Genomic DNA, 167,593 nt, shown 5'->3' with positions numbered 1-167,593 from the left:
GACTACAACGAGAAATGGTTCGGCAGAGCGATTCGTGGTTTTGCAGATCCGAGAACAAAGGCTGCCTTTGAAGAAATGTTTATGGCAAGGTACGGTCCACTGCGGACGAAAGAAGAAACGTAAGACGCTAGCCGGTGGTTTGCTGGGGGCGGAGCCCCCCAGCAAACCACCACCAACTAAAAACAAATCCATCGTCCCGATGGAAAAACCTACTACACAACATTCTTGACGCTACCCCCATCAGCACCATTAGACGTTTCTGGCACGCTTATTTACTTTCAGACCGCACCCATTAGCACCTTTAGACGTTTCTGGCACGCTTATTTACTTCAGGCCGCACCCATCAGCACCTTTAGACGTTTCTGGCACGCTTATTTACTTCAGACCGTACCTATCAGCACATTTAGACGTTTCTAGCACGCTTATTTACTTCAGACTGCACCCATCAGCACCTTTTTTCGTCTCTCGCACACTACGATAAAAACTGTAAAGCACCAACCTCAACTACATACACATGGTTTCGTTCCAAGCCTGAACGATAGGGTTTCACCAGTTTCTTTTCGATCAATGACTTTATTACCTTTTGACAGAAGGTTGTTTTCTTATCAAGAAGCTGGCACACGTTCGATGTGTTAAAGGGTTGTTGTGAAGCGCCAAATGCACGAATAACTTCCCTCTCATACACGGAGAGTGTGCTGCTTAGTAGCAACCTGCTCGACCGTTTCGCTATAAGCTCTTTTAGATCTGTAATATTCGTACGGCTGCTGTCATCGAGATAGTCCCAGGTAAATGGAACATAATAGATGTCCTGACGCAGCATGAGGCGAACGCGATGCTTCTCGAAATTGAAGCGGCGTCGCGGGATCGTCTCCGCGTGCGAGGTGAAGCCTTCGCATTCGAAGGCCAGTCTCAGCGGTGCGTAGAAAGCATCAATGAAAATGCTGACACCGTTAGCTCCTTTGAGCTCATGCTCTAATTCGAAGCCCTCGAAGTTGCGAAAAACGGGCCAAAGCAATTCCAGCATCATTTTTTTCGTACCCGTCAGATCCTTCTCCAGCATCTCCGCTCTCCTCGCGTTCGCCATAATCTTCTGCTGCTCCAGAAATCGGCTAAATTCTCTTTCAAATTCAGCGTGGACAACCATTCCCCATCCCCTCCTAGACATACGATGCATAACAAGGCACCAGTCGCAAAAGCAAAAAAAAGCGCTGCCCGTCTCGAAGAGACAAACAGCGCATGCTTTGCGCGGAACCCGTATTGCTTTCATGTTAACACAAAACTAACGATATCGAAAACAAGCTTCACGAAAAATACAATTACAACAACAGGCCCTTTCGGATTGAGCTATATTGCCATATTCGTCTTAGAGATCGTCGATAACAACCGTCAAAATAGCAAAGGCCCCCCGACGGGGAGCCTTCGATTCATGGGTCGTACGCTTTGATCCGATAAACCTATAGTTTATGGACGTTGGCCGCTTGAGCGCCGCGATTGCCTTCGGTAATGTCGAACTCAACCGCCTGGCCTTCTTCCAGTGACTTAAAGCCGTCGCCTTGAATCGCAGAGTAGTGGACAAAAACGTCTTCTCCGTCCTCCACTTGAATAAAACCATAGCCTTTCTCTGCGTTAAACCATTTCACTGTTCCCTTCAACGTGCATGACCTCCTAGATAGTTCCGTTGTCTCAGGACAACGTGAGATCATTATACCGATCCGAATTCCAAAAAGCAATTCCAGTGAAATTAAACAGAAATTAGGAGTTCATTCTAATTTCCAGCATCTGATTCGACCCCGGAATGAAAGGCAGTCGGGAATCGCGAAGGGCGGGTGTTCCTCCCTCGGCTCGCACCAGCTCCATCAGCTCCTCCAGTCCTTCATAAGGCTCCCATTTCAAGCTGATTAGCGGGTAGATCCGGACGATGCCGCCCGGCTTGCAAACGCGCATCAATTCCCGAACCGATTCCTTATGGAAAGCTTGCCCGAACTGCTCCGCATATAGAAACAAGAAGTGGCTGCACAACACGATCGCAAACGAGTCATCCGCAAAAGGAAGCTCCGGCAGCGCTCCGCCGCTGTAGATCGAAGGACCGCTCTCCGAATGCACGTGACCCGCAAACTGGTCGAGCGAAACGATTCTGCCTTCCCGGTGACGATCGATTGAGCCATAGTAGCTCCAGTCGAATTTCTCCTTGAGGGCGTCCAGCTTCGCTGTCGAGACTTCAATTTCTTCACGCGCTTCTTCAATCCAGCGACTGACATCTCCCTCGTATCTCGGGTCAACCGCATAAGTCTCGAAGCCTCTCGCCCGCGCCTCGGCCGTGAACGAAGAACCGCCGGCCGCCACATCGAGAATCGGCCCTCTCCTTAGCTCTTCTTCCCTTAGACCAAACATCGCCTCATACTCCGCGAAGCCTCTGCACGTCATGGCAACGCCGACCTGCTCGTAATAACTCTGCTTCATTCTGTTCCCTCTCCTCTACTCGTCTCATCTCAGCTCAGCTCAGCTCGGCTGGAACGGCACATTCGGCCTGGTCCGTATTGATTACCAAAGCCAGAATGGCTATGATGATAACTATACCATAATACGCTATAAAAAAGGTGGAATTTACCATGTTCAAAAAACATCAAATTTATAAAACGGACAAATATAACATGCTGACCGTCGAGGTGCAGGGCAAAACGTTAATCGTCCGCGAAATCAGCGATCAATGGGGCGAGGAATGCCATACCTTCGTCAGCCGCCCGCAATTGATGCACTGGGCGGAGAACCGCTACCGCGCCGAAGATTTCGTCGGCCGGGAAGAAGAACGGGAAGCGATTTTGAACGCGCTGAAGGAAGTATAACGCTGGCAGCAGTCTTTTTCCCGAAAAAAAGGAAAACGACGCCGCGTTAGCGAACATAACGATACGGCGGATCGCATAGTTAACGATAAGGGGCTGATGAGACAGCATGGATGCGATGACTTCTTCCATCATTTTTATAATCGCGGCGTTCTGCCTGGGCGCCGTCGTCATCATGAAGCGCGAAGCCATACCGCCAAAGATGCGCAGATGGCTGGCTTTATTTTCGATCGCGATGATCGCGTTTGCGTTTTTCCTCATTGTATACGCGTTGTTTACGATGGGAACGGGGACCGTTTAGGCCAATCCTTGGATAATAGTCGCCGGCTCGGGACATAGTACAGACAAACTATGCTTCGAGAGGTGATGCTCCGATGAAATGGCTGCCCCTGCTTCTGGCGGTTACGTTGACGCAAGGAGTCGCTTCCGATCAACGTCTGGTCCACAGCGGCGATTACGCAGACAAACCCAAGCAATCCATCCCATCCAATCCAAGGAGGAATTCGACGATGAGCAACCTACCGAAACGTTCCGAAACGGCGGCGGAGCACCGCTGGAAGCTGGAAGATTTGTTCCCGGATCAAGCAGCTTGGGACAAGGAATACGCCGAAGCCAAACAACTGATGAAGAAAGCGGCGGAATTCCAAGGCAAATTGAGCGACCCCGCGCAGCTGAAGGCTTGCTTCGAGCTTGAGGACGAATTGTCGCTTCATGTAGAGCGTCTGTACGTCTATGCGAATATGCGCCATCATGAGGATACGGCGGAGCCTGGCTTCCAGGCGTTGTCCGACAAATCCAAGAAGCTGAGCGTCGAAACAGGCGAAGCGTTGTCGTTTGTCACGCCGGAGGTGCTAAGCCTGTCGGATGCCGATCTGGACGCGATGATCAAAAACGAGTCGCTGGCGAAGTATCGCCACACGCTGGAGGAAATGAGACGGCAGAAGGCGCACGTACTGTCCAAAAACGAAGAAGCGCTGCTTGCCCAAGTCGGCAACGTCAGCTCCGCACCGAGCACGATTTTTGGCATGCTGAACAACGCCGACCTCAAGTTTCCGAAGGTGAAAAACGAAAAGGGCGAGGAAGTCGAGCTTTCGCACGGCCGCTACATCCAGTTCCTGGAGAGCAAAAACCGTCAGGTTCGGCAGGACGCATTCAAGGCGATGTACGATACATACGGCAAGCTAAAAAACACGTTGGCGTCGACGTTAAACGCGAACGTGAGCAAAAATATTTTTTACGCGAAGGCCCGCAAATACGATTCCGTCCTCGGCATGTCGCTGTATGGCGACAACATTCCGAAGGAAGTGTATACGAACCTGATCGATACGATCCACAAGCATCTCCCTCTGATGCACCGCTATATGGAGCTACGCAAACGGCTGCTTGGCGTGGATGAGCTGCATATGTACGATCTGTTCGCGCCGCTTGTAGAGGAATTCGATATGGAAATCAGCTACGAGGACGCGAAGAAAACGATTAAGGAAAGCCTCAAGCCGCTTGGCGAGGACTACCTTAACGTACTGCAGGAAGGCTACGATCAGGGCTGGATTGACGTGTACGAGAACGAAGGCAAGCGCAGCGGAGCATACAGCTGGGGCGCGTACGGCACGCATCCTTACGTGCTGCTGAACCACAAGGATAACCTGAACAGCATGTTCACCCTTACGCACGAGATGGGCCACGCGCTGCATTCGTATTACTCCGATAACACGCAAAATTATCGGGACGCGCAGTATACGATTTTCCTGGCGGAAGTGGCGTCGACGCTGAACGAGGCGCTTCTGATGGACTATTTGCTGGGCAAATCGACGGACGACAAGGAAAAAATGTACCTGCTCACCTACTATGCGGATCAATTCCGCACGACGGTGTTCCGCCAGACGATGTTCGCCGAGTTCGAGAAAATCGTGCACGAGCGCGCCGAAGCGGGCGAATCGCTCACTCCGCAGGAGCTCAGCAAAATTTATTACGATCTCAACAAGCTCTACTACGGAGACGGCATGGTCGTCGACCAGGACATCGAGATGGAGTGGGCTCGGATTCCGCATTTCTACAACAGCTTCTATGTGTATAAATACGCGACGGGCTTCTCCGCGGCAACCAGCTTCTCGAAGCAAATTCTCGAAGAAGGCGAACCGGCCGTCGAGCGTTACCTCGGCTTCCTGAAGAGCGGCGGCAGCGACTTCTCGATCAACATCCTGAAGAAGGCCGGCGTCGACATGTCTTCGCCGGAGCCGATCGAGCAAGCGATGAGCGTGTTCGAGGATTTGATCGGACAGATGGAAGAGCTGACAAGCGGAAAAGTGAAATAAAACACAAAAACCGCCTCGGGCCTAATGGCCTTGAGGCGGTTTTTATTTGTGTGCTGCGGCTTGGTACTGGCTCCGCAATCTATTGCGAGGCTGCGAATCCAAAGCGAGGCTGCGAGCAAGCCAAAGGCATGCTCTCTCGCCGCAAGGCTAGAGTAGCAGCTGGCCGATGGCCCACGCCAGCAGGCCGGCCACGAGCGACGACAGGAGGTTCACCCTGTCGTTGTCGAGCGCGGCGAAGCCGCGCAAATGCCGCGCCGCGCGACCGCAATGCTCGGCGCGCTCGGTTTCGCTGCCGCATACCTGGCAGCGAAACATGGCCTGGCCGGTGGCGCCGAGCAGCGAGTCGGCGAAGGCCCCGGCCAGGCCGGCGGCGGCCGCAGCGGCGATGATCCCTGCCGCCGCTGCGGCTCCGCCGCCAAGCGCGCCCGCAGCGGCGTCAGCCTGCTGCGGCAGCGCCAGCAGCAGCGCGGCGACGGCGCCGATGAACGCGGCGCCCGCGAGCGCGGCTGCGCTGCCGAGCGGCGTGACGCCGCCGCTCGTGCCGGGACTGACCGGCTTGCCGCTCACGATCGATCGCGGCGCCGTACGGCTGAGGGCCCCGATCTCGGTGGCCCAGGTGTCTGCGTTGACGGCGGCCATGACGCCGATATAGGCGTACAGCCACCCCTCATCGGGCCATACCGCATAGGCGGCGCACAGCAGCAGGCCGACTCCGCCGTTCGCCCATACTTGTCCGGCGTCGCGGCGGCCGGTCTTCTGATATTTCGCCTCGGCCTCCGACTTCGTCCGCGCATGCCGCTTCCACTTCGACCAGAACGTCGAAGACAAGAAGAAAGCGATCAGCACGCCGAACCACACCGGCTCGCCTAGCGTAACGAATCCCGTTCCCATGATGACGGCTGACAACGCGCCCGAGCCCGACAGCGAGCGAGATCGGTATGCCGCTGCGGCGGCGAGGCCGCTGAAGAGAAGCCCGATCAGCAGCCGCAACCACCATTCATCGATAATCCCTGCCATAGTGCACTACTTCCTTTCCCCGTCCTAAAGCCTGAACCACCTGGAAGCGCCCAGCCTCGAATTGGTTGAAGATCCGAGCAGCCCGACTCCCGCCGTCATGACCTCGCGCCAACGATCCGGATAGTTCGTGCATATCATAAGCTCGGAATCCAGCTCCGCGACCTTGCGGATGGCGCGTTTCTCGTTCACGGTCCAGGCCATCGTCTGAATGCCGGCTTCTCTGAGGAGCTGAACTCTCTCCCTGTTCAGCTTCGAGTAGGAGATAGAGAGAAAATCCGATTGCAGCTCGCGAAGCTCATGAAGAAGCGTGCTTCTCCATCCATCCAGAATTAGCCCGATCCGAACCGTCTTCGACAGCTTTCGCAAGCGGTGCAGCGTGCCGAGATGGAACGAAGTAAAGACGACATCGTCCTGAAGCCCGTGCTCCAGCACCCTCTCGAGCGCCTTCTCCTCGATATAGGGATAACGGACGCCGTCCGTCTTCAGCTCGATGTTGAATTTGGTCCGTCCCGCGCCTTCCCTCAGAACCTCGTCCAGCGTCGGAATCGATTCGCCTTTGAACGCTGGCGAGAACCAGCTGCCCGCATCCAGGGATGCCAGCTCCGCCGCCGTCCAATCGCGAACCTCTCCTCTGCCGTTCGTCGTTCTGCGCAAATTGTAGTCGTGGATCACAACGGGCACGGCGTCTCTGCTTAACTGTACGTCCAATTCAATCCACGAGACGTCGTGGGCATCCCATGCCATCCGGAATGCGGCCATCGTGTTTTCCGGCGCGCGGCCTGAACAGCCACGATGCGCGACGCACGGATTTCTCATGCTCTAACCTTCCTTTCGCCTGTTGCGAGCTCCTGCTGTCTGATTGTAAAGTTACTGCTGGACGATAGAGCCGTCGCTTCTCACTTCGGCTCCGATGGAGATCGAAGATAATCGGCTCAGCAACGCTACGGCCAAATCCCCTTCCAGAGGGGTAGGCTGTGATTGGATGACTTGCATCGGATTAAACTTCAGCTCGCAATCCCCTTCTGGGCCGCATACCGCGTCGAGCACTCCGGTTTCCCCGTGTGCACCTGATGGATTCGAAGCATAAACGAAGTTCCCTAAACTGTATGCGATCCATTTGCCTTTATACCTTTCGAATCCTTGAAGAACATGTGGATGGCTGCCAATAACAAGATCGGCGCCGGCGTCGATGTACGCTCTTGCCATGTTCTTCTGGTAGTTCTCCGGAGTATCCTTGCCGTCTTCGCCCCAATGCACCATTACGACGACGATGTCCGCTTCGTCGGTCGCGCTCTTAATGGAAGCAACCGCTCTTGTCGTTTCGTAAGTCTCCGCGATGCCGGGCACGTTGCTGTCCGCTTTCATCCCCGCGAACGGGATGACCTCGCTGACGCCGATGAACGCGACCTTCACGCCTTTCGTTTCCCGGATGAGCGGGGCAAAAGCCTCTTTGTCGTTCTCCCCGACGCCCATGAATCCGATACCGGCATCCGTCAAATGCTTCATCGTATCCCGCATGCCTTCGAGCCCTTGATCCAGCGCATGGTTGTTCGCCAAGCTCATGACATCGAAGCCTGCGTCACGCATGGCGGGAAGGGTTTCCGGCGATCCCTTGTATACATACGGAGTACCCTCGACCGGGGTTCCGCGAGTCGTAATTGGCAATTCCAGGTTGCCGACCATAAGATCGGGCTCGCTTAAATAGAGAAGCGCTTTCTGGTAGGGAAAATCATAGCCATTCTGCGCCATAATATCGGCAATGTACTCGCCAGGCAGCATGTCGCCGACAAACGATAAGCTGACTCGTTCTTCGGCTTCGCCGTCAACCGGTTCCTCCTCCGGCATCGAGCTAGGAGGGCTCGCGTCCCCATTGTCCGTTGGCTCCGGGGCCGGCGTTGCCTCACCGGCGTCCGGCGTTTCCGTCACGGCGATACTGCCGGCTCCCCCCGCGTCGGCATCGTTACGATTCGATCCGTCCGCCGTTTGCCCGCTGCCGCTCTTCGCGCCGCCTCCGAACCAATCGGTCAATCCCGTTTGATTCACTGTGATTCCAACGCCTGTTAATAGAATAATAGAACCCGCGGCAATCAAAGAAAGACTAAAAGCGCGGCGGCGACGATTATCCCGCTGCGCTTTTTCCTTCTGCCGCGATTCCGATCTGGATAATGACATAGGAAGACTCCTTTGGCTGATAGATGACTTGTCCATCTGCTAGACTTCCTCATTATAACGTTTCCATGCCCCATTGCGATAGACCAACTTCATGAGAATCCATCAACGGGACGTGTATGAAACGGTTATATTTTTAGAGTTCGCGAAGCAGCTCGGCAGCCGCTTCCTTCCCTTGTCTGACGCAATCCGGCAAGCCGACGCCGTCGAACGCGGCCCCCGTTACCCAGATTCCGGGCAGCTCTCTCCCCAGCCTGTCCCGAAGCGCGTTCATGCTGTCGATATGCCCGACCGGGTATTGCGGCATCGAATCATGGAGCCGCGTAATTTCCGTAAACATCGGCTCCGCCGTAATGCCCATCGTATCCCGGATATCCCTGCGAACGGCGGCGATGAGCTGATCGTCCGGCAGCTTCACGCTTTCCTGATCCTCGGAATGGCCGACATAACAGCGCAGCAGCACTTTGTCCCGCGGGCTCGTATGCAGCCATTTGCTCGACGTCCACGTGCACGCGGTAATATGAAGTCCTTCCGAACGCGGCACGACGAAGCCGGAGCCGTCGAAATCGAGCCCGAAGGTCTCTTTGTCGAACGCCATGACGACGTTGGCGACGGACACATATCGAATATTCCGCAGCTCCTTGCAGTCCGCAAGCGGTTCGAGGAGGTCGGCCGCCGCGAAAGCCTGCGTCGTGACAACGATGCGGTCGGCCGCCAGCTCCTCCCCGTTCTCCAGAACAACTGTATACCCGCTGTCTTCCTTCCTGATTGCAGACGCCTTCACGCCAAGTCGGCGTTCCGTCCCGTTAAGCGCTTCGTTAAGCGCGCGTACGACCGTCGACAAGCCGCCTTTGAACGTTAGGAACGTATTCCCCTTCGCTTTGGCCGAAGCGGCCGCCGCCGTCGCTTTGCGGTTCGCCATCATGCCGCGGATCAGACTGCCATGCTTGCGCTCGGAATCGCCGAACTGCGGGAACGTCGCCTTCAAGCTCAGCTTCTTCAGATCGCCGGCGTAGATGCCGGCGAGAAGCGGCTCCGCGATTCTTCTCATAATCTGCGTTCCCACGCGCCGCTCTATGAAGCCGCCCAGCGATTCGTCGCCCGCAGCCGGCCGAGCCGGCATTACCAGATCGAGCAGCGCCCTCATCTTCCCACCCCAGGAGAGCAGGCTTGTCTTCACGAAAGGCGCGATTTCCGTCGGAATGCCAAGCACGAGACCCGGTGGCATCGGATGGAGCTTTCGGTTATGCAGGATGTACGTTTTTTTGGCCGCCGGATTCGTTGCGGTCAGCTCGCCCTCCAACCCGAGATCCTTGGCAAGGTCGATCATCGCCTGCTTGCGGGCCAGGAACGAATCCGGCCCCTTCTCGATGACGAACCCGTCCCGCTGCAGCGTATTGATTTTTCCGCCGAAGGAAGGAGCCGCATCGACGATCGTCAGATGAACCGGCTTGCCTTGGCGCTCCGCTTCCCGCTGCAAATAAAAAGCGGAGCTCAGTCCGCTGATCCCCCCGCCAATAATGACAATTCGATCAATCGCTTCTGTTCTCCGCATATCGTTCAACCCTTTCCAATCTGAGCCGTCTTGGCGATGACCGATTCGGCTAATGTTTCCATATACAGCGGATCCCGGTTCAGCATCGCGATTCTCTCTAGATGAATGCCGAGCTTCGCCGCTTCCGCTTTCGCTTCGATATCAAGGTCATAGAGCACTTCGAGATGATCCGACACGAATCCGACCGGCGCAACCAGTACAGCCTTAACGCCCTTCTCCGAAAGCTCGGCCAGGGTATCCAGAATATCCGGTCCCAGCCAAGGCTCTCTCGTCCGGCCCGCGCTTTGCCAGGTGAACTGCCAGTCTTCAGCGCCGGCCGCATTGGCTACCGCTTCGGATGTCTCAAGCAGCTGCTTCTCGTACGGATCGCCCATCTCCCGGATCTTCTCCGGCAGGCTGTGGGCGCTGAACAATACTTTGACTCCGGTATCTGCGTGGGCCGCCTTGGCGATCGACGCCAAACCGTCTTGGACTCTTTCCTTAAGCGCCACGATCAGCTTCGGATGAAGATGGTATTGCTCGACGAAAGCCATTTCGATGCCAAGCTCTGCCGCCTTCTCCTTCGCGCGCTTCATATAGCTGCCAACGCTCATGACCGAATAATGAGGCGCGAGCACGATGCCTACCGCACGGCGGATGCCGGCCTTCGCCATCTCTTCAACACCGTCTTCGATATAAGGCCGAGCATGCTTAAGGCCTTGGAAGCAGGCATACTGTCCGGGAGCAAGCGTCTCCAGCTTATCCTGCAGTCCCGCCACCTGGCCGTTCGTGTTTTCTCTCAGCGGGAACACCCCGCCTACGATCGCCTCATACCGTTCCGTCAGCTCCGCGAGCTGCTCTGCCGTCGGGGGATGACCGCGCCTAATATGCGTATAATACGCCTCGACATCGTCCATTGATTCCGGCGTGCCGTAAGACATGACGAGAACTCCGATTTTGTTCTCCTGATTAGACATGCTTCGCTTCCTCCTTACGCTGCGACTGGATCGCTTTCTCCGAATAAGCGTGAATGAACTTCGTCAGCTCAGCCAGCTTCTCGAGGGAAGCCTCCGGGAACAGACCATGGCCCAGGTTGAAAATAAAGCCCGGCTCCTGCAAGCCTTGGTCGATGATTTCCGCCGCGTATTTCTCGATGACGGACATCGGCGCCGTCAGCACCGTCGGATCGAGGTTGCCTTGCACCGCGTACTGATGGTTCAGCCGGCGTCTGCCCTCCTCGATCGATACGCGCCAATCCAGCCCGATGACATTCGCTTTCACCTTGCCCAGCTCCGGCAGCAGCTCGCCCGAGCTGACGCCAGGGAAATAAATTTTCGGCTGCGGCAGATCCGACAGCTCTTCGAAGATCCGTTCGATCGTCGGCAGCACGAACGTGCGGAAATCCGCCGGCGTCAACGCCCCGACCCAGCTGTCGAACAGCTGGAACGCCTTGCCGCCGTTCGCCATATGGGCGCGCAAATAAGCAATGACCATGTCGCCCAGCTTGCGCATCAGCTCATGCCAAACCTTCGGTTCGCCGTACATGAGCGCTTTCGTGCGCAGATAATTTTTCGAAGGGCGTCCCTCGATCAAATAACTCGCGATCGTGAACGGCGCCCCCGCGAATGTGATCAACGGCACTTCGAGCTCGCGGTCCAGAATGCGGATCGTCTCCAGCACATGGCCGAGATCGCCCTCCACATCGATCGGCTTCAGCCGCTCCACGTCGGCTGCCGACTGAATCGGATTATGAATAACCGGACCCACATTCGCCACGATATCAAAATCTATGCCGATAGAAGCGACAGGGTTCATAATATCGGAATACAAGATAGCGGCATCCACGCCGAGCTTCCGCACCGGCATAAGCGTCACTTCCGCAGCCAGCTCGGGCTGCTTGCATATTTCAAGCAATGAATATTTTTCTTTGATTTTGCGATATTCGGGATCGTATCTCCCTGCCTGGCGCATATACCACACCGGCACGCGATCCACTTGTTCCTTCCGGCTTGCCCGAATGAAACGGTCGTTATAAGACATGCCCGTTCCTCTTTTCTATGTAATCTCGTCTGCTTACCATTATGCCCTTTTTCCCTTACCCTAACAACCGCCCCAGCTCTTGTTCCTATGACAATAGTATGACAATCGAACTGGTTTTGCATGAAGATCAAATAAAGACAGGAGACGCCTCCTGTCTTTATATATTCTTATATATTCTTTCAATTTCACTTTCTTTTTACTGCGCAGTTGTATTTTTCGCGTAAGTTTCGACAGTCAGATGCAAAGAAAGAATTTCTTTGTTTTTATCGGTGAAAGCATGACCGTAAATGTCCGGATAGTCCCGCTCGATGACGTCTTTCGTCAACTCGTTGAAGCTCCAGCTTTTTACCGTGAACAACCGCTCGAACTGCTGCATATTATCCACGTACGAGACGAGATTGTCCAGATGTCCGACCAGCACTAAATCATAGGCTAACGATGTACTCGAGGCTTGCTGAGCTTCCGTACCGGCCGTTTGATCTTCCGCCGATGATGTTGACGATTGCGCAAAGTGAGCCGTCAACACCTTAGACTTCAGACCTACGGTCAGAACCTGCTCTAAAGCCGCGGAATCCTCGAATGTATCCGGAATTTGTCCGGCCAGCTCCTCCAGCATTTCCTCCGATATCGAATCCGTTACATATTCGTTCCGCAGCTGGTTCAATTGCCCCTCCGCTTGCGCGATTTCGTCTTTGAGAGAGTCATGCTCCTTATAGGCAGGTGCTACGAAAAAAAACCATGTGGCGGCATTTATGCCGAGGTAGGCAACCATCAGAGCGAGGAGGAGGGTGTTGCGTCTAGTCAATAAAAAACGGTTATTTTGCTCCATTCGCCTCTGCTCCTTTTTGCTCCGTTAGCTCCATGTTGATAATCACTTTGAAAATCTCTTTATTCACTTGCTTGACCGTCGATTGTCCGTCGCTGCCCGTTTGCGATTCGGTTTCTTCATCGATTTGTTTCGAATAAGATTTCAACCGGATGTTTTTCAGCACCGGATCCGATTCGAGCGCCTTCACGTACGCGAGCGAAGTCTCGAAGGTTGGGAAGTCCATTTCGAGAGATATCGATGATTCATTGCTTAAGGCAATCGATTTGACTCGCACATCCTTGCCAATCGGCGATACGACGGCTTCCAAGTAAGGCATCCAATCCTTTCGAGTGGACTGCAGTTGATTTAACAAATTCAACGCTTGCTGATAAGCATCATACTCTGAACGGGGAATTCCTTCGTCGCGAACTCGCTCCGCTTCGATAATGATTTGCTGTAGCTTGATTTTCATCAATTCCGTCTGGCTATTCCACCTCAAATAGCCGTACAATTGAGCTCCCATCGTAACGATAAAGGCGGCAATTAGCACGATGATTAGAGCACGTCCAGCACGTTTGACGGTTGTCGGGGGCAATAAGTTGATGGATTTCATGATTCATTCCCCCTGAGAGCTAGTCCGAGCGGAATGGCAAGCTCGTGCACTTTCCATTCGGTATGGCTGCCTGTGACATGGAGATCGGACCATTCGATAAGCCGAACGGGCTGATTCATGTTCTGGGCCATAATATTCCGAACCTTTATCATTTCTGGCAGATCTCCGGCCAATAGAATGTTGTTTAATATTTTCTGCCCGTTATTTAGCGTATAGTTGTAAAAGTTCATAAGTCTTTCAATTTCGGCGATTAAATCGAGCACTCCGTTATGAAACGTTTGTTCCGGGCTGGAGTAGCTGTTTAACCACTCGTTCTCGTTTTGGCCTTCCGCGGGTTCCTGGATAATCGATTTAAAAATAATTTCCACATGCCGCGTTATTTGCATATGTCCATCGGATATAATTGTAATTTCGCATTGTCTTTCATTGACGTTCACTAAGATTTGCACATTATTCTCTAGCAGACCGCTGTTCTCCATTAATCGCAGCAACGAGAAAGGCCCGATTTCGAAACTGGAAGGAACTAGTCCCAATGATTCGAATAGCTGGCGGTATTGCCTGAGCACTTGTACGGGAGCGGCAACGACCATAACCTCGCACATAGGTTGATTATTATTTTCGCCGCCTGCTTCTTCCCGCATATCGGAACGAGGCAGTTTTACGAAATCGTAAAAAGGATCCTCGAAAGCAAGTCTAAAGTTATTGTTCATTTCGAATTGAATAAGCTTCCTTAATTCCAAGTGGGCAATATCGGGCAGCCTTAGGCTGCGAACCATAACCAGTTGGCTGGGTATGGCGAAGTGAACGGTTTTAGAGCTGAAACGGGAGGTTCCAAGCGCTTCTTTTATTTTGTGCTCTAGCTGCACCCAATCATTAACTTTGCCGTCTTCAATGAGTCCAGCCGGAAGTTCCAGGCTCACAAATGTTAAGAGCTCCGCTTTTTCGTTAGAAGCTTTGGATGCTTCGGCAATTTTCACATGGGTTTCCGTCACTTCGATGCCAATACTCTGCGAGCTCTTAGACAGCCTTCGCAATATTGAACCTTTCACTTGCATCCTCCTCAAGGGCTTCTAGTTAGCATTTATTATCACTTAATACAGATTCTCTCGTGCGTGCCCCCATTGTCCAAACCGTCGGTATACCAGCTCTGCGCGTATTGCGGATTAAAGGTTGTCGTGCCTCCGACATAAAAGCCGGCCATGGAATTCGTTTGCCAATCCTTCGCAAGATCGTGCAAATAAGCATCCTTATAAACAAGCAAATATCCGCCGAGTTTAAGTCCGCCTATGAACGACCAATCGCCAAATTTCAGGTTGGATTTGGTGATTATGTTTTTACCGATTGTAATATCTTTTTTTACTGAATTCATGAAAGTAATATCTCCGCCTGTGGCCAGCGTTCCGCCTACGTTGACGGTTCCTTCAAGAGTGTTGTGGAATTTGAGGTAGCTGTTGACGAGAAAATCTCCTGCCACTGCTAATTTGTAAATCGTGTTTTTCAAATCCAACGAACCAAAAACCTTTAAAGACCCCCCGACGGAGAACGCACCTTCTATGCCATTGGAAGTTTCCGATACCGTATTATGAAAGGTCATGCTGCCTTTCACGGCGACATCGCCACCGACCTGGAAACGATGAATAGTGTTGGTGGTGTTGAAATTGCCCTTGACCATCAATGTTCGATCAACCTGCCATACCTGCACGGTATTGCCCATCGTCACGTCTCCGGCAACGATTAAATCGCCTTTTACGATTAATTTGTTTAGGGAATTGGAAGTTAACAGCTTCCCGCCGATCACAAGATTGCCTTCGACGACTATGGTATCTATCGTTCCTCCCGTGCCAAGCGTCATGTCGCCTCTGACGTAAACATCATTTTTGAACGTTAACGTTTTGCCGGGTTTAATTTCCCTTACCGATAAATTCCCGCCAACTTCTACAACTCCGTTTATAAGGACATTAGCTTTGATAATGTCGGCGAATGTTAAATTACCAGTCGTTCGGATCCCGTATCCTTCGGCGTCTTTTTGAATGACGTAATCGGAAGTAATTTCTTGAGAGGTGTTCCCGCCAATTTTTACGGGACCGGCATGTTTGATGGCCGCTTGACTTTGCTTAGCCGAAAGCTCCGATGCCGTTACCGTATTGTTCAATGCCGCAGCCGTATTATATCGATTATCTTGGAACGTGTTTGCGCCCGTTCCTGTTAGGCTAACCTGGGAAAGATAATAGTCGGTGGAAGCATTGAACCATGACTGGAACTGCGCGTCCGTAAAGCTGTTGTTAATATGCGATGTCGGGAGTCTTTGACCATTTACCGGCTGCACATAACATGCAGCGAAGAGCTTATTATTCTGCGGCGTTGTCGAATTTTTGAGCAGCACCTTCATTCCCGTCCCCGGCGTAGGAATCGGCGTCGAGGTAGGCGCCGGAGTCGGCGTTGGTGTCGGTGTAGGAACACTAGTCGGAGCAATCGACGGCGCTAACTCGTTCTGCTCGTACATCCCTTTGATCTTGTATACGACTTGACTGTCCCGTGCTTGATTGCCTGTTCCCGCTTCGCCTTCGAATCGTACGGCAATTAATTTATTATCTTTGTCCCGAACAGGCGAGGCTTGAGCATCAAGCGCATTGATGTTATTAACCTGCTGAATAAGAGCTACTATATTGGCTTCGGTTTTTGCTGTTGGGGCCATGTCCTCATATAGACGGGCGAATACTTCCTTAGAAGACAAAGCTTCCGCGTACGCCTGCTCGGTGTGCCCGTTCGTTTTCGCCTGGAGCAGCCCGATATTCGTGCTTAGCGCCAGCGGCGTGACGACAATTGCCAACGTGACGATGAATCCGAAAACGATCATCAGCGTCCCGCCCTTCTGGGCTGGAATATAATTAAACATTGCCTTTACCTCCGCTATCATATTATTCTTGGAGTAAACCAATGCGATTACTTTCAATTGTGAGGAGGATCTTACATGCTGCGCAATCAGAGAGGACTTACGCTTATCGAGGTGCTGGGATCCATCGTCCTGCTCGGAATCGCGATACTTGGCATTACGTTTATTCTTCAACAAGCTTCCATTCATACGAAGGATAATGAAAAAACCGATCAATCGGTTATTATTACACGCAATACGTTAGAGCAAATCAAGCACGAGCTTCCGAAATCAACCACGTCCGTCACTATATATGGACAAAGCTTGAATCTGTCGGGTTTACGTTCGTTGCAGCCCGTGACGGTCTATTACCCGAACAGCTCCTCGCCCGCTTATAAGGTCGATATTATTTCATCTCAAGCCGGACTCGGTTCTGCCCAAGCAGCGGACAAATCCGTTAATCTGGACAACCTATTCCGTAAAATAACGGTCCGTTCAACTGATTTGGCTTCTAACAAAACGTTTGAAGTGACCGCTTTCGTCGAATTCTATCATTAGGAAGGAGCCATCAGCATGTTCAAGCAGCTGCGTAACGAAAAAGGATTGACATTAGTCGAAGTGCTTGGCGTACTTGTGCTGACGGTGCTTATATTGGGCTCTCTGATCTACATGCTTCAATATTCCAGCTTGGGTACAAAGCAAGTATCCGAAAGAGAACAAACCCTTCAGCAATCTCGAGATATTATGAATCATATTGTCGGCACTGTCAGAATAGGCTTGATCCCGCCTTCATTGGAGAGTCGAACCGGCAGCAACTTGCGGCTGGAGGATGTCGTTGAAGGTCAATTCGCTGATTACAAATTTGATGCCGCGACAAATACCCTAACCGTTGAATACCAGTTAAAAAACGACGCAGGCGAACTAGCTTCAGAACCTGCGACGCATACCTTCTCAAATAAAGTGAAAAACATCGTTTTTCACACTTTTGATAGCAAAGTCGAAGTAACTCTTGAAATGTACCTGCCTAACAATCAGGTTCATACGACAAGCACAACGGTTTATTCGCCGAATAGTTAGCCTGCAAACCCTGCGAATCGCAAGTAGCTTTGAACGAGCGGTTCGCCCCACCAATAAGCGGCGACCGAACCGACCGCAATATAGGGTCCGAACGGAATCGTCATGCCTTTCGCGTATCTCCCCGCAAGCAGCAGCGCCACTCCACCAATTAAACCCGCTATGCTCGCAAGAAATAAACTCAATAGCGTCAGCTTGACGCCTAACACAAGTCCGATAAACACATACAGCTTGATGTCGCCTCCGCCCACGCTCTCCTTCTTGAACATCCACCCGGACAGCAATCCGATTAGCAGAAGCGCTCCGCTTCCTGCGATTGCCCCCCAAAGATAGGTGCCAATTGACATGGGATGAATGAAAAGACGAAATACGAGCATCAGCGCCACAGCTGGAAACACAACTTTATTCGGAATAATCATCGCCGTTAGATCGGTCTGCACGATGATGACAAGCACCGAGATAAAAACGAGCGAAACGATTAGCTCTGGAGTAAAGCCAAAATAATAAGCCGAATAAACAAACAGCAGACCCGTAATTGGCTCTGCTATAGCATATCTCCACCAAGTGCCATTACCACAAGTTGAGCATTGGCGCCTTGTTTGAGACAAGATGGCAGGGATCGTCATTATAGACCAACGGCTGGCAAGATGTGTGCCGCTTGTGCAATAAGTGGGGGGATAAGCAGGCGAAAGCCTGTTATCCCACTGGATAGCGATTGTGTTGAGGATTGGTGTAATAAAGATCCCAAATACTAGAAAAACAACAAGCTGCAGCTCATTCATTAAGCAAAACGTCCCTATGGTTGTTTAGTTAAAGAAACTGTCCACGCATTTGATGCACTTAATGTAGCTGTAAAATGTGTTTTTTCATTTGCAGTATTTTGCCAAGTAGGTTCAGCATTTAGGTACCCTTTTGTTACCAATACAGTAATATCAGTTGCTGAAGTAGTTGTTGTAATACTTTCATCTACAAGATAGCGCATGACAGATTCTTTTATCATAGCATCAGTCGCAGCATCAGCTTTTGTTTTAGAATTACTAATTGTGTTACCAATCGCCGGAATAGCAATCGCCGCGATAATCCCCACAATGACGAGTACCGCCAAAAGCTCAATAAGAGTCAAACCTTTTTCATTTTTTTTCAGTGCAGCCAACATGTTGCATTCTCCTCTCGATTTGTAAAAATGATGTATGTGGTGTTTCAGTGAAACCGTTATAAGTAACTTTCCATCATCTTGAAGGTAGGCATCATAACCGCCATGACGATGACCCCTACGATACCGGTAAGCAACACAATCATAATCGGCTCGAGCAGCGCTTTGAGCCGTTCGGCCATCTGGTCGACGTCGGCTTCATAGAAGTCTGCGACCTTGTCCAGCATGTCCTCGACGGAGCCTGATCGCTCGCCAATCGCCATCATCTGGACAACCATTGGTGGGAACAGCTTGGATTGCTTCAGCGGCTCAGACATCGAATCCCCGCCCATCACCTTCTCCTTCATGCCGGTGATAACACTGCTTATCGCGGCGTTACCTACAACATTGGACACGATGGTGAGACCCTGCATCAGGGGAATGGCCGCTCCTAGCAGCGAGCTGAACGTCCGTGAGAAACGGGCGATCGCCTGCTTATGCCACAGCGTGCCGAACACCGGAATTTTCAATACCAGATAATCTAACTGCCGCCTACCGCTCTCCGTTCTGCGGATATACCTCCAAATCACGCCTGGAAGGAACAACATCGCGATTACAACGTACCAATAGCCTTGAATAAATTCGCTTACCGCCATGACGATTCGAGTCGGCAACGGAAGCTCGATTCCCATCCCTTCAAAGCTTATCGCATATTGAGGGATAACGAAGATCATCATAAAAAATACAACGATAATCATAAGGACAAGCATGATGGCGGGATAGATCATCGCCGACTTTACTTTTTCCTTTGTGTTCCGTTCCTTCTCGAAGAAGACGGCTAGACGCTCCAGCATGACGTCCAGGTTACCCGCCACTTCCCCGGCTTGGACCATGTAGATGAAGACAGGGCTAAACACGCTGGGATAGGCCGCCGCTGCTTCGGACAGCTGCTTGCCGCCTCTCATCTCCTCGGCAATACTGTCAAGCAGCTTTGACAACGTTTTGCTTGCTGTCTGATCCCGTAGAATTTGAACGGCTTCAACAAGACTGACGCCAGCACGGTACATTGTAGCCAGCTGTCTGCAGAAGATCGTGAAATGGTCCGTCTTCACCGTCGGCCCGCCGAACGAAATTTCCTTGTACAAAGTCGTTTCGTTGGTATCCACGATCTCCGTTAGCCATAAGCCCTTCTCGGTGATCGATTCCCTAGCCCGTTGAAGCGAGTTCGCCTCTACAATACCCGTCGATTTTTTCCCGTCTGCGCTAATTGCTTTGTATCGGTATTTGGGCATAGGCACACCTCCTGACTATCTCCTATAGGTCACCGAAACCGAAATGAGCTTCCTGCGCGGACTCCAACGCAACGACGCCTTGATTCACGAGCTCACGCAGAGCATTCTCCATCGTCTGCATACCGTAAGCTTTGCCTGTCTGCATGACCGAACGTATCTGGTAGACCTTCTCCGTTCGGATCAAGTTGGCGATGGCCGGCGTATTGACAAGCAGCTCGTAGGCTGCCGTTCTTCCCCCGCCGACTCTCCGCGGCAATAGTCGTTGAGAGATGACGCCAAGCAGAACAGAAGCAAGCTGAACTCTAATCTGCGCTTGCATGTCGGCCGGGAATACGTCGATGATCCGGTCAATCGTCTGCGGAGCGTCAGCGGTATGAAGAGTGCCCAGCACCAGATGCCCCGTCTCTGCTGCCGTAATGGCCGTACTGATCGTATCCAAATCCCGAAGCTCGCCTACCAGCAGCACGTCAGGATCCTGTCTTAACGCGGCCCTAAGGCCGGACGCGAAGGAGCTCGTATCAAGCCCAACCTCCCTCTGGTTGACCATTGACTTCTTGTGATTGTAGATAAACTCGATCGGGTCCTCCAAGGTGATGATGTGCAGATTATCGGTCCGATTGAGATGCTCGATCATGGATGCCAGCGTCGTCGATTTGCCGCTTCCGGTAGGCCCAGTCACCAGCAATAAGCCTTGCGGTTTCTGTATAAAAGATTGGGCGATAAGCGGCAGCCCGAGCTCCTCCATGGAAGGAATTCGGTTAGGCACGATACGAATGGCTAGTCCGACGCTCCCCCTCTGCAAATAAGCGTTCACCCTGAAGCGGGCTAGCTGAGGAATACCGTAGGAAAAATCCGCTTCTCCCACTTCCCGAAGCCTCTTAAACTGCTCTTCGGTCATAATTTGCTTCGCTAGCTCTTCGGTATCACGAGGCTTCATCACCAAATCGTTTACCGGGCGGAGCTCTCCGAATAGCCGGAATATAACGGGAGAATTAACCGTAACATGGATATCCGATACACCCCTGGAATGCGCCAATTGCAGTAATTCAATGGCGTTCATAGTCCAGCCCTCCCGTCTTCACAGCTTTTCATCTCCTTGCCCTAACACGCGATAAATTTCCGTAACGGTCGTCAAGCCTTGCGCCGCTTTCTCGAGCCCGTCCACCATCAGCGGAATCATGCCTTGATTAAGCGCATGGTTGTAGTATTCGTGATCCGAGCTCTTGTCCATAATCATCGTACGAAGATGATTGTCCACGACAAGGAGTTCATGAATCGCTAACCTTCCCTTAAAGCCTGTCCGGCCGCATTCGCTGCAACCGGCTCCTTTACGGAGGGTCGTAGCCTTGATTCCATGCGCTTGCAACAATTCGAGCTCTTTGTCCGACGGCGCGTATGAACCCGAGCAATTCGGGCAAACACGTCTTACTAACCGCTGCGCCATAATGCAATTGACGGAAGATGATATAAGGAACGGCTCCACGCCCATATCGATAAGCCTGCTTATCGAACCGACGGCGCTATTGGTATGCAAGGTGCTCAGCACCAAGTGCCCCGTCATCGCCGCGCGAACCGATATTTCCGCCGTCTCAGAGTCCCGAATCTCGCCCAACATAATTATGTTCGGATCTTGCCGTAGAATCGCCCGAAGTCCTCTCGCGAACGACAACCCCGTCGTTGTATTCACTTGGACTTGATTAATACCTTCCATCTGATATTCGACCGGGTCCTCGACGGTTATAATATTGACGTCGTCCTTGTTGAGGTGAGCGAGCGCCGAATATAGCGTCGTCGACTTCCCGCTTCCGGTTGGGCCGGTAATTAACACGACGCCGTGAGCCATCTCGATGCTTCTTCGGAATGCTTCCTCATTGCGCGGAGAGAGAGCGAGCTTGCTAATATCCGCTAAGGAGTGTCCGAGATCGAGGACGCGAATAACAACCTTCTCGCCATGGATTGTTGGCAGAGTCGAAATCCGGACGTCAACCTTCCGGAAATCGATCTCCAGTTCAACCCTGCCGTCTTGAGGAATTCTTCTCTCTGCGACGTTCAGGTTCGCCATAATTTTGATGCGGGCCGCAATAATGCCATGCATGCCGGGCGGTAAGGTGCGCTCCGTTCGCATAACTCCATCAACGCGGTAACGAATACGGTAGCTGCCGTCCTGCGGGTCCAGATGAATATCACTTGCCCCAAGCTGAACGGCCTGCGTAATAATCTGATTAACCGTCTTGACGACAGGGGAATCCTCATCCTTAATCGCGGTGTCTTCATCCAAGTCGCGAAGCTGCAAATTTTGAGTAATTTGCTCGATTGTGTCCTGCAATCCATAATATCGGCTGATCGTCGCCAAAAGTTCACTCTTGGAAGCAATTACCGGTTCTACGCGCAGTCCGGTTGCGATTCGGATTTCATCTATGGCAAAATAATCTAATGGATCGGCCATCGCGAGTATTAGCTTATTGCTTTCCAAGCGAATGGGCATGACGCAATGCTGATCGGCCAGCTTCTGGGAAATGAGCTGAACGATTTTCGGTTCGATCTTGTACCGGTACAGCTGAACATGCGGTATACCCAATTGAAATTCCAATGCTTCAATAAATTGCTGCTGGGTGATGTATCCTAAGGAGATCAGCATATCTCCCAATCTCATCTTCGTTTCCCGCTGCTTCTCGAGCGCGGTGCGAAGCTGGTCCTCGCTTATGACGCCAGACTCCAGCAGGAGATCTCCTATTCTTTTGCGGATAGTCGCCATATCGATCACCAACCGTTAGGTATTTAGAACTACTCAATGAAACTATGAAAAAGCTCTATATACTATTAATTAAACCAGTGGTCGTGTTCCTTGTCAACGATGTTAACGACAAGTTTCGACCTGTTTTCTTGGTACATTTATCCTATTTTACAATGACGGTAAACTATAAGCCTTTTTACCTATCCCTTCCACTACTATCACAACAAAACGAGAGATTACGGAGTAAAAATCAATGGAACAATGGAAAAAAAATCTGATCGTCCTTTGGTTCGGACAGTTTCTCGTCATGGCGGGCATGACCATGATCATCCCGTTTCTTACGCTGTACCTGCAGTTCGAGCTCGGGTTGTCCGATCCGCATGAGATCGGCGTGTGGGCCGGCGTCATATTCGCGGGGAACTTCGTCACCGCCTTCATCTTCCAGCCAATCTGGGGCAAGCTGTCGGACCGGTACGGCCGCAAAATGATGCTGCTTCGCTCCGGCTTCGGCATGGCGATCGTCATGGTGCTGATGGGCTTCGCGACGAATCCTTGGCATCTGCTGCTGCTCCGCATGCTGAACGGCACGATATCCGGGTTCAATCCCGCCTCCATCGCCCTCGTCTCGGCGACGACGCCGAAGGAGCGGATGGGCTTCGCGATGGGCTCGCTCCAATCCGGCGCTATCGGGGGCACGATACTCGGTCCGCTCATCGGCGGGCTGCTTGCCGACGCGGTCGGCTACCGCCCGATCTTCTACATCACGGGCGCGCTCCTGTTCATCGCGTCGCTGCTGGCCCTGTTCGTCGTGAAGGAGTCGTTCGACCTGGCCAAAGCCGCGAGCCGCGTGCAAGCCTCCGTCATGGAAGGCTTCAAGCGGATCAGCCGAATCCCGCAGCTCATGGCGCTGTTCGGCGTGACGCTATTCATTCAATTCGCGAACATGAGCCCGATGACGCTCATCCCGCTGTACGTGCAGGAGCTTCACGGCAGCACCGAGAATCTCGCGTTTCTAGCCGGCTTCGTCGGCTCGGTGACGGGCTTGTCCAACATGATAGCCTCGCCGCTGCTCGGGAGGCTGAGCGACCGGATCGGCGCGGAACGCGTGCTCGCCGTCTCGCTGGTCGGCGCGGCGCTCGCGTTTATCCCGCAAGCCATGGCGGATACGGTATGGCAGCTGCTGCTCGCTAGATTCGGGCTTGGCCTGTTCCTCGGCGGACTTATACCGGCGGTCAACTCCCTCATCCGCAAATATACGCCGGACGGCATGGAGAGCCGCGCGTACAGCTTCAACAGCAGCACACTAAGCCTCGGCAATATGATCGGGCCGATAGCCGGCGGAGCTCTCTCTGGTTATATCGGCATTCACGGCCTCTTTTATGTGTCCGGGGCTCTTATGCTGTTAAACGGCGCGTGGGCATGGCATTCGCTGCTTCGCAAGCTGCCGAGGCGGCAAAAGCAACCTCCGGCGTAGCGATACTCTCTGCACGTCGACGCAACAAAAAGGGGACAGAGCCGCCACGGCGGCTTCTGTCCCCTTTTCCTTTCCGAATGCCTACTCCTTCACCCGCGCGATCGCAAGCCCGTCGTAGCCGGGCAGTATCGTGCTCTCGAGCCGCTCGTCCGTCGCGATTCGTTCGTTGAAGGAGCGAACGGCCAGCACCGATGGCCCTTGCTTCGCTTCGTCCGTCGTCCGGCCCCGCAGCAGGATGTTGTCGCCGACGATGATCGCTCCAGGCTCGGCCAGCTCGAGCGCGTAATCGAGATAGACCGGATACCCTTCCTTATCCGCGTCGATGAAGAAGAAATCGAACCTGCGGCCTTCTTCCTTCAGCGTGGCCAAGCTTTCTTTGGCATCCCCCACCATGTAGCTGACTTTGTCTCCGAGGCCTGCTTCCTTCAAATGAACCTTCGCCACCTCGGCATACGCCGGCAGAAGCTCGAGCGATAACAGCTGCCCGCCTTCTCCAAGTCCTCTCGCAAGGCAAATCCCGCTGTATCCGCCCAGAGCTCCGATCTCCAGCAGCTTGCTCGCTCCCGACATGCGCACCAGCAAGGTCAACAGCCTGCCGTAACCGTCCGCGACGGAGATGGAAGGCATGCCTTTGCTGGCGATTCCTTCCTTCACCTTTTCCAGCTCGCTATCCTTCGGATACAGCCCGTCCACATATTGCTCATCGATCGTCGACATTTCGTTCTCTCCCTGTATGATTCATTTGTAAAAGAGTGCCCAATTCACCTATACTTAATTGTATGTTTTTGCGGGGCGCGTTACAACGTCCGCACGCAAGCATCAAATTGATTATAAATATTGAGTTTGTTCAAAAAGTTTGTTTTTCAGCACCGAGAAGGTTGAAAGAAGCTAGGAATTGAGGAACTGAGCGTAGCTGGAGGCTACGTGAGTACCTGCAATGTTTCCGGAGGAAACATACTTCGTAAGCATATGCTAATTCCGGCTGAATTCAAGATTCGATGTCGAATGGGCCTCGTGAGTAATCCTCGTGATCAAAAACGATCTTTTTGAACCTCCTCTAAGAAATGAGTGTGCAAACAAGTGGAACAACTGCATTTAATCGCAACCTCCCCGATGGGCCTGGAGGCTGTCGTCGCGAGGGAGCTGAAGGAGCTCGGGTATACCGATCTCCAAGTGGAGAACGGACGAGTGAACTTCCGCGGCGGTCCGGAGGACATCTGCCGCACGAATTTATGGCTCCGAACGGCCGGGCGCATCCTGATCCAGATGGGCAAATTCAAGGCGACGACGTTCGACGAGCTGTTCGAGGGAACCAAGGCGCTGGACTGGCCCGACTGGATTCCGGAGAATGGAGAGTTTCCCGTGGAAGGCCGTTCGCATAAATCGCTTCTGTCGAGCGTGCCGGCCTGCCAGAAGATCGTGAAGAAAGCCGTCGTGGAGAAAATGAAGGACCGCTACGGCACGGAATGGTTCGACGAGAACGGTGGCAGGTACGTTATTGAAGTTTCGCTGCTGAACGACGAAGCGCTGCTTACGCTGGATACCTCCGGTGCGGGCCTGCACAAACGCGGCTATCGCCTGGTTTCCAACGAAGCGCCCATCCGCGAATCGATGGCCGCCGCTCTTATCCTCTTAAGCCGCTGGCGGGCGGAGCGCCCGTTCTACGACCCGTTCTGCGGCTCCGGCACGTTCCTCGTCGAAGCGGCGATGATCGGCTGGAACATCGCGCCGGGGCTGCGCCGCCAGTTCAACAGCGAGCGCTGGGATCGAATCCCCGCGAAGCTGTGGGACGCTGCCCGCGAGGAAGCCTACGATTCCGTGAAGGACGATGTGCCGCTCCAAATTACAGGCACCGACATCGATCCCCGGGCGATCGAAATTTCGGAGACGTCCATCAAGCGGGCTGGCTTTGCCAAGGACATTAAGGTTAGCGTGCTGCCTGTCGCCAAGGCGAAGCCGCAAGGCGATTACGGCGTCATCATCACGAACCCTCCTTACGGCGAGAGGCTCGGCGATGAGCGGGAAGCCGAAGCCGCGCTTCGCCAGTTTGGACTCATGACGCTGCATTACCCGACATGGTCCGTGTTCGCGATCAGTCCATCGGACCAGGTGGAGCATTATATGGGCCGTCCGGCGGACAAGAAGCGCAAGCTGTTCAACGGGCGTATCCAGACGGATTTTTATCAATTTTTTGGTCCGCTGCCGCCGCGGGAGAAACGGCATGAGTAGCAAGGAAACGCTCGCGCTGCCGAACCGGCTCCCCCCATTACGGCAAGCCCTTCGCTTCAGCCTGATTTGGCTGGAACGTCTGGTAGCCGTGGACATGCTGTTGTTCGTCATCGCGATGAGATTGAAGCTGTACTGGTTCAACCGTCTTCTCTCCGTCCCCTACATGGACATGACGTCGACGGACGCCACGATCGAGACCGGAGCCGTGCTCATGCTTGCCTTCTGGGCGCTGCTTCTGCCCGCGCGCGGCAGGCTTCTGGCTCTGATTGGACTTAATCTCGTTTTATCCTTTTTGCTGTTTGCGGACGTGATCTACTATCGATACTTTCAGGATCTGATTACGGTACCTGTTCTGATGCAGCTGGGCCAAGTGGAATCGCTTGGCGGCAGCATTACCGAGCTGCTCAAGCCTTGGGATTTTTGGCTGTTCGTCGACGCCGTCCTGCTCATTCCTTTTGCGGTCTATCTCGTTTGGAAAGGACGCGCCGACCTCAGGAGCGCCGCCTCCCGTTCTCCTCTCTGGCGCAAGCTGGCCATTCGGGTTGGCGGAAGCGCCGCAGCCTTCATGCTGGGCTTCGCGTTGTTCGTGCCGAATGTGAACCACGCGACGGACACATGGGCCAAGGGTCTATTCGAGAAAAACTGGTGGAACCTATCCATCTATAATGTCGCCGGCGGCCTTGGCTTTCATGGCTATGACGTTTACCGATATGCCCAGCTGAACTGGTTCGGCGCCGAGACCGTCACCGCCGAACAGCTGGACGAGACCGAGGCTTGGATGAAGGACCGCGCGAACGCAAGACAGTCGCTCGAGCAGGATCCGCTGTTCGGCTCGTATAAGGGAAGCAACGTTCTAATGGTGCAAATGGAATCGCTCCAAACCTTCATGATCGGCAAGTCGATCGGCGGCAAGGAGATTACGCCGGTCCTGAACGATCTGATCGAAGAGAGCGCGTACTTCTCCCGGTTCTACCACCAAACGTCTCAGGGACGCACGTCAGATGCCGATTTTGCCGTCAACTGCTCGCTTCAGCCGATGAAGAGCGGCTCGGTGTTCATTCAATACGCGTCCCACGACTTCGCGTGTCTGCCGGAGACGCTCAAGGACAACGGCTATTCCGCAACGGTCTTCCATCCTTATCAGGGAGGCTTCTGGAACCGCAACGTCATGTACGACCGGATGGAATACGACGAGTTCTACAGCCTTAAGCATTTCGAGCTGGACGAGCGGCTCGGCTGGGCGCTGGGGGACAAATCCTTCTACCGGCAGTCTATGGATATCGTAGCCGAGCTTCCGCAGCCGTTCCACGCGTTTATGATCTCGCTCACCAGCCACCACCCGTACAAGCTTCCCGCCGCACAGAAGCTGCTGAACGTCGAAGAGCTGGACGGGACGATCATGGGGGACTATCTGCAGGTCGTCCACTACGCGGACGCCGCTCTGGGCGAGCTCGTCGAGAGGCTGAAGGCGGAAGGGCTGTGGGAGAACACGATTCTGGCCGTCTACGGCGACCATGACAACTCCATTCAGCAATGGGAGCTGTATGAACGCTTTATGGAGGACACGTCGAACCCGGTGCAAAGGGAGCAGCTGGTCAAAAGCGTGCCGTTCCTCCTTCACCTCCCGGACGGCGCCCATGCCGGCCGCTACAACGATGTCGGGGGCCAATTGGACGTAACGCCGACGCTGCTGCACCTGCTCGGCATCTCCGGAGGCAAGCCCTATTGGCTCGGTTCGCCTCTTCTGACGGAATCGGAGAGCGGGAAGCGGACGGTTACGCAGCGCAACGGGGCATGGACGGATGGCGAGCTCTACTTCGTGCCGTCGCCGGACGGCATTCCCGCGAACGGGACCTGCTACTCGGCAATCTCGGGAGAACAGCTCGACACGAACGTTTGCCTGCCGTTTTCCGGCGAAGCCGACACGGAGCTTATGATGTCCGACCGGATCGTCATCGGCGATCTGCTCCGCTCGTTCGAGGAAGACGAAGCCGTCGAAGCGATGGGCGGAGAACGTTAATCATCGCAAATGAGATTGCAGCACATATATAGGCATGCGAAAGGCGGTGCAGCAGCACCGCCTTTTCTAGTTGGAATGAACTGCCTCATGAGCGAATCCGTAGCTGCGCTTACCTCAGCCTACCTTACATCCCGGCCGCCGAAGCATCGTGACGGCGTTCCTGTGACGCCCAGCTTCGCCGCGAACACGCCCCCCGCATGCGGGTAAGCCTCAAGCTGGCTAGGCGTGAGTCCGGTCCTGGCGGTCGTGATGTACAGCTCGTCCAGCGATTCTCCTCCGAACACGCAGGACGTGACGTTCGGCGCGGCTACCCGAATTTCGCCGAGAAGCTCGCCGTTGGCCGGGTTCCAGCGCGACACCCTGCCTCCGCCGAAATGCGCGATCCACAGCATTCCCTCCGCGTCGATCGTCATACCGTCAGGCGACCCGGCATCTTCCGGCCAATCCAGCAGCTTCCGCCGCCCGCTGATCTCGCCCGTCTCCGTCTCGTAATGGAAACCGTATACCTCGCGTTTCATCGTGTCGATGTAATACATGCTTGATTTGCTCTCATCCCACGAGAGCCCGTTGGAGCAGCCTACATCGCCCAGCATCCTTCGCACGCCGCCGTCCGGCTCCATCCGGTACAAGCTCCCCGTAAACGCCCGAAAGCTCATGTCCATCGTCCCCGCCCATAGCCGCCCCATCGGATCGCACTTGGCGTCGTTGAAGCGATTGCCCGGCAGATCCTCTTCCACCATAGCCAGCACTTCCAGCGCCCCGTCGCCAGGGCTGTAGCTATAAATGCCGTCCTGCATCGTCAGCACCCAACGCCCGTCAGCCATCGGGATGACCGAGCTCGGCATCAGCCCGAATCGATGAACGTCATGCTTCCCCCCGCGCGGATCGTAAGCATGCGCCATTTGGCCGATAATATCGACAAAATACAACGTGCCCGAAACGCTATCCCAATGCGGCCCTTCTCCAAGCTCCGACTTGCTATCAAGAATGAGCGACGCTTGTTCCGTTCGAATCATTCCGCATTCCCTCCTTCTCTAGTCTCCATCCCACGTCCGCCATGCTCGCTAAGCCACGCCAGCACCTCGTCGATATGACCCACGGCTACGACGTTTAGCTCCGGCGCAGCCTCCGCGGCCGCCTCCGCGCCTTCCTCCGGCACAAAAAACACGTCCGCTCCCGTTCGGCTGACGGCATAAGCCTTCTGCGGAATTCCGCCGACCATGCCGATCGATCCGTCCATCTCGATCGTCCCCGTACCGGCTACCTGAAGCCCTCCCGTAACGCCGCCGGCCATCAGCTGATCCAGAATCGCAAGCGTCAGCATCGCGCCGTGCGACGGCCCTCCGACATGGGCCCGATATTCGTGGAAGGCGACCGCTCGAGGCGTATCCAGCTTCGCCTCCGTCTGCACGGACACCCCGAATACCGCCTTGGACTCGTCCCCCTCCGATGCATGGGTCGGCACCTGCACGGTCAGTGCCTCGCCGCCGCGCCTTACCTGGACGACGACCGTTTCTCCGGGCTTCACCGACGACATGTACCCGATCATGTCTTCCACGGTCTGTACTTTCTTGCCGTTCAGTTCGTCCACGATATCGCCCGCCTCGAGTCTGCCGTCCGCAGGACTGCCCTTCACGATCGCGACGATACGGACGCCGTCCGGCACAACGCCTTGGCCGAGACCGGCCTTCTGCATGGCGATCGCCGCCGCTACGCGGTTGGCATCGGTTTTCATCGCGACGACCTGCGCATACGTGACCGACAGCGGCGGCTCATCCTCCGATATGGGATAGAACCGATACTGGGGGAGCAGCGCGCCGAACAATCGGTCCGCGAGCACGGCCGGCCGGTCGAACACGAGGACGCCGTTTATTTCGCCGACGGCTTGTCCGCCTTCCACTTGCGCGTACCGGTTCAGATTGAGCGTCATGCCCGGATAGGTAACGCTGTACCCTGTCGGCACGAGAAGCGCGCAAAGCGCGAGCCCGATTCCGGCCAGCGACGAGGCGCTGCGCCAAGGGAAGCCGCCCCGCTCCCGTCTCTCGCTCAGCATCAGATCCGCGATCAGGAGCAACACGACCGAAGTAGCGCAGGCGATAGCCAGCCCGAGCATGTGAACGGCATCCATAACAATGCCGGCCGCTAGCAGCAAGCTAAGCGCCAGAATGATGGCACGGATTACGCGAACGCCGGCTGCGCTCTCGGACTTGCGCAACAGCCATGCCGCGCCCGCCGCCCAGCATAACGGAATCAAAGCAAGCCCGTAATACAGCCAGTCGATCCACTCGATCCATTGCGTTCCCCCGGCCGTACGCGCCGGCGCCGGCAGCCAGATCAGCTCCGCGACGACGAGGCTGACGACCGCCGCGGCAAATCCGATGTAATAGAATCGTTTACCCGCCTTCGCTTGATTAATCACGATTAACAGCCTCCATTTCCTAAGAAGACAACAAAAAAGACAAGTAAGCCCCGTGAACCTTCATCGTTTCACGACCCCTTGTCTTCGTGGGACTTAAAGTATCATACTGCCGCAAGAGCAACCGCTACTTGGTCTGCAAATAATGCCGCTGCTCCTCGCCGATGCCGCGGTCTCTCGCCTCGCCCTGCTCGATCTCGATAATGCGCTGTATCCACTGGGAAGGCGTCAGTCCGGCGCGCTTGGCACGGTCCAGCAGCTCCGCGTAATGCCCGCATTGCTCGTATCCGCCTAATCGTCGCACGACCATGATGTACTCCACGACAAGCTCCCGCGCGGCTTTCGGCGTGTAGCCGTAACCGCCGGCCAGCGCTTCCGCTATGCCCCTCTCATAGGAGCTTAATCTCACTCGCGTCACTCGTGCTCCTGGCGTCGCCATACATCCACCTTCCTCCCGCAAAAATATGGTAGCCTACCAGCGTAAGGTGAGGCTCCCAACGCTCCGACGAGAATACGACCTGGTTGCCCAGCTTCAGCGCATCCAGCTTCCGGCCTTTCTCGGAACGCGTAATTTGTTCATAGAACCAATTGTCGTCTTTGTTTAATTGTACCCCTTTATGCACGATTTTGCCAGTGTCATTGTCCGCCATGGGTCCGATTATTATATCCGGATGCCTCTTGCAAGGATCCTGTCCCTTAACGCCCGCTTTGCGGTGACTATAGACGAAGGATCCCCAGGCTGGCGAATCCGACAGGAACAGCAGGGGCTCCACCCGTTCGGGCAAACTGGTCAGCTCCACGACGAGCACGCACGGCTTGCCGCCGTCCCAGCTCTCCTTGGCCGTCTTATGGGCCCATCTTCTCGCTTGCGCGATCGATATCGTCGTATAGAAGCCTTCGCCGAAATCCTTGCCCGGCTTCCAATATCGCGATTGTAATAGTGTATGCCGAAAGCTCTCTACCGTGCTGCTTGTCGTGCCGTGGTAGAGCAGCTGCGGTGTCGTGATATCCATCCGTCTCCCGATGCCCCTCTCTGCCCCATTAAACGAAAAAAACCCAACAGCTTCTCGTTGTCGGGTTTCGTCAGGTGCGTTCGCTTAGCCTATTGTATGCCGTGCCATAAGTCCATTATTTCTTCAAATAAGTCATCGCTTTCTCGATCGCTTCGTCTTCGGTCGCGCCCTTCACGTACCGGCCGTTAATGAAAACGAAAGCGTAGCGGGCGCACGGCCCGCAATACGACTTGCAGTTAACCGTGGTGATATCCGCTTCCGGGGCCAGCTTCTTGAGCTTGGCCACCGATGTCTTCATGCGCATATGCTTGCATTGCTCGCATACTTTAATATCGTTGGTTGCCATTAATGATCTCCGTGATTACCCTTCGACGGATTGGTCACCGCGAAGCCTTCCTCCGGTACATAGAAATAGTCGATGCGAACGCCGTCGAGGAACTCGTTGTCCTTCTCGAGAATGACGTCGATATCCTTGTCCGTAGATACGACGACGTCCTTGTCGGTCGGCGTGTCGATCCCCATGCCGTAATGGGCATGATCGCCGTGAGCGTGCGTCACGTAGACGCGCAGCAGCTTGCCTTCGTTCTCCGGCTTGTCCAGTTCAAGCTTTATCATTTTCGCCGCGTTGCGGGAAATTTTGCATTTCATGTCTCTCTACAGCTCCTTCTATTTGCCCCTTAGCAAAAGTCTTACCTTATATTATACTTCCTTGCCATCCTCCGGGCAAACCATTCCGCAATGATCATCGTTGCGGCGATATCGTCAACCGGAATGAACGGCATGACGTCCGGCATGATCCAGTAGGCCAGAACGGGAATTATGAACAGCAGCTTGTCTACCAGCCTTACGTGCTTCGCCGTCAAGATTCGATAAATAAGCGAGAATGTATTCCGCCAATGTCTGAGCGACAGCAGCTTGCGCATGCCCATCCCTCCTTTGCCTTGTATATACCCTAGTATACCATAGCAAAAACGCGTTCACCCACTGGCCGGAGGTCGGGCCGGCGCCAACAGGGCGCCGGCTGCAGCCGCCTTGGCTTGGCCATGGCGGCTTGACTGACCTTGCAACCGCTTTGGCTTGTTGGCCAAAGCAACTCGAATGGTTGAGCTCGCTTTGGCTCATTAGCCAAAGCAACTCGAATGGTTGAGCCGCTTTGGCTCATTAGCCAAAGCAACTCGAATGGTTGAGCCGCTTTGGCTTATAGCCTAAGCGATTCGATGAGCAGCGGCCGGAGCTCCGCGTAGATCGATTCGAACGCCCGGACCGGCAGCGGATTTTCCCCGTAGCCCGCCTCGACCGTAAAGCCCGGCAGACGGTAGTTTTGAATAAACCAATCCTTGTAGCCGGCGTCGCTGCCGCTCAGCTTGATCGGCTCGTAGCCGCTTACCGCGCCCAGCTTCCGGGCAAGCTCCTCCGACTGAGGCGGCTCGTAATCCCGGTAGTTCCAATAAATTTCGCGTCCTTGCGTATGAAGCGCGACGACGGCGCGGAATCGGAGCCGCTCCGTAAATGCCGCCATAGCGGCCGCCTCCGGCTCGCTGAGAGGGTACGGACCCGGATAATCGCGCGGACCCGGGCCCTCTATGCCGCGCCGCTTGCGCTCCTCCTCCCAATACGCGGGGAATTGGTCGTTCAGGTCCACGCCCCGTATATTTGCTTTCCAGCCGTTGAAATCCGTCAGTCCGCCGTTCAGCCGAAGCAGCGTATCCCGGTAATGAGGCGGAACGGTGTCAAGTCCGCCTTGCACGAGCTCCGCTCCGTCCGGATTGACCATCGGCACGGCCCACAGCGTCGTCTCGCAGCACAGCCCCGATACGTCTTGTCCGCCGAGCCGTCTCCCCGTCCGGTAGCATTCCGACAGCTCGGATACAAATCTCATCAGCAGCGCGGACGTAATCCATTCGTTGGCATGGAACGAAGCGTTGATATGAATCGGCTTGGGGCCGACTCCGCATCGGAGCGCCGCGATGGGTCTGCCGAGCACGCTCCATCCTATCGGGTGCGCCTCCACAAAGGAATAAGCGGACGTCAAACGCCCGATTTCCTCCATCATGCCGCCATACCGGTATTCATCCTTCATCGATTGCTCGCCTCCGTCCGAAAGAATAACCCTTTCTTGATTCATCCTATGCGGGGAGGCTTTGTCCTTTTTCCTATTTGCAGCCCAAAAGGGCGGTCGTCCGTACGAATAAACCGCCTCCCGTGGGAGGCGGCTTTCGCTAGCTAATATTCGGAACCTGCCAGACGACAGGCGTCAGTTCGATTTGCTCGCCGAGCCATTGCTGCGCGATATGCTTGAACATCTGAGGATCTCCGCTGCAGAAAAACTGATGGATCGGCTCCTGCTCGTTCCGCGCTAGCTTCCTCTTCTCGTGCAGAATCGTGCTGATCTCTCTCGCCGTCTCGTCCGCCGAGCTGATGAGATTCACCGAGCTGCCCATGACCTCGGAGATCGTCTCCGTCAGGAACGGATAATGCGTACAACCCAGGATCAAACAATCAATCGGGTAGGTTCGCATATGCTCGATGGAATCCCGGACGATATTGTATGTCTCCATGGACCGGAAGTTGCCTTGCTCGACTAACGTGACAAATTTCGGGCATGCCTCGCTGACCACTTGAACATGCGGCGACAGCTCGCGGAGAGCCTGCTCGTAAGCGCCGCTCTTGATGGTGCCCTCCGTGCCGATGACGCCGACGCATCCGGTCACCGTCTTGCCGATTGCCGCCCTTGCGCCGGGATTAATGACGCCGACGACGGGAACCGCCACTCTCGAGCGAATATCGGTAAGCGCGACGGCCGTCGCCGTGTTGCAGGCGATGACGATCATTTTGGGATGGAACTGTATCAGATAATCGACGATTTCTCTTGTGAAACGCACCACTTCTTCGGGCGTTCTCGGACCATACGGGGTACGCGCCGTATCTCCGAAATAAATAATTTTCTCGCGCGGCAGTTGGCGCATGACTTCCTTCACTACGGTAAGGCCGCCTACGCCGGAATCTAGTATCGCAATCGGTTGCTGCACAAACACACCGCTTTCTTAAACATGATGATTGAATTCGATTCCGAGACAAAATAGCATATGAATACAGCTTCGAAAACGTACCTACATCTTAACGCAAATAGGGACAAGGTTCAAGGAAGATGATGCCCGCCCGTCCCTCCTGAATCAGACAAATAGAGCCAAACGCGGAATCGCGCTGGCTCTCTGATCGCTTATGGAAGTTTTCTCGAGGTGATGGACCCCGGCGGCGGCTTTTCTTATGTTCGCCTGTCATTACGACAGCTGCTTCGTCTCTTCCGCCTCGATCGCCGCTTCCAGCGCTTCTTCCGCCAATTCCGCCGTCTCCGCCGTTGCCGTGCCGGAAATCGTCACGACAGCGTCCTCCTCCGAGTCTCTGCGCAAGCCCTTGACGCTGTCCACGATGCTGCCGGCGATGCTTGTCGTGCGGCCCCCGATCTCCCTTGCGATGCGGCCCGTCGTTTCTCCGACTTTATTCGCCGCGTAAAGCGTCGTGTCGCCTACCTTCTGCGCTCCGGCGGAAATATCCTGGCGCAGCTCCTTGCCGGATTTCGGCGCGAACAGCAGCGCGGTCACCGATCCGATAATACCTCCGGCTAGTGCTCCGAGCAGAAAACCTTTTGAATCCTTGCGTGTTGACATCATGTATTCGCTCCTTTCAGCTTTAGAGTACCCTTCGTCTTGGCTCGTTGATTCAGCGGTTGTGGCGGGAATCGCTTCTTACTCCGATTCGCCTTGCTTGCCGCTCCGGCTCGATTGCCAAAGCTGCCAAGCCGTCAAGCCGAGCTCCGCCCATTGCGCCGCTTCCCCCAGCTGCTTGCCTCTCGCGATACGCTCGGCATGCTTCACCGCGGACGAGGAAAAAGCGTCTGTGACGCGTTCGACGGCGGACGTCGTCTTCTCGACCGTGCCGCCTACCTGCCGGACGGCTTGCACCAGCCCCTCTGCAGCCTCAAGCCCCCGGTGCACGCTGCGAACCGATTCCTCCAGCGGCTGCAAGACCGAGCTGATCTCCGCCGCGAGCCTATGCAGATCCGCCTGCGCTTCCCGAACGGCGGCCCCGGTCTGCTCCACTCGCTTAAGCAGCAATCGGAGTCCGATCAGCAGCCCCGCCGTCAATACGACGAAAGCTCCGGCTGCGACTGCCGCGCTCCATTCCGCCATCACCATGCGCCTCCTCTTCGAGCTCAGCCGGCCGATCGTTCCCCCGCGCCGACTAGACGAATGCCTACTTCGTAATGACAGTTAATGCAGCATGGGCTTGTTTTGACACAGCTTCGGCAAGCAAAAAAAAGAAAGCCCGCACCATCGGCGGACTTTCCCATTTATGACGTTGTGCGTCTACGCTTCGAGACTTGGCCTCCTGCGATCACGTAGGTGCACCGCGAACCGCCTTTGGCCAGACATTCCGTGCGTTCGACGGGCGCCTCCAACAGTTCCTGGAACAAGGCCAGCTCGCAGCTGCAGGCCTGTTCGTACTTTCCGGCGACGCCTGTAATCGGGCAATTGTATTCATGGAGCAGATAGCCTTCATCAGAGTCTTGCTCCACTTCGGCCATGTAGCCGCCGGCGTTCTGAATGTGCGCAAGCTCGTATACCCGTTCCTCCAAGCTCTTGCCATCCATGCGCGGAGCGTACCGTTCCTGAAGCTTGCGCTTCCTGCCTTCGAACATCCGGCCGATGAGCGGCTTCGTCTCCGGATCCTCCTCCAGCTCCGAGAGCAAATCGAGGGCCAGCGTATGGTAATTTTTCGGGAAAAGATCGTCAGAGTCCGCCGTCAGCTCGAAGGCATGCAGCGGTCTTCCCATCTTCTGCCGAACGGACGTAATCCGGATGACTCCCTCCCGCTCCAGCTCGTACATATGGCGCCTGATCGCCATCTCGGTCAGCTCCAGCTCGGCGGACAGCTCGCCGGCTCCCATCCGGCCCCTGGTCTTCAGCAGCACCAGAATGCGCTCGCGGGTCGTGGCGCCTGCCTTCGGCGCTTCGTCTGTCCTATCGTTATCGCTTCGTCTCATGCCGCCACCCCGCTCTCCAGCTGCCTGCGTTAACTAAGATGCCTTCTCGTTCTACGGGTCCCGTCCCTAGAGCTCCCTCTCGAGATATCCTTCGACAGCCGACTTGAACGCGGGCAAAGCCTCGATTAGAGTCTTAGTCAAAGGATGCAGCTCCGCGCGGGGCCATGCGTAATAGTCCTGCACGATGGCTCTCCGCAGCTTCACCAGCTCGACTAACGTATCCTGAAGCTCCCCCGGGAAGACGCCCTCCCCGGCCGTTATTTCCACAATGTCTTCATAGCTGCTCGCGTCTCTCATGATGAAACCGTCGATCAGGTAGCTGCCGACGTCCGTGACGGTCTCGATGGCGAGATGAAGCGCGCGCTCTTGCGCCAAGCCTTGCAGCAAATCGCCCTTCCAATTCGCCGCCAGAACGCTTAGCGCTTCCGTAATCTCCGGTATCGTCGCCAGCCTCACGGCGATTTGTTCCTGGTTCACATAATACATAGTCCTACCCGCTTTCCGTTACTTCTTGCGTTTGGCTTTCCGTTTCAGCCAAGCCACCATGACGATGCTGCTCAGAATAATAACGAGCAGGTATGTCATCATTTCGTATACGTCTCTCATTTCTGCCATGATGCTTCAACTTCTCCTTAGCTTTCGAAATCGACGCTGACTATCGCTTCGCGCACCTGCATGATGTGCTCGATCACTTTTTTGTGCACGGGATGCACTTGGTACGCTTCCAGCGCGGCCCTCGAGTCGAATTTCGTAATAAGAGCGATGTCGTAGGAACGCTCCGAATGAAGCACGTCGATGCCTACCTCGATGTACCTAAGCTCGTCGATCTTGCCTTCCATGTCACGAAGCACCGCAGCCGTTCGGGCTACGCTCTCCTCGCTGTTGTCCTTAAGCTTGAAGCATACGATATGTGTAATCATGCCGTCATTTCCTCCTCGAATATGTATGGCGCTGAGCGCGGCGCGCCCGGCACATGAGTTTCGTCCTTTTGTCACATAATAACCTATGGCATCGCATTACGGCAATCTTTAGTTAAAGGAGATCACCCGCACATGCGCTATACGTTCACTACGATTGCTACGCTTATCGGACTTGCGATCTGCGCCTTCAACTATACGGGCTACGATCCGCATAACATGGTTTTTTTCATGCTGAGCGTGCCCGCTTGGGTAACCGACTTCTTCGTCGATATTCACGAGGTAAGCGTTCTGCTGCTGTACGCGCTGACCGTCCTCACATGGGCGCTGGTCGGTTACGTCGCGGACAGAATGATTGCCCGCGACCGCAGGGGCAGAAGGAGCCGCGCTTAAACCCGCCGCATATGGGAAAAGGAGCCTTTCGGCTCCTTTTTGCTTCCGTGGTTCGGTTTACGCCGCCTCGATGACAAGCTTCGCTTTCATCGTTTGGTGACCTTGGCCGCACGGGATCGAACAATAGATTTCGTATTCGCCCGGCTCCGTGAACTCGATTTGCTCCGTCTCCGGCGCCTCGGCAGTCAGCGATACGTTCAGCGCATCGATATTCACGCCGTGAATGCCGCCTTTGTTCTGCATCTTAATAATGACCTTATCGCCGACCTTGGCGGTGAATACTTCCTCGTTAAACGTAAAATCGCTTCTTGCTTGAATGGTCATCAGCGATACGCCCTCAGGCAGATGGGCCGCCGGGTCCACTTCCTTCTCCGGCAGTTGGAATGTGAGCAAATACAAGCCCAGCAAAGACGCCGCTGTGAAAAATACGAACATAATCCATTTATGCATTGCTACGTGCTCCCCTTTGCGTTCATAATGTCTACCTCATATATTACATAAGATCGTCCGAAGTTCTCAACCTTAAACTGAGTAAAGAGGAAAAGTTTTTTCGCTTTTTGTGACAGAACTTTGAACAACGGCATATCATCTGCTCAGATACTGCTTAAGCACTCTTTCGGATTCGGCTTTGACGAACCCCCACAGCATAAAAAACTGATGGTGGTAGCCGCGGCATACATATTGCGCACGCAAGCCGTCCGGCTCCTGCTTCTCCTCGTAAATCTTGATGCCTTTGCCCCGGAATTGCCTGCGCAGATCCGCCAGATCGAGCAGGACGCGGTCCTGTATACCCCGCAGCAGCGATTCATAGAAACGCGGCAGCTTCATCCCTGACGCCGCGATTACCCGTATATCATGATCCAATATGCGCATGACGATACCTAGCAGGACGAAATGCTTCACGAGCTCCAGCTCATCCTCTGTCTGTATGGGCGGAGGCGAAGCCGTTCTCGCTGCGCCATGCCCTTCCACTCTGTTAGCGGCCATTGCCACCCCTCCATACGTTTCAACCTTCATAATAAGAACACCCGTTCTTATTATATGCAGGTTCCGCCATATGATGCAAGCGGAAATAACCCCCTCCAGGCTCAGCCCGAGGAGGCTTGTTCCATCGAAGCGCAGGGCTAGTCCCCTCTAGCTACCTTTGCTCTTGAGCACTTCGATCAGCTTGCGAATCCGGTCCGGCAGGGGAAACCCTAATCTGCCGTAGTTCTCCACGACGGAGATCAGCTCGTTGGCGATATAGAAGTAGACCGCCGCGCCCATCGTCATGTTGTTGGTTTCGAGCAAAATATCAATCCGGTGCGCGAGCAGAATGACGAGCAGCGAAAACCCCTTGCGGGCCAGCCCCCATGCGCCTAAGGAGCTGCTAAGCCCTTTCCCTTCCTTAATGGAAGCCGCGACCCCGGTCACATAGTCAATGCCCATCGCCACCAGCAATACGCTAAGCGACTCCATCCACCCTCCGAAGGCGAACGTTACGATCGAGCCCAATACTCCGCAGGCGGAACATAGCCATAATAACGGCATATCTTCACCTCCAAAAATAGTGTACAAGATACTATATGCGAGAGTTGGCCCGACTGTCCGTTAACTTGTCCCCGTACAAGCCTTTTCGCGAAAAAAAGGCATTTCGACCGCAACGTTCGCCTGCACGCGGCGATCCAAAAAAAAAGAGCCCCCGCCAATATCGGCGTCAGCTCTTATATGTCCCTTACGCTCCGCCGTCCAGATCACGGTAGCTCTCTTCGTCGGCAATGCTCTGAATATCGTCCGAGGAGATCGAGATGATCCGGTAATCGCCCCGCTGCTCCTTCTTGCGCGCCATTTCCTTCATATACTTCGGGCTTCCTTCTCCCGCGTCCTCGTCGTAGACCAGAATGATGCCGTCCGTCTTGCGCAGCAGCAGCTCGTCCCTCGCTTTGAATTGCCACGGCCCGTCATAGGCGCCCTTCGAGACGGACGCGTAGTAGTCGACGCCGGGGAGGAGACCCTGGAAGTAGTCCTTCTTGTCGTCCTTCCAGCCTTCCTCCGGATTCGCGAAAGCGGTTAGAATGGACAGCTTGAGCCCCGGATACTGCCTTTTCATCGCGATGACGGTCTCGCAGGCCCACAGGTCGACGCCATATTGGCCCGGCGTGATGACCCACTCCAGTCCTTCTTCGACCAGCGGCCTCAGCTTGTTCGCGATCGCTTGCTGGATATAGCCGATCCCTTTGTGCTTCTGGCTGAATATGTTCAGCTCGTGCGCCCGGTATCCGGTAATGAGCACGTTCTTCATCTAGCGGTTGTCGACCTTCTCAGGGTACAGATCATGGTTCATCAAGCGGTGCTCCGCCATCGCTTCGTATTTGGTGCCCGGGCGGCCCCAGTTGCAATACGGATCGATAGAGATGCCGCCGCGCGGCGTGAACTTGCCCCATACCTCGATATAACGAGGGTCCATCAGCTTGATGAGGTCGTTCATGATAATGTTCATGCAATCCTCGTGGAAGTCGCCGTGATTGCGGAAGCTGAACAGATACAGCTTCAGCGACTTGCTTTCGACCATCTTCACGTCGGGAATATAGGAGATATAGATCGTCGCGAAATCCGGCTGCCCCGTAATCGGACACAGGCTCGTGAACTCCGGACAATTAAATTTCACGAAATAGTCGCGGCCCTGATGCTTGTTGTCGAACGACTCGAGCACCTCCGGCGCGTAGTTGAACGGGTACTTCGTCCCCTGGTTGCCGAGCAGCGTAATGCCGTCCAGCTCTTCTTTGTTTCTTCCTTCCATGTCGTCTCACTTCCTATATCGTAAGGTTGCGCGGGCTCTTCCTCCCGCCATAATCATTGATCGTTCATTTCCTCATACAAATAAAAGTTCAAAAAGCCGCTTTTCAGCACAATAGCGGATGCTTCCGATGCTGCGTTTTTTTCAAAAACGCTGTAGAAGGTTGAATGAAGCTAGGGAATGAGGAGCGGTCCACGTTTTCGAAGAAAACGGCATCGTAAGCATACGCTTAGTGGGAGCTACGTGAGCACCTCAAATGTTTCCGAAGGAAACATACTTCGTAAGCATAAGCTGTCCCGGCTGAATTCAAGATTCGATGTCGAATATGCTTCGTGGCATACCTCGTGATCAAAAGTGGACTTTTTGAACGACCTCTCACACGCCTTTCTTGTTGCCCCATACCCATGTATGAAGCTGCGGCAGCACGTGGATGCCGCGCAGCGTCTCGTCCGCCATCGTTCGGCCGATCAGCCATTCGTAACGCTCCACAAGGTACGGCAGCATAATCGCCGGATCCGTCTCGGTCAGATTATCGTTGCCGGCCTGCGCGTAAAACGGAATACCCGGGTAGCGTTCATGCACGAGCTTCGCGTAAGCAAGATCTTCGTCGTCGAATACGACGACCTTCATGCAGAAGCGCCGTCCGGCTTCCGAGAGGCGCCGGACGATATCGTCCAGCACCTCCCAATTAGTGGACATGCCCGAGCTTGGCGGCTTGGGCGACAGCGTCAGGTCGTCGATGTCGGCGAACCAAGGCTGCCAGCGGCTGCCCTGCGTCTCGAGGGCGACCTGAATGCCGCGTGCGTGCAGGCCGTCGATCAGACCGCCGAGCTGCGGAAGCAGCGCGGGATTGCCGCCGGAGATGGTGACGTGATCGAAGGCCGCGCCGCCGATGGTCTCCAGCTCCGCGATGACGTCCGACGCGGCCAGCAGCCGGATGTCGTCCTTGCCGCTGCCGTCCCACGTGAAGGCGGAGTCGCACCACGAGCAGGAGTAATCGCAGCCGGCCGTGCGGACGAACATCGTCTTGCGTCCGATGACCATGCCCTCGCCCTGAACCGTCGGCCCGAACACCTCGAGGACGGGAATCGGTCTTTCCTTAATCATGGGAAGCCGCCCTCCCGTTCCGCTTCGGACGGTACACGCAATAGCTGGTCGGCGTCTCTCGCAGATAGACTTGCAGACACCTCGGCTTGTTGGCCGTGCCGTCCAGGTAGCGCTGCACGATATCGCAGATCGTGCGCGCAACGACCTCCGTCGTCGGGAAGCGGTTCGGATCCGCCGCGTCGAAGCTTTCCGCGTCATCGTTCAGGAGCGTATGGTCGAACCGGTCGTGGATCAGCTTTTTAATAATGGAGAAATTGACTAGAAATCCCGTCGCGTCCAGCTCGTCGCCGGCCACCGTCACGTTGGCGTAATACGTATGCCCGTGCATCATGCGGCATTTGCCCGCTTCCTCGGACGGCACGTAGTGCGCCGCGGCGAATTGAAAATCCTTGTTCAGCTCATAACAGTAGTCATGCTGCGGGGACGGGTAGATTTGCTGAAGCATTAGCGCTCCGCCCCCTTCGCGCCGCGCGACGCGACGTAGTCGTCCAGCCCCTTGCGGCGAAGCTTGCATGCCGGGCATTCGCCGCAGCCGTCCGCCTTCACGCCGTTGTAGCAGGTGAGCGTGCGCTCCCGCACGAAGTCGAACGCGCCGAGCTCGTCCGCCAGCGCCCACGTCTCCGCTTTGTTCAGCCACATGAGCGGCGTATCGATGACGAAATTGTAATCCATGGACAGGTTAAGCGTCACGTTCAGCGATTTGATGAATACGTCGCGGCAGTCGGGATAACCGCTGAAATCCGTCTCGCAGACGCCCGTTACGATATGTCTGGCGCCGATGCCCTTCGCGAGCACGGCGGCGAATGACAGGAACAGCAGATTGCGGCCGTCGACGAACGTCGTCGGCAGCTCGCCCTCCTTCTCCTCGATGGCGATGTCGCCCCGCGTAAGCGCGTTAGGCGCCAGCTGGTTCAGGAGCGACATGTCGAGCACATGGTGCTTGACGCCAAGCTCGGCCGCGATCTCCGCCGCGCAGTCCAGCTCCAGCTTGTGGCGCTGGCCGTAATTGAACGTAATCGCCTCCACTTCCGCGAACCGTTCCAATGCCCAGAACAGGCAGGTCGTGCTATCTTGGCCGCCGCTGAATACGACGACGGCTTTCTCTTGCTTCAACATGATGTTTCCTCCTCCCGTTGCTTGAGAAGACGGAAGTCCGCAGTAGACGCCGGCAGCGCATGGCAGCGCGGTTCCGGCGCGTTCGATCAAATAAGAAACGGCGCCCCGCCTGCTCCCGTCGGAAGCGGCGAAACGCCGAACACAAAAACGACGATGCCTGATTGACGTTGTCCAAAAAGCTTGGACAACGCGCATATGGACAGGCCACCGCTACGTTTTAGTTTTTTATAGAGGGAGTTCGCGAACCTCTCCCGGCCGCCGTTCCCATTCCCTGCCGGGAAGGACGTTCAAGCCGGATTTGCGTCTTCAATTGTTCTCTCGTACTATAGCACAGACCCATGGCGAATGGAATAGGTAGTTTCCGCCCAAGCAAGTGTTACGGCAGGCCCTGCTCCTCCGCGGCCATCAGTCCGCACAGCGCTTCCAGCGTACGTACGGCATGCTTCGCCAGCTCAGGGATGTCGTCCATCTGCTCTTCGCCGATGCGCCGGCCGAACCTCAGCTCGACGACGTTGCGGCAACGGCCGGACTCGTCGCCGTACGAGCGGCTCAGCGTCTGCGCCGGCTTCTCCTCGGGCAGCCAGATGTCCATGAGACATCGTTCGATCTCCTGGCATAACGCCTCTGCGCCTTCGAGAGGCGTCTCGAGATGGAACCGGAACTTAAGTCCGCATGCCGCCTTCTCTTCGGGCCGCTCCAGCAGCTCCGCCGCCAAGTCCCGCAGCGAGGTGTCCAGAACAAGCTCGGCCTCCGCCCGTCTGTCCTTCGCCAGTCGGAAGAACAGCGAGAACTCGCGGGACATGACCGCCATATCGAGCAGGTCCCTGCGATTGGTGATGTCGATGATCCGGTCCAGGTTGTCCAAATCGTAAAACTCGTTCTCTACGGCGACTTTCAAGTTGTCGAATACGGTCGGGTCAAACATTTTCGCGAGAGCGCCCCTTTTCGTTCAGCTTCAACATATTGTAACATTTGGAGCCGAGGCGCCGCATCCTTCTGTTTGCGTTAGCCGCGGTGTTCCCCGTATACTAATAGATAGCAGATTGCTAGATCTTCTTATTAAATAGAGGTGACTATCGTGGAAGACCTGAAGCAAGCCTACAAGACCATGGGATTGGAAGAGAACGCGCCCAAGGACGAAGTCGAGAAGCGTTACACGACGCTCATGAAGAGAGAACGGTCGCGCGCCAAATCCGGAGGCCCGGATGACGCCGCCGAAGAAAGCGATTTCGCGAAGGTAACCGAAGCCTACCGTTTCATTCTGGCGCAAGAGGACAAGAAATTTACGGAAGCGTTCAACGAGCAGGAATACGGCAAATACAAAAACATGGCCGGCCAAGCCCAGAAGCTGGACCACTTCTGGCGGTATTACAAAGTTCATACGTTCGGGGCCATAGCGGTAATTGCACTCATTATATACGGCATTGTCAGCTATATCGACCACAAGGAGCATGAACGCTACTTGGCGAGCCTTCCTCCAGTCGATCTGGAGGTTACCTACATGGGTCTCTTCATGGAGCAGGAAGGCAGCGACATCAAAGCGGTCAACGAGAAGATGCTTCAGACGTTCACCGATTGGAAGCGCGTGGAATCCAGCATTATATTCGTGCCTCAAGAGGATGGCAACCAATACGCCTACCTGCAGAAGGCCGTCGTCACCGTCATGTCCGAGAAGCCCGATATTTACGTCATGGACAAATTCATGTTCGAGTGGATGGGCGGGCAAGGCGCGCTGAAGAAGCTCGAGGACATTCCGGAGCTCGCGGAAGCGGCAGCCGGCGATAAAGCGATGAAGCATCAGACGGAAGACGACCCGGCTCCGGTCGTCTACGGCATCGACCTGACGGACACGAAGCTGTTCGACGACTTGCCGCTCATGAAGAAAGAGATGGTCGTGGGCATTCGCGTAGACGCGCCGCATCCGGAGAACGCGGTGAAGTTCATTCAGGAGTATTTGGCATCCACGCCTGAGTAGTGGCGCGCGCCCGAGAGCACACCGAAAAAGGCAAGTCCGACAAGCAGCTGAAGCTGCTGTGGACTTGCCTTTTGTCTATGGAGAACGCCAAGTAAGTACACCGTTGATCGTTATTGTCAGCCTGCGCGTATCTAAGTACCCCGTTATCGCCAGCCCGCGGCCCCTGCGGAAGCATTCGTGTAGATGAAGCCCGAACGAATGATCTAGCCGACCAGCAGCGCGTATACGATGCCGGGGCCGTGAACGCCGATTGTCAGATCGTTTTCGATATCGGACGAGCGGCTCGGCCCCGAGATGAAATGGATGCCTGCAGGCAAGCCTTCGCGGCCCGTCTCGTCGAACGTCGTCAGCACCTCGCCGAGGCGCGTCTTGATTCGCTCCACGGGGATAACGATGAACAGCACCGTCGGCAGCAGACTGACGGAGCGGCCCTTGCCGCTGGCCGACAGCACCGTCACGGAGCCGGTGTAGGCGACGGCATGATCGGCTTGCACGACGCCGAAATCCGCTCCGGCGGCGACCGTTTTCCACTGCGACTCGTCGTCGCTGTTCCAGACGGAGACGGACGCGCCCGCAGGCAGCGTCTCCTCCAGCCGCAGCTCCGCGAGCGCGGGATCGTCTTGGCGGAGGACGGTGCGGGCGCTCATCTCCTCGGCTTTGCCCGCGATGAACGCGGCCGCGTCTGCCAGGCTCTCAAGCCGAGCCACATGACCGCCGACGGACAGGAAGTTGTCCGTGAAGCCTTGGATTCGCTCCTCCGGCGTCCATTCATACGCCTTCCAGAAGTCAGGGGCGCCGCGGTAAGGATGGGCGGGGGCGGACGTCATTCGCGGATGGCCGAGCCGCTTCGCGATACCGTTCATGAATTTCTCCTGCTTCGCCTTCGACTCCTCGGCCAGCCTCGCCAGCCACTCCGCATGCGATTCCTGTTGCTGATTAGCCATGATGTCCCCCTCCTCCGCCTTGTTTTTGCCGCTCAGCCACTTGTTTCATGCGTTCCAGCATATCCGGCTTCATCTCGCGAAGCTCGTTCCTCAGCTCGCTCTCTAGCGTCGGCCACTGGTCGCGGAACGCCTCCTTCGGCAGACTCGGCGTGACGCGGTAGGTGTTCCAGCCCTTCAGCGGGCCGAGCTTGAGCCGGATTTCGCCGTCCTTCGCGACCAGCTTCTGCCCCAGCTTGCCGAGCTTCACGATGCCGCTCATCCGCTTCGCGCTGCCCATGACGGAGGCGAAGCCCTGCATGCCGATCGACTCCAGCTTGTTGCCGTGGCCGCTCTCTACCTTGCGGCGGCGCAGGTAGACAAGCATGTCGTGCAGCGGAATTTTGACGGGGCACGCTTCATAGCAGGCGCCGCACAAGCTGGAGGCGTTCGCGATATCGTCCCATTCCGCGATGTTCTTGTTCAGGGACGGCGTGAGCACCGCGCCGATCGGGCCGCTGTACGTGCTGCCGTACGCGTGGCCGCCGATATGCCGGTACACCGGGCAGGCGTTCAGACAGGCGCCGCAGCGAATGCAGTTAAGCAGCTCCTGGAACTCGGGGTCGCCGAGCTGCAGGGAGCGTCCGTTGTCGACGATGATGATGTGCATTTCCTCCGGCCCGTCCGCGTCGCCGCTACGGCGAGGGCCCGTAATGCCGGACATGTACATCGTCAGCTTCTGTCCCGTCGCGGAGCGCGGCAGAAGCGTCGCCATCACTTCGAGGTCCGACCAGGACGGAATGATGCGTTCCATGCCCATCAGCGTGACCTGCGTCTTCGGCACGGTGCTGACCATGCGCGCGTTGCCTTCGTTCTCGAACAGCACCATGGAGCCCGTCTCCGCGATGGCGAAGTTGCAGCCGGTCATGCCGATGTCCGCCTCGAGGAACTTCTCCCGGAGCTTCTTGCGGACGAAGCCGGCCAGCGCCGTCGTATCCGGCGGCAGCTCGTAGCCCGCTTCCTTCGAAAGCAGCTCCGCGATCTGGTATCTGTTCTTGTGAATCGCCGGAATAACGATATGCGACGGCATCTCGCCAGCCAGCTGGATAATGTATTCGCCAAGATCCGTTTCGATCGCTTCCACGCCGATGGAATCGAGCGCGTGATTCAGATGCAGCTCCTCCGTCACCATCGACTTCGATTTCACGACGGACCTGGCTCCCGAATGCTTCGCGATATCGAGCGTCAGCTTAACCGCTTCTTCGGCCGTCTCGGCAAAATGGACATGCACGCCGTTCGCCCGGGCGTTATTCACGAACAAGTTCAAATAATAATCCAGATGGGCGATCGTATGAAGCCGGATCTGCCGGCCGCGCTCCCGCCATTCTTCCCAGTTGCCGTGCTCCTCGGACGCCTTTTTCTTGCCGTTCCGCAGACGCTCCGTCGTGAAACGGACCGCTTTGCGCAGAAACTCGTCGTTCAGCGCCAGCTCCGCTCGCGCTTTGACCGTCGCGCCGCCTTTTACCGGACCGCTCATGCTCCCTTCACCCCTTCGTACAGCAATTCCGCCAGATGCATGACTCGCACTTTCTCGCCGCGGAACCGAAGGTTGCCCGCGATGTTCATGAGGCAGGCCATGTCGAGTCCGACGAGCACCTCCGCCTCCGTCTCCAGGACGTGGGCCGCCTTCTCGGTCACCATCGCGCCGGAAATATCCGCCATCTTAACGGCGAACGTGCCGCCGAAGCCGCAGCAGTCCTCGGCGAACGGCAGCGGCACCAGCTCGAGCCCGCGCACGTCTTTCATCAGCCGCATCGGCTCTTCCTTCACGCCGAGAATCCGGCTGCCGTGGCAGGAGGGATGATACGTCACCTTACGGGGGAATACGGCTCCCAGGTCCGTTACGCCGAGCACGTTCACGAGAAATTGCGTAAACTCGTAGCTTTTGCTCTGCAGCCGGGCCGTCCTCTCCAGCTGCTCGGGCTCGTTCTCGAACAGCTTCGAGTAATGGTGGATCATGCCGGTACAGGAGCCGGACGGCGAAATGACGAAGTCGCTGTCTTCGAACGCGTCAAGCAGCGTCAATGCCGATTCCCTGGCTTGCTTCCAATAACCGCTGTTGTAGGCCGGCTGCCCGCAGCAGGTTTGCCCGGGCGGGAAGCTCACCTCGACGCCCAGACGCGCTAGCAGGCGCGCCATCGCTTCGGTTACCTTGGGGTAGATGTTGTCGCTTAAGCATGTCACGAACAAGGAAACTTTCAAACGCCTCACCTCAGTCTGTTAGATCAGGTATGAAAAAGCGCCGCGCTTCCCCTAAACCGAAGCCGGCGCCAAAAAAACTTGCGTCACACGGTCATCAGGGCGATGCCGCGGTCACGAAGACCGTCCGCATGCTCCCGAGATAATCCGTCATCCGTGATGATGACATGAATTTGGTTCAAATCGGCCACATGCGTGAACGCTTGAACGCCGAATTTGCTGGAATCGGCGAGCAGAATGACCTGATCGGCCATGCCCGTCATGCGCTGCTTGATGCGCGCCTGCAGCTCGTTCGATTCGCTGGCCCCCCGCTCCAGATGGACTCCCTTGCAGGAGAGGAACGCTTTGTCGACATGATAAGCATCCAGCGAACGTTCGGCGAGCGGTCCGACGTAAGATAGGCTGCGGGCTGCCAGAATGCCCCCGGTCGAGATGACTTCGATGCGCTCCTTGGAGGAGAGCTCGACCGCCACCTTGATCGAGTTGGTCAGCACGGTAAGCGGAATATCCGGCATATTCGCCGCCATATACCACGCCGTCGAGCTTGCGTCCAGCAAGATCCGCTGCTTCGGCTCGATCAGCTTGACCGCTTCCTCGGCAATTCTTCGTTTCTCGTCGGCATGCGCCACTTCGCGTTCGAAATAAGGCGTCTCCGGCTGGCCGTCCCTGACGCTGACGGCGCCTCCGTGCGAGCGCCGCAGGCGGCCCGCTTGCTCGAGCCGATCCAGATCCCGCCGGATCGTCTCTTCCGTTACGCCGCACAGCTCGCTCAGCTCCGTTACGCGGATGCTGCCTCTTTCATTCACCAATCCTACAATTTTGTCGTACCGCTCCGCTACCAGCATAACCAACCTCGACTCCTGCCTCATGAATTCTATATCGAATCGATTAGTCCCGTTTTCGCTTTGAACGTATCGTACGCGGAATTCCACGATTCCCGTTCGCCTGGTTCGTAGACCGTCACAGGGAACGATTCCGATACGGCGCGGCGAGCTTCCCAAATATCCTTCAAATCGCCGTTTGTAATCCATTGTACCAGCATATTGCCGATCGCGCTCCCCTCCGTGGGGCCCGCCCATACCGTCTTGCCGATCGCGTTCGCCGTCCATTGGCAGAGCAGCGTGTTCTGAATGCCGCCCCCGACCATATGCAGTCCGCCGAATTGGACTCCGGCCAGCTCCTCGGTTTGCTCGAGCGCATGGCGGTATTTGAACGCGAGGCCTTCCAGAATCGCCCGGACGTAAGCGCCGGGTCCTTCCGGCGCCTTCTGGCCCGTCCGGGCGCAGTAAGCGCGAATCTGGGCGGCCATGTCGCCCGGCTGCAGGAACAGCTCGTCGTCGACGTCGATGAAAGCCGCGAACGGCTCCGCCGCGGAAGCCAGCTGCACGAGCTCCGGGAACGAATAGCTATGGCCTTCGCGCTCCCAAGCCCTTCTGCATTCTTGCAAAATCCAAAGCCCCATGATGTTCTTCAGCAGCCGGTAAGTTCCATATACGCCGCCTTCGTTCGTGAAATTAAGCTCCCGCGCCCTCTCGGTCAGCACCGGCTCGGCAACCTCCGTGCCGATCAGCGACCAGGTGCCGCAGCTGAGGTAAGCAAAAGCTTGCTCCTTCGCCGGCACGGCCGCGACGGCGGAGCCCGTGTCATGCTCGGCTACCGCGATAACCGGCGCCGACTCAATGCCCAATTCCTCGCATAACGCGCTGCTAAGCCGGCCGACTCGGGTACCCGGCTGAACGACGGGGGCGAACAGCGCGGGGTCGACGCCGATCGCCTCCAGCAGCCTGCCGTCCCAATCGCCCGAAAGCGGATTGAACATTTGCGTCGTCGTCGCGAGCGAGAACTCGTTGTGCTTCTCTCCCGTTAAGTAATACCGGAGGAGCGCCGGAATCATTAGAAATTCCCGGCCCTCCCTGACCAGCACCGAGCCGGCGTCACTCAAGGACGCGAGCTGATAGAGCGTGTTGATCGACATGAACTGAATGCCGGTGCGGGCGAATACTTCCTCCGCGGGCACCTTCTCGAACACGCTCTCCATCTTCCCGTTCGTATGCGGATCCCGGTAATGGATCGGATTGCCCAGGAGTTCGCCGCTTCGGTCGAGCATGCCGAAGTCGACGCCCCAGGTGTCGATGCCGATGCTGTCGATCACGACGCCGCGATGCTTCGCCTTCAGAAGGCTCTGCTTCAGCTCATGGAGGAGCCGCAGAATATCCCAGTGCAGGCGGCCCCCCGCCTGAACGGGATCGTTGGAAAACCGGTGAAGCTCTTCGATTTCGATCTTGCCGTCTACAAGCCGGCCGAGCATCGCCCTGCCGCTGCTTGCGCCGAGGTCGAAGGCGAGTACGTGCGTCACCAGCTTGCACCTCCCTTGCCGCGGGCGAGAATGCCATTGCCATAGCCGCTGGACAGGTACGCTTTCATCGGATCAAGAGGCAAGCCTTGTTCTTCGCGCAGGACGTGCAGCAGAGGCGTCACGTCGAATTCGAACGCGCTGCGCACGGCATGCTCGGCCGCGAGCACGTCATGGCGGTTGGCCGCTTCTTCAACCTCTTCATGGTTGACCAGCAAAGCCTTGGCGTATTGCGTCTGCACGTTCAGCACGGAACGCAGCATGGCCGGAATTTTCTGCTCGATGTTATGCGATTGGTCGATCATATAGGCGATATTGCTGACGCAGCTGCGAATGCCGGCGTCGCCGTCGCTTGCCGCGCTTAAGATCTGATAGAAGATAAGGAAAAGCTCGTAAGGGTTGACCGAACCCACGATCAAGTCGTCGTCCGCGTACTTCCGGCTGTTGAAGTGGAAGCCGCCGAGCCTCTTCTCGTCGATCAGGTACGCCACGATATGCTCGATGTTCGCGCCCGGCAGATGATGGCCGGTATCGACGAGCACCTCCGCTTGAGGGCCGAGCTTAAGCGCCATATTGTACGCCATGCCCCAGTCCGCGAGATCCGTATGATAGAACGCAGGCTCGAAGCATTTGTATTCGATCAGCATCCGCATCTCCGGAGTAAGCGCTTTATACATCTCCGTCAAAGAGTCCTGCATCCAGCCCTTCCGCTTCCGGATGCTGCCTTGTCCCGGGTAGTTGGTGCCGTCCGCGAACCAAAGGCTGAGATCGCGGGAGCCGGTTTCCTTGGCAATGTCCACGCACTCCAGAAGGTGATCCGTCGCTTTGCGGCGGATGGCCGCGTCCGAGTTCGTTACGCTGCCGAGCATGTAATCGTCTTCCTGGAACAGGTTCGGGTTGACCGCTCCGATCGAGAGTCCCAAATTCTCCGCATGCGCTCTCAGCTTGCCGTAGTCGTCCACCTTATCCCACGGAATATGGATCGCGACCGAGGGCGCAAGGCCCGTCAGCTTATGAACCTGAGCGGCGTCCTCGAATTTCTCGAACGGGTCGCGCGGCACGCCTTCCTTCTGAAACACCTTGAACCGGGTGCCGGAATCGCCGTAGCCCCAGGAAGGCGTCTCGATGCGCAGCTCCTTCAGCCGCGCCTTCACTTCCTCCAGATTAATGCCCCTTGCTGCCTGCTGCTCCTCGAACAACGCGTATGCGCGATCTGTCATGCCTGCACACCCTCTCGTTATATGAATAGTAGTTATTTGATCGGAAAAGCCATCGTCGACATGAGCGCGTTCTCCGCTTGAGTGGAATCTAGACGGCTGTATTGCACGACGACGGGAATGTCGCTGCGCACCTCGATCGCGTAAGGCACTCCGACCGGAATGCCCGTTCCGCCCTTATGCAGGGCGGACGTGCGGATGTGCTTGGTTCTCCTCGCCGGAACGACGAACATCATATTCTCTAGCGGCTCGCGGTCTTCGAAGAAAACGGTGAACAATAACATCGCTTCCTCCGAAGACGTATTAAGCACGCAGACGGACTCGTGACTTGTCAAATTGCCGCTGCTGTCCGGAGGGATGAACCCGTCCGGAATGATCCAATGCTTCTCTCCCAAAGCCTGGTACATGGCAGCCTCCTCTTAGCGCGTGAACGCGGCAGGCACGCCGCCGTCGATGGTCAGCATGCAGCCCGTCGTTTTGTCGGCTTTCGACGAAGCGAAGAACGCGATGCCTTCCGCGATGTCGCGAGGATAGATGTTAACAAGCAGCGTCGTGCGCTTGCGGTAGTACTCTTCCAATTGGTCCGGCTCGATGCCGTAAGCGGCTGCGCGCTCGTTGCGCCAGCTTCCGTTCCAGATCGCGGAGCCTTGCAGAATCGCGTCCGGCAGAATCGTGTTGACGCGGATGCCGAACTCGCCGCCTTCCGCCGCGACGCAGCGCGCCAGATGAGCTTCGAGCGCTTTCGCCGAGCTGTAAGCCGTCGCGTTTTTGCCGGCGTAGACGGAGTTTTTGGAGCCGATGAATACCATGTTGCCGCCGATGCCTTGCGTCTTCATCAGCTTAAATGCTTCGCGGGCAACAAGGAAATATCCTGTCCCGAGCACGTTCATGTTCAAATTCCATTCCTTCAGCGACGTTTGGTCGAACGGGCTGGAGGTCGCAAGTCCCGCGTTGTTGACGATAATGTCGACGCCGCCGTAAGCAATCGCCGTTTCCGCGTATGCCGCCGCCACTTGCTCTTCGTTTGTTACATCCATTTTAACTGCGATCGCGCGATTTTCGCCGTACTTCTCGTTAATTTCGGCGGCTACCTTCTGCGCGCCTTCCAGATTGAGGTCCGCGAGCACGACGTGCGCGCCTTCCGATACGAGGCGGCGTGCCGTTTCGCTGCCGATGCCGCCGGCGCCGCCCGTAATGAACGCCACCTTGCGGGAGAATTCCGCTTCCGCAGGAGCCAGGGACAGCTTGTAAAGCTCGAGCGGCCAATATTCTACATTATAGGATTCGTTTTCGCTCAGGGAAACGAAGCTGCCCAGCGCCGTCGCGCCGCGCATAACCGCGATCGCGCGGTGGTACAGGGCACCGCTCACTTGGGACATCGCCCAGCTCTTGCCCGTGTTGATCATGCCTACGCCAGGAATCAGGATAACGCGCGGAGCAGCCTCGAACATGACGTCGCCTTCATGCTTGTTGCGCTCGAAGTACGCGGCGTATTGCTCCTTGTAAGAAGCGATGCCGGATTTCAGCGCCGCCTTCAGCCCTTCCACGTCGTCCGCGTTCGGCGTCCAGTCGATGAAGAGAGGAACGACCTTCGTGTGCACCAGGTGATCCGGGCAAGCCGCGCCGACTTGGGACAGCGCCGGGGAGTCCTGACCGTTTACGAACGACAGCACGTCGTCGGCATCGTCGAAGGACAGGATCATTTTCTTAGCGTCGCTGACCGCGCCGCGTACCGTCGGCATCACTTCGGCCGCGATCGCTCTGCGCGTCCCTTCCGGCAGCGATTCAAAACGCGCGCCGCCGAACAGCTTCGCTTCGTTCACGCGCGCTTCGATGAACGCTTCCGCTTCGTTGATGATTTTGATCGTCTGGGCGTAACAAGCTTCCGACGTGTCACCCCAAGTGACGAGGCCATGCTTCTCCATGACCACGAGCTCGGCGTTCGGGTTGTTCAGTACGCCTTCCGCGATCATTTTGGACAAAGTGAAGCCAGGACGAACGTAAGGAACCCATACGAAACGATTGCCGAAAATCTCCTCCGCCAAGTGGCGGCCGTTATCCGCGCAAGCCAGGCTGATAATCGCGTCCGGATGCGTATGGTCCACGTGCTTGAATGGAAGGAACGCGTGAAGCAGCGTCTCGATGGAAGCGCGGGGATGCTTGGCGTCGATCATGCAGTTCGCCAGGTAAGCGACCATATCCTCGTCCGACATTTCGCCGCGCTCGAACAGCGGACGGATATCGTCCATGCGCAGACCTGTGAAATTGCCCGCTTTCATTGTTGCCAGGTCGGAGCCGCTTCCTTTGACATACATGACCTCGACGTCGCGTCCGCGGAAATCCTGCACGATCGTCTTGGCGGATGTATTGCCGCCGCCGTAGTTGCACACTCTGCGATCCGTTCCGATTAGGTTGGAGCGATAAACGAGCTCGTTCAGACCTCCCTGCTGCTGATCCGCAGCTTCTTTGTTCCACAATGATTGCACCATGACCATACCTCCGATAATGTTTGTTTATAATGGCTTTGTTTTTGTTTGATCTGAGTATATCATCTTTGTTTTTATTTGAATACATAAATTTTCAAAGATAAACAAAGATCTATTTGTCCGATCACAGTATCATCGCTAGCACTGCTTATCCGAATCGTCCGTTCGTGGCCTATTTCTGTTTTGCAACGATTAGCAGAAGATAGCTTTCCAGGATTTGGATTTGTTTGATGAAAAGATACTTCTCATTTTCATTTGGCTCACTATCCCGTCGACTCAGGGAGTTATCCGAATTAAGCAATATACAGGCACCTCAGGCAATGAGGGTATTGAGGCATTTATGGTTTTGGTGGCTTTGGTGGTTTTGGTGGTTTTGGTGGTTTTGGTGGTTTTGGTGGCTTTGGTGGCTTTGGTGGCTTTGGTGGCTTCGGTGGCTTCGGTGGCTTTGGTGGGTTTGGTGTGTTTGGTGGGTTTGGTGGGTTTGGCGGCTTTGGCTAGATTGCGGGCTGGAGGCAACCGAACTCTGAGCTGATGGGATAGTGTCCTAAGAAGCTGGAAACTCCCCCTACGGTTTCCTGAGATGAGGGGATAGCGTCCAAAGTAGCTAGAAACACACAACCTATAGTTCCTGAGATAAAGGGATAACAACCAAAAGAAATCAAAAGAAGCAGTGGAAAACAGTAAGTTACTGAAGCGAACTGATTTGAGGGGATAGCCTGCCGAAGGGCTGCAGCAATACTGATCTGAGAGGTTAGTTTCCAAAGAACTCGCAGCTATACGGAGCCGAGGGGATAGTCTGCCAATGAACTGGCAGCTATTCGAAGCCGAGGGGATACCCCGCTGAAGGACTGCAGCAACACTGATCTGAGGGGATAGCCTGCTTAAGAACCTAAAGCTATGCGGAGCAGATGGTATAGTCCGGACGCCGAAGAGACGAACAAGCCCGATCCCCATCGGGATCGGGCTTGCTTCAACATGCGAGGACGCGGTTCCTTAAATGCTACACGCACCTGAGCGTCACCTCGATATCCTGGTCGTAATTGCCGAAGCCTTTGCCGAAGAGGGTGACGCCTCCCTGGTTTTTGGCCGACGCGCTGCTCGCGATGCGGAACAATATTTCCTTGTCGTACGACAAGGAAAGGCCCTCGATGGTAACATCGGACACTTTAACCCCGTCGATGAAGGAGCCTTGAGGTGTTACGCGGATCGTCTTCATCAGTCCGTGCCGGATATTTTTGTGCCACCAGGAAGGGGTGTAGATGCCTCGCGCTCCTCCGAAGCCCCCGGGGTAGGTCCACGTCCCCACTTCCGTGCCGTTGACCGAGAACACGATATCCGAAGGGAGATGATCGACCGTGCATGGCGTCTCCGAACAGATCTCGAGGGATATGTCCAGGGAATCCGGACGCTCGTTGCTTACCATATAATTCGGAATGCGGTATTCGACGTAGCCGGAACCGAACCAGATGACGCGCGCGTGGACATGCTCGGGATCGGCAAAATATCGAGGATCGTCGCACATCCCGATCATTCGATCCGCGGAAGCCAGGCCGCAGGTCGGCCTGATCTCGAAGCCCGAGTAAGTGCCGACGGGCAGAGACACGAAATATCGGCTGCCCTCTTCTTTGGGCGGAGCGCCTTTGAACAGAAGGGTAGCGTGCGTCAGCTGAAGGTAACAAAGCTTCTGCATCCCCCGCTTGCCCGCCACCGATTCGGAGCGAACGATACCCGCTTCCTCCAGCATATGTATATGTCTCGTTACGATCGGAGACTTTATGTCTAGCGCTTCGGACAAGCCTTTAATATTCATGGGCCGCTCGCCCAGCAGCTCGATTATTTTCACGCGCGTAGGAGAAGAGAAGCATTCCAGAAAAAACATGTTCCGGCCGCTGACTTCGATTTCCATCCTGTTGCCTCTTTTCTTTGAGAAAATTGCAAATGTCCCAACCATTATATAACTAAAAAGTTAACGTTTCAATGCAAATCGATACCCATTGGCAAACTTGACACTGCGGAGCATATTCAATAAAATAAATTCCGCATACATAACCTTCAAGAAGTTTAGTTACCTTTTGAGTTAATGAAAATAAAGGAGGAGTAAAATGAATAACTTTCAATTTCATAATCCTACCCGCATCGTCTTTGGCGAAGGATCGGCCGACCGAATCGGCGAGCTGGCATCTTCGTACGGCAAAACGGTTCTGCTCGTCTATGGAGGCGGAAGCATCAAGAGCACCGGGCTTTACGAGCGTACGATCAAGCAGCTGAAGGAATCAGGCATTACCTTCTACGAGCTTCCGGGCATTGAACCGAACCCGCGGCTGTCGACCGTTAACAAAGGCATCGACATCTGCCGGGAGCATGGGGTCGACTTTATTCTGGCCGTCGGAGGCGGCAGCGTAATCGACGCGTCCAAAGCTATCGCGGCCGGCGCATTGTACGACGGCGACGTCTGGGATTTCTTCGTCGGCAAAGCTTCCATCCAGCAGGCGCTGCCGATCGGCACGGTGCTGACGCTGGCTGCCACAGGCTCGGAAATGAACGGCAGCACGGTTATTTCCCATTGGGAGGAGAAGCTCAAGAGAGGAGCAGGAAGCGCTCACCTCTACCCGCGCTTCTCGATTCTGGATCCTTCGCTGACCTATTCCGTTCCGCGCAATCACACGGTCTATGGATCGGTCGATATTATGTCGCACGTATTCGAGCAATATTTCAGCCTCACGACAAACACGCCGCTGCAAGAAAGATTCTGCGAATCGATTCTGCAGACGGTCATCGAGAACGTGGAGCCCGCGCTTGCGAATCCGAATGACGCGGCGGCGCGCGCCAACCTGATGTGGTGCGGCACAATGGCGCTGAACGGCGGCCAGATCAGCCTCGGCATGCAGAACGACTGGGCTTCCCACGGCATCGAGCATGAAGTGAGCGCCATTTACGATATCCCGCATGGGGCAGGCCTCGCCATCATCTTCCCGAACTGGATGCGTTACGTCTACAAGCAGCGCCCCGACCGGTTCGCCCAATACGCAACGCGGGTATGGGGAATCGATCCCGCCGGCAAATCGGAAGACGAGCTTGCGCTGGCCGGCATTCAAGCTACGCGCGACTTCTTCACCCGGATCGGAGCGGAATCCAAGCTGGCCGACTTCGGCATCGGCGACGATCAGCTGGACCGCATGGCGGAGGAAGCCGTAAGATACGGCGCGATCGGCTCCTTCAAACGGCTTGAGAAGGACGACGTCCGCGAAATTTTGAGAATGTCCCTCTAGCTCAACCATTCCATATCCGAGAGGAGAAATGAAGATGACAACAGCACTAACGGAAAGCGCGGTTCTGCATAACGGCTTGAAGATGCCTTTGTTCGGACTTGGCGTGTGGAAGGTAAAAGACGAAGAAGCCGAATCCACGGTGAAAGCGGCAATCGAAGCCGGATACCGCCATATTGATACGGCGGCCGCCTATCAGAACGAAGCCGGTGTCGGTGCTGGCGTTCGCGCAAGCGGCGTGGCCCGCGACCAGATTTTCGTTACAACCAAAGTTTGGAATGCCGATCAAGGCTACGAATCGACTCTCGCCGCTTTCCAAGCAAGCTTGGATAAGCTCGGGATGGACTACGTCGACCTGATCCTCATTCACTGGCCGGTCAAAGGCAAGTACACGGACACCTGGAAGGCGCTCGAGAAAATTTACAACGACGGCAAAGCGCGCGCGATCGGCGTGAGCAACTTCCAAATCCATCATTTGAAGGACATCATGGAATCCGGAACGATTGTCCCGATGGTTAATCAAGTGGAGTATCATCCGCTTCTGACGCAGCAAGAGCTTCTTGCTTTCTGCCGGGAGAACCGCATCCAATTGACGGCGTGGAGCCCTCTCATGCAGGGCAACCTCGATCTGCCCGTCCTTGCGGAGATTGGAGCGAAATACGGCAAGTCCCCGGCCCAAGTCGTCTTGCGCTGGGATATTCAGAACGGCGTCATTACGATTCCGAAGACGACAACGCTGTCCCGCTTGACGGAAAACGCCGATATTTTCGACTTCCAGCTGACCGAAGACGAGATGAACCGGATTTCCGCGCTTAACCGCAATCACCGGTTCGGACCGGATCCGGACAACTTCAACTTCTAGATGATGAACTGAACCGCCGGAGCAATCGCTGCTACGGCGGTTTTTTGGTGTTTGGGCCGGATGAGCGAATGTATTCTTGTGCACGGTTGACAGAATGCTTGGACCGGACATATGATAATTTCCAAACAATAAAAATGAGTGATTACTCACTATTATAATAAAGAGGGAGGCAACTTCATGACTCACGAGAGCTCCAGCTGTGTTGAAATACGGGACGTCATCCGGAATTTCGGCGAAAAAATCGTGATCGAGCGCATAAGCTTGCGAGTCGAACGCGGCGAAATATTCGGCTTGCTTGGCCCTTCCGGCTCCGGCAAGACGACGCTCGTGAAGATGTTAGCCGGCATCGACGAAGCAACTTCCGGCGAGATCAGCCTGCTCGGAGTGAAGCTGCCGAAGCTGGCGATGATGAACCGGATCGGGTACATGGCGCAATCCGACGCGTTATACGCCGAGCTATCGGCCCAAGAGAACCTGTCCTTCTTCGGCTCGCTGTTCGAGCTCGGAGGCGCGCGGCTCAAGGAGCGGATCCATTATGCCATGAAGCTCGTCGGTTTGGAGGAGCATTTGAACCGTATTGTATCCGAGTACTCCGGAGGCATGAAGCGGCGGCTCTCGCTCGCTATCGCTTTGCTTCACGAGCCTGAGGTTCTGATCCTGGACGAACCGACCGTCGGAATCGATCCGATCCTGCGCAAGTCCATCTGGAACGAGCTCGAAGCGTTGAGCGCTGCCGGCACGACGATTATCGTGACGACCCATGTCATGGACGAGGCCGACAAATGCCACCGTCTCGGCATGATCCGCGACGGGAAGCTCATCGCGATCGGATCGCCGACGGACTTAAAAACGCGGACGGGCAGCTCTACGATCGAAGAAGCATTCCTTCATTACGGAGGTGAGCGGCCATGAGAGTCCGCGCGTTAGTCATCCGCATCGTCCGCCAGTTCGTCCGGGACAAAAGAACGATGGCTCTGCTGATCGCCGCCCCCCTTCTCGTGCTGACGATGATGTATCTTGTGTTCAGCGGAGACAAGTACGAGCCCAAGGTTGGCGTCGTCGCGATTCCTGCGCCGTTCCAAGCGAAGCTCGAAACTAGCGGCATGGAGATCGTCGCGTTCGGCTCGATCGAGGAAGCCGAGAACGCACTGGCCGAACGGAAGATCGATGCTTACGCGGCCATTCGGGACGGTAAGCCCCTCATCAAGCTGGAGGGCAGCGACCCCGGCAAGAACAAGTCGATCCTGTTGCTGTTCGGGCAAACGATGCAAGACGAGACGCAAGCGGGCAGCGCAGGGATCCTCCCCGAGCCGTCCGTTGGTTATTTGCACGGCGGCTCGGAGATGACGGCTTTCGACAGCTTGGGCCCCGTATTTATCGGGGTGTTCGCGTTTTTCTTCGTGTTCCTGATCGCCGGCGTCTCCTTCTTAAAGGAACGAACGAGCGGAACGCTCGAGCGGCTGCTCGCCACCCCGCTTCGTAGATGGGAAATCGTGGTCGGCTATATCCTCGGCTTCGGCTTGTTCACGGGCATCCAAGCGGTGCTCATCGCCGCTTATTCCATACACGGGCTTGGTCTCATGATGGAGGGCTCGATATGGCTCGTTCTTCTGGTTACATTGCTATTGTCCGTCACGGCGCTTAGCTTCGGCACGTTCCTGTCGGCATTCGCCAAATCCGAGTTCCAGATGATTCAGTTCATTCCGCTTGTTATCGTGCCGCAAGTATTTTTCTCCGGCCTGTTCGATCTGGAAAGCATGTCGCCCGCCCTGCGCTGGATCTCCCACCTTATGCCGCTGAAGTACGGGGCCGACGCGCTTCGAAGCGTCATGATCCGCGGGGAAGGCTGGAGCGTGATCGACGACGACGTGTTCCTGCTGCTTGCGTTATCGCTCGCGTTTATGGCGGCGAACGTGCTTGCGTTGCGGAAACATCGGAAAATATAGTACGCTGGGGACACCACGAAACTCGTAGAGGGAGATTTCACCGAATGAGGGATCAGAAAGAGCAATGGCTTGCAGAACTATTGCGGCTGGCGGACGGCGACGAAGGCAAAAAAACCGCGAAGCAAGCCCGCATATTGGAAGCGGCCATCGATATGTTCGCGACCAAAGGCTTTGCGGCCACCTCGACCAGCGAAATCGCTCAGAAAGCGGGGGTCGCGGAGGGAACGATTTTCCGCCATTACAAAACGAAAAAGGACCTTCTGCTGTCCATTGCCGGGCCGATTGCCGTCAAGCTGGTCGCACCGTTCCTCATGCGCGACTTCGCCAAAATGCTGGAGCTCCCGTACGAACGCGTCGACGATTTCTTCCGGGCCGTCGCGAAGGACCGGCTGCGATTCGCCAGAGGGAATATGAAGCTCATCCGGATTCTCGTCCACGAAATCCCGTTTCATCCGGAGCTGCTGGAGCAGGCCAAAACGTTGTTCCGGGACATCGTGGCGGCAAGGATCCAGAAGGTGATCGCGCATTTTCAGTCCCTCGGTCAAATTAAAGAAGAGCAGCCCTGGATCATTATGCGGACCGCGGCCAGCTTGTTCATCGGACTGGCGGTCAGCCATCTCGTCCTAATGCCTGACGTACCGTTCGACGAAGAGAAAGAGATTGATAGAATCGTGGATTTGCTCATGCACGGCATTTCTCCGAGAGCTCCCGAATAGAATCTATGAAAGACACCCCTGCGGCGACATCATGAGCTAGGGGTGTTTGGTTTTTTCTTCCAAACCATGAAAGGATTCTCGCTTACGGTTGTCGAATTTAATGCCAAAGGCCACATGCGAAGGAGGTGCGCTGCTTGGATATCAAATCGAAAGCCCGGCTTGCAGGTTGGTTCGAGCCCGCCGAATGGACGAAAGAGATGGAAGTCTACCGTTCCCTTCTCGAACAGGAAACCCATTATCCCCTGCCAAGCGAGATGCTGCTGCATTATGCGGGAGCTTTGACGGATAAAGAAAAGCTGGCAATCGCCTTAACGCTGGAATTTCCCTTCGCCAAGCGGGAGCTTCGCAAATGGCCGGAGATGCTGTTCGCCAAGATGCTTCGCACCGCGGTTCAGCAAGCGCAGCGCAGCATCGCCGTCAAGCGTCGAATCCTCCTCTCCATCTTGCAGCTTCTGCCGTTCGAAATACACGAAACAATCCCGTTCGACGCCCTCCTGCGGGAGAAGGATGAGCGGATAACCGCTAACGGCTTTTGGCCTTATTATTGGATGCTTTATTTCCATGAGATAAAATTGACGGACCCCGAGCTATGGCTCCACGAGCTCAAGAAGCTGGAGGAGCGTCTGCATTCTTATACCGCGCCGCGGAACGATGACCGGAATGGGCAGACGGCAGGGCCGGCCTCCCCTTCGGAAAGCGACGACGGCAAACACGATAAGAAGCTGAAGCTTCTCGAAAGCATGTACAAAAAAGAGCTATCCGCCCGGCAGCGCGCGGAGCATGAGCTTGCCCAGAAGGACAAGCTGCTGCGCATGAAATCCAAAGAGCTGTCCCAGCTCGAAGATGAGCTCGAGCGGTTGAGAGACGCTGCCGAACATGCGGACTCGCTTTCGGAGCAGCAAACGAAGCTTCAGCAGGACCGGGAGCGCAAATGGAAGCAGGAGCAGACGGGCTGGCTGGAAGAACGCCAGTCGTTCCTGCAGCATTTACGATCGCTGAACGCGCAGCAGGGACAGCTGCAGCGGACGATCGACGCGCAGAGAAAAGAGCTGCAGGAGCAGCAAGCCGAAACGGCGCTGCTTCAGGAAGAACTTAGCGATGCGCGGAAGCAGCTGCTCGCTTCCGGCGAATGGACGGACCGGTTGTGCCGAAGTCTCGAGGATGAACTCGCCGGGCTCGGACAGGCGATTGCTTCGCAAGACCGGTCGGCAATCGCAAGATCGCGAATGCGCAAAGTCCTGGACCTGCTCGACGCCCTGGAAGCCTACCGCGACATGGACGGTTTGGAGGAAAGAGACGATCCCGCCTGCGCGGCGGAACGGCGTATCGAAGTATCTAGCGGTTCAGCGGCCGGAGCGCATACTCCTGCCGCCAGTCATAGCGGGCAAGAAGCTTTCGAAGCCGTAAGCCGTACGGTCAACCTTCCCCCCCAATACGGCACCTTCTATCGCCGGGATCACGGCGGATGCGTGACGCTTGAGAACGGAGATTCGTTTAACATAACCGAATCATTGGTTCAGCAGCATGGTCTGCAGCATGAAGCCGAGCTTCTGTGCACGCCGGTCCAGCAGCCCGGCAAGCCGCTCTACTATGAGCTGCAGCTGCTATTCCAAGGCGACGACGCCTTCTCCCCCATTCAACAGTTCGACGGCTACATCGAGAAAGGGGACGGACCGTTATGGTTCTGCGTCGATATGAACGATCCGGCGTGTCGATACCAGCTTCATCATCGGGACGTGGACATACAGAAGCCTTCCCCAGGCGATCCTTGCACGTTCAACGTTGCCGACGGCGGCCATATCGCAAGGCTGACGAAGGTTTACCGGCAATCCGCCCCTCATTCGGCGGGAGAGGAACAGAAGCCGAAGCAATCGGCGCAAGCGCAGGCGGAGCTCGCCGCAGCCGGCAGGCGCGGCAAAGAGAAACGGGAGCCGGCAAAAGCGAAGCAGCCCCCTTTCCTGCACAACTGCGTCATTACGATCGTCGGAGGCGTTCGCAAATGGTTCGAGGCGGTCGTCCGGGAATGCGGGGCCGAGCTCGCGCACGACAGCGGCGACCATCCCGAGCGGGTCATGTCCGATCTCCGGCGATCGCAGGCCTTGTTTCTCCTGATCACGTCGACATCGCATCGCGCGACATGGGAAGGCGTCGATATCGCCAAAACGAACGGGATCCCGCATTTCGTCATCCAAGGCTCCAAATCGAATTTGCGTTCCTTGTTATGGGAAAACCGGGAGCTGATCTTGGCGTCGAATCGCTGAACGCCGGCGATTCGCGGCGCGGTGCATGAGGCATGAAGGGGCAGCGGCAAGGACAGCTGGGAGCGCATACTTTACGCCAAATAAGGGCTGTCGGGAGTGATCTCCCGGCAGCCCTTATTTTCATGCGGTTCACTATTTCGACTCGGCTACGACGCCTTTCTTCAAGATAAGGTTGGCGTACAAGGCGCTTTCGCCCGTCGCGATGATGGCGTACGCGGATTTGGCCCGCTCGTAGAAGGCGAACCTCTCCACTTCCTCGAACGCCTCGCCCAGACCAGACCGCTCCGTCACGATCTCGCGATACCGCTCCCAGATCGGCGTCTCCGTCTTGTCGCCGGGCATGACGGCCATCAGCGCCGCCGGCTTCTCCACGTACTGATCGAGCGGGAACAGGCACAGGATCGCGTCCAGCAGCTCCGGGATGCCGTGACCGTCGCAGCGGACCAGCCTCTGCGCATGGCTCGCCGCCGGGAAGTTGCCGTCCGCCAGCACGATCTCGTCGCTGTGCCCCATCTCCATCAGCACCTTCAGCAGCTCGGGCGACAGAATGCTTGGAATTCCTTTCAGCATGGTGCGTTTAAGTCCCCTTCCCGTCTATTATTTCATCTTCTGCAGCAGTTGAATCCGGTACGCCTCGCTCTCCAGGGAGGCGATCTCTTCGAATTCTTCCTTCGTGAGCACCTTAGGCTCGCGGATCGCTTTGGCGATCAAGAAGATTTTTGCGCTTTCTTCCACGACTTCCGTTCTGTAATACGCTTCCCGCAGGTTTCGGCCCGACGTCACGAGACCGTGGTTCCCGAGCAGGACGGAGCTCGCCTGGTTCACCACCTCGACGTAAGCGTCGGCCAGCTTATCGGTTGTCGGCAGCACGTAAGGCACGTAGACCGTCTTGCCGACAAGCGCCGCTTGGTCCGGGAACATGATCGGCAGCTCCGTCTCCACCAGGGTGAAGGCGATGCAGTACGGCGGATGCGTATGCACGATGGCGCCGATGTTCGGATTGGCCCGGTACGCGTACAGATGCATCAGCACCTCGGAAGATGGTCGCAGTCCGATGTCGGTAATTTCGCCCGTCGCGATATCGACCTCGACCCATTGCTCCGGCTCCACTTCGTCCAAGGCGAAGCCGCTCGGGGACAGATACATCTTCCCTTCGTGCTTCGCGCTAATGTTGCCGCCCGGTCCGACGACGAGCTTGTTCGCTACCGTCTTCCTGGCGTACTTGCACAATTCCTCGCGAATCGCGATGCTGCTCATGGATTATACCTCCGATAAATGATGGCTTATTTGTAAAGAGGGCCGAAGTTCTGGCAAGCGCGGTAGTCGGCGCCTTCCGAGTTCGCCGTGCCGAACAATCCCCATGCGCGAGGACGGAATACCCGCTCCTGCGGCACGTTGTGCATGTTGACCGGGATGCGGAGCATCGACGCCAGCGTAATCAGGTCGCCGCCGATGTGGCCGTAGCTGATGGAGCCGTGGTTCGCGCCCCATTGGTCCATGACGTCGTATACGGAACGGAACGCGCCTTCGCCGGTCAGGATCGGCGCGAACCAAGTCGTCGGCCATGTCGGATCCGTGCGTTTGTCGAGCGCGTCGTGCACGTGCTCCGGCAGGTCGACGGAGTAGCCTTCCGCGATTTGGAGAACCGGTCCGATGCCCTTGACCAGATTGAGGCGGGACATCGTCATCGGCATGCCGCCGCGCGTCAGATAGTCCGAGGAATAGCCGCCGCCGCGGAAATATTCGACGGAAGCAGGGCGCCACGAAGTCGCGTCGAGACACTTCTGCGCTTCCTCCTCCGTAATTTCCCAGAACGGCTTCATCGCCGGCTTGCCGTCCTTCTTCTGCTCGCCTGTGCCGTCGAGCGTCGCCGGGCCGGAGTTGATCAGATGGAGCAAGCCGTTCTCCGCCGCTCCGGACAGCTTATGGCCGGTCACCCGTTCCACGGAGTCCGGGCTCCAGTACGTGCGAACGTCGGCGAAAATTTGGGCCGTGTTCGTCAGCAGATGGCCGAACAGCATGACCGCGCCGTTCAGGCTGTCGTTCTCCGTCGCCACGATATACGGCGCGCGGATGCCGTTCCAATCGAACGAGGAGTTCAGAATCGCTTCCATGAAGTCGCCGTTCGGGAAGTGGTCCGTCCATTGGCGCTGGCCTTGGAAGCCGGATACGATCGCGTTGTGCCCCATCGCTTCTTCGCCGAAGCCGAGTTCGGCCAGGCGCGGATTGCCGACCATCAGATCGCGCGCGATTTGCGTCATCTTGACGACCGTCTCCCAGTCCTGATCCTTGCGTTCTCTCGACGTCTGGATGTCGGCCGGGTTATTGTCCGGTCCCTCGAGGCAGTTCTCCTTCACCCAAGCGAGCGCTTTCTCGAATTCCTCGCCGTCGTAGATGCCTTCGTTCATCCGGCGCACGAACTCCGACATGTCGATGTATTCCGTGCGCATGCCCAGATACTCTTGGAAAAACGCGTCGTTGACGATGGAGCCCGCGATCCCCATGGAGACGGAGCCCATGGACAGATAGGACTTGCCTTTCATCATGGCGACGGCCAGTCCCGCTCTCGCGAAGCCGATCAGCTTCTCGCGCACGTCCTCCGGCACGCTTGTATCTCCCGCGTCCTGAACATGCTCGCCGTAGATGCCGAATGCCGGCAAGCCCTTCTGCGCGTAACCCGACAGCACCGCGGCCAGATAGACGGCGCCCGGACGCTCCGTTCCGTTGAAGCCCCATACAGCCTTCGGAACGCTTGGATCCATATCCATCGTCTCGGTGCCGTAGCACCAGCAAGGCGTGACCGTTATCGATACCCCTACGCCGGCCCTGGCGAACTTCTCCGCGCAAGCGGCCGCTTCCGCCACGCCGCCGATCGTCGTATCCGCGATAACGCACTCCACCGGTTCGCCGTTCGGATAGCGAAGAGTCTCCGAGAGGAGCGCCGCCGTCGCTTTCGCCATGTTCATCGTCTGCTCCTCGAGCGATTCGCGAACCCCTTTCCTTCTGCCGTCTATCGTCGGTCTAATCCCGATCTTCGGGAAGCCGCCATGAAACCGATTGTCCGCATTTGCCATTGCCGAACCCTCCATATCGCTAATATAATGTTACCGATAACCTTAAAATAACAGCAAAAAATATTGCTGTCAACGCTTTCTATTAGGTATGATAAATGGCATGGAAATACCGACAAGGAGAACATAATATGGTGACAATCTATGACATAGCGGCCAAAGCCGGCGTATCGGCCATGACGGTATCGAGGGTTATCAATAACACGGGGAAAATCAGCGAGAAGACGCGAGCGAAGGTGAAGCGCGTCATGGAAGAAATGAATTACGTCCCGAATCAGACGGCGCGCAGTCTCGTCCTGCAGCAAACGAAGCTGCTGTTCCTGCTCATAACGGATATTACGAATCCGTTCTATACGACACTGGCTAGAGGAGCGGAGGATGCGGCCAAGAAGCACGGCTACCGGCTGCTGTTCGGCAACAGCGACGAGAGCCTCGAGAAGGAAGCGGATTACGTGACGACGATTCTGACGACGAGAGTGGACGGCGTGCTGCTGGCCCCCGCCGGCGATCCTTCCCTCCCCCACTTGGAGTCTCTTCGCAAGCATAACGTTCCGTTCGTCCTGCTGGACCGCGAAGTGCCGGGCATGGACTGCGATATCGTGCTTGGCGACAGCAAGGAAGGCGCGAAGCGGCTCGTGGAGCATCTGGCCGAGAAGGGACATCGCCAAATCGCGCTGGTGAACGGCTCGTCGTCCATCTCCAGCGCCCGGCTAAGGCTGCAAGGCTACAAGGAAGGGCTGAAGCTGAACGAGCTGCCCTTCCGCGAGGAATTCGTATTCGAAACGAGCTTCGGACAGCTTGGCGATCTCTCGGACATGACGGCATGGCTGGAGCGTCTCGATCCGATGCCCACGGCGATTCTGACGGGCAATAACGTGCTGGCCGTCGAGGCGATGCGCCTCCTGCGCGCCAAGGGACTGCGCGTGCCGGAGGATATCTCGATCGTCTGCTTCGACGATCTGGGCCCTTACTCCGACGTCGACCCTTTTCTTACGGTAGCGGCCCAGCAAGCTTACCAATTCGGCTATATGGGCATGGGCATGCTAATCGACCGCATCGGCGAACGCGACGGCTCCTCCCCTTGGAAGAAGGTCGTGCTGCCGGCCGAGCTGCTCGTCCGCCGTTCCGTGAAGGACATCTCCTCCGAAGAAGGATAAGAATTACCTTATACCGCGCAACAAATATCCATCCCGGATCCGGTGGCCGGCAAGCCGGTTATCCTTCCCGCTCCGTCAGCCTTCTCCGGTACTCCGTCGGGGATTGTCCGCTCCACTTGCGGAACTGCTTCGTGAAGAACAGCGGATCGTTATAGCCGATCGAAGCCGCGACCTGAGCGACGGTCAAATCGCCAGCGAGCAGCGTTTCGGCTTTCTTCATGCGCACCTTGTTCAAATACTGCATGGGCGACATGCCGGTCGCCTCCTTGAACAGCTTCGTCAGATGGGACCGGTGATAGCCCAGCGTGCGGGCAATGCTATCGACGGACGTATGCTGTCCGAACTGCAGCGTCAGCAGACGGATCGCCTGATCCACGCTGCGGAAAGCGCGGTGTCCCGCCGGCAGCCCTTCGGTGTCTGCCGGGCCATGCTCACCCGTTCCGCCGCCTTCCGCGCGTCCGCGACGCAGCGCGCAGCCGATTTCGTGCAGCACCTGTCTCAGCCGCGCCGATGCTTCGAGGTTCGACAAGGCGGCCGAATCGGCCTTGCTCAGACCCGTGCGCAGACAATACATCTCCCTACGCAGCCGGCTCTGCCGACACCCCCTCACGACCGCCCCGGCCGGCGTCAGGCCGATTCCTCTCAGCAGCTGTTCCGTTCCTTCTCCTTCGAAAGCAATCCACATATAGGTCCAGGGCTTTGTCCCGCTCGCCTCGTACCTGACCAGAATATCCGGGAAGATGAGGAACGCGTCGCCCGCCGCCAGGCGGTACGTCTCGCCCAGCGTCTCGAACGTCCCTTCGCCGTCCAGAACGACATGCAGCAAATAAAAATCGTGCACGGCCGGCCCGATGAAGTGTCCCTCCACCGGCTTCCCTTGCCCGCTGAACAAAACCGACATCTCTCCTTTAAGCGGAGCCTCGTTCACCGCCAGCTGCCATTCGTAATGCTTATCCAAACCGCTTTCACTCCCAACGCCTTTTTCTAATAAGCATACTCCATAATCAGACATTCCTCCATACAATGCCGATATCCTTCCATATGCTTCCGCTCTATTCGGCCCTATACTAAAGGAGTGAAAAGTAGCTGTGCGCGCAGCCTGACAACAAAAATACGGGAGGACTGCACATGTCCAAGGTTACGTTTATCGGAGCAGGAAGCACTGTTTTTGCCAAAAACATTTTAGGCGACATCATGATGACACCGGCTTTGCAAGGCATGGAAATCGCGTTGTTCGATATCGACGAGGTCCGGCTGCGCGACTCGGAGCAAATGCTGCTCAACCTGAAGCAGACGACCGGGAGCACATGCTCCGTCACCTCTTACCGGGACCGCAAGGAAGCGCTTAGAGGAGCCAAATATATCGTGAACGCCATTCAAGTAGGCGGCTACGACCCGTGCACGATTACCGACTTCGAGGTGCCCAAAAAATACGGCCTGCGCCAGACGATCGCGGACACGGTCGGTATCGGCGGCATCTTCCGCAACCTGCGCACGATTCCGGTTATGCTGGATTTCGCGCGGGATATCCAGGAGGTCTGCCCGGACGCGTTGTTCCTCAATTACACGAATCCGATGGCAGCGCTTACGAATGCGATGAACACCTACGGCGGCGTCAGAACCGTCGGCCTGTGCCACAGCGTACAGGCTTGCGTGCCCGATTTGCTTCGCCATCTCGGCATGGAGCACGAAGGCGTGAAGTGGCATATCGCGGGCATCAATCATATGGCCTGGCTGCTTGAGATCAGCAAGGACGGAGTCGACTTGTATCCGGAGATCAAACGGAGAGCGATGGAGAAGCAGCAGTCGGAGAAGCATTACGACATGGTTCGTTTCGAGCTTATGTTCAAATTCGGCCATTACGTCACGGAATCGTCCGAGCATAATGCCGAATACCATCCTTACTTCATCAAGAGCGCTTATCCCGAGCTCATCGACAAATACAATATCCCGCTCGATGAATACCCTCGCCGCTGCGTGAACCAGATCCAGAACTGGGCGACTATGCGCGAAGAGCTGGTTAACGACAAAGCGCTTCAACACGCAAGAAGCCATGAATACGCGTCTTATATCTTGGAAGCAGTCGAGACGGATAAGCCGTTCCGCATTCACGGCAACGTCATGAATACCGGCTTGATCACGAACCTGCCTTCCGAGGCTTGCGTCGAGGTCGCTTGCCTCGTCGACCGCAATGGCGTGACGCCGACTCATGTCGGCAGCCTGCCGCCGCAGCTTGCCGCGCTCAACCGCACGAACATCAACACGCAGCTGTTGACGGTGGAAGCCGCGATCACGCGCAAGCGCGAGCATATTTACCACGCCGCGATGCTGGACCCGCATACGTCGGCCGAGCTCCCGCTCGATGCTATCATCGCGCTGTGCGATGATCTGATCGAAGCCCACGGCAGCTGGCTTCCCGAATACCGGTAGTTTTCCGCAAAGAAAGCCTCTCCATCCAAGATCCCTGGATAGAGAGGCTTTCTCTTCTATCTTTAATGGTTAGAGCGGCAGCCACTTCAGAAACCGCTGGACCTGATCGTCCCAGTAAGTCCAATCATGATTACCCGGACCGTCCTCATAGGTTAGCTGATAGCCGGTGTTGCGGCATGCTTCGCGGAACGCCTGATTGCCTTCGTACAGGAAATCCTCCGTGCCGCAGCTCTGATACAGCAGAGGCAGACGATCGGTATGACCACCGGTCTTCGAGCGTTCGAGCAGCTCCAGCAAATCGGCGTCCGATCCCTTCACCTCTTTGTCGCCGAACACAAGCTGGAACGTGCGAGAGAAATACGAATCGTTCACTTCAAGCTCTTTCACATGCTTCGCGATGTCCAGAGCGCCCGAGAAGCTTCCGGCCGCAGCGAAGCGCTCGGGATGCGTCAGCGCCCACTTGAACGCGCCATAGCCTCCCATCGACAACCCTGCCACGAAGTTATCCTCCCTTGCCTCGGACAACGGGAAAAACGCTCTTGCCGCGGCCGGAAGCTCTTCCGTCAGGAACTTCCAATAGGGCGCCCCGTGCTCCATATCCGTGTAGAAGCTGCGGTGCACGTTCGGCATAACGACAGCCAGCCCGTATTCGCCCGCGTACCGCTCAATGGACGTCCGTCTCGTCCAGATCGAATCGTCATCGGATAATCCATGCAGCAGATACAAGGTTTTATGTTTGCCTTTCCCACCCGTTCTGCTGTTCACCCCGATCTGCGACTTCGGTCCTTCCGGAAGAATGACGGTCATCGTCGTATTTATCCCCAGTGTATCGGCAAAAAAACGACAGGTTACCAATGCCATGCGAATCTACCTCCTGCAATCGGTTTGTCCATGCTGCTATGTACTTTATCATATCATTAAAAATTTTTCATGCGATTCTCATGTCGTTTTGCGCGTGCTATATTGGGATATTGAACACTCCGCCACCTTAGAGGTGGGGATTCTTGGGTAGTTACTCCTTTCGGAGCAAAGTTGTAGCGATATTATCTTTCGAAACATCGTACACCAAGCGATCCCTGTGGTTCCCACAGTTCCTACTTTCTTCGTTACAAGGCCATGGCCTTTATGTTTTGTGCCGCATTCCTGTCTCGGTCATGTACCGTTTGGCAGGATGCACACTTCCATACCCGAATGCTCAAATCTTTCACCTCTGCTTGCTTGTTCCCACAGACGTGACAGGTTTGACTCGTTGGCGCAAAAACCGGTGTCTCCTTGATCGTTCGGCCGTACCACCTGGCTTTGTAATGCAGTTGTCGACTCATTTCCCCCCAGGAAGCATCTGCTATATGTTTGGCGAGGTGGCGGTTCTTCATCATACTAGCAATGCGTAAGTCCTCGAAGCAGATCGTTTGGTTTTCACAGATCCATTTCGTGGTCTGCTTATGCATCATGTCTAATCGGCTATTTCGAATCCTTTCATGGACGGTTGCTACTTTTCGTTTGGCTTTGGACCAGTTGCTCCCGCCTCGCTTTCTTCTTGCCAGGATGCGCTGCCACTTCGTGAGCAACCGTTCATATCGCAACGTATGTCTTGGATTATCTATGGCAGGACCTTCCGAAGGTACAGCAAGCTGCTTGATGCCTACGTCAATGCCAAGCATGCCGTCCGTTAAGGGAAGGGGCTGGATGTCCACCTCACATACCAACGATACAAACCATATGCCGCTTGGGGCAAGTCGTACAGTAGCCGATAGGATCCGGCCTTCGATCTCCCTTGACTTGGCATAGGGCACCCATCCCAGCTTGGGGAGCTGCAAACGATCTCCCTTCACGGCAATGTTTCCGTTCGTATACCGCGTCGTATAGCTTTGTACGGGATGCTTGCGGCTTTTGAAGCGAGGGGGAACATTTTGTTTCTTGAAGAAACGCTGATATCCGTCAGCCAAGTTACGCACAGCCGACTGCAGTGCAATGCTATCCACTTCTTTCAGCCAAGGCCACTCGCGCTTCATCGCAGGAAGCTGCGATGCACAGGTGTTATAGGACAAACCCTTGCCTGTAGCCTGATAGGTCTGATTCCATTTCGCTAGGAGATGATTGAACACAAAGCGGCTGCAACCCAAAGTTTTACGCATCTGCATGATTTGCTCATGAGTCGGATAGATTCGAAATTTGAATGCTTTATGCTGGAGCATCGCCTGACTCATCACCTCGCTACAAAAGGGATAGATGTTAAACCCACAACAATTATAGCACATATGTTCCTATTTATTCATCAACAAAATTCCCAATTCATCCCTTGCCTTAACTCTCACTTCGTAGCTAGCAGGTAGCTTAGAGGCAGGTGTATTCTCGGTGTTGATAATAAAACATTCGGAGAAGGGAAACCCTGTCATCATGAAAAAAAACAATATTTTGTCCAAAACCGTTAAATCTGCCGTTTGCGTAACGATTGCTCTGTCTGTATTTGCTTTCGGCGCCGCCGAAAACAAAACCTATGCGGCAACGCCGAAATCCAAAAACTTGATCGCTTCCAGCAAAAACTACATAGGTACGCCGTACCAATACGGCGCCAAAACGGGCGACACCGATTCCTTCGACTGCTCGTCGTTCACGCAGTTCATGTTCCAATCGTTCGGCGTATGGCTGCCACGCACTTCCGCCGCCCAGGCGAGCATGGGCAAGAAGGTGGATCGCGGCTCCCTCAGCATGGGCGACCTCGTCTTCTTCAATACCAACGGAAGATCGATCAGCCATGTCGCGATTTACGCGGGCAACAATCAGATCATTCATAGCTCGAGCAGCAAAGGCGTCACGATCTCCGATATGAATTCCAGCTACTGGAAAGGCAAATACGTAACGGCCCGACGCGTTTTGTAAGGACGGGTCATACAAGCAAAGGAGGTTTCCTCCCGGCATTATCCGGGCAGGAAACCTCCTTCTTATTTCACTGCTTACTTCACCGCTATCTTCAGCCAATCTTCGCTGCGGCCTTCCTTGTAGAAGCTCGCTTTGTTTTTGCCGGCGATGCCTTCGAGACCGAAGGTTTCGGCCGCCTTGTACAAGCCGGTTCCGTTGCGTTCGACGTAATTCATTTTTTTCATATAGGCATTGTCCTCGAGCACGGCCTTTAGTAAGCGCTTCCGGGTTAACAGGGGCTTGCTGCGCACGTCGACTCCGTTATAATGCAAAATATCGAATACGAAATAGACGACCGGCATCGAAGACTTCGCATCTCGTATGTCCGGAATTTTTTTCATGCGGAACCGTTCCTGCAGCTTTCCGAAGTCCGCTTTGCCCGTGACGGGGTCCAGAAAGGCCACTTCGCCGTCCAGCACCACATCCGCCGGCCTTCGCAGCGGCACATTATGTAACTCAGGGTACTGTCTCGTAATGTCGTAGCCGTGTCTCGTCAAGAGGCGCACTTTACCCGCGTCCATTATAAGCAGAAGCCGGTGTCCGTCTACGAGCGGCTCGAACAGGAAGTCGTTGTCGTCGAACGGATCGGGTCTTTCCATAAATAGCATAGGCTGCGTCCACATGGCTTCGTCCCTCCCCCGTGTTCCCATCTTATCACGAATCCATTCCGAAAATCGTCGGTAAATACAGGAGAAGTTAGCGAATAATCCATCATAGGACGATGCATAATAGGCTCAAGCGTTCAACACGCTTAAGTTTCCTTAAAGGAGAGAGTAAATCATGGCAAACAATAGCAGCAGCTCGAACCAACTGGTGGTCCCTCAGGCGCGCGCCGCGCTGGAGCAAATGAAATTCGAGGTCGCGCAAGAGCTTGGCATTCAGATTCCGCAAGACGGCTATTACGGCAATATGACGACGCGTGATACCGGTTCCATCGGGGGCTACATAACTCGCCGGCTTGTTCAATTGGCTGAGCAGCAGCTTGCAGGCCGCTTCTAAACAGAATGAGTCTTTACGGAGGGCGCGGTTGCGCTCTCTTTTTGCTTTTATCCTTCCATTCAGATGAAAAAATCGGTAAAATGGGGAAGAGTTGTCCTTTGTTACATAGATCCTTGCGACTTTATTAAGAGAAAGGAACATCCCCATATGATCATTCAACCGAAAACCCGCGGCTTTATTTGCACAACCGCGCATCCGGAAGGCTGCGCCAGCCAAGTGAAGCGCCAAATCAATTATGTGAAAGCCCAGCCCAAGCTCGAGGGTCCGCGCAACGTTCTTGTCATCGGCGCTTCCACCGGCTACGGTCTAGCTTCCCGCATCGTGTCCGCCTTCGCGTCAGGCGCCAATACGATCGGCGTTTACTTCGACAAAGCGGCGGAGGGCGCCCGCACCGCGTCCGCGGGCTGGTACAATTCCGCGGCGTTCGAAGCCGAAGCCGCGGAAGCCGGCTTGAAATCCTACAGCATCGTGGGCGACGCGTTCTCCGACGAGATCAAGGCCAAAACGATCGATCTTATCCGCACGGAGCTGGGGCAGATCGATCTGGTCGTCTACAGCGTCGCATCTCCGCGCCGCACGCATCCGAAAACCGGCGAAGTGTTCACTTCCGTCATTAAGCCGCTCGGCGGGACGTATTCGAACAAGACGGTTAACTTCCATACGGGAGAAGTGACGCAAGCGACGATTGAACCGGCTACGGAAGATGAGCTGCGCCAGACGATCGCCGTCATGGGCGGCGAGGATTGGAACATGTGGATCGACGAGCTGCAAAGCGCCGGCGTTCTCGCCGATGGCGCTACAACCGTTGCATACTCTTATATCGGACCTGAAATTACGCATGCCGTTTACCGCGAAGGCACGATCGGCGCCGCCAAGAACGATCTCGAGGCTACCGCTCACCGTCTTCACGAGCAGCTCGCGGCGAAGGGCGGACGAGCTTACGTATCCGTCAACAAAGCGCTCGTGACCCAATCCAGCTCGGCGATTCCGGTCGTTCCGCTGTATATCTCGGCCTTGTACAAGGTCATGAAAGAGAAAGGCCTGCATGAAGGCTGCATCGAGCAAATGTACCGCCTCTTCTCGACAAGACTGTACGGCGCCGCCGAAACGCCAGTCGACGAGAAAGGTCTTATCCGCATCGACGACTGGGAGATGCGTCCCGAGATTCAAGAGGAAGTCGCCCAGCGTTGGGCCGAGCTTACGACCGAGAACGTCTACGAGCTGTCCGATCTCGAAGGCTATCGCCGCGAGTTTTTCCAGCTGTTCGGCTTCGAGACGGACGGCATCGACTATAATGCCGACACGAATCCGGAAGTCGCGATTCCGAACCAACGCTAATATTTGAACACACGGTAAACAGAAACAAAGCGCTGGCGAAGGAGTAAAGCTGACACCTTCGTCGGCGCTTTGGCATGACAAGACATATGGAGGAACCTATGCGCAAGATTAAAGTATTCTCTGGCTCATCGAATCCGGAGCTGGCCGCCAAAGTATGCGGACAGCTGGAAATTCCGCTGGGCAAATCCACGATATCCCGCCAGCAGAGCGGCGAAATCCATGTGACGTACGAAGAATCGATTCGCAACTTCCATGTATTCATCGTCCAATCGTTATCGCATCCGGTCAACGAGCATCTGGTCGAGCTGCTGGTGATGATCGACGCGGCCAAACGAGCTTCGGCCAAATCCATCAATATCGTCATGCCTTATTACGGCTATGCCCGGCAAGAACGGAAGTCCGCTCCCCGGGAGCCGATCTCGGCCAAGATGGTGGCGGACGTCTTGACGACGGTCGGCGCCGACCGCATTATTTCCGTCGATCTCCACGCGGACCCGATTCAAGGCTTCTTCAAGATAACGGTCGACCATCTGACGGCGCTCGATCTGATCATCGACTATTTGCGTTCGAAGCATATCGCGAATCCCGTTGTCGTCTCGCCGGACGCGGGCCGAGCGACGACGGCCGAGAAGCTTGCCGGACTCCTCGATTGCCCGTTCGCCATCATGATCAAGAACAGACCGGCGCATAACCAATCCGAAATTACGCATATTATCGGCGAGGTCGAAGGCATGACTCCGATTATTATCGAGGATTTGATCGATACCGGCAGCACGATCGTGAACGTCGTGGAAGCGCTCAAGAAGCGCGGCGCGGAGGACGCTTTTATATGCGCCACCCACGGGTTATTCTCCGAGAACGCGGTCGACAAGCTGAATCATCCGAACATCCAGGAGGTCGTCATTACCGACACGATCGCCCTGGGCAGGGAACGTCCGGACAAGTTCATCGTTCTGGAGATGGCTCCGCTGCTCGGAACCGCGATCCGCATTATTACGGAAGGCGGCTCCATCGCAACGTTGTTCAAGTCGGAGTAGACGAGCCTTACCGGTTCGTTAAATCGAGCCAATCCATCTCTTCCCTCGTCAGCCTGATGCGCGAGCCCTCGTCGCAGGACAGCAGCTCCGCTTGGGATTGGGCGCCGATAAGCGCGCAAGTTGGGAAAGGTTGACCGAGCACATAGGCAAGGGCGATTTGAATGGCGGTCACGCCCTTCTCTTCCGCCAGTTGCTTCGCTCTCGCCAGCCGTTCCCAATTATCGTCGCTGTAGAATACGCGCACCAGATCCGCGTTGTCTCGCACCTCCGGCGTGAACCGGCCGGTGAAAAAGCCTCTCGCTTGGGAAGACCACGATAGCAGCGGCATCCCCGTCTTCTCATGCCACTCGCACGTTTCCGCGTCCGCGGAGACGCAGCCCCTCCAGAAAGGCTCGTTCGCTTTCGCAAGGCTTAAGTTCGGACTGCTGAACGTGAAGCCCTTCAATCCGTTAGCGGCCGCGTAGTCATTCGCCTCTTGGATTCTTTGCCACGTCCAATTCGATACGCCGATCGCTCTAACTTTCCCCGCTTCAATATGCTCGTTGAGCGCGTCCACGATGATCCCGACCGGAATGCTCGGGTCGTCGCGGTGAAGGCCGTACAGATCGATATAGTCCGTTTCCAGCCTGCGCAGGCTCGTCTCCAGATCGTGATCGATCGCTTCCTTCGTGACGCGCGGGCCATTCTGGTCGTGATGGGCTCCCTTCGTCAGAATGACGATCTGTTCGCGATTGTTTCTCTCCCGCATATAACGTCCCAGCACTTCTTCGCTTTGTCCGCCGCAATAAATATGCGCCGAATCCACGGAGTTGCCGCCGATCGCGAGATACGCGTCCATATTGGCCGCCGCTTTCTCGTAGTTGTCGTGGTAAAAGTAATCCGTGCCCTTCATGAGGCGGGATACCGGCTTCGGGCATCCTTCGATTTGAATATATTCCATATCAGCTTCTCCCCTTCATTTCGTTAATTATTATTCATTAAAGACGAATTCTAACCTTGTCGCGCGCCGATTGCAGGCAGGCATCGATCACCTTCATGTTGTTGATCGCATCGTTAGGGCCATAGGGCAATGCCTCTTCGCCTCTGACCGCGCGATACATTTGGTCCGCTTGTAACGTGTAGGCGTTAACATCCGGCACCTCCACCTCGCGGCGCCCTTCCTTGGTCTGCACGAAGAAGTTGCCGCTGCCCGGAGCAGGCGTAATGAATGCCGAAGGCACCTCGATGATGCCGTCCGTGCCGAGCACTTCGAGAGGATTGCGGAACGCGGCCCACATGCCGCAATCGAACGTAAGGGATACGCCGGCCTCGAACTCCAGCAATCCGGAGGCCATCATATCGACGTCGTCATGGTCCGGGGAGAATATGGCCTGCACCGTTACGGCTTCCGGCTCCTGTCCCATGAGCAGCCTGGCCGCGTTAATCGGGTAACAGCCTACATCGTATATGGAGCCCCCGCCCCAATCCTTGCGGAAACGAACGTTTTGGGCGGCGCCCGCGTTGTTGAAGGTGAAGGCGCTCCGAATGCCGCGGAGCTGCCCGATTTCGCCGGAACGGATCACCTCGCGGATCATGTCGTACCGGGGATGGCACCGATACATGAACGCCTCCAGCAGCACAACGCCTGCTTTCGCGCACGCTTCCTCCATCTCCGCCGCCTCCGCGGCGTTAAGGGCAATCGGCTTCTCGCATAGGACATGCTTGCCCGCCTCCGCCGCGCGGATCGTCCATTCCTTGTGCAGATGGTTCGGCAGCGGTATGTAGACGGCCTCGATCGATTCGTCCGCGAGCAGCTCCTCGTAGCTGCCGTACGCTGTGGCGATGCCATGCGCCTCGGCCGCCGCCTTTGCTTTATCCAAATCTCTGCTGGCGATTGCGGCGATCTCGTTCCGATCCGAGCCTTGGATCCCCGGAATAACCGCCCGCTTCGCGATAGCCGCGTAACCGAGAATGCCCCATTTCAGCTTGCTATTCGACATGTCTGCATCTCCTCCATCATTGAACTATGACTATATTGCGATTATATGATGGCGGTAACAATTTGAAAATGATATTATATTGATGCTTGTTATAACAATATTGTTATTCGGGAGAGAGATCCATGCAGCGACAGACCCTTCTGCTGACCTTGCCTCATCATCCTTATTTCTGCTTGCCCGAATCCGTCGGTCATTATTATGAATGGCCGGAGCATGGCGTCACGCGCGGCGCCGGAGCGCTGAACAATTTCAGCATTCATTATGTCGTTTCGGGCAAAGGCTATGTCGAATCGGACGGCATCGTCCATAAGCTGGAGGCCGGGCAAGCCTTCTTGTATTTCCCGCTGCAGCGCCAGCGTTATTACAGCGATAAGGAAGAGCCTTGGGATATTCGCTGGATTCATTTCTACGGCAACGTTCTTCAGGATTACATGCTCCGGCTAGAGCTTCAGCAAAGCCAGCTATGGACGCTTCGGCAAAGCGATCGGTGGATGGACGCTCATGAAGCGCTTCTGAGCGAAGCGGAGAGCTTCCGGATGCTGCGGCCGCATCGGCTAAGCGCTTTAACCTACGAGCTGCTCACGATATTCGTCGAACAAGCCGCTCCGGTGCGGGACGCCAAATCCGGCTCCTCCTCCCATCGCATCCTCGAGCTGCTGCCCAAGATGCAGAGAGAAGCTTGCGAGCCGTTCCTGCTCGAGACCTGGGCGCGGGAAGCCGGCGTCACGCCTTACTATTTCTGCAAGCTGTTCCGCAGCGTGATGGAGATGACGCCGATGGATTTCATTACGCGATGCCGGCTGCAGACCGCGAAGCAATGGCTGCTGGAACGCCAAGAAGCCTCCATTGGCCAAATCGCCAAGGAGGCTGGTTATCCAAGCGCCAGCTACTTCAATAAGCGGTTCATGGCGCACGAAGGCATGACGCCTACCGCTTACAGGCAGCTATATACCGCGGCCAGATAAACCGGCCGGCCGTCACAACAGGCTTCGAACGTAGGCGATTTCTTGAAGCAAGCCTTCCTCCAGGCTTACCTTCGGCGAATAGCCGAGCAGCCGCTCCGCCTTGGATATATCCGCCCACGTATGCATCGGCTCGCCCTTTAGTCCGCCGATCCGGTCGACCTTTGCGTTTTTGCCGGTCAGCTTCTCGAGCAGCGCGATAACGTCCCGGATGGAGGCTCTTTCCTTGCCTCCGATGTTGATCGTCTCGCCTACGACGTGATCCGCCTCGGCAACGGCTGCCGTCGCTTCGGCGCAGTCTAAGACGAAGGTGAAGTCGCGGGATTGATTGCCGTCGCCATACAGCGTGATCGGGCGGTCCGTCAATATTTGTTTGATGAACCGATGGAAGGCCATATCCGAACGCTGCCGAGGTCCATACACGGTGAAATATCTTAATATAACGACCGGCAGGCCTTCGTTAGTCGCGTAAACGCGGCACAAATGCTCGCCCGTCAGCTTCGACACCCCGTAAGGCGACAGCGGCGAAGGAAGCGCGTCCTCCGACACCTTGCCTGGCTTCTCTCCATAGACGGAGGACGTGGACACGAACACGAACTTCTTCAGCGGCATTCCTTTGCAAGCTTCGAGCAGACGCTGCGTTACGTTAATATTGTTCGAGACATAGTGACCGAAGTCCGCCCCCCAGCTGCTGCGTACTCCGGGTATGCCCGCCAGATGATAGATCATATCGACCCCGGGAAGGACGTTCTCCCAAGGCAGGGTCTGCAGGTTATCCGTCCTGAACGAGAAGCTCGGGTGGTCGATAATCGAATCCAGATTTCGGGCTCCGATCGTTTTCAGCTCCTCGCGGACCATCGCGTCTATGCCGATAACCTCATGGCCGTTATGAAGAAGCTTCTCGCATAGATGCGATCCGACGAAGCCGGCGGCTCCCGTAACGATAATTTTCATGGACGTCCCACTCCCACATGACGAAGGCCGGCGCCCGCCAGCTTCGTTTGATCAAGCACGTTTCTACCGTCCAATACGACGTTACCCTTTAAAGCCTGCTTCACCGCATGCCAATCCGCTTCAACGAATTCGCCCCATCCCGTTGCGACGATGAGAGCGTCGGCCCCCATGGCCGCCCCGATCGCGTCATCCTTCCATTCCACGCCTTCGATCGCGGGCGAGACAAGCGGATCGTACGCCGTTATTTTGCAGGACATGGCGGCCAGCCGTTCCATCAGCGCAATGGCTTGCGAATGTCTAATGTCGTCCGTATTCTCCTTGAAGGTGGCACCCCACACCGCGACGTGCTTCGACGAATCTATATCCCCGATTACGCTGGCCAGCTTGCTCGCATAAACGTCGAGCTGCGTACGGTTGACTCGTTCAACGGCTCTGAGCAGCGTCAATTCTTGATCCCTCGATGCGGACGCCGCAATCAAGGCGCTGACATCCTTGGGCAGACAAGAACCGCCGTATCCGATTCCGGCTTGAAGAAACTTCCCGCCGATCCGTGAATCCATGCCAATGCCGGGGGCCACCTTCGTAATATCGGCGCCGAACGCGTCGCACACGCGGGCCAGCTCGTTAATGAAGGAAAGCTTGGTGGCCAGGAAGGCGTTGGAGCCGTACTTAATCAACTCGGCCTCCGCGATCCCCGTCAGCAGAACCTCCGCTTCGATTCCCCCATAGAGCGATCGCACCGTTTCGGCCGCCGCGCGGCTGGGCGAACCGATGACGATGCGGTCGGGATGGAACGTATCGTAGATAGCGGTCCCCTCTCTCAGAAACTCGGGATTCGATACGATATCGAACCATTCGGACGGAACGCCTCGCTCCAGCAGGAAGCGTTTGGCCCATGCGCCCGTGCCAGGCGGTACCGTGCTCTTCATAATGACAATCTTATAACGGTCCATCGCGTTCGCGAGCGTTAACAGTACGCTGCGAACATAGACCAAATCTGCCGCTCCGTCCTCCCCGGACGGCGTGCCTACCGCGATCATGACGATATCGTTTTTCTTCATGGATGCCGAAACGTCGGCAGAGAAAAACAATCGGCCGTCCCGCCGGTTTCTCTGCGTTAAGGCATCCAATCCAGGCTCATAGATAGGGATGATTCCGACGTTCAGTCGATCGATTCTGCCTTCGTCCCGATCGACGCATTCGACCGTATGGCCGAGCTCGGCCAGGACGGCGGCCGTCGTCAGCCCCACATACCCTGCGCCAACAATACAAATATTCATGGAGCCGCATCCTCTCTTTGCAACTTGGCTGTATATCATCATGTGCACAGGAGAGCGAGAGAGAAACGGCGTTTTAACAGGGTCATCTTCACTATTTTTCTTCCGCGAGAGAGAAACGGGCTGTACGCCAGCCCGTTTTTAGGAGCGTACAGGCTTCAAATACCTAGCGATCAGATATACTATCATGAACAAGAATCCCATGAGAGGTGAATTCCTATTGATTCATAAAGCTATCATCCCTGCTGCCGGTTATGGGATTCGAAATTTGCCGATTACCAAAGCCATCCCGAAAGAAATGTTTCCGATCGCCGGCAGGCCAACCATTGATTATATCGTGGAGGAAGCGATCCTGGCCGGCATTTCCGAAATATTGATCGTTTGCTCCCGTCATAAAACAGCCATAATGGATTATTTTGACCGTTCGATCGAAATCGAGTGGTTCCTGGCCTCCAGGGGCAAAGAGCATCTCATTCCTTCCATTAAACCTCCCAAAGTTCGCATCCACTATATACGCCAGCACGAAGCGCTGGGCCTGGGTCACGCCGTCCTTCAAGCCAAGTCGTTCGCCGAAGGAGATCCCGCGGCCGTCCTGCTTCCCGATCAAGTCAGCCTTTCCCGCAAATCCATGCTGTTGCCGCTCATCCGCAGCTATCGGACGCACGCCACGCATATTATCGGCTTGCAGAGAGTTCCCGCGCATATGCTTCAGCAATATGGAGTCGTCTCCGTCGAACCGCTCCAGCAGCGCGAATACGCCATTCATTCCATCATCGAAAAACCAAAAACGAACCCGCCGTCCAATCTCGCCATTATGGGACGTTATCTGCTGCTCCCGGAAATATTCGATAGCTTAAAAGAAACGAAGCCGGGGCTCGGCGGGGAAATCCAACTGACCGACGCGCTCACTCAGCTCTGCTCCAATCCCGCATCCGATGGCGCATTGGGTTATGCCTCTCCTGCATCCGACTTCGTACCGGCATCCGCGTCGGACGACCCGACTCCCGCTGAATCCTTATACGGCCCGGCTATCGAACAATCTGCAGCTTCCGAATCGGAACCCGCAATCGCCTATGAAGATAGTGCTTCTCAGCCGCAATACTCCCCCGTGCTGAACATTCGGCATTCGCCTGCTTCAAGCAACGGCAAACCAAGCCGCCTCATCGGCTACGAGTATTCCGGACGCTGGTACGATACAAGCGTGGAATCGGACTATTTGAAAATTCAGCAGAAGGCTTTTCAAATGAAAAAGAACCGTTCCTAACACGTGAAGTCCTCGTCTAACTAACCAAGGGTGCCGACAGCTTGCTCGGCACCCTTGGTTTGAATTTGGTCTGTTCTACGCGTACAATGGAAAAAATGCGAGAAACGAGGTTGTACATATATGCGAAAAAGCCGTATCCGCCGTTTTCAGCGTTTCACATTATGTCACATCGCGATTTGCGCGCTGCTACTCTTATCTAGCTGCGGTCTGTTCCGCGGCGACGCGCTCCCTTCGGATAACGGGAACGATAACAAGGGAACGGCAGACGTATCTGCCTCTCCGGCTTCCGCCACCCCTTCATCGACCGTCACTCCGCCGCCCCCGTCTCCGTCGCCGCCCGATGATGATGTTATTCGGCAACAAATCGGAGATATGGACTTGAGAGCAAAAATCGGGCAGTTGGTCATCGTCGGCCTGGAAGGCCAACGACTGAATGAGGCCAGCCGCAGAATGATCGAAGAATATAAGGTCGGCGGGTTTATTCTATTCAAAGACAATATAGAATCGGCCGGTCAGACCGCAGCTTTGCTAAACGAGCTGAAAGCAGCCAACAAGGGCAACGCGGTCCCGTTATGGCTGAGCGTCGATCAAGAAGGCGGGCGAGTAAGCCGAATGCCAGCCGAGCTCCATTCAACGCCGTCAGCCAAAGACATCGCCTCAAGAAACGACTTGGCCTACACCCGCGGCATAGCCGAAGCCATCGGCGCCGAGCTGAAGGCGTTAGGCTTCAATATGGACTTCGCGCCGGTGCTCGATATTAACAGCAATCCTAAAAATCCGGTCATCGGGGACCGGGCGTACGGATCGACTCCGGAAGCCGTAATCGCGCACGGGTTGGAAAGCGTAGCCGGCATTAACGAAAGCGGTGTTGCCTCCGTCGTGAAGCATTTCCCCGGACACGGGGACACCGCCGTAGACTCGCATTACGATTTGCCTGTCGTTGAGAAGACGGTTGAGCAATTGAGCCAATTCGAGCTTCTTCCATTCGCGGAAGCCATCGATCAAGACGTGGATGCAATCATGGTCGCTCACTTGCTGATGCGGCAAATAGACGCGGAGCATCCGGCCTCGATATCCAAAGCCGTGATCACCGGTCTGCTTCGAGATGAGCTCGGCTACGACGGCGTTGTCATCACGGACGATATGACGATGGGCGCATTGCTGAAAGGAAATAATATCGGCGAAGCGGCTGTCCAATCCTTCTTGGCCGGAACCGACATCCTCCTTGTGTGCCACGAGGAAGAGCTTCAGCTTGAGGTTCTTCAGGCGCTCGAACAAGCCGTCGACAACGGGACCATCACGGAGCAGCGAATCGACGAAAGCCTGCGCCGCGTGCTCCTCTTGAAGCATAAATACAACCTCTCTGATGCGGCTGCTCCGCCGATCGACCTGGAGGCCGTCAACGGCATCATAAGCAGCGCCCTGGAAGCCCGCCCTTAACACGCGGGCTTCTTGCGTTTTTGCAGGGGCTATTCGAAGGCTACGTTTTGTCCGCGATCAATCGATCATGCAAATAATCGACGATGTGCATCGCCTCCATGCGCGTCTCAGGCGGGTGCTTCTCGATGCCCAGCTTCATCTGCAGCAGGCAGCCCGGGTTGCTGGTCAACATATAACGGGCTTTCGTCGTCGCGGCATGCTCCATCTTGTGCTCCAGAATCTGGCCTGCCATCTCCGGCTGCGTCACGTTATAGATCCCTGCCGAGCCGCAGCAGCGGTCGGCCTCTTTCATTTCCGTGAACGTCGCCCCGCCCACGCTGCGGAGAAGCTGTCTCGGCGCCGCGGAGCTCTTCATCACATTGCGGAGATGACAGGAATCCTGATACGTGACCACGACTTCCCCCGCTTCGTTAGCAGACTCCGCGAAGCTCGGGATGCGTCCTTGTTCCATGATAAGCCGGCTGACGTCGATGACGCGGGCCGAGAACCAGCGCGCGTCCTCCTTCAGCCTCTCATCCGCCTCTTCATGCAGCAAATGATCATACTCTACAAGCAAAGCTCCGCAGCCGCCGGCATTCGATACGATATAATCGACTCCCGCTTGTTTGAAGGCCGCGATATTCACCTTGGCCAGAGTCCGGGCTTCCGCCATCTCCCCGCTATGCGCATGCAAGGCGCCGCAGCAGGCTTGAGAATCGGGAATGACGACTTCGAATCCCGCTTCGGAGAGCAGCTTCACGGTGTTGACGTTCGTCCCCGCGAACATGACGTCCATGATGCAGCCTCGGAACAGCGCGACTCTTGCGATCGGAGTTCCTTTGGCCGGGTACAGCGTCCCCAGCTGCTCGACGACGCCCTTCGAAGTTGCCTCCGGCAATATCGCTTCCATCTCGCGAAGATGCTCCGGGAACAGCTTCATGACGCCGATCCCTCTCGCCAGCTTGCGCAAACCCGACTTTTGATAGAAGGCGAGCGATCCGCCAAGCAGCTTCAAACTTCCCCTCTTCGGGAATACCCCGCGGAACATCAGGCTGCGCAGCCCTTTGACGGGAGCGCTGTGCTCCGCGTGATCCTCGATGGCGTCCCTTGCCTGCTCGATCAACTGACCGTATTTGACGTCGGCGGGACAGGCCGGCTCGCAGGCCCGGCAGCCCAGGCAATGGTTCATCTGATCCTGGAACGCTTGATCGGGATCCAAGAGTCCGTCGGCGACCGCCTTCATAAGCGCGATTCTGCCGCGCGGGGATTCCGGTTCGATGCCGGTCTCGCGGAACGTGGGGCAAGCCGGCAGGCAAAAACCGCAGCGCATGCAATTCGTCAACTGGTCGTAATCCAGCTTGTTCAGCAGCGTTTGCGCAAGCGGATTGGCGTGCCGGATGTCGGGTTTCTTCATTGCGCTCGTCTCAGCCATGCTGCAGCACCACCCTTTTTTTCGAAGACTTGGCGAACATTTTGCCCGGATTAAGCAGGTTATGCGGATCGAATGCGGCTTTGATGCCGCGCATCACTTCGATGCCGGGCTCTCCCACCTTCCATTCCAGGTACGGCGCTTTCACTAGACCGACGCCGTGTTCTCCCGTAATCGTTCCTCCAAGCTCGATGGAAGCTTCGAATATTTCCGCGAAAGCCTCCTCCACGCGATGGATTTCTTCCGCGTCCCTCGCGTCCGTCGTCGCCGTCGGATGCAGATTGCCATCGCCGGCATGCCCGAACGTCGCGATCGTTACGTTATATTTTTGGGCGATTTCATTGATTCGCAGCACCATATCCGCAATGCGCGACCGCGGCACCGTCGCGTCCTCCAATATCGTCGTCGGCCGCAAGCGGGCAAGCGCCGTGAACGCGCTGCGGCGGGCGGTCAGCAGACGCTCCGCTTCCTCCCTGCTCTCCGCGACTTCGACGCGATCCGCCTGCTCGAGCCTGCAAATATCTTGAATTCGCGCAATATCGCGCTCCACCGATTCCGGATCGCCGTCCTGCTCGATCAGCAGGATCGCTTCCATATCTCTAGGCAGCCCCAGCCTCGCGTAATCATCGACGACGCGAATGGTCGGATTGTCCATAAATTCAAGCGTAGCCGGTATGATCTTCGATTCGATGATCCGGGAGACGGTCCGCGCCGCTCCATACAGATCCCGGTACATGGCGAGCATTGTCTTCTTCGTCTTCGGCGGAGGAATGAGCTTGAGCGTCGCTTCCGTAATGATCGCCAGCGTGCCTTCCGAGCCTACGAGCAGCTTCGTCAAATCGTAGCCCGCCACGTCCTTCATCAGCTTCCCGCCCGTCCGAATGACGCTTCCGTTAGCCAGTACGGCTTCCAGCCCAATGACGTAGTCTTTGGTCGTTCCGTACTTAAGACCGCGCAATCCTCCGGAGCATTCGGCGATATTGCCGCCGATCGTGCTGATCTTCATGCTGCTCGGATCAGGCGGATAGAACAATCCCAGATTCTCGATATGCTGAATAAAATCGGCCGTAATGATGCCTGGCTGCACCGTCGCCGTCAAGTTTTCTTCGTCTACCTCGACGATCCGGTTCATCCGGTGCATGACCATGACGACTCCGCCCTGCACGGGCACCGTGCCGCCGCATAAATTCGAGCCCGATCCCCTGCTGACCACGGGCACGCGAAATTCTTGCAACACTTTCATGACGGCGGACACTTCCTCCGTCGACGAAGGGTATATAACGCCGTCGGGCAGCGACTGCAGCATAGGCGTGCCATCATACGAATGGGCGACTAACGCTTCGCGGTCTTCCCGGAAATACCGATCTCCGACGATGGCGCGAAGCTTGCTCGACACTTCAGGCTTCAACATAAGTAATGAGTACCCCCTACATGAATCCATAATTGATCAGGTCATCAGATGACTTTTCAATCAGTATAGCTTATGCTTATATAGAAATACAGAATTTTTTTGTGAAGGATCGGGAGTGAAGCGCATGAAGATCGAAACGGAGAAAGGCCATGAAATCGTCGGCCGAATGATCGTGGACAAAATATCCGCCGGGGATTGGGAGCCGGGAGAGAAGCTTCCTTCTGTCGTCGACCTCTCGGCTCAGTTCGGCGTAGGCCGCTCGACCGTGCGGGAAGCCTTAAGCGCGCTCAAAGCAACGGGCTGGCTGGATATCCGGCATGGCGGAGGGACCTTCGTGAAAAAAGTGCTTCCCACGGATGCGCGTCAGCATGACGGCGTTCCCCTCTTTCAACAAGCGAAGTCCATACTCGAGCTCCTGGAAGTCCGTCAAATTCTGGAGGCCGGCACTTCCGCATTAGCGGCCGAGCGGCGCACGGAAGAGGATGTGCGGAAGCTGGAGGCCATTCTCGAAAGCATGGAAGAAGCGCTCAGGACGAACGACACCGCGGCAGGCGAGCGTGCAGATGTGGCGTTCCACGCGGCCATCGCCGCCGCATCCCGCAACACCCTGCTGGTGCAGCTGATGGATTCGCTCTCGCAGCGCTTCGGCGAAACGATCGGCCAAACGCGCGAGCTCTGGTTCTATCAAGAACAGTCGACGGCCGAACGGCTGCTCGAGGAGCATCGTTCTATCTTCCAGGCGATTGCCGAGGGCAACACCGCCGTTGCCGCGAAGCTTATCCGCGAACATTTAACGAAAGTTGAGTCCACGCTTAGACAGCACCCGCTCGAATAATAAAACGGCCGGATCGGTCTATATAGACCGCCCGGCCGTTCATCCATTTGTCCGCTCTTATCCTTCCAGCGCGCTCATATCCATATACGCGACTTCCCAAACGTGTCCGTCCAGATCCTGGAAGCTCCATTGGTACATAAAACCGTGATCGATCGGATCGCTTGCGGGGCTTGCGCCTGCCGCAACGGCTCTGTTCACGATGCCGTCCACTTCCTCTCTGCTGTCCGCGGAGATGGCGATCAGCACTTCGGTCGTTTTTGTCGCGTCCGCGATTTCTTTTTTGGTGAAGGTTTTGAAGTACTCCTCTTGCAGAAGCATCGCGAATATATTTTCGCCTACGACCAGACAGGCCGCTTTCTCATCGGAAAATTGCGCGTTGAACTCGAATCCGATTGCCGAAAACAAAGCTCTGCTAGCTTCCAAATTTTTAACGGGCAGATTCACGTAAATTTGTTTGGATAGTACCGCCATTGTTATCACCTCAGGATTTATTTGTCATTCTTGACTACCATTACTATAACAGAAAACAGAGGCCAACATTTCTTTTCGATTGCGGTTTCATACCCATTTTGTTCACTATCCCCTCCGTTCAGGAACATCGTTCATGGAGGCGCAAGCTGGCAGCTAATTGACGCTCCCAATCCCATTCTCGCTCTCCCTGCCTATCTTCAACCGGGTGCTTCGCAGCACGCGCGAACCGGCGAACAGCAGGACGAACAGCAGCATGATCGCGGCTGAGAACCGATACATGACGGCATAGTCCGATAAGGTAGCGACGGCTCCGAGCAGCAGCGCTCCGACCGCGACGCCGAAATCCGTGGAGTTGTAGAACATGCTGTTCGCGGCGCTGTATTGCGCCTTCGTCGATGAACGAAGCATCCAGGCCTGAATCGTAGGCTGAATGGCGCCGAACCCGAGTCCGTACAGCAGCGCGGAGATGACGAGCATCGGCAGCGTATGCGAATACGAAAGAATCAGCATGCTGGCCGACACGAGCAGGCCCGCGGGAATTAATACGGGGACCGGACCTTTCCGGTCGAACAGCTTGCCCGACAACGGACGGACCAGAACGATGGTCGCGGCGTTAAACAAGAAGAACAGTCCGACCTGCGCAAGTCCCGCAAACTCGCCGTACAGGACGATGAAGCTAAGCAAGCCGCTGTAAGTGATCGACAGCAACGCGTTAAGGAAAGCCGGGAACCATAAGGAATGGTTGAAGCCGCCCGCTCCTTGCCGCTCGGCTGGCCGGCTGCTTCGACGGTCAGCCGGTTCAGCCGCATGATGGGATTCGCCCGCGAGCTTGGACGCCAAGAATACCGGCACCATTACGGCAATCGCCACGGCGCCTGCCGCCGTAAGCGCCCCGAAGCCATGCCGCTCCATCAGGTTAATCCCGATCATCGGTCCGACCGACATCGCCAAGCTGGTGGACAGTCCGAAGTAGCCGATGCCCTCCCCCATTCTCCGCGAGGGTATGATCTGCGAGGCGATCGTCGGCAATATGGTGCTCGCCATGCCGAATCCGATGCCATATCCGACCCGAAGCGCAAGCAGCGCCGGGATCGACTGGGCAAATGAATATACCGCCGTCGTCAGCAGCGCGAGCAGCAAACCCGAGAGCAGCAGCTTATCGCGCGAAACCTTCCGCATGAGCGCGGCAGTCATGAACCGCGAGGCGATCGCGGTGAAAGCAAACACGCTGGTGACGAGGCTGACGGCTACGTCCCCTCCATGGAGCTCGTCCTTCACGAAAGCGGGAAAAGAGGAAAGCAGCATTTGCAAATTCAAAAATAACAAAAAGGAACAACCCGTAATTGTAAAGAACGACCGGGTCCATAACGGTTCTTGCTGTAATTCCTGGTGCGATTCTGGTTGCATTGTTCATACTCCGTTCTTCCAAAATTAATATAGGGAGCCTCAGATTACACTCTGCATCTAGCCTTCCAGCTTCGTCTCGGCATGGGAATGTATGCGCTGCAGCAGCTCCACGAATACGTCGTATTCCTCGGCCGTCATAATCGATCGGACTTCCTCCGAAACGCTTCGTTCTACGGATGCCGTCTCGCGAATGACATGTCGGCCTTTCTCCGTGGCGTGCACGACAAAAGCTCTGCGGTCATTCTCGCCGACGGATTTGACGATGAAGCCCTTGTCCTCCAGCTGGTCCAATATGCGTGTCGTCGTCGGTTTATCCTTGTGCGTCCGTTCCGCGATATCCTTCTGGATCAAGCCTTCCGAGACTTGAATCGTATACAGCACCGACCATTGCTCGGGCGTCAGACCGTAGGCTTTCAGCCGCTGCTGCAGCAACGCGGACAGCTTGCGGTACGCGATGCCCATCCAGAACCCGATCGACGTTTGCAGCTGCCCTTCTTCGTTCGACATCGTCAAACCTCCTTGTCTTTCGGATAATAGTTGTCATGACAATTATATTCCTAACAACTAAATGATTGCAACCAAAATAAAAAAAGCTCTGCGGCAATGACCCGCAAAGCGAATTCTGCGTATGGCGTTAGAAGAACGAGATTGCTATAATAATAGGAATAACGTCACGAAACGGAACCCTTGATTTGGGAGGATATCACTATGCATCGTTATGGCAAACGGATTGCCGAGCTCCGTAAAAAGAGGGGCATGAACCAGGAAACGCTTGCCGGCTTGCTTGGCATTACCCGAGCATCGCTTTCGCATTACGAGACGAACCGAAGAGAGCCGGACTACGCGCTATTGAGCCGTATCGCGGATTTTTTCCACGTATCGCTGGATTACTTGATAGGCCGCGACGCAAGCCCGATATCCGCGCTAAGTCCTCACGTGTCGGATTTTCTGAACCGTGTCGAGCTTGCCGACGAATCGGTTACGGAACGATTCGAGCTTACGATCGATGGCAGGACGCTCACCTTGGAGGAAACGAAAAGGTTCATCGATTTGATACGGGCGGAACGCGCTCTAGGATAGTCTTCTCGTCCAGCTCGGCCGGGCGTTCGATCAGAAAACGTACCGCGTCCCGGTCAATGCCGAGCTGATCCAGTACCTCATACACATCAAGAACGATAGGTTGTTTCTCGCGCAACAAGACCATTCCTTTCCGTGCGGGAATGCCGAACGTGTTCATTATACTAATGGACGATTCCCCTGTAAACGAGCCTTTTTTGTCATAATATGAGAGGTTTAGTCGATCTTCGCTGCCGCTTACGCTATTCGGGCCCCGAACGCAAAAAAACCGGGGTCTCCCCCGGTTTGTCCACCCATTTATTGCCTCTGCCCGCATTCCTTAAAGTAAGGAATTCGGCACATGACTTCCTCCAGCGTAAACTGGCTCAAATATTGTATCGTATTCAGCTCGGCCTCGTGAAGGATGCGTTCCAGCTCTCGGTCGAGCAGAACGCCCGCTTCGCCGCATTCGCTGCGCGGCGGCTTGCAGGGATCCTCCCCGCAGCATTCCCGCCTTCCCGGATGCACCGCTTCGTAGATCTCGCCTAGCGTCAAGCTGCTCGCGGGCTTCTTGAGGCTGTACCCGCCTTCCCGGCCTCCCCGGGATTCTACAATGCCCGCGTTCGCCAAGGACTGAAGCACTCTTCGCAGGAATGTCGCGTGCGATTCGACTTGACCCGCTATAACGGCGCTTGACAGCACGCAATTTTTTTGGGCAAGCCTTGCTAAGGCATGCATGGCGATTTTGAAATGAGGCGGTCCAAAATCAATCCCCTTATCCGCGACACTCATCCTGCTCTCCTCCTCGTTATGCGTTTACCCGCTGCTTATCGTCTTCCCTCATTATATGGCGATTCCGATGGATTGGCAATCTGCAGGGATCCAGGGAATCCGATTAGAATGCTTGTCCTGCCTCGTACGCTTTGCGCAGACCCTCTCCGATAATGGATTCCTTACGGTCGGGGAACTGATTATGGCCTTCGATGATGACCGTTTCCGTCTCCCGGATCCCGATAAACCCGAGAATGGCTTTGACATAACGCATGGACATCTCGATTTCCTGTGCCGGGCCTTCCGAATAAACGCCGCCTCTTGCGTTAAGCAGCGCCACTTTTTTGTCGCCGGCAAGTCCGACTGGACCCTGCTCCGTATATTTGAACGTTTTGCCCGCTTGCGAGATGTAGAAGAAATACGTAAGAAGCTGTGCAGGTATCGTGAAGTTCCACAGAGGGAACGCGAAAACAACCTTATCCGCCGCCAGGAACTGATCCAGGTAGCAATTCGCCGTAGCCGCGAGCTCCTGCTCCTCGGCAGTCGCCTCCATTCCTTTCGCTTCCTTGAATAGTCCCGTCATCATAGCGTTATCATAATAAGGGAGCTTCTCCGCGAACAGATCCAGCTCCGTCACTTTCGCTTCGGGATTCGCTTCCTTGAAGCCTTTCAAGAAAGAATCATACATTTGCGCGCTGACCGCCATATCCATCGGACGGTCGTTGGCTTTAATAAATAGAACGTTGCTCATCGTTTCTCTCCCTCTCTATATGCGCCTCGCTGAAGCGCTTTTTCCGGCTGCCAATTCAACATCTTCCCACTTCGAAGTTAACTGCAACCGATATAGGCACATTATAACCCCATCTTTCATATTGTTCAACACTTACTTTTCGAAAGTTAAAAAATAATTTTATTGACAATCATTATCAATTGGAATTACAATGTGCAAAGCGAAGTTGATAATCGTTATCAATTAATATGTAAAGACGGAGAGGTCACAGCATGACCAAAAAAATGGCGTATCCGATTACTTTTTTTGCCGGCCTTATATTCCTCGCCGGCATCTTTGCTTTGTCTATCCTAATCGGCGCGAAGGATATTAGCCCCATTGATGTTTGGAGAGCGATCACGTTCTCTTCGACGAGCGAGGACATCCTCGTCCTCCAGGAGATCCGTATTCCGCGCGAGGTCGGCGCCATGCTGGTCGGAGCGGCGTTCGGCGTCTCCGGCGCCGTTATGCAGGGCGTAACCCGCAATCCGCTGGCCGATCCCGGCCTGCTCGGCCTTACTTCCGGCGCTACGGCGGCACTCGCGATCACGCTGGCGTTTTCGCCGGGGCTTGGCTACATCGGCACCATGATCGCCTGCTTCGTCGGAGCCGCCGTTGGTTCCGTGCTTGTTATCGGTCTAAGCGCCGCCAAGAAAGGCAAGCTGTCCCCGCTGCGCATCGTGCTCGCGGGAGCCGCGATTTCCGCGTTCCTGATTGCCCTGACCGAAGGCGTGTCCATTTATTTCGAGGAATCGAAGAACGTCTCGATGTGGACCGCGGGCGGCTTGATCGGCACGACCTGGAAGCAGCTCGCCCTCGTTTATCCGTTTATCGGAATCGGCATCCTGATCGCGGTCATCTTCTCCAAGCAGCTGACCATTCTCAGCCTAAGCGAAGAAGTGGCGGTCGGTCTTGGCCAGAAGCTGACGCAGGTCCGGGCGGTGTTGTTCCTGGCGGTCATCCTGCTGACCGGCGCGTCCGTTGCGCTCATAGGCAATCTGGCCTTCGTGGGACTGATGATCCCTCATCTTGTGCGCTGGATAACGGGTACCGACTACCGGTTCATCGTGCCGATGTCGGCCGTTATCGGAGCCGCCTATATGGTCGTGGCCGATACGGCCGGGCGAATGATCAACGCGCCTTACGAGACGCCGATCGTCGCGGTTGTCGCCATTCTCGGACTGCCCTTCTTCTTATTCATCGTGCATAGAGGGGGGAAAGGAATCTCATGACGCAAGCCCGGAAACAAAAAATGATCGTGCTCGCTCTGATCGCGCTTATAACCGCTATTTCGTTTATCGCGCTGGGCATCAGCAATGCGACCGTTCCCTTCGGCCGGATCCTCCCGGTATTGTTCGGGGACCATTCGCCCAAAGAAAAATTAGTCATCTGGGACTTTCGTCTTCCCAGAATCGTCATAACCGTTCTCGCGGGCATGGCGCTGGCGCTGGCGGGCTCGATTCTGCAATCCATCACGCGCAACGATCTCGCGGATCCCGGCATTATCGGCATCAACTCCGGGGCAGGCGTAGCCGTTGCCGTCTTCTTCCTGTATTTCCCGATCGATCCGGACAATTTCGCCTATTTGCTCCCGATCGTCGCGTTTGCCGGCGCATTGCTCACTTCGGCGCTCATCTACTTGTTCGCCTTCCGCAAGTCGGAGGGGCTGAACCCGATACGGCTCGTGCTGGTCGGCGTCGGCTTCTCGCTGGCGCTGTCGGGACTTATGATCGTCATCATTTCTTCCACGGAGCCCGAGAAGGTCGAATTTATCGCGAGATGGATCGCCGGCAATATTTGGGGAACGGACTGGCCTTTTATCTGGGCCCTGCTTCCATGGCTGCTCATTCTCATCCCGTTCTCGCTGTACAAGGCGAGCCGTCTTAACCTGCTGGCCTTAAGCGAGCCGGTATCGATCGGCGTCGGACTGCCGGTCGAACGCGAGCGGATCATCATGCTGCTGACGTCCGTCGCGCTCGCCGCATCCGCCGTTTCCGTAGCCGGAAGCATCGCCTTCGTCGGGCTCATGGCGCCGCACATCGCCAAGTCGATGGTGGGACCGCGCAATCAAATGTTCATTCCGATCGCCGTATTAATGGGCGGCTTGCTGCTCCTCATCGCGGATACGATCGGCAGCCATCTCGCCTCCGAGATCATTCCGGCAGGCATCATCGTGTCGCTGATCGGCGTCCCTTATTTTGCCTATTTGTTACTCAAGAAATAATCATTCAGACCAGATAAAAATAAACTCCTGCGAATCGGTAGAGATACCGTCACGCAGGAGTTTTTTTGGGGGGCGCTGGCGGCCCGGCTTACAGCTCGATCTCGACGCTCCCTCCAGCCGCAATCGTAAGGACGCGCCAATCCGGCGAGCCGCAGACGCCAAGCGGACGACTCCTCAAGCTGCTATCCTCGGCCAGAAGCTTGACCTTCGCCGCATAAGGATGCGGGTTTCTTACGGTCAATGCGACGCGGCCGTCAACGCCTTCGGCGAGGCTGCACTTTACTTGATCGATAACGATAAACGTATGCTTCGCCGTATCCACGTAGATGCCGGGAACCTCCGCATAGGCCAGCATAAGAGACGCCTCGCACCAGCAGGAATAGGGGATCACCTCTCCGATGCGGTCCTTTCCTTCCCAATCGCTCATATTGACGCGCTCGCTCATATAACCCGCGGGCATATTCTGTCCGTCCCATCCCATAACGGGACGCTCCTCCCGCGACAAATATTGGGGCAGATTACCCGCGATTTCTCGTAGAAGCCGGATGTAGCGTTCGTTGCCTGTCGCTCTATACAGCTTCAGGAGGGAATCCCCCGACAACGTACAGATTCCGGGTGCGCTATGCTTGTTCTGTACGTTCGCGATAACCGATCCGGTCGTGCGAATGGCCAGTCTCTCGAAGGTCGACCCCTCCGGAAAATCGAAATCGTAGGAGACGCACCAGGTCATCGCCTGCAGCGCGGCTTCTTCGGCCTTCGCCAGCCACTCGCCTTCTCCCGTCTCCTCATGCAGAACGATGTACGATTCAAGCAGCGCGAATGCCGACTCGCTGTCCGGACACTGCAGAATTTCGCCGGGGCCGCCCGTCGTCACCCCTCTCGAAGTAAATTCGCGATAGTAGCGGAGAGCGGCCGCCTGCGCAACCTCCAAATAGGCCGGATTGCCGAAGTACCGCGCGCAGAGCGCAAGCCCCGCCGGAGCGATGGCCCCTCCTGCCGAGCCGCCGATTAGCAGCTCGCCCGTGCTCGTATGCACCCACTGCCCGAACTGCCCGTATCGGCTCCATAACGAGACGAACGCGTCCGCGAGCCGGCGCGTGCCCTCCAGCCATTCCTCAGGCACCACGAATTCGGGACGCAGACGCCCCAGCGCGAGCCAATGCTTCATCAGGAAATAGAGAGCGTCCGCGCTTTTGCGCAAAATATGCCATCGCTCGGGATGCTTCCGCCCCGGCGAATCGTTGAATTCATCTCCATACCATTGTCCCTTATAACACACGCCATGGAAAAATCCAGCCTCCGTCTGGCTCGAGAACATAAATCGCAATGTTTCGAGCGCGCGTTCCGCGGAAAGCTCGTCTCCTTCCAGCAGCAAAGCGTAGCTCGACATTCCTCCGCCAACCCAGCCGATCTGCCAATCCTGATGCTTCATGTCGATCGTCCCTACGGCATAATAGCCAAGCTCGGCATTCCAATTCCTTTCATTGTACTTCCGCTCCTGAACGGCCCACGCCGCCGACAACGGTAGGCTCGGCGCCGGCTCGAACGGCGCGCTTCCCTCTTCCCGAATAACCGCCAGCCTCTCGTAAAGCTCCCGGATGCTCTCGCACGGAAACCGGTAGACGCGGCAGCGGAGCCGTATCTCTTGTCCCGCCGCAAAGTCATGCGCCCGGTCCGTGCTCGGCGCCGTTGTCGTCGCCATCGTGTACTGAAAGGTCGGCCTGACGCCCGGAGCCTGAATCGTGAAACGGGCGGAGCGCTTGTCTGCGCTTTCTTCCAAGTGTAGGGACGTGTCGCCGAGCTCCGTGCCTTGATCGGTAACGAACACCCAGCCGGTCCCGCCCCTTCCGTCCATAATCGCCGCGAGGGGCGTCGCCGTATCCCCTGTCAGCAGATGGAAGGCGGATGGACCTCCGTCCAGCGACAGCCGCGGAACATCCGTGATCAGCGTCGGCACGTCCGGGCCGTAATCGTCCAGCTTGGTCCAGCACGGCGCATACGGCAAGGACCGCGCCTCGAACCGATTGCCGGCGTACACCGCTCCCGGCACGAGCACGTAATGATCCTTGCTCCATGCCGGCCACTCCCATGACAACGCAACGGTCGAAGACGGCGATTCGCCCAGCGCTTGGAAGAAGCACGTCAGCTCCATTCCCGCTCCGTCGCCGGGATCGCCTCTCGTATCCATGACGGCCGACCACAACCCGTCATCCGTTCTCCAATAACGCCCCTCGACATCCGGCATGAGGGCTCGCTTCAAGGCAGGTTCCGTTCCTTCGTATCCGTTCACGCTGCATGACAGTCGCAAGCCGCCGGTCTCCCGTTCATAACGCTCCAAGCTCCCGTTCGCTTCCATACCGAATCGCCTCCATCCTCCCTATCGCACAGCCCCCGCGAATTCATCGCCGGAGGCTGAAGTAAAATTATCACAGCTCTCCTAACCGGTCTACTGTAAAAAAAACGATTCAGTGTACCTTATTTGAAAGCCCTTGCAGCCTGAAATGCGCGGATTTATAACTAATAATATACAGATTGACAGAGGCAGGGGGAATCGGAATGACGAAAGAAATATACGTATCGCCAGAAGGGCGCGACGACCAGCCAGGCACGAAGGACGCGCCGTTCCGCACGGTCGGGAGAGCGCAGGGAGAAGTTCGCGCCGCCATCCGTGGCGGTCTCCGCTCGGAGACGACGGTTTATATCCGGGGAGGCCTCTACGAGCTGGAATCGCCGCTCCGGTTCGACGGCAGGGACAGCGGGGGCGACGGCTCCCCCGTCCGCTATTGCGCCTACCCCGGCGAGACCCCCGTTCTGGTCGGGGGCAAGCAACTAACGGGCTGGGAGCCTTATCGCGACGGCATCTGGCGAGCCCGGACGGAACCGGGCCTGCGGTTCCACACGTTGTATGCCGACGGACGGCGCGTCAGCCAAGCCAGACTGCCGGCGGCGGGCTATTTCGAGACGGACGCGGCCGAAGAAGCTTTGCTGAACGAAGAAACGAACCGCCACGGCATCCGGTACCGCGAAGGCGACCTTCCGGTCGATGGCGACATGACGGACGCGACCGTGTTCGTGTGGCCCGGCGAAGGCGAATGGAACTGGTTCTCGGAGACGAAGACCGTCTCCTCCGTCGACCGGGCTAACCGCAGGCTGACGTTCGCCACCCCCGCCACATGGTCGATCGGGGAAGGCTCCCGCTACTATGTCCAGGGCTCGCTGCAGTTTCTGCAAGCCCCCGGCCAATATTATCAGGATGCGGCGAACGGCTGGCTCTACTACCGCCCCTTGAGCGACGACGCCGATCCGAACGGGCAGTCCATCGTCGCGCCCAGGCTGAAACGGCTGCTTGAAATCGGCGACAAGGACGCTCTGGGACCGGCTGAGCATCTCGTCTTTTCCGGATTGACGCTGGCCTGCACCGACTTCTTCGAGGAATACCGAATGATGGACGACAATGCGGAGCGCTCCGAGCATCGCGAGGGCCTCGTATACGTCAATCACGCGAAGCATGTGCGGATCGAGCATTGCAGGCTGCTGATGTCGGGAAGCTGCGGCATTTTCCTGGACGCCTACGCAAGCGGCATCGAGATTCATCGCAACGACATTAGCCGCCTCGGTTATATCGGCATCAGCCTGAACGGCTTCCCGCCGGGCAAAGGTCCGTTCCGTTCGGCGGAGGAATCCTATACGAACCGCGGCCATCGCATTACGCATAACGTCATCGAGGACGGCGGCGAGCTGATCGGCCACGGGTGCGGCATCTTCCTCTATCAGAGCGGCGATAACGACATTTCGCGCAATCGTATAACCAGAATGCCGAGATACGGCTTTTCGCTCAAAGGCATGCGGTATGGAACGATGCCTAAGGAAGCTTACGGCATCAGCGTCACCTGGGATAATCACTGGGACTTCCTCCACAGCCGGAACAACCGCATCGCCTGCAACGACATCTCCGCCGTGATGGAGGACAGCCAGGACGGAGGCATGATCGAAGCCTGGGGCCCGGGCAGAGGCAATGTCATACACGCCAACCACCTGCACGACAGCGGCATCCACTTTTCGTTCGGCTTCGGCATTTATTTGGACGACGCGGCCGACGATTTCACGGTAACATGCAACGTCATCCGGCGCTTGTACAGCACGGGCCAAGGCAAGCTCTGGATGCTGATCTTCTCCAAAGGGATCGGCAACCGGATCGTCGGCAATCTCCTAGTCGATAACCCGCACGCCATCTCCGCGATCGGCTCGCAGGAAATGGCCGGAGAAGCGAACAAAGGGATCGAAATTTCCGGCAATATCGTATACAATTCTGGGTATCTGTACTATTTCGTCAATTATGATAACGAGCGGTTCGCCTCGGCCGACAGGAACCTGTATTGGAGAGACGGAGCGCCCTGCCTGGTGGCAGGCGAGCTGCCATTGACTCCATCGGGAGACGACGAGCTGGATCGGCATATTTATAGCCTGGACGCGTGGCGCTCGCTCGAATACGGCAAATACGACGCCGCGACGATCGTCGCCGATCCTCAGTTCCGAACGTCGGGCGCGTTCGAATACGAGCTTCGGCCGCATTCTCCAGCTTACGCACTGGGCTTCAAGGACATTGACTTCGAGAGCATAGGGCCGGGCCGTTAATTATTTCAGATGCGGGGGGCTTGAATGGCATGAAAATATTCGGCTTCTACAAATCCAAAAAGTATCTGCAGCGCGTCATGATCTCCATCATGGCGTCCATGGTCGTCATCTTGGTCGCCTCCTCCGTCACGGGCGCTTACATGCTGGAGCGCTCGGTCAAAAACATGCAGGAAGACTCCAGCTTAAAGGTCCTCTCCCAAATACAATACAACTTATCGTACATGAACGAAATCATTACAAGGCTGTCGAGCTTCGTCTTCAAGGACCCGTTCCTGATCACGCTGATGTATAACGACGACCTGCCGGAGATGGATCGGATTCGCGGCCACCGGCAGATGGAGAACATCATGGCGAGCTCGTCGTTCTTGCATTCGATGGTCGTTTATAACAAGTCGCAGTCCGCAATGTACGGCACAAGCGTCAACTTCCTGCTCGACGAAGGCGTGACGGAAGCAAAAATCAAAAGCCAGCTCCTGAATCCCGACAATCCGAAGCCTACGAACCGGCTCATCCCGATGAGTCTCGAAACCGCGGACGGCAGCATCGATACGTTCGCCTTCATCGTGACGGATTCATTAAAGCCGTTCTCCGAAGGGACATCGGCGATCATTCTGTTCATCAAGTCGGACTGGGTGTTCGACAGCCTGCGCAAGATGAACGTGAGCGGCGAGGAGAATCAGGGCGAGGTTTATATCCAGACGGAGGACGGAAGCCTGCTCACGTCCGATCCGAATGCGGCCTATATCGCGGCGGAGGACCGCGAGGCGCTGAAGCGGCTCGTCGACGCCGACAAATCGGCCGCGAACGGGGCATCCGGCTCCATCATCAGCGAGCTGACCCCCGGCAAAAGCATGATCAGCTATATGGACGACGGGCTGGGCAGCTGGACCATTCTGTACGTCCGCTCCTACGACAAGCTCATGGCCGGCGTCTCGGAAGCGCGCAACTCGTCCCTCCTCATGTCCGGAGCCTTCCTCCTGCTTGCCGTCGGATTATCCGTCTGGCTGTCGTATAAGCTTTATCATCCGATCGAGAACATGCTGAAGCAGATCAAGCCGTATTTGAACGATAATCGGCAGGGCGCCGGCGCCCCGCGCGACGAGCTCGGCATGATGAGCGAGAACGTGCGCCAGCTGTCCGACAAGCTGAACGAGATCAGCTCGGAGCAGATCGTGCAAAAATATTATTTGCGCAAATTTCTGACCGACAGCCAGCTGTTCTCCCATCACGACATGCAGCATGCGATCGAGAAGCATCAGCTGAACATTTCCGTTACGGACGAATTAATCGTCTGCGTGCTTCGAATCGACAACTATTCGGCTTACGACGACAATGCCTCTTCATCCTCCAAGAGGCTGTACGTCTTCGCCATCGTCAATATCGCGGCAGAGATTATGGGCAAACGGTATCCGTGCGAAACCGTGGAGATGAAAGGCGATCACGTCGCGCTTATCTTATCCCGACGCGAGAGTGAACGAAACGCGCCCTTCGAGCATGTCGTTCCGCTGGTTCGGGACATCCAGCAAACAGTCGAACGTTATTACGGGCTTACGTTATCCTGCGGCATTAGCGACATCGTCACGCATTATCCGTTTTTATCCGGCGCTTATTCGCAGGCGCTCCGCCTCTGCCAATACAAGATTATTAAAGGCAACAAAGCCATCCTTACCTCGCAGGACGTGAAGGAGAACTTGGCGAGCAAGCAGATGGCCGTCCCCGTCCCGATCGAACGCAAGCTCGCCGAAGCGCTGAAGAAAGGACATCTGACGGACGCGGGCAACGAGCTGGAGAAGGCATTCTCCCTCATTGCCGGCTTCGCTTACGAGGATATGCTTCGCGCCGTGACGAACCTCGCATGGCTGATCAAGAACGTGGCCGACGAAATCAACGAGAACCGCATCGTCTCCTTCTCCATCGAGTCGAATGCGGTGCAGCAAATCGCGCGGGAAAAAGAGACCCTGCAGGAGATGTATCTTGCCCTGCTTGCGTTATGCGCGAAAATTTGCGAAGGCCAGCGCCCCGCCGCCCTGGAGCGGAACGAGATGATGCTCGAAACCGTCAAAGAGCTGATCGAGGAGAAGTTCGCCGACATCAATCTGAGCCAGCAATCGATCGCCAGCACGGTCAAGCTGTCTTCGGCGTATATCGGGAAGCTGTTTAAGGACAGCTACAAGATGTCGATCACGGAGTTCATTAACGAGGTCCGGCTGCGCCACGCCCAGCAGCTGCTGGAGCAAGATAACTATACCATCGCGGAAATTATGGAGAGATGCGGCTACGCCAACCAAAGCTACTTCTTCCGCCTGTTCAAAGGCAAGGTCGGAAGCACGCCGAAGGAATACCGCATGAAGAAATCGATTTCGTGACGATCGCCATATAACGAAAAACAAGGCCCTTCCGGGAGCATGCCGCCCGCGAAGGGTCTTTTTCCGCTTCCGCCATCCGCCGTCTGCACAGAATCGCAATTTGTACACTGCATTCGTACAGTCTTTCGCAGATGTTATTCTATACGGCGGTTCGGCCGTCGTGCCATGATGGGCTCAGCAACGACAAAACGCACAATTGGAGGAGATGACGAGTGGCCAAAACAGATCCTTCTGCTTCCACGGCCGCGCAGCCGGCACGGACCACGAAGCCGAACCGGTTCCGGAAGGAATGGACCCATCTGAAGAAGAACCGCGAACTGCTGATGCTCGCCTTGCCCGGCATCCTATACAAGCTCGTGATCGCTTATATTCCGATGGTCGGGCTCATACTCGCGTTCAAGTACTTCCGCTATGACGAAGGTATTTTTGGAAGCAAGTGGGTCGGCTTCGACAACTTCGAGTTTTTGTTCAAAGCGCAGGACGCCTTCCGGATTATCCGCAATACGCTGGGCTACAACTTCGTGTACATCATGTTGGGCACCGCCGCGGCGCTGCTTCTGGCTCTGCTGCTTAACGAGGTGCATGGCCGGCTAATCAAAATCTATCAGACGGCGATGTTCCTGCCCTACTTTATTTCGTTCGTGCTCGTCGGCTACATCGCGAACGCTTTCCTCGACCACAACGCCGGCTACCTGAACACGATGCTCGGCTGGTTCGGGCTCGAGCCGCACAAATGGTATCTCGAGACGACGCCGTGGATCTTCATTCTCCCGATCGTCTCGCTCTGGAAAAGCATCGGCTTCAGCACACTCGTCTATTACGCGGGCATTACGGGAATCAGCACCGAATACTACGAGGCGGCAAGGCTGGACGGCGCAACCCGCGTCCAGATGATGTGGCGCATCACGCTCCCGCTGCTCAAGCCGCTTGTCATCATCTTGTTTATTCTGGGGCTCGGCAACATCTTCCGCGGGGACTTCGGCTTGCACTACTTCGTGCCGAACAACGTCGGTCCGAACTATCCGACCACGGATATTATCGATACGTACATTTACCGCGCGCTGACCAAGCTCGGCGACATCAACTCCGCGGCGGCCGTCGGCTTCCTGCAATCGGTCGTCGGTCTCGTCACGGTGCTGACCGCCAACTTCATCGTGCGCCGAGTCGACAAGGACAGCGCGCTGTTCTAGAAGAGGTTGTTCAAAAAGCCCACTTTTGATCACGAAGCAACTCAAGAAGCGCACTCGACATCGAATATCGAATTCAGCCGGAACTTCCGGTGCTCACGTAGCTCCCACTACGCTCCGCTCCTCACTTCCTAGCTTCATCCGATCTTCTCGGTGCTGAAAACTGGACTTTTTGAACTCTCAATGATAAAGGAGCTTACCGCCATGCCGTTATCAAAAGGCTTCAACCCGATGAATGCTTGCATCAACGTATTTATGACCGTGCTCTGTCTCTTAATCGCCCTGCCGTTCGTGCTGGTCGTCATCATTTCCCTGACATCCGAGAACAGCCTCGTGCAGAACGGCTACCAGTTCATCCCGGAGGAATGGAGCCTCGAAGCTTATCGGATCGTGTTCGAGAAGCCGGACCCGCTTGTCAGGGGTTATCTCGTGACCGCGTTCATCACGGTGGTCGGCACAGTCGCTTCGCTGCTGCTCACCGCAATGACGGCCTACCCCATCTCCCGGATGGACTTCCGTTACAATAGGCCGATCACCTTCTACATTTTTTTCACCATGCTGTTCAACGGCGGCCTGGTCCCGTTCTATATTTTGATGACGCAGTATCTGGATTTGAAAAACTCGCTGCTGGCTTTAATCATCCCCGGGCTGCTCAGTCCGTTCAACATCATGATCATGAAAGGCTTCCTCGACAAGATCGGGAAGGAAATCATCGAATCGGCCAAGGTCGACGGGGCCAAGGAGCTCCGCATCTTCTTCAGCATCATTCTGCCGCTGTCGACGCCGGCTCTCGCGACGCTCGGCCTATTCATTTCTTTCGGCTACTGGAACGAATGGTACAACGCGCTGCTGTTCATGGACAACGACAAGTATATTCCTCTTCAGCTGCTGCTTGTCCGAATTCTGTCCCAGATCGAATTTCTCGCTAACTCTCCGCTCGCGGAGGTAGCCGATAAGCTCGCTTACGCCAATTTTCCGACGCTGTCCGTCCGGATGGCGATGGCGATCCTGGCCGGCGGACCGATGCTCGTCATCTTTCCTTTCTTCCAGAAGTATTTCGTGAAGGGTATTACAGTAGGTTCCTTGAAAGGATAAGGAACGACTATTGTGCCGATATATACTTTCATAAATGGAGGGTTCAACGTGAAAAAAACAAAATCGTTACTCCGCTTGAAATGGTTCGCGCTGCTCTTGAGCTTCGCTATGCTGGCAGCGTGCTCGAACGGCGGCAACAACGCCCCGTCCGCTTCCACCGAGCCGACGCCGGGCGCATCGAACGAGCCGAGCGCGGCCGCTTCCGAGGAGCCGTCGCTGCCCGAGGCGAAGCTCACCTTCATCTACCCGGTCGCCTCGGATCCCGGTCCGGATCAGAAGCTCGTGAACGATGAAATCAACAAGTACCTCAAAGAAAAAATAAACGCGACCGTCGATCTAAAACCGCTGACATTCGACGAATACGAGGCCAAGCTGAATTCCATGCTGGCGGCCGGCGAAAACTTCGATATCGCCTGGAGCTCGAAGGGCTGGCTTGGCAACTATCAGCCGTATATCGACCGCGGCGCCTACCTCGAAATTACCGAAGACATGATCAAGCAATACGCGCCGGAGGCCCGCGCCAACATTCCGGACAAATTCTGGCCGGATATGCTCGCCGCCGACGGCAAGGTGTACGGCTTCCCGATCTACCAGGTAGCCGCCAAAACCAAAAGCTTGGTTATCCAGAAGCGTTTCGTCGACAAATACAATCTCGATATCAGCTCCATCCAAACGTACAAGGATATCGAGCCGTTCCTGAAGACGCTGAAGGAAAGCGAGCCCGGCATTATTCCGCTCGGCCTGGCTCAAAATTCATGGGGTCTCTATACAGACCGCACGAAGGTCGGGGAAGGTCTCGCGCTTACCTACGCTAAGGACGACCCGCAGCTGAAGATGGTTAGCAGCCTGCAGCAGCTCGACGAGAAGCAGGAATATTTCGACACGATGCGCAGCTGGTACGAAGCCGGCTACATTAACGACGACGCGCCGATCATTCAGAACATCAACGATCTGAAGAGCAAAGGCAATGTCGCGGTCGCGCTGGAGTTCACGTCCAAGCCGGGCGGCGAAGTCGGCGAGATGGCCGTCAACGGAGGCAACGAGGTCGTCTACGCCCCGATCGCGGACAGCTATTTCACGGGAATCGCTAGCGCCATGCACGTCATCAACAAAGGCTCCAAAAATCCGGAGCGCGCCCTCATGCTGATCAATCTGCTCAACACGGACAAATACTTGTACAACCTGATTTGCAACGGTATTGAAGGCAAGCATTATAAGAAGGTTGACGAGCAATATATCGAGCCGATCAAGGATTCCGGCTACGCGCCGAACGGCGACTGGGTGTTCGGCAACCAATTCAACGCCTTCCTGAAGCCGGGCCAAGCGCCGGATACATGGGAGAGAACGATCGAGCTGAACAACAGCGCCATCGTTCCCGCCACGAGCGGCTTCAACATGAACGAAGAGAACGTGAAGGCGGAGGTCGCCAACCTGACGGCCGTCAACAACGAATACCAGGTCGCCCTCGAATCCGGCTCCGTCGACCCGGCCAAGGAGCTGCCGAAGTATCGCGAGAAGTTGATCGCCTCCGGCATCGAGAAGGTAGACGCCGAACGCGAAGCGCAGTGGGAGACATTCAAGCAGGAACGAGGACTTGTGAAATAAGCTGTAAGCAAAAAGCCGCCGCTCAGGGAATGAATGATTCCCTAAACGGCGGCTTCTTGCGTAAAGACTATTTTATTCCCAAGGCTGCTTCACCGATAGGAAACCCGCGAATTGCTTGCTCTCCTCCCTGCGCTGCTTACGCATCTCCGCTCTTCTTGGCGCGGTCTCGTTCAGCTTCCGCTCTTCCTCCGTCTCCGGGATGACGTCCGGCATCGGCACCGGCTTCTTGTCGTCGCCAAGCGCGACGAACGTTAAGAAGGAGTGGGCTGCGATGACCCGCTCGCCCGTCATGAGATCCTCTTTGATGACTTTGACGAATACCTCCATCGAGCTTCTGCCGCACCAAACCACGTACGCTTCCAGACAGACGGAATCCGACGGCCGGATCGGATGCAGGAAATCGACCGAGTCGGTAGACGCGGTGACGACGGATCTTCGGCAATGCTTGGCGGCCGCGATGGACGCGATATCGTCAATATAAGCCATCAGCTTGCCGCCGAACAGCGTATTGTGATTGTTGACGTCGGGCGGGAACACTCTTGCCGTTTTGTAGCATTTGGATTCTCGGACGTAACGTTTTTGTTCCATGCCGTTGCACCCTTCCCGTTCGTTTTTATGAAGATTATACCTCCACAGCTTCTCCTTTTTCCAATCGATCCAACCCTCAAAACCATATGGCCGGCGGCCCCTTTTCTATTAGACCTCCTCTTAGGTCCGGGAGCTTAGGAGAAGCCGCCGAACGCCGTCGTATCCCGCTTCCCTTGAGCCCTGCATCCTATGCTAAAACAGGAGTATTTACATGATATACAAATAAATTTTAAAATTTTATACTTTATAGCAAAGATAGTTTTGAAATTTTATTTCATATCATGACTAAACATTTTGAAGAAGGGAAGTGCCTGCATGTACGTTCATAAGAAAACAAGAGCGCCGCTCGCGATTCTGTTAGCCGTCGCTCTTATGTGGAGCACGTTGACCGCGGGGTTCGCGTATGCGGCCGATGAACAGCCGAACGAGCAAACCGCCGCCGAAGAGAATATCATTGAAGCTCCCGTTCCCTCCGAGTCGGATTCCGAACCCCCTGCTCTTCCATCCGATGCCGTCACCATGAACGCAGTCCCCGCCGCATCGCCTATCGTGCTCATCGAAGACTTCGAAGATCTATCCGACCTATACACCTCCGGCGCCAAAGCCAACTCCGTCACGCTCGAGAGGCAGGAGCGGCCGGGGCCCGTGATGTACGGCCATGCATCGGGCAAGCTCAGCTACGACTTCACGGGCAACGACGGCACCTCCGCCGCCTACGTCTATTTCAATAAACACGAGGACCGCGTGCTGGAAGACTCCCCCCGGAAGATCGGGGCCTGGGTATTCGGCGACGCCGGCAAGCATTGGCTTCGCGCTCAGCTCGAGGACTCGACGGGCGCCAGACACGTGACCGATTTCACCTCGACAACCGGCTTCAACTGGAACGGCTGGCAGTATGTGACGGCTAACGTCCCGCAAGGGCTGCCGCTGCCGATCGAGCTGCGCCAAATTTACATAGCCGAGCTGAGCGCCAACAACAAGAACAGCGGTACCGTCTACTTCGAGCAAGTATCCGCCATCTATAACGACGCGAATCCGGTAACGATCGAGCTTGACGGTCTGCACGGCATGAAGCCGGGCGATACGCTGCAGGCAAGCGTGCTAGCAACCGCTTCCGGCACCTCCAGCCTGACGGACGTAACCGCCGGTTCGACATTCGCTAGCAGCTCGGATGCCGTAGCCACGGTCAGCGCTTCCGGTCTTGTTCAAGCGGTCGGCCTTGGCAGCGCCACCATAACGGCAGTGAACGGAGCTTTGACGGCTTCCTACGAGCTTGTCGTAAGCGTTGCCGGCGCCGCGCCGGCGGGCTTGGAGCTCGAGGCCAGCACCGTGCTGGAGCGAGGCGAATCCGAGCCGGTCCGGGCTTACGTGTATTTCGCCGGCAATGCCGAACCGCACCGCAGCGTAACGGGCGTGTCCTTCAGCAACAGCGCGCCGGGTATCGCGGAGGTATCCGCGGACGGCGTCGTAACGGCAATCGGAACCGGCTCCGCCACGATCACGGCTTCGTATGCCGGTCTGACCGCTGCCTATACGCTAACCGTCAACGAACCGGTTCCCGTCCTGCGAAGCATTCGGATCGCCGGACTCGCTCCAATGACGGAAGGCGGAAAGGCCCAGGCTTCCGTGCTCGCGACTTATAAGCTGCTTGACGAGGAGCTGGTTCGGGATGTGACGAACGAAGCAGGATTCAGAAGCCTGTCTCCCGCTATCGCGGACGTAGACGCGAACGGCTTGATCACGGCCAAAGCAGCAGGTACGGCAAAAATCGAATATTCATACGGCAGCAAGAAGGAGCAGGCCTTAGTCATTGTCAACGCTCCTCAGCAGCCTCAGAAGCGCGAGCTTCGGGCGGCCTGGATCGCCTCCGTCGAGAATATCGATTGGCCGGTCAAAGGCGTAACGACGGAATCCGATCAGAAAGCGGACTTTATCGAGCTGCTGGATGAGCTTGCCGCAACGGGAATCAATGCGGTGATCGTCCAGGTGAAGCCGACGGCGGACGCGTTCTACCCTTCCGAGCTCGCCCCGTGGTCGGAATGGCTGACGGGCGTACAGGGCAAGGATCCGGGCTACGATCCGCTCGCTTTCATGCTGGACGAAGTCCATAAGCGCGGGATGGAGTTCCACGCCTGGTTCAACCCGTACCGCATCAGCATGCATGACGACATCGGCAAGCTGGTCGAGGACCATCCCGCCAAGCTGCATCCGGAGTGGGTCGAGACGTACGGCGGCAAGCTCTATTTCAACCCGGGCGAGCCGGAAGCCAAGGCATTCGTCATCGACAGCGTCATGGAGGTCGTGGACAACTACGACATCGACGCCGTTCACTTCGACGATTATTTCTATCCGTATCCCGTCAGCAATACGGAGTTCCCGGATGCGGACGAATACGCGGCATACGGCGAAGGCTTCGACAATATCTCGGCTTGGCGGAGGAACAACGTCGATACGCTGATCGAAGGGCTGGCGGCCGAGATCAAGGAAAGCAAGCCTTACGTGAAGTTCGGCATCAGCCCGTTCGGCATCTGGCGGAATAAGGCGACGGACCCCGCGGGCTCGGAGACGAACGGTCTGCAGAGCTACGACGCGCTCTTCGCCGACACGAAAGGCTGGGTCGAAAAGGGCTGGCTCGATTATATCGCGCCTCAAGACTACTGGCACTTCGACTACAGCCCCGCCGCTTACGAGAAGGTACAGGAGTGGTGGCGCGGCGTCGTGGACGGCGAGAATGCCCATCTGTATATCGGCCATGCGGCATACCGCGTGCCGACTTGGACGGATTCGCAGGAGCTTTACAACCAAATCGTCTACAACCGCAGCTTCCCGGAGACGGTTCACGGCAGCATGTTCTTCAGCGCCAAAGACGTTATCGCGAACCATCTAGGCATGCAGGATAAGCTAGTCGCCGATCTGTACCGCTACCCTGCCCTCGTGCCGACGATGCCTTGGCTGGACGACGAAGCCCCGGAGGCCCCTGCTCTTCTGACAGCCTCCTCTTCCCGCGCCGGCCAAATCGAGCTTCGCTGGAAGGAAGCCCCCGCGGCGGACGATACGTCTTACTTCGCGGTTTACCGGGCGGAAGGTACAGACGCTCCGAATACGGAGGGTCCGTCTCAGCTTATCGGCACGGTTCGCAAGCAGGCGGATGAAGCCGTGCAAAGCTACTTGGATATGTCAGCGCAAAGCGGACAGAAATATACGTACCTCGTCACCGCGCTGGACCGGCTGCACAACGAGAGCGAAGCCAGCAACGCAAAGACGGGCGTCTACGCACCAGGCAGCGTTCTGAAGGAAAAAATTATGGCCAAGGACGCCATCGCCGGCACGATCGAGCTGGAGCTGTCCGGCGTGAAGAAGCTTGCTTCTAACGTCGTGATCGATCAGAAGCTCGGCGGAATTACGGTGCGCCGTTCGTTTGAAGAAGTGATGGTCGGCGCGAGCAACGCGGAAATCCGCTTGAACGAAGCCGGAGAGGTCGAACATATGACGTTGATCGGCGAGACGGAACGCGACACCATGCGCGTCGGCATACGCAGCAGCATCGCGGACATTACCGACTTGACGCAGCTGAATCACAACCGGATCGAGCTGCTCGCGAGTGCTCCGTTCCGGCTGGTCGACAAAATCGGCGAGTCGACGGTCGAAGCCGCCGCGGGCGTGCCGGTTATCATCACGTCGGCGGAAGGAAAAATCGTTGTCGAGCAGAACGGCGCGGAGCTCCTGAATACAAGCAACCGCGTATACGCTATGCCGCCCGCCGACGGTTCGCTTATCGAGGTCTCCTCCTTGACGAGGGCACAGGGTAAACCGAAATACCGCGGACAGCTGGAATTCACGTTATCCAGCGACGCAGGCAAGCTTCGGCTCGTGAACGAGCTGAGCCTCGAGCAGTATTTGTACCAGGTCGTGCCGAGCGAAATGCCGGCTTCCTTCGGGCTTGAAGCGCTTAAAGCTCAGGCGATTGCGGCAAGAACGTATGCGATGACGGATTATCTAATGAGCCGCTTTGCGGATAAAGGCTTCCATATCGACGACAGCACGCTCAGCCAAGTGTACAACAACAGCGCCGAGAACGAGCTTACAAGGCAAGCCGTCGACGCGACCGCGGGGCAAATCATGCTGAGCGGAGGCATGCTGGTTGACGCGAGATTTTATTCCACTTCTGGAGGCTACGGCGCGTCGAAGCACGAAGTGTGGTCCGACGCCGTCACGAACAAGTTCCCGGGTACGGCCATCCCGTATTTGACGGGCAAGAGCTACACGTTCAAGCCCGGCAGCCAGGAAGAAATGCTGTCGGTCGATACGTCGGACGAAGCGGCGGTGAGCGCGTTCTACAAAGACTTGTCGCTGACCGGCTACGACTCGGATTCGCTGTACTTCCGCTGGAAGGTCGCTCTGACCGGAGCAGAGCTTACGAAGACGATCAACAATAACATCAAGCTTCGCTACGCGGCCGATCCCCTCTTCATCTTGACGAAGCAGGCGGACGGAAGCTATGCCAGCAAGCCGATTCCGGACGACGGCATCGGCAAGCTTCTCGGCATGTCCGTCGCCAACAGAGGCGCGGGCGGCAATATAACGGAGCTCCTCGTCGAGGGCACGACCGGCACTTATAAAATCATCAAAGAATTCAACATTCGTTTCACGATCAGGCCGAACAAAACCAACACGGAAAGCGCGGGAGACATTCTCGCATACCGCGCCAAAGGCGGCTCCACGGATTACGACGCGGCGGCGACGCTCAAAAATCCTAGCATTCTTTATTCGGCCTTCTTCACCTTCGACATCACGGAAAACGAAGCAGGCGATATCGCCGGCGTAACGTTCTACGGCGGGGGTAACGGACATGGCGCCGGAATGAGCCAATACGGCGCGCAAATGCTGGGCAAGTCCGGCTGGACGTACACGCAAATTTTGAACGCCTATTACGCTGGCATGAAGATTGTGCCGCTGAACGCCCCGATCGTAACAAGGCTGCAGGTTGAAGCTGGCGAACGACTGGCGGTCGGAGCAGTAGGCAAGGTTTCCGTAAGAGGCATCTACAGCAATGGAATCGAAACGCCGGTCACGTCAGGGATTGGCTACCAGAGCAGCGATCCGGGGATCGTATCCGTAGACGACAGAGGGAACGTAACCGCCCACCGCGCCGGCGAAGCTACGATTACCGTAACGGTAGGCGCTCTTTCGGCCACAGCCGCGATTACGGGTTACATCCCGCATAATCCTGGTCCTGGTTCCGGCCCTGGAACGAATCCGGATCCGGACGGCGGCGCGGAGGAACCGGGCACGGATCCGGAGCCTGAACCGGAGATCAAGTTCTCCGACATCGCAAAGCATTGGGCCAAGGAAGCCATCGAGCTGGCCGTAAGCCTAGGCATGGTAACAGGCTTCGAGGACGGCACGTTCAGGCCGGATGCTTCGGTCACGAGAGCGCAATTCGTTACGCTTATGATGAGAGCATTTCCGATCGAAGAGCTGTCGACCGGCGAGCAAGCTTCGTTCGCCGATGCCGACGAGATTCAGGCCTGGGCAATGGAGGCGGTCATGGCCGCGGCAGCCGCGGGTTATATCGAAGGCTACCAGGACGGAACGTTCCGTCCGGCCGACCAGATCTCCCGTTCGGAAATCGCCGCGCTGATCGTCCGCTTCGCCGGGCTCGAGCCGATAGAAGGCGCCGGGCTTCCGTTCGAGGACGGCGAGCTGGCGCCGGGCTGGGCCCGCGGATACATCGCGGCCGCCGTGGAAGCTGGTCTGATGCAAGGCAAAGGAAGCGGCACGTTCGATCCGATAGAGGACGCGTCGCGCGCGGAAGCCGTCGTGCTTCTGCTGTCGCTGCTTGAGATGATGGAAGAAGCGTAGCAAACGCAAAAGGCGGCGCAGACCATGTCTGCGCCGCCTTTTGCCGTATTTAACAGTTCGGATGCCGGCAGATTCGATATCTGCCGGTCTCTTCTTCCCTGCTGCGCATCTCTACCCCTCGTAAGCCCGCTTCAGCTCATCGATTACGATCTTCTTCATTCCGAGCATCGCGTTCATTACGCGCTGGGCTTTGACTGGGTCTTTGTCATTCATCAGCTCGCCGAGCGTCTTCGGAATGATCTGCCAGGACAGCCCGAACTTATCCTTCAGCCAACCGCACCGGGACTCCTCTCCCCCGCCCGCTAGCAGCCTCTCCCACAGCTCGTCCACCTCGGCCTGCGTTTCGCAGCTGACGAACAGAGAAATGGCCGGCGTAAACGAATAATGCGGGCCGCCGTTAAGCGCCATGAATGACTGCCCTTCCAGCTGGAACGTGCCCGATATCACTTGATCCCCAGCTCTCGAAATCTGATGAATCGCCGAGTCATGGAAGATCGAGGTGTAGAATTGCATCGCTTCCTCCGCTTGATCATTGAACCACAGGAAAGTCGTAATTTTTTGCATGGGTAATCCCTCCGGCTATTAATGGTCATTCTGATAGTAGTTTATCATGAGGCTTCGGTCATCGTTTCTCATGGATTGCGGGGTTCTTACCTCTAGTCTCGGAATGTCGTTGCCATCCACTCCGCGAATCGTTCCTCTTCTTCGAACTGAGGATAGTGGGCGGAATGCTCATATACGATAAAGGTTTTGTCGGATGCGTCCAGCTCGTCGAAGTACGCTTTGGCCGCGTTCGTCGACGTCATGTAGTCGAATTCGCCCATCACGAAGTAGACGGGCAGCTCGAGCTTCTTCACCAGGCTTGTTATCGGGCTCTCCGCTTCTTCCTCAAGCAGCGTGTCCTGCGACTCCGCAATGCCTCTCGCATACCGGATGACATCCAGCAAATTATATTCCCGGTTCAGCAGAAAGCCTTCGACATAATCTCGGTTATCGTTAATTAGTCTTGCCGCTCCTCCATATTTCCGAATCAGGCTTCTCGGCGTACGCTCGAGCCCCGCCTCTATGTCCTCCCTTATCGCTTCCAGCTTGCTTACATCGCTCTGATCGCCGGCTGCGGAGGCTTGCTCAAGGACATAAGCGAAGCTGTCCAGCTCGCTGGCATGATGATCCGCGACTTGTCCGATCCCGATGTATGCCGCGTACTTCTCCGGCGCGGATGCAGCAGCCTGCATCCCGATATACGTACCGTAGGAGTGGCCGATCAGAATCGCCTTCGATTGTCCCAATCTATCCGTTAAATAGTCCGTCAACGACAACAGGTCCTCGACCAGCACGCCTGCCGTCACGTTCGAATAGTCTTCGCCGAACCGGAACGATTTGCCGCTTCCCCGTTGATCGTAATGAACGATGGTGAAATGCTCCTCCAGCGTCTCTTGGTATTTGCGCACGTAGGGGATTTCGGAGCAGCCCGGTCCGCCGTGGACGAAAATAACGATCGGATTGTTCCGGTCGGCGCCGCGGATCATGACCTCGTGCCAGGCGCCGTTCACTTTCATTTGCTCCAGCGCGGCGATGCCGTTTTCCCCTTTAATTGAAGGCGTCCACGTCGGAAAGACAAGCGCGGCCCCGATAATAGCGACCAAAACCAAAATGATGGACACGAACGTTTTTGTTTTCCTTCGTTTCCGTATCATTGCAGATGAAGCCTCATTTCTTCCATATGATGGATAATATTGCGCTTTTTTCACCTTATAGCACTTCCTCTCGCCCGTCAACAAGTAAACCTAGCATTTTATTTTTATGATGCGAAAAATCACTGACCGTAGCTGTCAGTTATCCCCCCTTATACTGAACAAGTAACGAAAACGACAATTAACGGAGGAATGGATATGTACAACAATTTGGAACAATTCGCAGCGGAGTGGAAAAACGAGTCTAAGATGACAGAGGCGACGCTTCAAGCGTTGACGGACGATTCCCTCTCCCAGGCCATTCGGGAAAACCGCCGGACGATTCAATCTCTTGCGTGGCACTTGGTCGCTTCCGTTGGCTATATGGCCTCGCTCGGCCTGCGATTCGACGCTCCAGCGCCAGACCGAATACCGGATACGGCGGCGGAAATCGCGGAAGCGTACAGCCGGGTTTCGCGCGCGCTGCTCGAAGCCGTCCTTACGCAATGGAGCGATGACCGTCTCGGGGAAACGCAGCATTTATTCGGGGAGGAGTGGCAGAACGGCGCGTCTCTGCGCTTCACCGTCATGCATCAGGCGCATCACCGGGGACAATTGACCGTCCTGATCAGCCAAGCGGGATTGCGGGTGCCGGAGCTGTACGGGCCGACCTACGACAGCTGGATCGAAAAAGGAATGGAGCCGCTCGCCTAATGTATGGTAAGCTCATACCAGAGAAACCGATTACAGAAAAAGGAATGAGCGTTCATGTCCAAATCCGACACGATGCTGTCCATTCTCTGGCTGCTCCGCTCCGGACGCAAGCTGACCGCGAAGGAGCTGGCGGACGAGCTTGAGGTGCACGTCCGCACGATCTACCGCTGCATCGATTCGCTCTGCGCCAGCGGGGCCCCGATTATGGCGGAATCGGGACCTAACGGCGGCTATCAGATGATCGGACAGTTCTCGAATGCCCCTCTTCTGTTCGATATGGAGGAGCAGAAAGCGTTGGCGCAGGCTTCCTTATTCGCGGAAGCTGCCGGGTACCCCCTGACAAGCGCGCTCGGAAGCGCCATCGCCAAGCTGAAGAGGTACACGAACGAAGATCAGCTCGCGCATATCGACCGTTCCAGGACCGGCCTCACCGTCATCGCCGCTCCTTCCTACGCGGATGACAACCGTATACTCCGCGAGCTGGAGAAGGCTTCCGCGCAAGGATTCGTAGTCCGTATGACCTATGACAAAGGCAAGGGATCGGCGCCGGAGAGCCGGGAGTTCGAGCCGTATTCCATCGTCCATTGGAAGGGAAGCTGGTATACCGCCGGCTTTTGCCGTCTGCGCCGGTCGCTTCGGAGCTTCCGGGTAGACCGTATCATGGAGCTTGACCTCACGGATGCCCGCTTCGAACGTCCGGCCGACTTCTCCGCCAAGGAGGTTCTGATGGGGCAGCTGCTGCCAGGGGCCATACAGGCGGAACGGCTGGTGGACCTGCGCATACGCGCCCCCGAGCAGGCGCTTAACGAATTGCAGAAGCATTGGCTGTTCGGCCACGCGCTGCACGAACGAACGGACGGCGAAGCCTTGTTCCGGATGGGAGAATCCGCGCTGTTCTCCTACGTCCCCTACTACCTCATGCCCTATGGCAAAGCACTGACGATTGTCGAGCCGATCTCGTTAATCGAGAAGCTGGTTCAGACAAGCGAAGGCATCGCGAATCACTACAAGGAAATGCGGAGGCAAGCTAACGAAAGAAAGGATGATGAAGATGAGCAAATATTCCATGACAGGCAAATTAACCGCGCAGCCCGGCAAACGGGAGGAGCTGGCGGACATTCTGCTCCAGGCGGCGGAAGGGATGAAGGATAACGCGGATTGCGAGCTGTATCTCGTCAACGTATCGGAGGATGATCCGGACGCGATATGGGTAATGGAGCTGTGGCGCAGCGCGGAAGCGCATACGAATTCCTTGAAGGATCCCGCGGCCATCGCGCTGATTCAGCAAGCGCGCCCTCTTATTGCCGCAATCGAACCGGTCAAGCTTCGTCCGGTTGGCGGGAAAGGCTTCTAAGAATAGGGAAAGGATGATCGGATTGACATCGGCAGGGAACGCTGCGCGAAGACGACACGTTATGCGCGAAATCGCGAGCCGGGCGCTCGCAAAACCTTTGCTTCCAAGCGGCCTGTGGTACCACGGAGATATCCGGGATAACTTTTATGACGCGTCGTATTTGTTCGCGGCAGCGAGGGAAGCGCTTCTGGACGAATCGGATACCGAACGCGCGAATAGCCTCGCCTGCGGCGTATTGTCGCAGGTATTAGCTCTGCAGGACGGCGATTCGGCTAGCCCGACCTACGGACACTTCCCGCTTAACCTTGGGGACGATCCGCGGCAGGCTTCCGCCCACCCTCTGCCCGTGGAGCTGATGGGACCGCTGATGGCGTTATTCGCCCAGAGGTACGGTAAGGACATGCCTGCTGTCTTACGGAATTCGTTCGACCAGGCGGTCCGCCATATGCACGCATCCGGATACTACAAGGCGCCGCTTGCGCTGTACAACCATCATGAAGCCAAGCATACCGCCGCCGGTCTCATATACGCCTCCATTCTAGGAGACGAGCCGTTACTGCGCGCAAGCCATGACCGTCTGCGTTCGACCTTGAACCGGGTTCGCGAATACGGCATGACGGAGTATGGCATCCTCCCTTGGTTCTGGCATTGGGCGCAAGCCTTCGCCGCCGCTTGGGAGCTCGTTCCCGACGAGGCCATCCGCGATGAACTGGACGAGATGCTGGAATGGCTTTGGGAGGAACGCTCCGATTATTATTTGCACGGCGCATGGGTCGGCCCCCATTCCCGTTCCTGGCCGCATGACGCTCCCGCCGATAGAAACCAGGCGATGGATTACGTACAGTTCGGCGATATTCCGCTGCCTTCCGATTGGCCTAGAGTCGAGTATGCGGGATTGCTGAGCTACGAGATTTCGGAAGCTGCTCGGAGTCGGGCATTCAATAGAGCTTATCCGTGCGAGCTTCGCCGCACTTATCCTTTATCGGCCGAACAGCCATCGACTAGGCTTCACAGCTATGTCTACATGACGGAGCGATACGCTCTCGGCGGCATGAAGGAACGGCGGCTGGAGTTCGACAATGAGCAGCGGCGTTGGGACCTGTCCTTCCCCGTTCGGGAAGGATCCGTTAATCAAGCTTACTTCTACTCGCCTGCAGGCGCCGCAGATGACCGGCACAGCAGCGACGCCGAAGAAATCGCGATTTATAAAGGGACGTTGATCGCATTGTATCGCCCGCATTCGCAAGATATTGCGGGAGTGCTGCCGATCGGCGACGGTGAGTGGGTGCTGGAGGAGACATCGCTTTATGGGGTCGTGAATGAGACGTACATAGCCGTGCATGCGAAGCATCCTCTCCGTTTGGAGCGCGGCAAGGATCGATACGATGTTCGTACCGAAGGAGCGGTTGGGAACGTAATCGTTCTGGAGGCCGTCACGATGAAGGAAGCGGCATCGCTTGGCATCGAATCGTTCGAGTCCTTCGTCTCCGGCTGCCGGCTTAACAAGCCTTCGTTCGCCGAGGCTCCACTCGATTGCTCGTACAGTATGCGCGGCCGCGATACGCTGGAGCTGCGCCTCGTGGACGACGGACCGATCGCGACGGTTAACGGTGAAGATTTATGGACTTTGTAATGAAAAAGCGTTCCTGCTCCTGATAGGAGTGGGGACGCTTTTTCACATGCAGGCGCTTCCGCAAGCGCGTTAAGCAGTCGTTCTGATCGATCCCCCCCCTCACGCTGCTCCACCGTAATAATTTCAACCTCAAATCGTAAGTTTGCCTCCTCATCAAGCCGCGGGGATTCCTCTATAGTTGGAATTGCAATTCATTCCAATGTTTAGGAAGGGGTCTTATCTGCAATGATCAACGGAAAGACGAAACAAATGCTGACGCTTGCGCTCACGGCTATCCTGGCTTTTGCCTTGACAGCCTGCAGCGGCAACGGCGGAAGCGGAAACAACGGCAACAACTCGGCGGGCGGAGGCAACGCCTCGTCGGAGCCGTCGGCGAATACCGGCGGCAGCGGCAGCACCGGCGAGAACGTCGAGCTGTCCTTCTGGACGCTTGGCAACGTCAATTACGAGGAGCTAGCCAAGGAGTACATGGCCGAGCATCCGAATGTGAAGATCACGATTCAGAACACGGGCGACCAAACGGCGCATCACAACAACCTGACGACCGCCCTCTCCGCCGGCTCGGGAGCGCCGGATATTTTCCAGCTTGAGATTGGCTTCATGGAACGCTTCATTAACGCGCAGGACAAATTCTACAACCTGAACGATCTCGGCGCGGCCGACCTGAAGGGCGACTACCTCGACTGGAAGTGGCAGCAGGCTTCGTCCACGGACGGCAAATTCCAAATCGGACTGCCGACGGACATCGCGCCGACCGTCGCGTACTACCGCGTCGATCTGGCCGAGCAAGCGGGCTTGCCGACTGATCCGAAGGAATTCTCCGCGGCTATCGATACATGGGATAAATTCGCGGCGGTCGCGAAGCAGTTCAAGGATGCGACGGGCAAGCCGTTCGTCGACTCCCGCGATCTGATCTACAACGCGCTGCGCGATCAATCGGACGGCCAAATTTATTACGACAAAAACGACGGCTCCTTCATCGGCGACAAGAACCCGCAGGTAAAAAAAGCGTACGACTTCACGGTCAAAGGCATTCAGGAAGGCTGGGTAGCGAACTTCGCGCTGTGGGCTCCGGAATGGTCGCAAGCGACGAACGAAGGCGGCTTCATCGTATTGCCGGGACCGGCTTGGATGTTAGGCAACATTAAGAGCAACGGCCCGGATTCGGCCGGACAATGGCGTATCGCTCAGCTTCCGGAGGGCGCGGGCAACTGGGGCGGCTCGTTTATCTCGCTGCCGAAGGAAGGCAAGCATCCGGAAGAAGCTTACGCGTTCATCAGCTGGATGGTGAACAAGGAAAATCAAATGAAAACGTTCGAAACCAAAGGGCTGATGCCATCCATTCCGGCGCTGTTCGAAGAACCTGCCTTCAAAGACCTAACCGACGAGTTCCTCGGCGGGCAGGCTTCCGCTACCGAATTTGCAGCCGCGGCCGCTACGGTTGAGCCGGTTTATTACGGACCGCTGCACGATCAGACGGATTCCTTCATCAAGGAAGCGCTGCAGAACGTGCAAGAGAAGCAAGCCGATCCGGAGAAGGAATGGGAAGCGGCTTTAGATAAGATCAAACGGCTGGCTGCCCGCAGCTAATCCGTATCATAAGAGTGCTCAAGAGAGTTCGCGTGGGTCATCCCGCGAACTCTCCCTATTACCCAACAACCGGAGGTGTCCATCCCCATGCCGCAGACGGCTCAACCGGCCGCGCGACTCGTCCCGAGAACCAAACCTAGTTGGTTAACGGAGCGAAGACGCAGCAGCCTGACCGCTTATCTGTTTATTTCGCCTTTTTTTGTTTTGTTCGCGATATTCGGCCTGTATCCGATTCTCTTCACGATCTACCTGTCCTTCTACAAATGGGACGCGCTTGGCCCTATGACTTACGTCGGCATGCAAAACTATCAATTCGTGACGGAGGATCCGATCTTCTGGACGTCCTTTGCGAATACGCTCATTATCAGCGTCATGGGCACGATTCCGCAGCTGATTCTGGCCCTGCTGATCGCCGTGTTCCTGAACTCCTCCATCACCCGGTTCAAGAAGACGTTCCGCGTCCTCTATTTCATGCCGAACATTACGTCCATCGTTGCGGTCACGCTCGTCTTCAGCGCGATCTTCAGCAACAACGGCATGGGCAATTGGGTAATGGATTTGTTCGGCCTCGATCCCGTGGCATGGAACTCCGGCTGGTGGGGCGTGAAGCTCGCCGTCGCCTCGATGATCATGTGGCGCTGGACCGGCTATAACGTCATTATTTATTTGTCCGGCCTGCAGAGCATTCCGACGGATTTGTACGAAGCCGCCCGCATCGACGGCGCCAGCCGGTTCCAGCAGCTGATCCGGATTACGCTTCCGCTGCTTAAGCCGTTTATCGTATTCACCGTGCTCATGTCGACCATCGGCTCTTTGCAGCTCTTTACCGAGCCTTACGTGTTCCTCGGTCAGACGGGAACGAGCTCGACGCGGGAAGAAGGCTTGACGATGGTCATCTATCTGTATACGGAAGCGTTCGGCAACAACTTCTTCGGCACGGCCGCCGCCACCGCGGTGCTGCTCTTGCTCTTCACGATCGTTTTCTCCATGTTCAACATGTGGGCTTCTCGCAAAATGGGCGGAGATGCGGACGGAGGTGCGGTATGAGAACGGTTCGCGGAGACAGGCCTGGCATTGCGGCCCAAGCCTTCTATTACGTTTTTCTGACGATCGGGGCATTCATCTCGGTATTCCCCTTCTATTGGATGTTCGTCATCGCGACGAACGAGCGCGGCGCGGCGTCCCATATCCCGCCGGTCATTACGATCAGCGACCAGTTTATCGCCAATTTCGAGAGAGCGCTGGACAAAACGGAGTTCTGGACTTCGCTCGGCAATTCGTTGTTTGTGTCGATCATGGTCACGGCGTCGGTCTTGTTCTTCTGTTCGCTGGCGGGGTACGCCTTCGCCAAATACGAATTCAAGTTCAAGCATTTCCTGTTCTTCTTCGTGCTCGCGACCTTGTTCGTTCCCCAGCAGCTCAGCGTGCTGCCCACTTACGTCATCATGGCGAAGCTGCAGTGGATCGACTCCTACAAGGCGCTGATCGTGCCCGCCATGGTCAACGCGTTCGGCATCTTCTGGATGCGGCAGTACATCTCGAGCGCCGTGCACGCGGAATTGCTGGAAGCCGGCCGCATCGACGGCGCCGGCCATTTGCGCATTTTCGGCACCATCGTCGTGCCGATCATAACGCCCGCAATCGCGACGCTTGGCATTTTTACGTTCATGAATACATGGAATGACTTCTTCTGGCCGCTCGTCGTGCTGAAGGACAGAAGCCACTATACGGTCCAGATCGCCCTGCAGCAGCTGTTCACGACGCGCGACGGCCTCGATTACGGCATGATTATGTCCGCGACGTTCATGGCGACGCTGCCCCTTCTCATCGTGTTTCTCGCGTTCAGCCGCTGGTTCATCGCGGGTCTGACCTCGGGCGCCGTGAAAAGCTAAGCTCGTTCCCTAGAATGCTTAGTTCATATTGACAATGTTAAGGCGATGCGGTAAACAGTAGAGGAAGGCGCTTACAGTTAAAGGAGTGAACGGCCCTGAAGCTCCGCCACCATATCATGCTTGCAAACATTCTTCTCGTGTTTATCCCCGTCATCGCCATGGGAGCGCTCTCCTATTTCAAATTTTCGGACGCGATCGAATCGAAATCAAGCCATTTCTATTCGATCTCGCTCCTGGAGACGGATCGCAAGCTGAAGTTTGCCTTAAGCGAAATAACGACGATTACGAGCTCCGCCATGACGCAGCCCGTCATTCAGCAGGCGCTCAAAAACCCGAATCAAATTCCCAGCTACGACATGAAGCAGGAAATCAATAATCTGCTGATTCATCACCCCATGATCGAAGCCTTTGCGTTCTACGCGCAGAACCGCCTTGTCTACAGCTACAATATGCAAGACGCCTTGACGGACCTGCGGCGGCAGCCATGGCACGCCAAGATGGAGGCGGCCGAAGGCCGCCCCGTCTGGTCCGGCCCCGAGGAGAACGGCAGCGCGGCGGCAGGCCGTCCCGCTCTCGTTCATGCCCGAATCGTCAAAGATTATTATTCGCTCGAGAACATCGGCTCGATCGTTATTTATATGAAGCCGGACCTGCTTGACCAGGTGTTCTGGGAGACCGCGACGCTCGAGAAGGGAAATATTCTGCTGGCGAGCCGCGACGGGTCCATTGTCTACGACAAATCCGGGGAGCATATCGGCGAACGCGTCGACTTCCCGTTTCTGCAAGAAGGCGTCCCAAGCGAAAAAAACTACTATATCGACCGTTATCTGAACGTCAAATCGCTTATTACCTTTATTCCCTCGCATAATCCGGAGTGGCGCCTGATCGCCATTACGCCGACGAAATCATTGCAGGCCGAATCGATCCCGCTCCGCAATACGGCGCTCCTGCTCGGCGTGTTCTCGCTGCTGACGGCGCTAGCGTTCGACCGGTTCTACGTGCGTCGGCTCGTTCGGAGCATCAGCAGCACCGTAGGCGGGATGCGGCGCGTCGAGCAGCGCAATTTCACGCTGATTCCGGGAAGCGGCCAGCCCCATGACGAATCCGACATGCTCGTTCACGGGTTCAACCGGATGAGCAGCCAGATTCAGGATTTATTGAAGCAGGTCGAAGCCGAGCAGTCTCTGAAGAAGGAAGCCGAGCTGCAGGCGCTCGTGGCCCAGATCAACCCGCATTTCATATACAATTCCCTGGAGTCCATCAACTCCATGGCCGTCCTGCAGGGCAACAAAGACATCAGCCGAATGGTCGTGTCGCTTGGGCGGCTGCTTCGAATCAGCATCAGCGAAAACAAGGAGCTGATCCCGTTATCCACGGAATTCGAGCATGTCCGCCATTATTTGAACATCCAGAAATTTCGCTTCGAGGATCAATTCGAATACGAGCTCGACTTGCCGGAGCAGCTTGGCGGCTATATGACGCAGAAGCTGATCGTGCAGCCGCTCGTCGAGAACGCGCTTTACCATGCCATTGAACCGATGAAGATGCTCGGCAAAATCCGGATTCGCGCGTCCGAAGGAGCGAACGAATTATGGATTGACGTCATAGACAACGGTCCCGGGTTCGACGCCAGCGTGCTGGCCAGCTTATGGGACCGGGACTATCAAGCCGAAGTGAAGAAATACAAGGACAGCGGGGTCGGCCTCCGCAATGTCCACGAACGGCTCCGCATCCGGTTCGGGCAGCCTTACGGCATGATGATCTGCTCGTCTCCCGAGACGGGCTCCATCATTCGGCTGCGCGTGCCGAAGATTAAGCCGTGATCATTCCTTCGAAAAAGCAAGGAGATGCAGCAGGATGAAATACAAATTGAAGTACGCGGCGCTGTTCGCCCTATATGCCGTAGCGCTCTCGGCCGTCGTCTTATACAGCTTGACCAGCGGCGCGAATTCGGGGGAGCGCGCGGAATCGGAGAAGCTGACCCTGACCTTCCGCCATTTCTGGACGAAGGAGCATGACCGCCCCATTCTGACGATTTTCCAGGATGCCGTACGCGAGTTCGAGCTTGCCCATCCCAACGTGAAGATCAACTTCGAAAGTCTGGACCAGACGATCCATCGCGAGCAGAAGCTGAAAAGCGAGATGGTGACCGGCACGCCGCCGGATATGTTCGTGCTGTTCGGAGGCGCCGAATTCGAGCCGTACGTAAAGTCGAACCGGATGATGGATTTAACGGAGTTCGTGCGGGATAACCGCTTGAACTTCCACGACCTGCGGCTATGGTCGTACGGAGACCGCGTTTACGGCTTGCCTTTCGAAGGACATGCCGAGCCGATCTTCTATAACCGCTCGATATTCGAAGAGCTGGATCTGGCCGTGCCGGAGACGATCGGCGAACTGACGGAAGCTATCCGCGTTTTGAAGCAAAACGGTTACGTTCCCTTTGCCTTGGGCAACGAAGAGCTGTGGCCGGGAACGATCTATACCCACTACTTAATGGACCGGTACGCGGGACCGAAGCTGATCGATCAGCTGGCGGGCGGCGAATCCCGGTCGTCCTTCCAGAACGAGGATTATCGCAAGGCGTTTGCCCTCCTGCAGGAATGGTCGAAGGAGGGGGCGTTCAACGCCTCCCCCTCCGGCGTATCGACCGAGGAAGCGATCGCCTTGTTCACCGGAGGGAAAGCCGCGATGTATCTGAACGGAAGCTGGGACATTACGTTATTCCATTCCGAGGACGGCTCGTCCAGCTTCCAGGACCGGATCGGCGTCATTCCGTTCCCTTCTCTCTCGAAGGATGACGACCGCAGTATCGCGGGCGGCTATTCCATTGGCCTCGGGTTATCGTCGGAATTGACCGGAGCGCGCAAAGAAGCGGCTTTGGAGCTGTTGAGAACCCTTTATACGGAGAAAGTGCAGCAGCGCATCGTCTACGAGGGGCTCCGCCTCCCTGCCATGCCGGTGCCGTTCGATCCGTCGCGCACGGGCCCCGTGTTCGCCCAAGTCGTACAGCTCATGGAGGATGGAGGGGATACTTTCATCGCTTACGATAACGTGCTGTCGCCGGAGGTGCGCAAATCGTTCTGGTCGATTAACGACCGGCTATTGAATCTCGAGCTGTCGCCCGACGAGGCGCTGGCCGAGCTCGATCATGCGTCCGAATGGTATTGGCAGCTAAGAAATCGTTAACAACAAGGAGGGAAATCATGAATTCGAAGGTTTACAAGGTCGTGCTCGTCGATGACGAGCCGATTATATTGCGGAGCCTGGAAGCCGCCATTCCTTGGGAGGAGCTGCGGGTTCAAATCGCAGGCAAAGCCCGGAACGGCGAAGAAGCTCTTCAGCTGTTCCGCGAGCAGAAGCCCGATATGATCATTAGCGATATCCGGATGCCTTCCATAGACGGCATCACGCTGATGTCCGAGGTGATGAGCATCAACCCGAAGCTGATCTTCATCGTCATCAGCGGCTACGGCGATTTCGAATATGCGCGACAGGCGATCCGCGAAGGCGCGTCCGATTATTTGCTCAAGCCGATCGACCATGACGAGCTCACCGGCATGATCCGCAAGTCGGTCGCCAAGCTGGATGCCGAACGCCGGGCGGCCGAGGAGAGCGAGGAGCTGCTCCATTCCATGGAGGCTCTGTCCCTGTTGGCCAGGGAGCGAATGTTCGCGGAGCTGATCGAAGGCAACCCGCGGCCGCTTCAGCATCTGAGCTGGCTGGAGAACGGCCTGCTGGACAGACCGTACGTCATGGCGGTCGTTCAGCTGGATCATTTTGCCGCCATGAACAAGCAATGGTCGCATGCCGAGAAGAGGCTTTGGTTTTTTGCGATACGGAACATTCTGGATGAATTTTCGGCCCACAACGACGCGATCGCGATGTTCCCGTTCCATAGCGGGGAGTGGGTGCTGCTGTTCGAGCATATGCCGGAAGGCCGCAGGCGGAAGCTCGGCGAAGAAATCGTCCGCCTCGTCTCGCAATACGCCAAGCTTTCCTGCTCGGTCGGATTCGGCGTGAAGGCGCAGGGCGCCGATCAATTGAACGCGGCCTATCAAAGCGCATACGAGGCTTTGTACCAACGATTCTATTCGGGACCGGAGAACGTCTTCCTGGATAAAGAGGCCGCAGGCGAGCCGTTATCGGACGCGGCCAGCTTTCCCTACCCTAAGTCGCTCGAGACGGAGCTGACCCGGGCGATCCGCTCGCTGGATCTCGAGAGGCAGCGCGCTTTGTTCGACGAGCTTAGGACGGTGCTGGATCAATCCGCCGCAAGGAGAGAAACGCTGACGAGTTATATGGTAGAGCTCGCTATCGTAGCCCATCGGGAATTCGAGCAGCTGAACGTCGGCGTTCACTCCTCCTCGCGCGAACTGCTGCAGCGCATTCAGGAATCGTCAACGCTGGGCGAAGCAATCGAAGCATGCAAGGACGCATGCTCCGAATGGACGCTCCAGCACCTCGGCGCGCGCCGTTACGAAGACGGTTCGGCCCTTATCGAGAAAGCAAGGCGCTACATCGACAACCATTACCGAAGCGATCTCGGCATCGACGAGGTTTCGGAATTCGTGGGTCTAAGCACGAGCCACTTCTGCACGCTCTTTAAGCAAACAACCGGCTCTACCTTCCTGGAATACGTGACGGAGTGCCGCATCGACAAAGCGAAATACATGCTCGCCCACTCCGAGGTGAAGGTGTATCAAGTCGCTCCGCTCGTCGGTTACCAGGATCCCCGCTATTTCACGCAGGTGTTCAAGAAGGTGACCGGCTTGACGCCTTCGGAATACCGGAACGGGACGCAGGGCTGACCGCTATTTCGCGTTGGTGCGGCCCGGCGTCTGCACGTTAAGCTTGCTAACGCCGCCGAACTTCAGCAGGTAGAAAGCGAGAACGCACACATGCAGCGCCGCAAGCACGAGATACAGATTGCTGAGCACCGCGCCTCCTCCGGACCCGTAAATCGGATTCCAAGCAGCTTCGGATTTCCAATCGGCTACGATGCCGTAAATGCCCGAAGCCATGCCATGCGTGATGAAGCCGCACATCGAGAACAGTCCCATGCCGACGCCGACCTGTTCCTTCGGCAATGTCCGGGATACCGTATTCGACAACGTGATCATCATAAACGATTGCCCGACGTTGCCGAGGACCAGAAAAGCCGAAATGAACCAGGCCGGCGCGGAGAGGAACGACGAGAGCAGCAGCATGCATGCGCTAAGAAGCAAGGCTGCGATCGTATAGAGGAAAGCATTGCCCCGCTTATCCGCGAGCCTGCCCGCTTTCCTCCCGAGGAGCGCGGAAGCGGCCGCGGCCGGAACCATGGCGAAGCCGATCAAATAAGGCGGCAGTCCCTGCTCGCTTGCCAGCAGAATCGGCGTCAGGAAAAACAGGGATACCCCGATTCCGTTCACGAATACGGCAATGACCAGCATCATGGCATATCGGCTATTGCGGAAGAGCTCGGGGCGGACAAACGGATCCTCCGTGCCGCGAATGCGCCATATAAACAGCAATCCCGTTGCCGCTCCTGCAAGCAAGTAAGCCCATGAGCCGTTCGTGAAGCCGATAAGCACGAGTCCTGCGGAAACGCCGAGCAGCAAGCCGCCGAGCCAGTCGAATCGGGCTCCGCTCACAGGCTGCTCGTCACCGAGATAACGGCGGTAGAACGGAATCATGATGAGGAGCGCCAGCGGAAAGCAGAACAGCCATCTCCAGTCGGCGAAGCTGGTAAGAAGCGCGGACAAGACCGGTCCCAGCGCGCTGCCGAGCGCGAGGCCGACCGCCGCTACGCCCAGCGCCGCTCCGCGCCGTTCGGCGGGGAAGTACCGGATCGGAATGAGCATCGAAATGGCGGGGATGGAAGCCGCGCCGGCCGATTGGAGGACGCGAGCCGCAAGGGCCATTCCGAACGATTGCGAGAACAGGCCGAGCAGAGAGCCCGCCGCAAACAGCAGCAGGCCGAACGTAATGATGTTTTTCAGCTTGAAGCGGTCCGACAGCTTGCCGTAGGTGACGGTGCCGACCGCGTAAATAAGCGAATAGGAGGAAGACATCCAGCTTACTTCAGCCATCGTCAGGCCAAACTCCTCGCTAATGCCGGGCAATACGATATTGAACATGAGAGCGCTCATGGATGAGAGCATAAGCGTAAACAGCATGACGCGCAGCAGCTTCTCGCCGCTTTGCTCCGATAGAACAGGTTTCATAACCTCGGGTCTCCTCTGCTAATGAAATTCATACGCTTGAAAGTGAATGCATGTACTTACTTACATTTATCCTCAAAAAAAAGGGCTCGCTGCGCTCAAGCTTTTCATAGCGTGACCGGTTTCGCCGCGCGAAGCCCGCTTGGCGAGATAAGCCGCATTCTTCGGCCTATCTCTCCACGCTTGTCGGCTTCCGCCGCCGTTCGCCGCTTGCGCTCGGCCCGCAGCTCTACGGCGTTAACGCCTTGGCAAACGTTCGAACGCTTTCCTCGATAAACGTCTCGAGCGAAATGAACGAGAATGACATCCGATCCTCGTTCAGCCGACTGACGAAAGCGCCATGGTTCATCCACATGAACGCGAGCGCTTGCGCCTCCGGGTTGCAATCCGCGAGCTTGCCGGCCGCCTGCATGTCTTGAAAATACCGAATAAGCAAATCGCGCAGCTTCTGGGGATGCATATGGGTCGATACTTGAAATTGACGGATGACCTGCTTCTCCTTGAGCGCGATCTCCATCAGCTTCCGATTGCGGTTCATCAGCTCATGGTATCTGCGGCTGATCACAAGCAAATCCTCGTGCAAATCCCCGGTCAGCTTCTCCTCGAACAGCTTCTGCATTTCTTCGGCGTAGTGGAAATGATGGAACGCTTTCTCCAGCAGGTTCAGTTTGTTGCCGAAATGCCGGAACAACGTAACTTCGTTCACCCCGGCGCTCGCCGCGATTTCCTTCGTCGATACGCCGTTATAGCCATGTTCCGCGACCAGGTCGATAACCGCCGTCATCAGCTTCTCCCCTGTGCTTGTTCTGCCTCCCTTGATAAAAACCCTCCTCCCCGTTTCTTTAGCCCGCACTCGATGCGTGCAAGTGGTTACTTTCATTTAAAACCATATTAAGGCAACTTCTTGGAAACCGCAAGCCTATTTTTTACGGACGCGGACGGCGAGCAGCCAATTCGAATTTCCACAGCGATCCTCGCTCGAAACGCTCGGATGCCTCATTTCCGCTCCTCCCCCCTCATACAATGATTAAAAACGCAAGCGGGAGGTGCATGCGGATTGAACGGGACGGGAAGCCGGGCTGCGCGGGAAATCGAAAGGCTGGTCGAGAAGCTGATCGGACTGCAGAAGGACGACGGCTCCTGGCGATTCTGCTTCGATAACGGCACGATCATCGACGCATACGCCATTATTTTATTTCGTTGCTTGGGACGGGACGACGAGCCGCTTATCCGGAAGCTCCGGGACCGCATATTGGCAAGGCAGGATCGGGATGGATGCTGGCGATGGTACAGGGACGAAACCGACGGCAGCTTATCCTCTACGGTTGAAGCTTACTACGCCTTACTCTGCTCGGGTTACAGCCGGCCGGAGGACGAAGCCATGAGGCGGGCGAAAGCTTATATTTGGTCTAGAGGCGGCGCAGGGAAAGCGACAAGCATCTTGACCCAGTCGATACTGGCCGCAACTGGCCAAAGAAGCTGGCCATTGGCCCTCTCCACCATTCCTCTCGAGGTCATGCTCATTCCGGATTCCCTGCCGCTGAATCTCTACTCGTTCTCCGGCTATGCGAGAGTCCATCTGGTGCCGATGCTCGTCATGGCAGCCAAGGACTTCAAGGCGACGGCGGAGCCTCTCCCCGATTTGTCGGAGCTGTTCCATCCCCGCCATGACCAGGAAGAGGAAGGGCGTTTGCCGGACTCGCACGCGGCTACGCGATCGGCCATCCGCGAAGGGATGGCGCGTCTGATCGGCTCGCCTGGCGCCATTCGCGAAGCCGCCGCCGACAAAGCCGAACGCTTCATGCTGGATCGGATCGAAAGCGACGGCACCTTGTACAGCTACGGTACCAGCACCGTTCTTCTCGCGTTCGCGCTGCTTGCGCTCGGCTATGATCGCGACCATCCGGTCATCCAAAGAGCGTGCGAGGGGCTCAAAAAAATGCGGTGCGAATCGTTCACGACGCTCCAAAACTCGCCGCCCGATATATGGGATACGGCTCTGCTAACGTTCGCGCTGCAGCAATCCGGCGTACGGCCGGAGCATCCCGCCATAACGAAAGCCGCAGATTATTTGCTGCGCGCGCAGCATACGCGCAAAGGCGACTGGAGCAGACGGAACCCGAATGCGGCCCCCGGCGGCTGGGGGTTCTCGGAGACGAATACGATCAATCCGGACGTGGACGACACGACGGCCGCTCTGCGCGCGATACGCCCGTTCTCAGGGAGAAGCGATGCTTACCGCGACTCTTGGAACCGTGGACTCACCTGGACGCTCTCCATGCAGAACGCGGACGGCGGCTGGCCGGCCTTCGAGAAGAATACCGATAACAAAATATTGACCTGGCTCGCCATCGAAGGCGCGAAGTCGGCGGCCATCGACCCGTCCGAAGCGGATTTAACGGGAAGAACGCTGGAGTTTCTGGGCAACCACGCGCGCCTCCGCGGCGACCATCGCATGATGCGGCGGGGAGCGTCTTGGCTGATCCGTCACCAGAAGGAGGACGGCTCCTGGTACGGCAGATGGGGCATCTGCTATATTTACGGCACATGGGCGGCGCTGACGGGCCTTGCGGCTGCCGGCTTAAGCCTGGATCACGATGCCATGCGCAGAGGGACCGAGTGGCTCCTCCGCATTCAGAACGAAGACGGCGGCTGGGGCGAATCCTGCAGCAGCGATAAACAAGGACATTACGTGCCGCTTGGCGCGAGCACGCCTTCCCAGACCGCCTGGGCGCTGGACGCTCTGCTCGCGGCGTCCCCCGCACAGTCTGCCGCGATTGAAAAAGGCGTCCATCGTCTGTGCGAGCTGCTTCACGAAGACGACTGGGCTTCGGTCTATCCGACGGGCGCCGGTCTCCCCGGCAATTTCTATATGCATTACCACAGCTATAGGTATATATGGCCTCTTCTCGCCCTGTCGCGGTACCGGGAACGAATCGGAGGCTAATGGGCTGTCCCGGGCTTTCGGCCGGGCGCAAAAAAACCATCGATCCGGCGGGATCGATGGTTTTTGTTCATATGTTCATATAGGTACCGCTTAGTTGTTACTTGTCTTGCCCCGGAGCAGCCGCTTCCGATGAAAATTTCTCTCTGTACATGCGCGGCAGATGCTTGATCTTGTAATCGATCGTATTCAGGCTGCGCTGCAGCTCCTTGAGCTGCTCCTCGACGTTCTCCCTATGGCGGTGGAGAATTTCGAGTCCTTTCTCGAGCACCGCGTCGTGATCCATGCAATGACGAATCAGAATTCGGATGTCCTTGATCGGCATGCCGGTTTGCTTCAAGCAGCAGATCAGATCGATCCAATCGATATCCTGCTCCTGGAATACGCGCGTCCCGTTTTTGCGGTCCACGAACGGAAGCAAGCCTTCCTTGTCGTAATAACGAATCGCGTGTATGGATAAGTTGGTTCTTTGGGCAACCTGTGAGATGGTAAAGCTCATATCAGATCCCTCTCCGTTTGTATCGTTGTTCGGTGCTTTGAGGTTACTAGAGCCCGAACTTTTTGTCAATGCGGGAGATTGCCTGTTGACATAGAGTTCACTCTAGCGTTTATCTTGATAGAGTAAGCCTATTCGAGAGGAGCAGATGACGATGAAATACATAGACATTAAAGGCACCGACTTGAAAGCGTCCAACATTATAATGGGCTGCATGCGCATTAAGCAGCTTTCGGTTTCGGAAGCCGAGAAGCTGATCCGCACGGCCATGGAAGAGAACGTTAACTTCTTCGACCATGCCGACATCTACGGCGGCGGCGCCTGCGAAGAGCATTTCGCCGAGGCGATCGGCATGAACGCGAGTATCCGGGAGCAAATGATTCTCCAAAGCAAATGCGGCATCCGCAGCGGCTACTTCGATTTCTCCAAGGAGCATATCATCGCGTCGACCGAAGGCATTCTGAAGCGCCTGAAAACCGACTACCTCGATATCCTGCTGCTGCACCGTCCGGACGCTCTTGTTGAACCGGAAGAAGTGGCGGAGGCGTTCGACCAGCTGCAAGCCAGCGGCAAAGTCCGGCATTTCGGCGTTTCCAACCATACGCCGATGCAGACGGAGCTCCTCAAAAAATTCGTGAAGCAGCCGCTCGTCGTTAACCAGCTTCAGCTCAGCGTCACCCATACTCCGATGATCGATTCCGGCATCGCGCTGAACATGGATCACGCGCAATCCATCAACCGCGACAGCGGCATTCTCGATTACTGCCGTCTGAACGACGTCACGGTTCAGGCTTGGTCCCCGTTCCAGAAGGGCTTCTTCAACGGGCCGTTCCTCGGCGATCTGGAGAACTATCCGGAGCTGAACAAGCTGATGGACGATCTCGCCGACAAATACGGCGTGACGAACACGGCGATCGCGGTCGCTTGGATTACGCGCCATCCCGCGAACATGCAAGTCGTTACCGGCACGACGAACGTCGACCGCCTGAAGGACTCGTGCCAAGGCTCCGATATTCCGCTGACGCGCGAAGAATGGTACGCCATCTACAAAGCAGGCGGCAAGATCGTCCCGTAAGCCGCCCTTATACGAAAGCCGCCCGCGTTCCAGGACGCGGGCGGCTTTCGTTCTGTTAATGCGCGGACTCCGTTCGGTCCACGTGCCGGATATGCTTTGCATTCAAGCCGATGAACGCAATCGACAGGAGCACAAAACCGGCGCCGACCAGAAACGGCACGCTGGAATTAAAGTGCTCCGCCAGCTTACCCGCCATATACGGGGAAATCGCCGCTCCGATAAACCGAAGAAAGCTGTAAGCCGACGAAGCCGTCGATCGTTCCACCGGAGCCGCATCCATGACGGCCGTCGTAATGAGCGTGTTGATATTGCCGAGAATGCCCCCGGCGCATATGACGGCCGCGATGACCGCCTCCTTCGTCGACGTGAAGATTCCCATGACAAGAAGATCCGCGACAAACAGGACAAGCATAAAGCAAAGCGATTTCAAGGTGCCGAATTTCCGTTGGAGAATCGGAGCGACGTATACGGACGTTATGGCGAGAAGCACGCCCCAACCAAGGAATACGTACCCCATTTCCTTCGGATGCAGGCCCATGACGAACGGCGCGTAAGCCATGATCGTAAAGAAGCCTATATTATACAGCGCGGCGACAATGCCTAATACGAGCAGCGATCGGTGCTGCTTGAGCGCGCGGAACGGAGCGGCAAGAGACGTCTTCGGCTTTGGCGCGTCCGCCCCCGCGCCTTTCCTTGCTGGCATGAACGCCGCAAGCGCAATAAATCCGATGACCATCAGGGCCGAGACGCCGAAGAACGGTCCCCTCCAGTTGATGTCGCCTAGCGTTCCTCCTAGCCATGGTCCGACGGACATTCCGATCCCGGCAGCCGCCTCGTACAAAATAATGGCTTTCGCCGTCCCGGAGCTCGATAGCGACACGAGAGCGGACAGTGCCGTCGCGACGAACAGCGCGTTCCCAAGGCCCCACCCCGCCCGAAGTCCGACAAGCGTCCAAATGTCCCCCGCGAATCCGCCAAGGAACGAAACGGTCGCGATTACGCCGATTCCCGCGATTAACGTCCACTTGATGCCCAGTCTTGCCGATACCGTACTCGTAATGAGCATAGCCACGGCCATTACCGCGTTGTAGCTCGTGAATAACAGCGTCACTTCGCTCGGCTGCGCATGAAGCTTCTCCGACAGCTCCCGCAAAATCGGATTAACCAGCCCCATTCCCATAAAGGCGATAACGCTTGCGAAAAAGACGGCCCAGACGGCAATTGGCTGCTTCATAAGCCCTTGCTTGTTACGACGATCGTCTATTGCATGCTCTGCTGCGTTGGTTATAGATGACACGAACATTCCCTTCTTCCGGTTCATAATAAGGTTGTATGATGCAACTATGTGATTGTATAATACAATCAAATGACTGTCAATGATGAGATCCGGCTATATGGCGCCGGCCGGGTTGACAATTGGATTCGTTCCTTTATGATGTTCATAGACAATCGGATCGGAAGGAAGGAGCTGCAGCATGAACAATGACGCATTGGCAACGATCGAGCTGGAGCTGGCGTTTCTTATCCGCCGGCTAACCTCCATTACGGCCGCCAAGCAGGGAGGCAATTTGGACCGGGCGGCGTATCTCCTGCTTCATCACATCCATGTGCAAGGATCGGCGGGCGTGAAGCAGCTTGGCGAGCAATTGCAGCTGGATATATCCACGGTCAGCAGGCAAGCCTCCGTTCTGGAGCAGAAAGGATACGTGGCCAAGGTTCCCGACGAATCGGACGGCCGGGCATACTTCTATCGCATGACGGAGCTCGGCACCGACGAGCTTCTGTCTTATAGGCAATCGCGACTGGCGAGCATCGCAAGCCTCGTCGAAGGATGGTCGGAGGACGAATGCGGCCAGTTCGCCGGCCTGCTCTCCAAGTTCAATGAAGCCGTCAAGAAGCGGTCGCAGCAGCAATAAGACAATAATCAATGTAAGGAAGAGGTGTGCCCTATGCGCAATCGGAAATCGGGATATGGCTCTCATCATAACCCGGACGGGGGATGCCCGGTAGAATATACGCTCGACGTAATAGGCGGGAAGTGGAAAGGAATCATCCTATACCACTTAATCAGCGGCGAGAAGCGCTTTAACGAATTCCGCAAAATCTGCCCCGCGATTACTCAGAGGGTGCTGACGCTGCAGCTGAGAGAGCTGGAGGAGGACGGCGTCATCCATCGCGAAGCGTACAACCAAATTCCCCCGAAGGTGGAATATTCCTTGACCGAATTCGGCCGGACGCTGGTGCCAATTATTCTGCTTATGCGGGATTGGGGCAATGCCCACAAGAACAGGCGGAACGCCGCGCTCTCTTCGGAGATGGAACAGACGAATACCTCCCATTAGTATCATTCCGGATACTGCGTCACATGAATGTGCGTACTTCCTTTGAGTCAAGGCATGCACTATACTAAGGGCATCAGAGATAAAGGAGTGGACGATCGTGAACAAAGAACAGATTCTGGAGGCTTATCGCTTCCGTCATGCGACCAAGGAATTTGACGCCAATCGCGAAATCTCGAAGGACGACTTCGAATTTATTTTGGAAACCGGGCGGCTGTCCCCAAGCTCCTTCGGCTTCGAGCCATGGAAATTCCTGATCGTGCAAAATCGCGATCTTAGGGGCAAGCTGCTGCCATTCACATGGGGAGCGCAAAAAACGCTGCCAACCGCAAGCCACTTCCTGATTTTGCTGTCCCGGACGAAGACCGGTCTACTCCCTTCTTCCGAGCATATTCAGCACATGATGAAGGACGTCCAGGCGCTGCCCGCCGATGTCGTTCAGAACAAAGGAAGGCTGTATCAGAAGTTTCTCGAATCCGATTTCGAGCTGCTTGGCAACGACCGGGCAATGTTCGAATGGGCGAGCCGGCAGACGTATATCGCGCTAGGCAACATGATGACGGCGGCCGCGATGATCGGCATCGATTCGTGCCCGATCGAGGGGTTCGACAAACGGCAGGCGGAGGAGCTTCTGCGAGGCGAGGGATTGCTGGAGGGCGATCAATTCGGCGTCTCCTGCATGGTTGCTTTCGGCTACAGAGCGCGTGAACCAAGAGAGAAAACAAGAAGGCCGCTGGAGCAGGTTGTACAGTGGGTGGAATAAAGAATGAAGCTCGCATTGCGTGGTTGATACCTCGCGCTGCGAGCTTTTTTATTTTTGTTCGACTCGCTTCATGCAACGGTGAAAATCACCCTTTACAGCAGAGACACCTGCTCGATTAAGCGCTGACTTTTATCCGCCCACCCTAGTTGAACGCCTTTTTATTGGGCTCCCAGCGCGCCGGCGACAGCTTTCCTTCTCTTGCTTGCGTCCGATATTGTCCGGGCGTCATCCCCGTCCACTTCTTGAACGCGCTTTGGAACGCGCTCGGCTCGGAGAAATGGAGGGCGTACGCGATATCCCCGATGGAATATTCCCGCCTCTTCAGATAGCCGATGGCAAGCTCCTTGCGCACGGCCGCCGTTAAGCTGTGGAAGGTCGTATTCTCTTCCTTCAGCTTAAGCTGAAGCGTCCTCGCGCTGGTGCCGAACGACTCCGCCGTTTGCTGCAATGTGGGGAAATTCGTGACCATGTTGTTTTTCATCCATCTCATCACCTGAACGGAGAAGCCCGCCGAATCGGACAAGCTGTCCATCGTCTCTTGCGCGATCGCTTCGAAAGCGGCCAGCAGTCTCGGGTCCGAATATAGGATGGGATAATCGAGCACCTCCGCGTTCATGCAGAGCGCGTTGGCCGTCTCCCCGAATGCTGGAATAGTACCGAAGCTTGCCTCATAAGGCGCTGTGTCCGCAGGCTGATCGTGCTCGAATCGAATGCCCCACAGAGGGATGCTCCGATTGCTGATTCGGCCGATCATCCGATAGACCGAGCCCGCCATATCCTCGACGCAGTGCCTGGACATGCGGCCCGGATGCTGCATGAACAATCGGAGAAGAAGCATGTTCCCCTCCGTCTTCCAGTCCAGGTTAAAGCCGCTGCAAAGGATGTCGTTATATTTCTGGTAAGCCTTCAAGGCATCGCGAACCGTATGCGAATGCATCATGACGTAACCCAGGATGCCCAGATCGGCAAAATCCGTCATTTGCCCTTGATGCAGGCCGAAATGTTCATCACCGGAATAGGCGGCGGCGGCTTTCATCAGCCGCTCAAGCTCCTCCCCTGGTATTCGCGCCTCCACGTCCTGCAGCAGGCGGGCATCGAAGCCGGCAGCTTCAAAAAACTCAGCCGGATCTAATCCTTTTTGGACAAGCGACTTCATAATGGGATAAACCATCGAGATGGCTACGCCTTGATCGGCCAAAACCAGCTCCTCCTTTGCGTGAATTCGCAGCCGCATTGCGTCTCCGATCATTTCGCGGACCGCGGAATCCATTTATGCTAATGATAGTTCTCTATCTCACTATCATATAGGAGGAATTTGCGAATGAAAACGAAAATCGTCATTATAAACGGGCATCCCGATCCGCATAGCTATTGCGCCGCGCTTGCAGGCGCCTATCGCGAAGGAGCGTTGAGCCGCGGCGCCGAGGTGAAAACGATCGACCTTAGCGAGATCGGCTTCAATCCGAATTTGAAATACGGGTTCCGCCAAAGAACCGAGCTCGAGGCGGATCTGCTGGAAGCGCAGCGGCTCATCAAGTGGGCCGACCATCTCGTGTTCGTCTACCCGACCTGGTGGGGCTCCATGCCCGCCGTGCTGAAGGGCTTCATTGACCGCGTGTTCCTGCCGGGCTTCGCGTTCAAGTACCGCGAGAACTCGAGCCTTTGGGATAAGCTCCTCTCCGACAGGACGGCGCATCTTATCGTGACGATGGATACGCCGTCCTGGTACAACCGATGGATCTACAAGCATGCGGGCCATAACGTCATGAAGCGCAATATCCTGAAGTTCTGCGGCATCAAGCCGATCCGTCTCACGGAGATCGGTCCCGTCAAGCCGTCCACCCAGGAGCAGCGGGCCAAATGGCTGGATCGAATCCATCGGCTAGGCTCCAAGCTCGCTTGACTCCCAAGGCAGGCAGCCCGCGATTCGCATCGCGGGCTGCCTGCCTTCCGATTAAACGCCTTCGCTTGCCACGACGCGATTTCTGCCCTCCTGCTTGGCCTGGAGCAGCAGCTGATCGGCCATGACGCAGCTTTTCTCCAGCGAAACCGCGTCCCGGTTCGGACTATAGTAGAGCCCGAACGAAGCGGTATATCGAACCTCCGCGGTCCGGTCTCCGTATTCCGCCTTGACCGGCGTTCGCTCCGCCTCCGCCCTAATCTCCTCGGCTATCGCCAGGCATTGTTCATGGCTGCGCTGCCTTAGGAAAATCAGAAACTCCTCTCCTCCGCTGCGAATCAGCACATCGCCGCTCCTTAGATGCTGCTTGAGCGTCATGGCGAAATGCTGGATCACCCGGTCGCCGACATGATGATTATAGGAATCATTGATCGACTTGAATTTATCGATGTCCGTCACGATAATGCCGAACGGCTCGTCCGACTCCTTCCACTCCTTCAGCTTCGCATCCAAATAAGCGCGGTTCTGAACGCCCGTCAGGAAGTCGGTGTACGCCATCTGCTCGTATTTGTCCCGTTCGTCCCGATCCTTCACGCTTTGCGCTTTGATCAGGTACGACTGGCTGACCAGATAATTAAGAAGGAACAAGCCGAATACGGCCGTCCAGTTATTTTCGTAGAGGAACAGAATCAGCAACCCGTTGGATAGAGCCGTCTTCGCCAAATCCAGCAAGCTTCGCGATTTGACGAAGGAATAAACGTCCTTCAACGTCTTGATGTCGCCAAGGCAGGTGAACACGATGATCAGGAACAAATCCGACAGTACCGCCGTCACGACGATGATTCCGATCATCAGAAGCCAGTAGCTCACGAATTCGCCCTTCGCGTAGGGGATAAGAGCTTGGAACAAATAATACGCGGCGATGCCTTGCAGCGAGAAGGAGCCTACATTGTAAAACGCGTGGGCGCCCTCCATCGGCTCCTCGGTTTTCGTCAGCTTCTTGTATCCGTAAACGAATGCCCGGAAAACGGTTTCGAAGAGCATTAACCCGAAAGGCCCCGCGAACATGACAAGAGAAACGTTATAGTTGATGCCGTATTCAATCGAGGTGCTGCCTTTCTTGCTCGATATCCGAAGATGATAATAGAGGAAGGAGAACAACCAATAGGTGCCGAGCACCTTCGCCATAAACGGCGTGACCGGAAAGAAGGACGGATAAGACATAACCGCAAATCCACCCGCGATAACCAGTAATAGGATCAAAAAGCTAGTAAATACCGTTTTGGAAATGACAAGACGCTCCCCTCTGGTTGATTGCCGAAACTCGTATAGTTTTTATAGCCCAAACCATACTTTGACGGGGTTTATTGGACGGAATTATTTGCTACAATAAGAACGACGCGCATTCATAAGCGGCGCGAACCGAAAGGAGAACGAACATGCCGAAGCAGAACGAACCTTTAGTGACACATATTTATACCGCAGATCCATCCGCGCACGTATACGAAGGCAAAATTTACATTTATCCTTCCCATGATTTGGATCATGAGATGCAGTCCAACGACAACGGAGATCAATACGATATGGAGGATTACCACGTTCTATCCATGGACACTCCGGACGGGCCGTGCGTGGACCATGGGGAAGCGCTCCACCTGAGAGACGTTCCATGGGCTAAGCAGCAGCTATGGGCGCCGGATGCCGCGTACAGGAACAATCAATATTACTTATTCTTCCCGGCACGGGATCATGATAACATCTTCCGGATCGGCGTAGCAACGAGCGCATCGCCTGCCGGACCGTTCAAAGCGGAGTCAAGCTACATTCCCGGCAGCTTCAGCATCGATCCCGCCGTCTTTCTGGATGGTGACAAGGCGTACATGTACTTCGGCGGACTGTGGGGCGGACAGCTGGAGAAATGGCAGACCGGCAGCTTCGCTCCGGACGCCGAAGGACCTGCCGCGGATGCTCCGGCCTTGGGTCCGATAGTCGCCGAGCTGAACGATGATATGCTGACGTTTAAGCAAGCTCCTCAGGAAATATCGATTCTCGACGAGAACGGCGAACCGATCTTGGCCGGCGATGAAGACCGCCGATATTTCGAAGGACCGTGGATGCACAAGTATAACGGACTCTATTATTTGTCTTACTCCACCGGCACGACGCATAAAATCGTATACGCTGTCGGCGAGAACCCCGCGGGGCCGTTCACGTTCAAAGGCACGATCCTCAACCCGGTGCTCGGCTGGACGACCCATCATTCCATTGTGGAATTCGACGGCAAATGGTATTTGTTCTACCATGACAGCTCCTTGTCCGGCGGCGCCGACAACAAACGATCGGTTAAATTCACCGAGCTGAAATACAACGAAGACGGCACGATCGTAACCATCGATCCGTACGGCGAATAATGGGACAGGCAGCCGGCAAACCAATTGCCGGCTGCCTGTCTTGTTGTTGTGGATTATTAAATGATGATTGATATTAGTTCGACAACAATCGACATATCCCTGTTTAATTCGACAATCACATGTGAAAAATAAAGCAGCCCGGTTATGGGCTGCTCCATGATTCTTTATAGCGGAATATGCTTCACTTTATCCGGATTCGCCACGACGTAAATCGCCTGAATTTTCCCTTCCCTTATATCAAAGGAATACACATACGGACGTTGACCGTCAATCGTAAACCGCATGCCCGGCAATCCGTTTACCTGCTGAAACGCATAGGTATATTTTCCATCGTACATACTAATCAAATTACGAAGCAGTCCGAGCACCTTGGCGAAACCGACAATAGGTATCTGAGCCGCCATGACCTTGCCCCCGCCGTCCGACAGCATAACGACTTTATCGCTGACGAGCTCCAGCAGCTTCTCGGTGTTGCCTTGCGCAACCGCCAGCGCGAACTGCGAGATATAAGCTTCCGCGACCGAAACCGTAGGCAATTGTTCGGGATCGAATTGCATGCTCTTCTGGGCGCGATGGAATATTTGCCTGCAGTTGGGGCTGCTTTTGCCGACCATGTCGGCAATCTCCTCATACGAATAGCCGAACAATTCGCGAAGCACGAATATCGCCCGTTCCACGGCATTCATCTGCTGAAGGAGCAGCAGATAGGCCGTCGTAATCGTTTCGCGACGCAAATACAGCTCGGAAGGATCGCCTTCTTCCTTCCAATCGCCCAGAAGCGGTTCGGGCAGCCAGGGGCCTACGTAAAGCTCTCTCTTCTTCGACGACGAACGCAGCAAGTCTAGACAGCGGTTCGTCACGATTTTGTACAAGTACGCTCTCTCGTTCTCTACCTTCTCCATATCGGTTTTCTGACCGTAAGCGAGAAACGCGTCCTGCACGATGTCCTCCGCGTCCATGACGCTGCCCGTCATGCGGTAAGCGAGCGCGAACAGACCGGTTCGATATTGCTCATATAACGACTCTATGCTCATTATTTGCCGTCCTTCCGATTCCCTTGCTTCTGGCTAAAAGATGACTCACGGCTCGTTTGGCGCTTGCCGTGGAAGCATCAACCAATATTTCGCCATGGGACGCCCAATCCCCTGCAACATATAAGCCGGCGATTTCCGGAACGGCGGGGCCTGGCTGCTCCCTGCGCTTCACGTGCGGGAAATCTCCGCAGACGGCAATCCGCGGAAGAAATTGCTTTGCGGCAAGTTCGTCCCTCCAGCCAGGCTGCACTAAATCAAGCGTACCCTCCAGCTCGCGCAAGTCGTCCGCGGGATCCGAGTCGGCCCCCTGATATTTGATGACGCAGACGACATGCTCGCCGTTCTTGCTTAACCGTGCTGCCCGCGATTGATCCGTTAAGAACACAGGTTGGTCGATGCCGTATACGAATTGCTGCTTCGGCTTCGGGAGCTTCCTCAGCGCAACGTCGAGACAGGCCACCGTTACTTCGATCGCCTGCTCCTTCCAGACGCGGAGCGACGTCGCTTCGGCATGTGGCACCATCTCGTGGGCTGCGGCGGGCGGCGCGGCCAGTATAACGGCGTCGGCCATGATTAACGTTCCATCCTCGCAGCGGACAAACCTGACGGCCCCGTCCTCGTGATTGACTTCGACCGCCTTGCTCTTGGTAAGAAAGCGCACGCCGAGCTTAGAAGCGGTCTGTTCCAGCTCCCTAACGATCGAGCCCCAGCCTTCGTCCACGTACAATACGCCTTGAAGCGCGGCTTTGAATTGTCTGAGAACCGGCCCGGCGGTTTGCAGGTCCGGCGCCATGACATAGCTGGTCGTCCGAAGCAGAGAATAGAAGACATGCCGGACCATCGGATCTTTGACGTTGCCCTCCACCCACTCTCTGAGGCTGATTCCGTCGAAGTCGCTTGGATTCATCCTTCCGAGCTTGGTCAGCCACGCCCCGAATTCGATCTTGCCTCGCAAGCCAATGAGCGGCGTCGTCAGCAAGGAAGCCGGCCCTGTCGGCAGCACGTGCAGCTTGCCCTTCCAAATGCCGTGCGCGTCGATGGACGGCTTCTTCCCCCGCAGCGTCAGTCCCATATCCCGGAACGTCGCCATCGCGTCGCTGTCATATAGAGCGTGGCCGCCCAGATTAAACGAAACGCCGTTCTTCTCGTTCGTGACGGCGCGCCCTCCGAGCCGCTGCTGCTTCTCGATCACGACCGTCCGCTTCCCGGCTCTTGCCGCATACACCGCCGCCGTTAATCCCGCGATTCCTCCGCCTACGATCACTACTTCCGCTTTCTCCATGCCTATCATCCCTTTCGGTTGTTTGCAGGTATGACGGGCGAGGGTTTGCGTTTGTGACAGGATTCAGGCGCATTCCAAAAAATTTATCCCCGCAGCTTCATCGCCTGCTCCAACAGCTCGACGAACGCTTCCTGCTCCTCCCCTTCGGCCGATTGAAGGGCCACGCTTCGGATTTCGCGAAGACTGGCCATATCTTCCGGCTCGCTCGCTTTGAGCACATCCGCGAATTTCGCCACCGCAGCCAGAAACAAGGTTTCGTCGGACAGCTTGCCGGACAGACGGATCGGCGCGCTAAGCTCCCGTTGCTCGCGGTTATCTTCCGGGCTCTGGAATCGGATCGTCACATGGCCCAGCTCGCCTTCCGCTTCCTGCTTCAGCTTCACCGCGTACAGTGCCGTAACGGAGTGGCCCGCTCCGACCTCGCCGCCATCAACGCGATTATCGCGGAAGTCCTCATCCGCGACGGCGCGGTTCTCGTAGCCCAGCAGCCGGTATTCCTCCACCTTGGCGGAGTCAAAGTCCACTTGAATTTTGGCATCCCGAGCGATCGTCTGCAGCGTGCCGGTCAATTGCGTGCGAAACACCTTCTTGGCCTCCGCCATATCGTCGATATAAGCGTAGGCGCCGTCTCCGTTATCCGCGAGCTGCTCCATAAGCACGTCGTTGTAATTGTCCATGCCGAAGCCGAACGTGCTCAAATAAATGCGCTGCTCCGCATATTCCTCAATTTGCTCCAAAATGCCTTCCGGCCCCGTCTCGCCGACGTTCGCGACGCCGTCCGAGCACAAGATGATGCGGTTGATCGCGTCCGGATCGAACCCTTCTTCCGCCATCTCATACCCGAGCAGCAGCCCTTCCTCTACATTGGTCGCCCCTTCAATCTCGATGCCATATAGAGCCTCCAGAATGTCATAGCGGTTCGCCACCTCCGTCGGCGGCAGCAGCTCCCGCGCCGTAGACCCGTAAGCCACGATTCCGACTCGGTCGTCATCGTTCAATTGACCGATCAGCGTCTCGAGGCTGCGCTGAACCAATCCGATCCGGTTCTCCTGATCCATGGAGCCGGAGATGTCGATAACGAACGTCAAATTCGCCCGCTGACGCTCCTCGGCGTCCACCTCTTTGCCTTTGATGCCGATTCGCACCAGCTCGTAATCGTCTTCTTCGAAGGGGGAGGCTCCGGTGTCGACGTGGATCGCGAACGTATCCTGCGCCGGCGGCTCGTAGCCCATATCGAAGGCATTGACGTACTCCTCGATACGGACGGCCTCAGCGGGCGGCAGGCTTCCATTCTCGATGTAGCTTCGCGCGATCGTATACGCTCCCGTATCAACGTCGATAGCGAAGGTGGATAACGAATCTTCTTCCGCCGAGACGAAAGGATGGGTGCCGTAATCCTGGAAGTACACATCTTCCCGCTGCTCCTGCTCCTGTTGCACAGGCGCGCGATCGTACTCGGCGGATGACGCGGTCTCGGCGGATGACGCGTTCCCGCCGTCGTTATAGTTCGCCGCGTCGTTGCCCGAGCTGCTGCACCCTGCGAATAACAAGCTTGCCGCCGCCAAAAACGGCCATACCCTTTTCATATTCTTCATCGTAAGTCCCCCTTTTCGAATCTTCGAATCCTCTGGCATTCCTTCATAATAGACACCAGATTTTCCCTAAATGTTGCATTTGTGTTACAAAAATATTTCTATTATGTTTCGACCAAGCTGTTCCTCCATCATAAGCGAGCTTGTCCGCGCCAAATAGTACCAAGTTCAGATAGTACTGGCTGGAGAACAAAATTACCGCCTACATATACACAAAAAAAACACCTCCGAAGCTAGGAGGTGTCATGCAGGGAGCTTCGATAAAACATCACGAAAACGAAATATGGATTTGCACGATTTCGGAGCGCGAGCCGATCCGGATCGGCGGTCCCCAGAAGCCATAGCCTGAAGAGACGATCGAATGGAGCTGGTCCTTCCGCAAATAGCCCCAGTCGTTCTCGAACAACCGTTCCGTGATAAGGTTGCCCGGGGCGATCTGGCCGTGGTGGGTATGGCCGGACACGACGAGATCGACGCCAAGCTGCTGAGCGATGTCGAAGCCGAGCGGCTGATGATCGAGCAGAAGCAGCGGCTTCACCGGATCGATGCCTTCCGTGAGCGAAGCCAATTCGGCTCGCGCCGTGTCGCTGTGATCCTTGCGGCCGATGATCGTCAGCCAGCCGTCCACTTCGATCGACTCGTCATACAGCACGTTCATGCCGCTCTCTTCCAGCAGATCGATCAGCTCCCGCATCTCGCCGTCGAATCGATCGTGATTGCCGAGAGACGCGTATACGCCGTATTTCGCCTCGATGCCCGCCAAGACGCCGCCAATTCCTTTCTCTTTGTACGGTACGATATCGTCGTCGATAATATCGCCCGGGAACAAGACGATATCGGGCTTCAGCTCATTGATCTCCTCGACCATCCGGACCGCGTGCCGTTTGCCCGACAAATAGCCGAAGTGCATGTCCGAAGCCATCACGACGTTCAGCGTCCCGCTTTCGGGCCCTTGCTTGTCCATCTTAATGTCGTATGTTCTGACATAAGGGTTGTAGGCATTGAAGCTGCCGTAGGCCATCAGGGCAATTAGCAATGCGAGCGTGACGACGCCTCCCCATTTGTGAACGGCATGCCGGGGAAGCGGCGAGAGACGGAACAGCCACATCGCGAGATGCGCGATGGGGAGCAGCATAACGAGCAGGCTGAACGCGGCCAGCCAATATGAACCGATGACGCTCAGAACGACCGAACCCGCGAACACCCTCGCAAGGATGAACGAACACGCGAGGAAAACAAGCGCGACGACATAAAAAACGCGAAACCTCTTCGAAACCGCGGGCTTCATCCAACGCCAGCCGCTCCAGCCGATATAGAAGACGATGAGGGCGTACAAAAGCAAAAAGACCAGTCCGATGACAATAAACATGATATCCTCCCATTCTGTGCTGCCTACCATTATATCATCGGAGCGCTCTCTTCAAAAATTCCGTCATTCCCAATGTCCGCAAAAAAGAAACACGCCATATCGGCGTGTTCCTGCTCCCGTTAAGAAGGTCTTACCGGACTTTTCCTAACCGGGATCCAAATCTCGCTCCGGTAAGCCGGCGACGACGTATCCTTCGATTCGTTCCACAGCAGCTCGGGCCCCTCCGTCTGCTCATACCCGGAGGAGGGGAACCATTCGGAATAGATACGTCCCCAAACTTCCTGCAGCGTCTGCGGGAACGGTCCCACCGCTTCGAATACAGCCCACGTCGATGCGGCCACGTCCAGCACGGCCATCCCATCCGGTATCGCGGCCTTCGATGTTGCCGCTCCGATATAATGATCAAGCTCCCCTTTCTCCTCCATCCGTCCCTCGGAGAAATTCGTCGAAGCGCTGATGATACCGCCCGGCTCCATGTCAGACAAGCTTTTGATCGCGAGGATTTTCGCCTCGTCCAAGCTCTGCCACATGGACGCGATCTCCGGATTGACGCCCTCGAATTGAATGCGGACCCTCTTCATTAATCCCGCAATGCGGAACGGTTCTTTCTCTACCAAACGAAATTTCATGCCATGTCCTCCTCGAATCGTTAATTGAAAGGTCATGCGCGGGTAGGCTTGAAGCATCTGTCCCTTCTCCCTCGCTTCGGTCGGCGTCAAGCCGTGAAGCTGCTGGAACGCCCGCGTGAAGGAATCCGGGGACTGATACCCATACTTCACGGCGACGTCGATTACGCGCATCCCGGGATCAAGAAGCTCGAGAGCAGCCAAAGTAAGACGTCTGCGCCTCACGTATTCCGAGAGCGGAATGCCCGACAGGAACGAAAACATCCGCTTGAAATGAAACTCCGAGCAATAGGCGAGCTTCGCGGCCTCCGCCACGTCGATTTCCTCGGTCAAATGTTGTTCGATATAGTCCAATGCGCGGTTCAAATGCTCAAGCATGCTACCGTCATCTCCTTTCTTCTCCAAGATACCATGGTCATTCGAAGCGCTTCCGACATTTCAGAGTCCGATTCTGCCGGATTACCTGTACTCTTACGATACCCTATTCCCGTGAAAGGCCGCGCCACGCAAAAAACTGCCGACTATCGTCGACAGTTCCCGCGGTGCTATTGATGCCGCGAAACGTTTGCTCCGCCTTTACTTAGTAGCCAGGAATTGCTTATGGAAAATATCCAGCATGTACTCGAGCGAGATCGGATCGCTGTACGTGACCGCTTCCGTATCCACCTCGATGACGCGTCCGTTTTTCACGGCAGAGATGTTTTTCCACGTTTCGGACTCGAGGAACGTGCTGTCGCCTTCCTTGTTTTTGCTGAGCACGATGTAATCTCCCGCATATTCCGGCACGACTTCGAGCGACAAGGTGTGATAGCCGGGTCCAAGCGCGTCCTGCTTCACTTTGTCCGTCATGTTCAAGCCCATCGCCTGGTACAAAATTTCCGTGCCGCGCGCCCAGTTGTTGCCGAAGACGTAGAAGCTCTTCATGTCGTATTCGAATACGGATACGGTAGCTTCCGCGCCGATATGCGCTTTGATTTCTTCTCCCGCCGCTTTCGCGCGGGCCGTGAAATCGTCGATCCAGCTTTGAGCTTCTTCTTCCTTGTTCAACACTTTGCCGATTTCGAGCTGCTGCTGCAGGTAATCCAATTTGCCCCACGTATACACGATCGTCGGAGCGATGTCCGCCAGCTTATCGAGATTCTGCATGTAATCTCCCGCAACGATCAAATCCGGATCGAGCTCGATGATTTTCTCCAGATCCGCATCGGATACCGTCTCCACGTTCGCCAGCTTATCCGTGAACAGCGGGTTCTTCTTCGTCCATTCGTCTACGCCGACGAGCGTTCCATCCAGGGACAGAATGTTCGGCGCGTTCGTCAAAGCGACGATTCGCTGCGGGTTCGCGGGAATTTCAATAGAACCGGATTGCGATTCGTAGGTTACCGTCCCCGTCGCATCCTTGCCCGAGTTTGCGCTATTGCCCGAGTTCGCGCCGTTCGCGCTTTCCGCCTTCGAAGGCTCGCTGCTCGGCGCCTGATTGGCGGCGTTATTGCCGCATGCGCTGACGATGAGCACAAGCATAAGAATGAACGGTATAAATGCCTTCTTCATGTGGTCTATCCCCTTTTTCACCTATGGTTTCGTTAATGAAAATGATTATCAGTTTCATGACATTCCTTACTATAATGATTCCGCCGCTTCTTGTCAATAGCTTTCGAAAGCAAAACATTTAGTGATTTCCGCACGCGAAAAAGCCGCTTTACAAGAAAGCGGCTTTTTGCAAACAGCCCGACGCCTTTTGTCGACTTCCGGACACTACGGCGCGGTACCATCCGGGAAACAGACATAATCCTGCTCGAACCCTTCGGGATCCTGTTCGTCCATTCCTCGAAGCTCTCCCGTCCAAGCCTGAAGCTTGTAAATGGTATAACCGGCGAGCAGCCCGATAATATCCTCGAGCGGACGGGATCCGTAGGCATGATACTCGAAGGCGATTATCGGCCGCGAAAGCCGGATCGTCTCCTCCGCTCCTTGCAGTACCTCGTACTCGGAGCCTTGCGTATCGATCTTAATGACGTTCGTTCGCCTCTTCTGATCGCCGGTCAACGCCTCATCCAGCGTCATAGACGCGACCTCGACGCAAGCCGCGTCCTCCGCCTGCGCGATCGCGCCGGCCATCGTCCCGGACAATCCGCGGTTATACGCGGACATAGGCTGCCGATAGAATCCGATGGGACCGCTGGTATGGCCTATCGCGCAGTTCAGCAGCGTCACGTTCGAAAAACCGTTCAGTCTCGCGTTCTCCTCCAGCTGGTTAAAGATATCGGGATGAGGCTCGACGGCCACGCACTGGAAGTCCGATCCCAGGCTGGCCATATATAGAGCGTGGTATCCGATATTCGCGCCGATATCCGCGAACACGCCGCCCGCGCGCATATGTCGCCTTAGCAGCCGGATAAGGCCCGGCTCCCAGGCGCCTCGGTCCCTTATCGTCTCCTCTATAAACCCGGGCAAATGCAGCCGAAGGCGGAATACGTTGTTCTCCGGTCCTTCCAGCTCGGCAATATGCCCGCGCGATTCCGGAACCTCCCCAGCGGAAGCCGCGATCAGCGGCTTCAGAAACGACTGATTGTAAAGGACGTACGGATTATCGGGGATGAGGCTCCGGGCAATTTCGTTATGCCGGTACGACTGCTCGATATCGTTCAGATGATAATGGCAGATACATAGCTGTATATGGGGAAGCCACGTCCAGCAGGACTCGAAATAGAAGCCTTCCTTGGAGGGCGGAGGCTCGATGCGGGTCGCGAGCCGGTACCAATAAGCGGCTTTGGCGTATTCCTGCTCCTCAAGGAGGAGATAGCCCAGCCTGCAGCAAAACTCGGCGCGCGGTACGGCGAACTCGAACGAGCGGAACACGTACGCTTTCTCTTGACTCCTATCGCCCGCCTCCCTGCATAGCTCCGCCGCCGCGTTGCACGCATGCAGCTTCTCGTCTATGGAAGAGGCTTCCCGCCCCAGAATGGAATCGCATAGTTGGAGCGCCATATCCCTGCGCCCGTTTTCCTTCCACTTCTCGATGCCCGACGCAGGCGGATCGTGGAGCTCCGCTAGCCGCAGGAATAATTTGTCGTACTGCCGCGCCATAATCTCATCCGTAAAGCGCCCCATAACATAGGAGCGGAGGTCGGCTGCCGCCGGGAACGCCCCGAGCCGCGTCTTCTCCTCCATTTGCTCTACATCGCGGCACACCAGCTCCGGAAATCCCGCCAGAACCTCCGGCACGGCTCCGTTCGCGAGAGCGAGAACGGGCGTCCCGCTGATCATCGCTTCGATCATGACGAGTCCGAACGCCTCCTCGCAGCAAGTAGGGAACAGCATGCAGCGCGCGTCCCGCAGAAGCCTCCGCTTGGTTTCTCCTCCCACTTCTCCGACAAATTCGATATTCGGATTTCGTTCCAGCGCGGGCTGGATCTCCGACTGAAAATAGGCTTCGCCGAAAACGGGCCCTGCCAGCACCAGCCTCAGCCCGGTTCGCTCCGCGATCCCAATCGCGTGATGGACGCCCTTATGCGGACTCATGACGCCCATATATAGCAGGTAATCGTCCTTCCGCTCCGCATAATCAAATTGATTCGGATCGATGCCGTTATAAATGAATTCCCCTGCGCCTCTTCCGGCCGTATTCAGCGAGCTGTTGCTGATGTACACCGGAAGATCGACCCCGTTGTTCACGGCCGCATGCAGCGTGCAAACGGTCGGGATCGGAAGCCTCAGCCGGCCTATTATGGACGCATGCGTATGATCGTGGACGATGTCCGCATCGGCCGGAAGCGAACGAAGCACGAAGTCTCTTATCGCGTCAGGATCACCCGGTCCATGCTCGTAAGGGATCAGCTCCGCGGAGGTGACGCTGCCGGCCGGAGCGAAGAGGACGACGTGGTGTCCCATCCGGACAAGACGCTCCGTCAGCGCGTGAACGACCCGTTCAATCCCTCCGTAAGCCGGGGGAGGCACCGGGTAGTAGTCGGGAGCGACCTGGACGATCGTCAGCCGGCGAGTAGAGGAATTATAAGGCTTCATTGCGCAACATCCCTTCCAAGTACGTTCGGTTATGACGCACGTGCGGATCGTCCGGACGGTAGCGGCCCGCCATTTCATTGTGGAAATAGGCTTTGGCGAAATCCCCTGCCCGGGAGTAGCAGAGGCACAGCTGCAGATGCGGCACCCAAGTCCAGTAAGCGTCGTGAAGAAAGCCCAGGCAGTCCTTCGGCTTCTCGAGCCTCGTCGCGAGCCGGTACCAGAACGCGGCTTCCTCCGTCCGGCTTCTCGACAGAAAATAAGCGCCTAGCCGGCAGCAGCTTTCCGCCCGGGGTTCGCCGTAATCGAAGGATCGCCAGAGCGAAGCGAGCTGCTTCTCGGGGAGCATCAAGCGCTCGTAGATGTCGGACAGCTTGACGCAGGCGGAGATCGCGTCCTCGGCCCAGCCTTGTCCCGTCCGAAGAAAGCTTTCGTATTCGGCTGCCGCCCTCTCCCACATCCCGTGATCCAGAAGCTCGTTGGCGTAATAATACAGGTCGCGGGGAGAGAAGATCTCTCCCCGGCCCTTCCTGTTCTCGAATATCGTCAAATTTCTTGCGGATTGTCCGTGTGTTCTCCGGTGCGTCACGACGATATCGCTGTTCATGACGCGGCCGGAGACGGCCAAATATTCGTGCACCGGGCCATGCCAGCGGAACCCGTTCGCCCGCTTGACCAGCCGATTGCGCCTAAGACTCAGCGTTACGTTGCCGTATTCGTCGAACGCGTAATGGTAGATCATGGAGATCGCGTCAACTGCCGGATCGAGCTCCGATTTGAGACGGAGCAGCTTCCTCCGGTCCTCCTCGAGCAGCACGTCGTCGGCGTCCAGCCAAAGGATATAATCGCTAGTCGCAAGACTGAAGCAGAAGTTGCGGGCCGCGGCGAAATCGTCGATCCATTCGAAATCGTACACGTTATTGGTGTAGCGGCCCGCTAATGCTCTGGTGTCGTCCGTGGAGCCCGTATCGACGATGACGATCTCGTCGACCGCATCCTTCACGGATTCAAGGCAGTTGCCCAAGGCGGATTGTTCGTTTCTGACGATGAGGCAGAGCGTAATGGATACCATGCCTAATAGGATTCCCCCGTCCGGATTGTCGTAGCTCTAAGTAAATACGATGGCGTTAATCGCTCTTGTTTCCACGGACAAAGCCGTAATGCTGTCGGCCGTAAGGACGGCGACCCTGACTTGATACGTTTGCGTACCCGCGGAGGGCGCCGTATCGACGAAAGTAAAACCATCGATATATCGCTGATTGCCGCTTCCTCCCGTGAAGTTTTCCTCCGTCCGGTATTCGGTCAGCAGCGCGGCGCCTCTGTATAGCCGTATTCTGAAATCCAGCCGCGGATTACCAGCCGCGACGATTGCATTAATTTGCACCGAGACATCCAGCTTGACTCGGTTTCCGGCGGCAGTCGGCACGTTCAGCGTCAAGACGATCGTCTCCGTCCCGTTAATCGCTACGGCTTGCGCGGCCTGCGTCTGGGCGAAGAAAATTGCCGATCCTGATCCGCCCGGTCCCGTGACGCCCGTCGCACCCGTGGCTCCCGTCGGCCCCGTAGGTCCGACAGTGCCGGCCGGGCCGGTTGCACCCTGCACGCCCGTCGGGCCTTGAGCGCCCGTCGCGCCGGCCGGGCCCGTCGGACCGTCTGCACCGGTCGGGCCTGTCGCGCCTGCGGCTCCTGCCGGACCGGTGGCGCCGGTCGGACCCGTTGGACCAAGAGGTCCTTGCGGACCTGTCGGTCCTTGCGCGCCCGTCGCGCCGGCCGGTCCCGCCGCTCCCGCCGCGCCGGTCGGACCGGTTGCCCCCGTCGCTCCCGTCGCCCCTGTCGGACCGAGCGGACCGGTCGGACCCGTCGGACCTTGCAAACCCGTCGGGCCTTGCGGACCTACCGCGCCCTGCGGACCCGTCGGGCCGATTCCGCCCTGGGCTCCAGCAGGTCCCGTAGCGCCTGCCGGGCCGGTCGGGCCCGTCGCTCCCGTCGCCCCGGCGGCTCCCGCCGGACCCGTGGGACCTGCCGGACCCGTCGGACCCAATTCGCCCTGCGGACCCGTTACGCCCTGCGTGCCTGTCGGGCCTTGCGGACCTTGAGGACCCGTCGGACCGGTCGCTCCTACGGGGCCCGGCGGTCCCGTCGGCCCGGCGGCTCCCTGCTCGCCGGCAGGACCGGCGGACCCTGCCGGACCGGTTGCTCCGTCCGCGCCGGTCGCTCCCGTCGGACCCGTCGGGCCTAACGGGCCAGTCGGTCCTTGCGCGCCTGCCGGACCTTGCGGGCCGGTCGGGCCGGTTGCACCCGCCGCTCCGGTAGGGCCGGTCGCGCCCGTTGGACCGAGCTCCCCGTCCGGACCCGTCGGGCCAATCGGACCTTGAGGACCCAGCGCGCCGGTCGCCCCGGCTTCGCCCTGCGGCCCGGTCGGACCTTGCGGCCCGGCGGGGCCTTGAGCGCCCTGTGGTCCCGTCGGCCCGGTAACGCCTTGCGGCCCTTGGGGACCGGTTGGTCCGGCTGCCCCGTCCGAGCCGGTCGGACCGGTCGGACCCGCGGGTCCGAGCTCGCCTGTCGGACCGATCGGACCCGTCGCTCCCGTCGGTCCCGCAGGCCCCTGCGCGCCGGCCGGGCCGGTCGGGCCCTGCGGGCCTTCGGGTCCTGCTTCGCCCTGCAAGCCGGCTGCCCCTGGCGGTCCTGTCGGTCCCACCGCGCCAATGGCTCCCGTCGGCCCCGGATCGCCCTGCGGTCCGGGCGGACCGGTCGGACCAACCTCGCCCTGCGGTCCGACGGCACCCTGCACACCGGTCGGGCCTTGCGTTCCCTGCGGACCTGTCGGTCCCGTCGCGCCTGCCGGACCTTGGGGACCAAGGGCACCCGTCGGACCGCTCTCCCCAGTCGGTCCCGTGGCGCCCGTCGGACCGGTTGCCCCTGCCGGACCGGTCTCGCCCGTCGGGCCAGTCGGACCGATTGCTCCCGTCTCCCCGGTCGGTCCGGTCGGACCCGTTGGACCGCCTGCCGGACCTGCCGGACCCGTCGGTCCCGTCGGTCCTTCGGGTCCCGTCGGACCGGGCGGACCTCCCGCCGGACCGGTCGGACCGGTCGGCCCCGTTGGACCGGTATCGCCCTGCGGTCCCGTCACGCCTTGCGGCCCCGTTACCCCGAAGCCCGTCGGACCGGTCGGGCCTGTTGGACCCGCCTCGCCCCGCACGCCGGTCGCCCCGAGCGGCCCCGTCGGGCCCGTCGGTCCGACGGGGCCCTGCGGACCGGTCGGACCTTGAACGCCCGTTGCCCCCGTCGGACCCGCTTCTCCTTGCGGTCCCGCGGGTCCGGCAGGCCCATCAGCGCCCGTCGGACCGTCAGCTCCCTGCTCGCCTGTCGGGCCAGGCACGCCTTGCGGTCCGGCCGGGCCTTGCGCGCCTGCCGGCCCCGCTTCTCCCGTCGGGCCTTGCGCGCCGGTCGGGCCCGGAACGCCCTGCGGTCCCGTCGGACCCGCTTCTCCTTGCGGTCCCGCCGCTCCCGTCGCTCCGGCCGGTCCCTCGGCGCCTTCCGGTCCCGCTGGACCCGTAGCGCCTGCCGGACCAATCGGCCCCGTCGGTCCTGTAATGCCCTGCGGTCCTTGCGGCCCTGTCGCGCCCTGCTCTCCATCCGGCCCGGTCGGTCCTACAGGGCCTTGCGGTCCGGCTGCACCCGTCGCGCCAATCTCTCCGGCAGGCCCTGTCGGTCCGATCGCTCCTTCCGGTCCTTGCGGACCGGCCGGACCTTGAACGCCAGCCGGTCCGGTCGCTCCCGCCGGTCCCGTCGGACCCTGCGGGCCAGTCGCGCCGTCCGCTCCTTGCGGCCCTGTCGGACCAAGCACTCCTTGCTCGCCCGTGCTCCCCGCCGGCCCCGCGGGTCCTTGCGGCCCCGAATCGCCGGCCGCTCCGGTCGGTCCCGCAGCGCCTTGCGGGCCGGTCGGACCCGTCGGACCCGCGCTTCCCGCAGGACCTGTAGGGCCTTGCACGCCTATCATGCCTGTCGCGCCGACATCGCCCTGCGGACCCGCAGGTCCCGTCGGCCCTGCCGGCCCCGCGGGACCGGCCGCGCCTTGGGGCCCGGTATCTCCTTGCAGCCCTTGCGGCCCCTGCTCCCCTTGGGCGCCCGTTGGACCGATCACGCCGGCAGGCCCTTGCGGACCCGTCGGGCCTTGAGCCCCATCCGCTCCCGTCGGACCGGCCGCTCCTTGTACGCCGGCTGGCCCTTGCGCTCCTGGCGCGCCGGGCTCTCCTTGCGGACCTGTCGGTCCGACTCCGCCGGTCGGCCCTTGCGGTCCCGTCGGACCCGGCTCGCCGGGCAAGCCTTGAGGCCCTGCTTCTCCCTGCGGTCCCGCCGGCCCTTCCAAGCCTGTCGGACCCGCCTCTCCTTGCGCGCCAGTCGGGCCGATGCTGCCCGTCGGCCCTTGCACGCCGGTCGGGCCCGGTACGCCTTGAGGACCCGTCGGACCTGCTTCTCCTTGAGGTCCGACCGGACCCGGAGCTCCCGTCGGTCCGATCGGTCCGGCCGGCCCGACCTCGCCAGTCGGCCCTTGCACGCCCTGCGGACCCGCCGTGCCTTGGGAGCCTTCCGGTCCGGCGGGCCCCGTCGCTCCAGCCGGTCCGATTGGACCGGTGACGCCGGGCGGTCCCGTCGGGCCTTGCGCGCCTGGAGCGCCGGGCTCGCCGGCTGGACCTGTCGCACCTTGAGGCCCCGTCGGGCCGAGCTCGCCTTGAGGACCTGGCGGTCCTGTAACACCAACAGGCCCTTGCGGACCCACTATTCCGGTAGCGCCCTGAGGACCCGTCGGACCGGTCGGACCGACCGCGCCTTGGTCCCCCTGAGCGCCGGTCGGGCCGATATCTCCCGTCGGCCCCGTAGGTCCCGTAGGTCCCGTCGGACCGGTCGGGCCTCCCGCTGGACCAGGCGGTCCCGTTGGACCCGTAGGCCCCGGCGGGCCTCCCGCCGGACCCGTCGGGCCAGTCGCTCCCGTCGGTCCTTCCGCGCCCGTTGGACCCGTAGGCCCCGTCGCTCCGACACCGGTTGGACCGGTTGCTCCCGCGGGACCGAGAGGTCCTTGAACCCCTGTAGCTCCCATCGGTCCGGACGGTCCCGTCGGTCCGACCGGACCAAGCGGCCCCGTCGGCCCTTGCTCTCCCCCGGGACCCGTCGGACCCTGCCCGCCTTCGGGTCCGGGAGAACCCGTTGGTCCTTGCCCGCCTTGAGGTCCCGTCGGTCCAACCGGCCCGGCAAATCCCTGCGCCCCCTGCTCGCCGGGTGCTCCGGTCGGACCGGTCCCGCCGATCGGTCCGGTCGGGCCGGCTTCTCCCGTCGCTCCCTGCGGTCCCGGAGGACCCGTTGCGCCGACAGGCCCCGGCGGGCCGGCCTCTCCCTGCAAACCTGCAGGTCCCGTCGGACCGGTGGCGCCTTGCAAGCCCGTCGGCCCAAGCGGGCCTGTCGGTCCTGCGGCTCCTATCTCGCCGGCTGCTCCCTCCGGCCCCGTCGGCCCGGTCGCTCCGGTCGCTCCCGTCTCGCCGGTTGCTCCAGTCGGACCGGGAGCGCCCGTAACGCCGGCTTCCCCTTGCGGCCCCGTAGGCCCGGCGGCGCCGGTCGCGCCCGCGGCGCCTTGCGGTCCTGCCGGTCCTGCTTCGCCTTGGGGTCCGGTCGGTCCAATCGCTCCCGTTCCCCCAGCTGGCCCAACAGGACCCGGCGGTCCGGTTACGCCCGGGGCACCTGGCGCCCCTGTCGCCCCCGTGGCTCCAGTAGGCCCCGGCTCCCCGGCAGCACCGCTTGGACCCGTAGGCCCTGTCGGCCCTATCTCGCCAGCAGGTCCGGGCATGCCCTGCGCACCCGTCGCCCCTCTCTCACCAGTGGGTCCAGTCAAGCCTTGCGCTCCCGTCGGTCCGGTCTCGCCGGCAGGGCCAGGCAAGCCTTGCGCTCCCGTCGCCCCTCTCTCGCCGGTCGGTCCGGGCAAGCCTTGCGCGCCCGTCGGGCCTCTCTCTCCGGCGGGGCCGGGCAAGCCCTGCGCTCCCGTCGGGCCTATTTCCCCGGCAGGGCCAGGCGAGCCTTGCGCGCCGGTAGGTCCCCGCTCTCCGGTAGGGCCGGGCATTCCTAGGGCACCGGTCGCTCCTCTCTCGCCGGTCGGTCCGGGCAAGCCTTGAGCACCTGTCGCCCCTCTCTCTCCGGTCGGTCCGGGCAAGCCCTGCGCGCCCGTCGGGCCTCTCTCTCCGGCAGGACCGGGCAACCCTTGCGCTCCCGTCTGGCCTCTCTCTCCGGCAGGTCCGGCCGGCCCCCTCTCGCCGGGAGGACCTTGCAGACCCCGCATTCCCGGCGGTCCTGGTAAACCCATTGGCCCGGGAGGGCCCGTCGGACCGGTCTTTCCTCTCTTTCCACGCTTCCCCTCGACCCCTCTCGGCCCGCGCGGTCCTTCGGGACCCGGAGGGCCTGCAATGCCTGGCGGCCCCGTCGGTCCCGTTGGACCGGTCAATCCGGTCGGCGGCATTGTAAGTCTCGTTAATCGAAGGATCTGCTTCCGTTTTTTGTGCAGCTTAACTTTGCTCCTATTGGAATGTCTATCGATGAACTTCTGCGAACGGGCTTGCTTCGCTTTCGCCAGCTTTCTTCTTCGTCTCGGATTCGGAATCGGTCCGCACCTCCTTCCAAACGCTCCATTATTTACATATGTCTTTCGAGGATGCATCATGTCATCCCAGGAAAGCTTCACGGGCCATACAGATCGTCGAACACAAAGAAGACGCCTGAAAATCAGGCGTCTATTCTTGCATGTTTAATTTTTTTTGGAATCCATAGCTCAATCGTCTAAATCAGCTTATGCTTGTACCACTTTTCTCCCTTGAACCGCAAGTAGAAGAAGGCCCCCCTTACTCCCCATTCCGCAACTATGGCCACCCAAACGCCCATCAATCCGAAGCCGAGCGAGATGCCCAGAATATAGCCAAGTATGATCCGGAACAACCACATCGTCAACAGCGAAACGATCGATGTAAATTCGGAATCCTCAGCCGCGAACGGCACGCCGATGTACATGATTTTTTTCAAAATATACTTATGCATGCGAAACGTCTCGCCGATCCGGAACTTCAACGTTTGATTAAACCGCAGCAATTGAACACTCCCGCCACCTAAAGAGTTGGAGGATTCTTGGGTAGTTGCTCCTATCGGGGCAAAGCTGTAGCGATAATTCCTTTCGAAACATCGTACACCAAGCGATCCCTGTGGTTCCCACAGTTCCTAATTCCTTCACTACAAGGCCATGGCTTTTATGTTTTGTGCCGCATTCCTGTCTCGGTCATGGACCGTTTGGCAGAAGGAACACTTCCATACCCGAATGCTTAAATCCTTCACCTCTGCATGCTTGTTTTCACAGACGTGACAGGTTTGACTCGTTGGCGCGAAAACCGGTGTTGCCTTAATGGTTCGGCCATACCACCTAGCTTTGTAATGCAGTTGCCGTCTCATCTCGCCCCAAGAAGCATCTGCTATGTGTTTGGCGAGGTGTCGGTTCTTCATCATACTAGCAATACGTAAGTCCTCGAGACAGATCGTTTGGTTTTCACGGATCCATTTCGTAGTCTGCTTATGCATCGCGTCTAATCGGCTATTTCGAATTTTTTCATGGATGAGGGCAACTTTTCCTTTCGCTTTGGACCAGTTGCTTCCGCCTCGCTTTCTTCTCGCAAGGATACGTTGCCACTTCGCGAGCAGCTTTTCATATCGCAACGTATATCTTGGATTTTCCACGGCAAGGCCTTCCGAAGGTACAGCAAGCTGCTTGATGCCCATGTCTATGCCAAGCATGCCTTCCGTTAAGGGAAGGGGCTGGATGTCCACCTCGCATACCAACGCGACAAACCATTTGCCGCTTGGGGCAAGCCGTACATTAGCCGATAGAATCCGGCCTTCGATCTCTCTTGACTTCGCATAGCGCACCCATCCCAGCTTGGGAAGCTGCAAACGATCACCCCTCACCGCAATATTCCCGTTCGTATACCGCGTCGTATAGCTTTGTACGGGATGCTTGCGACTTTTGAAACGAGGTGGATCATTCTGTTTCTTGAAGAAGCGCTGAAATCCGTCAGCCAAGTTTCGCACAGCCGACTGCAGCGCAATGCTGTCCACTTCTTTCAACCATGGCCACTCGCGCTTCATAGCAGGAAGCAGCTATGCACAGGTGTTATAGGACAAGCCCTTGCGGTGGCCTGAAAAGTCTCATTCCACTTCGCTAGAAGTTGGTTGAACACAAAGCGGCTGCAACCCAATGTTTTGCGCATCTGCATAATTTGTTCTTGACTCGGATAGATGCGAAATTTGAATGCTTTATGCTGGATCATCGTCTGATTCATCACCTCGCTACAAAAGAGATGGATGTTAACCCATCCTAATTATAGCACATACGTTCGTATTTATTCACCAGCAAAATTCCCGATTCATCCCCTGCCTACACTCTCACTTCGTGAGCAAGGTAGTTTAGAGGCAAGAGTATTCTCGGTGTCTTTGATAAACGCCGAATCCACGAAGATAGGAATGATAATGCCGAAAACTTGCTTATAATCCATCGAGCTGCCCGAAAAATATCGGGACAAAAACGCGGCGCTTGGCCGTTCAAGCTTCGCTTGCCAACCATTCATGACGACATACCGGCTTTCTATGTTGTTATTTTTAACTGCTTCCGATCCCGCTTCCCGACCGAAGTATAGGGAATGCGATCCACCATCATGATTTCTTTCGGCATCTGGTACCGCGCAATCCGGGGCTGCAGCCATGACCTTAGCGACTCCTCCGTCAGCTCCGCTCCTGCGGCGGGCTGCACGGCGGCCCTTAATCTCTGGCCGAACGCCTCGTCGGGGATGCCGACTACCGCAGCGTCCTCCACGTCCGGATGAAGAAGGAGAACCTGCTCGACATCGGACGGGAATACGTTCTCCCCGGCCGAGACGATCATGTCGTCCTCTCTGCCGCACAAAAAATAACGCCCCCGTTCATCCCGGTACCCTCTGTCTCCCGTCTCGAGCCATCCGCTCCGACGGTCGCCGAAGGTTCTCCTCTTGCGCAAGCATAATCGTCCAATTTCCCCTGCAACAGCCGGGCTGCCGTCCGATCTTAGCACGCGGAGAGGCACGCCGGCGATGCGCTTCCCGACGGTGAGCTCCGCGGCCGACAAATCCCGGGGCGTTGCAATGGTCAAGAGGCCGCCTTCCGAAGTGCCGTACAGATTGTACAGGACGTCGCCGAGCGTCCGAGATACCCGGCGGGCGAGCTTGGGACTCAGCTCGGCTCCGCCCGAAGCGATGCAGCGAAGGGAGGCCAGCGCCCCGTCATCCGCATCCAGCATCTTATGGAGCATAAGCGGCACGACGGCAGCGACTTCAACCCGATGCTTTTGGATAAGCTCACAGGCCTGTTCCGCGCGGAAGACGGACGTCAGTACCGTCTTGGTTCCGGTCGCCACGAACAGCAGCAGAAGCGCGACCCCGTAGCCATGATAGATCGGCGTCGCGACGTAGCCCGTTTCGTAGCGCATGAGACGAAGCCTGGACAGCATCGCGGTGAACGGGGCCAAATACGTGAACAGGGATGGACGATGCGGGGCCTGTTTGGGCCGGCCCGTCGTCCCGCCGGTCAGCAGCATCAGCCTGCCGGACCGGCGCCTCCCTAGCCGATCCCCGGAGCTGGCTCCAGAGGCCGATAAGCTGCTGACAGAAGGCTTTTGCTCGTGATAGCTGAGCAGCGTCTCGCAGCGGTATGACGTTTGCCTGAGCTTCGTCGCCCAATCCTCGTCATGAATGAGCAAGTCGAAACGGTATTCCTCAGCCAGACGGTCATATTGCCCTGGACTCATCTCCGTATTTAGCAAGTACAGATCGGCTCCCGTATAAGTCACGGCGAACACCGACTTCGCAAGCGAAGCGTGATTCCGGCATAAGAGCGCGACCTTGCGGCCGGGAGCCAAGCCATACTTGTCGCGAAGGGATCGGGCGAGACGTTCCGACGCGTCCGACAACTCCCTGAAGCTAAGCGTCTCCCGGTCGTCGGCGAGCGCGTCGCGCGCGCCGTACGTTCTCTCCGCGAGCTTGAGCAGGGCCATCACATTTATGCCGTAACGGCAGATGACGGCCAGCAGTCTATAGAGTCCCGCAGGATGGCCTAATCTCATCTTCGCCAAGGCGCGTAGGAGCTGCAGGATGCCCATTACTCCCCCTCCCTCCGGCGGAGCAAATGCGGCATAGCCCATTCCCATAATCCTCTGCCGATCAAGGAGGCCAGCTGCCCCGGCGGCAGCCACCAAGGCGCGATCGTCCTCCGGTTCGCCAGCACCGCCGCCGCGATCCACCTCGCGGCATGCTCCGGGCTCATGGCCGGCAGCTTGCGGTAGGCCGCGGTCGGCTCGATCATAGGCGTTCTGACAAGCGGCAGATAACAGGACGTGACCCGGATGCCGCGGGCGTTCAGCTCCGGCGCGGCCGCCCTCAGCCAGGTGTCGAAGGCCGACTTCGAAGCTTGGTAAGCCGCCCAATAAGGGAACGGAATAAGAGAAGCGTTAATCGTAGACACGTTCACGATATGTCCGCGCCTCCTCTCCAGCTCGGGCAGCACGGCGAGCAGCAGTCTTACAGGGGCGAAATAATTAACGGCCATCGTGCGCTGAAAATCGTGAAACCGGTCCAAAGATTCCATGACGGGGCGGCGAATCGATTTTCCCGCGTTGCTGAAGACGATGTCAAGTCCCTGAGGACGCTCGCGCAGCCATGCCGACAAAGCATCCAGCTCCGATTCTTCTCGCAGATCGGCTGCATATACGCTTACCTTCCCGCCCTGCGACGCGATGGCCTCTCGAATGGCTTCCAGCTTGTCCATCCTTCTCGCCACCAAGACCAAGCAGGCATCCGTCCGTCCAAGCAAGTAGGCAAGCTTCTCTCCGATGCCCGAGCTTGCTCCCGTAATCAGAATCGTCTTGCCCGCCATGGACCTTCTAAGCCCGTCCTCGTCGAGCCGCGGTTTCGGGAACAGCAAGCTCTCGATAAACCGATTACGACTCATCCCCTAGCTCCCGCCCTGCGACGCCCAGCGTCAATACCGTCATTCTCGGCTTCATTCTGACATCGCCCCTCCATGAGTGTCGTTCTATATCCTTGCATTTCAACTTCTCTTATTTTCCGATATAACCCGCAGACAAGCAACCGTATAGCCGAAATACTCATAAAAAACAAGCCGGTCACAAAACCGGCTTAGACGTTCGTTATTTCCGCTCGAGCCCCAAGTATCGTTCAGCCTCGCTTGCGGGTTGGGGTCTCGCGAAATAATAACCTTGTATATAATCGCAATGCAGTTGCTTCAGCAGTTCAAGCTGCTCCGGCGTCTCGATTCCCTCGGCGACCGTAACCCCGCCGAAGCTATGGGCAAGCTGTATGATCGCCTTTACCGTAGCCAGGTTTTTCGGTCGGTCCAGAATATGCTGGATGAAGGAACGGTCGACCTTGATCTGCTCGAAAGGCAGCTCGTTCAGCACGCTGAGCGACGAGAAGCCTTTGCCAAAATCGTCCAGGGCGATCGTCACGCCCTGTTCGGTCAGGAGACTCAGCTGCTCTCTCGTATGATCGACATCGAGAAGAGCGGTGCTCTCCGTCACTTCCAGACACAAGCGGTCGCTTGGAAGACCGGACTCCTCCAGAATGCGAAGGACGCAGCCGGCGAAATTCGCCAGCATCAGCTGCTTCGAAGACACATTGACGGATATGCTGCCTTCATACCCTCGCTCCATCCATCGTTTGCACTGTCTGCTGGCTTCCTGCAGCACCCATTCTCCCAGCTTCACGATAAATCCGTTTTCCTCCGCTATCGGAATAAATCGGTCAGGACTGATCAAGCCGTATCGCGGCGACTTCCAGCGCAGAAGAGCTTCCACGCCCAAGGCCTGCTGCTTCGCGACCTGCAGCAGCGGCTGGTAATAGAGCTCGATTTCGTTTCGTTCGAGCGCCTTCCACAGCTCGCTCTCCAGCGTAAGCATGTCCAGGGCCGCGCTGCTCATGGAAGCGTCGAACCGGCGAAGCCGGTTTTTGCCCTGAAGCTTGGCTGCGTACATGGCGCAGTCCGCATGTTTGGTCAGCGTGTGGATGTCCTTGCCGTCCTGCGGGTAGAAGCAGATGCCCGCGCTTGTCGTAATGCGCAGCTCCCGCTCCCCGATCGTCATCGATTCGCTTAGCCGCTGAACGATTTGCTCGCCTGCGGCTATCGCATCGGTTGGATTAGCATAGCCGGACAACAGCACGATGAACTCGTCTCCGCCGTGTCTCGCAACCATCCCTTGACCGTCCACGATTTCGGTTAGCAGCCGCGCCGTAGCTTGGAGCACCTGATCCCCCGTCTCGTGGCCTAACGCGTCGTTAATCGGCTTGAAACGGTCCAGGTCAAGCAGCAGGACGCCGATGGGTCCACTCCGTGAAGCAGAACCGGCCAGCTCGTTAAACGTTTGCTCCAATTTCCTTCGGTTGCCGAGACCGGTCAACGCGTCGTGATAAGCCATATGGACGATTTGCTCTTCGGCCCGCTTCAGCTCCGTGACGTCGCGGGTCATTATAAACTGAATAACGCCGTCCTCCGTCTCGATAAATTCGCTTTCCACCGCCAAAATGTACGTATGCCCTCTCTTCACGTGAATATCGAACTCTTCATTGTGGTAAGGCTTTCTTCTGTCGAAGTTGCTCGTATAGATGTCCATGAAAGCTTCTTTCGTATCGTCGGAAAGCCAGCCGGTCACGGATAGTCCGTTCAAGCCCTGCACGCCGAACATGCGGTGGGCTACCGCATTTGCTTCCAGCACGACCGCGTTCCGGTCCATTAGTAAAATACCAAGAGGCGAGGACTCGAATACAATTCTGTACTTCCGCTCGTCCGTCGACAAAAAATCATATTTAAGCATGCAAATCCGAATCGCTATCATCCATAAGAGCGTCCCGAACGCAAAGAAAAAGGTCGGCGTGCCGCGGTTCCAGCCGAGCACCTCGAATACGATGCCGAACAGCACGACCCACACGGATAACACGCTGCTGCCGATAAACAGCACCCTGTTCCGTTTTTTAATTTTGTCCGTGGTCGCCTTCTTGAACGCCTTATACAAGATGAAGGTATTCGCAAGCGTGTAGGCGGCGATGGCCGCGATCAGAATCGAGTAGCCTGCCGGATCCGGCACGAACTTATTCCATGGCCCGACCTTCTCGACAGACGGAAATATGTAGCGCGTTCTGTCCGTAATGATAATAAAGAGGACGAGAAGAAAAGGCAGGTAGCCTGCGGCGTTTAAAATATAGGAGCGATTCCGTTCGTTCGGCTTCAAAAACATGGAATGAAAATGGTTGCCGAAACACATAGCTAATACAATGGCGGGTCCTGTCCAAATATATAGCAGCTTATGACTATATTCGAGCGGCAGCAAGGCGCGGACGTATTCCCCGATAAAGAACAAGAAGTGAGTGAACATAAGCAGGCTGGCCAGCCTTGTTTTGTTATCGGCCTTGTTGCGGACAAATACCTCGATCGCCAAAAATAAAGCTAAAAAAGCACCCGGTACATACATAAGCGAGATAATGAGTAGATCTTTGGTCATATGGATGGGCGCTCCTTATCAATGAACTCTCTCTGACAGCATAAACGAACACTCTATATATCGTCAAAACGGGCGCCAAAATTGGGTTGAAATTTATGGGAATGCAGAAACGGTTCGACAGCGGGGGCGTAATAACGGGTATCCATGAAGCAAAGGAGAATGAGAATATGCTGATTACGACAACACAGACTGTAGAGGGTTATCCCATCAAGCAGTATTTGGGTATCACGACGGGCGAGGTTATTATGGGGGCGAATGTCGTGCGTGACTTCCTAGCGTCGATCACGGATATCGTCGGCGGCCGTTCAGGCGTCTATGAAGGCAAGCTCCAGGAAGCAAGAGACGCCGCTTTCTCGGAAATGTCCCATAAGGCCTCCCATATGGGGGCGAACGCCATCGTCGGCGTGGACATCGATTACGAGGTGATCCGCGACGGCATGCTGATGGTTGCCGTCAGCGGTACGGCGGTCATTATTTAGATCAAGAAGCAACGCGCTTCGCATTGCCAAAATCGCATACAAACAAACTATATCGCACGCTTGTATGGTGCGGTCGGAACATCTATTCTTATGAGAAACCCGATCATTGGAATGGAGCGTGCCCCTATGTTTCGCCATCGTTTATCGATCAGCAGCTGGAGTCTTCACCGGTGTCTTGGCCCTCTGCGCTGGACCGTGTGGGACGAATCGAGCCAATCGCAAGGCTCAGCGACGGAGGCTCAGCCCTCCGAATTTTCTCTCCTCGAGCTGCCGGCAATCGCGGCGTCGAGAGGACTTTCGTGCCTGGAGCTGTGCCACTTTCACTTTCCTTCGCGCGATGATGCGTATCTGCGCCAGTTAAAGCAAGCGTTCGCGGAAGCTGGCGTCATCTTCCATACACTTCTGGTCGACTACGGAGATATCTCTTCGCCTGACCCCGTGCGCCGCGAGTCCGACTTTCGTTATTTGAAGGAATGGGTGGATGCCGCGGCGATCGCGGGAGCTTCCGCCGTGCGGATTGTGGCAGGAGAGCAGTCCCCGGATGACGCGGCTTCCATCTCGCGCGGTACCCAGGCTTTGCTCGAGCTGAGCGAATACGCAGCCGGCAAGCAGGTGCGGATCGTCACTGAAAATTTCCGCAGCCTGACGTCTACGGTAAGCAGCTGGAAGGCTGTTATGGAAGGCGCCGGCCCGTCCATCTCCACGATCGTCGACTTCGGCAACCTCGCCAAGCACGAGAAGGAAGAAGGCATTCGGTACGGAGCCCCCCTCGCCCACTCCATCCACGCCAAGCCGGAGTACGAGGAAGACGGCTCCATCCGCGAAGATCGTCTGCTTGAGCTGCTAAGAATGGCCGGACAGGCGAATCGCGAAGCGCCCGTTTCCATTATTTTCGACCGGGAAGGCGATATGTGGGAAGGCATTGAACGGATCAAAGCCGTTATTTTGAAGCTCGACGAGCAGTCCCTTCGCTAATACGACCGCCGCTTGAAGCATCCGCCTCATCGGCAAAAAAGTTGGCCCCGGCATCGAATGGATGCCGGGGCCTTCTGCTGATCGCTGAGCTGACGCCTCATATGCGACGCCTCAGGTAATGGGCTAGGGCGCAAACGTCTCGAGCGGTACGCTGATGACGTTGATCTTCGAACCGTCCTTGGCGCTGTACTCGAATAGCTCGAGCATAAGCGTGCCGTTATCCGGCAGCTTATCGGGCGGAATGTCCAGCTCCAGCGTAAACGGTGACCACGCAGGGGCGCCTTCGTCCAGCATGTGGAAATCCTCCAGCACATAATCATGGCCATCTTCGACCGCGTAATTCATGACCGCTTCGAATACTCTCGCTTCCCCTGTAACCGTATATTGTCCCCCGGAGCCGCTGACCTTGACGTTGCAGAACGCGTCGTTGCACAAATGCTCGCCGTTTGATTGGATGACGACCTTCCGCTGCGCCGCGTCCCAGGCCACGTTGGCGCCGAGCAGATCGCCGACCGAGCGGAGCGGTACGTACGTGTTGCCTTTGTAATTCAAAACAGGCAGCTCCGGATCGAAATAAGCCGCGCCGTTCACTTCGACCTCGTAGGATGCTTCGGTCAGCGTATACGTCGTTTTCTGGGTCGCGGCCATCGACGGCAATGCCGTCATCAGCATGCCGCCCATTGCCAGCCCGATCAGAAAGCCTCGATATTTTCTCAACAAGCGTACAGGCACCTCGCTTTCGCATATTGGCCATAAGGGCCTTAATCCAGCATATGCGGCGAAAGCGCGGTTCAGCCTTCCTTGGCCAAGCGCTGCCTGTTGTTACCGAAGGACATACTGGTCCAGGAAAGCGTTGCGGAACTTGCCGGCCGGATCGCACTGAGCCGCCAATCGTTGGAAATCGCTCAGCTTCTCGTACAGCGGCTGCAGCTTGCCCGGGGTCATCGTGAACAGCTTGCCCCAATGCGGTCGGGCCGCAAGAGGCTCCAGCTTCGCTTCGATCAACGGCAGCACCTGGCGAACCGCTTCCCATTCCGGCTTCCAAGTGAAATGAATCCCGACCGAATCCTGCCCGCGGCATGGACTTAACCACAAATCGTCGCTCGCGATCGTACGCACCTCCGACACGAACAGCAGCGGCGATATATGCGCCCGAAGGCTGTCGATCGCGCACAAGGCTTCATAGGCGTTGTCTCGGGCCACAAAATATTCGCTTTGCAGCTCCTCGCCCGCGCTTGGCGTAAAATCCATGCGGAAATGGGACAGTCTTTCGTGCCAAGGACCAGCCACGCCCATCTGCTCGCTGCAGTTGTCCGCCGCGCAGCCCGGCACGGGATGCATCTTCGCTTTCGCCGGCATCGCCCCGAAATAATCGGAAGGCGAGCTTTCTCCCCCCTCTTCCGAATGGAGACGCTTCAGCCACACCTGATTGAACATCGAAGACTTCCAATCGGTAAACAGACTGACGCTGTAGCCGCCGCCAAATACCGCTTCGAACCGCTCCCGGTCCTGCAAGCTGCCGAGCGGCAGGTTCTCGTAGACGGTTTGTCCGATCTCGAACGCCGGAACAACCTCCAGCGTCAACTGCGTCACGACGCCAAGCGCTCCCAAGTTCACGACCGCGCCGGCAAAAGGCTCCTCGGCCTCCTCCCTGGACAGCCGTATTATCTCGCCGTTCGCTTTGACAATTTCAATGGCGCGTACCGCCGTCGCGAGACTGCCGTTGCGATCGCCGGAGCCGTGCGTAGCCGTCGCGCACGCGCCTGCTACGGATATATGAGGCAGCGAGGCCAGATTCCGAAGCGCGTACCCGTTCTCGTGCAAATAGCTACCCAGCTCGCCATACCGTATGCCGCCTTCGACCGTGACGAGACCGCGCTCACGATCCAGCTTCACGACCCGGTTCAATCGCTCCAGCGAGATATGGGTGCCGTTCGTGTCGGCGATTCCGTTGAATGAATGACGGGAGCCCAGCACCTTCACGATTCGACTGCCGGCTACCAGCTCTTGCACCTGTTCCGTATTCTCCGGCGCGTGCGTCTCCGCCGCGCCGTATATGTAATTGCCAGCCCAATTCCGATTCATAGGGATAATCAACAGCTCCTTCGAAAATAATGGTTGTCTGACCCGAGTATAACACGCGCTGCGCGAATGTAACCATCGAACCGCACGCCCGTACTAAGAGTGCTGGTTTCATCCGAAATAAGGAAATACACTTTCATGGAGAAAGAAGTGATCGCGATGGAGCAATGGATATCGAACATCATGACGCAAAAGCGCGTCAGCCGGTTTGCCGGCTTGCCGGATCACCGGCTCTCGATTGCCCTTCTGACGAACGAAGGCAACCGAGTTTGGACAAGCGGAAATACAGCCTCAGACGAAGGAGGCGTATACGAGATCGGCTCGCTGACAAAAACGATGACCGGCCTTCTGCTCGCCATCGGGGAGCAGAAGGGCCTTTGGAGCCGATCCGATACACTCTCCGATCTCATTCCCGAATGGTCCTCCAGCGCCTTCGCCGCGGGAACGACGCTGCTCCAGCTGGTTACGCACACAGCCCATTTGCCAAGGATCCCGGGCAACTTCCGCGACACGGTTACGGATAAGATGAATCCTTACGCGAATTATTCCGATCGCCATCTCGCGGAAGCCGTGCTGGCGGAGCAAGCCAAGCCGCAAACGCCGAAACATCTTTATTCCAATTACGGTTTCGGCTTGCTGGGCTGGGCGCTCGCCCAGAAATTAGGCATGAGCCTTCGCGAAGCGCTTGAGCAATGGATCTTCTCTCCGCTCGGCATGACCGACACGCAGCTGCGCGCGCTGGATCCGTCTTCTCCGGCTGGCCTCGTTCCCGTGTACGACGCGAAGGGAAAGCCCGTGCCGCATTGGTCCTTCCATGAATCGACGGCAGGCGCGGGAGCCGTATGCTCCACGGCGGCCGACATGCTGCAATACGTCAGAGCGAACCTCGGTCAAGCCGGGGAATCGGTAAGCTCGGCGATCGAGCATGGCCAGAAGGAGCATCATGCCATCTTCAAGAGCAGAGGAATCGGCGTCGGCTACGCATGGATGTTCTATAAAGAAAAGGACGGCTCGACGACGCATTGGCATAACGGGGGAACCTACGGATCAACGAGCTTCCTTTCATTTAATCGCGAGCAAGGAAAAGGGTTCGTCATCCTGTCCAACTACGGCACCGATGTCCGAAGTCAAATTCCCCTAATCGGCATGAACAGAATGAATGTGGATAAGCTCGCGCGAGCATTCTCGAATAGGCTCTACCAGAGCTGAGCGTGAACAAGTTTAACAAAAAACCGGCTGAGATCCTTTGGGAACCAGCCGGTTTTTTTGCCATGCTTTATTTATTTCGATTGAACAGGCTGGCCGTTCGGAGCTTCCATCCAATTGAAGTGGAAGGTGCCTTCCTTGTCGACGCGCTTGAACGTATGAGCGCCGAAGTAATCGCGCTGCGCTTGCAGCAGGTTAGCCGGCAAACGCTCTGTACGGTAGCTGTCGAAGTAAGCCAGCGCGCTCGCGAATGCCGGTACCGGCACGCCGTTCGTCACGGCTGCCGCGACAACCTCGCGCCATGCGCCTTGGTACGATTCCACTATTGTTTGGAAGTACGGATCGAGCAGCAGGTTGCGCAGCTCCGGATCGCGGTCGTACGCGTCCTTGATGTTCTGCAAGAAGCGCGCGCGGATGATGCAGCCGCCGCGGAAGATCATCGCGATGTCGCCGTAGCGCAGATCCCAGCCATACTCCTCGGATGCCGCGCGCATCTGCGCGAAGCCTTGCGCGTACGAGCAGATCTTGCTCGCGAACAGCGCCTTGCGGACCGCTTCGATGAATGCCGCTTTGTCGCCTTGGAACGGCGCTTTAGCA

The 167,593-nt window shown here is 56.7% G+C and carries 150 protein-coding genes, 4 pseudogenes and 1 riboswitch; of the genes and pseudogenes, 57 read left to right on the top strand and 97 right to left on the bottom strand.

The features are described from left to right. Positions 1–123 (top strand): annotated as a pseudogene (locus tag NQZ67_RS30830) (IS256 family transposase); the annotation flags it as partial. A 349-nt stretch (positions 124–472) separates the two neighbouring features. Here the strand turns inward: NQZ67_RS30830 and NQZ67_RS21855 are convergent. The 3 genes from NQZ67_RS21855 to NQZ67_RS21845 form a co-directional block, all read right to left on the bottom strand. After that, complete coding sequence (locus NQZ67_RS21855) at positions 473–1,144, bottom strand: hypothetical protein (RefSeq protein ID WP_257450058.1); 672 nt, start codon at positions 1,142–1,144, stop codon at positions 473–475. A gap of 310 nt (positions 1,145–1,454) precedes the next feature. Then, positions 1,455–1,652, bottom strand: coding sequence for a cold shock domain-containing protein (locus NQZ67_RS21850; RefSeq protein WP_119598848.1), 198 nt, complete (start codon positions 1,650–1,652; stop codon positions 1,455–1,457). Positions 1,653–1,752: 100 nt separating this feature from the next. Continuing rightward, a complete protein-coding gene (locus NQZ67_RS21845) occupies positions 1,753–2,460 on the bottom strand; it encodes a methyltransferase domain-containing protein (protein ID WP_257450052.1) in 708 nt (235 codons plus the stop codon). Between the two features lie 149 nt (positions 2,461–2,609). On the opposite strand from NQZ67_RS21845, the gene NQZ67_RS21840 reads away from it, so the two are divergent. The 3 genes from NQZ67_RS21840 to pepF all read left to right on the top strand — a co-directional run bounded on the left by NQZ67_RS21840 (position 2,610) and on the right by pepF (position 5,152). Further along, complete coding sequence (locus tag NQZ67_RS21840; RefSeq protein WP_257450049.1) at positions 2,610–2,843, top strand: hypothetical protein; 234 nt, start codon at positions 2,610–2,612, stop codon at positions 2,841–2,843. 106 nt (positions 2,844–2,949) lie between these two features. Next, positions 2,950–3,141, top strand: coding sequence for a hypothetical protein (locus NQZ67_RS21835; RefSeq protein ID WP_257450045.1), 192 nt, complete (start codon positions 2,950–2,952; stop codon positions 3,139–3,141). 208 nt (positions 3,142–3,349) lie between these two features. Further along, entirely contained in the window at positions 3,350–5,152 is a 1,803-nt protein-coding gene (pepF, locus tag NQZ67_RS21830; RefSeq protein ID WP_257450073.1) for an oligoendopeptidase F, read from the top strand. Positions 5,153–5,299: 147 nt separating this feature from the next. Here pepF and NQZ67_RS21825 read toward each other — a convergent pair whose 3' ends face one another. The 10 genes from NQZ67_RS21825 to NQZ67_RS21780 form a co-directional block, all read right to left on the bottom strand. Continuing rightward, entirely contained in the window at positions 5,300–6,169 is an 870-nt protein-coding gene (locus NQZ67_RS21825; RefSeq protein WP_257450043.1) for a DUF92 domain-containing protein, read from the bottom strand. A 24-nt stretch (positions 6,170–6,193) separates the two neighbouring features. Then, positions 6,194–6,985 (bottom strand): glycerophosphodiester phosphodiesterase, encoded by a 792-nt coding sequence (locus tag NQZ67_RS21820; protein WP_257450041.1) that lies wholly within the window; start codon positions 6,983–6,985, stop codon positions 6,194–6,196. A 51-nt stretch (positions 6,986–7,036) separates the two neighbouring features. Further along, positions 7,037–8,341 (bottom strand): CapA family protein, encoded by a 1,305-nt coding sequence (locus tag NQZ67_RS21815; RefSeq protein ID WP_257450040.1) that lies wholly within the window; start codon positions 8,339–8,341, stop codon positions 7,037–7,039. A 133-nt stretch (positions 8,342–8,474) separates the two neighbouring features. Then, the gene (gene hemY, locus NQZ67_RS21810) at positions 8,475–9,893 is read right to left on the bottom strand and encodes a protoporphyrinogen oxidase (RefSeq protein WP_257450037.1); all 1,419 of its coding nucleotides are present in this window, start codon (positions 9,891–9,893) and stop codon (positions 8,475–8,477) included. Positions 9,894–9,898: 5 nt separating this feature from the next. Continuing rightward, complete coding sequence (gene hemH, locus NQZ67_RS21805) at positions 9,899–10,849, bottom strand: ferrochelatase (RefSeq protein WP_257450035.1); 951 nt, start codon at positions 10,847–10,849, stop codon at positions 9,899–9,901. Next, positions 10,842–11,912: a uroporphyrinogen decarboxylase gene (gene hemE / locus NQZ67_RS21800; protein WP_257450033.1), complete on the bottom strand. Its 1,071-nt coding sequence runs from the start codon at positions 11,910–11,912 to the stop codon at positions 10,842–10,844. Before hemE ends, hemH begins: the two co-directional genes overlap by 8 nt. A 196-nt stretch (positions 11,913–12,108) precedes the next feature. Then, positions 12,109–12,741, bottom strand: coding sequence for a hypothetical protein (locus tag NQZ67_RS21795; RefSeq protein ID WP_257450031.1), 633 nt, complete (start codon positions 12,739–12,741; stop codon positions 12,109–12,111). Next, positions 12,728–13,333: a PilN domain-containing protein gene (locus NQZ67_RS21790; RefSeq protein ID WP_257450028.1), complete on the bottom strand. Its 606-nt coding sequence runs from the start codon at positions 13,331–13,333 to the stop codon at positions 12,728–12,730. Before NQZ67_RS21790 ends, NQZ67_RS21795 begins: the two co-directional genes overlap by 14 nt. Further along, on the bottom strand, positions 13,330–14,388 hold the full coding sequence (gene pilM / locus NQZ67_RS21785) for a type IV pilus biogenesis protein PilM (RefSeq protein ID WP_257450026.1): 1,059 nt from the start codon (positions 14,386–14,388) through the stop codon (positions 13,330–13,332). Before pilM ends, NQZ67_RS21790 begins: the two co-directional genes overlap by 4 nt. 32 nt (positions 14,389–14,420) lie before the next feature. Continuing rightward, positions 14,421–16,229 carry a hypothetical protein gene (locus tag NQZ67_RS21780; RefSeq protein ID WP_257450024.1) on the bottom strand — a complete coding sequence of 603 codons (1,809 nt, stop codon included), beginning with the start codon at positions 16,227–16,229 and terminating at the stop codon, positions 14,421–14,423. 75 nt (positions 16,230–16,304) lie between these two features. Between NQZ67_RS21780 and NQZ67_RS21775 the strand changes: the two genes are divergently transcribed. Further along, the gene (locus NQZ67_RS21775) at positions 16,305–16,763 is read left to right on the top strand and encodes a type IV pilus modification PilV family protein (RefSeq protein ID WP_257450022.1); all 459 of its coding nucleotides are present in this window, start codon (positions 16,305–16,307) and stop codon (positions 16,761–16,763) included. Between the two features lie 15 nt (positions 16,764–16,778). Next, complete coding sequence (locus NQZ67_RS21770; RefSeq protein ID WP_257450020.1) at positions 16,779–17,282, top strand: hypothetical protein; 504 nt, start codon at positions 16,779–16,781, stop codon at positions 17,280–17,282. On the opposite strand, the gene NQZ67_RS21765 is transcribed toward NQZ67_RS21770, so the two are convergent. The 5 genes from NQZ67_RS21765 to NQZ67_RS21745 are packed head-to-tail and all read right to left on the bottom strand — an operon-like array spanning position 17,279 to position 22,458. Then, positions 17,279–18,061, bottom strand: a complete 783-nt coding sequence (locus NQZ67_RS21765) for a prepilin peptidase (protein WP_257450018.1) — start codon at positions 18,059–18,061, stop codon at positions 17,279–17,281. The two genes, NQZ67_RS21770 and NQZ67_RS21765, sit on opposite strands and share 4 nt — an antisense overlap. Before the next feature lie 14 nt (positions 18,062–18,075). Beyond that, positions 18,076–18,435 (bottom strand): prepilin-type N-terminal cleavage/methylation domain-containing protein, encoded by a 360-nt coding sequence (locus tag NQZ67_RS30690; protein WP_371825341.1) that lies wholly within the window; start codon positions 18,433–18,435, stop codon positions 18,076–18,078. A gap of 56 nt (positions 18,436–18,491) precedes the next feature. Next, entirely contained in the window at positions 18,492–19,703 is a 1,212-nt protein-coding gene (locus tag NQZ67_RS21755) for a type II secretion system F family protein (protein WP_257450016.1), read from the bottom strand. Positions 19,704–19,725: 22 nt separating this feature from the next. After that, entirely contained in the window at positions 19,726–20,763 is a 1,038-nt protein-coding gene (locus NQZ67_RS21750; protein ID WP_257450014.1) for a type IV pilus twitching motility protein PilT, read from the bottom strand. An 18-nt stretch (positions 20,764–20,781) separates the two neighbouring features. Continuing rightward, positions 20,782–22,458 carry a GspE/PulE family protein gene (locus NQZ67_RS21745; RefSeq protein WP_257450011.1) on the bottom strand — a complete coding sequence of 559 codons (1,677 nt, stop codon included), beginning with the start codon at positions 22,456–22,458 and terminating at the stop codon, positions 20,782–20,784. A gap of 232 nt (positions 22,459–22,690) precedes the next feature. Between NQZ67_RS21745 and NQZ67_RS21740 the strand changes: the two genes are divergently transcribed. Further along, positions 22,691–23,911: an MFS transporter gene (locus tag NQZ67_RS21740; RefSeq protein ID WP_257450009.1), complete on the top strand. Its 1,221-nt coding sequence runs from the start codon at positions 22,691–22,693 to the stop codon at positions 23,909–23,911. An 81-nt stretch (positions 23,912–23,992) separates the two neighbouring features. Here NQZ67_RS21740 and NQZ67_RS21735 read toward each other — a convergent pair whose 3' ends face one another. Further along, a complete protein-coding gene (locus tag NQZ67_RS21735) occupies positions 23,993–24,628 on the bottom strand; it encodes an O-methyltransferase (protein WP_257450006.1) in 636 nt (211 codons plus the stop codon). Positions 24,629–24,991: 363 nt separating this feature from the next. On the opposite strand from NQZ67_RS21735, the gene NQZ67_RS21730 reads away from it, so the two are divergent. Together NQZ67_RS21730 and NQZ67_RS21725 are read left to right on the top strand one after the other, a co-directional pair. After that, a complete protein-coding gene (locus NQZ67_RS21730; RefSeq protein ID WP_257450004.1) occupies positions 24,992–26,140 on the top strand; it encodes a THUMP domain-containing class I SAM-dependent RNA methyltransferase in 1,149 nt (382 codons plus the stop codon). Continuing rightward, positions 26,133–28,160: an LTA synthase family protein gene (locus NQZ67_RS21725; RefSeq protein WP_257450001.1), complete on the top strand. Its 2,028-nt coding sequence runs from the start codon at positions 26,133–26,135 to the stop codon at positions 28,158–28,160. The genes NQZ67_RS21730 and NQZ67_RS21725 overlap by 8 nt, the downstream gene beginning before the upstream one ends. A gap of 119 nt (positions 28,161–28,279) precedes the next feature. Here NQZ67_RS21725 and NQZ67_RS21720 read toward each other — a convergent pair whose 3' ends face one another. From NQZ67_RS21720 to NQZ67_RS21655, 14 genes are all read right to left on the bottom strand, one after another. Beyond that, a complete protein-coding gene (locus NQZ67_RS21720; RefSeq protein WP_257449999.1) occupies positions 28,280–29,176 on the bottom strand; it encodes an SMP-30/gluconolactonase/LRE family protein in 897 nt (298 codons plus the stop codon). Continuing rightward, positions 29,173–30,579 carry a PDZ domain-containing protein gene (locus tag NQZ67_RS21715; protein WP_257449997.1) on the bottom strand — a complete coding sequence of 469 codons (1,407 nt, stop codon included), beginning with the start codon at positions 30,577–30,579 and terminating at the stop codon, positions 29,173–29,175. Before NQZ67_RS21715 ends, NQZ67_RS21720 begins: the two co-directional genes overlap by 4 nt. Positions 30,580–30,703: 124 nt before the next feature. Next, the gene (locus NQZ67_RS21710) at positions 30,704–30,985 is read right to left on the bottom strand and encodes a hypothetical protein (protein WP_257449995.1); all 282 of its coding nucleotides are present in this window, start codon (positions 30,983–30,985) and stop codon (positions 30,704–30,706) included. After that, on the bottom strand, positions 30,966–31,589 hold the full coding sequence (locus NQZ67_RS21705) for a DUF3990 domain-containing protein (protein WP_257449993.1): 624 nt from the start codon (positions 31,587–31,589) through the stop codon (positions 30,966–30,968). Before NQZ67_RS21705 ends, NQZ67_RS21710 begins: the two co-directional genes overlap by 20 nt. Before the next feature lie 115 nt (positions 31,590–31,704). Continuing rightward, on the bottom strand, positions 31,705–31,935 hold the full coding sequence (locus NQZ67_RS21700; RefSeq protein ID WP_257449990.1) for a YuzB family protein: 231 nt from the start codon (positions 31,933–31,935) through the stop codon (positions 31,705–31,707). Continuing rightward, complete coding sequence (locus NQZ67_RS21695) at positions 31,935–32,237, bottom strand: iron-sulfur cluster assembly accessory protein (protein ID WP_257449987.1); 303 nt, start codon at positions 32,235–32,237, stop codon at positions 31,935–31,937. Before NQZ67_RS21695 ends, NQZ67_RS21700 begins: the two co-directional genes overlap by 1 nt. A gap of 41 nt (positions 32,238–32,278) precedes the next feature. After that, entirely contained in the window at positions 32,279–32,512 is a 234-nt protein-coding gene (locus NQZ67_RS21690; protein WP_371825340.1) for a hypothetical protein, read from the bottom strand. Between the two features lie 275 nt (positions 32,513–32,787). After that, positions 32,788–33,669 carry a M14 family metallopeptidase gene (locus tag NQZ67_RS21685; RefSeq protein WP_257449982.1) on the bottom strand — a complete coding sequence of 294 codons (882 nt, stop codon included), beginning with the start codon at positions 33,667–33,669 and terminating at the stop codon, positions 32,788–32,790. Between the two features lie 139 nt (positions 33,670–33,808). After that, complete coding sequence (gene racE, locus NQZ67_RS21680) at positions 33,809–34,618, bottom strand: glutamate racemase (RefSeq protein WP_371825339.1); 810 nt, start codon at positions 34,616–34,618, stop codon at positions 33,809–33,811. Positions 34,619–34,870: 252 nt separating this feature from the next. Then, positions 34,871–35,260 carry a YtxH domain-containing protein gene (locus tag NQZ67_RS21675; RefSeq protein WP_257449979.1) on the bottom strand — a complete coding sequence of 130 codons (390 nt, stop codon included), beginning with the start codon at positions 35,258–35,260 and terminating at the stop codon, positions 34,871–34,873. A 75-nt stretch (positions 35,261–35,335) separates the two neighbouring features. After that, positions 35,336–35,779: a DUF948 domain-containing protein gene (locus NQZ67_RS21670; RefSeq protein ID WP_257449978.1), complete on the bottom strand. Its 444-nt coding sequence runs from the start codon at positions 35,777–35,779 to the stop codon at positions 35,336–35,338. A 161-nt stretch (positions 35,780–35,940) separates the two neighbouring features. Further along, positions 35,941–36,633 carry a helix-turn-helix transcriptional regulator gene (locus tag NQZ67_RS21665; RefSeq protein ID WP_257449977.1) on the bottom strand — a complete coding sequence of 231 codons (693 nt, stop codon included), beginning with the start codon at positions 36,631–36,633 and terminating at the stop codon, positions 35,941–35,943. A gap of 66 nt (positions 36,634–36,699) precedes the next feature. Then, a complete protein-coding gene (locus tag NQZ67_RS21660) occupies positions 36,700–37,119 on the bottom strand; it encodes a DUF86 domain-containing protein (protein WP_257449975.1) in 420 nt (139 codons plus the stop codon). 146 nt (positions 37,120–37,265) lie between these two features. Then, complete coding sequence (locus NQZ67_RS21655) at positions 37,266–37,553, bottom strand: Dabb family protein (protein ID WP_257449973.1); 288 nt, start codon at positions 37,551–37,553, stop codon at positions 37,266–37,268. A gap of 132 nt (positions 37,554–37,685) precedes the next feature. On the opposite strand from NQZ67_RS21655, the gene NQZ67_RS21650 reads away from it, so the two are divergent. Then, positions 37,686–37,943: a hypothetical protein gene (locus NQZ67_RS21650; RefSeq protein WP_257449971.1), complete on the top strand. Its 258-nt coding sequence runs from the start codon at positions 37,686–37,688 to the stop codon at positions 37,941–37,943. A gap of 57 nt (positions 37,944–38,000) precedes the next feature. Here the strand turns inward: NQZ67_RS21650 and NQZ67_RS21645 are convergent, their stop codons facing one another. From NQZ67_RS21645 to NQZ67_RS21605, 9 genes are all read right to left on the bottom strand, one after another. Continuing rightward, positions 38,001–38,393, bottom strand: coding sequence for a cupredoxin domain-containing protein (locus NQZ67_RS21645; RefSeq protein WP_257449969.1), 393 nt, complete (start codon positions 38,391–38,393; stop codon positions 38,001–38,003). Positions 38,394–38,528: 135 nt separating this feature from the next. Further along, positions 38,529–38,930, bottom strand: coding sequence for a YhjD family protein (locus tag NQZ67_RS21640; protein WP_257449967.1), 402 nt, complete (start codon positions 38,928–38,930; stop codon positions 38,529–38,531). Between the two features lie 147 nt (positions 38,931–39,077). After that, on the bottom strand, positions 39,078–39,473 hold the full coding sequence (locus tag NQZ67_RS21635) for a phage holin family protein (RefSeq protein ID WP_257449964.1): 396 nt from the start codon (positions 39,471–39,473) through the stop codon (positions 39,078–39,080). A 184-nt stretch (positions 39,474–39,657) separates the two neighbouring features. Continuing rightward, positions 39,658–40,224 carry an SLOG family protein gene (locus NQZ67_RS21630; RefSeq protein ID WP_257449961.1) on the bottom strand — a complete coding sequence of 189 codons (567 nt, stop codon included), beginning with the start codon at positions 40,222–40,224 and terminating at the stop codon, positions 39,658–39,660. Then, on the bottom strand, positions 40,225–40,722 hold the full coding sequence (queF, locus tag NQZ67_RS21625; RefSeq protein WP_257449958.1) for a preQ(1) synthase: 498 nt from the start codon (positions 40,720–40,722) through the stop codon (positions 40,225–40,227). It lies immediately after the preceding gene. A 372-nt stretch (positions 40,723–41,094) separates the two neighbouring features. Continuing rightward, positions 41,095–41,826 carry a 7-carboxy-7-deazaguanine synthase QueE gene (gene queE, locus NQZ67_RS21620; protein WP_257449956.1) on the bottom strand — a complete coding sequence of 244 codons (732 nt, stop codon included), beginning with the start codon at positions 41,824–41,826 and terminating at the stop codon, positions 41,095–41,097. Further along, positions 41,819–42,271 carry a 6-pyruvoyl trahydropterin synthase family protein gene (locus NQZ67_RS21615; protein ID WP_257449955.1) on the bottom strand — a complete coding sequence of 151 codons (453 nt, stop codon included), beginning with the start codon at positions 42,269–42,271 and terminating at the stop codon, positions 41,819–41,821. Before NQZ67_RS21615 ends, queE begins: the two co-directional genes overlap by 8 nt. Beyond that, complete coding sequence (queC, locus tag NQZ67_RS21610; RefSeq protein WP_257450071.1) at positions 42,271–42,939, bottom strand: 7-cyano-7-deazaguanine synthase QueC; 669 nt, start codon at positions 42,937–42,939, stop codon at positions 42,271–42,273. Before queC ends, NQZ67_RS21615 begins: the two co-directional genes overlap by 1 nt. Positions 42,940–43,153: 214 nt before the next feature. Then, positions 43,154–43,197: riboswitch (PreQ1 riboswitch) on the bottom strand. 121 nt (positions 43,198–43,318) lie between these two features. Then, complete coding sequence (locus NQZ67_RS21605) at positions 43,319–43,867, bottom strand: hypothetical protein (RefSeq protein ID WP_257449953.1); 549 nt, start codon at positions 43,865–43,867, stop codon at positions 43,319–43,321. Positions 43,868–44,020: 153 nt separating this feature from the next. On the opposite strand from NQZ67_RS21605, the gene NQZ67_RS21600 reads away from it, so the two are divergent. Then, positions 44,021–44,917 carry a J domain-containing protein gene (locus NQZ67_RS21600; protein ID WP_257449952.1) on the top strand — a complete coding sequence of 299 codons (897 nt, stop codon included), beginning with the start codon at positions 44,021–44,023 and terminating at the stop codon, positions 44,915–44,917. 203 nt (positions 44,918–45,120) lie between these two features. On the opposite strand, the gene NQZ67_RS21595 is transcribed toward NQZ67_RS21600, so the two are convergent. The 8 genes from NQZ67_RS21595 to NQZ67_RS21560 form a co-directional block, all read right to left on the bottom strand. After that, a complete protein-coding gene (locus tag NQZ67_RS21595; protein ID WP_257449951.1) occupies positions 45,121–45,861 on the bottom strand; it encodes a LutC/YkgG family protein in 741 nt (246 codons plus the stop codon). After that, positions 45,854–47,374: a LutB/LldF family L-lactate oxidation iron-sulfur protein gene (locus NQZ67_RS21590; RefSeq protein WP_257449948.1), complete on the bottom strand. Its 1,521-nt coding sequence runs from the start codon at positions 47,372–47,374 to the stop codon at positions 45,854–45,856. The genes NQZ67_RS21595 and NQZ67_RS21590 overlap by 8 nt, the downstream gene beginning before the upstream one ends. Continuing rightward, entirely contained in the window at positions 47,371–48,099 is a 729-nt protein-coding gene (locus NQZ67_RS21585) for a (Fe-S)-binding protein (protein WP_257449945.1), read from the bottom strand. The genes NQZ67_RS21590 and NQZ67_RS21585 overlap by 4 nt, the downstream gene beginning before the upstream one ends. An 83-nt stretch (positions 48,100–48,182) precedes the next feature. After that, the gene (locus tag NQZ67_RS21580) at positions 48,183–48,941 is read right to left on the bottom strand and encodes a DeoR/GlpR family DNA-binding transcription regulator (protein ID WP_257450069.1); all 759 of its coding nucleotides are present in this window, start codon (positions 48,939–48,941) and stop codon (positions 48,183–48,185) included. 29 nt (positions 48,942–48,970) lie between these two features. Next, positions 48,971–50,452, bottom strand: a complete 1,482-nt coding sequence (locus NQZ67_RS21575) for a rhamnulokinase (RefSeq protein WP_257449942.1) — start codon at positions 50,450–50,452, stop codon at positions 48,971–48,973. After that, complete coding sequence (gene rhaI / locus NQZ67_RS21570; RefSeq protein WP_257449939.1) at positions 50,449–51,669, bottom strand: L-rhamnose isomerase; 1,221 nt, start codon at positions 51,667–51,669, stop codon at positions 50,449–50,451. Before rhaI ends, NQZ67_RS21575 begins: the two co-directional genes overlap by 4 nt. A 32-nt stretch (positions 51,670–51,701) precedes the next feature. After that, on the bottom strand, positions 51,702–52,073 hold the full coding sequence (locus NQZ67_RS21565) for a sensory rhodopsin transducer (protein ID WP_257449937.1): 372 nt from the start codon (positions 52,071–52,073) through the stop codon (positions 51,702–51,704). 12 nt (positions 52,074–52,085) lie between these two features. Beyond that, a complete protein-coding gene (locus NQZ67_RS21560; protein ID WP_257449936.1) occupies positions 52,086–54,155 on the bottom strand; it encodes a bifunctional aldolase/short-chain dehydrogenase in 2,070 nt (689 codons plus the stop codon). 220 nt (positions 54,156–54,375) lie between these two features. On the opposite strand from NQZ67_RS21560, the gene NQZ67_RS21555 reads away from it, so the two are divergent. After that, positions 54,376–54,684 carry a hypothetical protein gene (locus NQZ67_RS21555; RefSeq protein WP_257449934.1) on the top strand — a complete coding sequence of 103 codons (309 nt, stop codon included), beginning with the start codon at positions 54,376–54,378 and terminating at the stop codon, positions 54,682–54,684. A 468-nt stretch (positions 54,685–55,152) separates the two neighbouring features. On the opposite strand, the gene NQZ67_RS21550 is transcribed toward NQZ67_RS21555, so the two are convergent. Then, positions 55,153–56,058, bottom strand: a complete 906-nt coding sequence (locus tag NQZ67_RS21550) for an ArsR/SmtB family transcription factor (protein ID WP_257449931.1) — start codon at positions 56,056–56,058, stop codon at positions 55,153–55,155. Between the two features lie 196 nt (positions 56,059–56,254). Here NQZ67_RS21550 and NQZ67_RS21545 point away from each other — a divergent pair, with 196 nt between their 5' ends. The 6 genes from NQZ67_RS21545 to NQZ67_RS21520 all read left to right on the top strand — a co-directional run bounded on the left by NQZ67_RS21545 (position 56,255) and on the right by NQZ67_RS21520 (position 63,203). After that, positions 56,255–57,421: an iron-containing alcohol dehydrogenase gene (locus tag NQZ67_RS21545; RefSeq protein WP_257449929.1), complete on the top strand. Its 1,167-nt coding sequence runs from the start codon at positions 56,255–56,257 to the stop codon at positions 57,419–57,421. A 34-nt stretch (positions 57,422–57,455) separates the two neighbouring features. Beyond that, positions 57,456–58,280, top strand: a complete 825-nt coding sequence (locus NQZ67_RS21540; RefSeq protein ID WP_257449927.1) for an aldo/keto reductase — start codon at positions 57,456–57,458, stop codon at positions 58,278–58,280. 177 nt (positions 58,281–58,457) lie between these two features. Beyond that, entirely contained in the window at positions 58,458–59,192 is a 735-nt protein-coding gene (locus NQZ67_RS21535) for an ABC transporter ATP-binding protein (protein ID WP_257449925.1), read from the top strand. Continuing rightward, entirely contained in the window at positions 59,189–60,226 is a 1,038-nt protein-coding gene (locus tag NQZ67_RS21530) for an ABC transporter permease (protein ID WP_257449922.1), read from the top strand. Before NQZ67_RS21535 ends, NQZ67_RS21530 begins: the two co-directional genes overlap by 4 nt. Before the next feature lie 44 nt (positions 60,227–60,270). Continuing rightward, positions 60,271–60,942 carry a TetR/AcrR family transcriptional regulator gene (locus NQZ67_RS21525; RefSeq protein ID WP_257449920.1) on the top strand — a complete coding sequence of 224 codons (672 nt, stop codon included), beginning with the start codon at positions 60,271–60,273 and terminating at the stop codon, positions 60,940–60,942. Positions 60,943–61,076: 134 nt separating this feature from the next. Further along, positions 61,077–63,203, top strand: a complete 2,127-nt coding sequence (locus tag NQZ67_RS21520; RefSeq protein WP_257449918.1) for a hypothetical protein — start codon at positions 61,077–61,079, stop codon at positions 63,201–63,203. Between the two features lie 132 nt (positions 63,204–63,335). On the opposite strand, the gene NQZ67_RS21515 is transcribed toward NQZ67_RS21520, so the two are convergent. The 3 genes from NQZ67_RS21515 to NQZ67_RS21505 are packed head-to-tail and all read right to left on the bottom strand — an operon-like array spanning position 63,336 to position 66,277. Next, a complete protein-coding gene (locus NQZ67_RS21515; RefSeq protein WP_257449916.1) occupies positions 63,336–63,773 on the bottom strand; it encodes an RbsD/FucU family protein in 438 nt (145 codons plus the stop codon). A gap of 27 nt (positions 63,774–63,800) precedes the next feature. After that, a complete protein-coding gene (locus NQZ67_RS21510; RefSeq protein WP_257449914.1) occupies positions 63,801–64,460 on the bottom strand; it encodes a class II aldolase/adducin family protein in 660 nt (219 codons plus the stop codon). A 26-nt stretch (positions 64,461–64,486) separates the two neighbouring features. After that, positions 64,487–66,277, bottom strand: coding sequence for an L-fucose isomerase (locus NQZ67_RS21505; protein WP_257449912.1), 1,791 nt, complete (start codon positions 66,275–66,277; stop codon positions 64,487–64,489). Positions 66,278–66,405: 128 nt separating this feature from the next. On the opposite strand from NQZ67_RS21505, the gene NQZ67_RS21500 reads away from it, so the two are divergent. Continuing rightward, a complete protein-coding gene (locus NQZ67_RS21500) occupies positions 66,406–67,431 on the top strand; it encodes a LacI family DNA-binding transcriptional regulator (RefSeq protein ID WP_257449910.1) in 1,026 nt (341 codons plus the stop codon). A 58-nt stretch (positions 67,432–67,489) separates the two neighbouring features. Here NQZ67_RS21500 and NQZ67_RS21495 read toward each other — a convergent pair whose 3' ends face one another. Then, entirely contained in the window at positions 67,490–68,389 is a 900-nt protein-coding gene (locus NQZ67_RS21495; RefSeq protein WP_257449908.1) for an AraC family transcriptional regulator, read from the bottom strand. 170 nt (positions 68,390–68,559) lie between these two features. Between NQZ67_RS21495 and NQZ67_RS21490 the strand changes: the two genes are divergently transcribed. Beyond that, positions 68,560–69,861 carry an alpha-glucosidase/alpha-galactosidase gene (locus NQZ67_RS21490; RefSeq protein WP_257449906.1) on the top strand — a complete coding sequence of 434 codons (1,302 nt, stop codon included), beginning with the start codon at positions 68,560–68,562 and terminating at the stop codon, positions 69,859–69,861. A gap of 69 nt (positions 69,862–69,930) precedes the next feature. Here NQZ67_RS21490 and NQZ67_RS21485 read toward each other — a convergent pair whose 3' ends face one another. Then, positions 69,931–70,722, bottom strand: a complete 792-nt coding sequence (locus NQZ67_RS21485; protein WP_257449904.1) for an alpha/beta hydrolase — start codon at positions 70,720–70,722, stop codon at positions 69,931–69,933. A 245-nt stretch (positions 70,723–70,967) separates the two neighbouring features. Then, on the bottom strand, positions 70,968–72,056 hold the full coding sequence (gene tnpB / locus NQZ67_RS21480) for an IS200/IS605 family element RNA-guided endonuclease TnpB (RefSeq protein ID WP_257450066.1): 1,089 nt from the start codon (positions 72,054–72,056) through the stop codon (positions 70,968–70,970). Positions 72,057–72,258: 202 nt separating this feature from the next. On the opposite strand from tnpB (NQZ67_RS21480), the gene NQZ67_RS21475 reads away from it, so the two are divergent. Further along, complete coding sequence (locus NQZ67_RS21475) at positions 72,259–72,741, top strand: C40 family peptidase (protein ID WP_257449902.1); 483 nt, start codon at positions 72,259–72,261, stop codon at positions 72,739–72,741. A 74-nt stretch (positions 72,742–72,815) separates the two neighbouring features. On the opposite strand, the gene NQZ67_RS21470 is transcribed toward NQZ67_RS21475, so the two are convergent. Next, complete coding sequence (locus NQZ67_RS21470; protein ID WP_257449900.1) at positions 72,816–73,403, bottom strand: ATP-dependent DNA ligase; 588 nt, start codon at positions 73,401–73,403, stop codon at positions 72,816–72,818. A 157-nt stretch (positions 73,404–73,560) separates the two neighbouring features. Between NQZ67_RS21470 and NQZ67_RS21465 the strand changes: the two genes are divergently transcribed. The 3 genes from NQZ67_RS21465 to NQZ67_RS21455 all read left to right on the top strand — a co-directional run bounded on the left by NQZ67_RS21465 (position 73,561) and on the right by NQZ67_RS21455 (position 76,154). Next, positions 73,561–73,779, top strand: a complete 219-nt coding sequence (locus tag NQZ67_RS21465) for an alpha/beta-type small acid-soluble spore protein (protein WP_257449898.1) — start codon at positions 73,561–73,563, stop codon at positions 73,777–73,779. Between the two features lie 147 nt (positions 73,780–73,926). Then, a complete protein-coding gene (gene fabV, locus NQZ67_RS21460; protein WP_257449896.1) occupies positions 73,927–75,117 on the top strand; it encodes an enoyl-ACP reductase FabV in 1,191 nt (396 codons plus the stop codon). Between the two features lie 98 nt (positions 75,118–75,215). Further along, entirely contained in the window at positions 75,216–76,154 is a 939-nt protein-coding gene (locus NQZ67_RS21455; RefSeq protein ID WP_257449894.1) for a ribose-phosphate diphosphokinase, read from the top strand. A 7-nt stretch (positions 76,155–76,161) separates the two neighbouring features. Here NQZ67_RS21455 and NQZ67_RS21450 read toward each other — a convergent pair whose 3' ends face one another. After that, positions 76,162–77,094 (bottom strand): aldo/keto reductase, encoded by a 933-nt coding sequence (locus NQZ67_RS21450; RefSeq protein ID WP_257449893.1) that lies wholly within the window; start codon positions 77,092–77,094, stop codon positions 76,162–76,164. Between the two features lie 37 nt (positions 77,095–77,131). Further along, on the bottom strand, positions 77,132–78,133 hold the full coding sequence (locus NQZ67_RS21445) for a Gfo/Idh/MocA family protein (protein WP_257449890.1): 1,002 nt from the start codon (positions 78,131–78,133) through the stop codon (positions 77,132–77,134). A 122-nt stretch (positions 78,134–78,255) separates the two neighbouring features. Here NQZ67_RS21445 and NQZ67_RS21440 point away from each other — a divergent pair, with 122 nt between their 5' ends. Next, positions 78,256–79,098, top strand: coding sequence for a helix-turn-helix domain-containing protein (locus NQZ67_RS21440; RefSeq protein ID WP_257449888.1), 843 nt, complete (start codon positions 78,256–78,258; stop codon positions 79,096–79,098). Positions 79,099–79,110: 12 nt separating this feature from the next. Here the strand turns inward: NQZ67_RS21440 and NQZ67_RS21435 are convergent, their stop codons facing one another. Beyond that, positions 79,111–80,049 carry an NAD-dependent epimerase/dehydratase family protein gene (locus tag NQZ67_RS21435; protein WP_257449886.1) on the bottom strand — a complete coding sequence of 313 codons (939 nt, stop codon included), beginning with the start codon at positions 80,047–80,049 and terminating at the stop codon, positions 79,111–79,113. After that, positions 80,046–81,329, bottom strand: coding sequence for a UDP-glucose dehydrogenase family protein (locus tag NQZ67_RS21430; protein WP_257449884.1), 1,284 nt, complete (start codon positions 81,327–81,329; stop codon positions 80,046–80,048). Before NQZ67_RS21430 ends, NQZ67_RS21435 begins: the two co-directional genes overlap by 4 nt. A gap of 217 nt (positions 81,330–81,546) precedes the next feature. On the opposite strand from NQZ67_RS21430, the gene NQZ67_RS21425 reads away from it, so the two are divergent. Continuing rightward, on the top strand, positions 81,547–82,590 hold the full coding sequence (locus NQZ67_RS21425; RefSeq protein WP_257449883.1) for a UTP--glucose-1-phosphate uridylyltransferase: 1,044 nt from the start codon (positions 81,547–81,549) through the stop codon (positions 82,588–82,590). A 164-nt stretch (positions 82,591–82,754) separates the two neighbouring features. Here the strand turns inward: NQZ67_RS21425 and NQZ67_RS21420 are convergent, their stop codons facing one another. Beyond that, on the bottom strand, positions 82,755–82,901 hold the full coding sequence (locus NQZ67_RS21420; RefSeq protein WP_257449882.1) for a hypothetical protein: 147 nt from the start codon (positions 82,899–82,901) through the stop codon (positions 82,755–82,757). Between the two features lie 61 nt (positions 82,902–82,962). Here NQZ67_RS21420 and nagZ point away from each other — a divergent pair, with 61 nt between their 5' ends. Then, positions 82,963–84,030 (top strand): beta-N-acetylhexosaminidase, encoded by a 1,068-nt coding sequence (nagZ, locus tag NQZ67_RS21415; protein WP_371825342.1) that lies wholly within the window; start codon positions 82,963–82,965, stop codon positions 84,028–84,030. Positions 84,031–84,070: 40 nt separating this feature from the next. Here nagZ and NQZ67_RS21410 read toward each other — a convergent pair whose 3' ends face one another. Together NQZ67_RS21410 and NQZ67_RS21405 are read right to left on the bottom strand one after the other, a co-directional pair. Beyond that, positions 84,071–85,441, bottom strand: coding sequence for a (Fe-S)-binding protein (locus NQZ67_RS21410; protein WP_257449880.1), 1,371 nt, complete (start codon positions 85,439–85,441; stop codon positions 84,071–84,073). After that, positions 85,434–86,849 carry an FAD-binding oxidoreductase gene (locus NQZ67_RS21405; protein ID WP_257449879.1) on the bottom strand — a complete coding sequence of 472 codons (1,416 nt, stop codon included), beginning with the start codon at positions 86,847–86,849 and terminating at the stop codon, positions 85,434–85,436. Before NQZ67_RS21405 ends, NQZ67_RS21410 begins: the two co-directional genes overlap by 8 nt. Positions 86,850–86,973: 124 nt before the next feature. On the opposite strand from NQZ67_RS21405, the gene NQZ67_RS21400 reads away from it, so the two are divergent. Continuing rightward, positions 86,974–87,684, top strand: coding sequence for a FadR/GntR family transcriptional regulator (locus NQZ67_RS21400; protein WP_257449878.1), 711 nt, complete (start codon positions 86,974–86,976; stop codon positions 87,682–87,684). Between the two features lie 57 nt (positions 87,685–87,741). Here NQZ67_RS21400 and NQZ67_RS21395 read toward each other — a convergent pair whose 3' ends face one another. From NQZ67_RS21395 to NQZ67_RS21385, 3 genes are all read right to left on the bottom strand, one after another. Further along, the gene (locus NQZ67_RS21395; protein WP_257449877.1) at positions 87,742–88,155 is read right to left on the bottom strand and encodes a VOC family protein; all 414 of its coding nucleotides are present in this window, start codon (positions 88,153–88,155) and stop codon (positions 87,742–87,744) included. Between the two features lie 153 nt (positions 88,156–88,308). Continuing rightward, entirely contained in the window at positions 88,309–89,481 is a 1,173-nt protein-coding gene (locus tag NQZ67_RS21390) for an MFS transporter (protein WP_257449874.1), read from the bottom strand. A gap of 138 nt (positions 89,482–89,619) precedes the next feature. After that, the gene (locus NQZ67_RS21385; RefSeq protein WP_257449873.1) at positions 89,620–90,069 is read right to left on the bottom strand and encodes a MarR family winged helix-turn-helix transcriptional regulator; all 450 of its coding nucleotides are present in this window, start codon (positions 90,067–90,069) and stop codon (positions 89,620–89,622) included. Positions 90,070–90,270: 201 nt separating this feature from the next. On the opposite strand from NQZ67_RS21385, the gene NQZ67_RS21380 reads away from it, so the two are divergent. Next, positions 90,271–90,642, top strand: a complete 372-nt coding sequence (locus tag NQZ67_RS21380; RefSeq protein ID WP_257449872.1) for a helix-turn-helix domain-containing protein — start codon at positions 90,271–90,273, stop codon at positions 90,640–90,642. A gap of 294 nt (positions 90,643–90,936) precedes the next feature. On the opposite strand, the gene NQZ67_RS21375 is transcribed toward NQZ67_RS21380, so the two are convergent. Both NQZ67_RS21375 and NQZ67_RS21370 read right to left on the bottom strand, forming a co-directional pair. Continuing rightward, positions 90,937–91,410: an Rrf2 family transcriptional regulator gene (locus NQZ67_RS21375; protein WP_257449870.1), complete on the bottom strand. Its 474-nt coding sequence runs from the start codon at positions 91,408–91,410 to the stop codon at positions 90,937–90,939. A 103-nt stretch (positions 91,411–91,513) separates the two neighbouring features. Next, complete coding sequence (locus tag NQZ67_RS21370) at positions 91,514–92,140, bottom strand: FMN-dependent NADH-azoreductase (protein ID WP_257449869.1); 627 nt, start codon at positions 92,138–92,140, stop codon at positions 91,514–91,516. A 251-nt stretch (positions 92,141–92,391) separates the two neighbouring features. Here NQZ67_RS21370 and NQZ67_RS21365 point away from each other — a divergent pair, with 251 nt between their 5' ends. Both NQZ67_RS21365 and NQZ67_RS21360 read left to right on the top strand, forming a co-directional pair. Continuing rightward, entirely contained in the window at positions 92,392–93,390 is a 999-nt protein-coding gene (locus tag NQZ67_RS21365) for a FecCD family ABC transporter permease (RefSeq protein WP_257449868.1), read from the top strand. Further along, complete coding sequence (locus NQZ67_RS21360; RefSeq protein ID WP_257449867.1) at positions 93,387–94,382, top strand: FecCD family ABC transporter permease; 996 nt, start codon at positions 93,387–93,389, stop codon at positions 94,380–94,382. The genes NQZ67_RS21365 and NQZ67_RS21360 overlap by 4 nt, the downstream gene beginning before the upstream one ends. Before the next feature lie 88 nt (positions 94,383–94,470). Here NQZ67_RS21360 and NQZ67_RS21355 read toward each other — a convergent pair whose 3' ends face one another. Beyond that, positions 94,471–96,738: a hypothetical protein gene (locus tag NQZ67_RS21355; RefSeq protein ID WP_257449866.1), complete on the bottom strand. Its 2,268-nt coding sequence runs from the start codon at positions 96,736–96,738 to the stop codon at positions 94,471–94,473. Positions 96,739–96,938: 200 nt separating this feature from the next. On the opposite strand from NQZ67_RS21355, the gene NQZ67_RS21350 reads away from it, so the two are divergent. The 5 genes from NQZ67_RS21350 (at position 96,939) to NQZ67_RS21330 (ending at position 105,270) form a co-directional block, all read left to right on the top strand. Next, positions 96,939–99,017 (top strand): right-handed parallel beta-helix repeat-containing protein, encoded by a 2,079-nt coding sequence (locus NQZ67_RS21350; protein ID WP_257449865.1) that lies wholly within the window; start codon positions 96,939–96,941, stop codon positions 99,015–99,017. A 29-nt stretch (positions 99,018–99,046) separates the two neighbouring features. Then, complete coding sequence (locus tag NQZ67_RS21345) at positions 99,047–101,383, top strand: AraC family transcriptional regulator (RefSeq protein WP_257449864.1); 2,337 nt, start codon at positions 99,047–99,049, stop codon at positions 101,381–101,383. 212 nt (positions 101,384–101,595) lie between these two features. Further along, entirely contained in the window at positions 101,596–102,573 is a 978-nt protein-coding gene (locus tag NQZ67_RS21340) for an ABC transporter permease (protein WP_257449862.1), read from the top strand. Positions 102,574–102,774: 201 nt separating this feature from the next. Further along, positions 102,775–103,665 carry a carbohydrate ABC transporter permease gene (locus NQZ67_RS21335; protein ID WP_257449860.1) on the top strand — a complete coding sequence of 297 codons (891 nt, stop codon included), beginning with the start codon at positions 102,775–102,777 and terminating at the stop codon, positions 103,663–103,665. A 48-nt stretch (positions 103,666–103,713) separates the two neighbouring features. Beyond that, positions 103,714–105,270 (top strand): ABC transporter substrate-binding protein, encoded by a 1,557-nt coding sequence (locus NQZ67_RS21330; protein ID WP_257449858.1) that lies wholly within the window; start codon positions 103,714–103,716, stop codon positions 105,268–105,270. A gap of 72 nt (positions 105,271–105,342) precedes the next feature. Here the strand turns inward: NQZ67_RS21330 and NQZ67_RS21325 are convergent, their stop codons facing one another. Then, positions 105,343–105,858 (bottom strand): acyl-CoA thioesterase, encoded by a 516-nt coding sequence (locus tag NQZ67_RS21325; protein ID WP_257449856.1) that lies wholly within the window; start codon positions 105,856–105,858, stop codon positions 105,343–105,345. Between the two features lie 315 nt (positions 105,859–106,173). Here NQZ67_RS21325 and NQZ67_RS21320 point away from each other — a divergent pair, with 315 nt between their 5' ends. Further along, the gene (locus tag NQZ67_RS21320; RefSeq protein WP_257449855.1) at positions 106,174–111,720 is read left to right on the top strand and encodes a family 10 glycosylhydrolase; all 5,547 of its coding nucleotides are present in this window, start codon (positions 106,174–106,176) and stop codon (positions 111,718–111,720) included. 111 nt (positions 111,721–111,831) lie between these two features. Here the strand turns inward: NQZ67_RS21320 and NQZ67_RS21315 are convergent, their stop codons facing one another. Together NQZ67_RS21315 and NQZ67_RS21310 are read right to left on the bottom strand one after the other, a co-directional pair. After that, positions 111,832–112,284, bottom strand: a complete 453-nt coding sequence (locus tag NQZ67_RS21315; RefSeq protein ID WP_257449854.1) for a VOC family protein — start codon at positions 112,282–112,284, stop codon at positions 111,832–111,834. Positions 112,285–112,376: 92 nt separating this feature from the next. After that, complete coding sequence (locus NQZ67_RS21310) at positions 112,377–113,414, bottom strand: alpha/beta hydrolase (RefSeq protein ID WP_257450064.1); 1,038 nt, start codon at positions 113,412–113,414, stop codon at positions 112,377–112,379. Positions 113,415–113,612: 198 nt separating this feature from the next. Between NQZ67_RS21310 and NQZ67_RS21305 the strand changes: the two genes are divergently transcribed. The 10 genes from NQZ67_RS21305 to NQZ67_RS21260 all read left to right on the top strand — a co-directional run bounded on the left by NQZ67_RS21305 (position 113,613) and on the right by NQZ67_RS21260 (position 125,387). Continuing rightward, a complete protein-coding gene (locus tag NQZ67_RS21305) occupies positions 113,613–114,107 on the top strand; it encodes a DinB family protein (protein ID WP_257449853.1) in 495 nt (164 codons plus the stop codon). Positions 114,108–114,161: 54 nt separating this feature from the next. Then, positions 114,162–115,259 (top strand): helix-turn-helix transcriptional regulator, encoded by a 1,098-nt coding sequence (locus NQZ67_RS21300; RefSeq protein ID WP_257449852.1) that lies wholly within the window; start codon positions 114,162–114,164, stop codon positions 115,257–115,259. Beyond that, positions 115,174–115,461 carry a putative quinol monooxygenase gene (locus NQZ67_RS21295; protein ID WP_257449851.1) on the top strand — a complete coding sequence of 96 codons (288 nt, stop codon included), beginning with the start codon at positions 115,174–115,176 and terminating at the stop codon, positions 115,459–115,461. The genes NQZ67_RS21300 and NQZ67_RS21295 overlap by 86 nt, the downstream gene beginning before the upstream one ends. Before the next feature lie 61 nt (positions 115,462–115,522). Further along, positions 115,523–117,094, top strand: a complete 1,572-nt coding sequence (locus NQZ67_RS21290) for a hypothetical protein (RefSeq protein ID WP_257449849.1) — start codon at positions 115,523–115,525, stop codon at positions 117,092–117,094. Positions 117,095–117,319: 225 nt separating this feature from the next. After that, on the top strand, positions 117,320–118,684 hold the full coding sequence (locus NQZ67_RS21285) for an ABC transporter substrate-binding protein (protein ID WP_257449848.1): 1,365 nt from the start codon (positions 117,320–117,322) through the stop codon (positions 118,682–118,684). A gap of 87 nt (positions 118,685–118,771) precedes the next feature. After that, the gene (locus tag NQZ67_RS21280; protein ID WP_257449845.1) at positions 118,772–119,731 is read left to right on the top strand and encodes a carbohydrate ABC transporter permease; all 960 of its coding nucleotides are present in this window, start codon (positions 118,772–118,774) and stop codon (positions 119,729–119,731) included. Then, entirely contained in the window at positions 119,728–120,576 is an 849-nt protein-coding gene (locus NQZ67_RS21275) for a carbohydrate ABC transporter permease (protein WP_257449843.1), read from the top strand. Before NQZ67_RS21280 ends, NQZ67_RS21275 begins: the two co-directional genes overlap by 4 nt. A 116-nt stretch (positions 120,577–120,692) precedes the next feature. Beyond that, positions 120,693–122,399 carry a cache domain-containing sensor histidine kinase gene (locus NQZ67_RS21270; RefSeq protein WP_257449841.1) on the top strand — a complete coding sequence of 569 codons (1,707 nt, stop codon included), beginning with the start codon at positions 120,693–120,695 and terminating at the stop codon, positions 122,397–122,399. A 34-nt stretch (positions 122,400–122,433) separates the two neighbouring features. Continuing rightward, complete coding sequence (locus tag NQZ67_RS21265) at positions 122,434–123,765, top strand: ABC transporter substrate-binding protein (RefSeq protein ID WP_257449838.1); 1,332 nt, start codon at positions 122,434–122,436, stop codon at positions 123,763–123,765. Positions 123,766–123,782: 17 nt separating this feature from the next. Then, positions 123,783–125,387, top strand: coding sequence for a response regulator (locus NQZ67_RS21260; protein WP_257449836.1), 1,605 nt, complete (start codon positions 123,783–123,785; stop codon positions 125,385–125,387). Positions 125,388–125,390: 3 nt separating this feature from the next. Here NQZ67_RS21260 and NQZ67_RS21255 read toward each other — a convergent pair whose 3' ends face one another. Together NQZ67_RS21255 and NQZ67_RS21250 are read right to left on the bottom strand one after the other, a co-directional pair. Beyond that, positions 125,391–126,785: an MFS transporter gene (locus NQZ67_RS21255; RefSeq protein ID WP_257449834.1), complete on the bottom strand. Its 1,395-nt coding sequence runs from the start codon at positions 126,783–126,785 to the stop codon at positions 125,391–125,393. Positions 126,786–127,011: 226 nt separating this feature from the next. Beyond that, a complete protein-coding gene (locus tag NQZ67_RS21250; protein WP_257449831.1) occupies positions 127,012–127,566 on the bottom strand; it encodes a TetR/AcrR family transcriptional regulator in 555 nt (184 codons plus the stop codon). 273 nt (positions 127,567–127,839) lie between these two features. Here NQZ67_RS21250 and shc point away from each other — a divergent pair, with 273 nt between their 5' ends. Then, positions 127,840–129,729: a squalene--hopene cyclase gene (gene shc, locus NQZ67_RS21245; RefSeq protein ID WP_257449829.1), complete on the top strand. Its 1,890-nt coding sequence runs from the start codon at positions 127,840–127,842 to the stop codon at positions 129,727–129,729. 97 nt (positions 129,730–129,826) lie between these two features. Here shc and NQZ67_RS21240 read toward each other — a convergent pair whose 3' ends face one another. Then, positions 129,827–130,225, bottom strand: coding sequence for a MerR family transcriptional regulator (locus tag NQZ67_RS21240; protein ID WP_257449827.1), 399 nt, complete (start codon positions 130,223–130,225; stop codon positions 129,827–129,829). A gap of 151 nt (positions 130,226–130,376) precedes the next feature. Between NQZ67_RS21240 and NQZ67_RS21235 the strand changes: the two genes are divergently transcribed. Next, positions 130,377–131,297, top strand: a complete 921-nt coding sequence (locus NQZ67_RS21235; protein WP_257449825.1) for an aldo/keto reductase — start codon at positions 130,377–130,379, stop codon at positions 131,295–131,297. A gap of 55 nt (positions 131,298–131,352) precedes the next feature. On the opposite strand, the gene NQZ67_RS21230 is transcribed toward NQZ67_RS21235, so the two are convergent. Next, positions 131,353–132,531 carry an MFS transporter gene (locus NQZ67_RS21230; protein ID WP_257450062.1) on the bottom strand — a complete coding sequence of 393 codons (1,179 nt, stop codon included), beginning with the start codon at positions 132,529–132,531 and terminating at the stop codon, positions 131,353–131,355. Between the two features lie 241 nt (positions 132,532–132,772). Here NQZ67_RS21230 and NQZ67_RS21225 point away from each other — a divergent pair, with 241 nt between their 5' ends. From NQZ67_RS21225 to NQZ67_RS21215, 3 genes are all read left to right on the top strand, one after another. Further along, positions 132,773–133,213, top strand: coding sequence for a MarR family winged helix-turn-helix transcriptional regulator (locus NQZ67_RS21225; protein WP_257449823.1), 441 nt, complete (start codon positions 132,773–132,775; stop codon positions 133,211–133,213). Between the two features lie 33 nt (positions 133,214–133,246). Then, a complete protein-coding gene (locus NQZ67_RS21220; RefSeq protein WP_257449821.1) occupies positions 133,247–133,639 on the top strand; it encodes a winged helix-turn-helix transcriptional regulator in 393 nt (130 codons plus the stop codon). A 97-nt stretch (positions 133,640–133,736) separates the two neighbouring features. Beyond that, entirely contained in the window at positions 133,737–134,399 is a 663-nt protein-coding gene (locus NQZ67_RS21215) for an NAD(P)H-dependent oxidoreductase (RefSeq protein WP_257449819.1), read from the top strand. Positions 134,400–134,541: 142 nt separating this feature from the next. Here NQZ67_RS21215 and NQZ67_RS21210 read toward each other — a convergent pair whose 3' ends face one another. Then, positions 134,542–135,597 (bottom strand): AraC family transcriptional regulator, encoded by a 1,056-nt coding sequence (locus tag NQZ67_RS21210; protein ID WP_257449817.1) that lies wholly within the window; start codon positions 135,595–135,597, stop codon positions 134,542–134,544. Between the two features lie 123 nt (positions 135,598–135,720). Between NQZ67_RS21210 and NQZ67_RS21205 the strand changes: the two genes are divergently transcribed. Beyond that, on the top strand, positions 135,721–136,302 hold the full coding sequence (locus NQZ67_RS21205; RefSeq protein WP_257449815.1) for an NAD(P)H-dependent oxidoreductase: 582 nt from the start codon (positions 135,721–135,723) through the stop codon (positions 136,300–136,302). A 51-nt stretch (positions 136,303–136,353) separates the two neighbouring features. On the opposite strand, the gene NQZ67_RS21200 is transcribed toward NQZ67_RS21205, so the two are convergent. After that, entirely contained in the window at positions 136,354–137,523 is a 1,170-nt protein-coding gene (locus NQZ67_RS21200) for a GGDEF domain-containing protein (protein ID WP_257449814.1), read from the bottom strand. A gap of 215 nt (positions 137,524–137,738) precedes the next feature. Here NQZ67_RS21200 and NQZ67_RS21195 point away from each other — a divergent pair, with 215 nt between their 5' ends. Further along, entirely contained in the window at positions 137,739–138,710 is a 972-nt protein-coding gene (locus tag NQZ67_RS21195) for a glycoside hydrolase family 43 protein (RefSeq protein WP_257449812.1), read from the top strand. A gap of 164 nt (positions 138,711–138,874) precedes the next feature. Here NQZ67_RS21195 and sigJ read toward each other — a convergent pair whose 3' ends face one another. From sigJ to NQZ67_RS21125, 14 genes and pseudogenes are all read right to left on the bottom strand, one after another. Further along, complete coding sequence (sigJ, locus tag NQZ67_RS21190; RefSeq protein ID WP_257449811.1) at positions 138,875–139,744, bottom strand: RNA polymerase sigma factor SigJ; 870 nt, start codon at positions 139,742–139,744, stop codon at positions 138,875–138,877. Further along, positions 139,722–141,026 (bottom strand): phytoene desaturase family protein, encoded by a 1,305-nt coding sequence (locus NQZ67_RS21185; protein ID WP_257449809.1) that lies wholly within the window; start codon positions 141,024–141,026, stop codon positions 139,722–139,724. Before NQZ67_RS21185 ends, sigJ begins: the two co-directional genes overlap by 23 nt. Before the next feature lie 83 nt (positions 141,027–141,109). Next, positions 141,110–142,621: a vWA domain-containing protein gene (locus NQZ67_RS21180; RefSeq protein WP_257449808.1), complete on the bottom strand. Its 1,512-nt coding sequence runs from the start codon at positions 142,619–142,621 to the stop codon at positions 141,110–141,112. 265 nt (positions 142,622–142,886) lie between these two features. Beyond that, positions 142,887–143,987: a metallophosphoesterase gene (locus NQZ67_RS21175; RefSeq protein ID WP_257449807.1), complete on the bottom strand. Its 1,101-nt coding sequence runs from the start codon at positions 143,985–143,987 to the stop codon at positions 142,887–142,889. Positions 143,988–144,106: 119 nt separating this feature from the next. Further along, positions 144,107–144,991 (bottom strand): AraC family transcriptional regulator, encoded by an 885-nt coding sequence (locus NQZ67_RS21170; RefSeq protein ID WP_257449806.1) that lies wholly within the window; start codon positions 144,989–144,991, stop codon positions 144,107–144,109. Positions 144,992–145,189: 198 nt separating this feature from the next. Continuing rightward, a complete protein-coding gene (locus NQZ67_RS21165) occupies positions 145,190–146,164 on the bottom strand; it encodes an iron-hydroxamate ABC transporter substrate-binding protein (RefSeq protein WP_257449805.1) in 975 nt (324 codons plus the stop codon). A gap of 204 nt (positions 146,165–146,368) precedes the next feature. Beyond that, positions 146,369–148,636, bottom strand: a complete 2,268-nt coding sequence (locus NQZ67_RS21160) for an FkbM family methyltransferase (RefSeq protein ID WP_257449804.1) — start codon at positions 148,634–148,636, stop codon at positions 146,369–146,371. After that, positions 148,623–149,705 (bottom strand): tetratricopeptide repeat-containing glycosyltransferase family 2 protein, encoded by a 1,083-nt coding sequence (locus NQZ67_RS21155; RefSeq protein WP_257449803.1) that lies wholly within the window; start codon positions 149,703–149,705, stop codon positions 148,623–148,625. Before NQZ67_RS21155 ends, NQZ67_RS21160 begins: the two co-directional genes overlap by 14 nt. Before the next feature lie 36 nt (positions 149,706–149,741). Further along, the gene (locus tag NQZ67_RS21150; protein WP_257449801.1) at positions 149,742–154,958 is read right to left on the bottom strand and encodes a collagen-like domain-containing protein; all 5,217 of its coding nucleotides are present in this window, start codon (positions 154,956–154,958) and stop codon (positions 149,742–149,744) included. Positions 154,959–155,452: 494 nt separating this feature from the next. Next, a pseudogene (locus NQZ67_RS21145) lies at positions 155,453–155,659 on the bottom strand (MATE family efflux transporter); the annotation flags it as partial. Between the two features lie 237 nt (positions 155,660–155,896). Next, positions 155,897–156,984 (bottom strand): annotated as a pseudogene (gene tnpB, locus NQZ67_RS21140) (IS200/IS605 family element RNA-guided endonuclease TnpB). 314 nt (positions 156,985–157,298) lie between these two features. Further along, entirely contained in the window at positions 157,299–158,843 is a 1,545-nt protein-coding gene (locus tag NQZ67_RS21135; protein WP_257449798.1) for an AMP-binding protein, read from the bottom strand. Continuing rightward, the gene (locus NQZ67_RS21130) at positions 158,843–159,691 is read right to left on the bottom strand and encodes an SDR family NAD(P)-dependent oxidoreductase (protein ID WP_257449795.1); all 849 of its coding nucleotides are present in this window, start codon (positions 159,689–159,691) and stop codon (positions 158,843–158,845) included. The genes NQZ67_RS21135 and NQZ67_RS21130 overlap by 1 nt, the downstream gene beginning before the upstream one ends. Before the next feature lie 199 nt (positions 159,692–159,890). Continuing rightward, complete coding sequence (locus tag NQZ67_RS21125) at positions 159,891–162,254, bottom strand: putative bifunctional diguanylate cyclase/phosphodiesterase (protein ID WP_257449792.1); 2,364 nt, start codon at positions 162,252–162,254, stop codon at positions 159,891–159,893. A 167-nt stretch (positions 162,255–162,421) separates the two neighbouring features. On the opposite strand from NQZ67_RS21125, the gene NQZ67_RS21120 reads away from it, so the two are divergent. Further along, a complete protein-coding gene (locus NQZ67_RS21120; RefSeq protein ID WP_257450060.1) occupies positions 162,422–162,733 on the top strand; it encodes a YbjQ family protein in 312 nt (103 codons plus the stop codon). 126 nt (positions 162,734–162,859) lie between these two features. Continuing rightward, positions 162,860–163,708 carry a sugar phosphate isomerase/epimerase family protein gene (locus NQZ67_RS21115; RefSeq protein ID WP_257449790.1) on the top strand — a complete coding sequence of 283 codons (849 nt, stop codon included), beginning with the start codon at positions 162,860–162,862 and terminating at the stop codon, positions 163,706–163,708. Positions 163,709–163,831: 123 nt separating this feature from the next. Here the strand turns inward: NQZ67_RS21115 and NQZ67_RS21110 are convergent, their stop codons facing one another. Together NQZ67_RS21110 and NQZ67_RS21105 are read right to left on the bottom strand one after the other, a co-directional pair. Continuing rightward, positions 163,832–164,425, bottom strand: coding sequence for a Gmad2 immunoglobulin-like domain-containing protein (locus NQZ67_RS21110; RefSeq protein ID WP_257449788.1), 594 nt, complete (start codon positions 164,423–164,425; stop codon positions 163,832–163,834). Positions 164,426–164,530: 105 nt separating this feature from the next. Beyond that, entirely contained in the window at positions 164,531–165,793 is a 1,263-nt protein-coding gene (locus NQZ67_RS21105) for an FAD-binding protein (RefSeq protein WP_257449786.1), read from the bottom strand. A gap of 135 nt (positions 165,794–165,928) precedes the next feature. Here NQZ67_RS21105 and NQZ67_RS21100 point away from each other — a divergent pair, with 135 nt between their 5' ends. Then, positions 165,929–166,999: a serine hydrolase domain-containing protein gene (locus tag NQZ67_RS21100; RefSeq protein WP_257449784.1), complete on the top strand. Its 1,071-nt coding sequence runs from the start codon at positions 165,929–165,931 to the stop codon at positions 166,997–166,999. A 71-nt stretch (positions 167,000–167,070) separates the two neighbouring features. Here the strand turns inward: NQZ67_RS21100 and NQZ67_RS21095 are convergent. Further along, positions 167,071–167,593, bottom strand: a pseudogene (locus NQZ67_RS21095) (NADP-dependent phosphogluconate dehydrogenase); the annotation flags it as partial.

This window comes from Paenibacillus soyae (assembly GCF_024623455.1).
GTDB classification, from domain to species: domain Bacteria; phylum Bacillota; class Bacilli; order Paenibacillales; family Paenibacillaceae; genus Pristimantibacillus; species Pristimantibacillus soyae.
This window is presented reverse-complemented; position numbering and strand designations above follow the sequence as displayed.

Excerpts from the sequence above, each read along its gene's own strand:
- NQZ67_RS21780 (WP_257450024.1), bottom strand. The coding sequence starts at position 16,229 with ATGTTTAATTATATTCCAGCCCAGAAGGGCGGGACGCTGATGATCGTT.
- NQZ67_RS21705 (WP_257449993.1), bottom strand. The coding sequence starts at position 31,589 with ATGGATATCACGACACCGCAGCTGCTCTACCACGGCACGACAAGCAGC.
- NQZ67_RS21250 (WP_257449831.1), bottom strand. The coding sequence starts at position 127,566 with ATGACGGCGGTTATCGACCTGGTCGCGGAACATGGCTATAACGGCGTA.
- NQZ67_RS21445 (WP_257449890.1), bottom strand. The coding sequence starts at position 78,133 with ATGTCGAATAGCAAGCTGAAATGGGGCATTCTCGGTTACGCGGCTATC.
- pilM (WP_257450026.1), bottom strand. The coding sequence starts at position 14,388 with ATGCAAGTGAAAGGTTCAATATTGCGAAGGCTGTCTAAGAGCTCGCAG.
- NQZ67_RS21535 (WP_257449925.1), top strand. The coding sequence starts at position 58,458 with ATGACTCACGAGAGCTCCAGCTGTGTTGAAATACGGGACGTCATCCGG.
- NQZ67_RS21770 (WP_257450020.1), top strand. The coding sequence starts at position 16,779 with ATGTTCAAGCAGCTGCGTAACGAAAAAGGATTGACATTAGTCGAAGTG.
- nagZ (WP_371825342.1), top strand. The coding sequence starts at position 82,963 with ATGGACTTGAGAGCAAAAATCGGGCAGTTGGTCATCGTCGGCCTGGAA.
- NQZ67_RS21430 (WP_257449884.1), bottom strand. The coding sequence starts at position 81,329 with ATGAATATTTGTATTGTTGGCGCAGGGTATGTGGGGCTGACGACGGCC.
- NQZ67_RS21660 (WP_257449975.1), bottom strand. The coding sequence starts at position 37,119 with ATGTATTATGTGAACCAGGAACAAATCGCCGTGAGGCTGGCGACGATA.
- NQZ67_RS21485 (WP_257449904.1), bottom strand. The coding sequence starts at position 70,722 with ATGGCATTGGTAACCTGTCGTTTTTTTGCCGATACACTGGGGATAAAT.
- NQZ67_RS21640 (WP_257449967.1), bottom strand. The coding sequence starts at position 38,930 with ATGGCCGCTAACAGAGTGGAAGGGCATGGCGCAGCGAGAACGGCTTCG.
- NQZ67_RS21305 (WP_257449853.1), top strand. The coding sequence starts at position 113,613 with ATGTACAACAATTTGGAACAATTCGCAGCGGAGTGGAAAAACGAGTCT.
- NQZ67_RS21115 (WP_257449790.1), top strand. The coding sequence starts at position 162,860 with ATGTTTCGCCATCGTTTATCGATCAGCAGCTGGAGTCTTCACCGGTGT.
- NQZ67_RS21365 (WP_257449868.1), top strand. The coding sequence starts at position 92,392 with ATGACCAAAAAAATGGCGTATCCGATTACTTTTTTTGCCGGCCTTATA.
- NQZ67_RS21180 (WP_257449808.1), bottom strand. The coding sequence starts at position 142,621 with ATGAAGAATATGAAAAGGGTATGGCCGTTTTTGGCGGCGGCAAGCTTG.
- NQZ67_RS21355 (WP_257449866.1), bottom strand. The coding sequence starts at position 96,738 with ATGGAAGCGAACGGGAGCTTGGAGCGTTATGAACGGGAGACCGGCGGC.
- NQZ67_RS21205 (WP_257449815.1), top strand. The coding sequence starts at position 135,721 with ATGAAAACGAAAATCGTCATTATAAACGGGCATCCCGATCCGCATAGC.
- NQZ67_RS21515 (WP_257449916.1), bottom strand. The coding sequence starts at position 63,773 with ATGCTGAAAGGAATTCCAAGCATTCTGTCGCCCGAGCTGCTGAAGGTG.
- NQZ67_RS21745 (WP_257450011.1), bottom strand. The coding sequence starts at position 22,458 with ATGGCGACTATCCGCAAAAGAATAGGAGATCTCCTGCTGGAGTCTGGC.
- NQZ67_RS21490 (WP_257449906.1), top strand. The coding sequence starts at position 68,560 with ATGTCCAAGGTTACGTTTATCGGAGCAGGAAGCACTGTTTTTGCCAAA.
- NQZ67_RS21630 (WP_257449961.1), bottom strand. The coding sequence starts at position 40,224 with ATGAAGAACGTGCTCATTACCGGATACCGGGCGCACGAGCTGAACATA.
- NQZ67_RS21475 (WP_257449902.1), top strand. The coding sequence starts at position 72,259 with ATGAAAAAAAACAATATTTTGTCCAAAACCGTTAAATCTGCCGTTTGC.
- NQZ67_RS21195 (WP_257449812.1), top strand. The coding sequence starts at position 137,739 with ATGCCGAAGCAGAACGAACCTTTAGTGACACATATTTATACCGCAGAT.
- NQZ67_RS21845 (WP_257450052.1), bottom strand. The coding sequence starts at position 2,460 with ATGAAGCAGAGTTATTACGAGCAGGTCGGCGTTGCCATGACGTGCAGA.
- NQZ67_RS21265 (WP_257449838.1), top strand. The coding sequence starts at position 122,434 with ATGAAATACAAATTGAAGTACGCGGCGCTGTTCGCCCTATATGCCGTA.
- NQZ67_RS21150 (WP_257449801.1), bottom strand. The coding sequence starts at position 154,958 with ATGCGGGGTCTGCAAGGTCCTCCCGGCGAGAGGGGGCCGGCCGGACCT.
- NQZ67_RS21595 (WP_257449951.1), bottom strand. The coding sequence starts at position 45,861 with ATGGCTAATCAGCAACAGGAATCGCATGCGGAGTGGCTGGCGAGGCTG.
- NQZ67_RS21230 (WP_257450062.1), bottom strand. The coding sequence starts at position 132,531 with ATGAAGCAGCCAATTGCCGTCTGGGCCGTCTTTTTCGCAAGCGTTATC.
- NQZ67_RS21790 (WP_257450028.1), bottom strand. The coding sequence starts at position 13,333 with ATGAAATCCATCAACTTATTGCCCCCGACAACCGTCAAACGTGCTGGA.
- NQZ67_RS21775 (WP_257450022.1), top strand. The coding sequence starts at position 16,305 with ATGCTGCGCAATCAGAGAGGACTTACGCTTATCGAGGTGCTGGGATCC.
- NQZ67_RS21560 (WP_257449936.1), bottom strand. The coding sequence starts at position 54,155 with ATGGTGCAATCATTGTGGAACAAAGAAGCTGCGGATCAGCAGCAGGGA.
- NQZ67_RS21100 (WP_257449784.1), top strand. The coding sequence starts at position 165,929 with ATGGAGAAAGAAGTGATCGCGATGGAGCAATGGATATCGAACATCATG.
- NQZ67_RS21155 (WP_257449803.1), bottom strand. The coding sequence starts at position 149,705 with ATGGTATCCATTACGCTCTGCCTCATCGTCAGAAACGAACAATCCGCC.
- NQZ67_RS21650 (WP_257449971.1), top strand. The coding sequence starts at position 37,686 with ATGCGCTATACGTTCACTACGATTGCTACGCTTATCGGACTTGCGATC.
- NQZ67_RS21820 (WP_257450041.1), bottom strand. The coding sequence starts at position 6,985 with ATGAGAAATCCGTGCGTCGCGCATCGTGGCTGTTCAGGCCGCGCGCCG.
- NQZ67_RS21510 (WP_257449914.1), bottom strand. The coding sequence starts at position 64,460 with ATGAGCAGCATCGCGATTCGCGAGGAATTGTGCAAGTACGCCAGGAAG.
- sigJ (WP_257449811.1), bottom strand. The coding sequence starts at position 139,744 with ATGAGCATAGAGTCGTTATATGAGCAATATCGAACCGGTCTGTTCGCG.
- NQZ67_RS21635 (WP_257449964.1), bottom strand. The coding sequence starts at position 39,473 with ATGCCGTTATTATGGCTATGTTCCGCCTGCGGAGTATTGGGCTCGATC.
- NQZ67_RS21130 (WP_257449795.1), bottom strand. The coding sequence starts at position 159,691 with ATGAGTCGTAATCGGTTTATCGAGAGCTTGCTGTTCCCGAAACCGCGG.
- tnpB (WP_257450066.1), bottom strand. The coding sequence starts at position 72,056 with ATGCTCCAGCATAAAGCATTCAAATTTCGAATCTATCCGACTCATGAG.
- NQZ67_RS21500 (WP_257449910.1), top strand. The coding sequence starts at position 66,406 with ATGGTGACAATCTATGACATAGCGGCCAAAGCCGGCGTATCGGCCATG.
- NQZ67_RS21285 (WP_257449848.1), top strand. The coding sequence starts at position 117,320 with ATGATCAACGGAAAGACGAAACAAATGCTGACGCTTGCGCTCACGGCT.
- NQZ67_RS21840 (WP_257450049.1), top strand. The coding sequence starts at position 2,610 with ATGTTCAAAAAACATCAAATTTATAAAACGGACAAATATAACATGCTG.
- hemY (WP_257450037.1), bottom strand. The coding sequence starts at position 9,893 with ATGCGGAGAACAGAAGCGATTGATCGAATTGTCATTATTGGCGGGGGG.
- NQZ67_RS21410 (WP_257449880.1), bottom strand. The coding sequence starts at position 85,441 with ATGGCTGAGACGAGCGCAATGAAGAAACCCGACATCCGGCACGCCAAT.
- NQZ67_RS21835 (WP_257450045.1), top strand. The coding sequence starts at position 2,950 with ATGGATGCGATGACTTCTTCCATCATTTTTATAATCGCGGCGTTCTGC.
- NQZ67_RS21455 (WP_257449894.1), top strand. The coding sequence starts at position 75,216 with ATGCGCAAGATTAAAGTATTCTCTGGCTCATCGAATCCGGAGCTGGCC.
- queE (WP_257449956.1), bottom strand. The coding sequence starts at position 41,826 with ATGATTAAGGAAAGACCGATTCCCGTCCTCGAGGTGTTCGGGCCGACG.
- NQZ67_RS21655 (WP_257449973.1), bottom strand. The coding sequence starts at position 37,553 with ATGATTACACATATCGTATGCTTCAAGCTTAAGGACAACAGCGAGGAG.
- NQZ67_RS21280 (WP_257449845.1), top strand. The coding sequence starts at position 118,772 with ATGCCGCAGACGGCTCAACCGGCCGCGCGACTCGTCCCGAGAACCAAA.
- NQZ67_RS21505 (WP_257449912.1), bottom strand. The coding sequence starts at position 66,277 with ATGGCAAATGCGGACAATCGGTTTCATGGCGGCTTCCCGAAGATCGGG.
- NQZ67_RS21580 (WP_257450069.1), bottom strand. The coding sequence starts at position 48,941 with ATGCTGGTAGCGGAGCGGTACGACAAAATTGTAGGATTGGTGAATGAA.
- NQZ67_RS21325 (WP_257449856.1), bottom strand. The coding sequence starts at position 105,858 with ATGGAACAAAAACGTTACGTCCGAGAATCCAAATGCTACAAAACGGCA.
- NQZ67_RS21395 (WP_257449877.1), bottom strand. The coding sequence starts at position 88,155 with ATGGCGGTACTATCCAAACAAATTTACGTGAATCTGCCCGTTAAAAAT.
- NQZ67_RS21320 (WP_257449855.1), top strand. The coding sequence starts at position 106,174 with ATGTACGTTCATAAGAAAACAAGAGCGCCGCTCGCGATTCTGTTAGCC.
- NQZ67_RS21755 (WP_257450016.1), bottom strand. The coding sequence starts at position 19,703 with ATGCCCAAATACCGATACAAAGCAATTAGCGCAGACGGGAAAAAATCG.
- NQZ67_RS21200 (WP_257449814.1), bottom strand. The coding sequence starts at position 137,523 with ATGTCTTATCCGTCCTTCTTTCCGGTCACGCCGTTTATGGCGAAGGTG.
- NQZ67_RS21120 (WP_257450060.1), top strand. The coding sequence starts at position 162,422 with ATGCTGATTACGACAACACAGACTGTAGAGGGTTATCCCATCAAGCAG.
- NQZ67_RS21645 (WP_257449969.1), bottom strand. The coding sequence starts at position 38,393 with ATGCATAAATGGATTATGTTCGTATTTTTCACAGCGGCGTCTTTGCTG.
- NQZ67_RS21335 (WP_257449860.1), top strand. The coding sequence starts at position 102,775 with ATGCCGTTATCAAAAGGCTTCAACCCGATGAATGCTTGCATCAACGTA.
- NQZ67_RS21165 (WP_257449805.1), bottom strand. The coding sequence starts at position 146,164 with ATGAAGAAGGCATTTATACCGTTCATTCTTATGCTTGTGCTCATCGTC.
- NQZ67_RS21720 (WP_257449999.1), bottom strand. The coding sequence starts at position 29,176 with ATGATTCGAACGGAACAAGCGTCGCTCATTCTTGATAGCAAGTCGGAG.
- NQZ67_RS21235 (WP_257449825.1), top strand. The coding sequence starts at position 130,377 with ATGAAATACATAGACATTAAAGGCACCGACTTGAAAGCGTCCAACATT.
- NQZ67_RS21380 (WP_257449872.1), top strand. The coding sequence starts at position 90,271 with ATGCATCGTTATGGCAAACGGATTGCCGAGCTCCGTAAAAAGAGGGGC.
- NQZ67_RS21815 (WP_257450040.1), bottom strand. The coding sequence starts at position 8,341 with ATGTCATTATCCAGATCGGAATCGCGGCAGAAGGAAAAAGCGCAGCGG.
- rhaI (WP_257449939.1), bottom strand. The coding sequence starts at position 51,669 with ATGACAGATCGCGCATACGCGTTGTTCGAGGAGCAGCAGGCAGCAAGG.
- NQZ67_RS21550 (WP_257449931.1), bottom strand. The coding sequence starts at position 56,058 with ATGGAAATCGAAGTCAGCGGCCGGAACATGTTTTTTCTGGAATGCTTC.
- NQZ67_RS21615 (WP_257449955.1), bottom strand. The coding sequence starts at position 42,271 with ATGCTTCAGCAAATCTACCCGTCCCCGCAGCATGACTACTGTTATGAG.
- NQZ67_RS21525 (WP_257449920.1), top strand. The coding sequence starts at position 60,271 with ATGAGGGATCAGAAAGAGCAATGGCTTGCAGAACTATTGCGGCTGGCG.
- NQZ67_RS21405 (WP_257449879.1), bottom strand. The coding sequence starts at position 86,849 with ATGTTGAAGCCTGAAGTGTCGAGCAAGCTTCGCGCCATCGTCGGAGAT.
- NQZ67_RS21530 (WP_257449922.1), top strand. The coding sequence starts at position 59,189 with ATGAGAGTCCGCGCGTTAGTCATCCGCATCGTCCGCCAGTTCGTCCGG.
- NQZ67_RS21350 (WP_257449865.1), top strand. The coding sequence starts at position 96,939 with ATGACGAAAGAAATATACGTATCGCCAGAAGGGCGCGACGACCAGCCA.
- NQZ67_RS21590 (WP_257449948.1), bottom strand. The coding sequence starts at position 47,374 with ATGAGCGGTCCGGTAAAAGGCGGCGCGACGGTCAAAGCGCGAGCGGAG.
- NQZ67_RS21375 (WP_257449870.1), bottom strand. The coding sequence starts at position 91,410 with ATGAGTGTCGCGGATAAGGGGATTGATTTTGGACCGCCTCATTTCAAA.
- NQZ67_RS21605 (WP_257449953.1), bottom strand. The coding sequence starts at position 43,867 with ATGTTTGACCCGACCGTATTCGACAACTTGAAAGTCGCCGTAGAGAAC.
- NQZ67_RS21295 (WP_257449851.1), top strand. The coding sequence starts at position 115,174 with ATGACAGGCAAATTAACCGCGCAGCCCGGCAAACGGGAGGAGCTGGCG.
- NQZ67_RS21435 (WP_257449886.1), bottom strand. The coding sequence starts at position 80,049 with ATGAAAATTATCGTTACGGGAGCCGCCGGCTTCGTCGGATCGCATCTA.
- NQZ67_RS21855 (WP_257450058.1), bottom strand. The coding sequence starts at position 1,144 with ATGGTTGTCCACGCTGAATTTGAAAGAGAATTTAGCCGATTTCTGGAG.
- NQZ67_RS21690 (WP_371825340.1), bottom strand. The coding sequence starts at position 32,512 with ATGCGCAAGCTGCTGTCGCTCAGACATTGGCGGAATACATTCTCGCTT.
- NQZ67_RS21345 (WP_257449864.1), top strand. The coding sequence starts at position 99,047 with ATGAAAATATTCGGCTTCTACAAATCCAAAAAGTATCTGCAGCGCGTC.
- NQZ67_RS21220 (WP_257449821.1), top strand. The coding sequence starts at position 133,247 with ATGCGCAATCGGAAATCGGGATATGGCTCTCATCATAACCCGGACGGG.
- NQZ67_RS21685 (WP_257449982.1), bottom strand. The coding sequence starts at position 33,669 with ATGAAGGATGAATACCGGTATGGCGGCATGATGGAGGAAATCGGGCGT.
- NQZ67_RS21545 (WP_257449929.1), top strand. The coding sequence starts at position 56,255 with ATGAATAACTTTCAATTTCATAATCCTACCCGCATCGTCTTTGGCGAA.
- NQZ67_RS21105 (WP_257449786.1), bottom strand. The coding sequence starts at position 165,793 with ATGAATCGGAATTGGGCTGGCAATTACATATACGGCGCGGCGGAGACG.
- NQZ67_RS21275 (WP_257449843.1), top strand. The coding sequence starts at position 119,728 with ATGAGAACGGTTCGCGGAGACAGGCCTGGCATTGCGGCCCAAGCCTTC.
- NQZ67_RS21255 (WP_257449834.1), bottom strand. The coding sequence starts at position 126,785 with ATGAAACCTGTTCTATCGGAGCAAAGCGGCGAGAAGCTGCTGCGCGTC.
- NQZ67_RS21740 (WP_257450009.1), top strand. The coding sequence starts at position 22,691 with ATGGAACAATGGAAAAAAAATCTGATCGTCCTTTGGTTCGGACAGTTT.
- NQZ67_RS21540 (WP_257449927.1), top strand. The coding sequence starts at position 57,456 with ATGACAACAGCACTAACGGAAAGCGCGGTTCTGCATAACGGCTTGAAG.
- NQZ67_RS21125 (WP_257449792.1), bottom strand. The coding sequence starts at position 162,254 with ATGACCAAAGATCTACTCATTATCTCGCTTATGTATGTACCGGGTGCT.
- NQZ67_RS21290 (WP_257449849.1), top strand. The coding sequence starts at position 115,523 with ATGCGCGAAATCGCGAGCCGGGCGCTCGCAAAACCTTTGCTTCCAAGC.
- pepF (WP_257450073.1), top strand. The coding sequence starts at position 3,350 with ATGAGCAACCTACCGAAACGTTCCGAAACGGCGGCGGAGCACCGCTGG.
- NQZ67_RS21670 (WP_257449978.1), bottom strand. The coding sequence starts at position 35,779 with ATGGCGGAATGGAGCGCGGCAGTCGCAGCCGGAGCTTTCGTCGTATTG.
- NQZ67_RS21465 (WP_257449898.1), top strand. The coding sequence starts at position 73,561 with ATGGCAAACAATAGCAGCAGCTCGAACCAACTGGTGGTCCCTCAGGCG.
- fabV (WP_257449896.1), top strand. The coding sequence starts at position 73,927 with ATGATCATTCAACCGAAAACCCGCGGCTTTATTTGCACAACCGCGCAT.
- NQZ67_RS21825 (WP_257450043.1), bottom strand. The coding sequence starts at position 6,169 with ATGGCAGGGATTATCGATGAATGGTGGTTGCGGCTGCTGATCGGGCTT.
- NQZ67_RS21260 (WP_257449836.1), top strand. The coding sequence starts at position 123,783 with ATGAATTCGAAGGTTTACAAGGTCGTGCTCGTCGATGACGAGCCGATT.
- queF (WP_257449958.1), bottom strand. The coding sequence starts at position 40,722 with ATGGAAGGAAGAAACAAAGAAGAGCTGGACGGCATTACGCTGCTCGGC.
- NQZ67_RS21400 (WP_257449878.1), top strand. The coding sequence starts at position 86,974 with ATGAAGATCGAAACGGAGAAAGGCCATGAAATCGTCGGCCGAATGATC.
- NQZ67_RS21160 (WP_257449804.1), bottom strand. The coding sequence starts at position 148,636 with ATGAAGCCTTATAATTCCTCTACTCGCCGGCTGACGATCGTCCAGGTC.
- NQZ67_RS21565 (WP_257449937.1), bottom strand. The coding sequence starts at position 52,073 with ATGTACCAGGCTTTGGGAGAGAAGCATTGGATCATTCCGGACGGGTTC.
- NQZ67_RS21765 (WP_257450018.1), bottom strand. The coding sequence starts at position 18,061 with ATGAATGAGCTGCAGCTTGTTGTTTTTCTAGTATTTGGGATCTTTATT.
- NQZ67_RS21665 (WP_257449977.1), bottom strand. The coding sequence starts at position 36,633 with ATGAGACGAAGCGATAACGATAGGACAGACGAAGCGCCGAAGGCAGGC.
- NQZ67_RS21700 (WP_257449990.1), bottom strand. The coding sequence starts at position 31,935 with ATGGCAACCAACGATATTAAAGTATGCGAGCAATGCAAGCATATGCGC.
- NQZ67_RS21725 (WP_257450001.1), top strand. The coding sequence starts at position 26,133 with ATGAGTAGCAAGGAAACGCTCGCGCTGCCGAACCGGCTCCCCCCATTA.
- NQZ67_RS21675 (WP_257449979.1), bottom strand. The coding sequence starts at position 35,260 with ATGATGTCAACACGCAAGGATTCAAAAGGTTTTCTGCTCGGAGCACTA.
- NQZ67_RS21135 (WP_257449798.1), bottom strand. The coding sequence starts at position 158,843 with ATGGGCATCCTGCAGCTCCTACGCGCCTTGGCGAAGATGAGATTAGGC.
- NQZ67_RS21225 (WP_257449823.1), top strand. The coding sequence starts at position 132,773 with ATGAACAATGACGCATTGGCAACGATCGAGCTGGAGCTGGCGTTTCTT.
- NQZ67_RS21470 (WP_257449900.1), bottom strand. The coding sequence starts at position 73,403 with ATGTGGACGCAGCCTATGCTATTTATGGAAAGACCCGATCCGTTCGAC.
- NQZ67_RS21300 (WP_257449852.1), top strand. The coding sequence starts at position 114,162 with ATGTCCAAATCCGACACGATGCTGTCCATTCTCTGGCTGCTCCGCTCC.
- NQZ67_RS21695 (WP_257449987.1), bottom strand. The coding sequence starts at position 32,237 with ATGAAATGCAAAATTTCCCGCAACGCGGCGAAAATGATAAAGCTTGAA.
- NQZ67_RS21450 (WP_257449893.1), bottom strand. The coding sequence starts at position 77,094 with ATGGAATATATTCAAATCGAAGGATGCCCGAAGCCGGTATCCCGCCTC.
- NQZ67_RS21240 (WP_257449827.1), bottom strand. The coding sequence starts at position 130,225 with ATGAGCTTTACCATCTCACAGGTTGCCCAAAGAACCAACTTATCCATA.
- hemH (WP_257450035.1), bottom strand. The coding sequence starts at position 10,849 with ATGTCTAATCAGGAGAACAAAATCGGAGTTCTCGTCATGTCTTACGGC.
- NQZ67_RS21750 (WP_257450014.1), bottom strand. The coding sequence starts at position 20,763 with ATGAACGCCATTGAATTACTGCAATTGGCGCATTCCAGGGGTGTATCG.
- NQZ67_RS21175 (WP_257449807.1), bottom strand. The coding sequence starts at position 143,987 with ATGTTTATTGTCATCGGACTGGTCTTTTTGCTTTTGTACGCCCTCATC.
- NQZ67_RS21315 (WP_257449854.1), bottom strand. The coding sequence starts at position 112,284 with ATGCAAAAAATTACGACTTTCCTGTGGTTCAATGATCAAGCGGAGGAA.
- NQZ67_RS21385 (WP_257449873.1), bottom strand. The coding sequence starts at position 90,069 with ATGTCGAACGAAGAAGGGCAGCTGCAAACGTCGATCGGGTTCTGGATG.
- NQZ67_RS21170 (WP_257449806.1), bottom strand. The coding sequence starts at position 144,991 with ATGCTTGAGCATTTGAACCGCGCATTGGACTATATCGAACAACATTTG.
- NQZ67_RS21370 (WP_257449869.1), bottom strand. The coding sequence starts at position 92,140 with ATGAGCAACGTTCTATTTATTAAAGCCAACGACCGTCCGATGGATATG.
- NQZ67_RS21360 (WP_257449867.1), top strand. The coding sequence starts at position 93,387 with ATGACGCAAGCCCGGAAACAAAAAATGATCGTGCTCGCTCTGATCGCG.
- hemE (WP_257450033.1), bottom strand. The coding sequence starts at position 11,912 with ATGTCTTATAACGACCGTTTCATTCGGGCAAGCCGGAAGGAACAAGTG.
- NQZ67_RS21440 (WP_257449888.1), top strand. The coding sequence starts at position 78,256 with ATGCAGCGACAGACCCTTCTGCTGACCTTGCCTCATCATCCTTATTTC.
- NQZ67_RS21795 (WP_257450031.1), bottom strand. The coding sequence starts at position 12,741 with ATGGAGCAAAATAACCGTTTTTTATTGACTAGACGCAACACCCTCCTC.
- NQZ67_RS21735 (WP_257450006.1), bottom strand. The coding sequence starts at position 24,628 with ATGTCGACGATCGATGAGCAATATGTGGACGGGCTGTATCCGAAGGAT.
- NQZ67_RS30690 (WP_371825341.1), bottom strand. The coding sequence starts at position 18,435 with ATGTTGGCTGCACTGAAAAAAAATGAAAAAGGTTTGACTCTTATTGAG.
- NQZ67_RS21185 (WP_257449809.1), bottom strand. The coding sequence starts at position 141,026 with ATGGAGAAAGCGGAAGTAGTGATCGTAGGCGGAGGAATCGCGGGATTA.
- NQZ67_RS21270 (WP_257449841.1), top strand. The coding sequence starts at position 120,693 with ATGCTTGCAAACATTCTTCTCGTGTTTATCCCCGTCATCGCCATGGGA.